This is a genomic window from Bradyrhizobium sp. CCBAU 51745 (assembly GCF_028128715.1).
Classification (GTDB): Bacteria; Pseudomonadota; Alphaproteobacteria; order Rhizobiales; family Xanthobacteraceae; genus Bradyrhizobium; species Bradyrhizobium manausense.
In genome coordinates, this window is record NZ_LBJP01000087.1 from 57,672 (window position 1) to 251,877 (window position 194,206).

At 64.6% G+C, this 194,206-nt stretch carries 194 protein-coding genes, 1 pseudogene and 1 riboswitch (1 of these 196 running past the window's edge); of the genes and pseudogenes, 98 read left to right on the plus strand and 97 right to left on the minus strand.

The window, feature by feature from the left end:
- The 3 genes from XH98_RS28110 to XH98_RS28120 form a co-directional block, all read right to left on the minus strand.
- Positions 1-1,389 carry the 5' portion of an elongation factor G gene (locus XH98_RS28110; RefSeq protein WP_271620563.1) on the minus strand. 660 nt of this gene lie to the left of the window's left edge, so the window shows 1,389 of its 2,049 coding nt (coding positions 1-1,389); its start codon is at positions 1,387-1,389; the stop codon falls past the left edge of the window.
- A gap of 191 nt (positions 1,390-1,580) precedes the next feature.
- The gene (locus XH98_RS28115; protein ID WP_271600624.1) at positions 1,581-2,063 is read right to left on the minus strand and encodes a DUF992 domain-containing protein; all 483 of its coding nucleotides are present in this window, start codon (positions 2,061-2,063) and stop codon (positions 1,581-1,583) included.
- Between the two features lie 169 nt (positions 2,064-2,232).
- Positions 2,233-3,435: a pyridoxal phosphate-dependent aminotransferase gene (locus XH98_RS28120; protein WP_057741950.1), complete on the minus strand. Its 1,203-nt coding sequence runs from the start codon at positions 3,433-3,435 to the stop codon at positions 2,233-2,235.
- A gap of 608 nt (positions 3,436-4,043) precedes the next feature.
- Between XH98_RS28120 and XH98_RS28125 the strand changes: the two genes are divergently transcribed.
- The 6 genes from XH98_RS28125 to XH98_RS28150 all read left to right on the plus strand — a co-directional run bounded on the left by XH98_RS28125 (position 4,044) and on the right by XH98_RS28150 (position 7,926).
- Positions 4,044-4,694, plus strand: a complete 651-nt coding sequence (locus XH98_RS28125; protein WP_271600625.1) for a glutathione S-transferase family protein — start codon at positions 4,044-4,046, stop codon at positions 4,692-4,694.
- Between the two features lie 155 nt (positions 4,695-4,849).
- The gene (locus tag XH98_RS28130) at positions 4,850-5,026 is read left to right on the plus strand and encodes a hypothetical protein (protein WP_254134336.1); all 177 of its coding nucleotides are present in this window, start codon (positions 4,850-4,852) and stop codon (positions 5,024-5,026) included.
- A gap of 84 nt (positions 5,027-5,110) precedes the next feature.
- A complete protein-coding gene (locus XH98_RS28135) occupies positions 5,111-5,254 on the plus strand; it encodes a hypothetical protein (protein ID WP_271620648.1) in 144 nt (47 codons plus the stop codon).
- A gap of 129 nt (positions 5,255-5,383) precedes the next feature.
- Positions 5,384-6,196: a PAS-domain containing protein gene (locus XH98_RS28140; RefSeq protein WP_271620564.1), complete on the plus strand. Its 813-nt coding sequence runs from the start codon at positions 5,384-5,386 to the stop codon at positions 6,194-6,196.
- A gap of 78 nt (positions 6,197-6,274) precedes the next feature.
- Positions 6,275-6,730: a GNAT family N-acetyltransferase gene (locus XH98_RS28145; protein WP_271620565.1), complete on the plus strand. Its 456-nt coding sequence runs from the start codon at positions 6,275-6,277 to the stop codon at positions 6,728-6,730.
- 254 nt (positions 6,731-6,984) lie between these two features.
- Entirely contained in the window at positions 6,985-7,926 is a 942-nt protein-coding gene (locus XH98_RS28150; RefSeq protein ID WP_271620566.1) for an aldo/keto reductase, read from the plus strand.
- Positions 7,927-7,961: 35 nt separating this feature from the next.
- Here XH98_RS28150 and XH98_RS28155 read toward each other — a convergent pair whose 3' ends face one another.
- The 3 genes from XH98_RS28155 to XH98_RS28165 all read right to left on the minus strand — a co-directional run bounded on the left by XH98_RS28155 (position 7,962) and on the right by XH98_RS28165 (position 11,190).
- The gene (locus tag XH98_RS28155; protein WP_057741548.1) at positions 7,962-8,285 is read right to left on the minus strand and encodes an antibiotic biosynthesis monooxygenase family protein; all 324 of its coding nucleotides are present in this window, start codon (positions 8,283-8,285) and stop codon (positions 7,962-7,964) included.
- Between the two features lie 137 nt (positions 8,286-8,422).
- Positions 8,423-9,640: a DUF1501 domain-containing protein gene (locus XH98_RS28160; protein WP_271600630.1), complete on the minus strand. Its 1,218-nt coding sequence runs from the start codon at positions 9,638-9,640 to the stop codon at positions 8,423-8,425.
- A gap of 2 nt (positions 9,641-9,642) precedes the next feature.
- Positions 9,643-11,190: a DUF1800 domain-containing protein gene (locus tag XH98_RS28165; RefSeq protein ID WP_271600631.1), complete on the minus strand. Its 1,548-nt coding sequence runs from the start codon at positions 11,188-11,190 to the stop codon at positions 9,643-9,645.
- A 114-nt stretch (positions 11,191-11,304) separates the two neighbouring features.
- Here XH98_RS28165 and XH98_RS28170 point away from each other — a divergent pair, with 114 nt between their 5' ends.
- Entirely contained in the window at positions 11,305-11,511 is a 207-nt protein-coding gene (locus XH98_RS28170; protein ID WP_271600632.1) for a cysteine-rich CWC family protein, read from the plus strand.
- Positions 11,512-11,589: 78 nt separating this feature from the next.
- Here XH98_RS28170 and XH98_RS28175 read toward each other — a convergent pair whose 3' ends face one another.
- The 3 genes from XH98_RS28175 to XH98_RS28185 form a co-directional block, all read right to left on the minus strand.
- Positions 11,590-12,288, minus strand: coding sequence for a glutathione S-transferase family protein (locus XH98_RS28175; protein ID WP_271620567.1), 699 nt, complete (start codon positions 12,286-12,288; stop codon positions 11,590-11,592).
- 133 nt (positions 12,289-12,421) lie between these two features.
- On the minus strand, positions 12,422-12,652 hold the full coding sequence (locus tag XH98_RS28180) for a hypothetical protein (RefSeq protein ID WP_057741557.1): 231 nt from the start codon (positions 12,650-12,652) through the stop codon (positions 12,422-12,424).
- Positions 12,649-13,428, minus strand: coding sequence for a sulfite exporter TauE/SafE family protein (locus tag XH98_RS28185; RefSeq protein WP_271620568.1), 780 nt, complete (start codon positions 13,426-13,428; stop codon positions 12,649-12,651). The genes XH98_RS28180 and XH98_RS28185 overlap by 4 nt, the downstream gene beginning before the upstream one ends.
- Before the next feature lie 171 nt (positions 13,429-13,599).
- Between XH98_RS28185 and XH98_RS28190 the strand changes: the two genes are divergently transcribed.
- The 4 genes from XH98_RS28190 to uvrB all read left to right on the plus strand — a co-directional run bounded on the left by XH98_RS28190 (position 13,600) and on the right by uvrB (position 18,128).
- Positions 13,600-14,511: a LysR substrate-binding domain-containing protein gene (locus XH98_RS28190; protein ID WP_271620569.1), complete on the plus strand. Its 912-nt coding sequence runs from the start codon at positions 13,600-13,602 to the stop codon at positions 14,509-14,511.
- Between the two features lie 107 nt (positions 14,512-14,618).
- A complete protein-coding gene (locus tag XH98_RS28195) occupies positions 14,619-14,843 on the plus strand; it encodes a hypothetical protein (RefSeq protein ID WP_220004565.1) in 225 nt (74 codons plus the stop codon).
- A gap of 59 nt (positions 14,844-14,902) precedes the next feature.
- Positions 14,903-15,133, plus strand: a complete 231-nt coding sequence (locus XH98_RS28200; RefSeq protein WP_271600636.1) for a hypothetical protein — start codon at positions 14,903-14,905, stop codon at positions 15,131-15,133.
- Positions 15,134-15,224: 91 nt separating this feature from the next.
- Positions 15,225-18,128 (plus strand): excinuclease ABC subunit UvrB, encoded by a 2,904-nt coding sequence (uvrB, locus tag XH98_RS28205; RefSeq protein ID WP_271600637.1) that lies wholly within the window; start codon positions 15,225-15,227, stop codon positions 18,126-18,128.
- Positions 18,129-18,157: 29 nt separating this feature from the next.
- On the opposite strand, the gene XH98_RS28210 is transcribed toward uvrB, so the two are convergent.
- Together XH98_RS28210 and XH98_RS28215 are read right to left on the minus strand one after the other, a co-directional pair.
- Positions 18,158-18,544, minus strand: coding sequence for a hypothetical protein (locus XH98_RS28210; protein ID WP_271620570.1), 387 nt, complete (start codon positions 18,542-18,544; stop codon positions 18,158-18,160).
- Between the two features lie 149 nt (positions 18,545-18,693).
- On the minus strand, positions 18,694-18,930 hold the full coding sequence (locus XH98_RS28215) for a hypothetical protein (protein WP_271600639.1): 237 nt from the start codon (positions 18,928-18,930) through the stop codon (positions 18,694-18,696).
- A gap of 415 nt (positions 18,931-19,345) precedes the next feature.
- Here XH98_RS28215 and XH98_RS28220 point away from each other — a divergent pair, with 415 nt between their 5' ends.
- The 4 genes from XH98_RS28220 (at position 19,346) to XH98_RS28235 (ending at position 21,970) form a co-directional block, all read left to right on the plus strand.
- A complete protein-coding gene (locus XH98_RS28220; RefSeq protein ID WP_271600640.1) occupies positions 19,346-19,786 on the plus strand; it encodes a nuclear transport factor 2 family protein in 441 nt (146 codons plus the stop codon).
- Positions 19,787-19,997: 211 nt separating this feature from the next.
- Complete coding sequence (locus XH98_RS28225; RefSeq protein ID WP_271620571.1) at positions 19,998-20,918, plus strand: hypothetical protein; 921 nt, start codon at positions 19,998-20,000, stop codon at positions 20,916-20,918.
- A gap of 172 nt (positions 20,919-21,090) precedes the next feature.
- Positions 21,091-21,516: a hypothetical protein gene (locus tag XH98_RS28230; RefSeq protein WP_271600642.1), complete on the plus strand. Its 426-nt coding sequence runs from the start codon at positions 21,091-21,093 to the stop codon at positions 21,514-21,516.
- A gap of 316 nt (positions 21,517-21,832) precedes the next feature.
- Entirely contained in the window at positions 21,833-21,970 is a 138-nt protein-coding gene (locus XH98_RS28235) for a hypothetical protein (protein WP_164933651.1), read from the plus strand.
- Between the two features lie 36 nt (positions 21,971-22,006).
- Here XH98_RS28235 and XH98_RS28240 read toward each other — a convergent pair whose 3' ends face one another.
- From XH98_RS28240 to XH98_RS28250, 3 genes are all read right to left on the minus strand, one after another.
- Complete coding sequence (locus tag XH98_RS28240; protein WP_164938884.1) at positions 22,007-22,153, minus strand: hypothetical protein; 147 nt, start codon at positions 22,151-22,153, stop codon at positions 22,007-22,009.
- Between the two features lie 201 nt (positions 22,154-22,354).
- The gene (locus XH98_RS28245; protein WP_271620572.1) at positions 22,355-22,834 is read right to left on the minus strand and encodes a MaoC family dehydratase; all 480 of its coding nucleotides are present in this window, start codon (positions 22,832-22,834) and stop codon (positions 22,355-22,357) included.
- Positions 22,834-23,286 (minus strand): MaoC family dehydratase, encoded by a 453-nt coding sequence (locus tag XH98_RS28250; RefSeq protein ID WP_271600643.1) that lies wholly within the window; start codon positions 23,284-23,286, stop codon positions 22,834-22,836. The genes XH98_RS28245 and XH98_RS28250 overlap by 1 nt, the downstream gene beginning before the upstream one ends.
- Positions 23,287-23,439: 153 nt before the next feature.
- Here XH98_RS28250 and XH98_RS28255 point away from each other — a divergent pair, with 153 nt between their 5' ends.
- Entirely contained in the window at positions 23,440-23,736 is a 297-nt protein-coding gene (locus tag XH98_RS28255) for a DUF4282 domain-containing protein (RefSeq protein ID WP_092230128.1), read from the plus strand.
- A 245-nt stretch (positions 23,737-23,981) separates the two neighbouring features.
- Entirely contained in the window at positions 23,982-24,542 is a 561-nt protein-coding gene (locus tag XH98_RS28260; protein ID WP_271600644.1) for an acyltransferase, read from the plus strand.
- Positions 24,543-24,728: 186 nt separating this feature from the next.
- On the opposite strand, the gene ychF is transcribed toward XH98_RS28260, so the two are convergent.
- From ychF to XH98_RS28280, 4 genes are all read right to left on the minus strand, one after another.
- A complete protein-coding gene (gene ychF / locus XH98_RS28265; RefSeq protein ID WP_057741581.1) occupies positions 24,729-25,826 on the minus strand; it encodes a redox-regulated ATPase YchF in 1,098 nt (365 codons plus the stop codon).
- Between the two features lie 119 nt (positions 25,827-25,945).
- Complete coding sequence (gene pth, locus XH98_RS28270; protein WP_271600645.1) at positions 25,946-26,551, minus strand: aminoacyl-tRNA hydrolase; 606 nt, start codon at positions 26,549-26,551, stop codon at positions 25,946-25,948.
- A 61-nt stretch (positions 26,552-26,612) separates the two neighbouring features.
- Positions 26,613-27,338 carry a 50S ribosomal protein L25/general stress protein Ctc gene (locus XH98_RS28275; RefSeq protein WP_271620573.1) on the minus strand — a complete coding sequence of 242 codons (726 nt, stop codon included), beginning with the start codon at positions 27,336-27,338 and terminating at the stop codon, positions 26,613-26,615.
- A gap of 261 nt (positions 27,339-27,599) precedes the next feature.
- Complete coding sequence (locus XH98_RS28280; RefSeq protein ID WP_057741966.1) at positions 27,600-27,851, minus strand: accessory factor UbiK family protein; 252 nt, start codon at positions 27,849-27,851, stop codon at positions 27,600-27,602.
- A 175-nt stretch (positions 27,852-28,026) separates the two neighbouring features.
- On the opposite strand from XH98_RS28280, the gene XH98_RS28285 reads away from it, so the two are divergent.
- From XH98_RS28285 to XH98_RS28320, 8 genes are all read left to right on the plus strand, one after another.
- Positions 28,027-28,758 (plus strand): dienelactone hydrolase family protein, encoded by a 732-nt coding sequence (locus XH98_RS28285; protein ID WP_271620574.1) that lies wholly within the window; start codon positions 28,027-28,029, stop codon positions 28,756-28,758.
- A gap of 14 nt (positions 28,759-28,772) precedes the next feature.
- Positions 28,773-29,618 carry a prolipoprotein diacylglyceryl transferase gene (lgt, locus tag XH98_RS28290; protein ID WP_271600647.1) on the plus strand — a complete coding sequence of 282 codons (846 nt, stop codon included), beginning with the start codon at positions 28,773-28,775 and terminating at the stop codon, positions 29,616-29,618.
- Positions 29,619-29,639: 21 nt separating this feature from the next.
- Positions 29,640-30,758 (plus strand): class I SAM-dependent methyltransferase, encoded by a 1,119-nt coding sequence (locus XH98_RS28295; RefSeq protein WP_271620575.1) that lies wholly within the window; start codon positions 29,640-29,642, stop codon positions 30,756-30,758.
- Positions 30,758-31,525: a peptidoglycan editing factor PgeF gene (gene pgeF, locus XH98_RS28300; protein ID WP_271620576.1), complete on the plus strand. Its 768-nt coding sequence runs from the start codon at positions 30,758-30,760 to the stop codon at positions 31,523-31,525. Before XH98_RS28295 ends, pgeF begins: the two co-directional genes overlap by 1 nt.
- Before the next feature lie 158 nt (positions 31,526-31,683).
- Positions 31,684-32,301, plus strand: a complete 618-nt coding sequence (locus XH98_RS28305; protein ID WP_271620577.1) for a hypothetical protein — start codon at positions 31,684-31,686, stop codon at positions 32,299-32,301.
- A 193-nt stretch (positions 32,302-32,494) separates the two neighbouring features.
- A complete protein-coding gene (locus XH98_RS28310) occupies positions 32,495-33,448 on the plus strand; it encodes a ribose-phosphate pyrophosphokinase (RefSeq protein WP_057741970.1) in 954 nt (317 codons plus the stop codon).
- Positions 33,449-33,688: 240 nt separating this feature from the next.
- Entirely contained in the window at positions 33,689-34,717 is a 1,029-nt protein-coding gene (locus XH98_RS28315) for a putative zinc-binding metallopeptidase (protein WP_057741601.1), read from the plus strand.
- Complete coding sequence (locus XH98_RS28320) at positions 34,714-35,748, plus strand: D-alanine--D-alanine ligase family protein (protein ID WP_271600651.1); 1,035 nt, start codon at positions 34,714-34,716, stop codon at positions 35,746-35,748. Before XH98_RS28315 ends, XH98_RS28320 begins: the two co-directional genes overlap by 4 nt.
- 262 nt (positions 35,749-36,010) lie before the next feature.
- On the opposite strand, the gene XH98_RS28325 is transcribed toward XH98_RS28320, so the two are convergent.
- A complete protein-coding gene (locus tag XH98_RS28325) occupies positions 36,011-36,556 on the minus strand; it encodes a 6,7-dimethyl-8-ribityllumazine synthase (RefSeq protein WP_271600652.1) in 546 nt (181 codons plus the stop codon).
- Between the two features lie 74 nt (positions 36,557-36,630).
- Positions 36,631-36,789: riboswitch (FMN riboswitch) on the minus strand.
- 410 nt (positions 36,790-37,199) lie between these two features.
- On the opposite strand from XH98_RS28325, the gene XH98_RS28330 reads away from it, so the two are divergent.
- Positions 37,200-37,700: a YbjN domain-containing protein gene (locus tag XH98_RS28330; protein ID WP_271620578.1), complete on the plus strand. Its 501-nt coding sequence runs from the start codon at positions 37,200-37,202 to the stop codon at positions 37,698-37,700.
- Positions 37,701-37,923: 223 nt separating this feature from the next.
- Positions 37,924-38,748 carry a pyrroline-5-carboxylate reductase gene (gene proC / locus XH98_RS28335; protein WP_271620579.1) on the plus strand — a complete coding sequence of 275 codons (825 nt, stop codon included), beginning with the start codon at positions 37,924-37,926 and terminating at the stop codon, positions 38,746-38,748.
- A gap of 144 nt (positions 38,749-38,892) precedes the next feature.
- Here the strand turns inward: proC and XH98_RS28340 are convergent, their stop codons facing one another.
- From XH98_RS28340 to XH98_RS28355, 4 genes are all read right to left on the minus strand, one after another.
- A complete protein-coding gene (locus tag XH98_RS28340) occupies positions 38,893-39,285 on the minus strand; it encodes a thioesterase family protein (protein ID WP_271600654.1) in 393 nt (130 codons plus the stop codon).
- Positions 39,286-39,397: 112 nt separating this feature from the next.
- Positions 39,398-39,640, minus strand: a complete 243-nt coding sequence (locus XH98_RS28345) for a tautomerase family protein (protein ID WP_083513895.1) — start codon at positions 39,638-39,640, stop codon at positions 39,398-39,400.
- Positions 39,641-39,720: 80 nt separating this feature from the next.
- The gene (gene hisS / locus XH98_RS28350) at positions 39,721-41,241 is read right to left on the minus strand and encodes a histidine--tRNA ligase (RefSeq protein ID WP_271620580.1); all 1,521 of its coding nucleotides are present in this window, start codon (positions 41,239-41,241) and stop codon (positions 39,721-39,723) included.
- A 183-nt stretch (positions 41,242-41,424) separates the two neighbouring features.
- Entirely contained in the window at positions 41,425-42,507 is a 1,083-nt protein-coding gene (locus tag XH98_RS28355) for a branched-chain amino acid aminotransferase (RefSeq protein ID WP_271620581.1), read from the minus strand.
- A 340-nt stretch (positions 42,508-42,847) separates the two neighbouring features.
- Between XH98_RS28355 and XH98_RS28360 the strand changes: the two genes are divergently transcribed.
- Genes XH98_RS28360 through XH98_RS28370 form a run of 3 tightly spaced genes read left to right on the plus strand, consistent with a single transcriptional unit; the run spans position 42,848 to position 45,522 of the window.
- Positions 42,848-43,387 (plus strand): MarR family winged helix-turn-helix transcriptional regulator, encoded by a 540-nt coding sequence (locus XH98_RS28360; RefSeq protein ID WP_057741615.1) that lies wholly within the window; start codon positions 42,848-42,850, stop codon positions 43,385-43,387.
- Positions 43,384-44,115 carry a response regulator gene (locus XH98_RS28365; protein ID WP_271600657.1) on the plus strand — a complete coding sequence of 244 codons (732 nt, stop codon included), beginning with the start codon at positions 43,384-43,386 and terminating at the stop codon, positions 44,113-44,115. Before XH98_RS28360 ends, XH98_RS28365 begins: the two co-directional genes overlap by 4 nt.
- Before the next feature lie 18 nt (positions 44,116-44,133).
- Positions 44,134-45,522, plus strand: a complete 1,389-nt coding sequence (locus XH98_RS28370; protein WP_271600658.1) for an ATP-binding protein — start codon at positions 44,134-44,136, stop codon at positions 45,520-45,522.
- Between the two features lie 97 nt (positions 45,523-45,619).
- Here the strand turns inward: XH98_RS28370 and XH98_RS28375 are convergent, their stop codons facing one another.
- Both XH98_RS28375 and XH98_RS28380 read right to left on the minus strand, forming a co-directional pair.
- Positions 45,620-46,150 (minus strand): DUF3617 domain-containing protein, encoded by a 531-nt coding sequence (locus XH98_RS28375; RefSeq protein WP_271600659.1) that lies wholly within the window; start codon positions 46,148-46,150, stop codon positions 45,620-45,622.
- A 176-nt stretch (positions 46,151-46,326) separates the two neighbouring features.
- Positions 46,327-46,632, minus strand: coding sequence for a hypothetical protein (locus tag XH98_RS28380; RefSeq protein ID WP_271600660.1), 306 nt, complete (start codon positions 46,630-46,632; stop codon positions 46,327-46,329).
- A 182-nt stretch (positions 46,633-46,814) separates the two neighbouring features.
- Here XH98_RS28380 and XH98_RS28385 point away from each other — a divergent pair, with 182 nt between their 5' ends.
- The 4 genes from XH98_RS28385 (at position 46,815) to XH98_RS28400 (ending at position 49,600) form a co-directional block, all read left to right on the plus strand.
- Positions 46,815-47,276 carry a hypothetical protein gene (locus XH98_RS28385; protein WP_271600661.1) on the plus strand — a complete coding sequence of 154 codons (462 nt, stop codon included), beginning with the start codon at positions 46,815-46,817 and terminating at the stop codon, positions 47,274-47,276.
- A 132-nt stretch (positions 47,277-47,408) separates the two neighbouring features.
- The gene (locus XH98_RS28390) at positions 47,409-48,110 is read left to right on the plus strand and encodes a ribonuclease T2 (protein ID WP_271620582.1); all 702 of its coding nucleotides are present in this window, start codon (positions 47,409-47,411) and stop codon (positions 48,108-48,110) included.
- Between the two features lie 160 nt (positions 48,111-48,270).
- Positions 48,271-49,131 (plus strand): 23S rRNA (adenine(2030)-N(6))-methyltransferase RlmJ, encoded by an 861-nt coding sequence (locus tag XH98_RS28395; protein ID WP_271600663.1) that lies wholly within the window; start codon positions 48,271-48,273, stop codon positions 49,129-49,131.
- 253 nt (positions 49,132-49,384) lie between these two features.
- The gene (locus tag XH98_RS28400; protein ID WP_027534220.1) at positions 49,385-49,600 is read left to right on the plus strand and encodes a cold-shock protein; all 216 of its coding nucleotides are present in this window, start codon (positions 49,385-49,387) and stop codon (positions 49,598-49,600) included.
- Positions 49,601-49,686: 86 nt separating this feature from the next.
- On the opposite strand, the gene XH98_RS28405 is transcribed toward XH98_RS28400, so the two are convergent.
- On the minus strand, positions 49,687-50,310 hold the full coding sequence (locus XH98_RS28405) for an outer membrane protein (RefSeq protein WP_271620583.1): 624 nt from the start codon (positions 50,308-50,310) through the stop codon (positions 49,687-49,689).
- A 244-nt stretch (positions 50,311-50,554) separates the two neighbouring features.
- On the opposite strand from XH98_RS28405, the gene uvrC reads away from it, so the two are divergent.
- The 9 genes from uvrC (at position 50,555) to XH98_RS28450 (ending at position 59,345) form a co-directional block, all read left to right on the plus strand.
- A complete protein-coding gene (gene uvrC / locus XH98_RS28410) occupies positions 50,555-52,627 on the plus strand; it encodes an excinuclease ABC subunit UvrC (protein ID WP_271620584.1) in 2,073 nt (690 codons plus the stop codon).
- Positions 52,628-52,720: 93 nt separating this feature from the next.
- Positions 52,721-53,338 (plus strand): CDP-diacylglycerol--glycerol-3-phosphate 3-phosphatidyltransferase, encoded by a 618-nt coding sequence (gene pgsA, locus XH98_RS28415; RefSeq protein WP_057741644.1) that lies wholly within the window; start codon positions 52,721-52,723, stop codon positions 53,336-53,338.
- Entirely contained in the window at positions 53,335-53,586 is a 252-nt protein-coding gene (gene moaD / locus XH98_RS28420; RefSeq protein WP_220006456.1) for a molybdopterin converting factor subunit 1, read from the plus strand. The genes pgsA and moaD overlap by 4 nt, the downstream gene beginning before the upstream one ends.
- A gap of 3 nt (positions 53,587-53,589) precedes the next feature.
- Positions 53,590-54,072, plus strand: coding sequence for a molybdenum cofactor biosynthesis protein MoaE (locus tag XH98_RS28425; RefSeq protein ID WP_271600666.1), 483 nt, complete (start codon positions 53,590-53,592; stop codon positions 54,070-54,072).
- Positions 54,072-55,031: a 50S ribosomal protein L3 N(5)-glutamine methyltransferase gene (gene prmB, locus XH98_RS28430; RefSeq protein ID WP_271600667.1), complete on the plus strand. Its 960-nt coding sequence runs from the start codon at positions 54,072-54,074 to the stop codon at positions 55,029-55,031. Before XH98_RS28425 ends, prmB begins: the two co-directional genes overlap by 1 nt.
- A 79-nt stretch (positions 55,032-55,110) precedes the next feature.
- Positions 55,111-55,698 (plus strand): phage holin family protein, encoded by a 588-nt coding sequence (locus tag XH98_RS28435; RefSeq protein WP_271620585.1) that lies wholly within the window; start codon positions 55,111-55,113, stop codon positions 55,696-55,698.
- Positions 55,698-56,828: a YihY/virulence factor BrkB family protein gene (locus XH98_RS28440; protein WP_271620586.1), complete on the plus strand. Its 1,131-nt coding sequence runs from the start codon at positions 55,698-55,700 to the stop codon at positions 56,826-56,828. Before XH98_RS28435 ends, XH98_RS28440 begins: the two co-directional genes overlap by 1 nt.
- Positions 56,829-56,981: 153 nt before the next feature.
- Positions 56,982-58,475, plus strand: coding sequence for an EAL domain-containing protein (locus tag XH98_RS28445; RefSeq protein ID WP_271620587.1), 1,494 nt, complete (start codon positions 56,982-56,984; stop codon positions 58,473-58,475).
- A gap of 15 nt (positions 58,476-58,490) precedes the next feature.
- On the plus strand, positions 58,491-59,345 hold the full coding sequence (locus tag XH98_RS28450) for a TIGR01459 family HAD-type hydrolase (protein WP_271600671.1): 855 nt from the start codon (positions 58,491-58,493) through the stop codon (positions 59,343-59,345).
- A gap of 73 nt (positions 59,346-59,418) precedes the next feature.
- On the opposite strand, the gene XH98_RS28455 is transcribed toward XH98_RS28450, so the two are convergent.
- A complete protein-coding gene (locus XH98_RS28455; protein ID WP_027551917.1) occupies positions 59,419-59,814 on the minus strand; it encodes a response regulator in 396 nt (131 codons plus the stop codon).
- Positions 59,815-60,043: 229 nt separating this feature from the next.
- Here XH98_RS28455 and XH98_RS28460 point away from each other — a divergent pair, with 229 nt between their 5' ends.
- From XH98_RS28460 to arfB, 7 genes are all read left to right on the plus strand, one after another.
- Positions 60,044-61,015, plus strand: coding sequence for a bifunctional riboflavin kinase/FAD synthetase (locus XH98_RS28460; protein WP_220006451.1), 972 nt, complete (start codon positions 60,044-60,046; stop codon positions 61,013-61,015).
- A gap of 219 nt (positions 61,016-61,234) precedes the next feature.
- Positions 61,235-64,243: an isoleucine--tRNA ligase gene (ileS, locus tag XH98_RS28465; protein ID WP_271620588.1), complete on the plus strand. Its 3,009-nt coding sequence runs from the start codon at positions 61,235-61,237 to the stop codon at positions 64,241-64,243.
- A gap of 8 nt (positions 64,244-64,251) precedes the next feature.
- Positions 64,252-64,746 carry a signal peptidase II gene (gene lspA, locus XH98_RS28470; RefSeq protein ID WP_271600673.1) on the plus strand — a complete coding sequence of 165 codons (495 nt, stop codon included), beginning with the start codon at positions 64,252-64,254 and terminating at the stop codon, positions 64,744-64,746.
- A gap of 110 nt (positions 64,747-64,856) precedes the next feature.
- Positions 64,857-65,585, plus strand: coding sequence for a hypothetical protein (locus XH98_RS28475; RefSeq protein ID WP_271600674.1), 729 nt, complete (start codon positions 64,857-64,859; stop codon positions 65,583-65,585).
- 193 nt (positions 65,586-65,778) lie between these two features.
- Positions 65,779-67,173: a M16 family metallopeptidase gene (locus XH98_RS28480; RefSeq protein WP_271620589.1), complete on the plus strand. Its 1,395-nt coding sequence runs from the start codon at positions 65,779-65,781 to the stop codon at positions 67,171-67,173.
- Positions 67,170-68,543, plus strand: coding sequence for a M16 family metallopeptidase (locus tag XH98_RS28485; protein WP_271620590.1), 1,374 nt, complete (start codon positions 67,170-67,172; stop codon positions 68,541-68,543). Before XH98_RS28480 ends, XH98_RS28485 begins: the two co-directional genes overlap by 4 nt.
- Positions 68,544-68,663: 120 nt before the next feature.
- Positions 68,664-69,080: an alternative ribosome rescue aminoacyl-tRNA hydrolase ArfB gene (arfB, locus tag XH98_RS28490; protein WP_220006445.1), complete on the plus strand. Its 417-nt coding sequence runs from the start codon at positions 68,664-68,666 to the stop codon at positions 69,078-69,080.
- 57 nt (positions 69,081-69,137) lie between these two features.
- Here arfB and XH98_RS28495 read toward each other — a convergent pair whose 3' ends face one another.
- A complete protein-coding gene (locus XH98_RS28495) occupies positions 69,138-69,446 on the minus strand; it encodes a hypothetical protein (RefSeq protein ID WP_271600677.1) in 309 nt (102 codons plus the stop codon).
- 292 nt (positions 69,447-69,738) lie between these two features.
- Between XH98_RS28495 and mutL the strand changes: the two genes are divergently transcribed.
- Positions 69,739-71,553, plus strand: coding sequence for a DNA mismatch repair endonuclease MutL (mutL, locus tag XH98_RS28500; protein WP_271600678.1), 1,815 nt, complete (start codon positions 69,739-69,741; stop codon positions 71,551-71,553).
- A gap of 112 nt (positions 71,554-71,665) precedes the next feature.
- Here mutL and rsmD read toward each other — a convergent pair whose 3' ends face one another.
- Both rsmD and XH98_RS28510 read right to left on the minus strand, forming a co-directional pair.
- The gene (gene rsmD / locus XH98_RS28505; RefSeq protein ID WP_271600679.1) at positions 71,666-72,220 is read right to left on the minus strand and encodes a 16S rRNA (guanine(966)-N(2))-methyltransferase RsmD; all 555 of its coding nucleotides are present in this window, start codon (positions 72,218-72,220) and stop codon (positions 71,666-71,668) included.
- A 1-nt stretch (position 72,221) separates the two neighbouring features.
- Entirely contained in the window at positions 72,222-74,141 is a 1,920-nt protein-coding gene (locus tag XH98_RS28510; RefSeq protein WP_271620591.1) for a pseudouridine synthase, read from the minus strand.
- Positions 74,142-74,262: 121 nt separating this feature from the next.
- Here XH98_RS28510 and XH98_RS28515 point away from each other — a divergent pair, with 121 nt between their 5' ends.
- On the plus strand, positions 74,263-74,721 hold the full coding sequence (locus XH98_RS28515; protein ID WP_092230031.1) for a nucleoside deaminase: 459 nt from the start codon (positions 74,263-74,265) through the stop codon (positions 74,719-74,721).
- A gap of 139 nt (positions 74,722-74,860) precedes the next feature.
- Here the strand turns inward: XH98_RS28515 and XH98_RS28520 are convergent, their stop codons facing one another.
- The 3 genes from XH98_RS28520 to XH98_RS28530 all read right to left on the minus strand — a co-directional run bounded on the left by XH98_RS28520 (position 74,861) and on the right by XH98_RS28530 (position 77,964).
- Positions 74,861-75,763 carry an alpha/beta fold hydrolase gene (locus XH98_RS28520; protein WP_271620592.1) on the minus strand — a complete coding sequence of 301 codons (903 nt, stop codon included), beginning with the start codon at positions 75,761-75,763 and terminating at the stop codon, positions 74,861-74,863.
- A gap of 200 nt (positions 75,764-75,963) precedes the next feature.
- Complete coding sequence (gene purD / locus XH98_RS28525; RefSeq protein WP_271620593.1) at positions 75,964-77,247, minus strand: phosphoribosylamine--glycine ligase; 1,284 nt, start codon at positions 77,245-77,247, stop codon at positions 75,964-75,966.
- A gap of 237 nt (positions 77,248-77,484) precedes the next feature.
- On the minus strand, positions 77,485-77,964 hold the full coding sequence (locus tag XH98_RS28530) for a hypothetical protein (protein WP_271620594.1): 480 nt from the start codon (positions 77,962-77,964) through the stop codon (positions 77,485-77,487).
- Between the two features lie 1,127 nt (positions 77,965-79,091).
- On the opposite strand from XH98_RS28530, the gene XH98_RS41255 reads away from it, so the two are divergent.
- A complete protein-coding gene (locus tag XH98_RS41255) occupies positions 79,092-79,697 on the plus strand; it encodes a DUF805 domain-containing protein (RefSeq protein ID WP_442868642.1) in 606 nt (201 codons plus the stop codon).
- Between the two features lie 486 nt (positions 79,698-80,183).
- On the opposite strand, the gene XH98_RS28535 is transcribed toward XH98_RS41255, so the two are convergent.
- From XH98_RS28535 to XH98_RS28555, 5 genes and pseudogenes are all read right to left on the minus strand, one after another.
- Positions 80,184-80,504 carry a hypothetical protein gene (locus XH98_RS28535; protein ID WP_271620595.1) on the minus strand — a complete coding sequence of 107 codons (321 nt, stop codon included), beginning with the start codon at positions 80,502-80,504 and terminating at the stop codon, positions 80,184-80,186.
- A 664-nt stretch (positions 80,505-81,168) separates the two neighbouring features.
- A complete protein-coding gene (locus XH98_RS28540) occupies positions 81,169-81,468 on the minus strand; it encodes a winged helix-turn-helix domain-containing protein (protein ID WP_271600691.1) in 300 nt (99 codons plus the stop codon).
- Positions 81,468-82,022, minus strand: a pseudogene (locus XH98_RS28545) (hypothetical protein). The gene XH98_RS28540 and the pseudogene XH98_RS28545 overlap by 1 nt, the downstream one beginning before the upstream one ends.
- A gap of 11 nt (positions 82,023-82,033) precedes the next feature.
- The gene (locus XH98_RS28550; RefSeq protein WP_271620596.1) at positions 82,034-82,624 is read right to left on the minus strand and encodes an inner membrane-spanning protein YciB; all 591 of its coding nucleotides are present in this window, start codon (positions 82,622-82,624) and stop codon (positions 82,034-82,036) included.
- A gap of 34 nt (positions 82,625-82,658) precedes the next feature.
- Entirely contained in the window at positions 82,659-83,669 is a 1,011-nt protein-coding gene (locus tag XH98_RS28555; RefSeq protein WP_271620597.1) for an alpha/beta hydrolase, read from the minus strand.
- A gap of 136 nt (positions 83,670-83,805) precedes the next feature.
- Here XH98_RS28555 and xseA point away from each other — a divergent pair, with 136 nt between their 5' ends.
- Positions 83,806-85,425 (plus strand): exodeoxyribonuclease VII large subunit, encoded by a 1,620-nt coding sequence (xseA, locus tag XH98_RS28560; RefSeq protein WP_271620598.1) that lies wholly within the window; start codon positions 83,806-83,808, stop codon positions 85,423-85,425.
- Positions 85,426-85,643: 218 nt separating this feature from the next.
- Here xseA and XH98_RS28565 read toward each other — a convergent pair whose 3' ends face one another.
- Positions 85,644-85,817: a hypothetical protein gene (locus XH98_RS28565; protein ID WP_271600696.1), complete on the minus strand. Its 174-nt coding sequence runs from the start codon at positions 85,815-85,817 to the stop codon at positions 85,644-85,646.
- 19 nt (positions 85,818-85,836) lie between these two features.
- Entirely contained in the window at positions 85,837-86,667 is an 831-nt protein-coding gene (locus tag XH98_RS28570; RefSeq protein WP_271620599.1) for a dienelactone hydrolase family protein, read from the minus strand.
- Between the two features lie 208 nt (positions 86,668-86,875).
- On the opposite strand from XH98_RS28570, the gene XH98_RS28575 reads away from it, so the two are divergent.
- Positions 86,876-87,103 carry a DUF2093 domain-containing protein gene (locus tag XH98_RS28575; protein ID WP_271600698.1) on the plus strand — a complete coding sequence of 76 codons (228 nt, stop codon included), beginning with the start codon at positions 86,876-86,878 and terminating at the stop codon, positions 87,101-87,103.
- A gap of 222 nt (positions 87,104-87,325) precedes the next feature.
- Here XH98_RS28575 and lpxK read toward each other — a convergent pair whose 3' ends face one another.
- The 6 genes from lpxK to XH98_RS28605 all read right to left on the minus strand — a co-directional run bounded on the left by lpxK (position 87,326) and on the right by XH98_RS28605 (position 92,873).
- On the minus strand, positions 87,326-88,342 hold the full coding sequence (gene lpxK, locus XH98_RS28580; RefSeq protein ID WP_271620600.1) for a tetraacyldisaccharide 4'-kinase: 1,017 nt from the start codon (positions 88,340-88,342) through the stop codon (positions 87,326-87,328).
- The gene (locus tag XH98_RS28585) at positions 88,335-89,693 is read right to left on the minus strand and encodes a 3-deoxy-D-manno-octulosonic acid transferase (protein ID WP_271620601.1); all 1,359 of its coding nucleotides are present in this window, start codon (positions 89,691-89,693) and stop codon (positions 88,335-88,337) included. The genes lpxK and XH98_RS28585 overlap by 8 nt, the downstream gene beginning before the upstream one ends.
- A complete protein-coding gene (locus XH98_RS28590) occupies positions 89,656-90,369 on the minus strand; it encodes a lysophospholipid acyltransferase family protein (RefSeq protein ID WP_271600701.1) in 714 nt (237 codons plus the stop codon). The genes XH98_RS28585 and XH98_RS28590 overlap by 38 nt, the downstream gene beginning before the upstream one ends.
- Complete coding sequence (locus tag XH98_RS28595) at positions 90,366-90,614, minus strand: DUF4170 domain-containing protein (protein WP_057741752.1); 249 nt, start codon at positions 90,612-90,614, stop codon at positions 90,366-90,368. Before XH98_RS28595 ends, XH98_RS28590 begins: the two co-directional genes overlap by 4 nt.
- 62 nt (positions 90,615-90,676) lie before the next feature.
- A complete protein-coding gene (locus XH98_RS28600; protein WP_271600702.1) occupies positions 90,677-91,489 on the minus strand; it encodes a 3'(2'),5'-bisphosphate nucleotidase CysQ in 813 nt (270 codons plus the stop codon).
- Positions 91,476-92,873, minus strand: coding sequence for a TldD/PmbA family protein (locus XH98_RS28605; protein ID WP_271600703.1), 1,398 nt, complete (start codon positions 92,871-92,873; stop codon positions 91,476-91,478). The genes XH98_RS28600 and XH98_RS28605 overlap by 14 nt, the downstream gene beginning before the upstream one ends.
- Positions 92,874-93,153: 280 nt before the next feature.
- Between XH98_RS28605 and XH98_RS28610 the strand changes: the two genes are divergently transcribed.
- Entirely contained in the window at positions 93,154-93,672 is a 519-nt protein-coding gene (locus XH98_RS28610; protein ID WP_220002473.1) for a DUF6101 family protein, read from the plus strand.
- A gap of 107 nt (positions 93,673-93,779) precedes the next feature.
- Here the strand turns inward: XH98_RS28610 and ubiA are convergent, their stop codons facing one another.
- Both ubiA and XH98_RS28620 read right to left on the minus strand, forming a co-directional pair.
- Positions 93,780-94,712 (minus strand): 4-hydroxybenzoate octaprenyltransferase, encoded by a 933-nt coding sequence (gene ubiA / locus XH98_RS28615; RefSeq protein ID WP_271620602.1) that lies wholly within the window; start codon positions 94,710-94,712, stop codon positions 93,780-93,782.
- Positions 94,709-95,368 (minus strand): hypothetical protein, encoded by a 660-nt coding sequence (locus XH98_RS28620; RefSeq protein ID WP_271600705.1) that lies wholly within the window; start codon positions 95,366-95,368, stop codon positions 94,709-94,711. The genes ubiA and XH98_RS28620 overlap by 4 nt, the downstream gene beginning before the upstream one ends.
- A 206-nt stretch (positions 95,369-95,574) precedes the next feature.
- Between XH98_RS28620 and XH98_RS28625 the strand changes: the two genes are divergently transcribed.
- Positions 95,575-96,330 carry a 16S rRNA (uracil(1498)-N(3))-methyltransferase gene (locus XH98_RS28625; RefSeq protein ID WP_057741769.1) on the plus strand — a complete coding sequence of 252 codons (756 nt, stop codon included), beginning with the start codon at positions 95,575-95,577 and terminating at the stop codon, positions 96,328-96,330.
- Positions 96,331-96,358: 28 nt separating this feature from the next.
- Here the strand turns inward: XH98_RS28625 and XH98_RS28630 are convergent, their stop codons facing one another.
- Both XH98_RS28630 and XH98_RS28635 read right to left on the minus strand, forming a co-directional pair.
- Positions 96,359-97,366, minus strand: coding sequence for a helix-turn-helix domain-containing protein (locus XH98_RS28630; protein WP_271600706.1), 1,008 nt, complete (start codon positions 97,364-97,366; stop codon positions 96,359-96,361).
- A gap of 10 nt (positions 97,367-97,376) precedes the next feature.
- Positions 97,377-97,883, minus strand: a complete 507-nt coding sequence (locus XH98_RS28635; RefSeq protein WP_057742001.1) for a hypothetical protein — start codon at positions 97,881-97,883, stop codon at positions 97,377-97,379.
- A 278-nt stretch (positions 97,884-98,161) separates the two neighbouring features.
- On the opposite strand from XH98_RS28635, the gene XH98_RS28640 reads away from it, so the two are divergent.
- From XH98_RS28640 to XH98_RS28665, 6 genes are all read left to right on the plus strand, one after another.
- Positions 98,162-98,353 (plus strand): hypothetical protein, encoded by a 192-nt coding sequence (locus XH98_RS28640; protein WP_271620603.1) that lies wholly within the window; start codon positions 98,162-98,164, stop codon positions 98,351-98,353.
- Between the two features lie 276 nt (positions 98,354-98,629).
- Positions 98,630-99,781 carry an ATP phosphoribosyltransferase regulatory subunit gene (locus tag XH98_RS28645; protein WP_271600709.1) on the plus strand — a complete coding sequence of 384 codons (1,152 nt, stop codon included), beginning with the start codon at positions 98,630-98,632 and terminating at the stop codon, positions 99,779-99,781.
- A 3-nt stretch (positions 99,782-99,784) separates the two neighbouring features.
- Positions 99,785-100,762, plus strand: coding sequence for an ATP phosphoribosyltransferase (gene hisG / locus XH98_RS28650; protein ID WP_271600710.1), 978 nt, complete (start codon positions 99,785-99,787; stop codon positions 100,760-100,762).
- 99 nt (positions 100,763-100,861) lie between these two features.
- Positions 100,862-101,953, plus strand: a complete 1,092-nt coding sequence (locus XH98_RS28655) for a glycosyltransferase family 2 protein (protein ID WP_271620604.1) — start codon at positions 100,862-100,864, stop codon at positions 101,951-101,953.
- Positions 101,950-102,795, plus strand: a complete 846-nt coding sequence (locus tag XH98_RS28660) for a ChbG/HpnK family deacetylase (RefSeq protein ID WP_271620605.1) — start codon at positions 101,950-101,952, stop codon at positions 102,793-102,795. The genes XH98_RS28655 and XH98_RS28660 overlap by 4 nt, the downstream gene beginning before the upstream one ends.
- Positions 102,796-102,920: 125 nt before the next feature.
- A complete protein-coding gene (locus XH98_RS28665) occupies positions 102,921-103,742 on the plus strand; it encodes a DUF2076 domain-containing protein (RefSeq protein WP_271620606.1) in 822 nt (273 codons plus the stop codon).
- 585 nt (positions 103,743-104,327) lie between these two features.
- Here XH98_RS28665 and XH98_RS28670 read toward each other — a convergent pair.
- On the minus strand, positions 104,328-105,158 hold the full coding sequence (locus XH98_RS28670) for a L,D-transpeptidase (protein ID WP_271600714.1): 831 nt from the start codon (positions 105,156-105,158) through the stop codon (positions 104,328-104,330).
- Positions 105,159-105,470: 312 nt separating this feature from the next.
- Between XH98_RS28670 and XH98_RS28675 the strand changes: the two genes are divergently transcribed.
- Positions 105,471-106,235: a protein phosphatase CheZ gene (locus XH98_RS28675; protein ID WP_057741789.1), complete on the plus strand. Its 765-nt coding sequence runs from the start codon at positions 105,471-105,473 to the stop codon at positions 106,233-106,235.
- Positions 106,236-106,419: 184 nt separating this feature from the next.
- On the opposite strand, the gene XH98_RS28680 is transcribed toward XH98_RS28675, so the two are convergent.
- A complete protein-coding gene (locus XH98_RS28680) occupies positions 106,420-106,938 on the minus strand; it encodes a hypothetical protein (RefSeq protein WP_271600715.1) in 519 nt (172 codons plus the stop codon).
- A gap of 318 nt (positions 106,939-107,256) precedes the next feature.
- Here XH98_RS28680 and XH98_RS28685 point away from each other — a divergent pair, with 318 nt between their 5' ends.
- The 3 genes from XH98_RS28685 to XH98_RS28695 all read left to right on the plus strand — a co-directional run bounded on the left by XH98_RS28685 (position 107,257) and on the right by XH98_RS28695 (position 110,753).
- The gene (locus XH98_RS28685) at positions 107,257-107,553 is read left to right on the plus strand and encodes a co-chaperone GroES (protein WP_014491914.1); all 297 of its coding nucleotides are present in this window, start codon (positions 107,257-107,259) and stop codon (positions 107,551-107,553) included.
- Positions 107,554-107,778: 225 nt separating this feature from the next.
- Complete coding sequence (gene groL / locus XH98_RS28690; protein WP_057741796.1) at positions 107,779-109,410, plus strand: chaperonin GroEL; 1,632 nt, start codon at positions 107,779-107,781, stop codon at positions 109,408-109,410.
- 137 nt (positions 109,411-109,547) lie between these two features.
- A complete protein-coding gene (locus tag XH98_RS28695; RefSeq protein WP_271600716.1) occupies positions 109,548-110,753 on the plus strand; it encodes a hypothetical protein in 1,206 nt (401 codons plus the stop codon).
- A 116-nt stretch (positions 110,754-110,869) separates the two neighbouring features.
- Here the strand turns inward: XH98_RS28695 and XH98_RS28700 are convergent, their stop codons facing one another.
- Both XH98_RS28700 and XH98_RS28705 read right to left on the minus strand, forming a co-directional pair.
- A complete protein-coding gene (locus XH98_RS28700) occupies positions 110,870-111,268 on the minus strand; it encodes an META domain-containing protein (protein ID WP_271600717.1) in 399 nt (132 codons plus the stop codon).
- A 135-nt stretch (positions 111,269-111,403) separates the two neighbouring features.
- Entirely contained in the window at positions 111,404-113,068 is a 1,665-nt protein-coding gene (locus tag XH98_RS28705; RefSeq protein WP_271600718.1) for an L-lactate permease, read from the minus strand.
- Positions 113,069-113,381: 313 nt separating this feature from the next.
- Here XH98_RS28705 and XH98_RS28710 point away from each other — a divergent pair, with 313 nt between their 5' ends.
- Positions 113,382-115,145: an ABC transporter ATP-binding protein/permease gene (locus XH98_RS28710; RefSeq protein WP_271600719.1), complete on the plus strand. Its 1,764-nt coding sequence runs from the start codon at positions 113,382-113,384 to the stop codon at positions 115,143-115,145.
- A 212-nt stretch (positions 115,146-115,357) separates the two neighbouring features.
- Here the strand turns inward: XH98_RS28710 and XH98_RS28715 are convergent, their stop codons facing one another.
- The 5 genes from XH98_RS28715 to XH98_RS28735 all read right to left on the minus strand — a co-directional run bounded on the left by XH98_RS28715 (position 115,358) and on the right by XH98_RS28735 (position 121,356).
- Positions 115,358-116,377, minus strand: coding sequence for a TorF family putative porin (locus tag XH98_RS28715; protein WP_271600720.1), 1,020 nt, complete (start codon positions 116,375-116,377; stop codon positions 115,358-115,360).
- 418 nt (positions 116,378-116,795) lie between these two features.
- Complete coding sequence (locus XH98_RS28720) at positions 116,796-117,173, minus strand: histone (RefSeq protein ID WP_271620607.1); 378 nt, start codon at positions 117,171-117,173, stop codon at positions 116,796-116,798.
- 69 nt (positions 117,174-117,242) lie between these two features.
- Entirely contained in the window at positions 117,243-118,565 is a 1,323-nt protein-coding gene (gene glcF, locus XH98_RS28725) for a glycolate oxidase subunit GlcF (RefSeq protein WP_271620608.1), read from the minus strand.
- Positions 118,562-119,797 (minus strand): FAD-binding protein, encoded by a 1,236-nt coding sequence (locus XH98_RS28730; protein ID WP_271620609.1) that lies wholly within the window; start codon positions 119,795-119,797, stop codon positions 118,562-118,564. The genes glcF and XH98_RS28730 overlap by 4 nt, the downstream gene beginning before the upstream one ends.
- A 65-nt stretch (positions 119,798-119,862) precedes the next feature.
- Positions 119,863-121,356, minus strand: a complete 1,494-nt coding sequence (locus XH98_RS28735; protein ID WP_271600724.1) for an FAD-linked oxidase C-terminal domain-containing protein — start codon at positions 121,354-121,356, stop codon at positions 119,863-119,865.
- Between the two features lie 227 nt (positions 121,357-121,583).
- Between XH98_RS28735 and cycA the strand changes: the two genes are divergently transcribed.
- Positions 121,584-121,979, plus strand: coding sequence for a cytochrome c-550 CycA (cycA, locus tag XH98_RS28740; protein WP_271620610.1), 396 nt, complete (start codon positions 121,584-121,586; stop codon positions 121,977-121,979).
- Between the two features lie 18 nt (positions 121,980-121,997).
- Here the strand turns inward: cycA and XH98_RS28745 are convergent, their stop codons facing one another.
- On the minus strand, positions 121,998-122,954 hold the full coding sequence (locus tag XH98_RS28745; protein WP_271600725.1) for an alpha/beta fold hydrolase: 957 nt from the start codon (positions 122,952-122,954) through the stop codon (positions 121,998-122,000).
- A gap of 329 nt (positions 122,955-123,283) precedes the next feature.
- Between XH98_RS28745 and XH98_RS28750 the strand changes: the two genes are divergently transcribed.
- Positions 123,284-123,466, plus strand: a complete 183-nt coding sequence (locus tag XH98_RS28750) for a hypothetical protein (RefSeq protein WP_057741840.1) — start codon at positions 123,284-123,286, stop codon at positions 123,464-123,466.
- A 6-nt stretch (positions 123,467-123,472) separates the two neighbouring features.
- Here the strand turns inward: XH98_RS28750 and XH98_RS28755 are convergent, their stop codons facing one another.
- The 3 genes from XH98_RS28755 to ykgO all read right to left on the minus strand — a co-directional run bounded on the left by XH98_RS28755 (position 123,473) and on the right by ykgO (position 124,741).
- Positions 123,473-123,733: a hypothetical protein gene (locus XH98_RS28755; protein WP_220002451.1), complete on the minus strand. Its 261-nt coding sequence runs from the start codon at positions 123,731-123,733 to the stop codon at positions 123,473-123,475.
- A 125-nt stretch (positions 123,734-123,858) separates the two neighbouring features.
- Positions 123,859-124,497: a tetratricopeptide repeat protein gene (locus XH98_RS28760; protein WP_271620611.1), complete on the minus strand. Its 639-nt coding sequence runs from the start codon at positions 124,495-124,497 to the stop codon at positions 123,859-123,861.
- A 118-nt stretch (positions 124,498-124,615) separates the two neighbouring features.
- Positions 124,616-124,741 carry a type B 50S ribosomal protein L36 gene (ykgO, locus tag XH98_RS28765; RefSeq protein WP_006611362.1) on the minus strand — a complete coding sequence of 42 codons (126 nt, stop codon included), beginning with the start codon at positions 124,739-124,741 and terminating at the stop codon, positions 124,616-124,618.
- A 341-nt stretch (positions 124,742-125,082) separates the two neighbouring features.
- On the opposite strand from ykgO, the gene XH98_RS28770 reads away from it, so the two are divergent.
- Entirely contained in the window at positions 125,083-125,967 is an 885-nt protein-coding gene (locus XH98_RS28770) for an amidohydrolase family protein (RefSeq protein ID WP_057741849.1), read from the plus strand.
- A 58-nt stretch (positions 125,968-126,025) separates the two neighbouring features.
- Here XH98_RS28770 and XH98_RS28775 read toward each other — a convergent pair whose 3' ends face one another.
- Complete coding sequence (locus XH98_RS28775; protein WP_271600727.1) at positions 126,026-126,373, minus strand: MerR family transcriptional regulator; 348 nt, start codon at positions 126,371-126,373, stop codon at positions 126,026-126,028.
- Positions 126,374-126,457: 84 nt separating this feature from the next.
- On the opposite strand from XH98_RS28775, the gene XH98_RS28780 reads away from it, so the two are divergent.
- Both XH98_RS28780 and XH98_RS28785 read left to right on the plus strand, forming a co-directional pair.
- Complete coding sequence (locus XH98_RS28780) at positions 126,458-127,468, plus strand: zinc-dependent alcohol dehydrogenase family protein (RefSeq protein ID WP_271600728.1); 1,011 nt, start codon at positions 126,458-126,460, stop codon at positions 127,466-127,468.
- A gap of 146 nt (positions 127,469-127,614) precedes the next feature.
- On the plus strand, positions 127,615-128,010 hold the full coding sequence (locus XH98_RS28785; RefSeq protein WP_271620612.1) for a GFA family protein: 396 nt from the start codon (positions 127,615-127,617) through the stop codon (positions 128,008-128,010).
- 111 nt (positions 128,011-128,121) lie between these two features.
- Here XH98_RS28785 and XH98_RS28790 read toward each other — a convergent pair whose 3' ends face one another.
- Positions 128,122-128,823: an alpha/beta fold hydrolase gene (locus XH98_RS28790; RefSeq protein ID WP_271600729.1), complete on the minus strand. Its 702-nt coding sequence runs from the start codon at positions 128,821-128,823 to the stop codon at positions 128,122-128,124.
- Positions 128,824-128,977: 154 nt separating this feature from the next.
- Positions 128,978-129,307: a hypothetical protein gene (locus XH98_RS28795; RefSeq protein ID WP_271600730.1), complete on the minus strand. Its 330-nt coding sequence runs from the start codon at positions 129,305-129,307 to the stop codon at positions 128,978-128,980.
- A 265-nt stretch (positions 129,308-129,572) separates the two neighbouring features.
- Between XH98_RS28795 and XH98_RS28800 the strand changes: the two genes are divergently transcribed.
- Positions 129,573-130,310: a haloacid dehalogenase type II gene (locus tag XH98_RS28800; RefSeq protein WP_271620613.1), complete on the plus strand. Its 738-nt coding sequence runs from the start codon at positions 129,573-129,575 to the stop codon at positions 130,308-130,310.
- A 46-nt stretch (positions 130,311-130,356) separates the two neighbouring features.
- Complete coding sequence (locus XH98_RS28805) at positions 130,357-130,824, plus strand: YbaK/EbsC family protein (protein WP_271600732.1); 468 nt, start codon at positions 130,357-130,359, stop codon at positions 130,822-130,824.
- 21 nt (positions 130,825-130,845) lie between these two features.
- Here the strand turns inward: XH98_RS28805 and XH98_RS28810 are convergent, their stop codons facing one another.
- Entirely contained in the window at positions 130,846-131,082 is a 237-nt protein-coding gene (locus XH98_RS28810; RefSeq protein WP_271620614.1) for a hypothetical protein, read from the minus strand.
- A gap of 195 nt (positions 131,083-131,277) precedes the next feature.
- On the opposite strand from XH98_RS28810, the gene XH98_RS28815 reads away from it, so the two are divergent.
- Entirely contained in the window at positions 131,278-132,102 is an 825-nt protein-coding gene (locus tag XH98_RS28815; RefSeq protein ID WP_271620615.1) for an adenylate/guanylate cyclase domain-containing protein, read from the plus strand.
- Positions 132,103-132,108: 6 nt separating this feature from the next.
- On the opposite strand, the gene XH98_RS28820 is transcribed toward XH98_RS28815, so the two are convergent.
- Complete coding sequence (locus tag XH98_RS28820; protein WP_271620616.1) at positions 132,109-132,453, minus strand: hypothetical protein; 345 nt, start codon at positions 132,451-132,453, stop codon at positions 132,109-132,111.
- Between the two features lie 97 nt (positions 132,454-132,550).
- A complete protein-coding gene (locus XH98_RS28825; protein ID WP_271600801.1) occupies positions 132,551-133,537 on the minus strand; it encodes a Bug family tripartite tricarboxylate transporter substrate binding protein in 987 nt (328 codons plus the stop codon).
- Positions 133,538-133,720: 183 nt separating this feature from the next.
- On the opposite strand from XH98_RS28825, the gene XH98_RS28830 reads away from it, so the two are divergent.
- On the plus strand, positions 133,721-133,978 hold the full coding sequence (locus XH98_RS28830; RefSeq protein ID WP_057741890.1) for a hypothetical protein: 258 nt from the start codon (positions 133,721-133,723) through the stop codon (positions 133,976-133,978).
- A gap of 239 nt (positions 133,979-134,217) precedes the next feature.
- Here the strand turns inward: XH98_RS28830 and XH98_RS28835 are convergent, their stop codons facing one another.
- Positions 134,218-134,739 carry an REP-associated tyrosine transposase gene (locus XH98_RS28835; protein ID WP_271620617.1) on the minus strand — a complete coding sequence of 174 codons (522 nt, stop codon included), beginning with the start codon at positions 134,737-134,739 and terminating at the stop codon, positions 134,218-134,220.
- Positions 134,740-135,455: 716 nt separating this feature from the next.
- Positions 135,456-136,391 (minus strand): LysR family transcriptional regulator, encoded by a 936-nt coding sequence (locus tag XH98_RS28840; protein WP_271600736.1) that lies wholly within the window; start codon positions 136,389-136,391, stop codon positions 135,456-135,458.
- 128 nt (positions 136,392-136,519) lie between these two features.
- On the opposite strand from XH98_RS28840, the gene XH98_RS28845 reads away from it, so the two are divergent.
- From XH98_RS28845 to XH98_RS28855, 3 genes are all read left to right on the plus strand, one after another.
- Positions 136,520-137,218 carry a pirin family protein gene (locus XH98_RS28845; protein ID WP_271600737.1) on the plus strand — a complete coding sequence of 233 codons (699 nt, stop codon included), beginning with the start codon at positions 136,520-136,522 and terminating at the stop codon, positions 137,216-137,218.
- Positions 137,219-137,357: 139 nt separating this feature from the next.
- Positions 137,358-137,957, plus strand: coding sequence for an NAD(P)H:quinone oxidoreductase (wrbA, locus tag XH98_RS28850; protein WP_271620618.1), 600 nt, complete (start codon positions 137,358-137,360; stop codon positions 137,955-137,957).
- A gap of 119 nt (positions 137,958-138,076) precedes the next feature.
- Entirely contained in the window at positions 138,077-138,211 is a 135-nt protein-coding gene (locus XH98_RS28855; protein WP_271600739.1) for a hypothetical protein, read from the plus strand.
- 4 nt (positions 138,212-138,215) lie between these two features.
- On the opposite strand, the gene XH98_RS28860 is transcribed toward XH98_RS28855, so the two are convergent.
- The 4 genes from XH98_RS28860 to XH98_RS28875 all read right to left on the minus strand — a co-directional run bounded on the left by XH98_RS28860 (position 138,216) and on the right by XH98_RS28875 (position 142,951).
- Entirely contained in the window at positions 138,216-139,100 is an 885-nt protein-coding gene (locus XH98_RS28860) for a protein-L-isoaspartate O-methyltransferase family protein (protein ID WP_271600740.1), read from the minus strand.
- 75 nt (positions 139,101-139,175) lie between these two features.
- On the minus strand, positions 139,176-140,318 hold the full coding sequence (locus XH98_RS28865) for a GNAT family N-acetyltransferase (RefSeq protein WP_271620619.1): 1,143 nt from the start codon (positions 140,316-140,318) through the stop codon (positions 139,176-139,178).
- 152 nt (positions 140,319-140,470) lie between these two features.
- Positions 140,471-141,823: an O-antigen ligase family protein gene (locus XH98_RS28870; protein ID WP_271620620.1), complete on the minus strand. Its 1,353-nt coding sequence runs from the start codon at positions 141,821-141,823 to the stop codon at positions 140,471-140,473.
- A 60-nt stretch (positions 141,824-141,883) separates the two neighbouring features.
- Positions 141,884-142,951 carry a glycosyltransferase gene (locus tag XH98_RS28875; RefSeq protein WP_271620621.1) on the minus strand — a complete coding sequence of 356 codons (1,068 nt, stop codon included), beginning with the start codon at positions 142,949-142,951 and terminating at the stop codon, positions 141,884-141,886.
- A gap of 250 nt (positions 142,952-143,201) precedes the next feature.
- On the opposite strand from XH98_RS28875, the gene XH98_RS28880 reads away from it, so the two are divergent.
- Positions 143,202-144,155 carry a glycosyltransferase gene (locus tag XH98_RS28880; protein WP_271620646.1) on the plus strand — a complete coding sequence of 318 codons (954 nt, stop codon included), beginning with the start codon at positions 143,202-143,204 and terminating at the stop codon, positions 144,153-144,155.
- An 18-nt stretch (positions 144,156-144,173) separates the two neighbouring features.
- Here the strand turns inward: XH98_RS28880 and XH98_RS28885 are convergent, their stop codons facing one another.
- Positions 144,174-145,202: a glycosyltransferase family 2 protein gene (locus XH98_RS28885; protein WP_271620622.1), complete on the minus strand. Its 1,029-nt coding sequence runs from the start codon at positions 145,200-145,202 to the stop codon at positions 144,174-144,176.
- 725 nt (positions 145,203-145,927) lie between these two features.
- Between XH98_RS28885 and XH98_RS28890 the strand changes: the two genes are divergently transcribed.
- Positions 145,928-148,219 (plus strand): exopolysaccharide transport family protein, encoded by a 2,292-nt coding sequence (locus tag XH98_RS28890; RefSeq protein WP_271620623.1) that lies wholly within the window; start codon positions 145,928-145,930, stop codon positions 148,217-148,219.
- A complete protein-coding gene (locus XH98_RS28895) occupies positions 148,212-149,018 on the plus strand; it encodes a WecB/TagA/CpsF family glycosyltransferase (RefSeq protein WP_271620624.1) in 807 nt (268 codons plus the stop codon). The genes XH98_RS28890 and XH98_RS28895 overlap by 8 nt, the downstream gene beginning before the upstream one ends.
- Positions 149,019-149,157: 139 nt before the next feature.
- On the opposite strand, the gene XH98_RS28900 is transcribed toward XH98_RS28895, so the two are convergent.
- Positions 149,158-152,721, minus strand: coding sequence for a bifunctional diguanylate cyclase/phosphodiesterase (locus tag XH98_RS28900; RefSeq protein ID WP_271620625.1), 3,564 nt, complete (start codon positions 152,719-152,721; stop codon positions 149,158-149,160).
- A 417-nt stretch (positions 152,722-153,138) separates the two neighbouring features.
- Between XH98_RS28900 and XH98_RS28905 the strand changes: the two genes are divergently transcribed.
- Both XH98_RS28905 and XH98_RS28910 read left to right on the plus strand, forming a co-directional pair.
- Positions 153,139-154,506 (plus strand): LLM class flavin-dependent oxidoreductase, encoded by a 1,368-nt coding sequence (locus XH98_RS28905; protein WP_271620626.1) that lies wholly within the window; start codon positions 153,139-153,141, stop codon positions 154,504-154,506.
- 15 nt (positions 154,507-154,521) lie between these two features.
- Positions 154,522-155,307: a fumarylacetoacetate hydrolase family protein gene (locus tag XH98_RS28910; protein WP_271620627.1), complete on the plus strand. Its 786-nt coding sequence runs from the start codon at positions 154,522-154,524 to the stop codon at positions 155,305-155,307.
- Between the two features lie 115 nt (positions 155,308-155,422).
- Here the strand turns inward: XH98_RS28910 and XH98_RS28915 are convergent, their stop codons facing one another.
- Complete coding sequence (locus XH98_RS28915) at positions 155,423-155,878, minus strand: Lrp/AsnC family transcriptional regulator (protein ID WP_220002423.1); 456 nt, start codon at positions 155,876-155,878, stop codon at positions 155,423-155,425.
- Positions 155,879-156,028: 150 nt separating this feature from the next.
- Here XH98_RS28915 and XH98_RS28920 point away from each other — a divergent pair, with 150 nt between their 5' ends.
- Positions 156,029-159,478 (plus strand): indolepyruvate ferredoxin oxidoreductase family protein, encoded by a 3,450-nt coding sequence (locus XH98_RS28920; protein ID WP_271620628.1) that lies wholly within the window; start codon positions 156,029-156,031, stop codon positions 159,476-159,478.
- A 248-nt stretch (positions 159,479-159,726) separates the two neighbouring features.
- On the opposite strand, the gene XH98_RS28925 is transcribed toward XH98_RS28920, so the two are convergent.
- On the minus strand, positions 159,727-160,638 hold the full coding sequence (locus tag XH98_RS28925) for a LysR family transcriptional regulator (protein WP_271600751.1): 912 nt from the start codon (positions 160,636-160,638) through the stop codon (positions 159,727-159,729).
- A 196-nt stretch (positions 160,639-160,834) separates the two neighbouring features.
- On the opposite strand from XH98_RS28925, the gene XH98_RS28930 reads away from it, so the two are divergent.
- The 3 genes from XH98_RS28930 (at position 160,835) to XH98_RS28940 (ending at position 164,240) form a co-directional block, all read left to right on the plus strand.
- Positions 160,835-162,016 (plus strand): HlyD family secretion protein, encoded by a 1,182-nt coding sequence (locus XH98_RS28930; RefSeq protein ID WP_271620629.1) that lies wholly within the window; start codon positions 160,835-160,837, stop codon positions 162,014-162,016.
- A gap of 119 nt (positions 162,017-162,135) precedes the next feature.
- Positions 162,136-163,755 (plus strand): MDR family MFS transporter, encoded by a 1,620-nt coding sequence (locus tag XH98_RS28935; RefSeq protein ID WP_271620630.1) that lies wholly within the window; start codon positions 162,136-162,138, stop codon positions 163,753-163,755.
- A gap of 23 nt (positions 163,756-163,778) precedes the next feature.
- Complete coding sequence (locus tag XH98_RS28940) at positions 163,779-164,240, plus strand: carboxymuconolactone decarboxylase family protein (protein WP_271600754.1); 462 nt, start codon at positions 163,779-163,781, stop codon at positions 164,238-164,240.
- 138 nt (positions 164,241-164,378) lie between these two features.
- Here the strand turns inward: XH98_RS28940 and XH98_RS28945 are convergent, their stop codons facing one another.
- From XH98_RS28945 to XH98_RS28970, 6 genes are all read right to left on the minus strand, one after another.
- On the minus strand, positions 164,379-165,239 hold the full coding sequence (locus tag XH98_RS28945; protein WP_271620631.1) for a D-amino-acid transaminase: 861 nt from the start codon (positions 165,237-165,239) through the stop codon (positions 164,379-164,381).
- A gap of 162 nt (positions 165,240-165,401) precedes the next feature.
- Complete coding sequence (locus XH98_RS28950) at positions 165,402-166,133, minus strand: amino acid ABC transporter ATP-binding protein (RefSeq protein WP_057752583.1); 732 nt, start codon at positions 166,131-166,133, stop codon at positions 165,402-165,404.
- Positions 166,134-166,146: 13 nt separating this feature from the next.
- Positions 166,147-166,839 (minus strand): amino acid ABC transporter permease, encoded by a 693-nt coding sequence (locus tag XH98_RS28955; RefSeq protein ID WP_220002415.1) that lies wholly within the window; start codon positions 166,837-166,839, stop codon positions 166,147-166,149.
- A 4-nt stretch (positions 166,840-166,843) separates the two neighbouring features.
- On the minus strand, positions 166,844-167,575 hold the full coding sequence (locus XH98_RS28960; RefSeq protein ID WP_271600757.1) for an amino acid ABC transporter permease: 732 nt from the start codon (positions 167,573-167,575) through the stop codon (positions 166,844-166,846).
- Positions 167,576-167,730: 155 nt separating this feature from the next.
- Entirely contained in the window at positions 167,731-168,684 is a 954-nt protein-coding gene (locus XH98_RS28965) for an amino acid ABC transporter substrate-binding protein (protein ID WP_228749366.1), read from the minus strand.
- Between the two features lie 41 nt (positions 168,685-168,725).
- Positions 168,726-170,111 (minus strand): M20 family metallopeptidase, encoded by a 1,386-nt coding sequence (locus XH98_RS28970; protein ID WP_271620632.1) that lies wholly within the window; start codon positions 170,109-170,111, stop codon positions 168,726-168,728.
- Positions 170,112-170,373: 262 nt separating this feature from the next.
- On the opposite strand from XH98_RS28970, the gene XH98_RS28975 reads away from it, so the two are divergent.
- A complete protein-coding gene (locus XH98_RS28975) occupies positions 170,374-171,753 on the plus strand; it encodes an LLM class flavin-dependent oxidoreductase (RefSeq protein ID WP_271620633.1) in 1,380 nt (459 codons plus the stop codon).
- Between the two features lie 114 nt (positions 171,754-171,867).
- Here the strand turns inward: XH98_RS28975 and XH98_RS28980 are convergent, their stop codons facing one another.
- The 4 genes from XH98_RS28980 to XH98_RS28995 all read right to left on the minus strand — a co-directional run bounded on the left by XH98_RS28980 (position 171,868) and on the right by XH98_RS28995 (position 177,202).
- Entirely contained in the window at positions 171,868-173,529 is a 1,662-nt protein-coding gene (locus tag XH98_RS28980; protein WP_271620634.1) for a thiamine pyrophosphate-binding protein, read from the minus strand.
- Between the two features lie 180 nt (positions 173,530-173,709).
- The gene (locus XH98_RS28985) at positions 173,710-174,213 is read right to left on the minus strand and encodes a GFA family protein (RefSeq protein ID WP_271600761.1); all 504 of its coding nucleotides are present in this window, start codon (positions 174,211-174,213) and stop codon (positions 173,710-173,712) included.
- A 247-nt stretch (positions 174,214-174,460) separates the two neighbouring features.
- Entirely contained in the window at positions 174,461-175,588 is a 1,128-nt protein-coding gene (locus XH98_RS28990) for an alkene reductase (protein ID WP_271620635.1), read from the minus strand.
- Positions 175,589-175,705: 117 nt separating this feature from the next.
- A complete protein-coding gene (locus XH98_RS28995; RefSeq protein ID WP_057752604.1) occupies positions 175,706-177,202 on the minus strand; it encodes an aldehyde dehydrogenase family protein in 1,497 nt (498 codons plus the stop codon).
- Positions 177,203-177,388: 186 nt separating this feature from the next.
- On the opposite strand from XH98_RS28995, the gene XH98_RS29000 reads away from it, so the two are divergent.
- Positions 177,389-178,234: an SDR family NAD(P)-dependent oxidoreductase gene (locus XH98_RS29000; RefSeq protein WP_271620636.1), complete on the plus strand. Its 846-nt coding sequence runs from the start codon at positions 177,389-177,391 to the stop codon at positions 178,232-178,234.
- 9 nt (positions 178,235-178,243) lie between these two features.
- On the opposite strand, the gene XH98_RS29005 is transcribed toward XH98_RS29000, so the two are convergent.
- The 6 genes from XH98_RS29005 to XH98_RS29030 all read right to left on the minus strand — a co-directional run bounded on the left by XH98_RS29005 (position 178,244) and on the right by XH98_RS29030 (position 182,475).
- The gene (locus XH98_RS29005; protein ID WP_027562959.1) at positions 178,244-178,450 is read right to left on the minus strand and encodes a hypothetical protein; all 207 of its coding nucleotides are present in this window, start codon (positions 178,448-178,450) and stop codon (positions 178,244-178,246) included.
- Positions 178,451-178,643: 193 nt separating this feature from the next.
- Entirely contained in the window at positions 178,644-179,057 is a 414-nt protein-coding gene (locus XH98_RS29010) for a Rieske (2Fe-2S) protein (protein ID WP_271620637.1), read from the minus strand.
- A 7-nt stretch (positions 179,058-179,064) separates the two neighbouring features.
- Positions 179,065-180,177: an amidohydrolase family protein gene (locus XH98_RS29015; RefSeq protein WP_271620638.1), complete on the minus strand. Its 1,113-nt coding sequence runs from the start codon at positions 180,175-180,177 to the stop codon at positions 179,065-179,067.
- 14 nt (positions 180,178-180,191) lie between these two features.
- Positions 180,192-181,256, minus strand: a complete 1,065-nt coding sequence (locus XH98_RS29020; protein WP_271620639.1) for an amidohydrolase family protein — start codon at positions 181,254-181,256, stop codon at positions 180,192-180,194.
- Positions 181,257-181,463: 207 nt separating this feature from the next.
- Positions 181,464-181,739 carry a YiaA/YiaB family inner membrane protein gene (locus tag XH98_RS29025; RefSeq protein ID WP_271600767.1) on the minus strand — a complete coding sequence of 92 codons (276 nt, stop codon included), beginning with the start codon at positions 181,737-181,739 and terminating at the stop codon, positions 181,464-181,466.
- Between the two features lie 40 nt (positions 181,740-181,779).
- Positions 181,780-182,475 (minus strand): PspA/IM30 family protein, encoded by a 696-nt coding sequence (locus XH98_RS29030; protein WP_271620640.1) that lies wholly within the window; start codon positions 182,473-182,475, stop codon positions 181,780-181,782.
- A gap of 100 nt (positions 182,476-182,575) precedes the next feature.
- On the opposite strand from XH98_RS29030, the gene XH98_RS29035 reads away from it, so the two are divergent.
- From XH98_RS29035 to XH98_RS29045, 3 genes are all read left to right on the plus strand, one after another.
- A complete protein-coding gene (locus tag XH98_RS29035) occupies positions 182,576-183,184 on the plus strand; it encodes a TetR/AcrR family transcriptional regulator (RefSeq protein WP_271600769.1) in 609 nt (202 codons plus the stop codon).
- A gap of 123 nt (positions 183,185-183,307) precedes the next feature.
- Positions 183,308-184,762, plus strand: a complete 1,455-nt coding sequence (hydA, locus tag XH98_RS29040) for a dihydropyrimidinase (protein WP_271620641.1) — start codon at positions 183,308-183,310, stop codon at positions 184,760-184,762.
- A gap of 93 nt (positions 184,763-184,855) precedes the next feature.
- Positions 184,856-186,475, plus strand: a complete 1,620-nt coding sequence (locus tag XH98_RS29045) for an ABC transporter substrate-binding protein (RefSeq protein ID WP_271600771.1) — start codon at positions 184,856-184,858, stop codon at positions 186,473-186,475.
- Here the strand turns inward: XH98_RS29045 and XH98_RS29050 are convergent.
- The gene (locus XH98_RS29050; protein ID WP_271620642.1) at positions 186,472-187,815 is read right to left on the minus strand and encodes a glycoside hydrolase family 3 N-terminal domain-containing protein; all 1,344 of its coding nucleotides are present in this window, start codon (positions 187,813-187,815) and stop codon (positions 186,472-186,474) included. The genes XH98_RS29045 and XH98_RS29050 overlap by 4 nt on opposite strands.
- 188 nt (positions 187,816-188,003) lie before the next feature.
- Here XH98_RS29050 and XH98_RS29055 point away from each other — a divergent pair, with 188 nt between their 5' ends.
- The 3 genes from XH98_RS29055 to XH98_RS29065 are packed head-to-tail and all read left to right on the plus strand — an operon-like array spanning position 188,004 to position 191,806.
- On the plus strand, positions 188,004-189,476 hold the full coding sequence (locus tag XH98_RS29055; protein WP_271620643.1) for a DUF4153 domain-containing protein: 1,473 nt from the start codon (positions 188,004-188,006) through the stop codon (positions 189,474-189,476).
- 42 nt (positions 189,477-189,518) lie between these two features.
- Positions 189,519-190,223 (plus strand): response regulator, encoded by a 705-nt coding sequence (locus tag XH98_RS29060; protein WP_271600774.1) that lies wholly within the window; start codon positions 189,519-189,521, stop codon positions 190,221-190,223.
- Entirely contained in the window at positions 190,220-191,806 is a 1,587-nt protein-coding gene (locus XH98_RS29065; protein ID WP_271620644.1) for an ATP-binding protein, read from the plus strand. The genes XH98_RS29060 and XH98_RS29065 overlap by 4 nt, the downstream gene beginning before the upstream one ends.
- Here XH98_RS29065 and XH98_RS29070 read toward each other — a convergent pair.
- Positions 191,803-191,943 (minus strand): hypothetical protein, encoded by a 141-nt coding sequence (locus tag XH98_RS29070; RefSeq protein ID WP_167353997.1) that lies wholly within the window; start codon positions 191,941-191,943, stop codon positions 191,803-191,805. The genes XH98_RS29065 and XH98_RS29070 overlap by 4 nt on opposite strands.
- A gap of 463 nt (positions 191,944-192,406) precedes the next feature.
- On the opposite strand from XH98_RS29070, the gene XH98_RS29075 reads away from it, so the two are divergent.
- Positions 192,407-194,056 carry a S53 family peptidase gene (locus tag XH98_RS29075; RefSeq protein WP_271620645.1) on the plus strand — a complete coding sequence of 550 codons (1,650 nt, stop codon included), beginning with the start codon at positions 192,407-192,409 and terminating at the stop codon, positions 194,054-194,056.
- Positions 194,057-194,206 lie beyond the last annotated feature (150 nt).

The following is a 194,206-nucleotide window of genomic DNA, read 5'->3' on the forward strand; positions in this document are numbered from 1 at the left end:
CGGATGCGAGGTGATCTTGACGCCGAAGCGGTCGCTGAGCCGCTCGCTGGCGACACGCAGGTGCATCTCGCCCTGCCCCCACAGCACGGTGTCGTGGGTCTGGGCATTCTGCACGATGACGAGGGACGGATCCTCCTCGTGCAGCCGCATCAAGGCCTGGCCGAGCTTGACGTCGTCCTTGCGGTCGGTGGCCGCAACCGACATGGCGAGCACCGGCGGCGTCGGCTCCGAGGCCTTGAGCGCAGCCGGCGCGGTCTTGCCGCTCGAGACGGTGTCGCCGGTCTTGACCGCATCGAGCTTGGCGAGCGCCACGGTGTCACCGGCTTCGGCCGAGGCACGCTTGCTGTCGTAAGCGCCGCTGACGGCGAGGATGCCGGAGACGCGGCTGGCACCACCGGAGGAGGATTGCAGCGTGGCGCCGTCGTCGAGATGGCCGGCGAGCAGCCGCGTCAGCGACAGCTTTCCACCGTGCTGCGAATGCAGCGTCTTGAAGACGAAACCGAGCGCATCCTTGCTTTCCGGCGCACCGAGACGTTTTGCGGTCTCGGCAATGCCCGGCGCCTCATGGCGCAACGCCTTCATCAGACGCAGCACGCCGTTTTCGCGGGCGGCCGCGCCAAGAAGAACCGGGCAGATCTGCCCTTCGCGTAACTCGCGGGCGAGGTCGTCGAACACGGCATCGCGCGGCGGCTGGATGTCCTCGAGCAATTGCTCCATCAGCGCGTCGTCGTGATCGGCGAGCTTTTCCAGCATCGAGAAGCGGGCCTCCTTCTCGCGATCGAGATTGCCGCCGTCGAGCGCAATCACTTCGGAGGCCTTGTGCTCGCGATAGATGAACGCACGTTCCAGCGCGAGATCGACAAAGCCCTCGATCAGCTCGCCCTTCCAGATCGGGATCTGGCGCAGCACCAGCGGCACGCGCGAGGCGGGCTGCAGCATCGCGAGCGTCTCGCGGATGCGCTTGTTGGCGCGGTCGATCTTGTTGAGGAACAGGAAACGCGGGATCTTCAGCTCCTCCAGCTCGCGCAGGATGATCTGAAGCTGCGGCAGCTTCTTCTCGTCGGCCTCGCACACCACGATGGCAGCGTCGACCGCGGGCAGCGCGGCGCGCATGTCGTGGGCGAACTCGACGGAACCGGGACAGTCCAGGAAGGTATAGCTGTCGCCCATGAAACTCGTGGTGGCAGCAGTGAGCCCGACGCTCATCTTGTGATGACGGGCCTCAGGCGTGGCGTCGCCGACCGACGTACCGGCGTCGACGCTGCCGGCGCGCGGGATTGCGCCCGTCCGCGCCAGGATCGCTTCAAGAAGTGTGGTTTTACCTGATTGGAAAGGGCCCACCAGCGCAATGCACCGTGGACCTCGGGGACTTCTGACGTCTTGTCCCATTTCGCCGCCTCCTTGGTGTGGAGCTCGGCCCTTGATTGGGTCGGCAAACGCAGATGCTCTGCCCGTCCCCGAGATTTGGCAAGCGTCAAACGTCGCTGCGGTGCGTCGTCAGTTCGTTGGTACCGCTGTCGCCTGATGTTCCACCTCTCCCGGCAGGGAGAGGCGAACGCGACATCGCCGTCGAGGCGGCGTTAGCGGCCCGGACGGAGTTCCAGGCTCTCGAGTCCGGCGGCGACGTTGAGGCCGACCTGGCCCTGCACGCTCAGCGGCTGCAGCGCGATCGAATTGTTGGAGCCGCCGACCAGCACGTTGCCGCCGAGGCCGACGCCGACCGAGGCGCTACCCTGCGCGCCGGCGTAATTGCCGGCGAGATCGCCAGGACCGAGCCGGTTCACCGGTGCGAACACGCCCCAGGCGAGCGCCGTCTCCTGGGTGATGCCGAGGTCGAGGCCGACTTTGCGGATCGTCGCGACGTAGCGGTCTTCGGGCAGGCCCTCCGCGCGCAGCACGCAGCCGAGATTGGTGACGGACCCCACCACAAAGCCGACGCTGGCGCCGCCGCGACATTCGAGCACGCCGACCTGCACCATCCTCTGCTGCTGAGCGTCGCTGCTTGTGACGGAGGCAACGAGGCTGGCGGCAGCGAGCCCGGCGAAGATGAACGAACGGCGCATGAAATATCTCCGGCTATGTGTGATGCGAGCAGAGAGAGCACCCCACCCGTGTTGCGCGATGGTCTATGCCACAACAGCCGCAATGGCGCCAGATCGCACACGATGATAGGCGTGCGAACAAAAAAGGCCCGCCAGAGGTGGGCCTTTCCTGAAGTCGGTCGCGACAGGCTCAGCGCAGGTTGCCGCAGAAGCGCTGGATGCGCTTGCAGGCGTCTTCGAGGTCCGAGGTCTTGGTCGCGTAGGAGATGCGGAACGCCGGGCCGAGGCCGAAGGCCGAACCCTGCACGACGGCAACGCCCTCGGTCTCCAGCAGCTCGGTGACGAACTGCTCGTCATTTCCGATCACATTGCCCGACGGCGCCTTCTTGCCGATCGTGCCGGCACAGGAGGGATAGACGTAGAACGCGCCTTCGGGACGTGGGCACTCGATGCCATTGGCCTGGTTCAGCATGGAGACGACGAGGTCGCGACGCTCCTTGAACACCTTGTTGTTGGCGGGGATGAAATCCTGCGGACCGTTCAGCGCTTCCACCGACGCCCATTGCGCGATCGAGCACGGGTTCGAGGTCGACTGCGACTGGATGGTCGACATCGCCTTGATGAGCTGGGCCGGGCCGCCGGCATAGCCGATGCGCCAGCCGGTCATGCAATAGGCTTTCGACACGCCGTTCACGGTGAGCGTGCGGTCGTAAAGGCTGGGCTCGACCTGCGCGACCGTGGTGAACTGGAAGTCGTCATAGACGAGGTGCTCGTACATGTCGTCGGTCATCACCCACACATGCGGATGCTTGACCAGCACGTCGGTGAGCGCCTTGAGCTCGGCGCGCGTATAGGCCGCGCCGGTCGGGTTCGACGGCGAGCACAGGATCACCCATTTGGTCTTCGGCGTGATCGCGCGCTCGAGCGCCTCGGCTCCGAGCTTGAAACCTGATGCCGCGGTGCAGACCACCGGCACCGGCTCACCGCCGGCGAGCGCCACCATTTCAGGATAGCTGACCCAATAGGGAGCCGGGATGATCACCTCGTCACCCGGATTGATGGTCGCCATCAGCGCGTTGTAGAGCACCTGCTTGCCGCCGGTGCCGACGATGATCTGGTTCGGCTTGTAGGCGACGCCGTTCTCGCGCTGAAACTTCGCGATGATCGCGTCCTTCAGCTCGGGGATGCCGTCGACCGCGGTGTACTTGGTCTTGCCGGCCTCGATGGCGCGGATCGCCGCGAGCTTGATGTTGGCGGGCGTGTCGAAGTCGGGCTCGCCGGCGCCAAGGCCGATGACGTTGCGGCCCGCCGCTTTCAGCGCGCGTGCTTTATCCGTGACCGCGATGGTCGCGGACGGCTTCACACGGTCGAGCGCAGCGGCAAGGAAGGACATCGTCATCTCCTGACAAGCGTCGTGAACCCATGGTCGCACGACTCTGATTGTGGGAATGGAGCCACCCTAAAACGTGTGCCGCTGCACCGCAAGAAACTTCGGCCCGATCTTCAGAAAGTTTACGGGTTTGGAGCGTTTCAAGCCCGGATTTCCCGCAATAATCGGCAACTTTGCTGTCGAAATCGCTCATATCCGGGAAGGCTTGTCCTCCGAGCAATTTTGCGTGTTGCGCGCAGATATAATCGGAACGTCGTCATGGCCGGGCTTGTCCCGGCTGCGCGGCCGAAGCCGCTTCGGCGAGGCGAAGGCCCGGCCAGCCACGCCTTGCCACTGGAGGAAGAACGTGGATGCCCGGGACAAGCGCGGGCATGACGATGACGCGCGTGGCACACGATTGCGCGACGCGATGAGTCTTGCATGTTGACGCAAGCGTGATCTGATTTGCAGCGCGGCGCGAACATGATCTTTCCTCGTGATGCAGTGCGGTAGGGATTTCGAGTTTTTCTATTGCCGAGCCCTTGCGGCGGATTCGCATCGGCATCATTGTTTAGCCGCGGTGCGGGGCAACGCGCGCCGCGCCTTCCATCCTTCGGAATCGAACTCCCAGAATGTACAAGCTCTATTCGATGCAACGCTCGGGCAACAGCTACAAGGTCCGCCTTGCGCTGGCGCTGCTGAACGTACCTTACGAAGCGATCGAGGTGGACATTCTGCGCGGCGAGAGCAAGACGCCGGACTTCCTGGCCAAGAACCCGTCGGGACAAGTGCCGCTGCTCGAGGTCGGCGACAACCGCTATCTCGCCGAGTCCAACGCCATCCTCTGGTATGTCGCCGTCGGCACGCCGCTGGCGCCGGAGAACCGGATCGATCGCGCCGAGGCGCTGCAATGGATGTTCTTCGAGCAGCACGCACTCGAGCCGAATATCGGCGCCGCCTATTTCTGGCTGTCGCTGGTCAAGGGCGGCCGCGACCTGCAGACCCACGCGCTGGAGGACTGGATGGAGCGCGGCTATGGTGCGCTCCAGGTGATGGAGAACCACCTCAGAACCTGCGACTACTTCGCTGCCCGCCAGCTCACGGTCGCCGACATTGCCCTGTACGGCTACACCCATCTCGCCGACCGCTGCGACTTCGACCTGCAGCCCTTCCCGGCGATCCGGGACTGGCTGAAGCGCGTCGAGGCCGCGCCCGGCTTCGTGGCCATGGATTGGCGCCCCGCCGACATCGACGACCCCGCCAGCATCGCCGCCGGAGCCTGAGACCAGGCGCGGCGTTAAGAAATAGCGGGCATGGCGTTAACCTTTGCCTAAATCCTGCCATATTTGGCGCGGTCGCCGCCCCAATATTGCCAGTTGAAATTGTGAGATTGTTCGGCGTTGCGGGTGATTCGCTCGCACGTTGAAGGATTTAGACCATGATGCGGGCGTCCGGCACGGTCGGCTTTCAGGGCCAAACCGATACCGTCTCGTCTTCCCGGCTGACCAACGCGGTCGCGGCCTCGCTCGCCGTCGCCGCGCTCTCGCTGTGCCTGATCGTCACCCTCACTGTGCTGTCGACCAAGGCGACCATGGCGATGGGTCTGCCGGTCTGATCCCCGTTTCATCGCGGAATGGCTTCAAGGTGCCGCGCGGCCCCGCGCCCGATGCATCGTGACGGGACAGTGATGAAATCGCCTGTGGTCATCGTTGCAATCACCCTGACGGCGGCCATCCTGGTCGCGGCGTCGCTGTTGATTTTCGTCGGCACGCGCAAGGGGCCGGGGTCGTCGACATGGAATGCTCCGGCCCTGCAGCGCATCGAGCACGCGCATTTGGCCTAAAATCATCCGAAAGCTTTGGCGGCGCGGGCAAGCCCTGATTCAGCGCGCCGCGCGAAATCGGATTGCGCTTGTGCAGCCATGGGACAGTCTGGTGGCCTTATCTCGTTCAGGGAGGAATGAGCAAGGCCCATGCGGTTCGGATGGCGCGCCATGTCCGGTCCCGTGCTGACGGCAGCGATCGCACTGCTGGCGATCCTGCTCGATCGCCATGCTCCCACTCTCTCGCTCGCGCCGCTGTTCGTCGGCATCGTGGCGCTGGCCGGGTCGCTTTCCGGCTTTGCATCCGCACTCGGCAGCGCCGTTATCGCCGTGATCGGCGCGGTGCTGCTCGCGTTCGGCCATCGCGCCGCGCCGGGCTTTGCCGCGAGCGAACTCGTGCAGCTTTCCCTGCTCGCGCTGACGACCACCGGCACCGCGGCCATCACCGGATTGGTGCGCGAGCGGCTGCTCGATGCCTTCGCTGCCGAGCGGCGCAACCACGCTACTGCCGCGCGGCTGTCGGCCGCGCTGGACCAAGTCGACATCGGCATCGTGCTGCTCGATGCGGAGACCCGCGCCGAATTCATCAACCGCGCATTTCGCAAATATTTTGCGTTGCCGGACGAGATGGCCGACGACAAGCCGCCCTTCATCGCACTGATGTATCACGGCCGCGACACCGGCGCGTTCGAATTGCCGCAGGACGAGCTCGGCGTCTTCATCGCGCAGCGCATGGAGATGGTGCGGACCGGCGATGCCACGCCGATCAATATCGCCTTTCGCAATGGCGAGGTGCTGCGCTTCGTCTGCACTGCGCTGCCCGACGGCGGCCGCATGCTGAGCTACACGCCGGTGACCGACCTCGTGCGCCACACCGACGCGCCCGAACGCGCCGACTATTATCGCTCGCTGCGCGATCCGACGGGGCAGAAACTGATCCGCCATTCGCGCGTCGCGGAGTGATGATGCGCCGCGGCGCGATTGATTCGCACCGCGATGATCCCGTATTAAGGATGCCTCATCGCCCCACGGATTTCCTAAATGTCGCTCACCGTTCGCTCCGTCGCCCGGCAGGACTACGACCAATGGCTGCCGCTGTGGGACGGCTACAACGCCTTCTACGGCCGCTCCGGTCCGACCGCGCTCGCGCCCGAGATCACTGAGATGACCTGGCAGCGCTTCTTCGATGCCTATGAGCCGGTGCATGGATTGGTCGCCGAGAGCGACGGCAAGCTGCTCGGGCTGACGCACTACCTGTTCCACCGCAGCACCACGGCGATCGAGCCCTCGTGCTATCTGCAGGACCTGTTCACGCTTCCAGCCGCGCGCGGCAAGGGCGCCGCCTCCGCGCTGATCTACGGCGTCTATGAGCGTGCAAAACTCGCGGGATCGCCGCGCGTCTACTGGCAGACGCACGAGACCAACACCACCGCACAGAGCCTGTACGACAAGGTCGCCGAACGCTCCGGCTTCATCGTCTACCGCAAGATATTCTGACTTTTGGGGCCTGTGGATAACTCCAGATGTCACCGGCGCGTAACACACCGGGACTATCCTGCAGTCGCGTCTGATCAGCCCCCCGTCACCGATCAAGCGCCCCAAGCGGCCCCCGTGAGTCGCCGCGTCTACGGGGGCCGCATTTTTTTGCCTGCCGCTTCTTGTCGGCATGGCTGCAACGCGAGGCCAGGCGCTTGCCGCTGCAGCGCACCGCGGTCACAATGGCCGCCGGCTCTCGTCTGACAGGATCTCCCATGGAAATTCGCAATCTCGGCGGCTCCGGCCTGCGCGTGTCCGCGGTCGGGCTCGGCTGCAACAATTTCGGCCAGCGCACCGATCTGGAAACCTCGCGCAAGGTGATCCACCGGGCGATCGACCTCGGCATCACGCTGTTCGACACCGCCGACATCTATGCCGGCATGGGCGGTTCGGAGACGGTGCTGGGTACGGTGCTCGGCGACCGCCGCAAGGACATCGTGCTCGCCACCAAATATTCCAAGCCGATGGCGACCGACGGCACCAAGCAGGGCGCCTCGCGCCGCTACATCATGAGCGCGGTCGAGGCCAGCCTGACGCGGCTCAAGACCGACTACATCGATCTCTACCAGCAGCATGATTACGATCCGCTGACGCCGCTGGAGGAGACGCTGCGCGCGCTCGACGATCTCGTCCGCCAGGGCAAGGTCCGCTATATCGGCCATTCCAACTTTCCGGCGTGGCGGATCGCGGAGGCCGAGTTCACCGCGCGCGCGATGAATGTGAGCCGCTTCGTCTCGGCCCAGGACGAGTACAGCCTCGTGGTCCGCGATATCGAGAAGGATCTGCTGCCCGCGGCAACGGAATACAGGCTCGGCCTGTTGCCGTTCTTCCCGCTGGCAAGCGGCCTGCTGACCGGCAAGTACCAGCGCGGCGCAACTGCCCCGGCCGACAGCCGCTTCGGCAAGGTGCCGGCGCTGCGCGAGCGCTATGTCACGCCGCGCAACGAGGACGTCGTCGAAAAGCTGCAGGCCTTTGCCAAGGCGCGCGGCCATTCCATGCTCGAGCTCGCCTTCTCCTGGCTGGCTGCACGCCCGCAAGTGTCGAGCGTGATCGCCGGCGCCACCCGCGTCGAGCAAGTCGAGCAGAACGTCAAGGCGATCGCCTGGCAGCTCACGGCCGAGGATCTCGCCGAGATCGACAGAATTACGAAGGGGTGATGCGGCGCGTTACTTGGCGCCGCTACTTGGCACCGCTACTTGGCGCCGCGTCCCACCGTCTGCATCACCTCAAAGCCCTCGAACTGGGGATGGCCGAGGTAAAGCGGCTTGTTGTCGCCGGCCCGGTGATGCGCGGCGCGAAACGCTTCCGACTTGGTCCAGGCGTCGAACGCGGCGTGATTGGCCCATACGGTGTGCGAGGCGTACAGCGTGTGATCCTCGAGCTCGGGGCCACGCAGCAGATGGAATTCGACGAAGCCGGGCACCTTGTCCAGATGCGTGTCGCGCGTGAGCCAGACCTGCTCGAAGGCGGCTTCGGAGCCCTTGGCGACGCGGAAGCGGTTCATGGCGATGTACATGGGCGATTCTCCTGATGGCAGAAGATAGTTCGTCATTCCGGGACGCGCCGCAAGGCGCGGGCCCGGAATCCATTTGGCGACAGAACCAGTGGATGAATGGATTCCAGGCTCGCGCTTCGCGCGCCCCGGAATGACAGTTAGGCAACCAGCCCCTTCATCGGCTTTGCGCCTGCACTGTCCGGGAACACGGTCTGGGCCAGCACCTGATCGGACAGGCCGAACTGGCCCTGCAGCACGCCTTTGATCACGGAGCGCAAATCGGTGGTGGGCTTGAGGTCGCGGCCCTCATAGAGGTTGGCTGGCTTGAGGCCGGGCCAGTCGGAGATGACGCGGCCGCCTTTCACGGCTCCGCCGGCGAGCAGCGCGATGGTGCCGGTGCCGTGGTCGGTGCCGTCGGTGCCGTTGATGCGCGCGGTGCGGCCGAACTCGGTGGCGACCACGACGACGGTGTCGCGCCAGCGATCGCCAAGGCCGCTTTCGAATTCGGCGAGCGCGCCGTCGAGACCGCCGAGCAGGAAGGCGAGGCGTCCGACCGGGCCGCCTTCGTTGGCGTGCGTATCCCAGCCGTCGAAGGCGAGCGCGGCGATGCGCGGGCCGTCGTCGGCGGCCATCAGCTTGGCCGCGCCGCGCGCGACCTGCCGCATCTGCGCGACCTGATTGCCCGGCTTCGGCTTCATGTCGTCGCCGCTCGCGGCCTTCTCCAGCTGGAGGCCCTGCGTCAGCGCCGAGGCGAGCGCGGGATCGCGATGACGGTAGAGATCGACGAGACGCATCGCGGTGTCGTCGTCGGCCTGCGGCAGCGCGACCGGCGCCCAGCCGACGGTCGGCGCATTGCCGCGCAGCACCAGCGGCGTGGTGGGACCGACCGCGAGCCCGCTCGACACGCGCTCGCCGCGCGGCAGCGCTTCGAGCGCGCGATTGAGCCAGCCGGACTGCACGCGGCCCGGCCCCGCATAGCCGCTCTCGAGCACGTCCTGGCCGTCGAAATGCGAGCGGTCGCGATAGGGCGTCGAGACGGCGTGGATTACCGCGGCATGCTGATCGCGGTACATGCGCGCAAATTCCGGCATCGCCGGATGCAGCGCGAAGAAGGAATCGAGCTTCGTCGCGGCATGCGCGCCGTCCGCCGTGAGCGCGATCGAACCGTGCAGGCCGGCATAGTCAGGGTCGCCGATCGGCGCGACGGTCGCGAGCCCGTCGAGCGCGCCGCGCAGGATCACCACGACCAGGCGTGGGTCGCGACCGTCAGCGGCGCGCGCGAATTTCGGCAAGTAGGCCCAGGCCGCGAAGGAGGCACCGCCGAGCAGAAGGCCGCGGCGCGAGGTGAGGAGCCGGTTTTCGACGCAGTCGATCATCTTCATCTCCTCTGCAGTTCCGGCGACATCAATAATAGCGCCAGCGCCTGCTGGCGCGATTCCGCGCGCTCGATCGTTTTGCGCGTTTCGACCGAAGCCGCATCGGCTGCGGCGAACTCCAGCAGGTCGAGCGGATCGATGTTGGGCCCGAGCCGCGCACCCATCTGCGAGGCGATGTCGAGCCGCAGCTTCATGCCCTCGGGCGCCGCCCAGGCCGCAGCCGTATCGGGGAAGCCATTGGGACCGGCCGGCGACCATAGCGGCTGGCCGAGCAAATTGAGGCTGTTGAGATACGGGCCGGGATCCTCCGGCACGCGCGCGAGCAGCCGGCCGCTCGCGACCAGGAAATCGTAAGGCGAGCGCATCTTGGTGAGCGGCGCCTTCCATGCCTCGTCGGAATCGACCAGCGCTGTCGCGACCGACTTGAGATCGCCGTCGGTCCTGACGAAGACGTCGCGCAAGCGCGCCACCAGCGCCGGCGGCGGATCGTCGGCGACGAAGTGGCGCACGAATTTTGTGGCGATGAAATTCGCGGTCGACGGATGGCGCGCAATGTCGGCGAGCGCGGCTTCGCCCTGCGCCAGACCGGTCGCCTCGTAGGTCTTGCCGAGCAGAACTTGCGGCCCGGGCTGATGCGCATTGGCGTTGAACACGAACGACCCGGGCGCCCCGAGCTGACCCTGCCGGCCGGCAAAGGTCCAGCCGGTGATGATGCGCGCGAGCGAGGTGACGTCCTCCTGCGTATAGCCGCCGCCGACGCCGAGCGTATGCAGTTCCATGATCTCGCGCGCGAGATTTTCGTTGAGCCCACGCTTGCGGTTCTGGCCTGCGCGCGAATCCGGCCCGAGCGATTGCTGATTGTCGAGGAAGAACAGCATCGCCGGATGCTGCTCCACCGCCTTCAGCATGTCGGCGAAGCGCCCGAGCACATGTGGGCGGATCGCCTCGCGCTCGAACGCGCCGGCCCACATCCGCGCCAGCTCGCCCTTGCTCGCGGAGATGCAGAAATGATTGGACCAGAACACGACGAGGCGCTCGGTGAAGCCGCAATCGACCATCATCGCGCGCTGCAACCGCGCCAGCGCCTCAGCGCGAAACGTCTTCTGGATCACGTTGAGGGGCTGCTGCGGCTGTTTTGCAGCAGCAGGTGCCGCAGCGTTGGGCTGCATGGCCTCGGGCTTCGCCTCCGCCATCTGCCGACCTGATATCTCGCTCGCCACCGTGTTGAGCGAGAGATTGCGGCGCAATTGGTTGTCGGGCTTCTGGTCCGCGGGCGGCGTCGGCGCCGGCGCTTCGGTCGGCGCCACGGCCTTCGCGGCCTCGCGCGCCTGCTTGACCTCGTCCTGATAGGCGAACACGGCCTGCCCGAGCTGCGGCGTCGATTGCAGGCCCGGCGCCTCCAGCAGCGCGCCAAGGGGGCGCGCCAGCTCCGCCTTCACGAAGCCGCGTGGATCGGAGGCCGCATTGATGAGATCGCCGGATGCGCCGCCGCGCGGCCCGAAGCCGAAGCGGTTCAGCGCAACGAGAGCGGCTTGGGAATCGCGGGCCATCGATTTGTCCTCCGCGCCTTGCCGACCACTTCCATGGCCTGCGCGCGGCGCCTAATATACCGCGGCGAGAGATGAACCCGACATGAAAATGACGGCAAAGCTTCGACGTAAATCATGACAAATCCGAAAGAAATCACGATTGCGCAACCGGATGTGCGCCGCCTTCTCTGTTCCCGCTGCGGCACCGAGTTCGGCTGCGATCTGTCGGGCCAGTGCTGGTGCGCGGAGGAGACGGCCAAGCTGCCGATGCCGGTGAAGGGCGAGGATTGCTTGTGCCGGGAGTGCTTGCGCAAGGCGGCCGCCGAGGCGGCAGTCTCGTAGGGTGGGCAAAGCGAAAGCGTGCCCACCATTTCCATCGCGTGGGCACGGCGCTTTGCGCCTTTGCCCACCCTACGAAGTTCAAACCGGATATCCCGGCGACGTCCGGGCCATTCCGTCGAACGCATCGAGCAGTTTTTCGCGCCAGGCATAAACGGGATCGTCGGCCTCGAGCAGCTTGAAGGGGCTCACCACGCGCGCCCATTGGAAACCGCCGAACACGATGTAGTCGGCGTAGTTCGGCGCGGCTCCGCCCAGATAGGGCTGAGACTTGAACGTCTGCCGCATGATCTCCAACGATTTGCGGAACGCGACGACGCCGCTGTCGCGGCTCGCCATGATCTCTTCCAGCGTCCTGCCGCCGAAGCGTGCTTCACGCGACCTTCGGAAATAGGCGGCATCGACCTCGGCCAGATTGTTCGGGATGTCGGCGATGATGAGCGGGAAGATGCCGCCGACAATGGCGATGTCGCCCCACGCATTGATCATGCGCGCCATGGCGCGGCCGCCCTCGCCGCCGAACAGCGAGGGACGATCGGGAAAATTGTCTTCGAGATATCCAGCGATCGCCCAGGAATCGACCACGGGCCTGTCGTGATGCAGCAGCACCGGAACCTTCTCCGAGCCGTGCGGCGCGATCGCGCTCTTCTCGGTGAAGCGCCAGGGCAGCGATTGCGCCGTCAGCCCCTTATGGGCCAGCGCCATCCGCGTGCGCCAGCAATACGGGCTGAAGGGACGCGAGGCATCGGTGCCGACGAGTTCGTAGAGCTTGAGCGACATGCAGGATCTCCACAGGCTCCGTCATTGCGAGGAGCTCTTGCGACGAAGCAATCCAGACTGCTTCCGCGGAGGCATTCTGGATTGCTTCGCTGACGCTCGCAATGACGATGTGCGGACAGAAGCGCTCTGCCAACTACCGCCCGTTGGCGCGCAAAAGCTTTTCCCCGTCTTCCGTCACGGCAATGACGAGCCCGAGGCCTGGCACTGTCTCGCGCGCGACGAAGCCGCGGTCGGCGGCGTCCTCCCAGATGGTGAGGCGCGGGCACGAGGTTTTCCAGGTCGAGATCACCTCGGCATAGGCGCGCGGCTCGCGGGCGATCCATTCGACGAAATCCAGCACCAGCGGGTCGGCCTCACAGCTCATTGCAAACCTCCCTTGTCGAAGGCGGCCAATACCGGCGTGCGAACCAAGAGCCAGCCGCCATAGGCGATGTAATAGCAGGCGATGGTGGTGATCAGCTTGTTCGACCAGGCGATGAATTGCTGGTCGGTCATGGCTTCGAGAATGCGCCGCGCCAGCGTGGTGCCGAGCATCGAGGCGAGGATTGCGACGCCGGCCAGAACCGGATCGAGCGAGGCGGCCTGGTCGATGATGCCGCCGAAATAGATCAGCTTGGTGAAATGGCTGACGAGCTGGCACATCGCCTTCGTCGCCACCTTCTCGCGCCGGCCGAAATTGCCGCCGAGGAAGAAGGTGTCGAGCAGCGGACCGGAGACCCCGGTCATCAGCATCAAGCCCATGCAGATCGAGCCATAGACCGTGCCCTGCCAGAGCTGATCCGGATCGGGCTTGATATTCGCAGGCAACAGCCGCGCCATGAACGGCGTGGCGCCGAGCAGCAAAAGCGCCGTCGGCTTGTCCGGCACGTAGCGCGCGAGCGACCATGCCCCGAGCGCGATGGCAGCGCCGACCATGTAGTTTGCAACCGGCCGCCAGCGGATATGCGCCCGCCACAGGAACGCGCGCCAGCCATTCGAGGCCATCTGCGTGATCGCATGCAGCACCATGGCGGTCGGCAGCGGCATCAGGGCCAGCAGCACGCCGATCAGGATCAGCCCGCCCGCCATGCCGAACAGCCCCGACAGGAACGCGGTGGCCACCATCAGCAATCCAAGGGCAGCGATCATGATGGGCGTCACGGGGGGATTCTCCTGTGATGGCTCGGCGAAAGCGAGGGACGCAAACTGCTCATTCCCCCTCGCCACGCTTCTCTCCCCGCACGCGGGGAGAGGCAAGGTGAAGGTGCCTCGCTTGCCCCGGCTGCGCAAACTGAGTTATCTTGGCCTGGCATCAGCTTTCCTGAGGGTCCCTTGCGGCGGCTGCTCTTTCTCAACGGCATCAAGGCATTCGAGGCGGCGGCACGGACCGGCAGCTTTGCCTCCGCCGGGATCGAGCTGAACGTGTCGGCGGCCGCCGTCAGCCGCATGGTGCATCTGCTGGAGGAGCGGCTCGGCGTCGCGCTGTTCGAACGCAAGGCCAACAGGCTGGTGCCGACGCAGGCGGGCCGCGCTTATCAGAGCGGGCTGACGCCGATCTTCGATGCGCTCGCCAGCCTCACCGCGCAGGTGACGGCGCCTGCAAGCGTGCGCGTGCTCACCATCGGTGTCGGCCACACCTTTGCGATGCGCTGGCTGATTCCGCGGCTGTCGGAGTTTCGCAGCGAAGAGCCCGACATCGAGGTGCGCTTCACCACCGGCGGCGCCGAGGTGCCGTTCGGCGAGGACTGGAGCTGCGGCATCAAGCTCGGCACCGGCGACTGGCCGGGCCTCGTCGCCGAGCCCCTGTTCGCGGGCGACCTCACGCCGGTCTGCGTGCCCCGCCTCGCCAGCGGCCTGAAGCGGCCGGCGGACCTCAAAGGGCCCGGCCTGATCCGCGTCACCCATTCGCCGGAGGACTGGCCGATCTGGCTGAAGGCGGCGAACCTCACCCGCATCAATGCGCGCGGGCCGGAGTTCCAGTTCTACGGCCAGGCGCTGCAGGCTGCTGTCGACGGCCTCGGCGTCGCCATGGGCATCCGGCCCTATATCGACGACGATCTCGCCGCCGGACGCCTGGTGGCGCCGTTCGACCTCTCGGTGCCCAAGGGCATGCGCTGGTACCTGATCTACCGCAGCTTCCAGACCGAGCAGCGCGATTTTACCGCGTTCCGCCGCTGGATCATGCGGGCGGCGGCGGAACCCGCGGCCCGGCCGCGGCGGTCGGGGCGCGCCGCGCGGAACTGACGACCAATCGTTCAGCTGAAAAAGCCGGCCTCTTGTGAACAGCTTCACATATCGAAATCCGCAAACGTGGTCCTCTAACCCTCCATCTGAGCATTTGGGGACTTCCAATGACGACCCTCTACGACGGCTTTGACATCGAATCCTTCGAAGCTGGCAAGGGACTGTGGCACGCCCGTATCCGGCGCGCCGATTTGAGCCCGCTTGCCATCGACGGCGTGCTGTTTCCGACCATGGAAGTCGGCTTCGCCTGGCCGGATCCCGACGCTGCGATCGCCGACGCCAAGCATCACATCGACCGCTTCCGCCGGCACGCCGGCGACAGCGATGAATAGGCCGGCGGCACGACAACAGGACTGAAGGACATCGCGGCAAAGCAGGGGAACACCTGACCATGTCAGTGATCGAAATCGACGACGGTGGGCGGCCGCGAATTTATTCGCGCCAGGTGCTGTCGATCTGCCCGGAATGCGACGGTGATCTCGCGGTGCTCCGCGTGATCGGCGGCCGCGCCGGCTGCGAGTACTGGACCATGCGCTGCACCGATTGCGGCGGGATCCATCTCGATATCCTCGAGCCGCGCCTGACGGTCGTGGACGGCGACGGGCCGCTGCCGGCGGCGTAATCCGGCGCTGCTGCCAACCTGCTGTCAGCAGCCTGCTCCGGGACGTAGCTTCGCCCTTTTCTGGAGGGCGGAGTCGTCCCATATTCGCCTCATGGCGAAGAAACCTGCTCCCCCGAAATCCCCTAAAACCAAGGCTCCGAATTCGAAGGCACATCGGCCTGATGTGCAGCCGATCGGGCCGGCGCTGGCCGAGTTGCTGAATCCTGCGATCAATCGCGGCGATGCGGGGCTTGGATCGGGCACCGGGCTGCAGCCGCCACCCGACAATTCGCGCGACCGCCGCGCCGGCGGCGAGGCTGCCGCGCATCGCGCGCGCGCCTCGACGCCGAAGGATTTTCCGGCCGACCGGCCGGCCGGACTGGAAGAAGCGCCGCAGGCCAATTACGGAACCGTGGCCACGATCCCGACGCTCGATCCGGAACTGGCGCGACAGCTCGGTCTTCCCACCGAGGAGGACGATGCCGAAGCGCTGGCGCGTCCGCCGCGCAGCAAGATGGAGGCGCTCGGCGTCAAGGCGACTGCCGACGCGCTGGAATCGCTGATCCGCGAGGGGCGGCCGGAGTTCCGCAAGGACGACGGCTCCATGAGGGTGTGGACGCCGCACCGGCCGCCGCGCCCGGAGAAGTCCGAAGGCGGCGTGCGTTTCGAGATCAAGTCGGAATACCAGCCGCGCGGCGACCAGCCGACCGCGATCAAGGAGCTGGTCGAGGGCATCGAGCGCAACGACCGTTCGCAGGTGCTGCTCGGCGTCACCGGCTCCGGCAAGACCTACACCATGGCCAAGGTGATCGAGGCGACGCAGCGCCCGGCGCTGATCCTGGCGCCGAACAAGACGCTGGCCGCCCAGCTCTACGGCGAGTTCAAGAACTTCTTCCCCGACAACGCGGTCGAGTACTTCGTCTCCTATTACGACTACTACCAGCCGGAAGCCTATGTCCCGCGCACGGACACCTACATAGAAAAGGACTCGTCGATCAACGAGCAGATCGACCGCATGCGCCACTCGGCGACGCGCGCCCTGCTCGAACGCGACGACGTCATCATCGTCGCCTCGGTGTCCTGCATCTACGGTATCGGCTCGGTCGAGACCTACACCGCGATGACGTTCGCGCTGAAGAAAGGCGAGCGCATCGACCAGCGCCAGCTGATCGCCGACCTCGTCGCGCTCCAGTACAAGCGCACCCAGGCCGATTTCACCCGCGGCACTTTCCGGGTGCGCGGCGACGTCATCGACATCTTCCCGGCGCACTATGAAGACCGCGCCTGGCGCGTGAATTTGTTCGGCGACACCATCGAGAGCATCGAGGAGTTCGATCCGCTCACCGGCCACAAGCAGGACGAGCTCGAATTCATCAAGATGTACGCCAATTCGCACTATGTGACGCCGCGTCCGACGCTGGTGCAAGCGATCAAGTCGATCAAGTCGGAACTGAAGCAGCGGCTCGACCAGCTCAACAATCAGGGCCGCCTCCTGGAAGCACAGCGGCTGGAGCAGCGCACCACCTTCGACCTCGAGATGATGGAAGCGACCGGAAGCTGCGCCGGCATCGAGAACTATTCGCGCTATCTCACCGGGCGCCGACCCGGCGAGCCGCCGCCGACCCTGTTCGAATACGTGCCCGACAACGCGCTGATCTTCGCCGACGAAAGCCATGTCACCATCCCGCAGATCGGCGCCATGTTTCGCGGCGACTTCCGCCGCAAGGCGACGCTGGCCGAATACGGTTTCCGTCTGCCCTCCTGCATGGACAACCGCCCCCTCCGCTTCGAGGAGTGGGACATGATGCGGCCGCAGACCATCGCGGTGTCGGCGACGCCGAGCAGCTGGGAGCTGAACGAAAGCGGTGGCGTGTTCGTCGAGCAGGTGATCAGGCCGACCGGCCTGATCGATCCGCCGGTCGATATCCGCCCGGCCCGCACCCAGGTCGACGATCTCGTCGGCGAGGTGCGCGCGACCGCGCAGGCCGGCTATCGCTCGCTGATCACGGTGCTGACGAAGCGCATGGCGGAGGACCTCACCGAATATCTGCATGAGCAGGGCATCCGCGTCCGCTACATGCACAGCGATATCGACACAATCGAGCGCATCGAGATCATCAGGGATCTGCGCTTGGGTGCGTTCGACGCGCTGGTCGGCATCAACCTGTTGCGCGAAGGCCTCGACATTCCCGAATGCGCGCTGGTCGCCATTCTCGATGCCGACAAGGAAGGCTTTCTGCGCAGTGAAACGTCCTTGATCCAGACCATCGGCCGCGCCGCGCGCAACGTCGACGGCAAGGTGATCCTCTATGCCGACCAGATGACCGGCTCGATGGAGCGCGCCATCGCCGAGACCAACCGGCGTCGCGAAAAACAGGTCGAGTACAACACCGCCAACGGCATCACGCCTGAGAGCGTGAAGAAGCACATCGGCGACATCCTCAACTCGGTCTACGAGCGCGACCACGTGCTGGTCGAAGTCGGCGGTCACGACATGACCGACGACGTCATCTCGATCGGCCACAATTTTGAAGCCGTGCTCGCCGACCTCGAGACGCGGATGCGCGAAGCCGCCGCCGATCTGAACTTCGAGGAAGCCGCGCGCCTGCGCGACGAGGTCAAGCGCCTGCGCGCCACCGAGCTCGCCGTGGTCGACGATCCCACCGCCAAGCAGCGCACCGTCGCGGGCAAGGCGGGCGCCTATGCCGGCACCAGGAAATACGGCGATGCCGCCAATTTGCCGGTCAGCGCGATGAAGAAAAAGACCGTGAGCTCCGCGCTGAAGGCAAGCGGCAGCGGCAGCGGCTCGAGGGTGCACAAGCCGCATCTCGACGAGATGCACGGCCCGGAATCGCTGCCCTACCGCGCCAGCCCAAGCCTGCCGGCAAAGCCGTTCGGCAGCACGAGCCGGATCATCCAGCCGACGGATTCAAGGCAATCAGGACCGGAGTTCGGGCCTGCGCCGAAATCGACGGGTGGAATGCCGGGACGACGGGGTGGGTGGAAGAAAAGGTAGGTTGTCGGATGTGAGGACGGTCAACGCCCTCACCCCATGCTCGCCGTCACCACGGCCATCACCGACAGCAGCAGCACGATTGCGACCAGTTGCAGCGAGGCGACCGGGTGGGTGCGCCATTCCGTGATCTTGTCGGAAAGCGACAGACTGCCATCGAAGAATGCCGGTTCGTAGAGCGTCTTGAACAGCGCCGGGACGCTCGGGCCGAGCGTCACGGCCAGCATCGCGTGAAGCAGCGAGGCGATTGCGACAAAGATGGCGACGCCGGGGTCGCCGACGAGGTCGTGGTTGCCGCACAGCTTGAGCAGCAGCGCGGCCGCCGCGAAGGTCGGAAAGCTCTGCAGCAGCGCGGTCAGCGCAAGGCCTTCGAGCGCGTTGCGCGGGCGGGACTTTCTCGCGGTGGCGATAGCGGCCATGGCACGTCTCCCTGATGACATGGGGATGACCTTAGCCACAGGGTGAGGGCCGGGATGTGAGGTGACTCACGCCCCATTCAACTATCGGAACTGCCGCATGATGGATTCCGGGCTCGCGGCTTCGCCGCGCCCCGGAATGACGAAGTAGACTACAGCTTGCCCTGCCCGTTCGCCTGGCTCTGTTGTTGCTGCTGCCTGTCCTGCTCGTTGGCGCGATGGCGGCCGTAGAGGCAGCCGGCGGCGGCGCCGAGCATGCCGTGATGGCCGGCATAATGGCCGGCAACGCCGCCGACGATGGCGCCCTTGATGCAGCCCTTGGCGTTGGCGGCGGAGATTGCGCCGAGCATGAGAAGCGCGACGGTGACGGTGAGAAGCGGGGATTTCATCGATGTCTCCTGCGGTGTCAGCGTCTCAACGACGGCGAGCCGGCCGGGTTCCCGTGCTCGCCACATGGTGAGAGACGTCGGGCCGTTGATCGTGGGGGCGGGAGTGGAGGCGGAGCAGGTGTCTCCCCGGGGTCCTCCTGGCGAAGGCCAGGACGACCCTGGTTGTGCCGCGCGGGCGCTCGCGCATCTCCAACGGCCCGTTGAACCTCCCCCCGCTTCCCGGACCCGGTAAGATTACGGGGTCCTGTTGTAAATCTCACACTTTGCGCTCACTTGTGCCTTGCAAAAACGTGATTTGAGTTTTTCCAGAAATCCCGTATTTGTTCGCATACAAATGAATTCAGCAGCCCCTCGGCACCTTACTGTGCATGGGGTTGTTTTCCGTTTTTGCGCTTCAATTTCAGGACGCCCCCAAATGACAGAGCACAGCCTCTGGCGTTTCTCGCGCGCGTTGCACCGTGCGATCAACGACCGGCATTTCGAGGATGTCGAGGCCCTGATCGACGACGACGTCGAATGGGCGATCTACGGCCCGATCGACATGTTTCCGTTCCTGGGCGCGCGCCAGGGCAAGGCGGCCGTGCTCCGGGTCATCCGCCAGCTCGCCGACAATTTCCGCGTCCGCCGCTTCGAGCGCGAGAGCATCATGCTGGGCATCGATTCCGCCTCCTCGATGCTGCGCTACTCGCTGACGGCGCTGGATTCCGACAAGCCGATCAGCCTGCGCGTGGCGCAGTTCGCGCAGTTCAGGGCCGATAGGCTGATCAGCCTGCGTGTGCTGGTCGACACTTTCGATCTGGTCGAACAGGCACTCGGCCGCTCCATTCATCTGCCAAAGATGACCAGCGTCGGCTGACGGGACACCAACGGGCTCCGAGAGTTCGGGACCGGTCGATTGATGCTCCCATGATTCGTCCTGGCCTCCAGCCCCGCCGGACGCCGTCATGGAGATGCTCGTCACCGGGCGCGCCATTTGCGCGCGGCCCGTTGGTTCGTCATTTTGGGCGCCACAATTTCGCAACGATAGTTCCGCATTTTCCGCGCGAACTGGGCTCGCGGGCAAGGCAATGGAATTCACGACAGGTTTCGGCTGGACCAGGCTGCCGCTGGCGGCCGCGTTCATTTTGGGTTCGGTGCTGACGGCTGCAGCGCAGATCATTCCGCCCTTCTCCCCGCCTCCCGCCGCGACCACGGCTGACGACGACGAGTCCGAGGTCGCCGAGGCCCCCAGCGTCAACGCCCCCGACGTGCTCAAAGGCATCGACGTCGACAAGCTCGACTGGAGCCAGCTCGCCATCGACGCGGGTACGCTCGACGACCTCGTCGCCGCCAAGAAGCGCGCGCAAGCCGCCGCCAAGGACGGGATGGACTGGTCGTCCAGCGCCAATGCCAACGGCTCCTCGGGCGTGAAGGTCAAGCAGTCGGTGTCCCCGTTCTGGGACACCCGCATCGGCGCCGACATGACGGTGACGAAAGAGCCGACCACGATGTCGGAGCTGCTGGCGCTGAAGGCCGAAAATGGCGGCAACCTGCCGCAATCCTCCGGCAGCGCCTGGGCCGCCGCGACCGCGCCGGGCGCAGGCGCGATCTGGGACAAGACTGCGGTCGAAGCCCGCGTCGATCCAGGCAGCGAACAGAGCAAGCTCGGGGCGTCGCTGACCAAATCAATGCCGCTGTCGGGCGACACCTCGCTGACGCTGCAGAACGGCTACAGCGTCAACCAGCAGGGCACCACGGCGCTGCCCGGCGTCGGCGGCCACGTCAGCCGCAATTACGAGACCGACCAGTCCGCCAAGGTCACGATCACCGACACCGGCACCAGCATCTCGGCGGGGCAGACCCTGTCGACCACCGACGACAAATGGCTGCGCAAGGTCGGCGCCGAGCAGAAGCTGTTCGACAACGTTACCGTCTCCGGCTCGGTCGGCGAAACCTCTCAAGGCGCGATCAACAAGAGCGTGACGGCCGGCTTCAAGAAGAGCTGGTGAGCCTTGTTCAGACTTCCCTAACCGTACGCCACGGCAAAGCCCCCGAATGGTCCGCCCTTGCCGCATCTCGGCCCTGTTGCGGTCAAAATCCGGCGCACAGATGCATCGGCCTGACACACATCGTCGTGCGGGGGACACTCGCGCTGCGCTTAACGCGAACAGGGGAATAACGATGAACGCCATGCGTCCGGAAAAGACCGAGACCACCGAGACCGAGACGGTCGACAGCGATCTCGCCGCCGTGACCGAAGTCGAGGCCGGTATCCGCGATTTCGTCCGCAACGACATCGCCTATCTGCGCCGGCCGGCCGCCGCCGCAACCACGGACTCGCCGCCGCTCGATCCGAGCGCGGAAGCCACCGTGACCAACGTCAACTCGCTGATCCAGCGCGTCGCCGGCACCTCGCTCGCCGAGATCGAGAATCTGATCTCCGAGCTCGAGAGCCTGCGCGACCTGCTTCATGCCGAAGGCCAGCGCGTCCAGCGCGAGATCTCGGGCTACGCCCAACTCAGCCAGGCCGCGATGAAGTCGACCCGCATGATCGCCGACAACGTCGCCCAGTGGAAGCGCGCCGCCGACGGCCTGCGCAATAGCTGATCGGACGGACGAAGCATCACCAGCCGCCGCGTTCCGAAAGGAACGCGGCGGTTTTGATTTTGGCACGTGAGGGGCTCACGCTGTCTCTCCAAGACAGGTGTCATCACCCGCGAAGGCGGGTGATCCAGTATTCCAGAGACGCTTTTGGTTGAGCCGAGGCGCCGCGGCGTACTGGATGCCCCGCATTCGCGGGGCATGACAGCGCTGGGTGTGGCCGCGAAGGCGGCGAATGCGCCGGTTTGAACCCACCGCCTACTCCCGGCGACCAATGCCAAGCACCCGTGCCGCTGACGGCCGGGCCTCGGGGACATCTCAGATGGAAAGCATTCGGCCCGATACCACGGACCCGATACCGCTGCGGCCCGCGCCGAGCCAGTTCGGGACCATCATGCTGCGCTTTGTCGGGCTACTGGCGGTTGCGATCGCAATTTTGGCGTTCGTCTATAGCCGCTGAGGCCGGAGGCCGCTTGCCCGGAACGTAAACAGTCTCTTAACGGCTTGCGTCGACCGTCGAGGCTTCCAGGGTGTAGGCGCCGTCGGCGTAGCCCTTCACCACCATGCCGGCCACCAGCATCACGGCCAGCGTCGCGGTAGCGAAGATAAATCCGACCAATTTCAGTGCGCCGCGGTCTGCCATCGTTCTCGTTCCCTGTCCTCTGCCCAGTTCGTTCAAATAGACAGCGACAGGTTCATAATTGGTTAGCAACTCGATGGTTCCGGTTGCTGCTTCGCAGGCTCCCGGGCCATCTCGGGAGGCTTATGGCAGTCACCCTGAAACGCGTCCATAGCGCGCGGGCAACACTCGCGCGCTGTTTTGGCTGTTCATCCTGGAACTGGTCTAAGCGCTTTTCCGCATCGGCACGAAGGCGCTGGCGGTGATGGAATAGACCTCCTCGCCGCGCTGGTTGGTGCCGGTGGTGCGGGCGGTCAGGATGCCCCAGCCGGGACGCGAGGCGGAGCTTCGCTTGTCGATGACGACGCTGGCGTAAGAGATGATATCGCCGGCGACCACCGGCCTGATCCAGCGCAGATCGCGAAAGCCCGGCGACGGCCCCCAGACGGCAACCTCCTCGCCGCGTGAAGCTGCCTCACGCGCCAGACGTTGGCCGTCGGCGACCACCAAGCTCATGCAGGCCGAGCCGACATGCCAGCCGGATGCAGCAAGCCCGCCGAACAGCGAATTCTTGCCTTCCTCCTCGTCGAGGTGAAAGCGCTGCGGATCGAACTTGGCGGCGAAAGCCTTGATGGATTCGGCGGTGAAGCTGTAGCTGCCGAGTTCGCGGCGCTGCCCGATCTCGATCTGTTCGAAGAACCGCATCAGGCCGCTGCCGCGCGTCGCTCGATCAGGATCGGCGAGGTCATCTCGCACAGCGCTTCGCCTTTGGCGTTACGCGCGGTGCATTTGAACTTGACGATGCCGAGGTTCGGCCGGCTCTTCGAGGTGCGCGCTTCAACGACATCGACGTCGAGCGTGAGATCGTCACCCGGCCTGAGCGGCGAGAGCCAACGCACCTCGTCGACCCCCGGAGACCCGAGCGAGGCGGCGCGGGTGATGAAACCGTCGGCCATCATCCGCATCATCAAGGAGCAGAGATGCCAGCCCGAGCCCGACAGGCCGCGCAGCATGCTTTTGCTGGCGGCCTCTTCATCCAGATGCATCGGCTGCGGATCGAACTCGGCGGCAAACGCCAAAATCTCGTCGCGGGTGACATGGCGCGGGCCGAACGTTCCATAGCGGCCTGGCGGAAAATCTTCGAAGGTCAGGGTCATCTTGGAAAAGCTTTGCGGGAAGGACAGATTGTGGCCGCACTTTGCGGCAATCTCAACCCGCCGGCCCGCATGGCTCGTGCTACATTCGGCGAGTCGGCTCGCCTCATTGTCCTGACGGCACGGCCGGGAGCGCGATTTGCCCGGGGGAGAGAGATGTTTTCATTCAGCGATCTGTTTCAGTGGGACCGCTTCATCACGCCGACGATCATCAAGACCTTCTACTGGCTGGTGATCGGCGTGATCTGCCTGTTCGGACTCTCCGGAATCTTCGCCGGTCTCACCGCGATGGCGATCAGCCCGTTCGCCGGTTTCCTGGTCGTGCTGGAATCGATCGCAGGCGTGGTCGTCGGCGTGGTGTTCTCGCGCATCGCCGCGGAACTGATCCTGATCGTGTTCCGCATCAACGAGCATCTCGGCGCCATCAGGGATCAGGGCGGCGGGATGCGATGAGGCGGGCGCAGCTGCCGTAGGGTGGGCAAAGGCGCAACGCGCCGTGCCCACCAGCATTCCGCGATTGAGAGAGGCGGTGGGCACGCTTCCGCCTTCGCCCTTCGAGCTACGGCGGACAAGTCGCTTTGCCCACCCTGCTGCACCGATGAGGCGGGACCTCGTTCTTCACCGCGTATTTACGCGCGGATGACAGGCTCGGCACCGCATGAAAGGCGCGGGACGCCACAAGGGTCAGGAGCGGATTGGTGGGCAAGATCGAGAACCCGGTGCTGCGGGCCGGTGCGCTCCTGTTCTTCGCCTGTCTGCGCGCCTGGCTGACGGTGCGGTACGGGCGCCGGCTCCAGCTCGGACCCGGGATCGTGTTCAAGGGGCGGCTGGTGCTCGGTCGGGGCGTCCGGGTGTCGATCGGTGCGAACTGCCGGATCGGCAAGCGCGTGCTCATCACCGGCCATGGCCAGGTGACGGTCGGCAAGGACACCTTGCTCAATGGCTGCTGGATCGGCTGCGCGCAGAAGGTCGATATCGGGTCGTCCTGCCTGATCAGCGACTGCGACATCGTCGACACGGACTTTCACAACCTTCCCCCGCGGCTTCGGCACGAGCCTGCGGTTGCTCGGGCCGTCGCGCCGGTGCACATCGGGGACAATGTCTGGGTGGGCGCGCGCTCGATCGTGCTCAAGGGAGTGACGATCGGCGACCACTCGGTCGTGGGCGCCGGAGCGGTGGTGCGCGAGGACGTCCCACCCCGCGTGGTCGTCGCCGGAAACCCCGCGGCGGTCGTCAGGCAGTTCCGCGACGACGAATAGGCACGGACGCGGGCTCTGCGCGTCATCAGCGCGGCGCGGTGCAGCGAGGTTCGTCATTCCGGGGCGCGCGTAGCGCGAACCCGGAATCCATCGAGCGTCAGAGTGGATCGTGAAATGGATTCTCAGGTGCGCAATTGCGCACCATAGCTCGCGCCAAGAGGCGCGCCCCGGAATGACAGCGAGCCCTTACGTATTAAACCTGAAATGCATCACGTCGCCGTCGGCGACGACGTATTCCTTGCCTTCGAGGCGAAGCTTGCCGGCATCGCGGGCGCCGGCTTCGCCGCCGAGCGCGACGTAGTCGTCATAGGCAATCGTCTCGGCGCGGATGAAGCCCTTTTCGAAATCGGTGTGGATCACGCCGGCCGCGCCCGGCGCCTTGGTGCCGCGATGGATGGTCCAGGCGCGTGCTTCCTTCGGGCCCACCGTGAAATAGGTGATGAGCTCGAGCAGCTTGTAGCCGGCGCGGATCAGACGATCCAGACCCGCTTCTTCGAGACCCAGCGTCTCCAGGAAGTCGGCACGCTCCTCGCGCGAGATCGTCGCGATCTCGGATTCGATCTTGGCGGAGATGACTACGGCAACCGCGCCCTCCTTGGCCGCCTGCTCCTCGACCGCCTTGGAGAAGGCGTTGCCGGTGGCCGCCGAGCCTTCCTCGACGTTGCAGACGTAGAGGACCGGCTTTGACGACAAGAGGCCGAGCATCGAGAACGCCCGCTCCTCTTCGGCCTTGCGCTCGACGAGGCGCGCGGGCTTGCCCTCGCGCAGCAGCACCAGCGTGCGGTTGACGAGGTCGAGCTGCTCCTTGGCGTCCTTGTCGTTGCCCTTGGCTTTCTTGGTCAGATTGTCGACGCGCTTCTCGAGGCTGTCGAGGTCGGCGAGCATCAGCTCGGTCTCGATGGTCTCGATATCGGCAAGCGGTGCGATCTTGCCCTCGACATGGGTGATGTCGGAATCCTCGAAGCAGCGCACGACATGCACGATGGCGTCGACCTCGCGGATATTGGCGAGGAACTGGTTGCCGAGGCCTTCACCCTTGGACGCGCCGCGCACGAGGCCCGCGATATCGACGAAGGTCAGCCGGGTCGGAATGATCTGGCCCGACTTGGCGATCGCCGCCAGCTTGTCGAGCCGCGGATCCGGCACGGCGACCTCGCCGACATTAGGCTCGATGGTGCAGAACGGATAGTTCGCAGCTTGCGCCGCGGCCGTCTCGGTCAGCGCGTTGAACAAGGTCGACTTGCCGACATTGGGCAATCCGACGATTCCGCATTTGAATCCCATAGCCGTCCTCTATCCGTATTCGTCATGGCCGGGCTTGACCCGGCCATCCACGACTTTGACTTGCTGCACCAAGAACGTGGATGCCCGGGACAAGCCCGGGGCATGACGGAGAAGGTGGTCTATTCCTTGCCGTTCTCGTCCTTGGTCAAAAATCCCTTCGCCTGCATCGCCAGATGCACCCGGTTGGCGAAGGTCGCGTCAGTGCCCTTGGCGATCAGTGCGGCGTGCTCGGCCACCGCCTCGCAGAGCGTCGTCACCCACTCATTGTCGGCCTTGGCGAAGTCCGACAGCACGTGGCCGTGCACCAGCTCCTTGACGCCGGGATGACCGATGCCGAGCCTGACACGGCGATACTCGTTGCCGATATGCGCCGAGATCGAGCGCAGGCCGTTGTGGCCGGCGATGCCGCCGCCGATCTTCACCCGCACCTTGCCCGGCGGCAGCTCGAGCTCGTCGTGAAACACCGTGGTATCAGCAGGCGCGATCTTGAAGAAGCTCGCCGCTTCCTGAACGCTGCGGCCGGACTCGTTCATGTAGGTCGTGGGCTTGAGCAGGATGACGCGCTCAGGTCCGAGGGTGCCTTCCGACGTCTCGCCCTGAAAACGACGGCGCCATGGTGAAAAACCATGACGCCGCGCAATCTCGTCGACGGCCATGAAGCCGATATTGTGCCGGTTACGTGCGAATTTCGCGCCGGGATTGCCGAGCCCAACAAAGAGTCGCATGACGCGGCGCGCCCCTCAGCCGGCACGCGATCGAAGACCGCGCACCAGCTCGTCTGAAGGATTACTTCTTCTTGTCGCCGCCGGCCGGAGCCTTGGCAGCAGCAGCCGGAGCAGCAGCACCCGCAGCCGGAGCCGCGCCAGCCGCCGGAGCAGCAGCGCTCGCAGCCGGAGCCGCGCCACCAGCAGCCGCCGCAGCCGCGGCCTTCTGCTCTTCGGCGTAGCCGGACGGCGGCACGATGGTGACGAGGGTCGCGTCCTCGCGGGTCAGCGCCTTCACGCCGGCCGGAAGCTTGATGTCCGACAAATGCAGCGAGTAACCGATTTCGAGCGCGCCGACGTCGGCCTCGAGGAACTGCGGGATGTTCTCGACCGAGCACTCGAGATCGATGGCGTGGGCGACAATGTTGACGGTGCCGCCGCGCTTCACGCCCGGGGAGGTTTCCGCCTTCACGATGTGCAGGGGCACGCTGATGCGGATGGTGGCGCCTTCGCCGAGCCGCATGAAGTCGACATGGATCGGGAAGTCCTTGACCGGATCGAGGTGGTAGTCGCGCGGAATCACGCGGTGCTTCTTGCCCTCGAGCTCGATGTCGACCAGCGTGGTCAGGAACCGGCCGGCGAGGATGCGCTGGCGCAGTTCACGATCTGCAATCGAGATCGTCAGCGGGGGCTGGTTGTTGCCATAGATCACTCCGGGCACGCGCCCGGCGCGACGCTCAGCCCGGGCGGCCCCCTTGCCGCTCTTCGGACGTGCGGTCGCCTTCAATTCCTTGACGGTCGTCGCCATAGTCTAAGTCCTTGTTTTTGCAAAAGTTAATGGGCCGCAGCGCGGCCCATGGCATGGTCCACAGCAAGCCTCCAGGGGTGCGGGGGCCGTGAACGTGGCGGGCTTTTACCCGGAAGATGCGGAAATGACAAGGAGAATGGGCGGGCGGGCTCACCCGAATCTGCCGTCATTCCGGGGCGGTCGCGGCAGCGACCGAACCCGGAATCTCGAGATTCCGGGTTCGATGCGACGCGCATCGCCCCGGAATGACGGCAAGCGGCGCTACCCGCCGAGCTTGGCCTCCAGCGCCGCGATGCGCGCCTTCAGGGCTTCGTTCTCCTCGCGGGCCAGGCGGGCCATGTCCTTGACCGCTTCGAACTCCTCGCGCTTGACCAGGTCCATGTCGCGCAGGAATTTTTCGGCCTGGTTGCGCATGACAGTGTCGAACTCGCGCTTGACGCCCTGGGCCGCACCGGCGGCATCGTTCATCATGCGGCCGATCTCGTCGAAAAACCGGTTGGTGGTCTGGGTCATGTCGGTCTCCTGATCGGTGGCGGCCCCGATAAACTTTGCGCGAACGCACCAAAAGACAATGGCAATCTGCGGTGACGGGTTCAAGGGCCGTGCCGCGGTATCCTTGTCATGCCCCGGTTTCCTTGCAATCGTATTCAACGTCCCTGCATGTCAGGGAATCACAAGGCGGAAAGACATGATCGAGCAGCAGATCGCTATTCCCACCAAGGACGGCCACACCGCGACCTTCATCGTCCATCCCGAGCGCGGTGGACCGTTCCCGGTCATCCTGTTCTACATGGACGCGCCGGCGATCCGCGAAGAACTGCGCGACATGGCGCGGCGCCTTGCGACCTCGGGCTATTACGTGATGCTGCCGAACCTCTATTACCGCTCCGGCGTGATGGAGCTCGGCGCGCTGCCGGCCGATCCGAACGCACCGGAGCGCAAGCGCATGTTTGCGCTGATGAGCTCGTTGACCATCCCCCTGATCATGGACGACACGCGTGCGCTGCTCACTTACGCCGAAGGCCAGACGGCCGCGAACACCAAAATCGTCGGCACCGTCGGCTACTGCATGAGCGGCCGCTACGCCGTGAACGCCGCCACGCATTTCCCTGAAAGCGTCAAGGCCGCCGCCTCGGTCTACGGCACGCAGCTTGCGACCGACCAGGCCGACAGCCCGCATCTGGCGGCCGGCAAGACCAAGGCCGAGCTCTATTTCGCCTGCGCCGAGACCGACATCTACGCGCCGACCGAGATCATCGAGCAGGTCAAGCAGGGCATGAAGGACGCGAAGGCCGAGGTCGAGATCTATCCCGGCACCCATCACGGCTTCGCCTTCCCCAAGCGTCCGGTCTATGACCGCGACGCTGCCGAGCGGCATTGGGAGCGGCTGCTGGCGCTCTATCGCCGTAATCTCGTTTAAATCTAGAAGGCCTGATGCTTTTCCTGCTGATCGACTTCCCCAAATTCAACCCGATCGCCCTCGAGATCGGGCCGTTCGCGATCCGCTGGTATGCGCTGGCCTATATCGGCGGCATCGTCATCGGCTGGCTCTATGCGCGCTCTCTGCTGAAGAACGAGCGGCTGTGGGGCGGCCCTGCGCCGATGTCGCTGCTGCAGATCGACGACTTCATCCTCTGGGTTACGCTCGGCATCATCCTGGGCGGCCGCACCGGCTACGTGCTGTTCTACAACCTGCCCTTCTTCATCGATCATCCTGCCGCGATCTTCCGGCTGTGGGAGGGCGGCATGTCGTTCCATGGCGGCTTCCTCGGCTGCGTCGTCGCGGTGATGTGGTTTGCCTATCGCAATGGCATCTCGATCCTCTCGCTTGGCGACATCACCACCGCGGTTGCCCCGATCGGGCTGCTGCTCGGCCGGATCGCCAATTTCATCAACGGCGAATTATGGGGGCGCGCCGCCGATGCGAACCTGCCCTGGGCGATGATCTTCCCCAACGATCCCTCGCACCTGCCACGCCATCCGAGCCAGCTCTACGAAGCCGGCATGGAGGGCATCCTGCTGTTCACCGTGCTCGCGATCATGATCCGCCTCGGTGCGCTGAAGCGCCCGGGCATGATCCTCGGCAGCTTCATCCTGATCTACGGCCTGACCCGGATCATCGGCGAGCATTTCCGCGAGCCGGACGTCCAGCTCGGATTCCTCTGGGGCGGGTTAACCATGGGCATGCTGTTGTCGATCCCGATGCTTATCGTCGGCAGCATACTTATTGTAATGGCTGTCCGGCGCGGTGCGCCCAAGCCCGCCACCTCCATTCGTTAATTCATTTCGAGACAACAGCTCGTGACCGAACAGGCACTGCTCAACGAGATCAAGGCACTGATCAAATCCTCAGGCCCCATGCCGGTCTGGCGATACATGGAGACGTGCCTGATGCATCCGCGCTACGGCTACTACATCTCGCGCGATCCGCTCGGGCGCGAGGGCGACTTCACCACCTCGCCCGAAGTCAGCCAGATGTTCGGCGAGCTCCTGGGGTTGTGGACCGCCTCGGTCTGGAAGCAGATGGGCTCGCCGCCATTCCTGCGGCTGATCGAACTCGGCCCCGGCCGCGGCACCATGATGGCGGACGCGCTGCGCGCGCTGCGCGTGCTGCCGCCGCTCTATCAGGGGCTCAGCATTCATCTGGTCGAGGTCAATCCGGTGCTGCGCGAGCGACAACAGGCGACGTTGTCGGGCGTGCGCAACAGCATCACCTGGCACGACAGCATCGACGACGTGCCTGATGGTCCCAGCGTCATCCTCGCCAACGAATATTTCGACGTGCTGCCGATCCACCAGATGATGAAGCGCGAGGACGGCTGGCATGAGCGCGTGATCGAGATCGACCCCAACGGCAAGCTCCAGTTCGGCGCGGCATCCGAGCCGACGCCCCGCTTCGACGTGCTGCTGCCGCCTTTGGTGCGGGCGGCGCCGGTCGGCGCGGTGTTCGAATGGCGGCCCGATACGGAGATCATGAAGCTTGCCTCTCGCGTGCGCGACCAGGACGGCGCCGCGCTGATCATCGATTACGGCCATTTGCGCAGCGATGCCGGCGACACCTTCCAGGCCATCGCCCGCCACACCTTCACCGATCCCTTGAAGGCGCCTGGCCAGGCCGACGTCACCGCCCATGTCGACTTCCAGGCGCTGGCGCGGGCAGCCGAGGACGTCGGCGCGCGCGTGCACGGGCCGGTGACGCAGAGCGACTTCCTCAAACGGGTCGGCATCGACACCCGCGCGGCCGCGCTGATGCAGAAGGCGACGCCTGAAGTTGCGACCGACATTTCCGTGGCGCTGAAGCGGCTGACCGATACCGGGCGCGGCGGCATGGGCTCGATGTTCAAGGTGCTCGGCATCTCCGAACCAAGATTGACGGGCCTTGCCGGCCTCAGCGATCTCGAACAGGCCGGAGGCAATTGATGACCCTGACTTCGTCACTGCTGTCGGCCGTGCCCGGCCTGCGCCATTCCTTCTTCACGCGCGAGGGCGGCGTCTCCAGCGGCATCTATTCCGCGCTCAATGGCGGGCTCGGCTCCAACGACGATCAGGCCCTTGTCGCCGAGAACCGCCGCCGCATGGCCGAGCATGTCGGCGTCGCGGCCGACCGCTTCATCAGCCTGCATCAGATCCATTCGCCCGACGTGCTCGTCGCCGACGCACCCTGGCCGAGCGGGCAGCGGCCGAAGGGCGATGCGCTGGTCACCAAAACCCCGGGCATCGCACTCGGCGTCTCCACCGCCGATTGCGGCCCGGTGCTGTTCGTCGATCCCAACGCGCGGGTCATCGGCGGCGCTCATGCCGGCTGGAAGGGTGCACTGACCGGCGTGCTGGAATCCACTGTTGCAGCGATGGAGAAGCTGGGTGCCACGCGCGGCGGCATCATCGCCGCGATCGGGCCCTTGATCCGACAGGAGAGCTACGAGGTCGGCAACGAGTTCGTCGCCCGCTTCATCGAGGCGGATGCGGAGAATGCGATGTTCTTTATTCCATCTGTACGCGAGGGCCATGCGATGTTCGATCTCGCCGGCTTCATCCGCAAGCGGCTCGAAGGTGCCGGCATCCTGATGATCGACGACCTGGGTCTCGACACCTACGCCGACGAACGCTTCTTCAGCTATCGCCGCTCGGTGCACCGCAAGGAGCCGGATTACGGCCGGCACATTCACGCGATCGCGCTGGAAGGGTGAACACAACAAAAACCCCGTGTCATTCCGGGGCGGCTCGAAGAGCCGAACCCGGAATCTCGAGATTCCGGGTTCGATGCTGCGCATCGCCCCGGAATGACAGTGGGATGTTTCGCGCCCGCCCTAGACCTTAATCGATTTTAACGATATCGCTGCCCTCAATGAGGGAAGCGTCATCCAACTTGCGCCGTGCCGGCTCGCGCGTGCTGGCGGCCATGCTGCTGGCAGCAGCGACCGCGCTGGCCGGCTGTGCCGGTGGCAACGCGCCCGCCAATTCCTATGCGATGGCAACACCGAGCGCCGGCTCCGGGGCGACGGTGGCCTTCGAATCCATCGACGGGCCGCCGCCGCAGGTGTTCGATCGCATGGTCGGCGTGCTCGACAGCGAATCGAAGCTGCGCAACCTGTCCGTTGTTTCCCGCGAAGGGACGGCTGCCTATCGCGTGCGCAGCTACCTCTCCGCCCAAATCGTGCGCGGCAAGACCGTGATCGCCTGGGTCTGGGACGTCTACGACGCCAACCAGCAGCGGGCGCTGCGTCTCTCCGGCGAGGAACCGACCGCGGCCAAGGGCGGCAAGGATCCCTGGACTGCCGCGGACGACCTCGTGCTGCGGAAGATCGCCCAGGCCGGATTCAGCGGACTTTCCAATATGATCAACGGGACGCCGGATGCCCCTGGCTCGGTTCCGGGCCTGCGCGGCCCCGCGATAGCAAGCGTGACGCCTGGGGCTCCGGCGCCGGACATGCCGGCCACGGCGCTCGGCTACGCCCAGCAATAACCACCGCGAAACCACAGGCCCAACTATTGGCCAAACCGTTGGCCCGACTCAGGATTTCGGAGGGAAAACGTAGCATCCCGGGTTGCCATTGCGGCCTCTCGCCTGATATTTCCTCGCCCGTCGTAACCGTGCTGCCAGTGGGTATTCTCTGATGTTGAACGTCGTATCCAGCAAAGCGCGGGAGGAAGCGTCCATGTCGGCCAAGAACGGCTCCATCAAGCTTGTCGCCGGCAACTCCAATCCGGCCCTCGCCCAAGCCATCGCGCAGGGCCTCGACGTGCCGCTGACCAAGGCGGTGGTCCGGCGCTTCGCCGACATGGAGATCTTCGTCGAGGTCCAGGAGAACATCCGCGGCTCGGATGCCTTCATCATCCAATCGACCTCGTTTCCGGCGAACGACAATCTGATGGAGCTCTTGATCATCACCGACGCGCTGCGCCGCTCCTCGGCGCGCCGCATCACCGCAGTGATCCCCTATTTCGGCTATGCCAGGCAGGATCGCCGCTCCGGCTCGCGCACGCCGATCTCGGCCAAGCTCGTCGCCAATCTGATCACCCATGCCGGCGTCGACCGCGTCATGACGCTCGACCTGCATGCCGGCCAGATCCAGGGCTTCTTCGATATCCCGACCGACAATTTGTTCGCCGCCCCCGTGATGGTGCGCGACATCCGCGAACGTTTCGACCTCGGCAAGGTGATGGTGGTCTCGCCTGATGTCGGCGGCGTGGCCCGCGCCCGCGGACTCGCCAAGCGCATCAACACCCCGCTCGCGATCGTCGACAAACGCCGTGAACGCCCGGGTGAGTCCGAAGTCATGAACGTGATCGGCGACGTCTCCGGCTACAGCTGCATCCTGGTCGACGACATCGTCGATTCCGGCGGCACGCTGGTGAACGCAGCCGATGCGCTGATCGCCAAGGGCGCCAAGGAGGTCTACGCCTACATCACCCACGGCGTGCTCTCCGGCGGCGCGGCCGCCCGCATCGCCGGCTCGAAGCTGAAAGAGCTCGTCATCACCGACTCGATCCTGGCGACGGAAGCGGTGACCAAGGCGCCGAACATCCGCACGCTGCCGATCGCCAGCCTGATCTCCGACGCGATCGCGCGCACCGCCGCGGAAGAGTCAGTGTCGAGCCTGTTCGACTGATTTTTCCCCGATCCGGAAGGTCTCGTAGGGTGGGCAAAGGCGCAAAGCGCCGTGCCCACCTTTTGTTTTTGGTGGGCACACTTCCACCTTCGCTCTTCGAGCTACGGCGGAAGCTTTGCCCACCCTACGATCTGGCGCTACGACCTCCGCGCCCTGGTCCGCATACCCCCGCGGGTTGTTGCCGGGCGCCGCCCATGACATCATCGTGACATCGAGTCATCTCTGCGCTCTGGATACAAGATGCCCCGCCGGAAATTCGCTTGGGAAAAACTGTCGGATGACGAGTTGCTCCAGCAGCGCCTCTCCAGCCTGAGGGTTACGGTCGAAGGCACCTGGCTCGAGGATTGTGTCGCCACACTGCACGAAGAGCTCGACGAGCGCGGCATCCGGCTGCGGCCGCACACATGGATCTCGAGCGAATGGTTCAGTCCGGGAGACGTGCCCGGCATCGCGATTCCTTTCTATCTCGCTCATCCGCGCCTGATGAAGCTCGAGAAGAAGATGATGTTCGACGTCGAGGGCGGCACCTGGCGCGAGTGCATGGCCATCCTCCGCCACGAGGCCGGCCATGCCATCCAGCACGGCTTCCAATTGCAGCGGCGCCGGCGCTGGCAGCAACTGTTCGGGCCGTCGTCGAAGCACTATCCGCGCTACTACCGGCCCAATCCGGCGAGCCGGCGCTACGTCCAGCATTTGCGGCTGTGGTACGCGCAGAGCCACCCGGACGAGGATTTCGCCGAGACATTTGCGGTGTGGCTGCGCCCGCGCTCGAACTGGCGGACGCGATATGAGGGCTGGCCGGCGCTGAAGAAGCTCGAATATGTCGACGAGCTGATGGGCGAGATCGCTGGAAAACGTCCGCTGATCACGACGCGCGAGCGCGTCGATCCCCTCAGCCAGCTCAGCCAGACGCTCGAGGAGCACTACAAGAAGAAGCAGGCGTTCTACGCTTTTACGCCGCCGAAGACCTACGACCGCGACCTCTCGCGGCTGTTTTCCACCGATCCACGGCATCATCGCTCGAAGCCTGCTTCGAGCCTGATCAGGCGGCACCGCGCCCAGATCAGACGGCTGGTCGCGCGATGGACCGGCGAGAACCAGCTCACGCTCGATGCCGTGCTCGACGACATGATCTCCCGCTGCCGCGAGCTGGACCTGCGCGCGGTGGGATCCGAACAGAAGCTCGTTCTCGATTTCACTGTCCTCGTGACCGCCAAGACGATGCACGCGCTGTTCGGCCCGTCTCGGCGCAAATGGATCGCGCTATGAGACGACTCCGTATTCTCGTGCTGATGCATCCGGATTTCATGCCGCCGGACTCCTCCGATGGATACACGCCGCAGGAAATCAACAACTGGAAAACGGAATACGACGTCGTCAGCACATTGCGCGCGGCCGGTCATGAGGTCCGTCCGCTTGGCGCGCAGGAGGAAATCAGGCCGGTCCGTGTAGCGATCGAGGAGTTCAAGCCGCACGTGGTCTTCACGCTGCTGGAGGAATTCCACTACAACGTCGCCTACGACCAGCACATCGCCAGCTACCTCGAACTGATGAAGGTGCCTTATACCGGCTGCAATCCGCGCGGCCTGATCCTGGCGCGCGGCAAGGACCTGTCCAAGACGCTGGTGCATCACCGCCGCATCGCCGCACCCGCCTTCGCCGTCTTCCCGATGCGCCGCAAGGTGAAACGCCCGAAACATCTTGCGCTGCCGCTGATCGTCAAGGCCCTCAACATGGACGGCTCTTTCGGCATCTCGCAGGCCTCGATCGTCGACACCGACGAGAAGCTCGCCGAACGCGTCGCCTTCATCCACGAGCGGGTCGAGACCGCCGCGATCGCCGAGCAATTCATCGAGGGGCGCGAGCTCTATGTCGGCGTGCTCGGCAACAATCGGCTACGCGTGTTGCCGGTGTGGGAATTGAAATTCGGCAGCATGGGCGGGCGCAGCTCACGCCACATCGCCACCGAAAAGGCCAAGCACGACACCGACTATCAGGAACGCCTCGGCATCGTCGACGGGCCGGCGAAAGACCTTGCGCCCGAAGTCACCGCGCGGATCCAGCGCGCCGCGAAACGCATCTACCGGGCGCTTGGTCTCGATGGCTATGCGCGCATCGATTTCCGTCTCGCCGCCGACGGCACGCCGTATTTCATCGAAGCCAATCCCAATCCCGAAATCGCCAAGAGCCAGGAATTCGCCACCGCGGCCCAGCACGACGGGCTGAAATACGGGGATCTGCTCCATCGCATCCTGGCGCTCGGGATCAGCCGGGCGAAAGCGGGCGTGTCTTTGGGTTGAGGGCTTAGCGCGGTTGCTCGCTCCTGCCGCCGCCGGCTTTGCGGACGGCGGCAGGATTGACAACCGGCTACGTGTGACGAGCTGTTTCATCCGTCATCCTGAGGGCGAGGGGCGCGATGCGGAGCATCGTGCCGGGAGCCTCGAAGGATGTACGGGCGAGATGCAGCGGGGCCGTCGCCCTTCGAGGCTCGCCGAAGAGGCGAGCACCTCAGGGTGACGGATTGCGCTCCTCGGGATGAGAAGCGCGACCCGTTGTGCCGCGTCACACAATCCCCGCCGCGACCTGGCCGCGCAGGCGCTCGAGGCCGAGCAACGTCTCGGCACAGGCGGCCGCGACCTCGACGCCCTTGATCGCAAAGTGCCTGCGGAAGAAATCGTAATGCACTTCGGTCTCGTGGAATTGCTGCGGCGTCAGCACGGCCGAGAACACCGGCACCTCGGTGCGGAGCTGCACGTCCATCAGCGCCTTGATCACGGTGTCGGCGACGAATTCGTGGCGATAGATGCCACCGTCAACGACGAGGCCAGCGGCGACGATCGCGGTGTAGCGCCGCGTCTTGGCAAGGACCTGGGCATGCAGCGGGATCTCGAACGAGCCCGGCACCTCGAACACGTCGACATGGGTGAGATGGCGCGCCTCCGCTTCCTTCATGAAGGCGATGCGGGCTTCCGCGACGACGTCGCGGTGCCAGCAGGCCTGCACGAAGGCCACGCGCTGCGGCTTGGCGAAGCGCGGGTGCTCGGTCACGGGAACCGGCGGCTGGGTCTGGGAAGTGTCTGTCTGGGGATCTTGCAGCATCTGATTCATGGCTTTCCTTCAAGGGACCAGAATCAGGGCACACGGAACGACAAACAGCCGCATCTTGCGATGCGTCTGCCACCGACCGTTCTCTTTCATCCGGACTTTAACCGTCGGCTTCGGAGTTGCACCGAATCTGCTGACCCTTCCCTTCAGCAAAAACCTTGGGGAAGGCGCTCGCGGGCTTAGGCCTTTCGGCCCTTACCGCCGGTGGGGACTTTCACCCCGCCCTGAGAACATCGGCCGCCCGGGATTGAGCGACCTGGGCGGAAATATGCCGCCGGTCCGGGGCCGCAGGCAAGCCTGTTCCCTAGCCAAAAACCGCATGGTCCCATGCCGCCAGGGCGGTGCCCCCTCGCCCCGTGGAATTAACGGCTGGCGGTTTTCGGGAATCCGATTCCGGTTTGTTCTCAAGCGTTAACAATTATGGCCGAGATGAGCTGTGGACGAACGAGTCATGGCTTGTGGACGGACTCGCGACCCAGTTGCGCAGATTCCGCAAATCACATCAGTTGATCCGCGACAAGCCCGCGCTGATCCCGGGATCTCAACAGTGGCTCCCAGGGATCGCCTTCAGCGAAATTGAGGGAGCGCGCGCCGGACCAACCGCGTGCGTATCAAAGACAACAAGAAGGCAAGAGGTCGAGACGGCATGTCCCTGCTCGAAGGTACCATCGATTCCCGAAATCACCCGCTTGCGGTGGTCGAGGATATCGCTGCCAGCAACAACTGGCCGTTCGAACGCTCCGGCGAGGACGAGCTGACCATTGTCTCGAAGGGACAATGGACCGACTACCAGATCTCCTTCACCTGGATGGGTGAGATCGAGGCGCTGCATCTGGCCTGCGCATTCGACATGAAGATTCCGCTCGCGCGGCGCGGCGAAGTGCAGAAGCTCGTTGCCGCCGTCAACGAGCAATTGTGGATCGGCCATTTCGACCTCTGGACCAACACCGGCATGATCATGCACCGCCAGGCCCTGGTGCTGCCGGGCGGCCTCACCGCCTCGACCGCGCAATGCGAAGCCATGCTCGCGGGCGCCATCCACGCCTGCGAGCGTTACTTCCCGGCGTTCCAGTTCGTGGTGTGGGCCGGCAAGACCACCGCCCAGGCCATGGACGCGGCGATGTTCGATACGGTCGGCGAGGCGTAGGGCCTCCAAGACGAGAGGGAGCCGCAGCTCCCTCTCCACGTCATCCCGGACAAGCGCGCCCAAAGCGCGCGCAGATCCGGGATCCATACCGCGTGATCTCGCTTGTGGCACGCGGCTTGTTGCTCGGCTCTCCATCCACTAGAACCAGTCGTGGTTATGGGTCCCGGCCCCCGTGCGCAATTGCGCACTAGGCCGGGACGACACCGAATTTGTGGTGACCACAATGGCAAACAGCACTCTCCAAAACATCACCGGCACCATCCTGCTTGCCGGCGCCGGCAAGATGGGCGGCGCAATGCTGACCGGATGGCTGGCCGGCGGGCTCGATCCGCGCCGCGTCGCCGTGATCGATCCGCATCTCTCGCCTGACATCACCGCGCTCGCCGCCCAGGGCGTTGCGCTCAATCCTGATGCGAAGGCGACGGGCTTTGTCGAGACGATGGTCGTCGCGGTGAAACCGCAGATGTTTCGCGAGGCCGGCGCCAAGCTGAAGGCGTTCGTCTCGGACAAGACGTCGGTGGTCTCGATCATGGCGGGAACCACGATTCTCTCGCTCGAGGAGGTCTGCGGCGGCGCTGTGGTGCGCGCGATGCCGAACACGCCGGCTGCGATCGGCCGCGGCATCACGGTCGCGGTTGCTGCGAAGAATGTCAGCGCGGGTCAGCGCGCCCTCGCCGATGCGCTGCTGCGTTCCACCGGCTCGGTCGAGTGGGTCGAGGATGAAGGCCTGATGGATGCGGTGACCGCCGTCTCAGGCTCAGGGCCCGCCTATGTGTTCCTGCTCGCTGAAGAGCTTGCGCGCGCCGGCGTCGAAGCGGGACTGCCGGAAGCCCTGGCCACCAAGCTCGCGCGCGAGACGGTCGCCGGCTCCGGCGAGCTGCTGCACCAGTCGGATCTTCCCTCCGCGACGCTGCGCCAGAACGTCACCTCGCCCGGCGGCACCACGGCCGCCGCCCTCGGCGTGCTGATGGGCGAGCCGGGCCTGCGCGAGCTGATGATCCGCGCCATCGCGGCGGCGACGAAGCGATCGAAGGAGCTCGCGAAGTAAACAGGTGCCGTGGCCGCGTAGGGTGGGTTAGGCGAAGCCGTAACCCACCTCTTCTGTTTCTGCGGCGACAGAAGTGGTGGGTTACGCTAGCGGACCGCGCTTCGCGACCGCGAGCTAACCCACCCTACGGCATCGCGCCCTTGGCTAGGCACCGAGGCGCTTGTTGAACAGCTCGACATTGATGAGCCCGCGCGCGTGGCGGCCTTCGCCGAGCTTGCGCGTCCCCTCGAATGCCTCGACCTCGAAGCGGATCACGCGGCGCTCCACGGCGATCACTTTCGCCGTGGTCCGCACCGTCGCGCCGACCAGCGCGGCGGCGAGATGGCGGATGTCGACCTCGGTGCCGACGGTGACCCAGCCCGGCTGGAGCGCCGAGCGAATCGCATCGCCCGAGGCCATCTCCATTTCCAGGATCATCATCGGGGTCGCGTAGACCATGGGCATGCCCGGCACGAAATGCCCGACTGTGCGCTCGGCCGGCACGACCAGCGTGCGCTCGGCGCTCATGCCGATCTTGATGAAATCGCGTGCGTCCATGGCGCCTGCTCGTCATTCCGGGGCGCGCGACGCGCGAACCCGGAATCCAGAGATTGTCGATCGAGATTCCGGGTTCAGCCCTGACGGGCTGCCCCGGAATGACGCTAACGCGTTACTTTTTCGCCGCCGCCGCGCGCTCCACGAACGTCTTGCCACCCTTCATCTTGTGGCGGAGCGGGGCTTCGTTGATCTGGATGACGACGGCCTCGGCATCGACGCCGAGATTCTTCACCAGCGCCTGGGTGATGTCGCGCATCATGCCGGCCTTCTGCTCGTCGGTGCGGCCTTCGGCCATGCTGACGGTGATCTCAGGCATTGTTGTCTCCCTGCTGCTTCGATATTGCCGTTTCGTCATTGCCGGGCTTGACCCGGCAATCCATCATTTTGAAGATGGATGCGCGGGTCAAGCCCGCGCATGACGAATAGGGCGAATGGCTAGCCCCAGCTCACGTCATGGCGCGCGAGGACCTCGCGCACTTTTGCAACGAGGTCGGCCTCGCTGCAGGAGAATTGCGCTGGCCGCGTCTCGCGCCATTCCTGGTTGGAGGCGATCGCGGCCGCGGCCTTGGCGCCTTCGATCAGATCCTTGATCTGGAGCTCACCGCGCGCCTTTTCATCCGAGCCCTGGATGATCACGCAAGGAGAATTGCGGCGGTCGGCATATTTGAGCTGGTTGCCCATGTTCTTGGGATTGCCGAGATAGAGCTCGGCGCGGATGCCGGCGCTTCGAAGGCTCGCCACCATCTTCTGGTAGTCGGCGACGCGGTCGCGGTCGAACACGGTGACGACGACGGGGCCGACTTCCGGCCGCGTGTCGAGCTTGCCGAGCAGCGTCAGCGCGGCCTGCAAACGCGAAACGCCGATCGAGAAACCAGTCGCCGGTACCGGCTCGCCGCGGAAGCGCGAGACCAGGCCGTCATAGCGACCGCCGCCGCCGACCGAGCCGAAGCGCACGGGGCGGCCCTTGTCGTCCTTGGTGTCGAGCAGCAGTTCGACCTCGTAGACGGGGCCGGTGTAATATTCGAGGCCGCGCACGACGGAGGGATCGATCTTGATGCGGTCGGCGCCGTAACCCGACGCCGTCACCAGTTTTGCAATTTCTTCCAGCTCGCTCACGCCGGCCTGACCGACCGGGCTCTTGGCGAGGTAGGTCTCCGCGGCGGCGATCGCCTCTTTCCAGTCCTCGCGCGGCCTGGTGATGGCGAGAACGACGTCGGCCTCGGCTGCATTCAAATTAGCGCCCTTCGTGAAGTCGCCCTTGCCTTCCTCACCGCCATCCCACCGGCCGGGACCGAGCAGCTTGCGGACTTCGTCAGCGGAAAACTTGTCGAGCTTGTCGATCGCGCGCAGCACGGTCAGGCGGCGCGCCGCATTCTCCTCACCCGCAAGCCCGATCGCCTCGAGAACGCCGTCGAGCACCTTGCGGTTGTTGACCTTCACCACGTACTGACCGCGCGCAACGCCGAGCGCTTCCATCGTGTCCGCCGCCATCATGCAGATCTCGGCATCCGCCGCCGGCGTTGCCGAACCGACCGTGTCGGCATCGAACTGCATGAACTGGCGGAAGCGGCCGGGGCCGGGCTTCTCGTTGCGGAAGACATAGCCGACGCGGTAGCTGCGATAGGGCAGGACCAGACCGTCGGTGCCGTAGCGCTCGCCGACATAGCGGGCCAGCGGCGCGGTCAGATCGTAGCGCAGGCTGATCCACTGCTCGTCGTCGTCCTGGAACGAGAATACGCCCTCGTTCGGACGGTCCTGGTCGGGCAGGAACTTGCCGAGCGCGTCGGTATATTCCATCGCCGGCGTCTCCACCGGCTCGAAGCCGTAGAGCTCGTAGACGGCGCGGATCTTCTCGACCATCTCGCGCGTCGCCCGGATCGCGGCGGGATCGCGATCCTCAAGCCCGCGCGGCAGCCGCGCCTTCAGTTTCTGGGGTTTTTTGGGTTTTTCGGCCATGCGGGCGTTTACCAGCCGACGCGCAATGCGGCAACAGTGGGCCTTTCCCTCTTTCTCGACTGGCGTTCCCCGGATGCTGCGCAACGCGCCGCCTCTTGGCGGGGTGGTGCGCTGCTGATCCGGGGCCCGGCAACTCGCATTCTGGGCCCCGGCTCGCGCTTTCCGCGTCCGGGACACGAGGTCTCAAAACACCTTACGGATCCAGTTGTGCGGATCGTTGGTGCGGCCGTACTGGATGTCGACGAGCTGCTTGCGCAGGCCCATGGCGACGGGACCTGCGGCGCCGCCCGAGATCTCGAAATCGCCGCTGACCGAGCGCACCTTGCCGATCGGCGAGATCACCGCCGCGGTGCCGCAGGCGAAGGCTTCCTTCAGCCGGCCTGAGGCCGCATCCTTGCGCCACTGATCCAGCGAGTACGGCTCCTCGCGCACGGTCTTTCCGGCATCGCGGGCGAGCGCGATGATGGAGTCGCGGGTGATGCCGGGCAGGATGGTGCCGAGCGGCGGCGTCGAGAGCGAGCCGTCGTCGAACACGAAGAACACGTTCATGCCGCCGAGTTCCTCGATATAGCGGCGCTCGACCGCATCGAGGAACACGACCTGATCGCAGCCGTGCTGGATCGCCTCGGCCTGCGCGCGCAGGCTCGCCGCATAGTTGCCGCCGCATTTGACCGCACCGGTGCCGCCGACCGCGGCGCGCGTGTAGTTCTCCGAAACCCAGATCGAAACAGGCGCGGGGCCGCCCTTGAAATAAGAGCCGACGGGCGAGGCGATCACCGCAAAGATATATTCGGACGACGGCTTGACGCCGAGGAAGGTCTCGCTCGCGATCATGAATGGCCGCAGATAAAGGCTGCCCTCGCCGCCCGGCATCCAGGCGCGATCGATGCGCACGACCTGCTCGACCGCCTCGATGAAGACGTCCTCCGGCAATTGCGCCATCGCCATGCGATCGGCGGAATCCTTGAAGCGGCGCGCATTGGCGTCAGGGCGGAACAGGTTCACGCCTCCGTCGTCGCGCTTATAGGCCTTGAGGCCTTCGAAAATTTCCTGGGCGTAGTGCAGCACCGCGCCGGCCGGATCGATCTGGAAATTGGCGCGCGCCTCGATCTTCGCCTCGTACCAGCCGCCCTTGGCCTGGTTGTAGCGGACCACGGCCATGTGGTCGGTGAAGACGCGTCCGAAGCCGGGATCCACCAGCTTGGCGACCCGGTCCTTCTCGGGCGTCGGATTGGATGCGGGCTGGATGTCGAATTTCATGCTCATGTCCTTGCCTCCCGCTGCCGGTGGCGGCGCTGTTCTGGCGCCGGCCGCCCCTGTTTGGGCCCGGCTGGCTTGATGTGGTTTCTGGCCGAACCACCGCCAGCCTTGTTACGGCCGGTTTCCGTGGCCAGCATGTCCTCGGCAGGACATGCTTTTGCGGAAGGCGGAAGTCCAGTATGTTTTGCCGAAATGCCGCTCGACAATCGCACGGTAGATCTGATCCGGCCGTCGCCACCTGTCCGGCTAACTCCGGCCACCTGTCAGGAATGCCGCCCGATGCGAAACGATCTAAAATTTCGTGCGGGCTGATCGTTTTGTAACATTGAACCCAAGATACGTCAATATGCCTGACATAAATTTCGCAACTCCCTCTCAAGACGCTGCCGCGCCACGGCCGGCAGCAGGCGATGGAGGCAATTTGCGCTGGGATATCATAGAGCTGCTGTTCTTCGCCTATCGCGACTTCGTCGGCGACCCCGACCAGGAGCTGGAGGCGTTCGGCTTCGGCCGGGCCCATCATCGGGTCATGCACTTCGTCTACCGCTACCCGGGCCTGAAGGTCGCCGACCTGCTCGACGTCCTGCGCATCACAAAACAATCGCTCGGCCGGGTGCTCAAGCAGCTGCTGGACGAGGGCTACATCGTGCAGAAGACCGGCGACAATGACCGCCGCCAGCGCCTGCTCTATGCGACGCCGAAGGGCGAGGCGCTGGTGCAGAAGCTCGCCGGCCTCCAGACCACGCGGATCACCAGGGCGCTCGCCGAGATGGCGCCTGCTGATGCCGAGACGGTCAAGCGCTTCCTGCGCGCGATGATCGACCGCGACGATCCGGACAAGGTGCTGGAGACCATCTTCGCCACCAATCAAGACTCAAAGGAGTGACCGTGCCGCTCGCTGCCACGCTCGTCCGCCCGCCGGCGCAACCGGCCGACGACGCCCCGCATCTGTTGCTGGTCGACGACGACCGCCGCATCCGCGATCTGCTCTCGCGCTTCCTCGCGGCCGAAGGTTATCGCGTCACCACCGCCGCCAGCGCGGGCGATGCCCGGGCGAAACTGCTCGGGCTGCATTTCGACCTGCTGATCCTCGACGTGATGATGCCTGGCGAGACCGGCTTCGATCTCGCCCGCTTCATCCGCACGTCGTCCTCGGTCCCGATCGTGATGCTGACCGCGCGGCATGAGGCCGAGGCCCGCATCGAGGGCCTGCAGATCGGCGCCGACGATTATGTCGCAAAGCCGTTCGAGCCGCGCGAGCTGGCGCTGCGCATCAACAACATCCTCAAGCGCGCCGCGCCGCCGGTCCAGGTCGCGGCGGTGGAGAAGATCGCCTTCGGCCCGTACGTCTATCACCTCGATCGCGGCGAGTTGCGCCAGGGCGAGGAGGTCATTCATCTCACCGACCGCGAGCGCGAGATGCTGCGCATTCTCTCGGAGACGCCCGGCGAGACCGTGCCGCGCAGCGCGCTCACCGGCAATGGCAGCGTCAACGAGCGCGCCGTCGACGTGCAGATCAACCGCCTCAGGCGCAAGATCGAGACCGATCCCGCCAATCCGTTGTTCCTGCAAGCGGTGCGCGGCATCGGCTACCGGCTGGTCGCCTCGCCATAGTCAAGTGAAGCGCGCCAGATGAGCACGATCGACACCGGCCTGACGCTGCTGAAAAGCGCCGCGGGGCGCGTCTCTGCCGCCAATGGCTGGATGGGCAATGCGTTCAAGGGCTGGATGCCGACCGGCCTCTATGCGCGCGCATTGCTGATCATGATCGTGCCCATGGTGATCCTGCAATCGGTCGTCGCCTTCGTGTTCATGGAGCGGCACTGGAACACGGTGACGCGCCGCCTCTCCGCAGCCGTGGTGCAGGACATCGCCACGCTGATCGACGTCTACAAGGGCTATCCGCAAGACAAGGATCGCGACCAGATCCGCCGCATCGCGCAGCAGCGTCTCGGCCTTGTGGTGGACTTCCTCCCCGCAGGCGACATGCCGCCGCCGGGACCAAAGCCGTTCTTCTCGCTGCTCGACCAGACGCTGTCGGTGCAGCTCGGCCGACAGATCGGACGCTCGTTCTGGATCGACACGGTCGGCCGTTCCAACCTCGTTGAGATCCGCATCCAGCTCGACGATGCCGTGATGCGCGTGTTCGCGCAGCGTAGCGCCGCGTACGCCTCGAACTCGGAGATCTTCCTGTTCTGGATGGTCGGCACGTCCTCCATCCTGCTGATCGTGTCGGTGCTGTTCCTGCGCAACCAGATCAAGCCGATCCTGCGGCTGGCGGACGCTGCGGAGAGCTTCGGCAAGGGCCGCGAGGCGCCGAACTTCAGGCCGCGCGGCGCGCGCGAGGTGCGGCGCGCGGCGGGCGCCTTCCTCGAGATGAAGTCGCGCATCGAACGCGCGATGGAGCAGCGCACCGCGATGCTTGCCGGCGTCAGCCACGACCTGCGCACCATCCTGACCCGCTTCAAGCTCGAGCTGGAGCTGATCGGCGACAGTCCGGAGCTCGAGGGCATGCGCAAGGACGTCGACGAAATGTCGATGATGCTGGAGGATTACCTCGCCTTCGCCCGCGGCGATTCCGGCGAGCAGTCGCAACCGACCGACATGGCTCAGGCGCTGGAAGAATTGCGCAGCGACGCCGAACGCCACGGTCACGCCGCGACCGTGACATTCACCGGGCTGCCCGTGGTGACGGTGAAGCCGGCCTCGTTCAAGCGCTGCCTCGCCAACCTGGTCACCAACGCCGCGCGCTACGGCAAGGCCATCGCCATCTCCGGCCAGCGCGACCACCGCTATCTGACCGTCACGGTCGACGACGACGGCCCAGGTATCCCCGCACATCTGCGCGAAGAAGTGTTCAAGCCGTTCCTGCGGCTCGACAACGCCCGCAACCAGGACGAAGGCGGCACCGGCCTTGGCCTTGCGATCGCCCGCGACATCGCCCGTTCGCATGGCGGCGACATCACGCTGGCCGACAGCCCGATGGGCGGGTTGAGGGCGAGCGTGAGGATACCCGTTTAGCTGCCGCGGCCCGGATGAAGCGAAGCGCAATCCGGGATTCTTCTTCGCGGCGCCCCGGATTTCGCTGTGCTCCATCCGGGCTAGGATCTCACCGCCTTCACTTCGGCAGCAGCGCTTTCAGCTTGTCGACGTCGCGTATGTTCATCTTGAAGCCGCCGGGCATCACGATGTCGCCGGGCTTCTGGTCCGGCTTGCAGGCGCCGAGCCATTTCGCTTCCAGCGTCATGGAGGTGTCGCGCCCCGCGGTGCCGGCGGCGCCGCCTTGCGCATGGGACGAAGTCTTCACGGTGTAGGCCGAGTTGAAATCACCTGATATCTCGGCATGCGAGGTCGTGTTGATGCCGGCGACGCTGCACTCGGAATCGCTGATATAGCCGGTCGCGGTTTTCTTGACGTCCTGCTTGGAGCAAATCTGCTTGGCCATCGGGGAAACGTTGTTGGCCATCTCCTTGTCGACGCTCTCGTCGGTGCAATGCTGCATGGTCATCTCCGGCATCGCCGAGCCTGACCTGGCCATCTTCATTTCCCAGAGGCCGGCCTTGCGCACCGGCAGATCGTCGGCCAAGGCGCTTCCTGCCGACACCAAAAAACAAGCGACTGATCCGAGCAAAGCAAGCTTGCGCGTCATAGGAGAGACTCCCGGCTGAGACGTCGTGGCTAAGGCGCGATGAGATTGGGTTGAATCGTCATCGCGCTTTAGCTGTTTGTTTGAGCATGATCTCCGCGCAAACGCGTTCCGCTGATGTCGCGAGGGAAAACCGCTTCACACCTTTCCGGATCATGCTTTAGCGTTTCGAACGCGCCTTAGTAGAGCGTGCGGATCGGCCGGTCGGCAGCGCCATAGGGCACCCAGCGGCAGGAAAACGAGATGTAGCCGCCCTCATAGGCCTGCACTGCGAGGAATTTCGCCACCTTGCCATAGCGCGCGCAGTGATCGACCGCGACCTGACGCGCATCGACCTGCGTCGCCATCGAATAGGCGATGATGCCGCCGGTGTCGTTGCCCTTGAACGGCGGCACCGGCAGGATATCGGCGCGCGCCGACTGGCTCGCCATCATCCCCGAGACAACCAGGCTGGCAAGAAGGCCCGCAGCCGCAATGATTCGCATTCCCGTCACTCCGATTGGTTGGCCCCAGCTTACGGTGCGGGCGCGGCGGTGAAAAGAACGGAAGGCCTGCCGGATGCGACGTTGTGATCAACTCCTGGCCGAGTGTTGCCGCGCTGCACTTGACCTCTCCCGGCCTTCGCGGCACCGTCCAGCCTCCGCAAGACCAGCTGTCCGGATTGCCCATGCGCGCCCCCTCCCCGAAATCGTTCCGCTTTGCCGCCGTCCTCGGCCTCATGTTCGGAGCGCTGTCGCTCGGTGAGGCCAAGGCGGCCAATCCGCTCGAGCTGAACTTCTGGCTGAGCGGACCGCGCTACGACGGCCGCGTTGCCGAATGCGACAAGGCGCTGCCGACGATCTCGACCCAGTTCTGGGAGAAGGAAAGCTCGTTCTGGAATTCGCCGCTGCAGATCACGGGATTTTCGAACGTTCACGAGACCGCCTTCCGCCCCTGGGCATCGGACAACATTCCGCGCCGCTACTGCACCGGCGAGGCCATGCTCACTGACGGCAAGATGCGCCGGGTGCACTTCTCGATCATCGAGGATGGCGGCTTTGCCGGTTACGGCCAGGGTGTCGAATGGTGCGTGGTCGGGCTCGACCGCAACTGGGCCTACAATCCCTCCTGCCGCGCCGCCAAGCCTTGAACTGAAGAGCCTTAAACCGAGGCGCCTGATTCGGCCCGATCAAGCGGCCTGCGCGGGTCGCTCGAAATTTGTTCTTGAAATGTTCTAGGCGGCTGCTAGGCTGATTGCACAGTCTAGTTGAGGGGCGTTGCCATGTTTTATTTTAGATTGCATTCGTTCTCCCGCCTCCTGATCTCGCTGACCCTTGCGGCGGCGCTGGTTTCGCTGGCGGGTGGCGCGAGAGCCCAGGACAAGCGGCAGAACGCGCCCGGCGAGTTCGACTTCTATGTGCTGTCACTGTCGTGGTCACCGTCCTTCTGCGAGGAAGCGGCAGAGCGCGGTCGCAGCGGCGGGCGTTCGAACATCCAGTGCGAGGGACGGCCCTATTCCTTTGTGGTGCACGGGCTGTGGCCGCAATACGAGAGCGGCTTTCCGGAATATTGCCAACGGCCGTCACCGCGGCTGAACCGCAACATCGTCTCCTCGATGCTCGATCTGATGCCCGCGCCAGGCCTGATCTTCAACGAGTGGGACAAGCACGGCACCTGCTCCGGGCTCGACGGCCGCAACTATTTCGAGACGATCCGCAAGGCGCGCGCCGCGATCAAGATTCCGCCCGAGTATCTTGACCTGTCGCAGGCCAAGACGGTGGCCCCCGGCGAGGTCGAAGAAGCCTTCATCAAGGCCAATCCGGGCCTGAGCAACGCAGCCGTCTCGGTCACCTGCAACCGGACCCGGCTCTCCGAGGTTCGCATCTGCCTCAGCAAGGACCTGCAATTCCGCGCCTGCGAGGAGCTCGAACGCCGCAGCTGCCGCCGCGACCAGGTGACAATGCCGCCGATCAGGGGTGGGTAGGATCGGTCTTCAGATCGTCATTCCGGGGCGCGCGAAGCGCGAGCCCGGAATCCATCTGGGCCGCATTGCCGGTGGCGAAATGGATTCCGGGTTCGGTGCTGTCGCACCGCCCCGGAATGACAACAGTTACTTTCATCGCGCGATGTCGTAACTCTCCCCCATGAACTACCGCCACGCCTTTCACGCCGGCAACTTCGCCGATGTCATCAAGCACATCGTGCTGGCGCGTATTCTCACCTATTTGCAGGACAAGCCGGCCGCCTTCCGGGTCATCGACACCCATGCGGGTGCTGGCCTCTATGATCTCGACAGCGACGAGGCGCGCCGCAGCGGCGAGTGGCTGACGGGAATCGCTCGGCTGATGCAGGCGCGCCTGTCGAACGAGACAGTGGCCCTGACCAAGCCCTACATGGACATCGTTCGCGCCTTCAATCCGAAGGGCGAGCTCAAGGCCTATCCGGGCTCGCCCCTGATCGCCCGCGGCCTGATGCGGCCGCAGGACCGCCTCGTGGCCTGCGAGCTCGAGCCGAGAGCCCGCAAGGCGCTGATCGACGTGCTGCGGCGCGACGAACAGGCGCGCGTGGTCGATCTCGACGGCTGGATGGCGCTGCCGGCTTTCGTGCCGCCGAAGGAGCGGCGCGGGCTGGTGCTGATCGACCCGCCCTTCGAGGCGAAAGACGAGTTCGAAAGGCTGAGTGAAGCCTTCTCCACGGCCTTCGCGAAATGGCCGACCGGTATCTATGTGATCTGGTATCCCGCCAAGTCCAGGCGCGCCACCGATACGCTGGCGCAAGACGTGGCGCGCACCGCAGCTGCAGCAAAGACGCCTGGAAAATGTCTCCGCCTCGAATTCAGCGTCGCGCCGCAACTTGATGGCGCGGCCCTCACCTCGACAGGACTTCTGATTGTCAATCCGCCCTACACGCTGCAAGGCGAGCTCAGGACGATCCTGCCCGAGCTGGAAATGCCACTCGGCCAGGGCGGGGCTGCCAGATACCGGTTGGAGGTGCCGAGGCCGTAACACCCCGGCATTCATGGGAAAAATATGCAGTAGCGGTAGTCAATCTGCAGAGAACCGTATTATGCTGTTTTCGTGACTGGCTTTACGTTCCGCTTCCGCGAATGGTTGCGGCGGAGTGAAGGCCCAAGAAAGATCCCGGTCGGACCGATGGGTCCGCCCGAGGATGGCCAGCTCTCCCGGGCTTCGTAAGGCCCGGTCATGTCGCGACGCGCGTCTGCGTTGCGACGGAGGAGCAATGAGGGGGAGTTTCCCGATGGCCAATACGGGAACGGTCAAGTTCTTCAACGGCGAACGCGGCTACGGCTTCATCAAGCCGGACGACGGCGGTCGCGATGTCTTCGTTCACATCACCGCCGTGGAGCGGGCGGGACTGAAGGACCTTGCCGAAGGACAGCGTATCACGTTCGAAGTCGAGCCGGACAAGAAGGGGAAGGGGCCGAAAGCGGTCAATCTCGTGATCCTTTCGTAGCGACCCCGACCTAAAAAACCTGACGCAAAAAAGTCCCGGCCGCGAGCGGCCGGGAGGCTGTGGTCCGGTATTTTCTTATTCCGCTGTCAGAAGTGATAGTTCACGCCTGCGCGCACGACGCTGGCGCTATAGCCGTTTGACACGCCTGTAATTGCGAACTGGCTCGACGACAGATCGATGTAGAGATATTCGAGCTTCGCGCTCCAGTTCGGCGCAAGGCCGACTTCCGCACCGACGCCGGCGGTCCAGCCGGCCGTCGTGTGCGATTCTGTCCAGCCGAAAGTCTGCGCGCGCAGCTCACCGAAGGCGAGGCCGGCGGTGCCGTAGACCAGAACGTTGCTGAAGGCGTAGCCGGCGCGGCCGCGCAGGGTGCCGAACCAGGGATTGGAGAACTTCCACGGCGCGAAGGTGTCATCGGCACCTGCGGCCTGGATGTCGCCCTCGACGCCGAACACCCATGGACCGTTCTGGAAATTGTAGCCGGCCTGCACACCGCCGACGAAGCCGGAGGGCTTTGCGGGATTGTTGCTTACCGAGCCCCATTCGTAACCGAGATTGGCGCCGAGATATGGGCCGGCCCAGCTATAGGCATTGAGCGGTTGATTGACCGTATAGGGCGCTCGCTGCCCGTAATTGAGATCGGCGGCCCCTGCCGAAGCCGTCCAGCCGGCCGCAACCAACGCAGCCGCGACCACAACGAGCCTCTTCATTCCACACTCCAACGCAAACGCCGTAACCGGACGCGATGCCCGCACCGCCGGGCCAGGCCAATGGTTACGGAACCACCACTATTTCGCGTAGGATTTATCGAGAGTTTTAAGTTAAAGGGCTGTTAAGACCCCTTACCGCGCTGTTAACAGACTTAAGGAAGCGTTACCGGGAACTGCGCGCCATCCTGTGCGCGCGGCATGGCCGGAACTTCAAATCGGCCCCCCCAGCGCCTAAATTCGCACAATGGTTCACGATTCCCCCGACAAGCCGGGCGAGGCACGCGCGCGCAAAACGCGGCAGGCCGCGTCAGACGCCCCACCCCAGGACACGGCGCAGGACACGGCGCCGCCGGACCTCGATCCCGCCACCAGCGGCGGCGATGACGAGGACGATGCGCGGCTGCCCGATATTCTGGAAGAGAGCGGCGCGATCGGCGACGAGCCGCTGGCCTCAGGTCACGAGGCGATCGAGCGCGCGGTCCGGCTCGCGCCCACCTCGCCCGGGGTCTATCGCATGCTCAGTGCGAACGCCGACGTGCTCTATGTCGGCAAGGCCAAGAACGTCAAAAAGCGCCTGTCGAGCTACGCGCGCCAGAGCGCACCGCTGCCGGCGCGCATCCTGCGCATGATCGCGGCCACGGTGACCGTGGAGATCGTCTCGACCACGACCGAGACCGAGGCGCTGCTGCTGGAAGCCAATTTGATCAAGCAGCTGCGGCCGCGCTTCAACGTGCAGCTGCGCGACGACAAGTCGTTTCCCTATATCCTGATCACCGGCGACCATTGGGCGCCGCAGATCCTCAAGCATCGCGGCGCGCAGACCCGGCCCGGGCGGTATTTCGGCCCGTTCGCCTCCGCCGGCGCGGTCAACCGGACCATCACGGCCTTGCAGCGCGCGTTCCTGATCCGCTCCTGCACGGACTCCTTCTTCGAGAGCCGCACCAGGCCCTGCCTGCTCTACCAGATCCGCCGCTGCGCCGGCCCCTGCACCCGCGAGATCGACTTTGGCGGTTATGCGACGCTGGTGCGCGAAGCCACCGACTTCCTCTCCGGCAAGAGCCATGCGGTGAAGCAGGAGCTTGCCGCCGAGATGGAGAAAGCCGCCGGTGAGCTCGAGTTCGAGAGCGCAGCGCTCTATCGCGACCGCCTCGCCGCGCTGTCGGCGATCCAGTCGCAGCAGGGCATCAATCCGCGCACGGTGGAAGAAGCCGACGTGTTCGCCATCCACCAGGAAGGCGGCTTCTCCTGCGTCGAAGTGTTCTTCTTCCGCACCGGCCAGAACTGGGGCAACCGCGCTTATTTTCCGCGTGCCGAGAAGAGCTATACGCCTGAGGAGGTGCTCGGCTCCTTCCTCGCCCAGTTCTACGACGACAAGCCGCCGCCGAAGACCATCCTGCTCTCGCACGAGATCGAGGAGATGGAGCTTCTCGCCAATGCGCTGTCGATCAAGGCCGGCCACAAGGTCGAGGTGACAGCGCCCAAGCGCGGCGAGAAGAAGGAGCTCGTCACCCACGCGTTGACCAATGCGCGCGAGGCGCTCGGCCGCAAGCTCGCCGATACGGCAACCCAGAGCCGCCTGCTCGACGCCATGGCCACGACGCTGAACCTGCCGCATGCGCCCAAGCGCATCGAGGTTTACGACAACAGCCATATCCAGGGCACCAATGCGGTCGGCGCCATGATCGTCGCGGGCCCCGATGGCTTCGTGAAGAACCAGTACCGCAAGTTCAACATCAAATCGGAAGGGATCACGCCGGGCGACGACTTCGCCATGATGCGCGAGGTACTGGAGCGCCGCTTCAAGCGCCTGATCAATCCGCCCGAGGAAAGCGCGGCCAAAGCCAGGAACGACGACTTCCCGCAATGGCCCGACCTCGTGATCATCGACGGCGGCCGCGGCCAGCTCAATGCTGTCAGGGAAATCTTTGCCAATCTCGGCCTGACCCAGGTCTCGCTGATGTCGGTCGCCAAAGGGCCGGACCGGGATGCCGGCCGCGAGACCCTGTTCATGCCGGAGCGCGAGGCGATCAAGCTGGAGCCGCGCGATCCCGTGCTCTATTTCATCCAGCGCCTGCGGGACGAGGCCCACCGCTTCGTCATCGGCTCGCACCGCAAGCTGCGCAAGAAGGACATTCGCGAGGCCGGTTTGCAGGAGATTCCGGGCATCGGCCCGTCACGCAAACGTGCCTTGCTGCATCATTTCGGAACCCTGAAGGAGATCGAACGGGCCTCGATCGCCGATCTCGGCAAGGTTCCTGGGGTGAGCGCCGAGAGCGCCCGCAGGATATTCGACTATTTCCATCCCCAGCCGGGGTGAACTAAAGGGGCGGTAGTCATATGGTCGTCGCATCCTGTACCCCATCTGGGACGGACGGTTGACCTTCAGGCTTGAGCGGTATTGGTAGGACGGATGAACATCGCCACGACACGAGGGACGACCAGCCGCGCGATGTCCCTCCCGAACATCCTGACCTATGGCCGGATCGCCGCGATCCCGGTCGTGGTCGGATGCATCTATGCGCAGTCGATCATGGACTATCCGTTGTGGCTGCGCTGGGTCGCGGTCGCGATCTTCATCGGCGCGGCGGTCACGGATTATCTCGACGGCTATTATGCCCGCATCTGGAATCAGCAATCGGCATTCGGCCGGATGCTCGACCCGATCGCCGACAAGCTGCTGGTCGCCTCGTGCCTCCTGATGCTGGCCGCCGACGGCATCATTCATGGCTGGTCGCTGTGGGCTGCCATCGTGATCCTGTGCCGCGAGATCCTGGTCTCGGGCTTGCGCGAGTATCTCGCGGCGCTGCGCGTCAGCGTGCCCGTGACCAAGCTCGCCAAGTGGAAGACGACTGTACAGCTCGTCGCCATCGGCTTCCTGCTCGCCGGTCCCGCCGGCGACGAGGTCGTCCCCGTGGTCTCGCTGATCGGCCTCGGCCTGCTGTGGGCCTCGGCAATCCTGACCATGTATACCGGCTACGATTATTTCCGCGCCGGCATCCACCACCTCATCAAGGAGGATGAGGGATGAAGGTGAAGTATTTCGCCTGGGTGCGCGAGCGTGTCGGCAAAGCCGAGGAGACGATCGACCCGCCCGCGACCGTACGCACCGTCGAGGAGCTGATCGCCTGGCTGTCCGCTCAAAGCGAAGCCTACGCCTATGCCTTCGAGAAGCCGAAGGTGATCCGCACCGCGATCGACCACGCCCATGTCAAGGCGGACGCCGCCATCGCCGGTGCCCGCGAGATCGCGTTCTTTCCGCCAATGACCGGCGGCTAGGCCATGAGCTCCGCTGCCACCACCTGCCCCGTCGCCATCCGCATCCAGCAGGACGATTTCGACATTGCGCGCGAGATCGCGGTCCTGACCAAGAGCCGCACCGACATCGGCGCGGTCGTCAGCTTCTCCGGCATCTGCCGCGCCGACGAGGACAGCTCCAAGATCGCGGCGCTGACGCTCGAACATTATCCCGGCATGGCGGAGGAAGAGATCAAGCGCCATGTCGACGAGGCCATCTCGCGCTGGCCGCTGAATGGCGTCACGGTCATTCATCGTGTCGGGCGGTTCGAGCCCGGCCAGAACATCGTGCTGGTGCTGACCGCCTCGCAACACCGAAGGGCGGCGTTCGAAGCCGCCGAGTTCCTGATGGACTATCTCAAGACCAGCGCCCCGTTCTGGAAGAAGGAAGAGAGCGCCACCGGCACCGGCTGGGTTGAGGCCCACTCCCGTGACGACGAGGCCGCTGCACGCTGGGCCAAATCCTGATGGCGAGAGTTGCGAAAAAGACCGCGCGCGGCCGCGCCGCGCCGAAACTTGCGAAAGTGGGGCCCGGCGAGCTTCTCACTCTGCTCGACTTCGTCCGCTATGCGGTGAGCCGCTTTGTCGAAGCCAAGCTCGCTTTTGCCCATGGCACGACCGATCCGGTCGCCGAGGCCGCCTTCCTGGTCTGCGAAGCCCTGCATCTGCATCCCGACCAGTTCGAGAGCTTTGCCCATGCGCGCGTCACCGCGGCGGAAGGCAAGACCCTGCTCGATCTCATCCATCGGCGCGTCACGACGCGCAAACCGGCCGCCTATCTCGTCAACAAGATCTACATGCGCGGCCTGCCCTTCTATGTCGACGAGCGCGTCATCGTTCCGCGCTCCTTCATCGGCGAGCTCTTGGATTCGCATTTCGGCGGCGACGGCGAGGGGGGCTCACTGATCGACGATCCCACCGCCGTCGAGCGCGTGCTCGATCTCTGCACCGGCTCGGGATGCCTTGCGATCCTCGCTGCCTATCATTTCCCTGATGCCACGGTCGACGCAGTCGACATCTCCAAGGCCGCGCTTGAAGTCGCCGCACGCAATGTCGGCGACCATGGCCTCGATGAGCGGATCACGCTCCACCGCGGCGATCTGTTCGCGCCGCTCGGGGATAACAAATACGACCTGATCATTACCAACCCGCCCTACGTCGATGCCGAAGGCATGGCGGCATTGCCGCCGGAATGCCGGGCCGAGCCGAAGCTCGCCTTCGACGGCGGCGCCGACGGTCTTGATGTGGTCCGCCGCATCCTGCGCGATGCGCCCGATCATTTGACGGGCGATGGCGGCTTGATCTGCGAGATCGGCCGCGGCCGCGAGCTGGTCGACGAGGCCTTTCCGGAACTGCCCCTGCTCTGGCTCGACACCGAGGATTCCGAGGGCGAGGTGTTCTGGATCGCGGCCGCCGATCTCGGCTGATCGAACGCGCGCAACGGAACAAGTCAAATTCCGCCACGTTCATTCCCCGACGAACTTCTCGCTCTCGGAGGGTGTCCGCATGCTCGCGCCATCGGGCGAATTGCTGCGCGCCGGCATGGCGCTGAAACTCAACCATCTCAAGCGCGCCGCGCGGTCCTACCTGCGTGATCGCGCCAGCCAGACCACCGGACGGGTGACGTCCTATGCGGTTGCGGCGGCATTGTTCGCGGTGGCCGGTCTATTCGTGATCGCGGCCTTCTTCGTCGGCCTGGTCGCGCTGTATCGCTGCGTCGCCATCAACTACGGGCAATTCTGGGGCTTTGGTGCCGTCGCAGCGGTGCTGCTGGTGCTGGCAGCAATCTGCGCCGGGGTGGCGATGGCGCAAATGAACCGCCGGACCAAGCCGATCGTGCCGCTCGCCAGCCGGATGCGCGTGGCGATTGCGACGCCACGGATCCCGCGCGGAACGGTCAAGCAGGCGGTGAAGGAAGTGGCGACGACGATTCCGCTGGCGCCGCTCGCGCCGGGCGAACGCGGCCATGAGAACAATGGTTCTTCGGCTCGCACCATCAGGCCCGTGCAGCTAGGCTTGATGCTGGCGGCTCTCACTTTGGTCGGCTTCACCGCGGCGCGCCGGCGGCGCCCCGCCCGCAGCCAGGACGCATGATGCCGGCGCGGCAGACCGAGCAGCTCGACAGCTGGCTGCTGGTGGCCGCCACAGCCGTGTTCGTGCTGACCGCAGAGCGCTATTTTCAGGAGTCCGGGTTCATCCGGCCGGGACCAGCCGAAGATCGTCGCAGCAACGAGGCGAATTCACCGGAAACGAACCCGGCAAGCGCCGCCATGCAGCCCGGCCATGGCCGCCGCTCGACCAGCCCGTTCAAAATCCCCTGGGCTGGCTGGAAGGATATTTTGTGGCGCACCTATCAGCGCATCGACGACGATCGTCTGCTGGCGACCGCCGGCGGCGTGGTGTTCTTCGGACTGCTCGCGATCTTTCCCGCGGTGACCGCGCTGGTCTCCTCCTACGGACTGTTCGCCGATCCCTCGACCATCAGCGGCAATCTCCAGACGCTGGCGACGATGCTGCCGGAGGGCTCGTTCCAGATCGTCGCGGACCAGGTCGCGCGCGTGGTCTCCAAGGGCAATACGGCGCTCGGCGCCACCTTCCTGTTCGGCCTCGTGCTGGCGATATGGAGCGCCAATGCCGGGGTCAAATCCATCTTCGACGCCCTCAATGTCGCCTATGAGGAACGCGAGAAGCGCAGCTTCATCAAACTTAATCTGGTGTCGCTGGCCTTCACGGTCGGCGGCATCGTGGCGCTCTTGCTGATGGTGGCCGCTGTCGTCGCCTTCCCGCTCGCGCTCGATCATCTCGGCCTTGCACCGGAGAGCAAGCTGATCGTGGCGCTGGCGCGATGGCCGCTGCTGTTTCTCATCCTGCTGGTGGCGCTCGCCATCCTCTACCGCTTCGCGCCAAGCCGCGACGCGCCGCGCTGGGAGTGGCTGAGCATCGGCGCGCTCACGGCCGCCCTGCTCTGGATCGCAGGCTCCGCGCTGCTGTCCTGGTATCTGTCGGCCTTCGCCAATTACAACGCGACATACGGTTCGCTTGGAGCTGCGATCGGCCTGATGATGTGGATGTGGATGTCGGCAATCGTCATCATGTTCGGTGCCGAGCTGAACTCGGAGATCGAACGACAAACCCTGCGGGATACGACGACCGGGCCGCCCAAGCCGCTCGGCAGCCGCGAGGCGGTCTCGGCCGACACAGTCGGCGCCGCCGCGCAGTCCTGACGAACACCCGCACGCCTGCGCAGTGCTATCCCCTCGAATCAACAATGATGTTAAGGTCATGCACGCCTGGGGGAGCATGAGGCGCGACGGGTGCGAATGGCAGCCCGTGTTTTCCCGGGTGAGGCAGTCAGCTCTTGAGGCGTAACGCGCGGCATGATTCGCATTTCGACGATCTTCATCGCCATCTGCATGGTCCTGGTCGCGGCATCGCTCGGACTCGTGCTCTACTCGGTCGCCGGCATCAACGGAACCGAATCCGCGATCGTGGCGCTGACCGCGCTGACCTTCCTGATCCTCTACAACGCGGTGTCGATGCGGCTGCGCGACCGCAGCGACGTCGGCGGCCAGATCGCCGACTTGTCGCGCGGCACCGCCGACCTCGCCCGCCAGGTGGCCGAGTTCGGGCGCCGGCTCGCCGCGATGGAGGGCCGCGTCGCCTCGTCCAACTCGACCAATTCCGATCGGGTCCAGTCGGTAGTCGGCGAGATCAACGAGCTCGGCGGGCTGGTCCGGCAGCTTGCTGCCACGGTGTCGACCCATGAGGACCTGCTGGCCGGTCATGCGCCGGCCCCTGCTCCGGTCGCAAGGCCGGCGGTGGAAGCACCGATCGACCTGATTGCGCCCTTTGATGAGCGGCCGGCCGCTCCTCCGCCGCTCCCTGCCGCACCGCCGCGGCCGACGCCGCCGGCGGTCCCGCCCCAGACCGCCAGCGCCGTTCATGCCGTCAACGGCCGCAACCAGACCCAGATGCTGGCGACGTTGCGCGGCGCCATCGACGAGAACCGCATCGACATCTTCCTGCAGCCGATGGTGACGCTGCCGCAGCGCAAGGTCCGGTTCTACGAGGCCGTGACCCGGCTGCGCGACGAGCGCGATCAGCTGATTGCCGCCGAGGAGTTCATCAGCCTCGCCGAGGCCTCCGGGTTGATCGGGCGGATCGACAACATGGTGTTGCTGCGCTGTGTCCAGGTGCTGCGCCGGCTGATGGTGCGCAGCAAGGATGTCGGCGTGTTCTGCAATGTCGCGGCTTCGACGCTCGGCAATTCCACCACCTTTGCGCAATGCCTGGATTTCCTCGAGGCCAATCGCGCGCTGGCGTCGTCGCTGGTGCTGGAGTTCAAGCAATCGACCTTCCGCGCGCTTGGTCCGGCCGAGACGGAGAATCTGGCGGCGCTGGCGCAGCGCGGCTTCCGCTTCTCGATCGACCATGTCACGGACCTCAGGATCGAGCCGCGCGAGCTTGCCGACCGCGGCGTCCGCTTCATCAAGGTTCCGGCGTCACTCCTGCTCGACCCGAAGCAGGCCTCGACTTCGGACATTCACCCCTCCGACCTGTCCGACCTGCTCGGCCGCTTCGGGATCGATTTGATCGCGGAGCGGATCGAGGGCGAGCGCGCAGTGGTCGACCTGCTCGACTATGACGTGCGGTTCGGCCAGGGCTTTTTGTTCGCGCCGCCCCGGCCATTGCGGCCTGAGGGGGCATCTGCTACCGGCGGGACCTCGCCGAACCAGGCGCAAGACATTCAGGGATCCAATGGCCCCGCTACCTCAAGCCCAGGCACGACGTCAGGCGCAGTATCAGCTGCGTCGCCTGCCGCCCCGTCGCAGCGGATCACCGGCAACGCGGCGCTCGCGCGCCGCATCTGATCGGCCGCGCGCGTCATGACCACGCTGCATTTTGCCCAAAGCCTGCGCGAGCTCGTAAGTGGAGTGGATGTCGTGCTCAGCGACATCTGGGGCGTGGTCCATAACGGCCTGGAGTCCTTTCCCGAGGCCTGCGAGGCGCTGCACACCTATCGCAGCCATGGCGGTACGGTGATCCTGATCACCAACGCACCGCGCCCGGCCGACTCCGTGCAGCGGCAATTGCGCAAGCTCGGCGTCGCCGACGAAACCTACGACGCCATCGTTTCCTCCGGCGATTTGACGCGGCTCTATGTCGCCGAGCATCCCGGCCGCAAGATGTTCTGGCTCGGCCCCGAGCGCGACAATTCGATCTATCGCGGCCTCGATGCGACGACTGCGCCGCTGGAAGAGGCCGACTACATCGTCTGCACCGGCCTCTACGACGACGAGACCGAGACCGCGGAAGATTATCGCGGCATGATGCTGAAAGCGCGCGAACGCAAGCTGACGCTGGTCTGCGCCAACCCCGATATCGTGGTCGAGCGTGGCGACCGGCTGATCTATTGCGCCGGCGCCATTGCCGAGCTGTACCGCGAGCTCGGCGGCGAAGTGATCTTCTACGGTAAGCCGCACCGGCCGATCTATGAGCGCGCGATGGCGCTGGCCGGCGAACGCCAGGGCCACCCGATCGACCGGAAAAAGGTGCTGGCGATCGGCGATTCCGTCCGGACTGACCTCACCGGCGCGCGCGAATTCGGTATCGATTGCCTGTTCGTCACCCGCGGCATCCATGCCGAGGAGTTCGAGGGCCTCGACCAGCTCGATCCGAAGTCGGTGCTGGAATTGTTCGGCCACCCGCCGAAGGCGCTGATGCGCGAATTGAAGTGGTGAGCTCCGAAATGCAGAAAGCCCGGGGACGATCGCCCGGGCTTTTCCAAATTCAGTTGATGGCTTTGACGCGCGCTTACGCGCTCGCCATGTCCGGGAAGACCGCTTCGATCTTGGTCTTCAGCGTCGCCGCGTTGAACGGCTTGACGATGTAGTTGTTCACGCCGGCCTTCTTGGCCGCGATCACGTTCTCGGTCTTCGATTCCGCCGTGATCATGATGAAGGGCGTGGTGGCGAGGTTGGGATCTGCGCGCACTTCGCGCAGCAGGTCGTAACCCGTCATGGGCTCCATGTTCCAATCGGAGATCACGAGCCCGTACTTCTTGCCGCGCATCTTGTTCAGCGCCGCCGAGCCGTCGCTGGCATCATCGATATTATCGAAGCCAAGCTGCTTCAGCAGATTCCGGATGATACGGATCATGGTGCTATAGTCATCCACCACCAGAACCGGCATCGACAAATCAACCGCCATCTCGACTCCCCCAACGCATACCTAGGAATATTCAAATTCGGACCTGACAGGCGGGGCCCCTCAGTTCCATCTCCCAAGCAGTAGCATCAAGGCGTTAAACAGCGCGTTAACTGCGGCGGCCCACGAGCGATCGAAATCGGGTTCCTTGCGGCAGCCGCGCCCCGCTTGACTTCATCGGCCGGGTCACGCCACGGTCGCGGCCGGTCCCGCCGGTTCGAGAATTCTCCTGATGGCCCCGCAATTTACCGTTATCCGCGATTCCACGCCGGATTCCGCCATCCTGAGGGGCGCGGTGGTCGCCATGGGCAATTTCGACGGGGTCCATCTCGGCCACCGGGCCGTCATTGCGGCGGCCCTGGAAATGGGCCGGGCGCATGGCCGCCCTGCCCTGGCGCTGACCTTCGAGCCGCATCCGCGCCGGTTTTTCAGCCCCAACACCCCGCAATTCCGCCTGACGGACGAGCGCGCCAAGCTGCGGTTGTTGGCCGGGACCGGGCTCGCCGGCGCCGTGGTCATGACCTTCGACAAGGCGAGAGCCGGGACCAGTGCGCAAGATTTCATTCACCATGAGCTGATCGGGCGCCTTGGCGTCAGCGGCATTGCGGTCGGTTACGACTTCCATTTCGGCAAGGGGCGGGTCGGCTCGCCGAGCCTTTTGGTCAACGAGGCACCCCGCCTCGGCATCGAGGTCGACGTGCAGCCGCATGTCGATATCGACGAGCGGCCGGTTTCCTCCAGCGCCATCCGGATCGCGCTCGCCGAGGGGCTGATCGACGAGGCCACCACCATGCTGGGCGCGCCCTGGTTCATCACCGGCGAGGTCATCCATGGCGAAAAGCGCGGCCGCGACCTCGGCTATCCCACCGCCAACATCCGGCTCGATGCCAATTGCGGCCTGAAGCACGGCATCTACGCCGTGCGGGTCGGCCGGGGATCCGAGCGGCTGGACGGGGTGGCGAGCTTCGGCCGCCGCCCGACCTTCGATAATGGCGCGCCGCTGCTGGAAATCTTCCTGTTCGACTTCAAGGGCGACCTTTACGGGCAGGCGCTGGACTGCGCCTTTGTCGGCTTCATCCGCGAGGAGCTGAAATTTGGCGATATCGACGCCCTGATCCGCCAGATGGACGAGGATTCCGCCCGGGCCCGCGCCATGCTGGCGGCCGCCCCGGACGCGTTTCCACGGCTCGGGACCGTCGATTGAGGGCCCAAAACCGGCCCGCCGTACCTTTGCGGTTCTACCTTTTGCGCTTCCCTTGGCCCCCTGCTATGGAGAGCCCATGCTTGCGCGGCGCATCATAGGGATTAGCAGCCCGGCTTCCGTCTGAGCCTCAAGGCTCGACGCAAGACCGGGATTTTGTCGTTTCACCCCGCGATTCCGCATCGCCATCCGTTCCCGCGCCATTCCGAGCCAGTCAGCCTCATGTCCGAAAAGCCGCAAAAGTCCGCAAAGTCCGAAGCCAAGGACTATTCGAAAACCCTGTTCCTGCCGCAGACCGAATTCCCGATGCGCGCCGGCCTGCCGCAGCGCGAGCCGGAGATCCTCAAGCGCTGGTACGAGATCGGCCTCTACGAGAAGCTGCGCGAGGCGGCGAAGGGCCGCGACAAGTTCGTGCTGCATGACGGCCCGCCCTATGCCAACGGCAACATCCACATCGGCACGGCGCTGAACAAGATCCTCAAGGATCTCGTCACCAAGAGCCAGCAGATGCTCGGCTTCGATTCCAACTACGTGCCCGGCTGGGACTGCCACGGCCTGCCGATCGAGTGGAAGGTCGAAGAGGAGAACTATCGCAAGAAGGGCAAGCAGAAGCCCGACTTCCGCGACAGTGCCGCGATGATCGATTTCCGGAAGGAGTGCCGCGCGTATGCAACGCACTGGCTCAACGTGCAGCGCGAGGAGTTCAAGCGTCTCGGCGTGATCGGCGACTGGGCCCATCCCTACGCCACCATGAACTATCCGGCCGAAGCCCAGATCGCGCGCGAGCTGATGAAGTTCGCCGCCAACGGCACGCTCTATCGCGGCTCCAAGCCGGTGATGTGGAGCGTGGTCGAGAAGACGGCGCTCGCCGAGGCCGAGGTCGAGTACGAGGACTACACGAGCGACATGGTCTGGGTGAAATTCCCGGTGACCTCGCCGGCCCATGGCGCCCTGGCATCGGCCAGTGTCGTGATCTGGACCACCACGCCCTGGACCTTGCCCGGCAACCGCGCCATCTCGTTCTCGCCGAAGATCGCCTATGGCCTCTACAAGGTGACGGATGCGCCTGCGGACAATTGGGCCAAGAGCGGCGATCACCTGATCCTGGCTGACGCCCTCGCCGCAGAAGTGTTCAAGCAGGCGCGCGTGACTGCTTTCGAGAAGGTCCGCGATATCCCCGGCGACACCATGGACGCGATCGAATGCGCCCATCCGCTCAAGGGGCTCGCCGGCGGCTATGAATTCACCGTGCCTCTGCTCGCCGGCGACCACGTCACCGACGACACCGGCACCGGCTTCGTGCACACCGCGCCGAGCCACGGCCGCGAGGACTTCGACGTCTGGATGGCGAATACCCGTGAGCTCGATGCCCGGGGCATCAACAGTGCGATCCCCTACACTGTCGACGAGAACGGCGCCTATACCGTTCAGGCGCCGGGCTTCACCGGCAAGCGGGTCATCAACGACAAGGGCGAGAAAGGCGACGCCAACGAGGCCGTGATCAAGGCGCTGATCGAGGGCGGCAAGCTGCTCGCGCGCGGCCGGCTCAAGCACCAATATCCGCATTCCTGGCGCTCGAAGAAGCCGGTGATCTTCCGCAACACGCCGCAATGGTTCATCGCGATGGACAAGGATATTGCGGCTGGCGGCAAGACCAAGCCCGGCGACACCCTGCGCGCCCGTGCGCTGCACGCGATCTCGGTGACGCAATGGGTGCCGCCATCCGGCGAGAACCGCATCACCGGCATGATCGAGGCCCGCCCCGACTGGGTAATCTCGCGCCAGCGCGCCTGGGGCGTGCCGATCGCCGTATTCGTCCGCGAGAAGGGCGACGGCTCCGCCGAGATCCTCCAGGACGAGGCCGTCAACACCCGCATTGGCGATGCCTTCGAACAGGAAGGCGCCGACGCCTGGTACGCGACGGGGGCGCGCGAGCGCTTCCTCGGACCGCGTGCCCATGAGGATTGGCAGAAGGTCGACGACATCCTCGACGTCTGGTTCGATTCCGGCTCGACCCACGCCTTCGTGCTGGAAGACCCGGTGCACTTCCCCGGGCTATCAGGCATCAAGCGCAAGGTCGACGGCGGCGCTGACACCGTGATGTATCTGGAAGGCTCGGACCAGCATCGCGGCTGGTTCCACTCCTCGCTGCTGGAGAGCTGCGGCACACGCGGCCGCGCGCCCTACGACATCGTGCTGACCCACGGCTTCACCCAGGCCGAGGACGGCCGCAAGATGTCGAAGTCGCTCGGCAACACTATCGAGCCGCAGGCCGTCATCAAGGAATCCGGCGCCGACATCCTGCGGCTCTGGGTCGCGTCCTGCGACTACACCGACGATCAGCGCATCGGGCCCGAGATCCTGAAGAACACGGTCGAGACCTACCGCAAGCTGCGCAACACCGTGCGCTGGATGCTCGGCACGCTGCATCACTACAAGCCCGCCGACGCCGTCGCGCCCGCCGAGATGCCGGAGCTCGAGCGGCTGATGCTGCACGAGCTCGCGCTCCGCGCTGAATTGGTCCGCAAGGCCTATGAGACGTTCGACTACAAGAGCGTGGTCGCGACCTTGTCCGCCTTCATGAACAGCGAGCTGTCGGCGTTCTATTTCGATATCCGCAAGGACACGCTGTATTGCGATCCGCCGTCCTCGCTGACGCGAAAGGCGGCACTGACCACGATCGACCTGCTGTGCAATTCGATCCTGAAATGGCTGGCGCCGATCCTGAGCTTCACCGCGGAAGAGGCTTGGCGCATGTACAGGCCGGATGCCGAACCGTCGGTGCATCTGACGCTGTTCCCGGAAGGCCTGGAAAAGCTGCGCGACGACAAGCTCGCCGCGAAGTGGGAGACGATCCGTGACATTCGCCGCGTCGTCACCGGCGCGCTCGAGCTCGAACGCGCCGCCAAGAACATCGGCTCCTCGCTGGAGGCCTCGCCGGTGATCTATGTCGCCGACCGCGACATGCTGGCGACATTGTTCGACACCGATCTCGCCGAGATCTGCATCACCTCGAATTACGAGGTGCGCGAGGGCGAGGCGCCGGCCAATGCGTTCCGTCTCGATGCGGTGCCCGGCGTCGCGGTCGTGGTCGAGAAGGCCGTCGGCACCAAATGCGCCCGCTCCTGGAAGATCTCGCCCACGGTCGGCGAGGACGCCGAATATCCCGACGTCACCCCGCGCGACGCCAAGGCGCTGCGCGAATGGAAGGCGTTGGGCGCGAGCTTTTGATCCGGTCGATGACCCCGCTCCGCGCCGGCATCATCGCGGCCGTGGTGACACTCGTGGCCGATCAGGCCTCGAAGCTCTGGCTGCTGAACGGGTTCGACCTCGCCCGCAAGGGCGTGGTGAAGGTGACGCCGTTCTTCGACCTGGTGCTGGCCTGGAACATCGGGATCAGCTTCGGCTGGCTGCAGAACGACAGCCAGTCGGCGCAGATCGCGCTGATGGCGGTGAAGGTCCTCGCGGTGATTGCGCTCGCGATCTGGATGGCGCGGTCGCAGACCCGGCTCGCCACCGTCGCGCTGGGACTGATCATCGGCGGCGCCATTGGCAATGGCATCGACCGTTTCGCCTATGGCGCAGTGGTCGATTTCGCCCTGTTCCACATCGAAATCGGCGGAAATACCTACAATTGGTACGTCTTCAACCTCGCGGACGTGGCCATCGTTGCTGGGGTGGCGGCCCTATTGTATGATTCCTTCCTTGGGGTACCCGCCGCAAAAGCGCCCTGATCCCGGCCGATACGGGCCGGAGGCGGAACCTTGCTTGGCGAGGCGTGGTCGCGCGAGACGCGGCAAGATTGCTACAATCAAGACTGCCACAATATGGAACAGGTACAGGTATGCGCAGCTTCGAGACCAGCGGATCGATGGGTCGAGACTCCCGACGGGGACTTTGGCTGGCGCTGAAATTGTCGGCTGTCGCATTCGGCATCGGTCTTGTCATGGCGGCGGGCCCGGTCCGCGCCGGCGACGACGATGATGACGACGACATGACCTTCGAAGAGAAGCTCATCGACAATCTGATGTCGGGCCTCGGCGCCAAGAGCATGGAGAAAAAGGGCATCGAGTACCGCGAGCGGTCGCCGCTGGTGGTTCCGCCCAAGCTCGACCTGCCGCCGCCCGCCGGCACGGAAGCCAAGAATGCGCCGAACTGGCCGAAGGATCCCGACGAGAAGCGTCGCCAGGAGGCCATCGCCCAGCGGAAGAAGGTGAGCGGCACCAAGGCAAACGAGTTCTGGAAAATTGGCCAGCCGCTGTCGCCCGCCGAGTTGAACGCCCACAAATCGGGCCCCCAGCAGGCCAACAATGAGCCGCCCCCGCCGGGCAGCAACCCCAACAGCCCGACCATGAGCCCGGCCGAGATGGGTTACACCGGCGGTCTGTGGAAATTGTTCAAGGGCAGCGGGCCTGAATCCAAGCAGTTTACGAGCGAGCCGCCGCGCCAATCCCTGGTGGAGCCGCCGCCCGGATATCAGACGCCCTCGCCGAGCTACGCCTATGGCTCCGGAGAGGATACGACGCGCAAGACCTATTTCGACGTCCGATCGGGTAAGGAGAAGGAGCAGTAAGCTCCTTGTCCGTCGCCCGCAGGCGCGCACATGCCGCAATCGTCCGGTGTAGGCCGGGTGCGGCAGATGACCTATTTTTAAGTACAGCTCGACCGCGTTCTCTGCTTCGTGACCCGAAGCCCAAAGCCGCGCGGTGTAGCATGCCGCGCTTTCACGCCCGGACATCATCGTCCGGGCTTTCACAAGGATCGTGATGTCCTCACACCGATCGATTGCCTGCCTCTTCGCCGCGCTGCTCTTGACATCTGCCCTCGACGTCGGCAGCGCATTCGCCCAGACGACGGTCACCTCGGCACCGCCCGCGAGCTTCACGCTTCCCAACGGCCTCCAGGTCGTGGTGATCCCGGATCACCGCACGCCCGTGGTCACCGAGATGATCTGGTACAAGGTCGGCTCGGCCGACGAGACGCCCGGCAAATCCGGTCTCGCCCACTTCCTCGAACATTTGATGTTCAAGGGCACGTCGAAGCATCCCGTCGGCGAGTTTTCCCAGACCGTGCTCCGCGTCGGCGGCAACGAGAACGCCTCGACCTCGGTCGACTACACCAACTACTACCAGCGCGTGCCGAAAGAGCAGCTCCCGACCATGATGGAGTTCGAGGCCGATCGCATGACCGGGCTGGTGCTCAAGGACGAGAACGTGCTGCCCGAGCGCGATGTCGTGCTCGAAGAGTACAACATGCGCGTTGCCAACAGCCCCGACGCGCGCCTCAATGAACAGATCATGGCGGCGCTCTATCTCAACCATCCCTACGGCCGTCCGGTGATCGGCTGGCACCAGGAGATCGAGAAGCTCAATCGCGAGGACGCGCTGGCCTTCTATCGCCGGTTCTACGCGCCGAACAATGCGATCCTGGTCATCGCCGGCGATGTCGAGGCCGCCGATGTGCGCCCGCTGGTCGAGCGCAATTTCGGTCCGATCCCGTCGCAACCGTCGATCCCTGCCCGTCGCATTCGTCCGCAGGAGCCGGAGCCCGCGGCGCCGCGCACCGTCACATTGTCCGACCCGCGCGTCGAGCAGCCGAGCCTGCGCCGCTATTATCTGGTGCCCTCGGCGACGACGGCCGCGGCTGGCGAAAGCGCTGCGCTCGACGTGCTCGCACAGTTGATGGGCGGCGGCAGCAACTCCTATCTCTACCGCGCGCTCGTCGTCGACAAGCCGCTCGCAGTCTCGGCCAGCGCCAGCTATTCCAGCATCTCGCTCGATCCGACCCAGTTCGCGATCTCGGCCTCGCCGAAATCAGGTGTCAGCTTTACCGAAGTCGAGCAGGCGATCGACCGCGTGATCGCCGATGTTGCGCAGAACCCGATCCGCGCCGAGGATCTCGAGCGGGTCAAGACCCAGCTCATTGCAGAAGCGATCTACGCCCAGGACAACCAGGCGGTGTTGGCGCGCTGGTATGGCGGCGCACTGACCACGGGCCTGTCGATCGAGGATATCCGAAGCTGGCCCGACCGCATCCGCGCCGTCACCGCCGAGCAGGTCCGTGAGGCCGCGCAAAAATGGATCGAGAAGAATCGCTCGGTGACCGGCTATCTGATCAAGGATACCAGCACCGCTGCCAAGCGCGAGGAGAAGCGTTCGTGACCTATCCTATCCTTCGCGCGCGCCAGGTCGCGCTTTCCGTCGTCACCGGCGCTGCCCTCGCGCTCGCCGCGGTCTCGCCGTCGCAGGCGGCAGCAAAGATCCAGCACCTGGTGTCGCCGGGCGGCATCGAAGCATGGTTCGTCCAGGACGCGACCGTGCCGCTGATTGCCATGGAATATTCCTTTGCCGGCGGCTCGGCGCAGGATCCCAAGGACAAGCCCGGCGTCGCCAATCTGGTCGGCGACCTGCTCGACGAAGGCTCGGGCGATCTCGATTCCAAGACCTTCCATGAGCGGCTCGACCGCCGCGCCATCGAACTCTCGTTCAGCGCCACCCGCGATACCTTCCGCGGCAGCCTGCGCATGCTGCGCGACAACAAGGACGAAGCCTTCGACCTGCTCCGGTCCGCGCTGACCTCGCCGCATTTCGATACGGCCGATGTCGAGCGCGTCCGCTCGCAGGTCGTCTCGGGCCTGCGCCGCGACACCACCAACCCGAGCTCGCTCGCGAGCCGCAAATTCCTGGAGATGACCTTCGGCGATCATCCCTATGGACGACAGACCAACGGCACGCTGGAGAGCGTGCCGACCATCACGGTCGCGGACATGAAGGATTATGTCGGCCGCATCCTCGCCCGAGACACGCTGAAGATCGCCGTGGTCGGCGACGTCGATCCGGCGACCTTAGGCAAACTGCTCGACCACACGTTTGGCAGCTTGCCTGCCAAAGCCACTCTGACGCCGGTTCCCGACGTCGGGGCTGCAAAGCCACCGCAGCGCGCCTTCGTGCCGCTGGACGTGCCGCAGACCGTGATCACCTTCGGCGGCCCCGGCGTGATGCGCAACGATCCGAATTTCATGGCGGCCTATGTCGTCAACCATATCCTCGGTGGCGGCGGCCTGTCCTCGCGGCTTTATCGCGAAGTCCGCGAGAAGCGCGGACTGGCCTATTCAGTGTTCGAATCGCTGCTGTGGATGGAACATTCGGGAATCTTCATCGGCAACACCGGCACCCGCGCCGACCGTGCCGGCGACACCATGGATGCCATCGAGAAAGAGGTCCGCCGTATCGCCGACGAGGGTCCGACCCAGAAGGAGCTTGACGAGGCCAAGTCCTACCTCAAGGGCTCGCAGATGCTGGTGCTCGACACCTCCTCAAAGCTCGCGCAGGCGCTGCTGCAATATCAGCAGGACAAGCTGCCGATCGATTATATCGAGAAGCGCAACGCCATCGTCGATGCCGTGACCCTGGACGATGCCAAGGCCGCAGCCAAGCGGCTGTGGAGCCAGGGGCTCCTGACGGTCATCGTCGGCCGCGCACCGCAGGCTGCTGCGCAGCCGGCGGCGGCACCGGCGACGAAGTCGAACTGACGTCCGCCGACATTTCCTGAAATGGCCGGGGCTCGCCCCGGCCATTTGCGTTTCCGCCGTCCCACCATTGCCGAACATGGACGTTCCGAGATATGTCGGGGCATCACGAATGGTGCCATCATGCTGCGGATATCCCGCGATCTCGTCATCGACGAGGACGACATCGAGATCGGCTTTGTCCGCGCCTCCGGCCCGGGCGGGCAGAACGTCAACAAGGTCTCGACCTCGGCGCAACTGCGCTTCGACACGCGCAAGCTGACGATCCCGGAGGATGCGATGATCCGGCTCGCCCGCATCGCCGGCCAGCGCATGACCAAGGACGGCGTGATCGTGATTCACGCCCAGCGCTTTCGCACCCAGGAGCGTAACCGACAGGACGCCATCGACCGGCTCGTCGAGATCCTCACCGAGGCCATGGTCCGGCCGACGCCGCGCCGCGCGACGCGACCGACCTTTGCTTCCAAGCAGCGCCGCCTCGACGGCAAGAAGCGCCGCAGCGACGTCAAGGCCGGCCGCGGCGGCCGCTTCGACGATTGATCGAAAAAACCTCCGGCCGACACGCGACCGGAGGTCCGTTCACTCAGATCTCGCGCGTCAGTAGCGCTTGCCGTTGGTGGTTGCCCCGCCCGCAGCCGAGCCGTCGGTTGCGCTCTTATGCGCGGCACTTCCTGTCGTCCCGACCGTGCCCTTGGTGCTCCTGGCCGGCTTCATGCCTGTTTGGCTCGCACCGCCCGGCTGTGCTTCCAGTTCCTCCTCGCTGTTGCCTGCGACGCCGCCCTGCGTCGTCTTGCCTTGCGCGCCGCCTCGCAACTTGCTGTCAGATGACATTCCTTGCGCCAGGACGGGGCCCGCAAGCAGAGCGGAAAGTGCGCAAGCGATCACTGAGGTCTTCACCAACTTCATCCATGTCTCCTGGATTTTATTCGCGATGAGCGGTTCGGCCGTTCCCCACGCCGTTCGTCTGGACCGGACCGCGCCATCGCGCAAAGAGCTGAACGGCGCGTTCGCGATGCAATCCCGACCGTGTGGTCATCGTTTAGGGATTTCGCGGCGCTTTCGCGGAATCGTGCTCCTCATATGCGGCGGCAAGGAACACGCGCGTGCGGAAAATCCAGATCTGATATGTGGGTAGCGGGACTTATCCCATGCATTTGCGTTCCGGCGGGGATAAACTGCGCCGTCATTGAGCGAATCCATGCCCGTCCGCCAGCTTCCAGAACAGGTCGTCAACCGCATCGCCGCCGGCGAGGTGGTCGAGCGCCCGGCGAGCGTGGTCAAGGAGCTCGTCGAGAACGCCATCGATGCCGGCGCGAGCCGGATCGACGTCTTCACCGATGGCGGCGGCCGACGGCGGATCGGCATTACCGACGACGGCAGCGGCATGACCGCGAAGGACCTCGCGCTCGCGGTCGAGCGCCACGCGACCTCCAAGCTCGACGACGAGGATCTGCTCCAGATCCGCACGCTCGGGTTCCGTGGCGAGGCACTGCCTTCGATCGGCTCGGTGGCGCGGCTCTCGATCACGACGCGGCATGCCAGCGAGCCGCATGCCTGGGCGCTCACTGTCGAGGGCGGCGAGAAGTCCGAGATCATGCCGGCCGCGCTCGCGCACGGCACCCGCGTCGAGGTCAACGACCTCTTCTACGCGACGCCGGCGCGGCTGAAATTCCTGAAGACCGATCGCACCGAAGCCGAAGCGATCCGCGAGGTGGTGCGACGCCTCGCGATGGCACGGCCTGACGTCGCCTTCACCCTCGCGGGCGAAGAGCGCGTGCCTGTCACCTGGGCCGCCGCGCTGCCCGGCGCGGCCGGACGGCTGACCCGGCTTGGCGACATCCTGGGCGCTGAGTTCCGCAGCCATGCCTTCGAGGTCCATGCCGAGCGCGACGGCGTCGTCGTCGCCGGCTATGCCGCGGCCCCCGCGCTGACCAAGGCCAATGCGCTCGGGCAATATCTGTTCGTCAACGGCCGGCCGGTGCGCGACAAGCTGATCCTGGGAGCGGTGCGCGGCGCCTATGCCGATTATCTGCCGCGCGACCGCCATCCGGTGCTGGCGCTGTTCGTGACGCTCGACCCGCGCGAGGTCGACGCCAATGTGCATCCGGCCAAGACAGAGGTACGCTTCCGCAATGCCGGCCTCGTGCGTGCGCTGATCGTGCACGGACTGAAGGAAGGTCTCGCGCGCGAAGGACGCCGCACCGCGGCCAATAGCGGCGAGAGCGCCTTGTCCTCGTTCCGTCCCGCCTTCACGCCGCCACGACCGGCAAGCTGGGACTGGCGAGCTTCGCCGTCTGCACCGGTTGCTTCGATGCCGACATTCGACGGCTCCGCCGCGCCCGCTTTCGCCGAGCGCGCGCAGGCTGCGTTCGATGTCGGTGCGCCGAGCGCTGATGTGCGGTTCGACGCGCAGCCTGTCGCCGATCTCGTCGACCGCCCGCTCGGCGCGGCGCGCACGCAGCTGCATGAGACATACATCGTGTCGCAGACCCGCGACGGTCTGATCATCGTGGACCAGCACGCCGCGCATGAGCGGATCGTCTATGAGCGCCTCAAGGCGTCACTCGCCGAGAACGGCGTGCAGAGGCAGATCCTGTTGATCCCCGAAATCGTCGAGATGGACGAAGCCACGGTCGAGCGGCTGCTCGAGCGCAGCGAGGAGCTTGCTTCCTTCGGTCTCGCGATCGAATCCTTCGGCCCCGGCGCGGTCGCGGTGCGCGAGACGCCCTCGCTGCTCGGCAAGACCAATGCGGGCGGCCTCTTGCGCGATCTCTCCGAGCACATGGCCGAGTGGGACGAGGCGCTGCCGCTCGAACGCCGCCTGATGCATGTCGCCGCCACCATGGCCTGCCACGGCTCGGTCCGCGCCGGCCGCCGCTTACGGCCCGAGGAGATGAACGCACTGCTCCGCGAGATGGAGGAGACGCCGAACTCCGGCCAGTGCAACCACGGCCGGCCGACTTACGTGGAGCTGAAGCTTGCAGATGTGGAGAAGCTGTTCGGGCGGCGATAGGCCGACGGTCTCGTAGGGTGGGCAAAGGCGCAACGCGCCGTGCCCACCATCTTTTCCGTGATCGAGATAGGTGGTGGGCACGCTTCGCTCTGCCCACCCTACAACAGCGAGGCTACGGTCTCTTCAAGAACACGAACTCCGTATCGTCATACGCCCGCCGCTCCAGCTCTTCAAAACCCTCCGGCGTCGTGAACTGCGCGGCCTTCGCCTCCTCCACCACCAGCAGCGCGCCGGGCGTCAGCCAACCGCCATCGCGCAAGCTCGCGAGTGCCTTCTCCGCAAAGCCCTTGCCGTAGGGCGGGTCGAGAAACACCAGCGAGAACGGCTCGACGGGATGCGCGGGGCCGAGGTCGGTCGCATCGCGGCGATAGACTTTGGTGACACCACCAAGGCCGAGCGACTCGACGTTGTTGCGCAGCAGCGCCCGCGCCTCCGCGCCGTTGTCCACGAACAGCGTGAACTTCGCACCGCGCGAGGACGCCTCGATGCCGAGCGCTCCGGTGCCGGCGAAGAGGTCAAGCACGCGCGCGTCGGGAATCGGGTCGTCATAGGCGTGCACGAGGATGTTGAACACGGATTCGCGCAGGCGATCCGCCGTGGGACGGATGTCGCGCGAAGACGGTGAAGCGAGATTGCGCCCCTTCAAGCGACCGCCGACGACACGCAAGCTAGTCCTCCCGCGGCGTCAGATCGCGCTTGCCGTGATAGCCCCGCTTGGGACGGCGCGGCGGGCCGTAGCCGCTCGCCTCTTCCTCGTTGCGCTCGCGCGCCTCCTCGCTCCCGGTGCGCTGCACCAGCACGCGGCGGCCCTTGCGGTCGGCGATCACGGCGCGCTTGGACGTCTTGGGGCCGGATGCATCACCCTCGGCAGGTTTCTTCGGTACGTCGAACTGCGCCCCCGACTTCTCGATCACCTTGTCGCCGAGCTGCTCGCGCAATACGCGCGCGCGGACTTCCTCGACCTGGCCCTCGGGCACTTCGCCGAGCTGGAACGGGCCGTAGGACACGCGGATCAGACGGTTCACCTCGAGCCCGAGATGGGCGCAGACATTGCGCACCTCGCGGTTCTTGCCTTCGCGGATCGCGAACACCAGCCAGACATTGGCGCCCTGGTCGCGCTCCAGCGTCGCCTCGATCGGACCGTATTTCACGCCGTCGACCTCGATGCCGTTCTTGAGCTGGTCGAGCTGCGCCTGGGTGATGTCGCCATGGGCGCGAACGCGATAGCGCCGCAGCCAGCCGGTGTCGGGCAGCTCGAGCGTGCGCGCGAGACCACCATCATTGGTGAGCAGCAGCAGGCCCTCGGTGTTGAAGTCGAGCCGGCCGACCGAGATCAGGCGCGGCAGGCCTTCGGGCAGATTGTCGAACACGGTCGGACGACCCTCGGGGTCGTCATGCGTCGTCATCAGCCCGCGCGGCTTGTGATAGAGGAACAGCCGCGTGCGTTCGCGCTCCGGCAACGGCTTGCCGTCGACCAGAACGACATCGTTCTTGGTGATGTCGAGCGCCGGCGAGTTGATGACGCGGCCGTTGACGGTGACGCGACCCTGCGTGACCATCTCCTCCGCATCGCGGCGCGAGGCGAGACCCGCGCGTGCCAGCGCCTTGGCGATGCGCTCGCCGGCCTTCTTGGGCTTCGGCGCCTCTTCGCGGCGCGGACGCCCCTCGAAATCACGCTCGCGCTCGCGATAGGCGCCGCGGCCGCCGAAGGCCGGACGCTTCTCGAAGATGCGGCCGTCGTCCTCGTTGTCGCGGCGCGGACGGTCGCGGAAGCGGCCTTCGCTGCGCGGATGCTCCTGCCAGTCCATGCGGCCTTCCGGCCGCTCGCGCGGACGATCGAATTTCGGACGCTCTCGGAACGGACGGTCGCCCGACCCACGATCGTCGCGCGAGCGCGAGAAGCGCGGACGGTCTTCGCCGCGGCCGCTGTCGCGACGATCATCGCGCTGACGCCAGGGTTTTTCCTCGCTGCGATCGCGGCCGCCGAAATCCCTATCGAAGGACTTGCGCGGACGGTCGCCATGTGGGCGATCGTCGCGCTTCTGCCACGGCTTTGAATCGCTGAGCTCGCCGCGGTCGCGCGAAAACTTCCGCTCGCCGTCGAACTTGCGTTCCGGACGGTCGCCGCGCGGGCGCTTGTCGCCGAACTTCTTGTCGCCGAAGCGACCTGCGGGACGCGCATCGTCACGATCACGGCTGCGCGGCGGACGGTCGTCGCGGCCATAGGACGGGCGCTCACCGCGTGGCTTGAAGGAGCGCTTCTCGCCATCGCGCGATCCACGATCGGAGAAGGGGCGGTCGCCGCGCGGCTTGAAGCTGCGCTCGCCGCGGCCCTCACTGCTGCGATCGTCGCGCTTGAAGCGGGGACGGTCGGAAAAATCGCGGCGCGGGGCGTCGCCCTCCTCGCGGCGGCGGAAGGGGCGGCTGTCGCGGTCGCCGCGGGGCGGGCGGCTGTCGCGATCGCCCTTGCCCTCAAAACCGCGCTTGGCGAATTTCTTCTCGGGGCCACGGGGCTTGCCGCTGCGGCCGCCTTTGGGCGGGCCTCGCCGGCCGCGGGAATCGTTGTCTTTGTCGCTGTCGCGAGGCATGAATAATCTCACTTACGGGGGTGGCCAGACGCATTGTGCGCGCTCGTTTCGAGCCGCATGCTCAGGCAAATCAGGGTAAAGCACTTCTGCTGAAGGCGCAGCTACTAGCAGGTTTCTTCGGATGATACGAGGCTTGAAAGCCCCCTCCTTCATGGATTTGGCGCTCAAAACGGCCGAAAATGCCGGAAAGGCGGGCGAAGTTCCGATCGGGTGCGTGGTGGTCCGAAATTACGAGGTCATCGCCACCGCCGCCAACCGGACGCTGACCGATTACGACCCCACGGGCCACGCCGAGATCATTGCGCTGCGCGAGGCGGCGAAGAAGATCGGCAGCGAGCGGCTGGTCGACTGCGACCTCTACGTGACGCTGGAGCCCTGCACCATGTGTGCGGGCGCGATCTCCTTTGCAAGGGTCCGCCGGCTCTATTACGGCGCGGCCGACCCCAAGGGCGGCGCGGTGGAGTCAGGCGTGCGGTTCTTTGCCTCCCCAACCTGCCACCACGCTCCGGACGTCTATTCCGGGGTCGGAGAGAGCGAGGCGGCGCGGCTGCTCAAGGAGTTCTTTCGCGAGCGGCGTTAGGGGATACGCACTCCACTGTCATGCCCCGGCTCGACCGGGGCATCCAGTACGCCGCGGCCTGTCGATCGATCACGGCCGTCACTGAGTACTGGATCGCCCGGTCGAGCCGGGCGATGACAGGTTGTGGCGGGCAGCGACGCTAAGCCAAGAAGAAGTCCTGCAGCGCCTTGGCGGTCACGTCGGGGTTCTCCTCGGTGAGGAAGTGGCCGGAGTCGACCGGCATGCCGTCGACGTTGGTGGCCCATTGCTTCCAGACATCGAGCGGGGTCGCGGCGGCCTGGGCGATGCCGGCGTTGCCCCACAGCGCCAGCATGGGCACGGTGATCTTCTTGCCCGCCTCGAAATCGGCCTTGTCGAGGTCGTAGTCGATATAGGCGCCGGCGCGGTAGTCCTCGCACATCGCGTGAATGCGGGCGGGATCGCGGAACGGGGCGATGTAGTGCGCAAGCGCGCGCGGATCGATCGCATCCAGATTCTTCGACTTGGTCTGGCTCGCCATCTTGAAGCGCAGGAAGAATTCACCCTGCCCCGCGATCAGCGTCTCCGGCAGCGGCGCGGGCTGGGCCAGGAAGGTCCAGTGGTAGATCTTCAGCGCGTAGGCGCGGTTCATCCGCTCCCAGTAATTATAGGTCGGCAGGATATCGAGCACGGCGAGCTTCGACAGCCGGCCGGGATGATCGAGCGCGAGCCGATATGACACGCGGCCGCCGCGGTCGTGGCCGGCCAGCGCGAAGTGGACGTGGCCGAGGCGCTCCATCATCTCGACCATCGCCTTCGCCATCGCGCGCTTGGAGTATGGCATGTGCAGCGCATCGCTCTCGGGCATGTCGGACCAGCCATAGCCGGGCAGGTCGGCGATGATCAGCGTGAACGCGTCGGCGAGCGCAGGCGCGACGCGGTGCCACATCACATGCGTCTCGGAGAAGCCGTGCAAGAGCAGCAGCGGCGGCCCCTTGCCACCGACGCGGGCGAAGATGCGGCCGAACGAGGTGTCGGTCCATTCGGAGGCGAAGCCGGGATAGAGGTCGGCGAGATCGGACATCTTCTGCATCCTTGTCTGGTCAGTCGCGGGGGCCCGACACACCAAAAGTCGAAAACAACCCCATGCACAGTAGCGGTATTATCAGCGGGGCGGCTAACCCCATCTGCTGATTGCGCATTTCTGCAATGTCGAGATGGGGCCCACAGCTCGAGATTCCGGATCGGCGCGCGTGGCGCGCGCCGATCCGGAATGACACAAGGCTAGCTGCGCGCCTTCTCGGCTTCCACAGCCTGCCAGCCGATGTCACGGCGGCAAAAGCCCTCCGGCCAGCGTATCAGGTCGACCGCCTGATAGGCGCGCGCCTGTGCCTCTGTCACGGTCGCGCCGAGCGCGCAGACATTGAGCACGCGGCCGCCATTGGCGAGGATGGCGCCGTCCTTCGCGACGGTGCCGGCGTGGAAGATCTCGACGGTGTCGACCTTGGCCGCGTCATCGAGCCCCTCGATCCGCGTGCCCTTCTGATAGTCGCCGGGATAGCCTTTGGCTGCCATCACCACCGTCAGTGCCGACTCCGGATACCAGCGCAGGTCAAAGTTCTTCAGCTGGCCGTCGCAGGCCGCAAGCAACGCCGGCACGATATCGCTCATCATGCGCAGCATCAGCACCTGGCATTCAGGATCGCCGAAGCGGACGTTGAACTCGAACAGCTTTGGGCCCTGCGTCGTCAGCATGATGCCGGCGTAAAGCACCCCGCGGAACGGCGTGCCGCGTTGCTTCATGCCTGCGACCGTCGGCAAAATGATTTTCGCCATGATCGCGTCGTGGACCTGAGGCGTCACCAGCGGCGTCGGCGAATAGGCGCCCATGCCGCCGGTGTTCGGGCCGACGTCGTGGTCGAACACGCGCTTGTGGTCCTGCGCCGAGGCGAGCGGGATGGCGGTCTCGCCGTCGCAGAGCGCGAAGAAGCTGATCTCGCGGCCCGCCAGAAATTCCTCGATCACGACCTCAGCGCCGGCCTCGCCAAACGCGCCCTCGAACATCATGGCGATGGCGTCCTCGGCCTCGCGCACGGTCTTGGCGACGACGACGCCCTTGCCGGCGGCAAGGCCGTCGGCCTTGACCACGATCGGCGCGCCCTGGCTCTGCACATAGGCGCGCGCGTCATCGGCGTTGGTGAAGCGCTTGTAGGCGCCGGTCGGAATGCCGAACTCGGTGCACAGCGCCTTGGTGAACCCCTTGGAGCTCTCGAGCTGGGCCGGGATCTTGTTCGGCCCGAACGCCTTGATGCCTGCGGCCGCGAGATCATCGACGATACCGGCCGCCAGCGGCGTCTCCGGGCCGACCACCACCAGCTCGACCGCGTTCTTTTTGCAGAAGTCGATCACGGCCGCATGGTCGGCGACATCGAGCGCCACGCATTCCGCCTCGCGCGCGATGCCGGCGTTGCCGGGCGCGCACCAGAGTTTGGTCACCAGGGGAGAGGCCGCGATCTTCCACGCCAGAGCATGTTCGCGGCCGCCGGAACCAAGCAGGAGAATGTGCATCGAAGGCTCGAAAATGAGGGGTTTGCTGGGGCCGGAGGTCGCACGAATCGGGGTGGGGCTCAAGGGGGGTGGGGGCGGACTCCCCCGGCATTCCCGGGGGCGTCTCTTGGGCCCGAGCGACTTGCGACATAACGCAACGAGCCGCAATCCTTATGGGTACCCAGAACGCTCGGTGCCCGGATCGAGACTGCCGCTTACGCTGTCCCGATCAGTGGGAATTCGGCGGTTGCGGGCCGCTCAACTGCGACGCGCATTGTTCGAAAGCCAAGTTGCTAGTGAAATGCATTCGTGATGGGGAATCAAAAAAGTCAGCCAGCCTTGGCCGGGATGGCGTAAGCGCAGCATCAGGCCGTCGAGACTAGGGTGAGGGGGAAAATTCGTTCGCCAAGCAGGATCTAAGACAACTAGCTCCCGCCCAAGTGGACTGCTGAAAGGCTCTGGGGGAACGGCTTCCTTCATGCTTGCGCGCGCAGCGCTTAGAACCGAGATCAACTCGTCTAAGTGTGATGCGCCGACGGAGATTTCCTTGCCCGCGTCGAGCGGCGCAGCAAATCGTAAAGTAGCTGAGCTTGCATCTTCGGCGACAACTACTTCGGCGATGGAGCTGGAGAGGTCAGTTTTCTCTGTCAAATCTATACTGGCCGTCTTTGTCCTAAAGTCAGCAGATATATCTATTGCCGTAAACTGCAACTCACGGCCGTATCGTGCGATTGCCATGGCTTGCTTCCCGTTCTCGTCACTGAGTATGTGGATGCTATCTGGCTGTCCGCGGGGGTCACGATCCCCGAACCAAATCTCGACCGGCCGCCCCAATCTAGCCTCCCCATTTCTTCGAAATTCCGATGGAGAGCCGTCAATCGCAATTGTTTCGAATCCGCTATTGGTACGCAAGTAGATGGTCCCGCCGGGCTTCTGAAGCCAATAAGCAATTATGCCGCGGTCTTTGTCGAACTCAGTCACCGAAAGGGCAAACCCTCCACCGGGAGACGTCCCGTGGGGAATTAAGTCGCCGTGTTGAAGATAAGGAGTGATCGGGTCGGATACCGAATAGCCGTACCCGCAAAGGTAGGCGCCGCTTGACCCAAGCAAGTACGGTATGGCTGCGCCCCCAACGTCTCGTTCAGTTCGTTCGGAAAACAAGCGCAGCATTGCCGCGGTGGCACGGTGTAGATTCACTGGGGGCCTGTCAGGCGACCTCGTTCCCATCATGAAGGTCGAAATGGACTGCGGTACCGGATCGATCTCAGTTCGGTTTCGAATCGATTGAAACTGTTCAAAGGCGCTGGCTGCACCCAGTTGTAACGCCCTAATCTCATCAGACACGCCTCTTTGGACCCGGATCAGGTGAGGCCCCGTGTCGTCCACGTATCCGTAGGCGAAATCGACCGGATAAGTTTGGGAGATATGAACCAAGCGGCCTAGGGCCGCATGGCCCGACGGCAGGCTTCGGGCATGCTCGATTGCCTCAGTTCCGCGAAGTTGCTCGCCAGCGAATCCAATCAGGGCCTTCCCGTCCGCCGACGGTACGACTTTGATCTGATGCTCATCAAAGTGCCTACCCCGAGGCCCTGTGATAAGAGTGTCTGCGACCATCCAAATTGTCTGATCAGAAACGCCGGCTACAATAAGTGTCATAGACTACCTCAACGTAAGTAGCGTCCCTTGCTATGCTCGCCGCTTGGGCCCTCGTCTCTTGAGCGCCCCGCAGACCCTATCGTGACCGCAAATCAGTGCTTGAATTACGGTCAGTCACCGTTTTCCTGATCTGTATAAGAAGTCGTCGATGAAGATGCCCGAATCCGAATTCAAAAGCCGTATTGTGAAAGGGATCGAGGGCAAGCCAGATGCAAGGGGCATGGTACTACGCCGAGAACGGAGAAGCGAAGGGGCCGTTGCCGTTCGAGCTATTAGGGCAGCACCTGTTGTCCGTCCGCGATGCTGATAGGCTCCTCGTGTGGAGGCACGGTCTTGACGCATGGACGGTAGCGCGTGAGCTCCCTGAGCTTGCGGTCTTCGTCTCTCGCCCCCCGCCCGTACCCGCGGCGCCCAAGCAGGAAACGAGCGCTCTTCAGCAGGATCGCCCGGTGGACTCTGCCACATCACTTCGGACAGCCTTTTTCAGCTTCAAGGGCCGGATGGGGCGTACCGAATACGTCGGCGTTCTAGTTGCCTCTATCGTGGCATTCGCTGTCGTTGTTGCCGCAGTTAAGGGCATCCCCGATGCTAAAGACAATCTCTTAGTAGACGCAGGTCTTATCGGAGCGGCTGCCCTCTTCATCTGGGTGAGGCTTGCGTCCAGCTCTAAGCGTCTGCACGACTATAGCCGATCAGCATGGGGCTGCCTCTGGTTGATCGTGCCAATCGTAAACGTGCTTCTGTTTCTGGAATTGATTTTTAGGCGAGGTGACTCGGACAAAAATCAGTACGGGCCTCCACAAACCCACTTTTGATCTTTTTTGCAGATATAAAGCTCGTAGGTAGGTTGAGCACTTGCGAAACCCACCACGCTTGTTTCCACGAAGTGTCCGTCGAGCTTATTGACCCCGTTGCATCTGCGGCGTCGGCGTTGGTGGCGAAATGGATTCCGGGTTCGTCGCTTCGCGACGCCCCGGAATGACGGTCGAGAGAGGGGCGCCGCGCGACGAAGCTGCTCTTCCCTTCGCCCCTTGCGCGAGAAGATGGCATAGGCGGCATGCGGCCGCCGTTCTTAAGAACGCCGAAGCGAAGCTTCGGCTGCGCCGGATGGGGAGTCTCTATCCACGGAGAGACTCTTGATGAGGAGCGAACCCCTCACCCCAGTGAGTCTGTATCTACGGTCCTGGCGGCCCTCTCCCGCAAGGGGAGAGGGCGCAATCGTCGGCATCGCAGAGCTACATCTGCGTCGCGTGTCGATGACGAGCCGCTACGTTCGACGACGTTCCGGCGCTGGAATGCTCTCAGAACGGCTCCGGCACGACGTCGACCTCGTAAACGATCCGGCCCGTGTACCATCCGTTGGTGTGCGGATTGAGCCAGCGTCGTTCGACGGTGAAGCGGTCATGGCCGACTTTGTTGCCGCGATAGGAAATCCGGTAGTCATTGGCGCTGACCTGCCCGAGCTTCGGGCTCTCGACAATCCTGTTCGAGTAATGGCCGCCCAGGCTATGACGATTTTCGATGCACCAGGGACGTTGATCCGGCTTTCCGGCGATGTGCGCCCGACCCACCGACGCGACGACAATCTTGAGCGTTTCGGTGACGGTCTGACCGTCGTTCAACCTCGATCCTGAAAACCAGCAATAGGCCGCTTGCACGGGTGAACAAAAGAACGGAAGCAGAGATAGCGCGAACAAAACCTTGACCAACAGAGTCCCCCATCCACGAAAATGTTCAGTCATCTTCCATCTGCAGGATAAAGGTGATTTTTGTCCAGCTCAACCTAAGAGGGTTTCTTCGAGTTTGGGATTGTGGTGACGATGCACAAGATTTCAAAACCAGTGCATCAATTGACTCCGTTTCGTGCGCTGTCATAGCGGCGGGCCTCAAGGGGTGAAGGCCCTGAACTCCCCGTCATTCCGGGGCGCGCGTAGCGCGAGCTATGGTGCGCAATTGCGCACCTGAGAATCCATCGGGCCCCGGCGTCGGTGGATGAATGGATTCCGGGTTCGTCGCTTCGCGACGCCCCGGAATGACGGAGGAGGGTGGGTAGAGCCTGCTTGAGCGCAAGTCTGAAATTGCTTCGGCGCGCCGGGTGTTCAACTCATCTCGCCCGCGACGATCTCTGACCGTCACCCTGAGGTGGCCGCTTCTTCAGCGGCCCTCGAAGGGCGACGCCCCTGCTGCATCCGGGCCGTTCATCCTTCGAGGCTCCCGGCACGATGCTGTTGCATCGCGCCGTTCGCAGCTCAGGATGACGGAAGAGTCTGTCGATGCTTCGCACCGCTACCCCTGCTTCCCCGCAATGATCTCCTGCAGCGTCGCCACGTGCCGCGCGAAGGCGCCGCGGCCCGCCGCGGTGGCGGTCACCGTCGTCTGCGGCTTCTTGCCGACGAAGGCTTTCTCCACCGAGACGTAGCCGGCCTTGGCGAGGGTCTCGATATGGGCGCCGAGATTGCCGTCGGTGGCGCCGGTGAGTTTTTTCAGGCGGGCGAATTCCAGGCCTGCGGCGACCGGCAATGCGTTCAGGGCCGCCATGATCTTCAGCCGCAACGGCTGATGGATGATGTCGTCGAGCTCGGCCATCAGATCCGCCGCATCCAGAGGCCGCCGAGGATCAGTCCGCCGCCGTTGACGAAGGCCATCCAGAGCGGGAATGCCGCGCCGATATAGAAGAAGCCGATCAATGTCAGCGCGGTGATGACAAGGCCGATCGCGACGAAGGCGGTGCCGAACCAGAGGCCCGCCAGCATGTAGAACAGCATGAAGTAGAGCGGCCAGAACGTGCCCTGCTGGCGCGGGCCGAAATGGCCGATCACGCTGGTGCAGAGCTAACCGAAGGCGAAGAACAGCACGAAGACCAGCAGCAGCCTGATATCGAAGGCGGGGCCATAGGCGTGATGCGGCGGATTGAAGACGCGAAGCGCTACGAGACCCGCGACGCCCACGACATCCACCGCAATCCAGGCGTAGCCCGCATAGAGCGGCCACGCCCAAGTTACCAGGTTGCCGGCGAAGACCAGAACGCCCCACCAGATCGCCGCGACGCTCGCCAGTTCGTAGAGCCGCGATTGCCGCACGCGCTGGACGATGTCATCGATCTCGGCCAGCGCTTCGGAGGCCTCTTTGCTGTCGATCATGGCTGTCACCATCAACCCGGTATCACCGCAACATCGTCGGCGCGAGCGGCGGCACGCCGGCGGCGCGCAACGGCGATGGTGCGCATAGCTGCGTAGCTGATCAGGAACATCACGGCCTTGCTGACGATGCCATAGATCGACATGGCCGCCGACCAGGTCGCGACGTCGAAATTGAGGGCCACGATCACGTTGAGCGCGGCAGAGAAGAACATCAGGCCCGCCCAGGCGTAGCCGACGATGATGGCGATGTCAGGCACCAGCTCGATCGCCACGGGCGGCAGATAGCGGTTCATCCAGCCGCGCTTCAGCATCACGATTCCGACGATGACGTAGATGACGCTCGGCTTGATCATGACGAAACGCGGATCGTTGGTGATGAGCGTGACGGTGCCGGCGCCGAGCACCAGAAACAGGCTCATCCATTGCATGATGTCGATCGGCTTTCTGCGCGCGAACTGCCAGCCGATCTGGGCGAGGCCCAGCGCCATGCCGAGCACGACCGACAGGGTTACATTGTGGGTCAGCAGATAGAGCACGAGAAAGAACAGCGTCGCCGCCATGTCGAGCAGCAGCAATTTTCCGGCCTCAAACAGGTTCTTCATGGCTGGCTCCGCGGGCCGCCGAAACTGGATCGCATCATGACTGCCCCGCCCCTCTGGTCGCCACGTCCTCGGCGATCGCATTGACGGCCTTCGGATTGGTGACCATGCCCATATGGTTGACGCCGTCGATGATCTTGACGTCGATGGAGGGTTTGATGGCCTGCACGACTTCCGCATATTTGGCCGAGATCATCATCTCGTCGTCGCCGCCGCCGAAGATCGTCATCGGATGCGTCACATTGGGCAGATCGAGGCGATAGCCGTGCGTGGCGAAATTGCGCATCAGGCGGTCGGAATAAGTCGCCGTCAAAATCCGCTCCGAATTCGGCGGCACCGCGAAGGCGAGCACCGGCAGCTGCGCGCAGCAATCGATGCCGAGCTTGCGCAGCGCGGTGAGGCCGAGGAAGCGCGGGATATCGGCATTGGCCCAGCCGCCGGAATGCTCGACATTGGTCGGCGCGTCATAGCCGAGATAGGGCGCGACCAGCACGGTGCGGACGAACAGGTCCTGGATGATCGGCGTCGCGGCAATGCGCAGCGAGAAGCCGGCGCCGGCGGAATGGCCGATCAGCGTGAGCGGCAGATCCGGGGCACTTTTGCGGACATGGGCGACGAAATCGACGAGGTCGTCCTCGAGCTGGCCGACATAGCCGATATCGCCGCGCGTGCCCGAGGCGCCATGGCCGCGGGTGTCCAGCGCCCAGGTCTCGACGCCGTGCGCGGCGAGCGCCGCGGTCAGCGCGTGGTTGACCGTGCCGGAGGAGCCGGACGAGCCGTGGATGAAGATCGCGCCGCGACCGGTGTCCGCACCCTTCGGCTGATAGTGGCGGAAGCCGAGCCAGGTGCCGTCGCGGGCTTGGAAGCGCTCCAGCGGCGGCAAAGTGGACCAGTCGATGCCTTTGACTGACTCCGAGACCGAGCGCAGCTCGCGAGGCCGCTGCAGCGGCGTCGCGATCAGGGCGGTGAAGACCAGGGCGACGGCGCCGACCGCGCACAGGCCCCATTTGAGCAAGCCCAGCACCCCTCGCAGCAGCCGCATCGCCATGATCGAACTCCCTCATTGGAACATCAATAGAGAACTCTATATTACAGAGTACTCTTGCGATCAAGAGCCGGATTCGCGCTGGCTGGCGAAAATCCTTAACGTCCTGATGACCCCAACATGCCGAATCGTTTGCCAGATGCCGCCTGCGGAACAACTTCACAACGCGCCTGAATTCACCGTTTCCGAGCTGTCCCAGTCGCTGAAGCGGACGGTGGAGGACACCTATGGCCATGTCCGGGTCCGCGGCGAGATCTCCGGGTTCCGCGGCGCCCATTCCTCCGGCCATTGCTATTTCGCGCTCAAGGATGAGAGCGCCAAGATCGAGGCGGTGATCTGGAAGGGCGTGCACGGCCGCATGCGCTTCAAGCCCCAGGAGGGGCTCGAGGTGATCGCGACCGGCAAGCTCACCACCTATCCGGGTTCGTCGAAGTACCAGATCGTGATCGAGGCGCTGGAGCCGGCCGGCATCGGCGCGCTGATGGCGCTGATGGAGGAGCGCAAGAAGAAGCTCGCCGCCGAAGGCCTGTTCGACGAAGCGCGCAAGCAGCTGCTGCCCTGGCTACCCGAGGTGATCGGCGTCGTCACCTCGCCGACCGGCGCGGTGATCCGCGACATCCTGCACCGGCTCGAGGACCGCTTCCCTCGCCGCGTGCTGGTGTGGCCGGTGAAGGTGCAGGGCGAGGGCTCGGCCGAGCAGGTCGCAGCCGCGATCCGCGGCTTCAACGCGCTGCCTGAAGGCGGCAGGATTCCGCGGCCCGACGTGCTGATCGTCGCGCGCGGCGGCGGCTCGCTGGAGGATCTCTGGTCGTTCAACGAGGAGATCGTGGTGCGGGCCGCGGCCGAGAGCATGATCCCGCTGATCTCCGCCGTGGGCCACGAGACCGACATCACGCTGATCGATTTCGTCGCCGACAAGCGCGCGCCGACGCCGACGGCGGCCGCGGAGATGGCGGTGCCGGTGCGGAGCGAATTGTTCGTCGAGGTCGCTGATCTGGCGCGGCGCACGCGCGCCTATTGGCAACGTGCGCATGAAAGCCGGCGCAGCGAGTTGCGCGCGGCTGCGCGCGCGTTGCCGGCGGCCGGCGATCTGCTGGCGATCCCGCGGCAGCGGCTGGATTCGGCGGGCGCGTCGCTGCCCCGCTGCCTCAGGGCGAATACGCATGCGCATTTCCGCAGGTTCACGGCGGCGGGTTCAAAACTGACATTGCGGGTGCTGCATGGCCAGATCGCGCAGGCCGGGCACCGGCTCACCGTCTGCGGTGAGCGGCTCGGCCTGTCGGCGCGCTCGCTGTTGCGGCGGCGGCGCGACCGCTTCGCCGGGCTTGAAGTGCGGCTGCGGGCCTCGAAGCTCTCCAACGCGCAGGCCCAGCGCAATGCGATTGCCCGCCAGCGCGAGCGTACGCAGCGGCTCTCCGAACGTGCGGGCCGCGCGCTGGTGACGTTGCTGCAGCGGCTCGACGCCCGCGTCGAGAACAGCGGCAAGCTGCTCTCCGCGCTGTCCTATCGCGGCGTGCTCGCCCGCGGCTTTGCCTTGGTGCGCGATGATTCAGGGCATCCGCTGCATTCGGCCGACGCGATCGGGCCCGGTGCACGCGTCGAGATCGAGTTCGCGGATGGCCGCGTCGGTGCGACCGCGGATGCCGATCGGCCGGCGGTGGCGAGGCGTGCGCCGGTGCAGCCGAAGGCTGCGGCGCAGGAGACAAAGCCGGCACAGAGGCGCGTGGCGAAGCCGGTGGATCAGGGCAGTTTGTTCTGAGAGCTGCTCGCGAGCTCTCTCATCCTCGTCATTGCGAGCGCAGCTCATTCAGACCCGTCATCCTGAGGTGCGAGCTGCGGGATGCGCAGCATCGCGCGGGGAGCCTCGAAGGATGAACGGCCGCGATGCAGCCGGGCCGTCGCCCTTCGAGGCTCGCTGCGCGGCGCGATGCGCCGCACGGCGCGCACCTCAGGGTGACGGTGATGGATTAGCCCGCTTCAGCGGCAGGACAGTCCCGCGTCCATCGTGGTCCAGAAGCCGCAATGTTCCGGGGCGAGCTGGGGCGAGCCGGCGTGGGCTTCGAACAGGAAGATCGCGACGGTGAAGACGGCGAGGGCCGATGAGAAGATGACGATGCGATTGCGCATGGTGATGCGTTTAGCTGACATCATGGTCGAACTATGGCACCGATCACCGCGCCAGCCACTCCGCGACTTCCTTCTGCGACTCCGCGCGCGCCACCGAATCGGTTCCGAGATGACCGTGCTCGGGAACGGCGGCATCAGGGCTGGCGCTAGCTGCGTGCAGCGGCGTGTTGGCGCGGTCGAAATCGTGATAGGCGCCGGGATAGACCACGATGCGCGCGAGCGCGCTGCGGCCATGGGCGCCGTCCACCATCTGGCGGCAGGCCGGGGGCGAGGAGACGTCGTCATTGGCGCCGATCAGCAGCAGCGTCGGCACCCGCGTGCTCCAGCCGAGACCGGCCGAGATCCGGCAATCCGGATAGAACGCGATCGCGGCGCGGAAGTCCGGGCCCGCATCGCGCGCGGCGGCTTGCGGCCGCACCGCCCAGAGCAGCGCACTGGCGCCATTGGCCCAGCCGATCAGGCTGACACGGTCGCGGGCCACCCAGGTCTGCTTCATCAGCCAGGCGCGTGACGCCGCGATGTCGGTGACACGCTCGCGCCGCGCCTTGACGTGGATGTCCTTGACGCGGCATTGCGGCCCGAGCTCGCGCGAGCCATAGCTGTCCGGAAGCAGCACTGCATTGCCCGCCTTGAGCAGGCGCTCGGCCCAATCGCGATAGCGCGGCTGGACGGAATCGGAATGACTGCCGAGGCCGCCGCAGCCGTGCAGCGCGATCACGGTCGGAAACGGCCCCTCGCCCTCGGGCTTGAACAGCTGCGCATGCAGGACGCCGGACGACAGCGGAATCTCGACCGCTTGCGGCGCAGGCGCCGGCGCGGCCGGCGCGGCCGACATCAGCAGTGCCAGGAACAGGGCGGAAGTTAAGGCGCGCATCGGACTCTGTCGCAGGAGGTGCCGCACGGCCTCCAGAATTATCATGCGGTAACGGCGGCAAAACATCACAAACCGGTGGGTTTAACGGGCGGACAAGCCGTCCTATCTATGCTAGGTCAGGTCCAACACATCGTGCCCTCCAAGGTTCACCATCAGGGGTTGCCCTAAAGGTATTCCTGGAAGCGGCCTCCCACGGAGACTTTCGACCGTGCTGAACAAGTTCGGCCCCTCGGGCCATGGCGAAGCCCAGGTGCAATATCTCGACGGCGATTTCCGCGTGATCTCGCCCGGGACTTTCGTACGTTGCGCTGTGACCGACACGCGGATTCCGCTCGACGAATTGAAGTACTGGAGCGTGGACCTGCAAGAGGCCTACGCCACGCCCGCCGCCGTGCTGCAGCGGCATTTTCCCGGCGCGCCGAAGCCGCAGACGTAAGGCGCCGTTGTTTCATCGACGTCTCCTGGATCGTGTCGGATCGATAGGAGTTTCCCGATGAATGTTGCCTGAATGGCAGGTCGGGTAGTCGGCTGAATAGCGAGGTGCCGTAGGGTGGGCAAAGCGTAAGCGTGCCCACCAGCTGTCTCCGAACGCAACAGATCGTGGGCACGGCGCAAGAGCGCCTTTGCCCACCCTACGAGATCAGTGCCGGCGGCAAGATCATCGCGTGCTGAAGCGACGCTCGCGGGCCTTGTAGAGATGATCGCTGATCAGCTGCATGAGCCTGGCCGGATCGTCGAATTCGAGCGCTACCTTGAACGGCGCGATGCCGTCGGGCACGCCATCAATGGCGCGCAGGCGCGCGAGATCTTTTTCCGTCGTGACCAGGGTGAGCTGCCCGGCTTTCGCGTCGGCCGCGAGCGCGGCGAGCTCGTCGCGCGAGAACATGTGGTGATCGGCGAAGGGACGCGTGCGCGCGACCTCGATGCCGCCAGTGCGAAGGGTGCGGAAGAAACGCTCGGGATCGCCGATGCCCGCGAAAGCGAACACCGGCTTGCCCTGCAGTCTTGCGACCGAGCCCGCATCGGGCTTCAGCCGCGCGCGCAGCACCGGCTTGCCACGTTTGGCAAGCTCAGACGCGACATCGTCCGCGGCATGGCCGTCGCCGATCAGCACCAGCGCGTCGGTGCGCGAAAGCTGTGGCTTGAGCGGCGCGCGCAGAGGCCCTGCCGGAAACACGCGGCCGTTGCCGAGGCCGCGCTCGCTGTCGATCACGATCAGCGAGGCATCCTTCAAGAGGTTTGGATTCTGGAAGCCGTCGTCCATCAGGATCACGGTGGCGCCTTGCGACTTCGCCAGCGCGACACCGTCGAGGCGGTCGCGCGCGACAGCGACCGGCACGTCGCGCACCATCATCAAGGGCTCGTCGCCGACCTCAGTGGCGGTGTGACGCATCCGATCGACCATGACCGGGCCGCGCAAGCGCCCGCCGTAACCGCGGCTGAGCACGACCGGGCTCTCGCCAAGCTCGCGCAGCAGCTTGGTCAGGGCCAGCACGGTCGGCGTCTTGCCGGCGCCGCCGACATGGTAATTGCCGACGCAGAGCACGGGGATGCCGGCGTCAAATCCACTGCGCGCCATGCGGCGCGCGGTGAGGGCGCCATAGAGTGCGCCGAGCGGGCTGAGCAGATGCGACTTCGGGGAGCGCGGCCGGTACCAGAAGGCCGGCTCACGCATTGGCGGCTCCCATCTCGATCCGCAACTGCATCAGATACGGCTCGAGCGCCGCCATGGTGCGATCGAGCGCGCCGCCGAGCTGCTCGACCACGCCGCTTCCCGCGCGCTGCATCTTGTCGCGCACGCTTGGCTCGGCCAGCAACAGGCCGAGCTGCTTCGTCAGCGCCTCCTGCGTGTCGACCTGGCGCGCACCGCCGCTCTGGTCGAGGGCCGCATAGAGTTCGCTGAAATTGGCAACGTTCGGGCCGTGGACGATGGCAGCGCCAAGCTTGATCGCCTCGATCGGGTTCTGGCCGCCCTCTCCCACCAGCGATTTGCCCATGAACACGATCGGCGAGAGGCGATAGAACAGGCCGAGCTCGCCCATGGTGTCGGCGACATAGACATCGGTCGTCGCCGCCAGCTGCTCGTCGCGCGAGCGCAGCGCCGGCTTCAGGCCCGATGCCGCGATCATGCCAGCGATCGATGAGCCGCGATCCGGGTGCCGCGGCACGATCACGGTCAAGAGCTGCGGGAAGATGCCGACGAGGCTGCGATGGGCCGCGACGAGCATCTCGTCCTCGCCCGGATGGGTCGAGGCCGCGACGATGATCGGCCGGCCGCGCGTCATCGTCATCAGCCGTTCGAGCTTGGCGGGATCTGCCGGCGGCGCCGGCACGTCGAGCTTGAGATTGCCCGTGGTGACGACGTCACGGCCGCCGAGCGCGGCGAAGCGTTCGGCATCGGTCTTCGACTGCGCGAGGCAGATATCAAAGCGCGACAGCAGCGCCGAGATGGTGCCGTGCATCCGCCGCCAGCGCGGGAAGGAGCGCGGCGACATCCGCCCGTTGATCAGCACCATCGGCACGCGGCGCGCCGCGCCGGCCAGGATCAGGTTCGGCCACAGGTCGGATTCGATGAACAGCGCCAGCGACGGCTTCCAATGGTCGAGGAAGCGCGCGACATAGCGCGGGGAATCATACGGCACGTATTGATGGATGACGTCGGGCGGAAAGCGTTTTGCCACCACGGCCGCCGAGGTGACCGTGCCCGACGTGAGCAGGATGCGCAGGTTGAGATCGCGCAGGCGCTCGATCAGCGCCGCCGCGGCCAGCACCTCGCCGACGCTGGCGCCGTGGATCCAGACCAGCGGGCCGTGCGGCCGCACGTCCCTGCTGAGCCCCCGCCGCTCGCCGACGCGCGCGGGGTCTTCCTTGCCTTGCCGCAGCCGCCGCTTGATCAGCGCAGGCGCGAGCGGCACGAGGCTCGTCGTCAGGCGCCGATACATCCGCAGCGTCATTGGCAGCGACTTGGGAAGCGCGTGGGGCAACGAGCTAGCCATCTGCAGGCCCCTTGCGGCCGAGCTGCGCATAGGCGCGGCTGGTGGCTTCGTTCAGCGTGTCTTCCAGTTCCTGCCGCAGCTCTTCCATCTTCGCGGCATCAGCGTCTGCGGGAACGCGGATTTCCTTGATGCCGACCAGGACGCCCCGGCCGAACGGCAGGTTGATGGTGGTGCGGTCCCAGTTCCTGAGCCGGATGAAGCGGCTGGTCGCCATCGCAAAAGGCATGATCGGCCGCCCCGATTCCCGTGCCAGCATGATGATGCCGAGGCCGGCCACGCGCGAACGCTTGGGGACATCGGCGGTCAACGCGACATTACAACCGTCTTGCAGCGTGTACACCATTTCCCTGAAGGCGCCGACACCACCCTTGCGGTGGAACGCGCCGCCGTGATCCCCGGACCCCCTGATGGTGCCGATGCCGAGCCGCTCGGCGGCAACCGCGTTGAACTCGCCGTCGCGGTGGCGGGAGATCAGCACCTTGGCGCGGTACCAGTCCTTGTTCTTGATGAACGGGGTGAGGAAATGCTGGCCGTGCCAGAACGCGAAGATCGCCGGCATCTGCGGCTCGACCAGCTGATAGACGTCAGGCGGATCGAACGTGAACCTGTTGGTCCGCCACACCAGACGCAGATATTCGGCCGCCAGGACCCCGACGGCACGCTGAAACCAGCTGCTTCGCAGCGTATTGCGAAGCAGTTTTTTCAACGCGCCGGCTTCGTTTCTTGATTCGGGTCGAGCAGCCGGTGCAGGTGGACGATGAAATAGCGCATCTGCGCGTTGTCGACCGTGCTCTGCGCCTTGGCGCGCCAGGCGACGTGGGCGGACGCATAGTTCGGGTAGAGGCCGACGATCTCGACCTCGTCGAGATTCTTGAAGGTGTTGTGCTCGAGGTCAAGCAGCTCACCGCCGATGACGAGGTGAAGCAGTTGTTGCGGGGCACTATCTGACATGAGTTCGGTTCCTAACAGGCTGCCCGGCAAAGCAGTGGTCGACAAGCACGCCGACGGGCGCTTCAGGGCAAGGGACGATTGCGAAAATGCGCGACAATGCTCGCATGACGATCGCGTCCCGCTGCCACCAGCACCCCGTGCGTCACTTCCCGGCGATTATAAAGGATGGGACCTCCAGAGAGGTCGCTCATCCTACCATCCGCTTCCTGCACGATCAAATCGGCCGCCGCAAGATCCCAATCATGGCTATTGCCGCCCGCAAAAGCCGCATCCAGGGCGCCATTGGCGACCCGGCACAGCCGTAGCGCGAGCGAACCGATTCGCGGATGCAGCTTGACGTCGCCGACCTTTGCATTGAGTCGCTCGACCATCGGCTTGGGGCCGGCCATGCGGGCGAAGTCGAGCACGGACCCGGGCGTCGCCCGGACCTGATTGCCATTCAGCGTGGTGCCTTGGCCGCGGGCGGCGAAAAAGAACTCGTTCGTCACAGGCGCGTAGACCGCGGCCAGCACCGGCGCTGAAACCTCGACCAGCGCGACGCTGACGCACCATTCGTCATGGCCATTGAGGTAGTTGCGGGTGCCGTCGATGGGATCGACCACCCAGGTCAGCCGCCGCGACAGCCGCGCCTGATCATCGGCGCTCTCCTCCGACAGCCAGCCATAGTCGGGCGTGGCACCGCGCAGGCGCGCTTCGAGCAGATCGTTGACGGCGATGTCGGCTTCCGAGACCGGCGAGGACGCGCCCTTGATCCACTTCTTCAGCGTGGTGCGGAACATCGACTGCGCCAGGCTTCCCGCCTCCCGCACCGTCTCCTGCAGCAGCGCTGCGTCACGCGTCAGTGTCGTCGTGTCGGAAAAGTCAGCGTCCGCCAAGCGTCAGTCCCTCGATGCGCACCGTCGGCGCATTGATGCCGTAGCGGAACTCGAGATTGTTGGCCGGCTGCATCGACTTGAAGATCTCGAACAGATGGCCGGCGATCGTCACCTCGCTGACGGGATAGGTGAGCTCGCCGTTCTCGATCCAGAAGCCGGAGGCGCCGCGGCTGTAATCGCCGGTGACGCCGTTGACGCCGGAACCGATCAGATCGGTGACATAGAAACCTTGGCCGATGTCGGCGATCAGTTCGGCCGGGCTCAGTGTGCCGGCTTCGAGATGCAGATTATACGGCCCTGGCGAGGGCGAGGACGAGACGCCGCGATGGGCGTGGCCTGTCGTGGTGAGACCGAGCTCGCGCGCGGTGGCGCAGTCGAGCAGCCAGGTCGTCAGCACGCCGTCGTCGACCAGCGCGGTCCGCTTCACCGCGACGCCTTCGGCATCGAAGGTCTGCGAGCGCAGGCCGCGCTTGCGCAAGGGATCGTCGATGATGCGGATGTTTTTCGAAAACAGCTGCTGGCCGAGCCTGTCCTTCAGGAAGCTGGTCTTGCGCGCGATCGAGGCGCCGTTGATGGCGCCGACGAGATGGCCGACCAGCGAGCCGGCGACGCGAGGATCGAACACCACGGGCACCTTGCAGGTCTCGACCTTGCGCGGATTGTAGCGCGCCACGGTGCGCTCGCCGGCGGAGCGGCCGACGGCTTCCGGCGACAACAGATCGGCAGCGTGCGGCGCCGAGGTGAAGTCGTAGTCGCGCTCCATGCCGGTGCCTTCGCCGACGATGGCGGTCGCCGAGATGCCCTGGCTGGAACGCAGGTAAGAGCCGTGGAAACCGGTCGAGGTGACGAGCACCATGCCGCCCATGCCCGCGGAGGCGGACGCGCCGCCGGATTTCGACACGCCCTTCACGGCAAGCGCGGCAGCCTCCGCTTCGAGCGCGCGGCGCTCCAGCTCTGATGTTGCGGGCACGTTGGGATCGAGCAGATCGAGATCGGGGAAGTCACGCGCCAGCAGCGCGGGATCGGCGAGGCCGACATATTTGTCATCAGGCGCGACACGCGCCATCGCCACCGCACGTTCCGCGAGCTTGGTGACGGCATCGCCGCTCGCGTCATTGGTCGAGACCACCGCCTGGCGCTGGCCGACCAGCACGCGCAGGCCGACATCGTCGCCCTCGGACCGCTCGGATTCCTCGACGCGGCCGTCGCGCACCTCGACGCCCTGCGAGACGCCGCGCACCGCGACTGCATCGGCCGCATCTGCGCCGGCGCGCTTGGCCGCCTCGACCAGGCGTTGCGCCAGATCCGACAGCGCGGATTGGTCAAACAGGGCGCTGGTGGCTTTGGACTGAAGCGTCGAGCTTGCGGATGGTGAAGAGTTCACAAACGAAATCCTGTTGGGGCGCGCGGGAGGTTTCGGGGCGATCTTAGGCCCTGAACACCAGATGTGCCCAAATGGTGCGGACTTCAAGCATTTTAGTCCGCAGAAGGCTCAGATTCGCTGCTTTCGCGCAACGTCTCGTCAATCATGCGCGCCAAGGTCTTGTCAATCATGGCGTGCGGTGAGGTTGGATTAACCAGCCTTTTTAAGCGGTTTCGGAAGCCGCCGCGCTAAGCTCCTCACATCGACCGGGAACATAATCCTGGCGGGGAGAACGAAGGCCGTGAGGCGTCAAACAGCAATATGCGGGGTCAACCCCGCCGGGTCGAGCCGCTCTCTGCGGCTCGACCCTCTTTCCCTTCCGGTCCGCTTCGATGCGCATGATCCGCGCGCCGACGGCTACACCAGGCAGATCGAGCTTCATCGCGAGCGTGTCGTGCTGCGCCGTGCCGTCCGCGGCATGCAGATGGCAATCAACGTCCGCGTCAGCGACTTCACCGGGCTCGCGCTGCGCGGCAATGACGAGGCGCAGACCCTCGTCCTCGTGCACCGCGATCCCTCGCTCTCCGTTCCGCTGCTGGTCAGCGCCGATGGCGACGAACTCAACGAGGCCTGGGCGATCTGGAGCGAGATCCTTGCGCTGCCGCAGCTCGACGAAGGCGCCCGCAAGCCGGCGCCGCGCCGCCGCCGCGCCAACGCGATCCGCGCGCGCCGTCCGAAATTCCTGATGCGCCGCCGCAGCGCCATGGCGCGCGAGCTGCCGGTTCATCGCGAGGAACGCGAGATCATCGCGCGCAATTGAGGTGCCGTAGGGTGGGCAAAGCGAAGCGTGCCCACCACCTCTATCGAATTGAGAAAGATCGTGGCACGGCGCAAGAGCGCCTTTGCCCACCCTGCGAGAGCGGCGAATTACGCCGCCCGCATCACCGCATCCGCCAGCAATCCCGCGAACAGCAACAGGCCCGCGTCGCGGTTCGACTTGAACAGACGCAGGCAGAGCGCGGGATCGTCGATCCGAAGTCGTTGGATCTGCCAGGCCAGATGCACGGCGAAGGCCGCAAGTCCAAGCCAAGCCGGCCAGCGCACATCGCCCGACGCCAGCGCAACGCCGATCAGCATCACCGCAAGTCCATAGAACAGGATCAACGCCTGGTGCGTATGCGCGCCGAACAGGCGCGCGGTGGATTTGACGCCGATCAGCGCATCGTCCTCGGAGTCCTGATGCGCATAGATGGTGTCATAGCCGATCACCCAGGCGATCGACCCCGCATAGAGCACCAACGCGGTGATATCCATGCGTCCGAAGGTGACGGCGAATCCCATCAACGCGCCCCACGAGAAGGCAAGACCGAGGAAGACCTGCGGCCACCAGGTGACGCGCTTCATGAAAGGATAGATGGCGACGATCACGAGCGAGGCGATGCCGGTCGCCACCGCAAAGCGGTTGAACTGGAGCAGCACTGCAAGGCCGATCAGCGCTTGCGCGATCATGAAGGCCAGCGCCTGCTTTACGGTGATCTGCCCGGCAGGCAGCGGCCGTGAGCGGGTGCGCTCGACCTTGGCATCCAGGTCGCGGTCGGTGATGTCGTTCCAGGTGCAGCCCGCCCCGCGCATCACGAAGGCTCCGACGAGGAACAGGACGATGGTGAGCGGCAGGGAACGGATATCGTGCGCCATTGCGCCGGCGAGCGCCGCCGACCACCAGCACGGCATCAACAGCAGCCAGGAGCCGATCGGGCGATCGAAGCGGGACACCCGCAAGTAAGGCCGTGCCCATTGCGGCGCGAGCGTATCGACCCAGTTGCCGGTGGAATCGGCAACGCGGGCGGATGTGTCGCTCATCGCGTGAGGACGTTGCCGTTGAGCGTGTCGAAGGTGCTGCCGCCCTTCTTGCTGGCATTGGCCTCCGGCGCCGCGCCCGAACCCACCACCTCGCTCAGCGACGGACCGGCCGGACCGCGCTGCCCGTTCGCCATCTGCTGCGCGACGTTGCAGACCTTGGTCTGCATCGACTCGGTGTTCTTGTGACCTTCCTTCATCTGCGCGGCGACGGTCGGCGGGATTCCGCATTTTGCGGCATGGGCCTCGACATACTTGATCATCTTGAGCTCGGCCTGGCCGAAGCCCCTGATCAATTTGCAGGCCTCGTCAGGCGGGGCGTGGCGATCGCTCGCGGCCTTGATCATCTTGCCGCGCTTTTCGGCGTCCTCGCGCAGCGGGATGAACGCCTTCATGCAATCCTCGCCGGGACCGGCCTGGGTCGGCGGAGCCGCGCTGAAGGCGCCCGCGCCACCGATCGGAGCTACACCATTGACCGGGAAAGAGGCCTGCGGCGGGGCGCCGACGGAGGCGACCGGCGCCTGGCCGTTCACGGGCGGAAATGCGGAACTGGTTGCGGCCTGGTTCGGCAGCGGCGCCGGGAACCCCTGGGCGTAAGCGCCCGCGGCGCCCATGACGACCATGGCGGCAGTGATCGGAACCATCAAACGACGGATCATCAAAAGTGTCTCTCCGGCAGGAGCTACGGGTTCAGGCGTCTTCCAATTGAAGCGCGACCAGCGTGCAGGCGTTTTTACGATTCCCGCCGGCACTTAACAACCCGTCGAATAGGGCAAGAGCGCGGCGTGCCGACACACCAATCCGGCGATATTTACCCCCAAACTACCGCTTTCGGTTAAGAACGGCGACAAATCGGACCTGAAAGATGCCCTCCCACGATTTTCGCGCCCCCCGCCTGTTCGTTGACGCCCCCCTGGCCCAGGATGCCAGGATTCCGCTCGACCGCGACCAGAGCAATTATCTCGGCAATGTGCTGCGGCTTGCCGCTGGAGCCGAGGTTTTGGCCTTCAACGGCCGCGATGGCGAATGGCAGGCCGCGATCGAGGGCCGCAAGCGGCCCGAGAGCCTTGTGATCCTCCAGCAGGTCCGTCCCCAGGACCGGCTGCCCGACCTCGCCTATGTGTTCGCCCCGCTCAAGCACGCCCGGCTCGACTACATGGTCCAGAAGGCCATCGAAATGGGCGCTGCCAGGCTGCAGCCGGTCCTGACCCGGTTCACCCAGGCCTCCCGGGTCAACACCGAGCGGATGCGCGCCAACGTCGTCGAGGCCGCGGAACAATGCGGCATATTGAGCATCGCCGCGGTTGCCGAACCGGTGCCGCTGGAGCGGTATCTCAGTCAGCGCCCTGTGGGCCGTCTGCTCATCTTCTGCGACGAGGCGGCGGAGGTCCAAAGCCCCATCCAGAGCCTGCAAGGCGCAAGCGTGGCGGGCCAAGGTATCGACGTGCTGATCGGCCCCGAGGGCGGGTTTGCCGAGGAAGAGCGCACCCTGCTGCTGCGGCAGCCGAACATCCTGCGGCTGGCCCTGGGCCCGCGGATCATGCGGGCCGACACCGCCGCCGTGGCGGCGCTGGCCCTGGTCCAGGCCGTGCTGGGCGATTGGGGTGGCGGAAGCGGTTAGCTCGTCGCCTGGCGAACGGTCATCGCATCTAGCTGCGCTCGCGCAGCGATCGATGCAGGGTCTCGGACGGCAACTCTCCGAACGCCGCCCGATAGCTCGCCGCGAACTCGCTCAAATGCCAGAAGCCGTGCGCGATGGCGCAGGCCTTGACGCTGCGCCGTGCCGGGCCGGTGCGCAGCTGCCGGCGCACCGACCAGAGGCGCAAGACCCTGGAATAGCGATGCGGGCTCATGCCGCAGATGGCCTGGGTCGCACTCTGAAGAGTCCGGACCGACACGCCCACACGCTCCGCCATTTCGGTGGTCTTGTGCCAGATCGTCAGATCGTGCCGGATCAAGCTTTCCATCTCGGCGACGATCCGCAGATAAGTCGAGGTCGTCGCGTGTGTAGAACGGCTGTCCATGCTCGTTGCGATCGTGGCGTCCATCACGCTGAGCAGCGATCGTTCGACAGCCGCTCGCGACGCCGGCTCGTTCAGGACGTCCGGATCGTTGGCTGCAGTTTCAAGCGTTGTGGAAATCCGGCCGCGCAGGGCAGCAAGCATGTCCGTTGCCGGGCTCAGCAAATGATAGCCATCCAGGCGAGACCATGGCTCGCATGCGGGCGGCGTGAAGTAGATGACACCGATCAGACGGCCGACCGGTTCATGGACAAGGCAGTCGGAGGCACCCTTCAGAACGACGATGGAGCTGCCGATTGACTGCCCATTGATGCGCGTCGAGGTCACATGATCCATCGGCACCACCACGGCCGCGGCATGTGCCAGATCGTACCCTCTGACAATCCGCGGGAAGGTCTTCACCAGCGACAGGCTCAGATTCGGCAGGCTCAGCCGTGCGCGCATGATCGCGGTCGTGCCTGAGGACAACGGCATGCTCGATGCACCGGCATATTTCTCGCTGTCGCCGAAATGATCGATGTCGTAGGTTTGCAGCTCGAGCGCCGAGGACGGCTTGAGATCCTGGAACGACAACAGGCGTTCCGCCGCACTCTTGTTCGCTCCATCGCGGGCGATGTCGAGAAGGCTTTGATCCATATCCCGTCGCTTACTTCGCTTCCTTTGCCGCGACCGCGAATTTGGCGGCGCTCAGATCATCCGGTCCGCTGATGCCGGCGCGCTTGAGATCGCGAAGCAATTTCGTCAGCAGCAGCATGTTGGTCTTCTGCAGTTCGTGATTGTTGCCGAACCTGAATGCGTTCTGCTCGGTCACGATCAGTCCGGCCTTGGTCTCGGCGAGAATCTTCCGCCGCTTCAGTCCCGCCACGCGACGGCGAACCGTCTCCAGCGGCAGGCTGAGGAAACGAGAGAGCGCCGCGCGCGACACGCCCTGCTTGATCGCGTCAGGCTCGACGGTGTGAATGCTCGAAAACTTCTCGTCCAGCGCAGGATCGTTCATCACATTGATGACGTTGGCATTGAGAATCGCATGAACGATCAGAAGGTCCATCGGATCGAATTCTTCGTAGTTCCGGAACATCTCGCTGATCGAAAACAGCATGTAGGCCAGCGTGTGCCGCGAGACCGTCCGGATGACATCAGAAGCATTGCGCATGAATCGGCAACCAGCATTGATCTTGTAGACGAAGGCAGCAGCGAACGTACCATTGGGCATACCCAAATTGAGTATGTGACAACTTGCCAAGCAGTCTCAATCTTTCATTGTGACTCACTGTGACGTTGCGGAGGGACGCGCGGGTCGGACGATGTCCCGATCGACATCGCGGCTGCGAAACGATCGTCGGGTCGGCGGCTGCCGTGAGTTCGATGCACGACAGCATCCAACTCTTTCGATGCTGCCTGCTCCGTTCAGCCGACCGTCTGACGGGATGAATGGCGATGCACGATGATGTTTGCGAGCGCCAGGCACTAGGCCTGATCAAAGCTTTTCGCGGCATCGCGGACCCCCGCAAGCGGCAGAGAATTCTCGATCTCGCCGAGCAACTCGCCAATGACCCGGGGTCGGACACCGCAAAACCTGGCGTGCACGAAGCATCGACGGCGAAAGACGGTGGAGTTGAGTGAAGCAAGGCAGCTCCGGCCGGTTTGAGGACGCCGCGGAAGCCTGTATATAGGTATAATGATACTCTTATCGCGAGCCTCTTCCGGTTTTGGAGAGCTCGTGCAGGGGATCCGGGCGAGACCGGCTGCGCGGCTCCAAAGTCGTTAAGCGATTGATCCTTTGGAGGTCGAAACCGCTTTCCGGCCATGCTAAGGGCTGCGCCAATACCGGTGCCTGCCTTTGGCGCCTCCCCTTGCCTCCCTTGCCTGCCCGGTTCTCCCGGGACGATGGACCCCGAGATGACCGCGACTGCCACCTCAAATGCTGCCGGCTCCGCCGCCTGGGCGGACACGCTGCTGTTGTCGTTCGCGCAGGCCGGCTATGTCAGGGCCGAGCCCGCCATTCTGCAGCCGGCCGAACCGTTCCTGGACCTGTCGGGCGAGGACATCCGCAAAAGCCTCTATCTGACGACGGACCTGTCGGGCGAAGAGCTTTGCCTGCGTCCCGACCTGACGATCCCCGTGGCGCGCGATTACCTCGTATCCAGCCGCGCCGGCCAGCCGGCCGGGTTCAGCTATCTGGGTCCCGTGTTCCGCTATCGCAGCGGACAGGCCAGTGAATTCCTTCAGGCCGGAATCGAGTCGTTCGGCCGCCAGGACCGCGCTGCCGCCGATGCCGAGACGCTGGCGCTGGCGCTGGAGGCGACCGCCGCTTTCGGCGTGCGCGACATCGAGGTCCGTACCGGCGACGTCGCGCTGTTCAATGCGCTGCTCGACGCGCTCAATCTCTATCCGGTCTGGCGCCGCCGCCTGGTCAAGGACTTCAACCGCAAGATCAGCCTCGAGCAGGATCTGGAGCGGCTGGCGGCCGAGACCACCGCCACCCGCAGCGAATATGAGGGCGTGCTGGCGGCACTGGCCGGCTCCGACCGCAAGGCCGCGCTGGCCTTCGTCACCGACCTGATGTCGATTGCCGGCACTACCAATGTCGGCGGCCGCACCACGGCCGAGATCGCCGACCGCTTCCTCGAGCAATCGACGTTGAAGAGCGGCAAGCTGCCGCGCGAGGCGATCACTGTCCTGAAGCGCTTTCTGTCGATCTCGGGCAACCCGGACGAGGCGGTCGCCGCGCTGCGCGCGCTCACCGCCGAGGCAAGGCTCGACCTGAATGGCGCGATCGACCAGCTCGAGAGCCGGGTCGGCTTCATGGCCGCGCGGGGTATCGACGTGAAGAGCACGCGCTTCTCGACCGCGTTCGGGCGCGGCCTCGACTACTATACCGGGTTTGAATTCGAGCTGCATCACAGGGGTAACGGCGCCGGGCCGCTGGTTGCCGGTGGTCGCTATGATGGACTGATGACCCAGCTCGGAGCCGCCGCTCCGATACCGGCGGTCGGCTTCTCGGTCTGGGTGGATGCACTGACCAGCATCGGCCGCAAGGTGGGAGCTTAAGCCATGAGCGCGCCGTTCGTCCTGGCCGTTCCCTCCAAGGGCCGCCTTCAGGAAAATGCCGAAGCCTTCTTCGCCCGCGCCGGGCTCAAGCTGTCCAAGGCCGGCGGCGCCCGCGACTATCGTGGCACCATCGCGGGCCTCGACAATGTCGAGGTCGCCTATCTCTCGGCGAGCGAGATCGCCGCGCAATTGTCGCGCGGCTACGCGCATTTCGGCGTCACCGGCGAAGACCTGGTGCGCGACAACATCGCGGATGCGGAGAAGCGGGTGTTGCTGATCGACGGGCTGGGCTTCGGCCATGCCGACGTCGTCGTCGCGGTGCCGCAGGCCTGGATCGACGTCCGCACCATGGCCGATCTCGACGACGTCGCCACCGGCTTTCGCGAGCAGCATCACATGCGGATGCGGGTCGCGACCAAGTTCATCAATCTCACCCGCGCGTTCTTCTCGCAGCGCGGCATCAGCGACTACCGCATCGTCGAAAGCGCGGGCGCGACCGAGGGCGCGCCGGCGGCCGGCAGCGCCGAGCTGATCGTCGACATCACCACGACGGGCGCGACGCTCGCCGCCAACGGCCTGCGGGTGCTCGACGACGGTGTGATCCTGCGCAGCCAGGCCAATCTGGTCGCCTCGAAAGATGCCGACTGGTCGCCGCAAGCCCGCGAGACCGCACGCATCATCCTCGACCACATCGCGGCCCGAGCCCGCGCCAACAAATACCGCGAGGTCCGGACCCGCTTCCGGCAATGCGACGCCGCCCTGCTCGGCGAAGCCCACAGCCGCTTCGGCGTCGAGGCTCCGTTCGGCGGGCCGACCTCGTCGGGCATGCTCACGCTGCACTGCCCACCCGGGCAGCTCTATGCGCTGGCGAGCTTCCTGCGCGAACATGGGGCCGAGACCGTCTCGGTGGTCTCGCTCGACTACGTGTTCGATCGGGAGAACCCGCTGTTCGCCAAGCTCGAAGCGTTCTTGCGGCAGTGAGCCCAAAGTCTATTGAGCAGCTCCGTTCAGCGTAGCGACAGCAAGCTGCAGCTACCATATGCTGCCCCGATGACCTTGAACGCTCTGGAACCTTGATCGATGACGCTGGGCTCTGACGTTTCCGCCCTGACGACCACCGCAGTGAATGCCGCCGCGAAGGGGCTGTCGATTGTCGTCCCCGTCTATAACGAGGCGGCGGGCCTTGCCGCCCTGCACCAGCGCATCTGCGATCTCGCCAAGACCTTGCGGCAACGCTACCGCCTGTCCTGCGAGGTCGTCTATGTCGACGACGGCAGCAAGGACAGCACGCTGTCGATCGCACGCTCGCTGCCGGCCGACGCGATCGACGTCCAGGTGGTGTCGCTGTCGCGCAATTTCGGCAAGGAGGCGGCGCTGATGGCCGGCCTCGACCATGCCCGGCTCGGCGCCGTCATGTTCATGGACGGCGACGGACAGCATCCGCCTGATCTGATCGAGCAATTGGTGCAGCACTGGATCGATGACGGCTATGACGTCGTCTATACCGCCAAGGCGCATCGCGACAACGAGCCGTTCCTGCGCCGCCTCGCCGTGCACGGCTTCTACGCGCTGATCAATTGGGGCGCGCGCCAGAAGATACCGGAGGACGCCGGCGACTTCCGCCTGCTGTCGCCACGCGCGGTCACCGCGCTTCGGCAACTGCCGGAGCGCAACCGCTTCTTCAAGGGGCTGGCCAGCTGGATCGGCTTCCGCCAGATTCGCGTCGATTACGAGCCTGCGGCGCGCGCCCATGGCGTCACCACCTTCAACGCTGCCCGCCTGCTCGGCCTGTCGATCGAGGGCCTGACCTCGTTCTCGGTGGCGCCGTTGCGCTTTGCCAGCCTGCTCGGCGTCGCGCTTGCCGGCGTCGCCTTCCTGTTCGGCCTCTCGATCCTCTGGGAGGTGTTCACGACGGGCAAGCAGGTGCCGGGCTATCCCTCGCTCGTGGTCGGCCTGATGACGATCGGCGGCGTGCAGCTGATCATGATCGGCATCGTCGGTGAATATATCGGCAAGATCCTCTCCGAGCTGAAGGCGCGTCCGATCTACTTCGTCGCCGAGCACAGCGAGAGGCATTTCGAGGCCGGCAAGGCCCAGGGCACTTCAGGTCAGGGCACTTCAGGTCAGGACACTTCAAGTCAGGCCGCATCCGACAGGACCGCGGCCGAATGAGCACGGCCGCGCGCCTGCGGCATGTCTGGCTCTGCGCCGACGATTACGGCATCAGCCCCGGCGTCAACCGTGCCATTCGCGACCTGATCGAGCGCGGCCGCCTCAACGCCACCTCGGTGATGATGGTGGGCCCCGCCATCGATCAGAGCGAGGTTGCGGCGCTTTCTGCCGCCGCGAAAGCAAGCCCGCGCTGCGCGATCGGACTGCACGTGACGCTCTCGGCGCCGTTCCGGCCGCTCACCATGCATTTCCGCCCGCTCGACGGCGACATGTTCATGGCTTTTCCAAAGCTGCTGCGCGCCGGACTGATGCGCCGGCTCGACAGCGAGTTCTTCCGCAACGAAGTGAGAGCGCAGCTTCTGGCGTTCGCGGAAGCCTTTGGCCGCCCGCCCGACTTCGTCGACGGGCATCAGCACGTGCAGCTGTTTCCGCAGGTGCGCGACGGCTTTGTCGAGGCAGTCAGCGAAATCGCGCCAAAGGCATGGGTGCGCCAGGGCGGGCGCGATTTGCCGCTGGCGCAGCGGCTGGCCTCTCCGAAAGCCCTGGTGCTCGATCTGCTCAGTGCACAATTCCGCCGCCGTGCGGGCCGCGCCGGCCTTGCATTCAATCCCGCCTTTGCCGGCGCCTATGATTTCACCCGCGCGGCCGATTTCGGCGAGCTGATGCGGCAATTCCTGCAGGGCCTGCCCGAGGGCGGGCTCGTGATGTGCCATCCCGGCTTTGTCGACGAGGTTCTCACCGGCCTCGATCCGATGACTGACGTCAGGGAGCGCGAGCATGGCTATCTCGCCAGCGACGCCTTCGCGCAGCTGCTCGCAACCAGCAACGTGACATTGGGATGAAACCGGCAGAGACAAGCCGGGAGGCAGTCTGTCGCATACCGAAATTTAATCCGGCCGGCACTGTTGAGGCCACATTGGAACCCTACATCCCGCTTGCGCTTGGTTTTGCGCGAAGGAGACAGATCATGACGCCGCAGGAACGCCAGCTCGTCGACGACCTTTTCGACCGGCTTTCAAAGCTGGAAAATGCACCGCGCGATCCCGACGCGGTCGCCGCGATCTCCGACGGCCTGCGCAAGGCGCCCGGCGCCGTCTATGCGCTGGTGCAGACCACGCTGTTGCAGGACGAAGCGCTCAAGCGCGCCCATCATCGCATCCAGGAGCTGGAAGCGGCCCAAGCGCCCGCGCAGCCGCAGTCCGGCGGTTTTCTCGACACCATGCGCGACACGTTGTTTGGCACGAGCCAATCGCGCGGCTCGGTTCCGAACGTGCCGCCGCGTGACTCCCGGCCGGTCTGGAACAGCGGTCAGGCGATGCAGCAGGGCCAGCCCGGCTATGGCCAGCCGCCTTATGGTCAGGCCTATGGACAAGGCCAGGGATATGGACAGAGCTACGGCGCGCCGCCGATCGGCGGCGGCGGCTCGTTCCTGGGCACGGCGGCGGCAGCCGCGGCCGGCGTGGTCGGCGGCTCGCTGCTGCTCTCCAGCATTCGCGGCATGATGGGCGGCGGATCGCATCAGGCCTTTGGTGACACCACCATGATCGAGGAGCGTGGCGGCAGCCCATGGGCCGGCAGCGGCGACCAGTCCGGCGGCTCGCTCGCGCGCGATGCCGGCCTTGATGACATCGGATCGAACCGGGATTCGCGGCAAGGCTTCTTCGACCAGGCCTCGAACGATCGGGATAACGACGATCCGGGCTATGACAACAACGACAACGACAATGTGGACACGGCCGACGACAGCGACTTCGGCGGCGGCGACGACGGCGGCAGCGATTACGCGTAGGCCATTCGGCAAACGGATGTGGAACGGCCGCCTCCGGGCGGCCGATTTCTTTTCAAGAACAGCTCGACGCGCGCTGCTCTGCACCACACGCCAAAAGGCCGTTCGATATAATATGACTAGTGCTGCAGAGCGAAAACCTCCTCCGACACACGCTGCCGTAGACTCCCGGATTTCCAAATTTGGACATGGGTGTTCAACTGGAAGAACACGTTGCTTATGCCACACGCCGTGGCTGCCTCTCTTGGCACAGTCGGGGGTTTTAAGAATGAGTCCACTTCAGCAGCGCATTGCGACCCTGAGCGACGTCGCAACCCATCTCATCACCGAATTGTACGAGTTGGAGGGACTGCACGAGCGCCTCAGGAAGGCAGAGCTTTCGCTGCGGCGGCGGCTGAACCGCTCGGCTCGCGCACCGCATTCGGCTTCATCGACTCCTCGTCGCCGGTCCGCTGCCCCTCGTCTCGTGTCGAGGCACCGGATATAGACCATTCAGGCAGGCGTCCGGCGGCGGCAGCGTCCCCTTCGCTGCCGCATTTCGCGCCGACGCGGCACGCGGATTGATCGCCCCATCGAGCGCATGACGCTTCACATCACCACGACCTTGGTGCCGACATTGACGCGGCCATAGAGGTCGATGACGTCCTCGTTGCGCATGCGGATGCAGCCGGAGGAGACGTTGGTGCCGATGGTCCAGGGCTCGTTGGAGCCGTGGATGCGATAGAGCGTGGAGCCGAGATACATCGCGCGGGCACCGAGCGGATTTTCCGGGCCGCCTTCCATGTGCCTGGGCAGATCGGGACGGCGGGCGAGCATTTCCGCCGGCGGCGTCCAGTCCGGCCATTCGCGCTTGGCGGTGATCGATTTCACGCCGGTCCAGGTGAAGCCCTCGCGTCCGACGCCGATGCCGTAGCGCAGCGCCCGGCCGTTGCCCTCGACGAGGTAAAGGAACTTGTTGTTGGAATCGACCACGATGGTGCCGGCGCTTTCCTTGCCGCTATAGTCGACCAGCTGTTTCTCGAATTTCGGATCGAACGGACGCTGCCGCGGATCGATCGCTTCCTGCTGGTAGCTTGCGCCTTGCTGATAACCGCCTTGTTGATATCCGCCTTGCATCTGCGGCTCGCCGACCGGCGGCAGGCGACGCGGATCGTTGTAGGCGGGCTGCTGCTGATAGATCGGCTGCTCCGGCGCGTAGGCCGGGCCGCGACCGGGCCCGTCGCCGAACAGGAACTCGATGAAGCCGCCGCCCATATTGGCGTTGGAGGCGACGCGCACCGGCGCCGGGGCGACACGCGGCCGGTAGAGCACCGCGGGCGGATCGTTCGGCGCGCTATTGTCGAAGGCGCTGGCGCCGGTAGCGCCGACAATGAAGGCGCATGCGCTGCCGAGCAGCGCGACAGACGTTTTCTTGAACATCGACGTACTCTGTACTGTTTCGTCTAGTTGCATTCGCCGCCGAACGCGCTGGCTGATCGCGTCCTCGACGTGGTCAATAAAGAGCAAACTCCGTTTCGTTTGGTAAACAGAACAGGCGTTTCGATTCACCACGTCGCGAGCAACGCTGCAATTTCCCGATCAGCGTTTATTTTCGATGAAAGGCAAAGCCTCATGGTTAATCGTGCGTTTGCGTGCCGTCGCGCGCGGCTGCACGACAGTTCCGGACGTGAACCTCGTGTTAAATCGCTTCTGTCTACAAAGACGCGTGAGTGAGGTGGGGGGAGTATCCTGATGGCTGTTCACCGCAAGCGTTTTCGTGTCGAGGATATCGCCGGTGGCGAGATGCCGATTCTGGACATGACTGAAGAGGCAGGCCCGATGCATAGCGAAATCATGGCGGAGTTGCGCGCGATCCGCGCCCAGATGGCGCGAGGCGGCCACGCCGCGCAGCCGCAGAGCGACACCGTCGTGGCGCACGAAGTTGCCGAAACGCGCGCGCTGCTGGAGACCTATCGCGCCCAGATCGAGCAGTGCGAGAAGCTGAAAGTCGAGCTCGACCTCATCCACGATGCCATCGACCGTACCAAGCGCGAGATCGCGACCTTGCACGGCAAGAGCTTCGACGGCGGCGAGATGGCCAAGGTCAACGGCGAGCTCGGCGCGGTGGTCGGCGGCACCGAACAGGCGACCCAGCAGATCCTCGAAGCCGCGGAGTCGATCGACCAGGCGGCGAGCGCGATGTCCAAGGTGGACTCGATCGATCAGCAGAAGCGGCTCGCCGACGACATCCAGGAACGCGTCATCTCGATCTTCGAGGCCTGCAACTTCCAGGATCTGACCGGCCAGCGCATCAGCAAGGTCATGAGCACGATGAAGTTCATCGAGCAGCACATCAACGCGATGATGGAGATCTGGGGTGGCGTCGACGCCATCAAGTCCCACGTGCCGGTCCATGTCGACAACCGCAGCGAAGACGAAAAGCTGCTCAACGGCCCGAAACTCGCCGGCGACGTCGGCCACGCCTCGCAGGACGACATCGACGCGCTGTTCGACTAAGCGCGACGCGACAGAGAGAAAACAAATCGCCGGCCCGAGGGCCGGCGTTTTTTGTTGCCTTCATTTCTCTCGAACTGTCATTCCGGGGCACGCGAAGCGTGAACTATGGTGCGCATTTGCGCACCTGAGAATCTCGTCATTCCGGGTTCGGTCCTGCGGACCGCCCCGGAATGACGGAGAGGAATCACGCCCGCGGCGCGCAGCGGACGTAGACCATGTTGCCGTAGCGGGTGGCGGCGTCCTTGTCGACGAAGCGGGTGATCATGACGCGGCCGTCGAAGGAGACGATCTCGCGGTCCTGCTCGCCCGGCGTCGGGCCGGATGGGCCGATATAGTTCTTGCCGCTCGGCGAGCCCTTCAGCCGCAGTTCCTGCGGCGTGGCCTGGTCGGCCAGATGCATGATCACCCCGCCGGAGGAGCCGGCGCCGATGACGTAGGGGTTCTTGCACTGGGCCCGCGCGGCCGCCTCGGTACGGGCGCGGTCGGCCGGGTTCTGGAACGAGGCGAGGCCCCAGCGGCCGACGATCTCGTCGGCGCGGATCGAGGCCGGCATTTCCGGCGCGACGCCGGGCTCGGCCTCGGGCGCCGGCTGGGACGAGAAGGACGGCAGGCTCATGCCGCCGCCGCAGGCCCCCAGCAGCAGCGCCAGGCAAGAGGCCGCCGCCAGGTTGGTAAGCGTGCGCGCGTGAGCTGAACTGATCATGGCATTCCCCCGAACAAGACCATGGCCGCATCCCTCCCGCAGCCAAGCGCAAAACCGCAGCCAGGGCAATGACGTCCTAAGATACGCCTCTCCCCCGAACGAGCTTCCAGTGCCACCATCCTATATCCGCCTCACCAATCGCTTAACCACCTTTGCTTGACAGGATCACAGCCAAGCCATATCCCCTGCGCCCTATTAGCACTCGGAAAGACCGATTGCTAAGCGCGCCGCTCGCCCCTCGGCAAGAGGGAGAACGGCAGCGCCGCCCCCACTCACTTCCGCTGCTTATCGAAAAGCGAGCCTCCAAAGGGAAACGTCATGGCTAAGTCCAAATTTCGTCCGCTGCATGACCGTGTCGTGGTCAAACGTATCGACGCCGAGGAAAAGACCAAGGGCGGCATCATCATCCCCGACACCGCCAAGGAAAAGCCGTCCCAGGGCGAAGTCGTCGCCGTCGGCCCCGGCGGCCGTGACGAGGCGGGCAAGCTGATCCCGATCGACCTCAAGGTCGGCGACCGCGTGCTGTTCGGCAAGTGGTCGGGCACCGAGGTCAAGATCGACAACGAAGAGCTCCTGATCATGAAGGAGTCGGACATCATGGGCGTGATGGCCTAGAGCCATCCGTCTGAACGGCCGCTGAATATCTCATCGTCATGCCCGGGCAGAAGCGCGAAGCGCGTCTTCGCACTAGATGACCCGGGCAACCATCATTCTTCGCAGTGAGATGGATTGCCGGGCCTACGCCACGCCGAAGCGGCTTCGGCCGCGCAGGCGGGTCAAGCCCGGCAATGACGAACGGAGTGCGACAGACACATCACGGATTAAGAAGGATTGCAGACAATGGCTGCCAAGGACGTCAAGTTTTCCGGAGACGCGCGCGATCGCATGCTGCGCGGCGTCGACATTCTCGCCAACGCCGTCAAGGTGACGCTCGGCCCCAAGGGCCGCAACGTCGTCATCGAGAAGAGCTTCGGTGCGCCCCGCATCACCAAGGACGGCGTCACCGTCGCCAAGGAGATCGAGCTCGAGGACAAGTTCGAGAACATGGGCGCCCAGATGGTGCGAGAGGTTGCCTCCAAGACCAACGACCTCGCCGGCGACGGCACCACCACCGCGACCGTGCTGGCCCAGGCCATCGTGCGCGAAGGCGCCAAGGCGGTTGCCGCCGGCATGAATCCGATGGACCTCAAGCGCGGCATCGACACCGCGGTCCATGCCGTCGTCAAGGACATCGAGAAGCGCGCCAAGCCCGTCGCCGCCTCCTCCGAGGTCGCCCAGGTCGGCACCATCTCGGCCAACGGCGATTCGGCCATCGGCAAGATGATCGCGCAGGCGATGCAGAAGGTCGGCAACGAGGGCGTCATCACCGTCGAGGAAAACAAGTCGCTCGACACCGAAGTCGACATCGTCGAGGGCATGAAGTTCGATCGCGGCTATCTCAGCCCGTACTTCGTCACCAACCCCGAGAAGATGACCGCCGAGCTCGAGGACGCCTACATCCTCCTGCACGAGAAGAAGCTCTCCGGCCTGCAGGCCATGCTGCCGGTGCTCGAAGCCGTGGTGCAGTCGGGCAAGCCGCTCGTCATCATCGCCGAGGACGTCGAGGGCGAGGCGCTGGCGACCCTGGTCGTCAACCGCCTGCGTGGCGGCCTCAAGGTCGCCGCCGTCAAGGCGCCCGGCTTCGGTGACCGCCGCAAGGCCATGCTGGAAGACCTCGCCATCCTCACCGGCGGCCAGCTGATCTCCGAGGACCTCGGCATGAAGCTCGAGAACGTCACGGTGAAGATGCTCGGCCGCGCCGGCAAGGTCGTGATCGACAAGGAGAACACCACGATCGTCAAGGGCGCCGGCAAGAAGCCGGACATCGAGGCCCGCGTCGGCCAGATCAAGGCCCAGATCGAGGAGACCACCTCGGACTACGACCGTGAGAAGCTGCAGGAGCGCCTGGCCAAGCTCGCCGGCGGCGTCGCGGTGATCCGCGTCGGCGGCGCCACCGAGATCGAGGTCAAGGAGAAGAAGGACCGCGTCGAGGACGCGCTCAACGCCACCCGTGCCGCGGTCCAGGAAGGCATCGTCCCCGGCGGCGGCGTGACCTTGCTGCGCGCCAAGAAGGCGGTCGGCCGTCTCACCAACGCCAATGCCGACGTGCAGGCCGGCATCAATATCGTGCTGAAGGCGCTGGAAGCTCCGATCCGCCAGATCTCGGAGAATGCCGGCGTCGAGGGCTCGATCGTGGTCGGCAAGATCCTGGAGAACAAGTCCGAGACCTTCGGCTTCGACGCCCAGACCGAGGACTATGTCGACATGATCGAGAAAGGCATCATCGATCCCGCCAAGGTGGTGCGCACCGCGCTGCAGGACGCCTCCTCCGTGGCCGGCCTGCTGGTGACCACCGAAGCCATGGTCGCCGAGACGCCGAAGAAGGAAGCCGCGCCCGCCATGCCGGCCGGCGGCGGCATGGGCGGTTTCTAAAGCCTATCCTTCCCGCTGAAACTATTGCGAAGGCCGCCTCCGGGCGGCCTTCTTTTTTGCCCACAATGGCCTGCGCTTCAACCGGCGGACAAAACCCACTACGGTGGCGCGCCGATTCTGATTTGAGGATTTCGTCAATGCGCGCGCTTTTTCCGACGGCTCTCTTGGCGAGCCTGCTCGTCATGTCTCCGGGACTCGTATCAGCCCAGATGAAGCTGTCGCCGAAGGCCGCGGCGCCCGGCGGCACCGAGACGCGCTATTTCACCTCGATCGACGGGCTGATGGACGGCAACGCCGACGTCATCCTGAAGGAGACGCGGCAGGGCAAGACGGTCACCGCGGCCGTGCTCGACGTTTGCTATCCCGTGGCGAAAAATTCCGATCGCAAGGACCGCTTCGTCGTCAATCTCCAGGTCTCCGGCCAGACCTTGACCGGCACGACCACGAGCCTCGGCGCCAAGGCGCCCGTCACGGTCAAGCTCACGCGCAAGCCCACCGGCGACACCTTTGAGTTCCGCGGCCAGATCGGCGTCGGCCAGGCCGTGACCGAAGTGACCTCGCCGGACAATTCCGATCTCAGCGAGAAGGAGTTTCTGGACAACCAGACCACCGACGACGGCATTACGCCCCAACCGAAGGACTTTACCGAAGTCTCGCCGGAGGCAATCGCGGTCAAGGTCAAGCTCGATGCCGCGACCGACTTCCTGAAGAGCCTCAAGGGCCAGGACGTCGAGGTGACGCTGGCAAGCCTGACGGTCGGCTGCGACGCGCTGCGCGCCGGCGAGCAGACCATCAACATGTCGGTCGATCCGGAGCGTGCGGCCGCGCTGCTGGCAAAATTCAAGACGATGCCGGGCGTCACCGCCGCCGGCTGGACCGCGGGACTGGTGGAAATGGATCGCACCATCCGCATTGGCGCCGCCGACTGGCGCGACGGCGACAAGATCAACCGCGACAAGCTCGCAGGCGCAATCGCCGGCGTGCTGAGCAAGACGCTTGCGGCCAAGCCGGTCTCGCAGAGCTTCAACGCCGCCACCGGCAAGCTCAAGCTGGTGTTCAAGCGGCCGAATCAGGACTTCCCGGCGCTTGAGCTCACCGACACGATCGAGGTCTCAACCCTTGTCTCCGCCGACAAGCCGGGGACATCGGACAAGCTGATCGTCTGGATCGGCAGCCCCTCGACCACGACATCAGACGAAAGCAGCGGCGCCAAGCTCAACCTCTCGGATGAAGCGACGGCCGATGAGGAAGGCGACCAGCCCGACGACAACGGCTCGATCGAAGCGCTCGCCAAGGAGCTGAAAGGCCAGCGCTGGGACGCAGACAAGTCGGTGTGGAAGTGACGAAGTCATTCCGGGGCGACGCGCTAGCGTCGAACCCGGAATCCATCACGCCATCTGTTCCGTTGATCAATGGATTCCGGGGGTCGCGCTTCGCGCGCCCCGGAATGACGTAACGGTCAATTCCCGTTCTCGCGAAACCGCAGCGTCTTCGGGCCGATCAGCGTGAGCATGTCGCCCTGGCGTTTCCAGGTTTCGACCGCGGCGAGCGCGGCGATGAGTTCGTCATCGGCCTGAGCTTTGGCCGGTGGACAGGAACGATCCTGGATCTGGCCGGGGACGAAGATCACGGTGTTGCCGGCCACCGAGAACTGACCCTTGCCGCCCTTGCACCAGAGCTCGAGCACGACCTCGCCATTGTCGCCGATCTCGATATTCGGAATCCGCTTCGAGCCGGGCTGCGGCACGGCCTCCAGCGTCATCTCGGCGCCGAAGGGAAAGCCCTCTTCCGAATGTGCGCCGACGGACATCACAAGCAACGCAGCCGCACCACACATTATCCGCTTCAACAACACCATAAGACCTCTCGACCACGCCGATTTGCCGGTCTTCTATAAGACGGCAAAGCCCTTGAGAAGGTTCGTCGGCGCTCGACGCAAAAATCCCCGCGGGACGATCCCGCGGGGATTTTGCCTCGAAGCGGGGCCTCGCTGCTACTTCAGGACGAGCTCCGTGAACGGATAGACATAGGCTTGCAGGGTCACGAACACGCCGACGAGGCAGGCCAGCACGATCGAGTGCCAGAACACGAAGCGCAGGATGGTGCCTTCGTGGCCGTACCAGTTGGTTGCGGTGGAGGCGACGACGATCGATTGCGCGTCGATCATCTTGCCCATCACGCCGCCGGACGAGTTCGCCGCCGCCATCAGGATCGGCGAGAGGCCGAGCTGCTGCGAGGTGATCTTCTGGAGGTTGCCGAACAGGATGTTCGACGACGTATCCGATCCCGTCAGCGCCACGCCCAACCAACCGAGCAGCGTGCCGAAGAAGGGGTAGAGCACGCCGGTCGCGGCAAAGGCGAGACCCAGCGTCGCGTCGACGCCGGAGAGCCGCGTCAAGGTGCCGATCGCGAGCATCGCCGAGATCGTGATCAACGAGATCGCGCACAGCCTGATGGTGCGTCCGTATTCGACCAGCAGCCTGACAGGACCGACACCCATCAGGATGCCGGAGATGATCGCCGCGATCAACATGCCGGTGCCGGTGAAGGACAGGTAGGTGAAGCCGAACACCGCCGCTTCCTTGGTCGGCGCAGGCGCGACCGGCGGCATCTTGTTGATCATCTGGTGCAGCTCGGGAACCGGATAATTCCAGACGAAGATCCCGTTCGCCCAGGTCTTGAAGGCTCCGTTGCCCCAGATCAGCATCACGACGCAGACGATGATCCACGGCAGCAGTGCGCTGAACAGCTCGCTCTCGGTGAGCGGCGTCTTGTCGAGCGGCTTGGCCGTCGCCATCGTCGCGGCCGATTCATCATGTCCGCGCAGTGCCGGCGACAGCCAGAGCTGCTTCGGTCGCCAGACCCTCAGGAACAGGATCAGCGCGCCCATCGAGATCAGCGAGGCGCCGATGTCGACGATCCAGGGATTGACGAAGTTCGAGATCACGAATTGCGGGACCGCGAACGACACGCCGGTGACGAGGATCGCCGGCCAGACGTCCTTCATGCCTCTCCAGCCCGCGAACGCCCACACCACCCAGAACGGCACGATCAGCGAGAACAGCGGCAATTGCCGTCCGACCATCGCGCCGAGGATGTAGGGGTCAAGCCCGGTGACCGAGGCGAGGCCCTGGATCGGCGTGCCCAGCGCGCCGAAGGCGACTGGCGCGGTGTTGGCGATCAGCGAGAGGCCGGAGGCCGCAAGTGGCGAGAAGCCGAGGCCGATCAGCACGGCACCGGTGATTGCCACCGGCGTACCGAAGCCCGAGGCGCCCTCGAAGAACGCGCCGAACGAAAATGCGATCAGCAGCAATTGCAGCCGCCGATCCTCGGTGACGCCGCCGACCGCGCGCTTGAGCAGCTCGAAGCGACCGGTGGTCACCGTCACCTGGTAGAGGAAGATGACGTTGAGAACGATCCAGCCGATCGGGAAGAAGCCGGTCACGATGCCGAGGATCGAGGCGCGGATCGACATGTTCGCCGGCATGGTGAACACGAAGATCGTGATCAGGTTGGTCACGATCACGGCGATGATGGCCGCGATGTGAGCCTGAACGCGCCCGCTCGCGATCAGCACCAGCAGCGTGACGACGGGTACCGCCGCCGCGATCGTCGACAGCACGGGACTGTGCAACGGATCATAGATTTGATTCCACATGATCTTCCTCCCCCACGCATGTGTACGGCAGGTGACCCGCGTGGGCGGCCGGACCTGCTTGACGCTGGAAGCGATAACCCCCGAGTTGGACGCGAATTCCTCGGATAAGCAGCGGTTCCCGCCTGCTCACAAGGTCGCGAAAATCTGGAGGCCCCCACCCCACGCCGTTATGCCCATGCTAGGGTTGCAAGCTGCGGCTCGCCAACGCAAATTGCAGACCTTGCGACTTTAGTCTAAGTGCGCCGCTTTTCCGCTACGGCCGAGCCGCTTGGCTTCGGGGCCGCTGTGAATATCCCTCAGGAGATCTCGCTCTGTGAACAACATCCGCGCCACGCTCGCGATCGTCTGGCGAATCGCCATCCCCTATTTCCGATCGGAGGACAAATGGGCCGGTCGCGGCCTGCTTGCGGCAGTCGTCACCATGGAGCTGGCACTCGTCGCCATCGACGTGCTGGTGAACCAGTGGCAGAACCGGTTCTACAGTGCGCTCCAGGCCAGCGACTGGGATGCCTTCATCACGCAGATCTGGATCTTCGTCGGCCTCGCCTCGGTCTATATCGCGCTCGCCGTCTACAAGCTCTATCTGAACCAATGGCTCCAGATCCGCTGGCGGCAATGGCTGACCCGGCATTATCTCGGCGAATGGCTGAGCGGCGCCACGCACTATCGCATGCAGCTCAAGGGCGATGCCGCCGACAACCCCGACCAGCGCATCACCGAAGACGTCAAGAACTTCGTCGAGCAAACCCTGACCATCGGCCTCGGCCTGCTCTCATCGATCGTGACGCTGTTCTCCTTCGTCATCATCCTCTGGGGTCTCTCCAACGCCGCGCCGCTGCATTTGTTCGGCAGCGACTACATGATCCCGGGCTATCTGTGCTGGGGTGCCTTGATCTACGCGATCTTCGGCACCGCCCTGACGCACTGGATCGGCGCACCGCTGGTCAACCTCAATTTCGAGCAGCAGCGCTTCGAGGCTGACTTTCGCTTCAATCTCGTTCGCGTCCGCGAAAACTCCGAGCAGATCGCACTGCTGAAGGGCGAAGGCGCCGAGCGCGGTCGCCTGCTGGACCGCTTCGGCTTCGTGATCGGCAATTGGTACGCGATCATGAGCCGGACCAAGCGCCTCACGATGTTCACGGCGAGCTATCAACAGGCCGCCGTGATCTTTCCCTACGTGCTGGTCGCACCGGCCTTCTTTGCCAAGAAGATCCAGCTCGGCGACATGATGCAGACGGCATCGGCGTTTTCGAGCGTGCAAGGTGCCCTGTCGTTCTTCGTCACGGCCTATCGGTCGCTGGCGGAATGGCGCTCGATCGTCGCCCGTCTCGACGGCTTCGAGATGTCGGTCAATTCGGCGACGAACCTGCCGGCGCACGAGGCCACGATCGAACTCAGGGCGGCCGGCGGCGGCCGCAATATCGGGCTTGAGAAGCTTTGCGTGTATCTTCCCAACGGCACGCCACTGGTCGCAGCCGACGGCTTCGCCATCCAGACGCCGGAGCGCGTGCTTGTGACCGGGCCGTCGGGCGCCGGCAAGTCGACACTGTTCCGGGCGATTGCCGGCATCTGGCCGTTCGGCACCGGCAGCATCGTCATCCCCGCCAAGGCGAAGCTGATGATGCTGCCGCAACGCCCCTATTTCCCGGTCGGCGCGCTCGGCGATGCCGTGATCTATCCGGCAGCGCCCGGCGCGTTCCAGGCAGCCCAGATCCGCGATGCGGTGGTATCGGTCGGCCTGCCGGACCTCGCCGATCGGCTCGGCGAAGACGGGCACTGGAACCGGATGCTGTCGCTCGGGGAGCAGCAGCGCCTCGGGCTCGCCCGCGCGCTGCTGCATGCGCCGGACTATCTGTTCCTGGACGAGGCCACCGCCTCGCTCGACGAACCGTCGGAGGCCCGCCTCTACCGGCTGCTGGCGGAGAAGCTGCCGCAGGCCACCATCGTCTCGATCGGCCATCGCTCGACGCTCGATGCCTTCCACACCCGCAAGGTGGCGATGGTGAAGGACGGCCCGATCCACGTGCTGGGCAAGGACGGTGCCCCCGCCGAACCGGAGCCGAGCACGGCGCGTTGAGGGCGAGGGGGTGCCCGGATGAGGCCAACGGGTCGGCGCGAAGCACCGCCCGATGACAGGCTCCGCGCAATCCGGGATATCTCGCCGCGCCGATAGACCCCGGATTTCGCTGCGCTCCATCCAGGCTACGCGCTCTCCCCAAAACAAAGCCCCCAAAGCAAAAGGGCGGCAGATCGCTCTGCCGCCCTTGTTAGTCAGTCTCGGAATAAAGCTTACTTCAGGTTGGTCATCGCCGTCAGGTCGAAGGACAGCTTGGCGATACCGGCCGCGCCGCACCAGTTGGAGCCGACGCCGGTCGGGTTGATCGCGGTGATATTGTTGCTGCCTGAACCATTGAAGGCGCTGGTGAAGGCGTTGCAATTGCCCTTGTTCAGATCGGTGTCGGAGTAACGCAGATCCAGCGTGAACACCTTGTAGGTGAAGCCGATGCCGATATTCCAGGTGTTGTAGTCGGCGTATTTGATGCCGTTCGGGAACGGGCCAGCGAAGCCGGGATTGGTGAAGGTGGTACCGTAGAACGAATCGCTGGTACCGAGGAACTGGCGACCGAACTCACCCGACACGTACATGCCGACGCCACTCGAACCGAAGATGGTGCTGGGCGCAGTGTACTTGGCGGTGATCGAGGCGTAGTCGCCCCAAGCACCCGAATTCAGGAAGTTCGGCGAGTAGTACTCGTTCACACCGACCGACCAATTGTCGTTGATGGTGTAAGTCATCTTGCCGTAGACTTCGAAGAAGCTGACATCCTTCTTCATGACGTTGCCATCGGCGAGGAAGATCGTGTTGCTGCTGACGGGGCAGACGCCGCCACCGGGAACACCACCGGTCAGCACGCTGTCGGCGCAGTTCCCACCGGGATACAGGTAGCCCCAAACACCGATATCGAAGGCGAAAGCACCAAAGGTCGGGCGGATACCGCCGTAGACGTCGATCTCGGCTGCGGCGCGGTTGGCGAACGAGATGCTCTCGCCGGACACGCCGACATAGAGCTGCAGGTCCTTGGTGACGTTGTAGCGCGGCTCGAAATAGGCGGCGACCGAGGGCTTATGGTTCGACTGGGTCACGCCGCGGAAGATGTAGTCGTTCATGAGGGCGCCGCCGAAGGCGATATCCCAGGGATCGAACGCAGGCGGCGGAGGAGCCTTCAGGGCCTTCACAGGCATGTCCGCCGCGAAAGCCGACCCGGTCACCATTGCCAGCGCCGTTGCCAACAAAGTCACTTTTTTCATTTCGATCCCCATCACCAAGTTCTAAACCCCGGTCGAGCTCCGGAAGCCCCCCGGGGCACCCGACCTGATTGCAAATTTCATAACTGAGGCAATCTGGATGGTGGAACGCAAAGCGAGAAGCAAAAAACACAAGCATCTGCCGACTTTTTAGGCGTTCTGGCGATTCCACGAAAGGTTGTCGGTGGGTGTTGCTTCTCGATCACATTATTTTCACGGCAAAGTGCGCTGAGATGCCCGGGATACTACGGAGATCCCCGCTCCCCGGCACGCACGCTACGAATCAGGTGACTCAAAAACGGGCAGCCTCCGGCAGCCTCTGACGGAGGTGGCAAAAAGGCCGCAGCGTCGCCGCTGCGGCCTTCCTGCTGTCGACCGGTCGCCCGGGGGGAAGCCTGGTCCGGTGGACCTGGCCTTCGACCTAACCCTGCCCTTCGGCCGGCGTTGATTCCGCAGAAGACGAAGGCATCGCCCAGCTTGTCTCAGCGGCCGGCTCGGGGGCCGGCGCGGCTACCGGGGCCGCCGGCTTCGGCGCGGGAGCTGCCTTCGCCTTCTTCGGTGCCGCTTTCGTTGCGGTCGTCTTGGCGGCCTTCTTCGGCGCCGCCTTCTTGGCAGCGGCTTTCTTCGCTGTCTTCTTCGGTGCTGCCTTCTTGGCCGATTTCTTCGCGGCCTTCTTGGCGGACTTCTTGGCAGACTTCTTGGCCGCCTTCTTCTTCGTCGCCTTCTTCGTCGCTACAACCTTCTTGGCCTTTTTGGCTTTTTTGGCCTTCTTGCTTTTCTTCTTGCTCGCTTTCGCCATCGTGGTCCTCCTGTTGCCGCCGAACTATGGTGGATCGGGCGCCTTCAGCCGTCACCTCGGGACGAAGGTTCAGCTCGACGCCTTCAATGCCGGCCGCGACCCGCCCGTAGCCCAATCGAGAAGCTCAATCGTGTGTACGACCGGAACTGACGTGCCACCGGCAATCTGCACCATGCAGCCGATATTGCCTGCGGCAATCATGTCCGGCTTCACGCTTGCGATGTTGGCGACCTTGCGATCGCGCAACCTCCCCGCAAGCTCGGGCTGGAGAATGTTGTAAGTCCCCGCCGAACCGCAACACAAATGGCTCTCCGGCACATCTTTCACCACGAATCCATTCTTGGAAAGCAATTCTTTCGGAAGGCCCGTGATTTTCTGCCCGTGCTGCAACGAACATGCGGAGTGATAGGCGACGACGATGTTGTCCTGTTGCGTGCTCGGCGCAAGGCTGAGATCAGCGACATATTCGGTGATGTCTTTCGCAAGCGCGGACACCTTTGCCGCATCGGCTGCGAACACGGCGTCCTCGCGCAGCAGATAGCCGTAATCCTTGATGACGGTGCCGCAGCCGGACGTCGTCACCAGGATGGCATCGAGCCCCTCGCCCGCGGCCTCCCTGTGCCACGCCGCGACATTGGCGCGGGCGCGCGCCAGCGCATCCTCGTCGTCTCCGAGGTGATGGGTGAGCGCGCCGCAGCATTGCTCGTCCTTGACCAGGACGACCTCGATGCCGTGGCGGGTGAGAAGGCTGATGGCAGCCTGGTTGATGCGCGGCGCCAGCACCTGCTGGGCACAGCCCTGGAGCAGCGCGACCCGGCCCCGCTTCTTGCCGAGCGCCGCGAACACGCTGCCAGGAGGAGCACCCGGCGCCGGCAGCCGGCCGGGAGCCAACGCCAGCATCGCCTTGAGACGCTGAACCAGGCCTGGCGTGGCCGAGGGCCGCGGGGTCGGCAGGAAGACGGCAAGGGGCCGGGCCAGCTGTGCCAGCCGCATGCTGATGCGAAACCATCGCGGGTCCGGCAGGACGAAGGCCAGCAGGCGGCGCAACAGCCGCTCGGCGAGCGGGCGCTGATAGCGCTGCTCGATCCGGACCCGGGCCTGGTCGACGAGATGCATGTAGTTCACCCCGGACGGGCAGGTCGTCATACAAGCCAGGCACGACAGACAGCGATCGACATGCTTGACCACCTCTGGCGTCGGCGCCTGGTCCTGCTCCAGCATCTGCTTGATCAGATAGATGCGGCCGCGCGGGCTATCGAGTTCGTCGCCGAGCAGGACGTAGGTCGGACAGGTCGCGGTGCAGAAGCCGCAATGGACGCAGGCGCGCAGGATCTTGTCGGCTTCCGCGATGTCGGGGTCAGCAAGCTGGACGAGTGAGAATTCGGTCTTCATGCCGTAGCCCGCCTTAGGCGTCCCCGGTTCAGAATCGACTTCGGATCGAAGCTGGCGCGGACCCGTTCGCTCAACGCGGCGACGCCGGGCGCCTGCGGATGGAACACGTCGACGCTGCGCCTGACGTCCTCAACCGCCCGGATCAGCGTGGCATGCCCGCCGACTGCATCAACACGCTGGCGCACGGAGGGGGCATGCGCGTCGGCCTTCGGCGGCAGTGCCGCCCAGATCAGCCCGCCGCCCCAGTCATAGATCACATCGCCTCCGGTCTCGCGCGCCAATTGCGTGCCGAGCAGCGCCCCCGAGGCTGGCGGGCAGACGATCCGCCACACCGGCCAAGCGCCGAGCGCGCCGCTGGCAGCAAACGGCAGCACATCGCGGATGGCGGCCCATAGCACCGACGAGGCGGCATCCTCGATCAGGGTCGCCGCGCCGAACGGCGCCAGCAACTCGCGCAACGATCCGGCCCGGTGAGTGGCGGAGGCCGTGATGCCCTCGAGCCGCAGCGCGGTCACCGCCTCGCCCTGGCCGGCGATATCGCCGAGCTCGTCAGTCCTGGTCCGCAGCGCCGATTTCGGCAGATGCGCGGCGCCGGAGACGTCGTAGGGGGAGCCGAGGGCCACGGTCATCGCCTTGTTCGCGTCAGCATCGTCGAGGCCGCGGAGCAGCAGCGTCCGCTCCGCTTCCGGCTTCGGCATCACCTTCAGCGTCACTTCGGTCATGACGGACAGCGTGCCCCAGGATCCCGCGAGGAGCTTGCAGAGGTCATAGCCGGTGACGTTTTTCACCACCCTGCCGCCGGTTTTAAAACTGTCGCCGAAGCCGGAGACGGCATGCGCCCCGAGGAGATGATCGCGCGCCCCGCCCGCCTTGATCCGGCGTGGGCCTGCAAGCCCTGCCGCGATCATGCCGCCGATGGTTCCTGAGACGGGCGTGCCGAGCAGCGGCGCGGTGTTAACAGGCTCAAAAGCGAATTGCTGGTTCTTGGCGTCGATCAGCGACAGCACGTCCGCCAGCGGCGCACCGGCCTGGAGCGTGACGATCAATTCGTTCGGCTCGTAGGATGTGACCGCATTCAGCGCGGAGACGTCGAGCACGGCATTGGTCGCCATCGTGTGCCCGATGCTGCGCTTACCGCCATGGCCGACAATCTCGAGCGGCTGCTCGTTGGCAATTGCCGCGCGCACCACCTCTTCGACGTCTTTGGCGTCTCTGACCTTGAGCGTATCCACGGGAGAAGGCGGTATCCAAGTTTAGAGCGGAAAGCAAATCTGGCGCATTGCAGCGACGATGAGCGCTAGAACCGCGGAATGTCCGGAAACGCCAGCTTGCCCGCGTGCACATGCATGCGGCCGAGTTCCGCGCAGCGGTGCAGGGTCGGAAACACTTTTCCGGGATTGAGCAGGCCTTGCGCGTCGAAGGCGCATTTCAACCGTTGCTGCTGGTTGAGGTCGATCTCGGTGAACATGTCGCCCATGAGATCGCGCTTCTCGATGCCGACGCCGTGCTCGCCGGTGAGCACGCCGCCGAACTCGACGCAGGCGCGCAGGATGTCGGCGCCGAAGGCTTCGGCGCGCTCGATCTCACCGGGCTTGTTGGCATCGTAGAGGATCAGCGGATGCAGATTGCCGTCGCCGGCGTGGAACACGTTGGCGCAGCCGAGCTGGTATTTTTCGCCGAGCTCGCGGATGCGCGCCAGCGCCTTCGGCAGCGCGCCGCGCGGAATGGTACCGTCCATGCAGAGATAATCGGGCGAGATGCGGCCGACTGCGGGGAACGCGGCCTTGCGGCCGGCCCAGAACAGGTTGCGCTCGGCCTCCGAGGTCGAGATCTGGCAGGTGGTCGAGCCACAGGCATTTGCGATGGTCTCGACGCGCGTGATCAACTCGTCGACCTCGATCTTGGGACCGTCGAGCTCGATGATCAGCAGCGCCTCCACATCCAGCGGATAGCCGGCATGGACGAAGGCCTCCGCGGCGTGGATCGCCGGCTTGTCCATCATCTCCATGCCACCGGGAATGATGCCGGCCCCGATGATGCGCGCCACGCATTCGCCGGCCGCCTCGACCTCGGCGAAGCCGACCATCAGCGCGCGCGCCGTCTCCGGCTTCTGCAGGATGCGCACGGTGATCTCGGTGATGACGCCGAGCAGGCCTTCCGAGCCGGTGATGACGCCCATCAGATCATAGCCGGAATTCTCGCACCCCTTGCCGCCGATGCGCAGGATCTCGCCGCTCATCAGGACAATCTCGCAACCGAGCACGTTGTTGGTGGTCATGCCGTATTTCAGGCAATGCACGCCGCCGGAATTTTCCGCGACATTGCCACCGATCGAGCAGGCGATCTGCGAGGACGGATCTGGCGCATAGTAGAAGCCGGCATGCGCGACGGCCTGGCTGATGGCGAGATTGGTGACGCCTGGCTCGGTGACGACGACACGGTTGTCGAAATCGATCTCGCGGATGCGCTTGAACTTGCCGAGGCCGAGCAGCACGCCGTCCTCGAGCGGCAGCGCGCCGCCCGATAGCGACGTGCCCGAGCCGCGCGGCACCACCTTGATGCCATGGGCGGCACAATATTTCAGAACGAGCGAGACCTGCTCGGTCGTATCGGGCAGCACCACGACCATCGGCGGCTGCCGGTAGGCGGTCAGCCCGTCGGATTCATAGGCCCGCATCTCGGCAGGCGTATCGATCACGCCCTCGCCGGGCACGATTGCGCGCAAGGCGGCGACGATCTCCCTGCGGCGCGCCAGCACCGCCTGATCGCTCGCGGGCATCATGATGGCCATGTTGCAAACCTTCTTCGGGCATTGGAATTTGTTCCGGCAAATCAATCATGTCTGCCCACGTTTGGGTAGGGTCCTCCGAAGGTCGCATTGCTTTGTCGCAACGCAAGTTCTCTCTGAGGCAAGTCTGCTATCAGGAAACCTGTCAGGGTTTGGCGGCTTGTCCACGTGCATCGGACCTGCCAAAAACCACGATCCCCCCCTCTGACCCCGGGAAGAGACGAAGAGCTATGAAAAAATTGACTTTCGGCGCGTTGGTTGCCCTTGCCATGACTGCCTTAGCCTCCACCGCGATGGCGCAGGATGTCGCGGCCGGCAAATCGTCGTTCAACAAGTGTCTGGCCTGCCACGCCATCGGCGAAGGCGCCAAGAACAAGGTCGGCCCCGAGCTCAACGGCCTCGACGGCCGCAAGTCCGGCACCGCGCCCGACTACAATTATTCCGATGCGAACAAGAATTCCGGCATCACCTGGAACGAGGCGCAGTTCAAGGAATACATCAAGGATCCGAAGGCCAAGATCCCCGGCACCAAGATGGCGTTCGCCGGCATCAAGAACGAAACCGAGATCAACAATCTCTGGTCCTTCATCTCCCAGTTCGACAAGGACGGAAAGGTCAAGCAGTAGGCGGACATACGGCGGCCGCTAATCGGCGGCCGCCTGCGCCGGGGCAATGCGACCGATCATCGTCTCGATCTCGGTCTTCACCAGATCCGGCACGGCATTCTGCACCATGTGGCCGAGATCTGGCAGCACGATCAGCTTTGCATTTGCGACCGTCGCGGCGAAAGGGCGCGCGTGGACGTCGGTCCTCACCGTCTTGTCGGGCGCGCCTGCGATGATCGTGACCGGCACTCTGATCTCGCCGTAGCGCGGAGCCTGCGCGGCCACCGATTCCTTGAGCGTCACCAGATCATAGGCATTGGCGATGAATTCGCGCGGCCGCAGCAATAGCGGCGTCGCGGACTCCTTCACGAATCCATCAGGCATCGTCTGCGGCAAGAAGACGTTGCGTGCGCCCGATTCGGTGACGAACAAGCCCAGCGGCAGCGTGATGGTGGAGGCGAGCAGCGGGCCGATGACAGGTGTTGCGATGATCTCGTTGTAGCGGCCGACGCCGCCGCGCCAGGGATGGGTCACCGGTGCCAGCATGACGAGACCGGCGACGCGGCTTGCATGATCGAGCGCCAGCCGCGCGCCCAGCGCACCGCTCCAGGAATGCACGACGAAAACGGCGCGATCGATTCCGAGCTTGCCAAGCGCCTCGTCGATCATCCGCGCCTGAATCTGAGGCGTCGAATCCTGCCGTCGCGCACGCGTGCTCCAGCCGTGCCCGGGCCGGTCGATCAGGATGACGCGATGATCCCTGGCGAGCATGTCGCCGAGCGGTCGCCGCATCACTTCGAGATTGGAGCTTGCTCCGTGCAGCATGACGATCGGCAATCCCGCATCGCGCGGGCCGATGTCGACGACGTGCAGCGTTGCACCCTCGACCTCGATCATCCGGCCCTGCGGCGGAAAGGAGCGTTGCACCAGGACGATTCCGGCCTGCGTGACCAGCGCGAGCAGGGCCAGCGCCGTCACGGCTGATAAAACGATCATGAGGACAGTCCGGACGATCCTGGGCACATGGCAGTTACGAATGACGCAGACGGCAGTTTCGCGCGGGGAGGCTCAGGGCTTCCACCGGAAATGCTGCCCTGTGGATATGTGCATAATTGCCGGACTAAAAAATACAATAAAATCAATGCTGCAGCTGAATGACACACAAGCCTCCGACCAGCTTCATGCCGTCGTCATCGCGCCGTCCTTACAATCGCCACGGTCGGTTCCGCCATCTAGACGCGGATGGGCGCCGATCCCTCCTCGCATCCTCAGGGGATGCAGGAAAGACCGGCAAGATTGTCCTGGTTTGAACCGGAGGATTTTCGATGAGCTTCAGATCGAATGACACCGCAATCGACGAGATCGTCGCAAGCTGCAACGGCGATCTGCGCGGTGCGGTGCGGGCGCTGCTGCTTATCAACGAGCATCTCGAGACCGAACTCGCCAAGGCCTACGCTGCGGCGGCCGATCGCGGTTTCGCCGAGCGCGGCACCAACGTCCTGCACTAGCCCAGGCTAGCCGGCGCCGTCCTCGGCCTTTTGCTCGTCTGGCGTGAGCACGGGACAGGCGCGGATGGTCGAGCGCGCGAGCTTGGCGTCGTCCTTGGATTTGTAGGGACCGTCGCCGAACCAGATGTCGCCGTAGATGACCGGATTGCTGGTCACGATGTTGCATTTGCCGGTGGCGCGATTGCCGACCACCCAGAACAGCCCGTTGGCGAGGCTGATCGTTCCCGACGCCAACAGCAAGCTACAAGCAAAGATCAAGCGCTTCATGGCTGTGCTCCCTGCCATGCAGGTAAACCTGCGGCACCGCCGGCAATAGTCCTTGCGACACTGCGCTTGCGATCGTGGTTAATCTCCACGCGCCGCAACCGCTCGAAAGATGATCGAAATATCGGCTAGATGTCGCGGCCTTCGACCTTCTCGGTCAAGGCCTTTACCTGTTCAGGGATCTTCTCCAGGTGCGGATTGACGGCGAGCGCCTTGCGATAGGCCTCGAGCGCGCGTTTCTCGTCACCGACGTCCTGCATGATCATGCCGAGGCCTGCGAGCGCACCGAAATGGCGGGGCTCGCGGGTCAGCACCTCGCGGATGTCGGCGAGCGAGCGAGCATAGTCGTTCTGCATGTAATAGAGCGTGGCGCGACGATTCCAGGCTTCGATGTAGTCGGGCCGGAGCTTGACGACGGAATCGAGCAGCTTGATCGCGACGTCGATCTTCTGCGCATCGACCGCCGCCTTGGCCCGCGTCATCAAGAGCGCGGCGGTGTCGCTGGGGGTCTGCAGCCAGATCGCCCAGATCCGCGCCTCGACATGCTTGGCGCTGACCTCATCAGGCGCAGCCTTGAGCGCGCCGAACAGGAAATCGAGATTCTTGGTGCGGTCGGCCTTGGGCAGCTTGGCCGGCGCCTCGGGCAGCTTCTTCTGCTGCTTCGCCGGCGGGGCCGCATCATTCTGCGCCAGCGCCGGCGCGAGGCCGGCAGTGCCGAGAACCAGGGCCAGCCACAGCGTGCGCGCGAAAGGGAATCTCACGGTCATGGTGAAAGTGTAAACGCGCACAGCCGCCCTTGCAAAGCAAAGGCGGCGTCAAACTCGCGTGAGACCGTGGTCTTGCGGGGGCGCGCGGGGCGACCGCCGGGCAATCAGCCTTTGCTGATCAGCCTTGGCGAGCCTTGAAGCGGCGCTGCACCTTGTTGATCACATAGACCCGGCCCTTGCGGCGGACCAGGCGGTTGGCGCGATGGCGACCGCGCAGCGACTTCAGCGAGTTACGGACCTTCATGGCAGAATCCTGGACGTTCGAAAGGCCGTGTTCGGCACTACCGTTTCGGCACGCGCGAATGTGGCAAAATGAGATCTTTCCCGCTGGCGGACCGGCCGCCCGGGACGGGGCGGTTCTTAAGGCATGGCGGGAGGTCATGTCAATGTTAACTGGCCGGTTCCCAACGACCAAATCGCGAAAACAACCCCATGCACAGTAGAAGCGGCCGGATCGGCCCGATTCTATCCAGCCGCGGCGAGACCCTGCAAAGATCTTCGCGGGCCGGCGATTTCCCGCCGGCGACGCCTTGCCAAATTCGTTATATTCTATAATCAATTTGGCAACCCGTCGGGAGGACACAAATGCCCAAGCTGAAGCTGCCTGATATCGACAAGGTCGTCGCCATCGACATCCACACCCATGCCGAGGAGCCCTGCGGCACCCATCCCGACGACGGCTATGACGATTTCCAGGCGCAGATGGCGGAGTATTTTAAGTCGCCGCACAAGCATCCGCCGACCGTGCCGGAGACCGCGGCCTATTACCGCTCCAAGAACATCGCCGCGGTGATCTTCCCCGTCGATGCCGAGCGCGAGACCGGCTTCCGCCGCTACAAGAATGAGGAGATGCTGGAGATCGCCTCCGACCATCTCGACGTCCTCATCCCCTTCGTCTCGATCGACCCGCACAAGGGCAAGTTAGGGGTGCGTGAGGCGCGCAAGCTGATCGAGGAATACGGCGTGCGCGGCTTCAAATTCCATCCGACCATGCAGGGCTTCTACGCCAACGACCGCATGGCCTATCCGCTCTATGAAGAGATCAACAATGGCGGCGCGATCGCGCTGTTTCACACCGGCCAGACCGGCGTCGGCTCGGGCATGCCGGGCGGCATGGGCATGCGGCTGAAATATTCCAACCCGATGTACATGGACGACGTCGCGGCTGATTTCCCCGACCTCAAGATCATCCTCGCCCACCCCTCCTTCCCCTGGCAGGAAGAGGCGCTCTCGGTCGCGACCCACAAGCCGAACGTCTATATCGACCTCTCCGGCTGGTCGCCAAAGTATTTCCCGCCGATCCTGGTGCGCTACATCAACTCGATCCTGCAGGACAAGATGCTGTTCGGCTCGGACTGGCCTGTGATCACGCCGGACCGCTGGCTGTCCGACTTCGCCAAGATCGACATCCGCGACGACATCAGGCCGAAGGTGCTGAAGGCCAACGCGCGCAAGATTTTGGGGATCTAGGCGCGACCTCACGACGTCCGCCCATTGCCCGAGAGCGGACGTCGGCGTGTCAGCGCGATCAGTTCACGCTCGCCAGATAGCCGGCCAGAATTGTCCGGCTTTGGCTGAGCGTCTCGATTCGTTCGTCAATCAGGCCGACCTGCTGAGCGAGTATTCTTCGCAGCTCGTTGCACGGTGTGAAGGCCGGGTCGTTGTTGCGCACACATGGAAGCAGCTGCTGGATCGTCTCAAGCGTCATCCCGGCTGCGCCAAGCATCTTGATCCGCCGCACCGTCTCCTCTTCCGCCGGACCATAATCGCGATAACCGGAGCCGGTCCGCTGCGGCGCTAGCAGCCCTTCGGCCTCGTAATATCGCAACATCCGCACACTGACCCCAGTCCGCCGTGAGAGTTCGCCAATTTTCATTTGAAAACCTCTTGACCCTGACAGTGCTGTCAGACCCTACAGACTGTGCCCATCCAAGTCATGCCACTTGTGAAGGGTGCAACGATGAAAGCCTACCATTTGAATGGCCATGCAGGTGCTGGCCGCCTCGTACGCGTCGATCTCGGCAAACCTGAACCCGCCGACGGAGAGGTTCGCATCCGCGTCGAAGCGGCCAGTCTCAACTACCGAGACCTGATCACCCTCGACCGTGCAGGACAAACCGGGCTCAACGGCCGCGTGCCGCTCTCCGACGGTGCGGGCATCGTTGACGCAATTGGTTCTAACGTCGTGCAATGGCAGGTCGGCGATCGCGTTGCTGCGTCATTCTTTCGCGATTGGGTCTCGGGGCCATTCAAGTCCAGCTACGTTTCGTCGTCCCTCGGTGGCACCTCGACGGACGGAATGCTCGCAGAATATGTCGTGCTGCCTGCGACCGCGCTCGTCGCCGTGCCGCCGCATCTGTCCTCGGTCGAGGCGGCGACATTGCCCTGTGCCGGCGTTACGGTCTGGCACGGCCTGATCACACGCGGCGGGATGCGCAAAGGCGACACGCTGCTTGTCCAGGGAACTGGTGGGGTTGCACTGTTCGGCCTTCAATTCGCGACGGCGCTCGGCGCACGCGCAATCGTGATCTCGTCCTCGGACGAGAAACTCGCCCGCGCCAGGATGCTGGGCGGCTCGATCCTCATCAACTACCGCGACACGCCCGACTGGGACGCCGCTGTGATGAAAGCCACTGATGGCGAAGGTGCTAGTCACATTCTCGAACTTGGCGGCCCCGGTACCTATGACCGGTCGCTTCGCTCCGTCGCGTCGGGCGGCAAGATCATCCAGATTGGCGTCTTGACCGGGTTCGGCCCGAAACCAGACCTCGCCCGCCTGCAATGGGAGAACGCCGACATCATTGGTGTCACCGTTGGATCGGCCGAACATTTGGTGGCGATGAACAGCTTCCTGACCGGCCATGCGATCCACCCGATCGTGGATCGCGTCTTTGGTTTCGCGGAAGTCCCAGAAGCCTATGCTCGCCTGCGGAGCGGCTCGCATTTCGGCAAGGTCGTCGTAGAGTTCTAGAGGCCAAGGCGGCCTTGCTCCACCTTTTCCGCTTGCCTGCGCTCGCTCGTTCAGCATCGAGGCCGATCGCCGATTGAACGCCGCCGGCAACAAAATGGGCCGCGGCACGTTAGCTCCGTAGCACGGTTTGCCCGAGCGGAGTGTTCATGGCTACCGAGATCATCAGGGCAGGCGGATGCCTGTGCGGAGACGTCCGCTATTCCGTGAGAGGCGATCCCTTCAAGAGCGGGCTCTGTCATTGCGCCGATTGCCGCAAGGTGACGGGCTCGGCTTTTCTTGCCTACGCCGATTGGCGACCGGCGCAATTTGAATATAGCGGCAAGGTACAGACGTATCGGGGACGAAGCTTTTGTCCGAATTGCGGATCTCGCCTGTTCAGCCGGAACGAACGGCAAGTCGAGATATACATCGGCACCCTGGACAGCGTCCCCAGCGGCATTGCTCCGATCGACGAAGGTTGGATCATCCGGCGCGAGCCATGGCAGCCTCCGATCGAAGCAGCGTCACAACATGAGAAGGACGTGCCTCCTCACTCTGAATAGGTCCAACAACTGCTGGAGGCTCCGTTCGTCAGGCGATGGGTTTCGCAAGGGCTCAACCCATCCTACGGACTCGCCCATGCCAAGGACGCTCGGCAAGTACACGCGCTTCGATCAGCCTTCTTGAACGGCAGCTGCCGCCTTGCGGATGACGTCGATCACGACGTCGGGCTGGGAGAGCATCGGCACGTGGCTGCTTGCCACCTCGGTGACCGTCGCGCCCATGCGCTTGGAGACCCAGCGTTGCAGGTCGGGATGCACGGTGTGGTCCTGCGTCGCGAGGATGTACCAGCTTGGCTTTGACCTCCACGCGACCTTCTCTGCGCTCAGCTTCTGCTGCTGGAACAGATCGGCGACGGGCGCATAATGCGTGGCCCATACCAGCTTCTGCTCGGCCTCGGAAAGGTCTCCGGCAAAGAACTCGGTGCCGTTCGGCAGCATCCAGGCACGTCCGTCCGCGACCTCGACGCGCGAGAAGATGTCCGACGGATATTTGTTGAGCTGGTCTTGCACGGTTTCGCCCGCATCGGGGGCCACCGCTGCGATATAGACGAGGCCAACCACGCGGGGATCAGTGCCGGCGCCGGTGATAGTGGCTCCGCCATAGGAATGACCGACGAGCAGGACCGGGCTGCCGACGCGGTTGAGCGTGCGCTTCACCGTCGCAAGGTCTTCTTCATAGGAGTCCAGACCATATTGGACGGCGATGACCTCGTGGCCATCGGCCTGCAACGCAGGAATGACCTTGCTGAAGCACGAGCCGTCAGCCCAGATACCGTGACAAAAGACGATTGTCGGCTTCGATGTGACGGACATGGGCACCCCCTGGGGAGTCGCGATTGCAGCCCAATTCTGTCGAAGTGACGCAGCTGCGTCTTTCGAAATCACCCGAATCGACAGAAAGGAGACGCCTCAAACCGCGTCTCCTTTAGCGAGCGAAACGTCACGGCGTGCGACGCCATCGGTGCCGCTAAGGTCGCGGCGTTGGCTGCGGCGAGGGTGTCGCGGCAGGCTGCTGCGACGCCGGAGCAGAAGGTTGCTGTTGCGGTGCTGCTGTGACCGGCAACGAATCGCCGCCGCCGTGCGGGACGCACGTCCCTACATTGCTGAGCAGCCGTTTGGCCTCGATATCGCGGGCTTTCTTGTAGTCGCTGCGGCGGTCGATCCTTGCCGCAGCCGTGCGATCCCAGGCATCGAACGCGTCAGCATAGTGCTGCCGCATCTGCTCCTCAGCGGAAAGGCAATCACTGAACTTGTCGAACACCAGATCGGTGTTGACGGGTGAGATGCCGCCGACCAAGACGACCAACATCCATTTCATCGCGCCAGCCTACGTTCGTGCCCGCTAACGGGAACGAAGAGGCACCGGCAAAGTTCCGAAGGGAGCCCAGGTGCTGACGATATGCGCGCGGGCCTATTCATCTTCTAGTGCGTACGAATCTCATGGGATGGTTGGATCGCAATCCCCTTGCAGTGGCCAAGCTCCGCTGTCCTTTGGTAAGCTGACGATACACGCACTCTCCCAAGCGGGATTGTTGTGACCACACCGCCCGAAAGGACAGCCCATGAGCATCAAAGCCGTCGTGTTCGACGCCTACGGGACGCTCTACGACATCCAGTCGGTCGCTGACATCACCGAAGAGGCCTTTCCCGGCTATGGCGAGATCATCACGCAGGTCTGGCGGATCAAGCAGCTCGAATACACCTGGCTGCGCTCACTGATGCGGCGCTATCGGGATTTTGCCGCCGTGACACGCGACTCGCTGGCTTATACGCTCCGCATGCTTGGGCTCGCTTATGACAACGAGGCCTTTGAGCGCGTCATCGAGAAATATCTGCATCTCGATCTCTATCCGGACGCGACCACCGCGCTCACCGCCTTGAAGCCGCGAAAGCTTGCCATCCTCTCCAACGGCAGCCCGGACATGCTGAACGCCCTGGTGCGCAATTCCGGGCTCGACCGCCTGCTCGATGCCACCATCAGTGTCGACGCGAGGAAGATCTTCAAGCCGAGCCCGGAGGCCTATGAGTTGATCGGCGAGGTGCTCGGCACCGGGCCTGAGGAGGTGCTGTTCGTCTCCTCCAATCCCTGGGACGTCGCCGGCGCCAAGTCATTCGGGCTGAACGTCGCCTGGATCGAGCTGATAACGCCGGAGGCCATGGCACTGGCTTGCGTCGAGACCGAACTCGTGGCACCGCTGACAATGTTCAAGGCGATCCGCACCCAGATGGACGAGCTCGGCTTTGCGCCTGACTATCTGATGCGTTCGCTGTCGGACCTGCCCGGGATCATCAAGGGATGACCCGGACATTGCCGCCCGCCCGTAAGTCCTCGATGAGCCCATTGGAATGAGCCTTCAATCCGTTCGCGCCTTCTTCGCCGAGAAAGCCCCCGATATCTCTGTCATGGAATCCCCGATCAGCTCGGCGACGGTGGCGCTGGCCGCCGAAGCCTATGGCGTCGAGCCCGGCATGATCGCCAAGACGCTGTCCTTGCGCATCGGCGAGCGTGTGATCCTGATCGTCGCCGCCGGCACCTCGCGCATGGACAACAGGAAGGTGAAGGCGCAGTTCGGCGGCAAGCCGAAGATGCTGGGGCTGGAAGAGGTCGCCGACATCACCGGCCACGAGGTCGGCGGCGTCTGCCCGTTCGGGCTGAAATCACCGCTGCCGGTCTATTGTGACATCTCGTTGAAGGCATACGAATTGGTGGTGCCGGCCGCGGGCTCGACCCACAGCGCCGTCCGCATCACGCCGGAACGGATGGCCGAGCTGACCGCCGCTGAATGGGTCGATGTCTGCGAGGTCAGGCCGTAACGCGCCGCGCGGATCTCACATCTAGCCACCCCAGCCGCAATAGGGCCGGCAGCGATAGCCTGCACGATGCCAATGGCCCCAGTGCCAGCCGAAACGCGCCTGCACCAGGTCGCTCTCCTGCACCATCGGCCTGGCGGCTCCGGACAAAGGCGTGACTGGAGCTGCCATTGCAGGTGCGCCGAGCAACAGCGCGCCAATCACGAAAGATGCAGCAGGAATTCCGGTCTTGAATTTGGTCTTGAATTTGGTCTCGGACATGACATTCCTCCGATCCACAGCCTGCGACCGCAATCAACCTGGCAGAGGGCAATTCGTTGCACTGACATGACGGTTTCGGGACGGGACGGCCGGTCTGTGAACCGTGATGGCGCAAGATGCAATGCCTGATGCATTTGCCGGTCAGCTCGGAAAACCGCTGCACGGTTTTCCGGATCATGCTCTAATGTGGGGACCATGCCCGACGACAAGGTGAAACGACGACTGACCACCGTGCTGTGCGCTGACGTGTACGGCTATTCCCGACTCATGGAAGCGGACGAGGCCGGAACGCTGGAGGCGCTGCGCCGCTCCCGCTCGGCCATCGCCCGACTGGTCGAGCGCCATGACGGCCGCATCGTGAATACCTGGGGCGATGCCGTGATCGCCGAGTTCGCCAGCGTGGTCGAGGCCGTGCAAAGCGCGATCGAGATTCAGCAGGAAATATCCGATCAGGAATCGGTCGCGCCGCAAGCGAGCGCGATGCGGTTTCGCATCGGCATCAATCTCGGCGACGTGATGGTGGATGGCACCAACATCTATGGTGACGGGGTCAATATCGCATCGCGGCTGCAGGAGCTCGCCGACCCCGGCGGGGTCGTGATCTCGAGCTCCGTCTACGACCAGGTGCACAACAAATTATCCGTTGGTTTCGACTGTCTAGGCCAGCGCCCGATGAAGAACATCGCGCCCCTGACCAGCTATCGGCTGACCCTGGGCGGCCAGGCCGCCGGGCAAGCCGGCCTCCCCTTGCAGGAAAACCGGACTCCATCACAGAGCGCGCGCGCTCCGGGGATCGACGACAGGCGCGAGCCATCATCGTCCACGAATGCCGTTTCGGATTGGCTGGGAAGGCTGCCGCGGCCGGTCGCCGTGGCGCTAACCGTCTCGGCCTTCCTGATCACGATCAATCTGTTCACCGGCGCGCATAAGATCTGGTTCCATTGGCCAGTCGCGATCATCCTGCTCGGCGCCGCCTTGCGGACGGTGCTCGGACGTCGACCGGAACGGGACAGAAGCTAGGCAGCGCTAATCATTGTCATAGGGCCGTGGCTGCACCTGCTGAGGGGGCGGCGCATTGTCATAGCGCGGCGGCGGCGCTGCCCGATTGCGCGGGACTTGCTGTTGCGGCGGCATCTGATTGTTGGACTGGAACACAGCGCGGCAGCCGCTGGAAAGTTGCGGCGTGTTCTGTCGCAGGCAAGCGGTGATGCGGCTCACATCCGGAATCTGGTCGCTGCACAGCCGCCAGACGTCGGGCGTGCAGGCCATCTGCTGCTCCAGGGTTCCACGATATTCTTCAGCGGAGGCTACGCCCTGTGCGACGATGCCAATCGCTAGCGCCACACCCAGCGCAATCCGCTCTTCTCGCATGGTTCCAATCCCTTCCAAACTCGCTCGATTTGTTTTCAATCAATGAGGCGCGGACAGGTTCTGGACCAACAACAAAATGTGAGGAAGGGGCTGGAACCTATTCCACCCTGCCAATCTTCTTCACCGCCGCGATCAGCCGTGCGCTGTCGGTTGCGACGAACTTGGCGAACTCGGGCGCATCCTGATACGCGACGAGGCTGCCCGAGGCGTCGAACGTTTTGAGCACGTCCGGGCTCGTCATCACCTGCGCCATCGCTTCGCGCAAGCGGCTCGCGACCGGTGCGGGGAGCGCGCTCTGTGCGAACAGCCCGGCCCAGATGTACATCTCGACATCCTTGTAACCCAACTCCTGAAAGGTCGGCACGTCGGGGAAGCTCGCGATGCGATGCGCACCGCAATTGCCGAGCACGCGCAGCTTGCCGTCGTCGACCTGCGGCTTCAGCGTGCCCGGCGCCGCCGCGATCGCCTGCACGGTACCACTGAGCAGCGCAGTCAGCGCCGGCCCTGCGCCGCGGAACGGCACATGCAGCAATTTGATGTCGGCGCTGTTTGCGAACATCTCCATCGCCACATGCAGCGTGCCATAGGGACCGGACGAACCATAAGTGATCTGGCCGGGGCGTTTCTTCGCGTCCGCGACGAATTCCTGCGCCGTCTTCCATGGCGCCGAAGTCGGCACCGCAAGCAGCGTCGGATCGGCCAGCACGCGCGCGATCGGCATGAACTGCGACATTTCGTAGGCAACGGGGCGGTCGAACAGCCGGTCGGCCTCGGGCAACACCGCGAGCGAGGACAATGTCATCAGCAGGGTGTAGCCATCGGGCTCGGCGCGCGCGGCCGCGGCATTGCCGACCGATCCGCCGGCGCCGCCGGCACGGTTGTCGACGATGACGGACTTGCCGAGGATCCGCTCCAGCGCCTGCGCGACGGGGCGCGCGGCGAGATCGGCCTGGCCGCCGGCGGGGAATGGCACGATCATGGTGATGTTGCGAACGGGGTAGGTTTGCGCGAAGGCCGGCGCCGGTAACGCGGCCCGCAACATTGGCAATGCGGCAACGGCGCGCAAGACGTCACGTCGATCCATGCGTCGATTCATGCGTCGATTCATGGCAGCCCCCTCCCGTTGTTTTCTTGTTTCGCTCCCAGCCTAGCGTCACAGGCCGCAAGAACAAGTCGTTTACGAAGTGTTAGCCATGTTCGGCCTCGTCCGGAACGCATCCCTCCCCCCTCCGTTGCCCCAGCAGGGAGTGTGAGGAGGGAACGTGCCGTGGGAAAACTTGCGACCATTGACCTCGCCCTGGACGAGATGCTGGTGAACCTGGCGGCGATCGTCCTGCGGCTTTCAAAGCCCGAGATAACGCGAACGCCGGAAGCCCGCCGCGCCCTGACGCAATCGGTGCACCAATACGCGGTATGCGCCGCGCGCTCGACCGACCCGCGCGTGCATGAATTGAAGACGCAGTTGGAGAACACGATCAAGCCGAGCCTGCGCATCGTCGCGATCGATGGCGTGAAGGTGTCGTAGCGAGATCTCGTAGGGTGGGCAAAGGCGCGCTCTTGGCGCGCCGTGCCCACGCTCACTCGCCGAATTGCACATGTCCCTGCGAACAGAGGGAAGAACATCCGCCCTGTGCGCGCTGATATCGAGACACCTGCAATCCCCTCGGGCAAAGACGTGGGCACGCTTCGCTTTGCCCACCCTACGATAGTAACGAGATGCCGTAGGGTGGGCAAAGTCGCGCTCTTGGCGCGCCGTGCCCACGCTCACTCGCCGAATTGCCCGGAAATATCACGCATGTCCCCGCCCCAATCCACGGGAAGCGTGCCCTGCTCCACGTAGCGATGGAAGCTGCTGAGAGACCAATCGCGCACCCGGGTGACGAGGCCGTGCTTCACGGGATTGAAGTGAATGTAATCGACGTGTCTCTCCAAATCCTCTTCATCACGGATCGCGTGCTCCCAATAGCGGCGCTGCCAGATGCCCTTCTCGCGTTTTTTCAATTTGCTCATTGAAGGCGAGCCGGCCTCCATACCTCGCGAAAAGCCGCCTTTGATCAGATTCCAACGCGATGAAAAGTCGACGTCATGGTCCGGAAGCGACCAAATGGCATGGAGATGATCGGGAAGGACACAAATAGCGACCGTCTCGAACGGGCGGCGCTGCTGGACAGTCTGATAAATTCGTCTCAGGCGATCAACATCGTCCACGAGGAGAGTAGTTGAGCGATCAGCGAGCACGACGGTGAAGAAGAACGTGCTGCCCTGTGCGCGCCGATATCGAGACACTGGCGATCCCCCGCGGCAAAGACGTGGGCACGCTGCGCTTTGCCCACCCTACGATAGTTTGCTCGAGGGATAGACTAGCGAGATCTCGTAGGGTGGGCAAAGGCGCGCTCTTCGCGCGCCGTGCCCACGCTCACTCGCCGAATTGCCCGACTGTCGGGCATAGCCCTGCAAGCACGGCGGTCCCTTGTGGGCGCCGATGGCGAGACGCTTGCGACCCCGAGGCAAAGACGTGGGCACGCTTCGCTTTGCCCACCCTACGATAGTTTGCTCGAGGGATGGACTAGCGAGATCTCGTAGGGTGGGCAAAGGCGCGCTCTTGGCGCGCCGTGCCCACGGTCACTCGCCGAATTGCCCGACTGTCGGGCATAGCCCTGCAAGCACGGCGGTCCCTTGTGGGCGCCGATGGCGAGACGCTTGCGATCACCCCGGGGCAAAGACGTGGGCACGCTTCGCTTTGCCCACCCTACGATAGTTTGCTCGAGGGATGGACTAGCGAGATCTCGTAGGGTGGGCAAAGGCGCGCTCTTGGCGCGCCGTGCCCACGGTCACTCGCCGAATTGCCCGACTGTCGGGCATAGCCCTGCAAGCACGGCGGTCCCTTGTGGGCGCCGATGGCGAGACGCTTGCGATTACCCCGGGGCAAAGACGTGGGCACGCTGCGCTTTGCCCGCCCTACGATAGCTGTTTGCAGGATAGACTAACGCCCTCCATAGTGGCTATCCCGCCTTCGCACGCTTCTGCGGCTTCCGCTTGCAGGTGCCGGGCAGCTTCGCCGCCAGGAAATCAGCGAGCGCTTCGACCCGCGCGGGGCGCGGGCCGCCGGGCGGAGTGACGAGGTGCACGGCGCCTTCGGCCTGCTTCCAGTCTTTCAGGATGACCTCGACGGCGCCGGACGAAATGGCGTCGCCGACGATGAACTCGGGCAGCTCGGCGATGCCGAGGCCGGCGATGAGCGAGGGCATCACGGCTTCACCGTTGTTGACGCGAAGCTGGCCGCCGGGACGGACGCTGGCCTGCTCGCCGGCGGCGTTGGTGTAGTGCCAGAGGTTCGGTGTCGAGAGATAGGCGTAAGCGAAGCATTTGTGCTCGGCGAGATGCATCGGATGCGTGGGACGACCGTGCTTCCTGAGATAGGACGGCGCGGCCACGGTGAAGCGCGGCATGGTGAACAGCCGGCGCGCGATCAGCGAGGAATCCGGCAGGCGCGCGATCCGCACCGCGATGTCGAAACCTTCGCCGATCAGATCGACGGTCGCATCGCTCAAGTGAAGATCGACCGAGACCTCCGGATAGGTCTCGAAGAACTCCGGCAAGAGCGGCGCCACCGCCTTGATGCCGAACGTCATGGGCACCGCCAACCGCACCAGCCCGCGCGGCGCCACCGATTGCGCCAAGGCCTCGTTCTCGGCTGCCTCGCCGTCGGCAAGCAGCCGCGTGGCGCGGTCGGCGAGCTTATGGCCGGCATCGGTCAGCGCGAGACGCCGCGATGTGCGGTTGAACAAGCGGGCCCCTAACCGCTCCTCCAGGCGGGTGACAGCCTTGGACACTGTCGCCTTGGACATTGTGAGCTCGCTGGCGGCCCCCGCAAACGACCGTAGCTCCACGACTTTTGCAAAAATCGCGAGCGCCTCGAAATCGGGGAGTTTTGCCATGGCTGGGTCCGTCAGGGTTATCCTGGGAAACAATGTGTTTCGACAGTTTCTATTTCTATACCACAGGCGACGGCTTATCCAAGGTCCATCAGGAATTGAGGACTGCTCCAACCCAGGGGATGACGCAAATGATCGAACTCAGACCTTTCGATAAGCTCGGCGGCGCCGATCACGGCTGGCTGAAAGCCAAGCATCATTTCTCCTTCGCCAGTCACTACGATCCGAACAACATGGGTCATGGCGCGTTGCGGGTGTGGAACGATGACGAGATCGCGCCGAACACCGGCTTTCCCGCCCATCCCCACGCCAACATGGAGATCATCACCTATGTGCGCGAAGGCGCGATCACCCATCAGGACAGCCTCGGCAACGAGGGCCGCACGGAAGCGGGCGACGTGCAGGTGATGAGTGCCGGCAGCGGCATCCGCCATTCCGAGTACAATCTCGAGCCGACCAGGACCCGGATCTTCCAGATCTGGATCGAGCCTGTGGCGCGCGGCGGTCAGCCGACCTGGGGCTCAAAACCGTTTCCGAAGGCGGATCGCTCCGGCAGGCTTGTCACCATCGCGAGCGGCCTTGACGGTGACACCGACGCGCTGCCGATCCGCGCCGATGCGCGGGTGCTCGCCACCACGCTGAAGGCCGGCGAGAGCGCGGAGTACGAGCCCCACAAGGCGCGCCACCTGTATCTGGTGCCCGCGGCCGGCGCGATCGAGGTCAACGGCGTGCGCGTCAATGCGCGCGACGGGGCCGCGATCCGCGACGAGAGCAAGCTGACCATCACGGCGCTCGAAGATTCCGAGCTCGTGCTCGTCGACGCGGCGTAAACCGCTCTCTCCGTCATGGCCGGGCTTGTCCCGGCCATCCACGCGCATCAGCGAGTCACCAAGAACGTGGATGCCCGGGACAAGCCCGGGCATGACGACCTCAACAACCAATCAAACTCGTCACCCAACGGAGACCACCATGACCAAAGTTCTCGTCCTCTATTATTCCGCCTATGGCCATATCGAAGCGATGGCGAATGCCGTCGCGGAAGGCGCGCGCGAAGCCGGCGCCACCGTCGACATCAAGCGCGTGCCTGAGCTGGTGCCGGCCGAAGTCGCGAAAGCCTCGTATTACAAGGTCGATCAGGCCGCCCCCATCGCCAAGATCGAAGACCTCGCCAATTACGATGCGATCATCGTCGGCACCGGCACCCGCTTCGGCCGCATCGCCTCGCAGATGGCGAACTTCCTCGACCAGGCCGGCGGGCTCTGGGCCAAGGGCGCGCTGCACGGCAAGGTCGGTGGCGCCTTCACCGCAAGCGCGACCCAGCATGGCGGCCAGGAGACGACGCTGTTCTCGATCATCACCAACCTCCTGCATTTCGGCATGGTGATCGTCGGCATGAACTACGGCTTTGCCGGCCAGATGAAGCTCGACGAGGTCACCGGCGGCGCGCCCTATGGCGCCACCACGATCACCGGCGGCGACGGCAGCCGCCAGCCCAGCGCCAACGAGCTCGCCGGCGCGCGCTATCAGGGCCGCCAGATCGCGGAGACCGCGAAGAAGCTGCACGGTTAGGCCAGGGCTTCAATCTGCTGCATGGCAGATGCGACGCGGGCGGCATTCTCTCACGGGAATGCCGCCCCTTCTCTATGAGCGACAACGAGACGACTTCCGGACAGGACTTTGCGATAGCGATGGCTTTCGAACTTCTCTTGATTGCACAGATGATCCGCAGGCCGGCCCAGGCGCTGGCGCGCCGCTGGTATTGCCGCAGCCTGTTTCGCGCCTCGCGCGGCCGGTTTCACTGCGCCGAGTGCACCGGCTCGTAATCCGTCACGCCCGCGTGATGTCCGCGTGCGGCGGGATGCTGACATCAGGCGCAGATGCGGATGCCGTCGAAAGCCACCAGCCGTCGCCGGCGAACCAGCAGGTCTCGTCGGGCGCCTCGCCTCGCCGCAGCGACTGCACCCCCTCCCAGCCTTTTGCGAACGCTTCGGCCAGTCGCCGGCCCGCCTCCGCATCCTGAAGCCCGGCGCAGCCGATGAACTGGGCGCGGCTCAGGAATTTCGCGGGCCAGGCCGTGCCCTGCTGCGGGCGAGTGATCATCAACATGCCGCCGAGCACGCCCGCGGGCGCCAGCGGAAACACCAGCCGGCCGCCGGGCCGCAGCGCCCCCAGCCATTCCGGCGCCGGCTGCGCCGCGCCCGCACAGACGTAGATCACGTCGACATCGGGCAGATCGGAGGCAACGCCCGAGCGCGCGCGCAGCTCGACATTGGCGATGTCCTTCAGGTTCTCGCGCGCAAGCGCTGCGAGCCGTTCGTCGACCTCATAGGCGTAGACGCAACCGCCAGGCCCGGCGAGCTCGGCGAGGATCGCGGTGTAATAGCCCGTGCCCGCGCCGATCTGCAGCACCGTCTCTCCTTCCTTGACACCGCAGCCGCTGAGCCAATGCGCGTGCGCGCCGGGCATGCCGATGTTGATGCCCCGCGCCGGATCCAGCGCCAGCAGCGTGTTCTGATAGAGGAAGGCGGGATCGTCGTCGGGCGTCACGACATAGGGATGGCCGCCCAGTGTGATCGACCACGGCCCGGGCCCGGCGAAGGGTTCGCGCCTCACCTTGCGAAAGGCCTGCTCGAGGCGAGGGTCCGTGGCCCTGGCCGCGGCGCAGATCAATTGCGCAAAGAACGCGCGATATTTGTCCGAACGATCGTGCATGTCGCCTCCTGAATGAGGCGGTCACGATAGCACAATTCATGCGATATTCGAGCGACCGCTGCAACCGGCGACGGTTCAGCGCGCCTTGCCCATGGCCCGCGCGGCCAAGGCCGCAAGCCTTGGATGACGGCGCAGTCCCTGCGCGGCATGGTCGCGCAGAACAAAAGGCAGCCCGCGCCAGGACAGCGCGACGGTGACATCGGTCAATGGCAACGGCTCGGCGCCGAAGCGGCGCTTGTAGTCGTGATTGCCGATGCTGAGATCGAAGCGCCGCACGCCCTGCGCATGCAGGGCCGCCATGGTGCGCTCGGTCACGAGCAGCCCCGGCGAGCAATTCGCCCATCGCTTGCCGGCATTGCCGATTCGCAGCAAATAGAAGGTCGCGCCGTATCTGACGCCGAACGCGGTCGCGACGATGCCCTCGTCGCAGACGAGCGCCGAAATGACCGCATAGCCTTCCGCAACGCCCCGACGGGCGACATCGCGGTAGAAGCGGGAATGGGCCGCGTCGTTGAGGACGAACCGCAAGCCGATCTGCTGCATGCGCTCCTGCTGCTGGATGTCGATCACGTCCAGAAGCTGCTGCGCGCGTACGACGTCGGTCGCGATCTCGAAGCGGGCGCCGGCATGGCGGTTGAACACGCGCCAGCAGCGCGGCATCTGCATGCGCTTGATCGAGGCCTGATAGTCCGCATAGTCATCGCCGGTCAGCACGAGATTGGCGTTCAGCGAGCAGGAGCCGGAGCGGCCGAGCGACACCAGCGGGTTCGGCTTGGCACCGACATAGGACGGCATCTTCTTGAAGCGAAGCAGGTCGAAACGATCAGGCAAGGCGCGCAAGCCATCGACCAGCGCCGCACTGATCGCCTCGGCGCCGGCCGCATCGAAATTCGCATCCCCCGCAACGATCGGAGCGTTATTGTCGGAGACGCCGAGATCGGCAAACTCGACGATACGGATGCCGCGCCTAAAGTGGCTGAACATCGGCACGACAGCGATGTCCTTGGCCGTCGCCGCGTCGGTGATGACAGCGATCAGCGGCGCGACGCCTTCAAACGCCTCGTACCAGGCACCCAGCCAGTAACCATGTTGAAACGCGGTGCGATGCCCACCGTTCAGGCGCAATGCCGCCTGTTGCCAGTCGCGCAGGAACTCGACCGAGATTCCCGACGCGCTTGAGGCCCGACCGTCTAGCTGCTCGACGCTGAGAAACGCCATTTGCGGGGCATACAGTTAATGAACACGTCCAGATAGATGATGTTTTGCCGCTGACTACAAGTTACGTTGCTGCTTATCGTTAAGCGGTTACCGTCAGCCCGCGCGCATGTTTTCAGCCGCGCCGATATCCGACGCACGGCTGCGACAGATTGTCAGCGATCGGGTTCACCTTGAGCGACGCATTGGAACCTGGCCAGAAAGTGCAGCCCTGCGACCGCAAGCGCGAACATGAACCAGACCGGATTCTGCCGCTCGACCAGGAAGGTCTCGGTCGTTCCGAAGTAGAGGCCGAACAGCCAGATGGTCAGGAACAGCCTGCCCAGCGCATGGCTGCGATTGTGGGCCTGGACCTCCTGGAAATTGCGCAGCGGCGCGAGCACGAAGATGAGGATGACGAGCAAGAGGCCCGGCAGGCCGATGGTGACGGCAAGGTCGAGATAGCTGTTGTGGCTGTGCGCCGCGGTCACCGCCCATTCCGAGCCCTGGATGGTCTTCCCTTCCGCCGCGCCGTCCCAGAACGCCGCATAGCCATGACCGGTGATCGGCTTTTCCGCAACGGCTCCGAGCGCAAACTCCCAGATCTCGGAACGGCCGGTGAAGGTGGGGTCGATCGGAAGCGCCCGCGTGATGCCGCCGAGCACCGGGCTCATGACGCTGCCGACCGTCAGCAGGTTCATCACGATCAGCGGCGCGAAGCAGATGATCCGCTTCAGCCACAGGCTTCTGATGGCATAGACCACCGATGCCAGCGCATAGACCGCAAGACACAGCACCGAGGACGTCTTGCCGCCGGTGAAGATCAGAAAGATGCCGGAAAGCAGCGCGATCGCCGGCCCCATCACGAAGGAGCCCACGGCCGTCAGGTAAATGCCTGTATAGACCAGGATCGACATCACCGGCGAGGCGATGTTCTTGTGGCCGAAGCTGCCGCGCCAGTCGCCGGCAAGCTGCGGCTCGGTGATGTCGAGCGCGGTGTGGATCGAATATTGCGGGGCAAGGATGATGCCGAGATAGCATATCACCAGCAGCACCAGCGCGGCGCCGCCGAGGCACAGATCGAAGCTTCGCTGCGTCGGCGGCAGCAGCGGCAGCAGGATAGCCAGCGTGGTTGCGCTGGCCGCGAGCACGAAGCGCTGGATCGAGATCTCGCGGCTCTCGGAGAATGCGAGATTGATCATCATCCAGCCGATCAGGCAGAGATGCAGCGGCGTGACCAGGCTTCTGAGCGAGGGCGCGTCGGTCGTGAAGGTGAGCAGCACCGCGATCGCGGCCAGCAATCCGAACGAGACGTAGGTCGTCGCCAATCGTCCGCTGACGATGGCGGCGACGTCGGGGTTGCGCAGATCGGCAAACGGATCGAGCGTGATCAGGACCAGCAGCAGGCTTGCAACGGCAACAAGACAACGCGCCGTGCTCGCGACGTCGAACTTCGCCAGCGCATTGCGCAGCGCCTCGCCCAGCGAGCGGGCCTCGACGTCGGTCATGTCTGCGGCGCTGCGATTCATGCCTCAAGGCCTGCCGGGACGATGGGGGACTCCAAGGGTCTACACCGGGCTACACCGGGTCTAGCCCATCCCCGTTAACCATCCGTCAACCAGCCCGCCCGAGGCGGCAGGGACCAGGCTCTGCCGCGCGACGCTGCGCGCGATTTCGTAATATTGCAGCGCGCGCTGCTCCAGCGTCAGATTGTCCACGATGTAGCCGCGCGGATCGAATTTTCCCGCGGTGCAGCCCGCCCAGAAATCGGTCCAGCGCTCCTCGAAGCCGGCGTGGTCGGTGAACTTGAGCCCGCAGCGATCATCCCAATAGGGCACCGACGAGACGGGCGCGAACTGGACGCGGTGCGGGTAATAGTCGGGATCCCGCCACGGACCGCCGGGATCCCAGGCAAACACCGGCACGCCGCAGGACAGCGCCTGCTGATAGGCAATGCCCTGGCTCTCGTTCTGGCACAGGAAGATCATCGCGCGCGAGCGTGCCAGCGCGGACCGGTAGTCCTCCTCCTTGTAGCTGCCGTAACGCAGCTCGGTGAAGGAGCGGCCTTCCCTCGTCAGCCTTGCGCGAACCGGCTCGAGCAGCTCCGGCACGTGCCGCTCGCGATCCAGGCTGAGCTTGTCGTAGATCAGGACGTCGACGGTCTTGTCGCGCGGGCGCGACGGCGCCCAGTGATCCGTGTCGATGCCGACGGGCCAGGCTTCCGTCTCAGGCCAATGCGGCCGGTACATCTCGGCATACCACGGACCGGGCACCAGGAATTTCCTGACTGGAAGCCGCCTGAACAGGTCAGGATCGTCGAACGGATGGTTATAGGCACAAACGCCAAGCAGGATCGGGTTCTTCCACGCAAACTTGTCGAGCAGGAAGGCGCGACCGATGATGCAGGCGACTTCTTCCTGATGTTGCGCGATGTAGCCGTAGTCGTTGACGCGATAGCGGATGCCGAGCCGGTCGAGCCCGGCGCAGAGATTGAGGAACACGCGCAGCTGCCCGCTCATGCGCGGCTCACCAAACAGCATCTTGCGCGCCATGCGACGCAGATGGCGGTCGCCGGGAAACCAGCGATCGTCCTTGTCCTCGTAGAACAGGTTGAGGATCATGTCGTCAGGATCGTAGTCGAACGTCTTTGCGGGCACTTTCATCCATCCGCGGCATCAAGGGCTGTAGTGTCGCACGAGACCGGCTGTCGCACCTGTCGAAATCAGCGACAGACTTAACGCCCTGGGTTTAACGCTAATCTACGAAACCGGTGATTTGGGCCGCGTCCGCAACACCGATTTGGTTCTTATCCGGGTATCATCTGCGCACGCCAGGACCGCGGCTGCAGGCCGCCTGGTTAACAGATCCTTAAACACGACGAGCCCCCGCTTGCCTCTCGCCGATGCCATGCTCGATGCAGCGACCACAGCCTCGGTGGCGGCGGACGCGCGCGCGACGTCGCCTGCCGTGTCGGTTGTCATCCCGGCGAAGAATGCCGCAGCCTATATCGGCGAAGCCATCGAGAGCGCGCTCATGCAGGGCGGCGTCGGCGAGATCATCGTCGTCGACGACGGCTCCACCGACGGCACCGACGCAATCGTCCGCGCCATCCGCGAGCCGCGGCTGCGCCTGATGCGGAACGACGCCAGCGGCGTGTCGGCCGCACGCAACCTCGGTGCCCGCAACGCGCGCGGGGACTGGCTGCTCTTCCTCGATGCGGATGATCGCCTGCGGCCCGACGCGGTCAAGACATTGCTGGCGACGGCCAGGACCGCGCCGCAGGCGGTTCTGGTCTATGGCGACTACAACACCATCGACAGCGCCGGGCGAACGATCGGCCGCCGCGATCTCTTGAAGGGACGGCTCAAGCCCTCGGGCAATGTGCTGGAACGGCTCGCCGGCGGCAATTTCATCGTCAACGGCGGCATCATGCTGATTCGCGCAGATGCCTTCCGCACCAGCGGCGGCTTCGACGTTTCACTGCGCTATTGCGAGGACTGGCACTGCTGGTGCCGGCTCGCCGCAACGGGCGAATTCGCCTATGTGCCCAAGCTTCTGCTCGATTATCGGCTGCACACGGCCAATACGATGCATGCGGCAGCGCGGACGCCGCAGGATTTCTTCCCGGCGGTGGCGCGCGTGTTCGGTGACGAGCTCATCCTGGGCAAGCTGCCATCGGGCGCGGCTGCGCGGCTGCGGCAGGCGGCCGAGATCCATCTCGTCACCTATGCCGCGACGCAGGCGGTCCGCTTCGGGCGATATCGCGAGGCGCTTGCCTATCTCGGCATGGTCGGGCAGCGATCGCTCAAGGCGATGCCGCGGTCCGCGATCAAGATCGCGCTTTCCTGGCTTGGGATCTAGCGTCTCTGCGCCAACCCGTCAGGAGACGGTGTTCGAGGCCTGATAGGGCTTCGGATCGTAACCGAAAGCCGCGAGCGTGGACCCGACGGCCACCATCATGGGGTGCATCGCGACGACCGCTTTCGATGACGTCAGCAAGCGGAGCGAGCGGACCAGAGACAGCGGCAGCCGTCCGAGCGTCTGCGCAAACAGGCGCGCCCGTGCCGACGCACCGTGCGCGGCCTTGGATCGCACACGATAGTTGATGACCCCGATGCGCAGGCCTCGCCTGGCGATCCAGCCGAAGTCAGTGCGGCTTTGCGGCACGGTCTCGGTGATGACGGCTTCCGCGGTCCAGTGGAAGATCATGCCGGCATTGCGGCCGCGATAGAAGAAGTCGCAATCGCCGCCGCCGAGAAAATTGAACTGCAGATCGAAGGCGGGGCTGCCGAGCCGGTCGAACGCAGCGCGCGTGATCAGGCAATTGCCGCAGCCATAGATCATCGGCACAGCACCGGTGTAATCGTAGGCAGGGCAGAACGCGGGATGACGCGCGAGCCAGGGCTGGCTGTCATCGTCAAACGCGGGCAGCACCGGTCCGCCGACAATGTCGGCACCGGTCGCCTCCGCCGTGCGAACCATCAGCTCGAGCCAATCGGGCGAAGCGATCTCGTCGTCGTCGATCATCAGGAAGCGGGTCGCGGCGGGAAACACCGCCTGCGCCGTCTCGAACGCGGCGTTGATCGCCCGGCAATTGCCCTGCCGCTTCTCGACCAGACAGATGCCCTGGAGTTTGCCTGACACGAGGTATTCCGCAGCCACCGGCGCGCTCGCGCGTGCTGCCGCATCGTTCTCAACCATGACCACCGCGAATGAGCGCGGGGTGCGCTGGTTGACCAGCGAATCCAGCGTCAGCCGCAGATGTTCAGGTCGGCGGAAACAGGGAATGCAGACGACGATGCCGACCGAGAGGTCGATAACGCGCGAACTCGTCGCGATCTCCCTGAAGGGATCGCGCACCGCGTCTGAGATCCGGCTGGCGGACAAATCTGTCGGGATCAGCGTCATTGCGTTCTCAATGCCTGAGATATGTTGAGAAAGCCCTGCCTCCACTGTCCCGCGACGGCACGGCCGCACGGGACAGATGCGTCCCAATATGAGCGGCCTGCCCGCGTGATCAAATTGCACCGCGACGGCGATGTCGCGTCAGTGAGGCGTCCTGTCATGCGCTTGACCGCTTCGCGTGCTTTTTCCTGCAAATTCCGTCGCGCCTCACACTGCAATTCGCGGTCCATCACGCGCCAGCGGCGCAGGCATGAACGATGCCGTAGTTAACGCGGGGTCTGATTAACCCAGCTGTAAGCACCGCGATCGGTGATGCCCCGCGGCACCGGATTTGCTCTTCGAGGTCGCGAGATTTTTCCTGTAAATTTAAGTCGAACAAGCGCGGTTGGAAACAATGGGCAGGTCAGCAACGATCGATCTCGCGACGGCGACGCTGCCGAAGCTCGAAGCCTTCGACGGCGCCGCCGTGCTGCCGATGTGCGCGCCGCCGGGCACGCATGGTAACGAACCGTTAATCACTGGAGGGCTGGCGGCACCGAGGCGGCCCAACGACGCGGCAAGAGGCGGCGTGCCCTTAAACGCTTTGTTTGCCATTTCGGTGAATAGTCCCTCAATGAGTATGGTTAATTTTCCCTGTTGCGTTGATTGGGCACCTATATCCCCGGTGCGAGGCGTAAAGCGAAGAGTAACCCCTCAGCCCGCGACCGTTGCAATGAAAGCTGGGGACTATGCTTGACTACAACCAGCCGATCGATCGGGCCAAAAATCCGACCGCGTCGGAAGCCTCGCGGCGGAGATCCGGGTCCAGCTTCAACGTGCTGGAGCTCGCCAGCCTGCTGTGGCGGCGCAGGATCGCGATTGCCTCCGCGGCACTGATCGGCGCGTGCCTCGCCGTCGTCGTCGGCAAGAGCTTGGCACCCCGCTACACCGCGACCGCGCAGCTCTATGTCGATCCCCGCGAGCTTCAACTGGTCGATCGCGAGCTGACGCCGCGCGCGCAGGACGTCTCCGGCATGTCCATGCTGGTGGAGAGCCAGGCGCGCCTCATCACCTCCAACAGCGTTCTGCTGCAGGTGATCCAGCAGGCAGGTCTCGACAAGGATCCGGAATTCGGCGGCAGCGACGGCAAGACCCTGGCTGCCTCCTTGCTCGGCCTGGTCGGCCTCCAGCCCCGCACGCCTTCCGCTGCGGAAGCCAAGGAGGTGCAGCTCGCCGCGCTCGACGCGCTGAACAAGCACATCACGATCCGCAAGACCGAAAAGAGCTTTATCGTCGACATCGAGGTCTGGTCGACCGATCCGGCGAAGGCGGCGATGCTGGCCAACACCCTGACCAGCACCTACCTCACGGAATCCCGCAACTCCCAGGCCCTGGCGGCGCGGCGCGCCACCAGCGAATTGTCGGGCCGGCTGAAGGAGCTGCGCGAGCGGCTGCGCAATGCCGAGACCGCGCTTGCCAACTACAAGGCCCAGAACAATTTCGTCGGCACCCAGGATTCGCTGATCTCCGATCAGCAACTCTCCTCCAGCAACCAGCGCCTGTCCGCGGCCCGCGCAGCGACGATGGACGCCCAAGCGCGGTTGGACCAGATCGAGGCCAACAAGCGGACCGCCGCGGATGCGGGCGCAATCCCCGAAGCGCTGCAATCGCCGACCATCGCCAATTTGCGCGCGCAATATGCCGACGCCCGCAAGAAATATGCGGAGCAGACCGCCGAACTCGGCCCGCGCCACCCGGCGCTGCGGCAGACCGAGAAGCAGGTCGAGGATCTCAAGCGCACCATCAACGAAGAGATCGATCGCTTCGCACTGTCCGCCAAGAACGACCTGACCCGCGCCCGCGATTACGAAGCCTCGCTCAACCGTGCGCTGGAGGTGCAGAAGCGACAGAGCGTGCAGCTGAGCCAGGCGGCGGTGCGCCTGCGCGAGCTCGAGCGCGAAGCCGACGCCAGCCGCGATGTCTACCAGTCATTTCTCAAGCGCTCGCGCGAGACCGAGGAACAGGAAACCCTGAACACCTCGGCGGCGCGCGTCATCGGCGAAGCCACGATACCGCAACGCCGCTCGTTCCCGCCGGGCATGACCCTGTTCGCAATGATCGGCTTCGGCTTCGGCGCGCTCGCCGCCATCTTCTGGTTCGTCGCGGCCGAGCATCTGTTCAATGGCACGACCGCCCCCGAACCGAGCCGCCGCGAACGCAAGCCTGCGCCCGAAATCGCGATGCCTGAGGCCGAAGCCACCGCGCCTCTGCCTGCGCTCGCGCTGGTCGAGAAGCCGCTGATTGCCCGGCTCCAGGAGGCAGACGTGATCCGCACGCTCGGCGCCATTCTCGCAACCGGCAGCGGCGTCGACCTGACCCGAATCGGCTGGCCGACACTCCGGCCCGGATTTCCGTTGACGACGCTGCTCAACGCGCTGCGCGACATGCGTGCGGCGATGGCGCGCCGCGCCGGCAGCAAGACGATGCCCGTGATTGCGCTGGTCGGGGCCGGCCAGACCCCGGAGCGCAGCGTGACCACGTTGAACTTCGCGCTCGCGGCCGCGCGCGACGGCAGCCGCGTGCTGATGATCGATGCCGACCATCAATCACACGCGCTCTCGAACAGGATCAAACGCCCAGGCAAGACCGAAACCGGCAAGGTGGGCTGGTTCTCGATCGGCAGCAAGGCCGCGCGCGAGATCAAGACCGTGAACGGCATCTCGGTGCTGCCGGCGACCGAGACCGATGCCGGCAAGGCCACTGAGTCGATCCGCAAGGCAATCGCGCAGGCGCGCGCGGCCGGCGGTTATGACCTCGTCATTCTCGACGGCCCCGCGATGCCGCTCTCGGCCGCCGGCCGCAAGCTGCTCGATGGCGCTGACGCGCTGGTGGCGGTGCTGCCGACCAGCCACGACATCAACGACAGCATGGAAGAGATCCTGACCGCGCTCGGCGCCGCCCAGCGCAAGCTTGTCGGCGTCGTGCTCGACGAGCTCACCCCGGCAACCCAAACGCTCCAGCGAGGCAAACAATATGCTTGAGCGCCGCGTCAATCTCGAAGGTCGGGCCGCAACCGCCGACGTGCCCCGGATCACTGTCGGTGGCCTGCGCATGGCTGCGCTCGACCTGGAAGCCACCGCCGACTTCATGATCGCTGCGACCGATCAACGTCACCGCATCAACCGGCCGCTGTACCTGACCTCCGCCAATGGCGAGGTGCTGGCGCGCTGCTCGACGGAGCCGCAGATCGAACGTCTGTTCCGCGCCGCCGATCTGATCAATGCCGACGGCCAGCCGCTGGTGGCGGCCTCGAAGCTGCAGTCCTGGTTTCCATTGCCGGAGCGCGTTGCCACGACCGACCTGTTCCATGTCGTCGCGCGCAAGGCGGAGGTGACCGGTCGCACCTTCTACATGTTCGGCGCCAGCGAGGAGGAGAACGCCGCGGCCGTCAGGCGCGTCCAGAACATGTATTCGAGGCTCGAAATCGTCGGATACAGCCATGGCTATCTCCATGGCGAGGCGCTGCGGGCCAAGGTCGACGAGATCAACGCGCTGGCGCCCGACTTCCTGTGGGTGGCGCTCGGCGTCCCCAACGAGCAGGCTTTTGTCGAGGAATACACGCCGCGGCTGACCAATGTCGGCGTCATCAAGACGTCAGGCGGCCTCTTCAACTTCCTGTCGGGCAGCCGCTCCCGCGCGCCGCGATGGATGCAGAGGGTCGGGCTTGAATGGGCCTGGCGCACCTGGCTCGAGCCGCGCCGTCTGTTCTGGCGCTATCTGACCACCAATCCCCGCGCGATCTATCTTCTCTTCAGCCGCAACCGGCCGATCAATCGCTGAGACCTAAAGCGCGATGTGATCAGGATGAATCACAATCGCGCTTTTAGGTTATTGTTTGAGCATGATCTTTTCGAAAAACCGCTGCACGCTTTTCCGGATCATGTTGTAGCGCATCCGCCTCGATTGCGTTGCGCAGCCGTCAGACGATTGCGCGTTTCAACACCGGTCCAGCCTCGTCCACGGCCAAGTCCGTCTCCGGCTGGAGCGGCGGCGCGATCGGCAGCTCGATCGGCCGCAGCAGCTCGGCCACCTGCTTCGCCGGCAACGGCCTGGAGATCAGGAAGCCCTGCATCTCGTCGCAGCCATGGGTGCGCAGGAACGCCTCCTGCTCGGCATTCTCGACGCCCTCGGCGACCACCGTCATGCCGAGCGCCTTGCCCATGCTGATGATGGCCTGCGCGATCGCCTGGTCCTCCGAATCCTGCGGCAGGTCGCGCACGAAGGAACGGTCGATCTTGATCGTGTCGATCGGGAAATGCTTCATCAGCGACATCGACGAATAGCCGGTGCCGAAATCGTCGATTGCCAAGCGGATGCCGCGGCTCTGGATCGCATCGAGCACCTTCAGCGCACGCCCGACATTGCGCATCATCATGCTCTCGGTGACCTCGAGCTGGAGCAGCACCGGCGACATGCCGGAGGCCGCCAGCGCCTCGTCGACGTCCTGCAACAGATGCTCGTCGGCGAACTGCCGCGGCGACAGGTTCACCGCCATCGACAACGGCAGCAGGCCGCGGCGCTGCCAGGCCATCGCCTGCGCGCAGGCTTCGTTCAGCACCCAGCGGCCGATCGGCACGATCAGGCCGGTTTCTTCCGCGAGCGGGATGAACTGCGCCGGCGAGACGTTGCCGAGATCGGGGTGGTTCCAGCGGAGCAGCGCTTCCACGCCGGTGATCTGCCCCGTCTCCATGTCGACCTTGGGCTGGTAGTTCAGCGAGAACTGCTCCCGTTCGAGCGCCCGGCGCAACGCGCTTTCGAGCGACAAACGTTCGATCGACTGCGTCTTTACTTCCTTGGAGAAGAGGCGATAGCCGTTCTTGCCGTCTTCCTTGGCGAGGTACATCGCCATGTCGGCGTTCTTGGTCAACGTCTGTGCATCGGCGCCGTTGGCCGGATACATCGCGATGCCGATCGACGCCGTGGTGTGGCATTCGTGACCGGCGAGCTCCATCGGCTCGGCGAGTGCGGCGAGCAGCCCGGCGGCGATGCGTTGGACATCGTCGATCTCGCCGCACTGATCGAGGATCACCACGAACTCGTCACCGCCGAGGCGCGCCACAACGTCGCTGGCCCGTAGCGCGCCGCGCAAGCGATTTGCCACCTCGAGCAGGAGCAAATCGCCGGCCTCGTGCCCGAGCGAGTCGTTGATGACCTTGAAGCGATCGAGATCGATAAACAGCACTGCGAAGCGGTGATCATGGCGCTGCGCGTTGTCGATTGCTTCGCGCAGCAGCCCGTTGAAGGTCTCGCGGTTCGGCAGATCGGTCAGGCTGTCATGCGAGGCGAGGTATTCGATCCGCTCGTCGGCTTTGTTCTTCTCGTCGGCGCGATCGAAATTCTCCATCGCGAAAGAGACGTTGTCGGCGAGACGCTGCAGCAACTCGACGAACTCGGATGTGAAGGTGTCCTGTTCCGTCGACATGTAGATCATGACGCCAACGGCCTTGTCGTGCGTGATCAGCGGAAATGCCGCGCCGGAGCGCGCGCCGTCGATCCGGACGACAGCATGGAAGGCGCTGACGCGGCTGTCGTTGACGTAGTCGTTAACGATGCAAGGCTGGCGGGTGCGGAACGCCGTTCCGCTCATGCCACGGCCTTCGGGCCGGTCGGCGTCGACGGAGAGACGGACGTTGCGGGTGGTCTCGGCGGAAGGTCCCGCGCTTGCGACGATCGCGAGCTGATCGCTGTCGGCACTGGCGACCGCAATGGTCGTCGAGGTAAACTTGCCGCCGGTGGACGCGGCCCGGCAGACGAGCTCGAACAGCTCAGTACGAGACTTGGCGCGCACAATCGCTTCATTGGTGGCGCTGAGCGCCGCGAACATGCGCGTCAGGCGCTCCTTCTGCGCTTCGGCCCGCGCACGTTCGTCGGCCCGATCGAAATTGTCGAGCGCAAAGGCGACATTGGCCTGCAGCCGCTGCAGCAGTTCGACAAATTCCGGCGTGAAGGTGCCGCGCTCCGGCGAGTTGAACACGAATACGCCCTCGATACGGTCGCCGTTGAACAGCGGCAACGCCGCGGCTGATCCGATGCCGTGGCGGCGGGCATTGTCCGCCCAGGGCTTGATCCGGTCGTCGGACAGCACGTCGTTGCTGATGCAGGGCTGACGGGTACGGAAAGCCGTTCCAGTCAACCCGCGGCCTTCGGGCACCTGATCCGAGGTCGAAAATCTGAAGTTGCGAACCGCATCTGCGTTCGGACCGTAACAGGCGGCGACGCGGAGCAGCTCGGCCTGGTGATCGACCAGCGCGATGGCGGCCGAGGTGAATTTGGCGCCTTTGGCAGTTGCTTCACAAACGAGATCGAACAGCTCGGCACGCGAATGGGCGCGCAGGATCGCCTCGTTGGTCGCGCTCAGCGCCGCATACATGCGCGCCAGGCGTTCCTCCTCCTCGGCGATCCGGGCCTTCTCGGCCTCGCGGTCGAAATTGTCGATCGCAAAGCAGACATTCTCGGCGATGCGCAGCATCAGCCCGACGACTTCGCCGTCGGCGGCCCAGGACTGGCTGAGGAAGGCCAGGATGACGCCGATGCTTTGGCCGCGCTTGACCAGCGGCGCCGCGACAAGCGCGGCGACGCCGGTGTTGACGTTGGGCTGATCCCACGGCGTTCCCTTGGTGCGACGCGCGAGATCGCGCTCGACAATGGGCTTCTGTGTTCGAAACACTTCGCCGGAAATGCCGCGGCCGTAGGGATTGTCGGGATCGGTAGAGTAAAGTGTCTGCGCCGCGATCTCCAGATTCTCGCCGGTGCCGGCGACGGGCTTCAACCAGTGCGAATCCGGTTCCTTCAACAGAACGAACGTCGCCAGTGACTTGCCGCCGTGCACGGAGGCGTCGCAGACGAGCTGATACAGCTCCTGCTCGTTCTTTGCACGAAGGATGGCTTCATTGGTCGCGCTGAGTGCGCCGAACATGCGGTTGAGCCGCCGCGTCGTCCGCTCGCTGGCCTGCCGCGCGGCCTCGCGCGCAAAATTCTCCAGCGCGTAGGAAATGTTGGTCGACATGCGCTCGAACAGCGACACCATCTGCTCGTTCAGCGAGTTGGCCTCGCTGCGGGTCACGTACAGCACACCAACGCTGCTGCCGTTACACAGAAGCGGTAGCGCCGCCGCGGCGCCGATATTCGCTTTGGTCGCGCCTTCACGCCATGCCAGCGAGCGCGGATCGTTCAGATAGTCGTTGCTGATGCAGAGCTTCTGGGTGCGAAACGCCTCGCCGCCGACACCCAAGCCCTCGGGCGCGCCGGCTTCGGTGGTGATCTTGAGCGCGCGCAGGCGAGCCACGTCGTCGCCACGCCCGGCAGCGAAACGCAGGTGCTGGCCCTCCGGCTCCACCAGGAACACCGCGACGGCCATGAAGTCTCCGCTGGAAAACCCGGCGTCGCAGACCCTCTGGTACAGCTCCTCCGGCGATTTCGCGTAGAGGATCGCTTCGTTAATGGCGCTCAGCGCCGCAAAGGTGCGCGCGAGTGACGTCGACACGATCTCAACTCCCGGGCATTTCTGCCGATTTTTCCCGGGTACCTTATGAATAGGGATCGCCTAAGTGGTCGTTATTGCGGCAGGGAAACCGCCAATCAGGGTGAACGAGCAGCGAATGATAGCTGAAAAATGTCCGGGAATACCGCCGCGCGGCAGGAGCCTTCGACCAAAGGCGCGCTCTGTCTACGAATTTGCAGCCCTGTATTGGTTTACGGGAGATTGATATCGCAGCTCCGCTTTGAGACGATGGCACCCAACAACAGGTCCGTTAAGGGCACGAAAGCCGAGGGAACGCCATGCCGATCGTCAAGGCCGACCGCCTCACGCGCGTCAGCGCGGCGCTGCTCCGAGCGGCCGGCGCCTCCGAGGACTTCCTTATCGCCCTCGATCTGTCCTGACACATCCGGAGACAGCAGCATGGACAGGCAGATGGTGCTGGTTGGCTTCCTTCAGGCGCAGAACTGCACGAACTTGCCGAGTTCGTGGCGGCATCCGGACTCGCGCAGCGACTTCATGTCGGCGGACTATTACCAGGAGATCGCGAAAATTCTCGAAGCCGGCAAATTCCACATGGCCTTCTTCGACGATCGTCTCGCCATGCCGGACCGCTACGGCAACGACCACGCCCATACCGTCGAATACGGCATCCGCTGCGTGAAGATGGATCCGATTGTCGTGCTGACCACGATGGGCATGGTGACCGACAAGCTCGGCCTAGGGGCGACCTGCTCGACCACCTATTACGAGCCGTTCGACGTCGCGCGCCGCTTTGCCACGCTCGATCTGATGTCGGGCGGGCGCGCGGGCTGGAACGTCGTGACCTCGCTCAACGACGGCGAGGCGCTCAATATGGGACGGGACTCCCATCCGGAACATGATTCCCGCTACGACAAGGCCGACGAATTCATGGAGGTCGTGCTCGGCCATTGGGACACATGGGAGGACGGCGCGCTCATCATGGACAAAAAGACCGGCCGCTTTGCCGATCCGACCAAGGTGAAGCGGCTCGATCACAAGGGCGCGGCCTTCAAGTCCCGCGGGCCGTTCACCGTGCCGCGCTCACAGCAGGGCCATCCTGTCATCATCCAGGCCGGCGCATCCGGCCGCGGCCAGCGCTTTGCCGGACGCTGGGGCGAGGTCATCTTCACCGCCGCGCGCAATCTCCAGGGCGCCAAGGACGGTTACGCCGCCGTGCGCAACGAGGCCGCCAAGGCCGGCCGCGATCCTGATCAGATGTTCCTCTGCAATCTGACCACCCCGGTCTGCGCTGCGACCAAGGCGGAGGCCGAAGACAAGATGGCGCTGATCAACAAGCTGCCGCTCGAGATCGACGCGCTGTCGCTGCTATCCGAAGCGCTCAATTACGATTTTGCTTCCAAGCATCTCGACGAACCGCTGACGACGGACGACCTCAGGAGCATGCAGGGCATTCTGGGCATCCGCGACGGCGTGCTGAAGGCTTCGGGCAAGAGCAATCCGAGCGCGCGCGACTTTGTCACCTTCTCCGGCCGCGGCCACGTGCATGACGCCATGGTCGGCGGCCCCAAGGAGATCGCGGACAGACTGGAAGAAATGTTCGTCGAGCGCGGCTGCGACGGCTTTGTCATCGCGGCCACTTATGTGCCCGGCTCCTATGCCGATTTCGTGCAGCATGTCGTACCGGAGCTGCAGCGGCGCGGCCTGTTCCAGAAGGACTATCGCGGCAAGACGCTGCGGGAGAATCTCGGCTTGGCGCGCCCGGCCGCCGGTGCCTGGAAAGTGCAGCCGCACGATGCCGCGGAATAACAACAAGGACAGAACATGCGCTGGCTGAAATTCACCGCCTCCGGCAAGACCTCCTGGGGCGTGGTCGAAGGCGATCAAGTGATCGCGGTCGACGGCGATCCCCTCAGTGAATGGCAGCGCACGTCGCGCACGCATCCGCTGTCGCAGGTGAAGATCGAGCTGCCGCTGATCCCCCGCACCTTCTACTGCGTCGGGCTGAATTATCTGAAGCACCTCAAGGAAGCCGCCGACAAGGCCGGTACGGTGCCGGCCGTGCCTGATCGCCCCGAGATCGGCTACCGCGCCCAGAATGCGCTGATCGCGCATGACGAGGATGTCGTGATCCCGTCGCTTGCGACGGAGAAGATCCATTACGAGGGCGAGCTCGTGGTCGTCATCGGCAAGAAGGTGAAGCACCTCACCGAAGCGAACGCGATGGAGTGCGTGTTCGGCTACACCATCGGCAACGACGTCAGCGAACGTTCATGGCAGAAGGCCGATCGCAGCCTGTGGCGCTCGAAGAATGCCGACACGTTCAAGCCGATGGGTCCCTGGATCGAGACCGAGGCTGACCTTGCCAAGATGGAGACGATCGTGCGCGTCAATGGCAAGGAGACCAACCGCTTCGCGACGAACGACATGATCTTTGGCGTGGTGCCGTTCCTGGTCGAGCTGACGAAGTATTTCACCCTGTGGCCGGGTGATGTGATCTGGATGGGCACCGATGGCGCGTCACCTGACATCAAGCACGGCGATGTCGTGGAGATCGACATCACCGGTGTCGGGACGTTGCGGAACAGGTTTGTGCGGGAAGGAAAGTAAACGACACTGCCGTAGGGTGGGCAAAGGCGCTCTTGCGCCGTGCCCACCATCTTTCTCCACCATGAAATAACGTGGGCACGCTTCGCTTTGCCCACCCTACGGCGCCTCCCGTGTCTCAAAACGGCAGCGCGACGCTGGTCTTGATCTCCTTCAGCACCACATTGCTGCGGACGTAGCGGATGCCGGGGATGCGGAACATGAACTCGTCGAGAAAACGATTGTAGGCCGCCATGTCCTGCACGACGACGCGCAGGTGATAATCGGCATCACCGGTGGTCGCAAAACACTCCAGCACCTCGCGGCGCGTGGTGACGCGCGAGACGAACTCGTCGACGAATTTGGCGTCGTGCCGCTCCAGCGAAACATGGAGGATGGCCGACATCGCAAAGCCCGCCTGCTCGCGCGCGATGAGAGCGGCATAACCGCGGATGACGCCGCTGTCCTCGAGCGCGCGCACCCGGCGCCAGCAGGCCGAGGTCGACATGCCGACCTCGTCGGCGAGCTGCTGGTTGGTGGCGCGACCGTCCTTCTGGAGGTGAGCGAGAATCCTGATGTCCTGGTCTTCGATCATTGATGGCCTCAAATTGATAAAATATACCACATTTTTGCGGAATTAGCAAAAATCTACCGATATAGTAGCTTAACTGGGAAAAATAGGTAAGACCTACCAGTCCCCCGGGCCTAACCTTCGCTATCGGCAGGATGCCGCGCGAGGTCCACCATGGACGCCATTCCGTCACTTGATGCCTACGAGCTCTCCGACCGCTACGATCGCGAGGAGGGCCGGGTCTTCCTCACGGGCACGCAGGCCATTGTCCGCATCGCGCTCGATCAGGTGCGACGCGACCGGGCGGCGGGGCTCAACACCGCCGGCTTCATCTCCGGCTATCGCGGCTCGCCGCTCGGCGGCATCGATCTCGAACTCTGGCGCATCCAGCAGCGGCTTGAGAAAGACCGCATCGAATTCCTCCCCGCGGTGAACGAGGACCTCGCGGCGACCGCGGTGCTCGGCTCGCAACAGGTGGAGACGCAAGGAGAGCGCGAGGTCGATGGCGTATTCGGGCTGTGGTACGGCAAGGGCCCCGGCGTCGACCGCTCTGGTGACGCGCTCAAGCACGGCAACGCCTACGGCTCCTCGCCGCATGGCGGCGTGCTGGTCGTCGCCGGCGACGATCATGGCTGCGTATCGTCCTCGATGCCGCACCAGTCCGACGTCGCCTTCATGAGCTGGTTCATGCCGACGCTGCACCCCGCAAGCGTCGACGAATATCTTGAATTCGGCGAATATGGCTATGCGCTGAGCCGCTTCTCCGGCATGTGGGTCGGCTTCAAGGCGATCTCGGAGATCGTGGAGTCAGGCGCCTCCGTCGCGCTGCGCCCGCCGCGGCTTTTTCGCACACCCGACTTCATGCCGCCGCCTGATGGACTGCACTATCGCTGGCCCGATCTGCCGGGCCCGCAAATCGAGGAGCGGCTGGAGGCGAAGAAACACGCGGTGTACGCCTTCGCAAAAGCCAATCCGATCGATCGCCACATCTACGACATTCCAAACGCCACCTACGGCATCGTCACCACAGGCAAGGCGCATCTCGACCTGATGGAGGCGCTGCGGCTGATGGGCCTCGACGAGGCGGCCTGCCGCAGCATCGGCATCGACATCTACAAGGTCGGCATGGTCTGGCCGCTGGCGCTGCACGACGCCATGGATTTCGTGAAGGGCAAGCGCGAGATCCTCGTGGTCGAGGAGAAGCGCGGCATCATCGAGAGCCAGTTCAAGGAATATTTTTACGACTATCCCGGCGCCAAGCCCGAGCGCATGGTCGGCAAGCATGACGAAAACGGCGCACGACTGATCTCCTGGATCGGCGAGCTGTCACCACGCGCACTGGCTGGCGTGCTCGCCCGCCGGCTCGATCCGATGTTTCCAGGGCTCAATCTTGCCGCGCGTGCGGCCGCCCTGATGCCGGAAGCTGCGCGCACGATCAACGTCTTGGGCGCAACACGTACGCCGTATTTCTGCTCGGGATGCCCGCACAACACCTCGACAAAAGTGCCCGAGGGCTCAAAGGCGCTGGCCGGCATCGGCTGCCATTTCATGGCGAGCTGGATGGACCGCGAGACCTCGTCGCTGATCCAGATGGGCGGCGAGGGCGTGAACTGGGCGGCGTCGTCGCGATTTACCGGCCACAAGCACGTGTTCCAGAATCTCGGCGAGGGCACCTATTACCACTCCGGCTCGATGGCGATCCGTCAGGCGATCGCTGCGAAAGCCAACATCACCTACAAGATCCTGTTCAACGACGCCGTCGCCATGACCGGCGGCCAGCCGGTCGACGGCCCCGTCAGCGTCCAGGCGATCGCGCATAGCGTCCGCGCCGAGGGTGTGACGCGCATCGCGCTGGTGTCGGACGATCCCGCGCAGTTCTCGCCGGCCAACCTACCTGATGGCGCCACCATCCATCCGCGCGAGGAGATGGACGCGGTGCAGCGCGAGCTGCGCGAGGTCTCCGGCGTCTCGGTGCTGATCTACCAGCAGACCTGCGCCACCGAGAAACGGCGGCGGCGCAAGCGCGGGCAGATGGCCGATCCCAAGCGCTTCGCCTATATCAACGATCTCGTCTGCGAGGGCTGCGGCGACTGCTCGGTCGAGTCCAACTGCCTCAGCGTCGAGCCGAGAGAGACCCCGTTCGGCCGCAAGCGACAGATCAACCTGTCCGCCTGCAACAAGGACTTTTCCTGCCTCAACGGCTTCTGCCCGAGTTTTGTCACGGTCGAAGGCGCGACGCGGCGGAAGAAGAGCGCCAGCCAGATCGACGCGATCGGCCGCGCCGCCATGCTTCCCGTCCCCTCTTCCACGACACTAGACCGGCCTTACGACCTGCTCGTGACCGGTGTCGGCGGCACCGGCGTGATCACGGTCGGCGCGCTGATCGGCATGGCCGCTCATCTCGAGCGTCGCGGCGTCTCGGTGCTGGACTTCACCGGCTTTGCCCAGAAATTCGGTCCCGTGCTGAGCTACATCCGCCTGGCCGCAAGCCCTGAGGCGCTGCATCAGGTCCGTATCGACCAGGGTGCAGCCGACGCGCTGATCGGCTGCGACCTTGTGGTCAGCTCTTCGCCAAAGGCCTCCGGCACCTATCGCCGCGGCACGCGCGCGGCGATCAACACTGCAGAGATGCCGACAGGCGACGTCGTCCGCTTCCGCGACGCCGATCTCGCCTCGCCTGCGCGCCTGCGCGCAATCCGGCAGGTCATCGGCAACGACAATGTCGACAGCATCGATGCCAATGCGCTCGCCGAGCGCCTGCTCGGCGATGCCGTTTACGCCAATATCATCATGCTGGGCTTTGCCTGGCAGCGCGGACTGGTGCCGGTCTCGCTATCGGCGCTGCTGCGGGCGATCGAACTCAATGGTGTCGCGATCGAGCGCAACAAGCAGGCCTTTGCGTGGGGCAGGATCGCTGCCGCCGATCCGGGCTTCCTGCCGCAGACGAACGAAGCACCGAAGGCCGAGACGCTCGACCAGATCATCCGCAGACGCTCCGATTTCCTCACGGCCTACCAGGATGACGCCTACGCGGCGCACTACCGGGCGCTGGTCGGAAAAGTCCGCGAGGCCGAAGCCGGGCTCAACAGCGAGGCGCTGACCGAAGCCGTCGCGCGCGCCCTGTTCAAGCTCATGGCCTACAAGGACGAATATGAGGTCGCGCGTCTGCACATGCAAAGCGGCTTCCTCGATGAGCTGAAGCGCGAATTCGAAGACGGCTTCAGCGTGCAGTATCACCTCGCGCCGCCATTTCTGCCGTCCGGTCACGACGCGCGCGGCCGCCCGCGCAAGCGCGCTTTCGGCCAGTGGATCCAGCTGCCGCTCGCGGTCTTGGCGCGGCTCAAGGCGCTGCGCGGAACGCCGTTCGATCCGTTCGGCTATGCGGCCGAGCGGCGAACCGAGCGCGAGCTGATTGCCTGGTACGAGAGCATCATCGCGCAAATGCTCGGCAAGCTCGACGCAGCGCATCTGCCCGATCTCATCGCCATTGCCAAAGCGCCGATGGAGATCCGCGGTTATGGGCCGGTGAAAGACATCGCCATCGCGAAAGTGAAGCCCGAGGTCGAGCAGCTGCTTGCGCGTTTGGCCACATCTTCGCCGCCGAAGATCCGCGCCACCGGCTGACGCTCTTGTAGGGTGGGCAAAGCGCAAGCGTGCCCACCATTTCCATCAATCGGAAAAGATCGTAGGCGCGGCGCAAGGGCGCCTTTGCCCGCCCTACGGCACTTCTCCGGCAAAGATCCGCGCCGCCGGTTGACGCTCTTGTAGGGTGGGCAAAGCGCAAGCGTGCCCACCACCTCCATCTGTCGGAAGAGATCGTGGGCACGGCGCAAGGGCGCCTTTGCCCACCCTACGGCACTGATGTCTGCGTCTTACGAATACGGATTGATCAGCTTCTGCTGCTCGGCGCTGTGATGCACCAGCATGTCGATGAAGGTCCTGACCTTCGCCGACAGATGATGGCGATGCGGATAGACCGCGTTCATCGACAGCTCGACGGTCCGGTATTCCGGCAACAGGCGCACGAGGCGGCCTGCTTCAAGGTCGTCCTGAATGAGAAAACCGGCCATCAGGCAGACGGCGGCACCTCCCAGTGCGACCTTCCGCAGCGCTTCTCCGCTGTTGGTGACGAAGCTGCCTGAAATGCGCACCGACGCCGGTGCACCCTTGCGATCGAGGAAGCGCCACTCGTCGCCAAACGGATAGTTCAGGTGACGACCGCAATTATGCGCGGTGAGCTCGTCGAGCTTCCTCACCCGGCCGTGCTTCTCAATGTAATCGTGGGAACAGCACAGCACGTGACGCCAGGTGGCGAGGCTCCGCACGATCAGGCTCGAATCCGGCGGCGGGATCATGCGCAGCGCGACGTCGTAGCCTTCCTCGATGAGATCGACGTCGGCTTCGCCCATGCGTAGATCGACCTTGAGCTCCGGATAGGCCGACAGCAGCTTCGCCACCACCGGCGCCACGAATGGCACCATATGGGTGGCGACGTGGATGCGCAGCGTGCCGCGCGGCACCGACTGCAATTCGCCGGCGATGTCGTCGGCCTGTTCGATATCGGCGAGGATCTGGACGCAGCGGTCGTAATAGGCCTTGCCGATTTCGGTCAGGTTGACCTTGCGCGTGGTGCGGTGAAGCAGCCTCACCCCGAGCCGCTCCTCCAGCGCCTGGACGTGATTGCTCACCATGGTGGTCGACATGTTGAGCTTGCGGGCTGCTGCGGAGAAACCGCCGGTCTCTGCCACCCGGCTGAACACTTCAATGCTGGTCAATCGGTCCATGGCACCACCTCGGCAGCAATCGCGCGACAGGAACGGCAATCGCTCTGGGGCAGTCGCGAGCCTCACCCGATAGAGATCAGGCACCAAGCCGGCGGCCCCGATTATCCACCCTGAATGGATAATCCTTCCAGAATTTTGCCAATTATCACTTGCCCCGGCAAGACCGATAGTCTCAGCGAGCCGACCGGAGAGCGCCATGTCTGAAATGCCCCGCACCGAGACCTTCCAGCAAGCTACTGAAATTACGCGTGATTACGCCAAGGCGCCGGCAACAATCGCGGCCCGCAAGATGGTTCGACGCGCGGCCCTGATGCTCGCGCTCCTCGCCGGCGCTGCAACCACGGCCTATTACGGGCACGACTACTGGACCACCGGCCGCTACCTTGAAACGACCGATGACGCCTATGTGAAGGCGGATTCCACCATCATCGCCCCGAAGGTCTCCGGCTATATCGCGAAGGTGCTGGTCGGCGACAACGAGAAGGTCAGGGCCGGCCAGGTGCTGGCCCGGATCGACGACCGCGACTTCAAGGCAGCGCTCGGCCAGGCCCGCGCCGACGTTGCGGCAGCCGAAGCCTCCGTGCGCAACCTCGACGCCCAGCTCGAGCTGCAACAGCCTGTGATCGCGCAGAGCACCGCCGACGTCACGGCTGCCGATGCCAATCTGAAGTTTGCGCAGGAAGAGCGGGCCCGCTACGACGAGCTCATGAAGTCTGGCTCCGGCACGATCCAGCGCGCGCAGCAGACCGATGCGGCGCTCCGCGCCAGCAACGCGCAATTGCAGCACGCCCAGTCGGGCCTCGTTGCCGCACAACGCAAGGTCGACGTGCTGACCACCCAACGTGCGCAGGCCATTGCGCAGCTCGACCACGCTCGCGCGGTGGCCGATCAGGCCGAGCTGAACCTGTCCTACACCGAGATCACCGCGCCTGTTGACGGCACCGTCGGCGCCCGCAGCCTGCGGGTCGGCCAGTACGTGCAGGCCGGCACGCAGCTGATGGCGGTGGTTCCGCTCGATGCGGTCTACGTCGTCGCGAATTTCAAGGAGACCCAGCTCACGCATGTTCGCGCGGGCCAGCCGGTCGAGCTGCACGTCGACAGTTTTCGCAATCGCACGCTGCATGGCCATGTCGACAGCCTTTCGCCGGCCAGCGGGCTTGAATTCGCTCTGCTGCCTCCCGACAATGCGACTGGCAATTTCACCAAGATCGTGCAGCGCGTGCCGGTGAAGATTGTGCTCGACGATCACAGCCTCACGGGCCTGCTGCGCCCCGGCATGTCGGCGGTGCCGACGGTCGATACCAAAGCAACGGTAGTGGCCGAGCGCGAGACGGCCAAGCGCATCGCCGACACCGCGCCGCGGCCAAACGGAGGCTGATGTCGCCGAGGATCGCGGCAGGATTGTCAAGTCCTGCCTGATGATCCTTCCCAGACTTCCCTTGTTATCGAAACGTCCCGACCAACGCATCCTGTCTCCGTATCAGAGACGAGCCTTCCATGAGCACGCTTCAACCGACACTCGATGCCGCATCGGCTGCCAACCTCCCGGCCCCGCAAGCGGCCCCCGCAACGCCTGTCGTCTCCGCGAAAACCTGGATCGCCGTGGTCGGCGCCACGCTCGGCGCCTTCATGGCGGTGCTGAACATCCAGATCGTCAACGCTTCGCTCGCCGACATCCAGGGCGCGATCGGCGCCGGCATCGACGACGGCGGCTGGATCTCGACGTCCTACCTGATCGCCGAGATCGTGGTGATCCCGCTGTCCGGCTGGCTCGCGCAAGTGTTCTCGATCCGCATCTATCTGCTGACCAACGCGATCCTGTTCTTGGGCCTGTCGGCAGCCTGCGCGCTGGCGCAGGACCTGCCACAGATGATCGTGCTGCGCGCCGTGCAAGGGTTTAGCGGCGGCGTGCTGATCCCGATGGCCTTCACGCTGATCATCACACTCTTGCCGCGCGCCAAGCAGCCGGTGGGGCTTGCACTGTTCGCGCTGTCGGCGACGTTCGCGCCGGCGATCGGCCCGACGATCGGCGGCTATCTCACCGAGAACTTTGGCTGGCAGTACATCTTCTACGTCAACCTCGTGCCCGGCGCGATCATGGTCGGCATGCTCTGGTATGCGCTCGAGCCCAAGTCGATGAAGCTGTCACTGCTGCGCGACGGCGACTGGGCCGGCATCATCACCATGGCGATCGGCCTCTCCGCCCTCCAGACCGTGCTGGAAGAAGGCAACAAGGACGATTGGTTCGGCTCACCCTTCATCGTCAAGCTCAGCGTGATCGCAGCCGTGGCGCTGACCGTGTTCCTGATCATCGAGCTGACCGTGAAGAAGCCGCTGTTGAACCTGCGCCTGCTGGCCCGCCGCAATTTCGGCTTCGGCATGCTCGCCAATTTCCTGCTCGGCGTCGCGTTGTACGGCTCGGTTTTCATCCTGCCGCAATATCTGGCGCGCATCCAGGGCTACAATGCCGAGCAGATCGGCACGGTGCTGGCCTGGACCGGATTGCCGCAGCTGGTGCTGATCCCGCTGGTGCCGCGCCTGATGCAGAAGTTCGACGCGCGGATCATCATCGCCATCGGCTTCGTGCTGTTCGCCGGCTCGAACTTCATGAACATCTTCATGACCAACGACTACGCCGCCGATCAGCTACTCTGGCCCAACGTCGTCCGCGCCATCGGCCAGGCACTGGTCATGGCGCCGCTCTCGGCGGTCGCAACATCAGGCATCGAAGCTGAGAACGCGGGATCGGCGTCCGGCTTGTTCAATATGATGCGCAACCTCGGCGGTGCCGTCGGCATTGCGCTCCTGCAGACCGTACTGACCAAGCGGGAGCAATATCATTCCAACGTGCTGATGCAGTCTGTCTCGGTGTTCGAGCAGGCCACCCGCACGCGGCTGGAACAGCTCACGCAGTATTTCATCAATCACGGCGTGCTCGACCGTGCGGATGCGTCGCATCGCGCCTATGTCGCGATCGGCCATATCGTACAGAAGCAGGCTTACATCCTCGCCTTCAGCGACACGTTCTATCTGCTCGGCATGGCGCTGATCGTGGCCCTGATCGCGGTTCTCTTCCTGAAGAAGCCCGGCCATGTCTCGGCCGGGGAAGCCCACTGACCCCAAGCCAAAGGAGAACGACCATGAAGCCCCGCATGAATTTCTACCAGGCCGCCCCCGATACGATGAAGGCGCTGATGGCGCTGGAAGAGCAGATCCAGTCGACCGGACTCGAGAAGTCGCTGATCGAACTGGTCAAGATTCGCGCTTCGCAGATCAACGGCTGTGCCTTCTGCATCAACATGCACACCGAGGACGCCCGTAAGCGGGGCGAGACCGAGCAACGCATCTATCTGCTCAACGCCTGGCGCGAGTCTCCGCTCTATACCGACCGCGAGCGCGCCGCGCTGGCCTGGACCGAGTCGGTGACGCTGATCTCCGAGACGCATGCGCCCGACGATGTCTATGAGCAGGTCCGTGCGCATTTCTCCGATGCGGAGACGGTGAACCTGACGGCGCTGATCGGCGCCATCAACGCCTGGAACAGGCTGGCGATCGCGTTCCGCGCGGTACATCCGGTGAAGGTGAAGGCGTCAGTGGCGTAAGCTCACCACAACGACGGTCTCGTAGGGTGGGCAAAGGCGCACTTGCGCCGTGCCCACCATCTCTCCATGCATTCAAGAAGACGTGGGCACGCTTCGCTTTGCCCACCCTACGATAGCTACGGCAGCGGAGCGTACCGCCTAAACCGCGGTCGCCTTGGCGAACTCCACATAGATCTCGCGCAGGCGCGTCGCCATCGGGCCGGGCTTGCCGTCGCCGATCGTCTTGCCGTCGACGGCGATCACCGGCTGCACGAATGCCGAGGCTGAGGTGATGAACGCCTCCTTGGCGGCGAGCGCCTCGGCCACCGTGAAGGAACGCTCTTCGACGCGAAGCTGACGCTCCTGCGCAAGCGCGATCACCGCCTTGCGGGTGCAACCCGGCAGGATCGCGTTCGAATTCTGTCGGGTGACGATGACGTCGTCCCTGGTCAGGATGAACGCCGTGGACGATCCACCTTCGGTGACGTAACCGTCTTGCAGCATCCAGGCTTCACCGGCGCCGGCTTCGGCTGCGGCCTGCTTCGCCAGCACCTGCGCCAGCAGCGCCACGCTCTTGATGTCGCGGCGCTCCCAGCGGATGTCGGGGACCGTGATGACGTTGATGCCGGCCTTGGCCGAGGCGGCGTTGATAATGTCCTTCTCCGAGGTGAACATCACCAGGCTCGACTTGACGTCGGCCTTGGGGAACGGGAAGTCGCGACTCTTGTCGGCGCCGCGGGTGACCTGGAGATAGACGAGGCCGCTTTCGAGCTTGTTGCGGGCGATCAGCTCTTTCTGGATCTCGGTGATGCGATCGAGCGTCTCCGGCAGCCTGAGCTTGATCTCGCCGACCGACCGCTGCAGCCGCGACAAATGCGAGGCGTTGTCGACCAGCTTGCCGTCCAGCACGGCCGAGACCTCGTAGATGCCGTCGGCGAACAGGAAGCCGCGATCGAGCACCGAGATTTTCGCGTCTGCGAGCGGGACGAATGAGCCGTTGACGTAGGCGATCGGGTCCAAGGCGGGTCTCCTGGCGGGAAGGGGGATTTGGGGCGCTTATACGCGAAACGGGGGCACCAAGCACCCTCGTTTCGTCATTCCGGGGCGGCGCGTAGCGACGAGCCCGGAATCCATCTCACGCCATGGACCGCCGCCCGATGGATCCCCCGGGATGACGACCGCTTAATGCGACAGAATCTTCGACAAGAACTTCTGTGCGCGGTCGCTTCTCGGCTTGCCGAAGAAATCGTCCTTCGGGGCGTCCTCGACGATCTCGCCGCGGTCCATGAAGATGACGCGGTTGGCGACCTTGCGCGCAAAGCCCATTTCGTGGGTCACGACCATCATGGTCATGCCTTCGCGGGCGAGATCGACCATGACGTCGAGCACCTCGCTGACCATTTCCGGATCGAGCGCCGAGGTCGGCTCGTCGAACAGCATCACGATCGGATCCATCGCGAGCGCGCGCGCAATGGCAACGCGCTGCTGCTGGCCGCCGGAGAGCTGTGCCGGAAATTTCTGCGCCTGCTCCTTCAGGCCAACGCGCTCCAGGAGCTGCATGCCCTTGGTGACCGAATTGTCGTGGGCCCGGCCCAGCACCTTCTCCTGCGCCAGGCAGAGATTGTCGATGATCTTCAGATGCGGGAACAGCTCGAAATGCTGAAACACCATGCCGACGCGCGAACGCAGCTTCGGCAGATTGGTCTTGGGATCGTTGACCTTGGTGCCATCGACACTGATGTCGCCGCTCTGGAACGGCTCCAGCGCGTTGACGCATTTGATCAGGGTCGACTTGCCCGAGCCCGAGGGACCGCAGACCACCACGACCTCACCCTTGGTGACGCTGGTGGTGCAGTCGGTCAGCACCTGGAAGGTCGGGCTGTACCATTTGTTGACGTGGCTGATTTCGATCATGACCGGCTTTACTCTAGCGGATGATGGCGATGCGCGCCTGGAGGCGGCGGACGCCGAAGGACGCGATACAGGAAATGGTGAAATAGACGATTGCGGCAAACAGATACATCTCGACCAGACGGCCGTCGCGCTGCGCGACCTTGCTGGCGGCGCCGAGGAAGTCGGTGATCGACAGTACGTAGACCAGCGAGGTGTCCTGGAACAGCACGATGGTCTGCGTGATCAGCACCGGCAGCATGTTGCGGAACGCCTGCGGCAGCACGACGTAGCGCATGGTCTGCGCGTAGGTCAGGCCGAGCGCGCTGGCCGCGGCCGGCTGCCCGCGCGAGATCGACTGGATGCCGGCGCGCATGATCTCGGAGAAATAGGCCGCCTCGAACATGATGAAGGTGATCAGCGAGGAGGCGAACGCGCCGACGCTGATGGGGCGCGACGCTCCGGTCAGCCACTGGCCGATATAGGGCACCAGAAAATAGAACCAGAAGATCACCAGCACCAGCGGCAGCGAGCGCATGAAGTCGACATAGACGCCGGCGATGCGGCCGAGCACCTTGTAGCCGGACAGCCGCATCAAGGCGATCGCCGTGCCGAAGACGAGGCCGCCGAGTGCTGCGAGGCCGGTCAGCATCAGCGTGAACGTCATGCCCTCGTAGAACAGGTAGGGCAACGCGCGGATGATGACGCCGAAATCGAAATTGCTGAACATGGCGCTATTTCCCCGTGATGTAGCCGGGGATCGCGACCCAGCGCTCGAGGAAGCGCATCGCGGTCACGACGACGGCGTTGACGAGGAGATAGAGGATGGTCGCGGCCGTGAAGGCCTCGAACACCTGGAACGAGAATTCCTGCATCGAGCGCGCCTGCCCGGTCAGCTCGATCAGGCCGATGGTGATGGCAACCGCGGTGTTCTTGATGGTGTTGAGAAACTCGGACGTCAGCGGCGGCAGGATGATCCGGAACGCCATCGGCATCAGGATGTAGCGATAGCCCTGCATGGTGGTCAGCCCGAGCGCGGTGGCGGCCATCTTCTGCCCGCGCGGCAGCGAGGAGATGCCGGCCTGCAATTGGATCGCGACACGAGCCGACATGAAGAAGCCGATACCGATCGCCGCCGTCCAGAACGGGGCGTTCGGCAATTGCTTCAGCCACAGGCCGGCGGGCTTCGGCAACAGCTCCGGCAGCACGAAGAACCACAGGAACAGCTGCACCAGGAGCGGCATGTTGCGGAAGAACTCGACCCAGCAGAAGCCGAACCAAGACGCCGCCTTGGACGGCAGCGTTCGCATCACGCCGACGATCGAGCCGAAGATCAGCGCGATGATCCAGGCGAGCACCGCCGTCTTCAGGGTCAACACCAGGCCCGACAGCAGCATGTCGAGATAGGTGCCGGTCCCCATCGGATTCGGCTCGAAGAAAATTCCCCAGTTCCAATGGTAGTTCACGTGTCCCCCGCGCGAACGCGCCCGTCAGAGGTGTCCCGGGCGCTTATGCAAATGTCCGGCCACTCCCTCCAGAATGGCCGGAATTTTTTACCTCTCCCCGCATCCGGCTGCGCCAAGGTTTCGGCGGACAAGAGCAGGGAGAGGCGAACGGCATCTTACTTGTAGTCGTCCGGATTCGGCGAGTCCGTCGGCTTGGCGAACTCGTTCTTCAGCTCGGGCGAGATCGGCGTGTTCAGGTTCAGGCCCTTTGGCGGGATCTTCTGGGTGAACCATTTGTCGTAGATCTTTTCGCCTTCGCCAGAGGTGTAGAGCGCAGCCGTTGCCGCATCGACCACCTTCTTGAAGGGCGCGTCGTCCTTGCGCAGCATGATGCCATAGGGCTCGGGCTTGGAGAACGCATCCTTGGAGATGGCGTAGTCATCGGGCGACTTCGAGCCGGCGACGAGGCTGGCGAGCAGGATGTCGTCCATCACGAAGGCGACCGCGCGATCGGTCTCGACCATCAGGAAGGCTTCGGCGTGATCCTTGGCCGGGATGATGTTGGCGCCGAGGCCCTTTGAGACATTGGCTTCGGTGAGCTGCTTGATGTTGGTGGTGCCGGCGGTGGACACCACCGTCTTGCCCTTGAGGTCGTCGATCGACTTGATGCCGCTCGACTTCTTGAAGACGTAGCGGCTGGCGGTCAGGAAGTGGGTATTGGTGAAGGCAACCTGCTTCTGGCGCTCGGCATTGTTGGTGGTCGAGCCGCATTCAAGGTCGATGGTGCCGTTCGCCATCAGCGGGATGCGCGTGGCCGAGGTCACCGGGTTGAGCTTGACCTCGAGCTTGTCGAGCTTGAGCTCCTTCTTCACGGCGTCGACGATCTTGTAGCAGATGTCCATCGCGAACCCGACGGGCTTCTGGTTGTCGTCGAGATAGGAGAACGGGATCGAGGAGTCGCGGAAGCCGAGCGTGATGGCGCCGGTGTCCTTGATGTTCTTCAGCGTGCCGGTGAGCTCCTCGGCCCCAGCCTGGCTCACAGCAAAGGTGGCGACCAGCGCGAGGCCGATGTGACGGAAATGTTTCACTTTTTCTCCCCTTTCGGATGATGCGGCCGGATGCAAGCACATCTCGGGCCGGATTAGAATGTGACTTTTGGCTGGATGCCAGCTCAGGTTAACGGCCGCGGTAATTCGCCGAGATCCCAGAACAAGCCGGCCATGACCGTCAAGGCCTCTTCTGTCAACGGCAGCAGAATGTGCTCATTGGGCGCATGCTGGGAGCAGCCGGGATAGGAGTGCGGGACCCAGATCGTCGGCAGGCCCAGAATTTCCGAAAACACGTCGTTCGGCAACGAGCCGCCGAAATTCGGCAGCACCGCCGGCGCCTTGCCGGTGGTGTTGTGGACCGAGTCAGCCGCCCATTTGATCCAGGGGCTGTCAAAATCGGTGCGCGAGGCGGCAAAGCTCTGGCCCGCCCGCACCTCGACCATTGGAAAGCCCTTTGCGACGAGGTGCGCCCTGATAGCATCGATCAGCCCATCGACCTTGGTGCCGACCACGAAACGCAGTTGCAGCACGGCGTTGGCGTGGCCGGGAATGGCATTGGCCGGCTTCTCGATATTGCCCGACGACATCGCCAGCACTTCCAGCGTGTTCCAGGCATAGAGCCGCTCGGCCGCGGACAGCCCCTCCTCGCCCCAGTTCTCGGCAAGCTGCGGCTCGTCCGCGGTCGGCACCACCTGTACATCCGCAAGATAGCTGCGGATCTGGTTGGTCAGCCGCGGCGGCTTCAAGGCCTCGAACTGGAGACGGCCATGGCCGTCGACCAGCGTCGAAATCGCATTGACCAGGATGGTCGCGGGGTTGGCGAGCACGCCGCCCCAATTGCCGGAATGGTTGCCGCCGTCGCGCAAATTCACATCCAGATGAATGCGGATGCCGCCGCGGCAGCCCAGAAAAAGAGTCGGTCGATCCGCCGATAGCCGCGGCCCGTCCGAGGCCATGAACAGATCGGCCTTGAGCGCATCGCGATTGAGATCGCAGACCTTGCCGAGATCGGGCGAGCCGATCTCCTCGCCCATCTCGACGATGAACTTGGCATTGAAGCCGAGCTTGCCGCCGCGGGCCTCGCGCACCGCGCGGAGCGCCGCCATGTTGATGCTGTGCTGGCCCTTGTTGTCGGCCGTGCCGCGGCCGTAGAGGCGAATGCCCGCCTTCGTCGTGCGCCAGGGATCGCGGCCCTCGCGCCATTCGCCTTCCATGCCGTCGACGACGTCACCATGGCCGTAGACCAGCACGGTCGGCGCGGACGCGCTCTCATGATGCTCGGCAAACAGGAACGGCGACTTGCCGCTCGGGGATTCGACGATGCGGCTCTCGAAACCGAGCGCGGCAAAGGCCGGTACCATCTCCTGTTCCAGATAGGCGCGCAGCTCGGGGCCGCGCGAGGCGTTCTGGCTCTCGGTCTTGTAGGCGACGCGGCGGTCGAGTTCGGAGAGGAACGCACCGGATTGGAAGTCGTCCCGGGCGCGGGCGATGGCGTCGGCTCTGGTCATCAGTATCGTCTTCAACGTCCTGGAACGAGGCAGCGTAGCGGACTACGCGGACGCTCGAAAGTGGCGGGGCTTGCGATTTCGTTCTTGCTCTCTCGAGCCTGACTTGCCAAGGGCGGGTGTGCCGCCGATTTTGGCCTTGCCAAGCTCAAGCCTTTCTATTCTTGGCCCTTGCCAAGGGCCAATTATATGCAAGAACTTCGCCAAGTTGGGGCGCACGTCTATCATTCAAAGAGCGCTCAGTACAGGGCGCTGAGGGACCAGCATGGCCAAGCAAATCAGGCTCAACGCATTTGCGATGAATTGCGTCGCGCATCAATCGCCCGGGCTGTGGACCCATCCGCGCGACCGCACCGCCGAATATAACCGCCTGCCCTACTGGATCGATCTCGCCAAGACGCTGGAACGCGGCCGTTTCGACGGCCTGTTCCTGGCCGACGTGCTCGGCGTCTATGACGTCTATGGCAACAGCCCTGACGCAGCCTTACGCAATGCAGCACAAACGCCGTCGAACGAGCCGCTGCTGCTGCTCTCGGCGATGGCGGCGGTAACGAAAAATCTCGGCTTCGGCGTCACCAGCAATCTCTCCTTCGAGCCGCCCTACCCGTTCGCGCGACGGATGTCGACGCTCGACCATCTCACCGAGGGACGGATCGGCTGGAACGTCGTCACCGGCTATCTCGACAGCGCCGCGCGCGGCGCCGGCAAGGACAAGCAGACCGGACATGACGACCGCTACGACATCGCCGACGAATATATGGAGGTGGTCTACAAGCTCTGGGAGGGAAGCTGGGAGGACGATGCCGTGTTGCGCGATCGCAAACGCGGCATCTTCACCGATCCCTCAAAGGTTCATCGCATCAATCATGAGAGCGCGAACTACCGCGTCAACAACACCATTCATCTGAGCGAGCCGTCGCCGCAACGCACGCCCGTGCTTTATCAAGCAGGCACCTCGCCGCGCGGCCGGCAATTCGCGGCAAAACACGCCGAATGCGTATTCATGTCGGGACCGTCAGCCAAGATCATCGCGCCGCGCGTCGCCGCGATCCGCGAGGAAGCCGCCAAGCTCGGCCGCAACCCGGCCGAGATCCTGATGTTCAGCATGATGACCATCATCCTCGGCAACACCGAAGCTGAAGCCGCGGCGAAATATGCCGACTACCGCTCGCATATCAATCCGGAAGGCGCGCTCGCCCTGATGTCGGGCTGGACCGGCATCGACTTCTCCGGCTACGAGCTCGACCAACAGGTCCGTCACGTCCAGAACGATGCCGGCCGCAGCGCGCTCGACAACGTCACCCGCGGCGACCCCGACCGCGTCTGGACCGTGCGCGATGTCATCGAGCACGTCGGCATCGGCGGTGCCGGCCCGGTCGTGGTCGGCACGCCCGAGAGCGTCGCCGACAAGATCGAGGACTGGTTCGAGAAGACCGACGTCGACGGTCTCAACGTTGCGTTTGCAATCTCGCCCGGCGATTTCGAGGATATCAGCGATATGCTGGTGCCGGAGCTGACCAGGCGCGGGCGGTACAAGAAGGACTACGCCAGGGGGACGCTGCGGGAAAAGCTGTTCGGCGACGGCCGGGCGCGGTTAGACGCGCCGCATCCGGCGGCGGGGTATGGGGTGGGGAGGAAGGGGTAGTTGCGCCCTCCTCGTCATTGCGAGCGAAGCGAAGCAATCCAGTGTATCCGCAAAAGCAGTCTGGATTGCTTCGTCGCAAGGGCTCCTCGCAATGACGGGTGGAGGGAGCCCATCCTACACCTTCCCGTCCACCATCACCTCGATCAGCTTCGTCCCCGGCCGGCTAAACGCCGAAGTGAGCCTCCCCTTCAGCTCGCGCGGATCGCTGACCCTGATCGCCTCGCAGCCGAGCGCCTTCGCGACGCCCGCAAAATCAACCGGCGGATCGACGAAATCCATGCCGACATAATTGTCGTCGCCATGAAAAGCTAGCAGGCGCTGCTTGATGATGCGGTAGCCGCCATTGTTGGCGATGACGACGTTGAGCGGCAGCTTGTGATGCGCGGCGGTCCACAGCGCCTGGATCGAATACATCGCGCTGCCGTCGCCGGAGAAGCACACCACCGGGCGATCCGGATTGGCGATGCTGGCGCCGACCGAGGCCGGCAGGCCCCAGCCGATGCCGCCGGAGGCAAGGCCATGATAGCCATAGCGATCGCGGTGTGGACGCAAGTTGGTGATCTGGCGGCTCGAGGTGAGGCCTTCGTCGACGAGGATGGCATTCTCAGGCATCGCCTCGACCATCTGCAGTACGAGATAGTCAGGATCGATGGGGTTGCGGCCCGCGCTCTTGCCGATCTGCTCGACCAGTGCGGCACGCCGCGCTGTCCTGTTCTTCGGCGCAAGCTCGGCCAGGCGCTGTTTCCCGCGGCTCTCCAGCGACGCTCCGCCCATCTCCTTCAGCACCGGGATCAGAGCGCGCAGCGTTTCCTTCACATCCGCCTTCAGCGCGATCTCGGCGCCGTAGTTCTTGGCGATCTCCCAGTCGACGAGACCGATCTGCACGATGCCGAGGCCATCAGGCAGCGCGTCGACTTCGCTATAGACCGACATGCGCAGGGGATCGCCGCCGAGCGCGATCAAGAGATCATAAGGCGCGAGCGTATCGCGCGCGACCTTCTGCACGCGGGCCAGCGTGCCGACGAAACCGGGACTCTCCGAGAGGAAGTGCGCGCCATAGGGCGTCGAGGATTGATAGGCGGCGGCGCCGAGCAACTCGGCGAGTTCGGCGGCTTCCTTCAGCGCATCGCTCTTCACCACCTCGTCCATGGTGACGATGACAGGGCGCTCGGCCTTCAGCAGCCGTGCGGCAAATGCTCTGAGCGCGTCATCCGACGGCTTCACCCGCGTGTCGATGCGGGTGGAGCGGCCGAGATCGATGCCGGCTTCGCTGTTGAGGATGTCACCGGGCAGCGAAATGAACACCGGCCCGGTCGGCGGCGTCATCGCGACCTTGGCGGCGCGGCGCACGATGCGCGGCAGGTCCTCCAGCCGCGTCACCTCCACCGCCCATTTCACCAGCGGCTCGGCCATGCGCACCAGCGGCCCGTAAAGCACCGGCTCCATCAGGCCATGGCCCTGCTCCTGCTGGCCCGCGGTCAAGATCATCGGCGTGCCCGTGAACCGGGCGTTGTAGAGCGAGCCCATGGCGTTGCCGAGGCCCGGTGCGACATGGACGTTGCAGGCGACGAGCCTGCCGGAGGCGCGGCTGTAGCCGTCGGCGATCGCCACCACCAGGCTCTCCTGCATCGCCATCACATAGGTCAGGTCGGGATGGTCCTTGAGCGCATGCATGATCGGCAGCTCGGTGGTACCAGGGTTGCCGAACAGATGCGTGATGCCCTCGTCCTTGAGCAGCGCGAGAAAGGCGGAACGGCCGGTGATCTTGTTCTTCATGTTTCCTCCAGGAGCGGACGTTGCCGCAAGGACGGAAGACATGATGGCCGAACTTTCGGGGCGCGCGCAAGGAAGCGCGGTCATGGCTGCGTTGCGCGTGAGCAGCGAACTGCGCTCTAGTGTCCCGGACGCAATGCGGCACTTCGCGCCGCACTGCGTCCGGGGCACGAGAGCGGGGCGTTACATCTCCTCGCGCCCGAGTTCGAATGGATCCTCGCCGCTAGCGCGCTTCTTCTTTTTCGAGCGCTGCCAGACCACGCCCGGAAAGCCCTTCAGCGGCACCAGCGGCTCGCCGGTATAGGCCCATTCCTGCAGCTCCTCGATCGCGATGTGATAGAGCGGCTGGCGCCCGGTGCGCTCTTTGAAGAGGGCGCGGGGAATGTTGACCATGTGCGGGCCGCGCGGGCGCTCATAAGTGATCGGCGTACCGCAATGCGAGCAGAAGCTGCGCGCGGTCTTGGTCGCCTTGTCCTCGTAGCGGGTCAGCGTGGTCTCGCCCGATGTGATGCGAAAACGCTTCTTCCAGCTGCCGACATAGGTCGCGTAAGCAGCGCCATGGGCGCGACGGCTGGCGGCGGAATGATCGTGCCAGGCCCAGCGCGCGGGGACGTCGATCTCGAAGGTGACCTTGCCGCAGAGGCATTGGCCCGTGGCGGTTCCTGCGGCGGCTGCGGCTTTGGCCATGGTAGGTCTCTCCGTCGTCATTGCGAGCGCAGCGAAGCAATCCAGAATCTTTCCGCGGAGGCAGTCTGGATTGCTTCGCTGCGCTCGCAATGACGGAATTTGTGGGTGCGGTCGCGCAACAAATCAAGTCTGTCATTCCGGGGCGATGCGAAGCATCGAGCCCGGAATCCATTCCACCTCAAGGTATGCGGCCTGATGGATTCCGGGCTCGCGACTTCGTCGCGCCCCGGAATGACGAGGAGAGTGTCTACGCCGGCGTCAGCTCGTCGTAAGCAGGGTAGTCCGTATATCCCTTCTCCTCGCCGCCATAGAAGGTCGCGCGGTTGTACGGCGTGATCGGGTAGTCGTGCTCGAGACGCCGCGGCAGATCCGGGTTGGAGATGAAGATGCGGCCGAAGGCGATGATGTCGGCGTGGCCTTCGGCGATTGCGGCATTTGCCGTCTCGCCGGTGAAGCCGCCGGCGGTCATCAGCACGCCGCTGTAGTGCGGGCGGAACAGCACCATGGCGGAGGGCACGTTCTCCCAATGAACGTCGGCGCGGCCGGCGCCGCTGGAGCGCGGTTCGATCAGATGCAGATAGGCGAGGCCGAGCTTGTCGAGCGCCTGCACCACATGGGTGTAGAGCGGCATCGGATCCGGCTCGGCGGAATCATTGGCGATGCCATGCGGCGACAGCCGCACGCCGACGCGGCTCGCGCCCCAGACGTCGATCGCGGCCTCGGCGACCTCGAGCAGCAGGCGCGTTCGGTTTTCGACCGACCCGCCATATTGGTCGGTACGCTGATTGCTGCGTGACTGCAGGAACTGCTCGAGCAGATAGCCATTGGCGCCGTGGATCTCGACACCATCGAAGCCGGCAGCGAGCGCGTTCTTCGCGGCCTGCCTGAAGGCCTCGACGATGCCTTTGACCTCGTCTGTTTCCAGCGCGCGCGGCGTCTCGTAATCGGCGATCTTGCCGTCGGCCGTCATCGCCCTCATGCCCTCGGCCCTGATCGGGATCGCCGAGGCCGAGACCGGAAGCTCACCGCCGTGAAAGGAAGAATGCGAGACGCGGCCGACATGCCAGAGCTGGAGGAAAATGATGCCGCCCTTGGCGTGCACGGCATCGACCACTTTGCGCCAGCCGGCTACTTGCGCCTCCGTATAGATGCCCGGCGTTGCCGGATTGCCGCGGCCCTGCGAGAGCACCGGCGAGGCTTCGGCGATGATCAGTCCGCCCTTCGTCGCGCGCTGGCCGTAATATTCGGCATTGAGCGGCCGCGGGACGAAACCGTCGCGCTCGGCACGCATGCGCGTCAGCGGCGCCATCGCGACGCGATGCGCAAGCTTGTACGGACCGACCTGCAACGGCCTAAACAACGCCGGAAACTTCATGGGGACCCCGAATAGCTATGGAAGGATGCAGATCATATAGCGAGGGCCGGCCACCGGAGAAGGCGCCGCCCCTCATAAAAGCAGACATTCCCTCGCGCGGAACGTGAGAGAACACGCTTACGCCGTCTTGATCCAGACGGCCTTCACGTTGAGATATTCCTCGACGTGCTGCTTGCCGGATTCGCGGCCGTAGCCGCTCATCTTGTAGCCGCCGAACGGCACGGCCGGATCCATCGCCTGGTAGCAATTCACCCACACCGAGCCGGCCCGCAGGCGCTTGGCGACCGCATGCGCCTTGGTGACGTCACGCGTCCACAGGCCGGAGCCGAGACCAAAGGTGGTGTTGTTGGCACGCTTGACCAGCTCGTCCATGTCCTTGAATGCGATCGCGGAGATGACCGGGCCAAAAATCTCCTCCTGTGCGATGCGCATGTTGTCCTGGACGCCCGCGAACACCGTCGGCGAAACGAAGAAGCCTTTTGACAACGCGCCTTCGGTGACGCGGCCACCGCCGGCGAGCGCTCGCGCGCCTTCCTTCTGGCCGATGTCGAGATAACCGGTGACGCGCTCGAGCTGCTGCTCGGAGACCAGCGGGCCGATCTGCACGTTGGGATCGAGGCCGTTGCCGACTTGCAGCCTCTTGCCGAACTCGGCGACGCGGCCGACGAACTCTTCGTAGATCGCCTGCTCGACGAACAGACGGGTGCCGGCGCTGCAGATCTGGCCGGAATTGGCGAACACCGCCATTGCCGCTCCCGGTACGGCGGCATCGAGATCGGCATCGGCGAACACGATATCGGGCGACTTGCCGCCGAGCTCGAGCGAGACGCGCTTGAGGTTGCCGGCCGACGCACGAATGATCGACTGTCCCGTGATATGCGAGCCGGTGAAGGCGACCTTGTCGACGTCATGGTGCGAGGCCAGCGCGGCGCCTGCGGTCTCGCCATAGCCGGGCACGACATTGACGACGCCGGGCGGAATGCCGGCTTCCATCGCGAGCTCGGCGATGCGCAGCGAGGTCAGCGGCGCTTCTTCCGCCGGCTTCAGCACCACGGTGCAGCCGGTCGCGATCGCCGGGCCGATCTTCCAGATCGTCGCAGTGAGCGGACCGTTCCAGGGAATGATGGCGCCGACGACGCCGACAGGCTCCTTCAGCGTGTAGGAGAAGATCTCGCCGGGCAGCGAGTTCTCGATGGTCTCGCCGTGAATCGCCGTGGTCTGGCCGGCGTAATAGCGCAGCATGCCGACGGCGCGCAGGCGATAGGCGCGGGTGCGGCTGAGCGGTGCGCCCATGTCAAGTGTATCGAGCTGCGACAATTCGTCGAAATTCTTCTCGACGAGGTCGGCGAGCTTCAAGAGCAGGTTCTGGCGTTCGAATGGCTTGACCTTGCTCCAGGGGCCCTCGAAGGCGCGGCGGGCGGCCGCGACCGCACGGTCGATGTCTTCCTTGTCGCCTTCGGCAACGGTTGCGAGCAGTTCGCCGGTGGCAGGGTTATGGGTCTCGAAGCGCTTGCCGGACGCCGCATCCACCCACTTCCCGTCGATCAGCATTTGCTTGTAGGACCCGTTGGCGAACGGATGGCGCGTGATCGGAATAGCCTGCGACACAGCCATGTCTGCACTCCCTGGGTTTATGATTTTGATGGGCTCGATCTGGCCGAGATCGTTAGGTCAGGCAGAATACAGCGAGGCCTGAAAGGCGTAAAGTCGGCGGGGAACGAAGCCCTGCCATGCCGACTTGTGCAGGGTCGCGCGATGCCATGTTATAGCTCGATCAAGCGCAGATCCCGGAGAACAGCCATGCCGCATCCTGTCATTGCCAAGGGCAATATCGCCGTGATCACCGGCGGCGCGTCAGGCATCGGTCTCGCCGCAGCTACGGCGTTCGCACGCGCCGGGATGAAGGTGTGCATCGCCGATGTCGATGAGGCGAGGCTGGCGGAAGCCGCAACAAGACTGTCATCGATCGCAGGTGCGGCGAACGTGATGACATCAGTGACCGACGTCAGCCGGACCGAGAGCGTGACGGAACTGGAACGCGCCGTGGGCGCGCATTTTGGCGGCACGGACCTCTTGATGAACAATGCCGGCATCCAGCCGGGCAGCACAATGTTCGGCGAGCCGGACCATTGGCAGCACATCATCGGCGTCAACATGTGGGGCATCATCAACGGCGCGCGCATCTTCGCGCCGAACATGATCGCGCGCGGCAAGGCAGGCCTGATCATCAACACCGGCTCCAAGCAGGGCATCACAACCCCGCCCGGCGATCCCGCCTACAACGTCTCCAAGGCCGGCGTGAAGGCGTTTACCGAGGCGCTCCAGCACGAGCTGCGCAACACCAGGGATTGCCACATCACCGCGCATCTCTTGATCCCCGGCTTTGTGTTCACCGCCCTTACCGCCAAGGGCCGTACCGAAAAGCCTGATAGCGCCTGGACGCCGGAGCAGACGGTGGATTTCATGCTGGCACGGCTTGAGGCCGGCGATTTCTACATCCTCTGCCCTGACAACGACGTGCCGCGCGCGCTCGACGAGAAGCGCATGCTGTGGGCCGCCGGCGACATCGTCGAGAACCGCCCGCCGCTGTCGCGCTGGCATCCGGACTACGCCGATGCGTTCGCAAGGTTCGTGAAGGGGGAGTAGGCGAGAAACCTACAGCGTCTCTTGCTTGTGCCCGCAATTCTTGCAGGCGAACTTGACGCGGCTCTGGCCTTTTTCCGCCTGGACCCGGTTTGGCGCGCCGCATTTGCCGCAGACCGCCTCGATGCGGGTGGTGCCCTGCTTCACGACGATGGTCTTCTTTTCCATCGATTCGCGGATCAGGCGCTCGGCCTCTTCACGCAGGGATTGTTTCGACAAAGCTGGTCTCCGCCTCTGGAAGCGCGAGAGCCATATCGTAATTGCGTTGGAATCACAATCGGCAAGCTGAAACATTGCGACCGACGAAGTCATTCCGGGGCGATGCACGGCTAGGGTTCGTAACTGCGCACACGAGAATCTCGAGATTCCGGGTTCATTCGCTTCGCGAAAGCCCCGGAATGACGATGGGATCTCAGACCTCGACAATCACATAGCTATCTTCGACGTGGACCGGAAATGTCTCGGCGACATACGGCCCCTTCTGCAATTCCTCGCCGCGTTCCACCGCGACCGGATAGGACCGGATCCTGAAACGCTTCGGGTCGAACCAGGACTGGCCGTTGCGCATGTCGAACTCCCAGCCGTGCCAGGGACAGCGCAGCATCTCGCCAACGCGCGAGCGCTCATAGACGCCGGGCTCGGGCGAGGTCAGCCGCGCCACACAGGCCGCTTTCTCCAGCGGCGCGCCTTCGTGCGGGCAGCGGTTGAGCAGCGCGAAGAACTCCCCGTTGACATGGAACACGACGATATCGCGGCCGGCGACGTCGACGACCTTGTTGCCGCCGGGCGGGATCTCTGAAGTCGACGCGACGATGTGACGGGCCATACCAATCTCAGAACTTGTAGACCGCACGTGCATTGGTGCCGAAGATCTTCTTCCGTTCGGCCTCGGTCAGCGGCGTCTTGAAGGCGAAGCGCGGATCATCGAAGTCCCAGTGCGGATAGTCCGACGAGAACAGCAGCCGGTCGATGCCGACCCATTCGATCAGCGCGCGCAGATGCCGCGCCTCGTCGGGCTCGTCGATCGGCTGGGTCGTGAACCAGAAGTTTTCACGCACATATTCCGACGGCTTGCGCTTGAGATGCGGCACCTCGCTGCGGAACCGCTCGAAATGCTGGTCCATCCGCCAGACCGCCGACGGAATCCAGCCGAAACCGCCCTCGATGAACACGATCTTCAGTTTCGGGAAGCGCTCCGGCACGCCTTCGATGACGAGGCTGGCCAGCTGCGCCGCGATGGTGTGCGCGTTGGACTGGTGTTCCTCGACATAATAAGATGGCCAACCACCGCCGGTCGGCGCGTGGCCGCCATAGCCGCCGACATGGATGCCGAGCGGCAGGTCGAGCGCCTGGGCGCGCTCGTAGATCGGCCAGTAGCGGCGGCGCCCAAGCGGTTCGTTGGCGCGCGGCGAGACGTTGATCTGGATGTATTCGCCCGTTTTGGCGCAGCGCTCGATCTCGGCGATCGCCAGATCCACCCCGTCCTGCCCGACCAGGATCGAGGCCTTCAGGCGCGGATCGCGATGCGACCAGAACGCCAGTTGCCAATCATTGATGGCGCGCTGAATTGCGGCGCCGAATTCGAGATTCTGCTGCGAGAAGATGAAGAGATCGAGCACCTGCAGGATGCCGAACTCGACATCGAGCGGATCGAGATGCTGCTTCTGCATGAAGGCGAGATCGGAGCCGGGCGGCCCGCCGGTCGGCGGCCAGGCATCACGCCGCGCGATCAACGGCGAGGAGCGCGGATAGGGCGTGGTGAAGAGATAGGGCGTGCGCAGATGGCTGCCATATTCCTTCAGATGCTGCTGCCAGCGCTTTGGCAGGAACTCGTTGAGATCATCGTGCGAATGCAGGCTCGGATGCACGTCGCAATCGACGATGCGCAGCTTCGAAACAGCGGGCTTCTCGTCGTCGCGCAGCGGGCGGTCGATGACTTCACTCATGCGAACCTCCTGAACTAGTTAACCAGCGACAGCCGCGGAAACGTCTCCAGCGGATTGTCGACGCACATTTTCGCAATGATGCTCTTTGGCAGATGCGGCGGGATCGGATCGTCGCCGTCGAACTGCCAATGCGGATAATCGGACGCGAACAGGAACATTTTTTCCGAGCCGATCTGGTCGATGATCGCCTCGACGCTTCTGGCATCACCCGGTGCATCGAACGGCTGCATGGTGACGCGGAAATTGTCGCGGATGATCGCGGCCGGCTCGCGCTCGACCCAGGGCACCTCGACGCGCACGCCGCGCCAGGTCTTGTTGGCGCGCCACATGAAGGCCGGCAACCAGCTCACGCCTGATTCCATCAGCACGACCTTGAGACCTGGGTATTTGCCGAACACGCCCTCATAGATCAGGCTCAAGATTTGCGCCTGAAACGCCTGCGCCTCGACGAAGTAATATTCGTAGCGGTGCGAGGGCCAGCCGGCCGAGCTCGGTGCCTGGCGATATTGCGTGCCGGCGTGAATCGCGAGCGGCAACTTGTACTTCTCGGCGAGCTGGTAGACCGGCCAGAAATGCCGCCGGCCCAGCAAAGTCTCGCCCTGCGCCAGCACCAGGATGGACACGAACCTGTTGTCGCCGGCGCGGCGTTCTATTTCCTCGATCGCGAGATCCGGCGCCTGCATCGGCACCACAATCGACGCGCGCAGGCGCGGGTCGCGCGACAGCCATTCGGCGGCGATCCAGTCGTTGATGGCCTTGCAGAAGTCGGCCGCCATATAGGCATCGAACACGGCCTGGGCGCCGTAGAGCACGTTGAGGATGGCGTGGCTGGCGCCGAGCTGGTCGAAGGCGCCCTTCTGCACCATGGCGAGGTCGGAACCCGGCCTCTTGCCATTGGCCGGCCGCCAGTCGGCACGGCCCGACAGCGGCATGCTGGGCGGATAAGAAGTCAGATCGAGGCCGTCGATGGCGCGGCTCACCACCTGCTCTTTCCAGTGATCGCTGAGATAGGGCAGCAGCGTCGTGCGCGTGCCACCAACCGCCGGATGGATGTCGCAGTCGATCCGCGTCACCGCCATGGATGCTTCCTCGGGCCTTCTTTGTTGGCGGCGTTCTCTGCACCGCCAGCGCAGAGTGCTCCGGCCGATGCCACGGCGCAAGGCCGCAGACCTGTGCGATCCGTCATGGCTCGGTTGCATTTCGCAGGCGCGATATGCGGATCAAACGCGCGGTGGATGCGCCGGCACCCACCGCGTCAGATTGCAAGCCGCTTCCAGGCGTTCGGCTCACGCGGCTTTGGAGACCTCCATCAGCAGCCGCTCGGCCTTGGCGTCCTCGATGCGGTTCACGAGGCGGCTGCTCTCGTGGTTGTCACGCACGGTCTTGGTCAAGGTGACGCAGGTCTGGATCAGCATCACGACGCCCATGGAGAGATAGCCCTTCATCCAGAGATCGATCGGCAGGAAGAAGACGCCGAGGGCGACGAGGAAGGCGGAGGCTGCGAAGGACACGTAAGTGAAGGTCACCCAGGCACCACTGTGGGGTTGGCCGTTCTGGTTCATGGTCGTCTCCTGTTGGTTCTGATGATGAGTGGGCTCGAGATCAGGCAGTCGGTGTGCGCTTGGACTTCAACCGCGCCAGCACGTCGTCCGCAGTTGTCTTGAGCCGGGGGCCAAAGCCCTGCTCGGCGAGTCTCTCGGCGGTGGCGAGCGGGCCGCTGGCCGCATCGAGCTCGACCAGCGCATCGTCGGCGGCCTGAGCCTCGATCTGCCGCTCGCGCAGACGCCGCAAGGTGCCCTCGGCCTCGGGCAGCGTAGACTCGTAAGGGCGCGCTGCCTCGATGCCGCTGCGACGGAGCGAGCGCACCGCCTCCGATGCGCGGGCGACACGGCGGCCGCGCTCGAGCTCGGTGATGCGGGCCTGCGCGCTCGCGACATGGCGCTTCAACCGGGCAATCTCGGTTGCGAACAGCGCCCTCGCCGTCAGCGCCGCGTCACGGTCAGCCTCGAGGCCCGCGATGGCTTCGGCAGCTTCCTTGGCCAGATCCTCGCGGCCACCATCGAGCGCCGCCACAGCGCGGGCCTCGAGGTCGGCGATTCGGGCGACAGTGGCTTCGAGCTTGCGGCCTTCCTGCTGATCCTGTGCGATCGCCAGCGCCAGCGTCCGCTTGCTGCGCTCGACGGCCGCAGCCGCATCGCGCATCTGCTGGTCCAGGATCAGCAGGGCCGTGCGGTCCTCCAGCTCCTCGCCGGCGGCGGCCACGCTGCCGCGGAAAAGTGTGACGACGGTCTTGAACATTGCTTGCTCCCTGTTATGAGCATTGCTCATAGCAGCCTTGTAGCACATCTTGAGCGTCGCTCAAGATAAATTTGAGCGGCGCTCACGGAATTAATGGCGAATGACTAAAGCCTTGGAGCGACGAGAGAAACTTCGAGCCGACCTGATCCTGGCGGCGGAGCGGATGATCGCGACCCGCGGATTGGCGGGCCTCAAAACCCGCGATCTTGCCAGCGAGATCGGCTGCGCCAACGGGGCGGTCTACAATCTCGTCGCCGACGTGGACGAGCTGATCCTGCGGGTCGGCTCGCGCACACTGCATCGACTGGACGACGCGCTCAGCGCTGCGGAAGGTGCCGGCGAGCCCGCGCCGCAGGAGAGGCTGGTCCGCATCGCGATTGCCTATTGCGATTTCGCTGCGGAAAATCTCCAGCTCTGGCGCGCGCTGTTCGAGCATCGCATGGCGGCCGACAAGATCGTCCCGGACTGGTCCGTTGACGACCAGATGCGGCTGTTCAGGCATATCTATGTGCCGCTCGCCGCGCTGTTTCCCCGTCGCAGCCCGGAGGAGCTCGGCATCACCGCGCGCAGCCTGTTCTCGGCGGTCCACGGCATGGTGGCGCTCGGACTGGAGCAGAAGCTGGTCGCCGTGCCGCTACCGGCGCTGCGCAAGGAAATCGACGGCCTCGTGCGCGCGATGATTGACGGATTGATCGCGCGGGCAGCGTAGCGATAGCGAGGCCAAGGGCAGAAATCCAAGGACGGCGGTTGACTAAAATTTCGCCTGTCACATCATGCCCGCTGTGCTTAGTTTTGCCGCGTTTCGTCCTCCCCTCTCCTTTCGGAGTTTCCCATGTCCCTCCTCATCCGCGGCGGCACCGTCGTCAATCATGATCATTCGCGCCGTGCGGACGTGCTGATCGAGGGCGAGAGCATCGTCGCGATCGGCGCATCGATCGCAGCGCCCACGGGCGCGGAGATCCTCGACGCCAGCGGCGCCTATATCATTCCGGGCGGCATCGATCCGCACACCCATTTGGAAATGCCGTTCATGGGCACCGTCACCGCCGACGATTTCGAATCCGGCACGAAAGCGGCGCTGACCGGCGGCACCACCATGGTGGTGGATTTCTGCCTGCCTGATCCCGGCCAGTCGATGCTCGCCGCCTATCAGGAATGGCGTCACAAATCCGAGAAGGCGGCGAGCGATTACGGCTTCCACATGGCGGTGACGTCGTGGTCGAAACAGATCTATGACGAGATGGAAACCGTGGTCAAAACCTACGGCATCAACACTTTCAAGCATTTCATGGCCTACAAAGGCGCGCTGATGGTGAACGACGACGAGCTCTACAACTCGTTCGCGCGCTGCGCCCATCTCGGCGCCATGCCGGTCGTGCACGCCGAAAACGGCGATGTGGTCGCGCTGATGCAGGAAGCCTTGATCGCGCGCGGCGTCACGGGTCCGGAAGGGCACGCCTACTCACGGCCGCCGGAGGTCGAGGGCGAAGCCACCAACCGCGCCATCATGATCGCCGACATGACGGGCACGCCGGTCTATATCGTGCACACCAGCTGTCGCGAGGCCCATGAGGCGATCGCCCGCGCGCGGGCTGCCGGCAAGCGCGTCTATGGCGAGCCGCTGATCCAGCATCTCTTGCTCGATGAGCGTGAATATCAGAACAAAAATTGGGATCATTCCGCGCAGCGCGTGATGTCGCCGCCGTTCCGCGACAAGTCGCACCAGGACAGTCTGTGGGCGGGCTTGCAGTCCGGCTCGCTGCAAGTGGTCGCGACCGACCATTGCGCCTTCACGACGGAGCAGAAGCGGTTCGGCCTCGGTGACTTCAGAAAGATCCCGAACGGCACCGGCGGCCTCGAAGATCGCCTGGCGCTGCTCTGGACCGCCGGCGTGGCCACGGGCCGTCTGACCAAGGAAGAGTTCGTCGCGGTCACCTCGGCGAACATCGCCCGCATCCTCAACATCTATCCGCGCAAGGGCGCGGTCGCCGTCGGCTCGGATGCGGACATCGTGGTGTGGGATCCGAAGGCGACGAAAACCATCAGCGCGAAGCGGCAGATGAGCCGGATCGACTACAACGTGTTCGAAGGCTTTGCCTGCACCGGCGGTGCGGCCGCGACACTTTCGCGCGGTCGCATCGTTTGGAAGGATGGCGATCTGCGTGCCGAGGCCGGCGATGGCCATTATGTCGAACGGCCGGCGTTCTCGCCGGTGCACGTCGCGAACTCGACCTGGAAGGAGCTGACCGCCCCGCGCGGCGTCGAGCGCGGAGCAGTCACGCCGTAGCAGCACCGCTCGCGCAACATGCGACGTCACGAAGCGCATCCGGTGGCATGCGCCTTGCCTCTTTGACGAGCAATCGCTCTGAAGGAGGCATCAATGAGCCCATCGTCTTTCGATCTGACTCGCCGCAACGTCGTGCTTGGTGGCCTCGGCCTCGCTGGACTGACGATCGCCCCGTCGCTCGTCTGGGCGCAGGGGCGCAGCGAGACGCTGCTGGTGGTGCAGGAGCTTGGGCCGAACTCGCTGGACATGCAGGGCGTCGGCTCGAACCAGACGGTGAACGGCCTGTCCTGGAATTGCTATGACCGCCTGCTGACCTATGCGTCGAAGATGCTGCCCGACGGCACATTATCTTACGACCGCGAAAAGCTCGCGCCGGAGCTCGCCGAGAGCTGGGAGGTTGCCGCCGACGGCATGTCCTGCACTTTCAAGCTGCGCAAGGACGCCAAATTCCACGACGGCACGCCGGTCACGGCCAAAGACGTCAAATGGTCATTCGACCGTGCGGTGAAGGTCGGCGGTTTCCCGACCTTCCAGATGTCGGCGGGCTCGCTCGAAAAGCCGGAGCAGTTCGTGGTGGTCGACGATCACACCTTCCGCATCGACTATGTCCGCAAGGACAAGATGCTGCTGTTCAACGTCGCCGTCGTCGTGCCTTTCATCATCAATTCCGAGCTGGCGAAGAAGAACGCGACGGCGGAAGACCCGTGGGCGCTGGCGTGGCTGAAGAACAACGAGGCCGGCGGCGGGGCCTACAAGATCGAGAGCTGGAAGCCGGGCAGCGAGACCGTGCTGGCGCGCTTCGACGACTGGAAGAGCGGGCCGCTGCCGAAGGTCAAGCGCGTCATCGCGCGCGACGTCCCCTCTGCCGGGACCCGCCGCGCCATGCTGGAACGGGGCGATGCCGATATTTCGAGCGGCTTTGCGCCGCGCGATTTCGAGCAGATCATCAGGGAGGGCAAGGTCAAGGTTTCGGGCGTGCCGATCCCGAACGCACTCTGGTACGTCGCACTGAATACGGCCAAGCCGCCGTTCGACAATGCCAAGCTGCGTCAGGCCATCGCTTGGGCGATGCCTTATGAGCAGATCCAGAGCAGTGCCTTCTTCGGCCGCGCCGTTCCCATGTATGGCGGCGCGGCAGACGTCTCAAAGCCGGTCTGGCCTCAACCGTCGCCCTACGTTACCGATCTCGACAAGGCCAAGGCGCTCATGAAGGAGGCCGGTTTCGAGTCCGGCCTGGAGACGTCGCTGTCGTTGGACACGGGCACGGCCACCGTCGGCGAGCCGACCGCGATCCTGATCCAGGAGAGCCTCGCCAAGATCGGCATCAAGACCTCAATCGAAAAGATCCCCGGCGCGAACTGGCGCACGACGCTGAACAAGAAAGAACTGCCGCTCGCGCTCAACCGCTTCAGCGGCTGGCTCGACTATCCCGAATATTACTTCTACTGGAATTTTCACGGCAACAATTCGATCTTCAACATCTCCTCCTACCAGAACAAGGAGATGGACGCGCTGATCGACAAGGCGCGCTTCACCACTGACGCCGCTGAGTACGACAGGTGCGTGAGGGATTTCATAGCGCTCTGCATGCGCGACGTTCCCGTCATTCCGCTTAACCAGCCGATCCACGACGTCGCCATGCAGAAAAACGTCAGCGGCTACGAATTCTGGTTTCACCGCGAGCCGGACTATCGTCAGTTCGCAAAGGGTTAGTTCTTTTCGACAACGCGGACGGCGCCTGAAGACGCCCGCGCCTGCGCGATCGGAAGCCCCCGTTCCAGCCGCGCCGCGCTTGCGCGCAGCATGGCCGCATCGAGCTTGCCCTGCCGCGATCCGTCGAGCGCACAGCCGAAGATCCGGTAGAATTGCGCGCCGTCATAGGCGACCAGCAGCAGGTCGACGCCGGCGTTGATGGCCTCGACCACGGCTTTGCAGACGTCGTGCTGATAGATCGCACCCATCACGAGGTCATCGGTCATGACCAGGCCCTGGTATTTCCAAGTGCTGCGGATAATGCCGTCGACGACGCGTTTCGAATGCGAGGCGGGGCGATCAGGATCGACAGCAGTCAGTGTGATATGGCCGACCATCAGCGCACTGTGCGACTGCGACAGCACTTCGCGGAACGGCAGCCAGTCGGTCGCTTCCAGCTCCCTGACCGGCGTATCGAGCTTGGCGTTGAAATGGTGTGTGTCGGTGCGCACACGGCCGATGCCGGGGAAATGTTTGAGCGTGGCGCCCACGCCGGACTCTTCGAGCCCGCGAACGTAGGCAGTAGCGATCGTGCTGACGACGGCGGGATCTGTAGCAATCGCCCGCTGGCCAATCAGCGTATGAAAGTCGAGGCGGTTGCGCCGCTGCGGCGGCTTCAGATCCAGTACGGGCGCGAGGTTGAGATTGACGCCAAGGCTGACGAGTTCGCGGCCATGGATGCGGCCGAACTCTTCCGCCCTGGCCTGCTGGTCTTCTGGAGCAAGCCCGGAGAGCGTCGCCAGGGCCGGCACTTTGGTCAGCGGCGGCGCGAGATGGCCGACGATGCCGCCCTCCTGGTCCGTGGCGACGATCAGGGGCGACAGGCCGGCAGCACGCCTGACATCCTGGAGCGCCGCGATCTCGGCACGCAACGCATCGACCGATTGGCCACGGATGTTGTGCCGGGTGACGTAGACGCCGCCGATCAAGCCCTGTTCGGCAAGGCGCAAGACCTCTGGAAAAGAGGAATAGCCGACCATGAAGTGCGGCCCGAGCTGACGTGCCTCGGCCACGTCAGCGCTGAGCACGTCGTGCTTGCGCAGCTCGAAGCTGAAATGCGCCGCCGCCATCAGCATCGGCGGCAGGCACCAGAGCATGACGAGCAACCTGCCGGAGAGGCTGTGCCAGCGCCCGCGGCGAAGGAGCAGGACGGCGATCGCGATACTCGCGATGATGAGCGCGATGTTCCCACCACCACGCAGCGGGATCAGATAGGGATCGTTCTTGTTCGCGGCCGCGACCGCGACGACAGGCGCGGCACACCATAGCAAGATCAGGCCGGTACGACGGAGGAACTGCATGATGCGTTACGTCCGAGGAATGGCGGATGATCCGCACCTATCAAAGCGATTTGCGCTGCGCGAGAGGCAAAAGCGCGCCTGCACGAAATCTGCAAAAGACTCCTGAAACGGTGCAGACGTTGATCCCGCCTTCTGCACATCTGCCGTGCAGATTCGTGATGCCACCCATCACGAAAGGTGTTCTGGACATGACGAGCCTGGCTTCGACGATCGCGGCGGACATCCAGCCGATCAGGCAATCCGCAATTCCAGCCAAGCTTGGCTGCGCGCTGGCGCTGGCTGCGCTCGCCGACTGGCTGTTCTATGGCCATCGGATCGGGCTGTCGCTGACGCTGTTTGCGGTCGCGACGGTCTGCATGTCGATGCTGTTCAATTATGCCACGCTTGATCGGCGTCGCGCCATGGTCGGGGCCGTCATTCTCGTTGCGGGCCTGATACCGGCGATCGAGGAGCTCAACGCGCTGTCCTTCCTGATTCTCGTGGCGGCGCTCGCCATTGCCCTGCTGTTTGCGACCAGCCCGGAAACGAGCGGGCTCGCCGATCGTGCGCGTGCACTGCGCAACTTCTTTCTGTTCGGCCCCTTCAGGGTCTTCCTCGAAGCACTTCAGGTCTTCAACATGTCCGCATTCACCCGTGGCATCGCACTCTGGCTGCTGCCGGCGGGGCTCGGCACCGTCTTTGTCGCCCTGTTCGCGGCGGCCAATCCGGTGATCGAGCAATGGCTGTCCCTGCTCAATCCAAATGTCATTTTCGAATATGTCAGCATCTCGCGCGTGCTGTTCTGGACCACGATGCTGGCGCTGGTCTGGCCGTTCATCCATGTGCGCTGGCGGCGCAGGAAGGTTGTCGTCACAGACGTCGCCGAGGCTCCCGTGCCACCGCCACTGCCGCCCGTCGTCTCGATCGAATTCCTCGGCCCCTCCACCATCCTGCGCTCGCTGATCCTGTTCAATCTGCTGTTCGCGGCGCAGTCCGTTCTCGATGGCCTCTATCTCTGGGGGCATGTGGCGTTGCCCGCCAACATGACTTATGCGGCCTACGCCCATCGCGGCGCCTATCCGCTGATCGCAACCGCGCTGCTCGCCGCCGCCTTCGTGCTGGTCGCAATGCGTCCGGGCGGGCCGGCAGAGAAATCCACCGTGATCCGCCCGCTGGTCTATCTCTGGGTGGCGCAGAACGTGCTGCTGGTCGCCTCGTCCATCCTCCGCCTCGATCTCTACGTGGACATCTACATGCTGACCTATTGGCGCATCGCGGCCTTCATCTGGATGGGACTGGTGGCGCTGGGGCTCATCCTGATCGTCGCACGCATCGCGCTCGACAGGTCGAACCGCTGGCTTGTTGGCGCCAACCTGATCGCGTTAACGATGGTGCTGTATAGTGCTTCTCTGGTGAACTTCGATGCATTCATTGCCGACTACAATCTGAAACACAGCAGTGAAATGGGAGGGAACGGCGTGAAGATCGATGCCAACTACCTCCTCACATTGGGCCCGCAGGCGCTGCCTGCAATCGACAAGGTCATCGCGCTGCGCGGCGGCGATTACTGTCTTGCGGGACGTCGGAATCGACTTGTAGAAGGTCAACGGCAGGACCTGACCTGGCGGGCCTGGGGCTTTCGGAGCTGGCGGCTGCAACGCCGGCTCGACGCGCAAGCCTAGAGGCCGCCGAGCAATCAGCCGGCAGGGTGAGCGGAGAGAGACTTGGCGCATCGCATTCTCATCGTCGACGACGAGGGCCACATCCGCGAGGTCATCCGCGTTGCGCTGAAGAAAGCCGGCATGGACGTGGTCGAGGCCCGCGACGGCAAGGAGGCGCTTCTCCGCTATGCCGCCGACAAGCCCGATCTGATCGTGCTCGACATCGGCATGCCCGAGTTCGACGGGCTCGACGTCTGCCGCGAGATCCGCAAAGTCTCCGACGTGCCCATCCTGTTCCTGTCGGCGCGCGACGAGGAGATCGACCGCATCCTCGGCCTCGAGATCGGCGGCGACGACTACGTCACAAAGCCCTTCAGCCCGCGCGAGCTGGTAGCGCGGGTCAATGTCATCCTGCGCCGGCTCGGCCCGCGCAATGGCGAGCCCAAGGCTGGTCCCGCCGCGCTGTCGCAAGGCGGCTTGCTGATCGATCCCGAGCAGCATGTGGCGACCTTCGCTGGTACGCCGCTGAAGCTGACTGCAATCGAGTTCGGCATCTTGCGAGCATTCCTGACCCGGCCGACGTCGGTGTTCAACCGCGAGCAGCTGATGCGGGCGGCCTACCAGCTCAACATCCAGGTCTCCGACCGCACCATCGACAGTCACATCCGCAACATCCGCGCCAAACTCGCGGCGCTGGCTTGCGACAACGTGATCGAGACCATTCACGGCGTCGGCTTCAAGCTCGGCCGCTGCGAGAAAGAGGCATGAGCGCTCCGCCTGACAAATGGCGGCCATCGCTCGGACTCGTGATCTTCGCGGTGCTCGCGACCGTCGCCGTGCTGCCGCTGGTCGGCCTGTTCTTCTTCCGCCTCTACGACAACCAGCTGATCCGCCAGACCCAGGCCGAGCTGATCGCGCAGAGCCGCGTGCTGGCGACGATCTATGCGCAGGAGGTCACGGCACGGCTCGACAGCGGCTTGATGCTCGGCGCCGAGGTGGCGCCGAACGTGTTGCCAGATCCCGGCGATCAGTTCACGCCGATCCGGCCCGCGCTCGATCTCACCGCCAATGATCTGTTGCGACGGCGGCCGGACGCGATGCCCGCATCCCGGCCGGCGCAGCAGGCTTACGTCGAGATCGGCGCCAAGCTGACGCCGATCATCCGCGAGACCCAGAAGGTGACGCTGGCGGGGTTTCGCATCCTGGATCCGCAAGGCGTGGTGGTCGCGGGGCGGCAGGAGGTCGGACAGTCGCTTGCGCATATCGAGGAGGTCGCGGACGCGCTGCACGGGCAGTACCGCGCGACGTTGCGCAACCGCGTGCCCGACAAGCCGCCGCCACCGATCTATTCCTTCAGCCGCGGGCTTGGCGTGCACGTATTCTCGGCCATGCCCGTGATCGTCAACAACCGCGTGGCCGGGGTGATCTACACCACGCGGACGCCGAGCAATATCTTCGACCATCTCTACCAGGAGCGCGCAAAGTTCGTGCTGGCGGGGCTGGCCGTGATCCTCGGCACGATCGCGATCGGCCTGGTATTCTCGCGCACCATCACGCTGCCGATGCGCGAGTTGATCGACCGCGCCGCCAGAATCGGCCGCGGCGACCGCGAGGCGTTCCAGCCGCTCCGGCACTACGGCACGCGCGAGTTCGCGCAGCTCTCGCACAGCTTTCTCGGCATGGCCGAGCAGCTCGCAAGGCGCTCCGACTATATCGCGACATTCTCGGCCCATCTCACCCATGAGCTGAAATCGCCGCTGACCTCGATCAAGGGCGCGGCCGAGCTGTTGCAGGATTCGTTTCAGGGCAAGCCCGATAGCCTGACGCCGTTAGAGCAGCGGACCTTCGTCGCCAACATCCTCTCCGACACAAAGCGGCTGGAGGCGATGGCGCAGCGGCTACGGGAGCTGGCGCGTGCCGAGAGCCTGCCGCAGAACGAGCGCACCGAGCTTGCGCCCGTCATCGCCGACCTCAGGAGCCGGTTTCCGGAAAGCGTCATCAAGGCCAGCGGCAGCCTCGACCGGGCGATCGGCATGTCCGGCGAGAAGGCGCTGATCGTGCTGTCGCACCTCGCCGACAACGCGGTGCGGCACAAGGCAGGGACGATCAGGCTGGAGGCTGTGGACGAGCGGACGACGCTCAAGCTGACAGTCAGCAATGACGGTGAGCCGATCTCGGCGCCAAACCGCGACAGGATCTTTGACGCGTTCTTCACGACCCGCCGCGATCAGGGCGGGACCGGCATGGGCCTTGCGATTGCGCGCGCGGTGATGGCGAGCCATGGCGGCTCGATCAGGCTCAAGCCCGCCGACGACGGCGTCGCCTTCGAGCTTCAATTCCCTGCTGCCTAGATCGCAAACACCCAGGCGGCGACGATGGTGCCGATGGTGACGAGACCTGCGATGGTCCAGCCAGCGGCGTATTCCAGCTCAGGATGACCAGTCGCCCGCATGATCTCTGCCGGATCGGCGGTATGCTTATCTGCCATGACTGCCTCGCACGTGTTTTCCCGTGTCATGGATAAGTCGCACCAGCCGCGATTAGGTTCCATCACGGACGCGCGAATGGCAAAAAAGTCGAAAACAACCCCATGCACAGTAGAACGAACTCGCGCGCTCCATCCGCCGGCGTGCATCCCGCGCCCGCGCACGCGCGACGATTGCGATGAGCAACTACGTCAGATCGATTGGCTCATTGCCGAGGCGTGCCTTCCGACAGGCTGACGCGATTGTGAGACGCGCACGGCACGATCGGCTTTGCCGCATCAGCATCCCGCTGCTAGGATGCAATGCGTCGTTTTACTATTTTAGGTTTGATCCGTTTCCGTGCCGGCTTTTCCGGCCTGATCACCGCGATCCATTTTCGAACACCTGAACACTTTCGAACCGACAGGACCCGCGTCCGCAATCCCAGTTTTCCAGCGCGCCACCCCCGTACAAGGAGGAAATACTATGTCCCCTAGTGCAACAGCCCACATGGTCCAGCTTCCCAATTCCGTCCATCAACTGCCGACGGGCTCGAAAGCGATGCGCCGAACCAACGGCCAGCGCTGGATCGAGCTGACGGTCGGCGTCAAGCGATCCGTCGATCTGCCTGATCTGTCCGATCTCGACAAGAAGCTCCCCAAGGATCGCAAGTACATGACGCGCGACCAGCTTGCGAGCAGTTACGGCTCCGATCCCAAGGCCATCAAGACGATCGAGGATTTCGCCAGGGCGCACAAGCTGGTCGTCACCCGCAACGAACCCGCCGCCGCGCGGCTCGGCATCGCCGGGACGGTCGACGACGTCAGCAGCGCCTTCGGCGTCACGCTGTTCGACTATTCCCATCCGCATCTCGGCGACTTCCACGCCCGCACCGGTCCGGTGCACGTCCCGGCCGAGGTCGGCGATGCCATCACCGGCGTGTTCGGCCTGAACAACCACCGTGTGCTCCGCCGTTCGCGCCATTCGGCGACCAGCGCCAGGCCGGATTTCGCAAGCTCGGTGCGGCACTGGTTCATTCCGACCGAGCTCGCGGGCATCTACAATTTCCCCAACATCGATGCGAGCAGGCAATGCATCGGCCTGCTCGAGTTCGGCGGCGGCGTGGAGACGCCTGACGTCGCGGCTTATTTCAGCAAGATCGGCGTTCCCGCGCCGGAGGTTGCCGTCATCGCGGTCGACGGCGTCTCGACCGATCCTTCCGGCGATCCGGACTCGACCGGTGAGGTGATGCTGGACGTCGACGTCGCCGGCGCGCTCGGCGGCGGCGCCAAGATCGCCACCTATTTCTCGACTTTCGACGAGAAGGGACTGGTCGATTGTCTCGCCAAGGTCGTCAGCGATTCCGACAACGATCCTTCAGTCGTCTCGATCAGCTGGGGCTGGGACGAGAACCAGGCCTTCAACAATGCCGGCGTGATCTGGTCACCGGCTGCGATCGACCATTGCAACCACAGCTTCCTCGCCGCGGCCCATCTCGGCATCACGTTCTGCGTCTCCACCGGCGACGACGGCTCGGAAGCGCAGATGCAGGACGGCCGGGCCCATGTGAACTTCCCCGCGAGCAGTCCTTATGTGCTGGCCGTGGGCGGCACGACCTTGCACGCGCGCAAGAACGCGAAGAAGCAGGTGCAGGTCGCCGAGACCGTCTGGAACGACGGCCCCCGCAGCGGCACCGGCGGCGGTGTCAGCGACATCACGCCGGTTCCGAGCTGGCAGCAGGGCATCGTGCCGAAGTCGATCAATCCCGGGCACTTTGCCGGACGCGCGATTCCCGATGTCGCGGCCAATGCCGATCCGGCCACCGGTTATCTGACGATGTCGGGCGGCAAGCTCGGCGTTGTCGGCGGCACCAGTGCCTCCGCGCCGCTCTGGGCCGGCCTGATCGCCCGGATCAACGCCGCGCTCGGCGCGCGGTCCGGCAATTTCAATGCCCTGCTCTATTCCAAGTTCGGCCCCGCTGGCGTGCTGCGCGACATCACCGTCGGCAACAACGACACCGACGGCCTGCTCGGCGGCCAATATCAGGCGGGCCCGGGATGGGACGCCTGCACCGGCTGGGGCGTGCCCGATGGCAACAAGCTGCTCAATGCCCTGCAGGGCGGCCCGAGCAGCTAGACGAGCGGAATCTGGCGCAGGCGGGCGAGCTGCCTGCCTGCGCGAGAAACATGGCCGCGTCCGCCCGGCGCGGCCGGTTTCGTGTGTCGTGTCCGCTTGCCCCCTGAACAGCGGCACAACAGCCGACACGCGGGGAAGTCCGTTGCGGGC

Excerpts from the sequence above, each read along its gene's own strand:
- XH98_RS28720 (WP_271620607.1), bottom strand. The coding sequence starts at position 117,173 with ATGGCGAAAGCGAGCAAGAAGAAAAGCAAGAAGGCCAAAAAAGCCAAA.
- XH98_RS28375 (WP_271600659.1), bottom strand. The coding sequence starts at position 46,150 with ATGACGCGCAAGCTTGCTTTGCTCGGATCAGTCGCTTGTTTTTTGGTG.
- XH98_RS28790 (WP_271600729.1), bottom strand. The coding sequence starts at position 128,823 with ATGTCCGTCACATCGAAGCCGACAATCGTCTTTTGTCACGGTATCTGG.
- uvrC (WP_271620584.1), top strand. The coding sequence starts at position 50,555 with ATGGTTCACGATTCCCCCGACAAGCCGGGCGAGGCACGCGCGCGCAAA.
- XH98_RS28395 (WP_271600663.1), top strand. The coding sequence starts at position 48,271 with ATGAACTACCGCCACGCCTTTCACGCCGGCAACTTCGCCGATGTCATC.
- lgt (WP_271600647.1), top strand. The coding sequence starts at position 28,773 with ATGCTTTTCCTGCTGATCGACTTCCCCAAATTCAACCCGATCGCCCTC.
- XH98_RS28400 (WP_027534220.1), top strand. The coding sequence starts at position 49,385 with ATGGCCAATACGGGAACGGTCAAGTTCTTCAACGGCGAACGCGGCTAC.
- XH98_RS29055 (WP_271620643.1), top strand. The coding sequence starts at position 188,004 with ATGACGAGCCTGGCTTCGACGATCGCGGCGGACATCCAGCCGATCAGG.
- XH98_RS28585 (WP_271620601.1), bottom strand. The coding sequence starts at position 89,693 with ATGCGCAGCTCGGCCGCAAGGGGCCTGCAGATGGCTAGCTCGTTGCCC.
- moaD (WP_220006456.1), top strand. The coding sequence starts at position 53,335 with ATGAAGGTGAAGTATTTCGCCTGGGTGCGCGAGCGTGTCGGCAAAGCC.
- XH98_RS28885 (WP_271620622.1), bottom strand. The coding sequence starts at position 145,202 with ATGACGCTGATCCCGACAGATTTGTCCGCCAGCCGGATCTCAGACGCG.
- XH98_RS28165 (WP_271600631.1), bottom strand. The coding sequence starts at position 11,190 with ATGGCCCGCGATTCCCAAGCCGCTCTCGTTGCGCTGAACCGCTTCGGC.
- prmB (WP_271600667.1), top strand. The coding sequence starts at position 54,072 with ATGGCGAGAGTTGCGAAAAAGACCGCGCGCGGCCGCGCCGCGCCGAAA.
- XH98_RS28360 (WP_057741615.1), top strand. The coding sequence starts at position 42,848 with ATGCCTGACATAAATTTCGCAACTCCCTCTCAAGACGCTGCCGCGCCA.
- XH98_RS28855 (WP_271600739.1), top strand. The coding sequence starts at position 138,077 with ATGGCTTTCGAACTTCTCTTGATTGCACAGATGATCCGCAGGCCGGCC.
- XH98_RS28220 (WP_271600640.1), top strand. The coding sequence starts at position 19,346 with ATGACAGAGCACAGCCTCTGGCGTTTCTCGCGCGCGTTGCACCGTGCG.
- XH98_RS28845 (WP_271600737.1), top strand. The coding sequence starts at position 136,520 with ATGATCGAACTCAGACCTTTCGATAAGCTCGGCGGCGCCGATCACGGC.
- XH98_RS28680 (WP_271600715.1), bottom strand. The coding sequence starts at position 106,938 with ATGATCAGTTCAGCTCACGCGCGCACGCTTACCAACCTGGCGGCGGCC.
- XH98_RS28685 (WP_014491914.1), top strand. The coding sequence starts at position 107,257 with ATGGCTAAGTCCAAATTTCGTCCGCTGCATGACCGTGTCGTGGTCAAA.
- XH98_RS28970 (WP_271620632.1), bottom strand. The coding sequence starts at position 170,111 with ATGACCAGAGCCGACGCCATCGCCCGCGCCCGGGACGACTTCCAATCC.
- XH98_RS28130 (WP_254134336.1), top strand. The coding sequence starts at position 4,850 with ATGATGCGGGCGTCCGGCACGGTCGGCTTTCAGGGCCAAACCGATACC.
- XH98_RS29070 (WP_167353997.1), bottom strand. The coding sequence starts at position 191,943 with ATGGCAGATAAGCATACCGCCGATCCGGCAGAGATCATGCGGGCGACT.
- XH98_RS28515 (WP_092230031.1), top strand. The coding sequence starts at position 74,263 with ATGATACGAGGCTTGAAAGCCCCCTCCTTCATGGATTTGGCGCTCAAA.
- XH98_RS28820 (WP_271620616.1), bottom strand. The coding sequence starts at position 132,453 with ATGCGAGAAGAGCGGATTGCGCTGGGTGTGGCGCTAGCGATTGGCATC.
- XH98_RS28895 (WP_271620624.1), top strand. The coding sequence starts at position 148,212 with ATGCTTGAGCGCCGCGTCAATCTCGAAGGTCGGGCCGCAACCGCCGAC.
- XH98_RS28805 (WP_271600732.1), top strand. The coding sequence starts at position 130,357 with ATGAGCCTTCAATCCGTTCGCGCCTTCTTCGCCGAGAAAGCCCCCGAT.
- XH98_RS29045 (WP_271600771.1), top strand. The coding sequence starts at position 184,856 with ATGAGCCCATCGTCTTTCGATCTGACTCGCCGCAACGTCGTGCTTGGT.
- XH98_RS28715 (WP_271600720.1), bottom strand. The coding sequence starts at position 116,377 with ATGAAAAAAGTGACTTTGTTGGCAACGGCGCTGGCAATGGTGACCGGG.
- XH98_RS29010 (WP_271620637.1), bottom strand. The coding sequence starts at position 179,057 with ATGGCCCGTCACATCGTCGCGTCGACTTCAGAGATCCCGCCCGGCGGC.
- XH98_RS28140 (WP_271620564.1), top strand. The coding sequence starts at position 5,384 with ATGCGGTTCGGATGGCGCGCCATGTCCGGTCCCGTGCTGACGGCAGCG.
- XH98_RS29030 (WP_271620640.1), bottom strand. The coding sequence starts at position 182,475 with ATGTTCAAGACCGTCGTCACACTTTTCCGCGGCAGCGTGGCCGCCGCC.
- xseA (WP_271620598.1), top strand. The coding sequence starts at position 83,806 with ATGCCGCCTGCGGAACAACTTCACAACGCGCCTGAATTCACCGTTTCC.
- XH98_RS28445 (WP_271620587.1), top strand. The coding sequence starts at position 56,982 with ATGATTCGCATTTCGACGATCTTCATCGCCATCTGCATGGTCCTGGTC.
- groL (WP_057741796.1), top strand. The coding sequence starts at position 107,779 with ATGGCTGCCAAGGACGTCAAGTTTTCCGGAGACGCGCGCGATCGCATG.
- cycA (WP_271620610.1), top strand. The coding sequence starts at position 121,584 with ATGAAAAAATTGACTTTCGGCGCGTTGGTTGCCCTTGCCATGACTGCC.
- XH98_RS29020 (WP_271620639.1), bottom strand. The coding sequence starts at position 181,256 with ATGGCGGTGACGCGGATCGACTGCGACATCCATCCGGCGGTTGGTGGC.
- XH98_RS29000 (WP_271620636.1), top strand. The coding sequence starts at position 177,389 with ATGCCGCATCCTGTCATTGCCAAGGGCAATATCGCCGTGATCACCGGC.
- XH98_RS28215 (WP_271600639.1), bottom strand. The coding sequence starts at position 18,930 with ATGAAATCCCCGCTTCTCACCGTCACCGTCGCGCTTCTCATGCTCGGC.
- XH98_RS28635 (WP_057742001.1), bottom strand. The coding sequence starts at position 97,883 with ATGCGCAATGCTTCTGATGTCATCCGGACGGTCTCGCGGCACACGCTG.
- ykgO (WP_006611362.1), bottom strand. The coding sequence starts at position 124,741 with ATGAAGGTCCGTAACTCGCTGAAGTCGCTGCGCGGTCGCCATCGCGCC.
- hisG (WP_271600710.1), top strand. The coding sequence starts at position 99,785 with ATGAGCGCGCCGTTCGTCCTGGCCGTTCCCTCCAAGGGCCGCCTTCAG.
- XH98_RS28175 (WP_271620567.1), bottom strand. The coding sequence starts at position 12,288 with ATGTCGCTCAAGCTCTACGAACTCGTCGGCACCGATGCCTCGCGTCCC.
- XH98_RS28770 (WP_057741849.1), top strand. The coding sequence starts at position 125,083 with ATGCCCAAGCTGAAGCTGCCTGATATCGACAAGGTCGTCGCCATCGAC.
- XH98_RS28460 (WP_220006451.1), top strand. The coding sequence starts at position 60,044 with ATGGCCCCGCAATTTACCGTTATCCGCGATTCCACGCCGGATTCCGCC.
- XH98_RS28225 (WP_271620571.1), top strand. The coding sequence starts at position 19,998 with ATGGAATTCACGACAGGTTTCGGCTGGACCAGGCTGCCGCTGGCGGCC.
- XH98_RS28155 (WP_057741548.1), bottom strand. The coding sequence starts at position 8,285 with ATGTACATCGCCATGAACCGCTTCCGCGTCGCCAAGGGCTCCGAAGCC.
- pgsA (WP_057741644.1), top strand. The coding sequence starts at position 52,721 with ATGAACATCGCCACGACACGAGGGACGACCAGCCGCGCGATGTCCCTC.
- XH98_RS28340 (WP_271600654.1), bottom strand. The coding sequence starts at position 39,285 with ATGGACGCACGCGATTTCATCAAGATCGGCATGAGCGCCGAGCGCACG.
- XH98_RS28170 (WP_271600632.1), top strand. The coding sequence starts at position 11,305 with ATGACAAATCCGAAAGAAATCACGATTGCGCAACCGGATGTGCGCCGC.
- XH98_RS28670 (WP_271600714.1), bottom strand. The coding sequence starts at position 105,158 with ATGTTCAAGAAAACGTCTGTCGCGCTGCTCGGCAGCGCATGCGCCTTC.
- XH98_RS28950 (WP_057752583.1), bottom strand. The coding sequence starts at position 166,133 with ATGATCGAAATCAGCCACGTCAACAAATGGTACAGCCCGACCTTCCAG.
- XH98_RS28115 (WP_271600624.1), bottom strand. The coding sequence starts at position 2,063 with ATGCGCCGTTCGTTCATCTTCGCCGGGCTCGCTGCCGCCAGCCTCGTT.
- XH98_RS28315 (WP_057741601.1), top strand. The coding sequence starts at position 33,689 with ATGCCCCGCCGGAAATTCGCTTGGGAAAAACTGTCGGATGACGAGTTG.
- XH98_RS28990 (WP_271620635.1), bottom strand. The coding sequence starts at position 175,588 with ATGAAGTTTCCGGCGTTGTTTAGGCCGTTGCAGGTCGGTCCGTACAAG.
- XH98_RS28675 (WP_057741789.1), top strand. The coding sequence starts at position 105,471 with ATGGCTGTTCACCGCAAGCGTTTTCGTGTCGAGGATATCGCCGGTGGC.
- XH98_RS28840 (WP_271600736.1), bottom strand. The coding sequence starts at position 136,391 with ATGGCAAAACTCCCCGATTTCGAGGCGCTCGCGATTTTTGCAAAAGTC.
- hisS (WP_271620580.1), bottom strand. The coding sequence starts at position 41,241 with ATGGCCGAAAAACCCAAAAAACCCCAGAAACTGAAGGCGCGGCTGCCG.
- XH98_RS28305 (WP_271620577.1), top strand. The coding sequence starts at position 31,684 with ATGAGGGAAGCGTCATCCAACTTGCGCCGTGCCGGCTCGCGCGTGCTG.
- XH98_RS28695 (WP_271600716.1), top strand. The coding sequence starts at position 109,548 with ATGCGCGCGCTTTTTCCGACGGCTCTCTTGGCGAGCCTGCTCGTCATG.
- XH98_RS28555 (WP_271620597.1), bottom strand. The coding sequence starts at position 83,669 with ATGGCGATGCGGCTGCTGCGAGGGGTGCTGGGCTTGCTCAAATGGGGC.
- XH98_RS28860 (WP_271600740.1), bottom strand. The coding sequence starts at position 139,100 with ATGCACGATCGTTCGGACAAATATCGCGCGTTCTTTGCGCAATTGATC.
- XH98_RS28825 (WP_271600801.1), bottom strand. The coding sequence starts at position 133,537 with ATGGATCGACGTGACGTCTTGCGCGCCGTTGCCGCATTGCCAATGTTG.
- XH98_RS28440 (WP_271620586.1), top strand. The coding sequence starts at position 55,698 with ATGCCGGCGCGGCAGACCGAGCAGCTCGACAGCTGGCTGCTGGTGGCC.
- arfB (WP_220006445.1), top strand. The coding sequence starts at position 68,664 with ATGCTGCGGATATCCCGCGATCTCGTCATCGACGAGGACGACATCGAG.
- XH98_RS28455 (WP_027551917.1), bottom strand. The coding sequence starts at position 59,814 with ATGGCGGTTGATTTGTCGATGCCGGTTCTGGTGGTGGATGACTATAGC.
- XH98_RS28330 (WP_271620578.1), top strand. The coding sequence starts at position 37,200 with ATGTCCCTGCTCGAAGGTACCATCGATTCCCGAAATCACCCGCTTGCG.
- XH98_RS28425 (WP_271600666.1), top strand. The coding sequence starts at position 53,590 with ATGAGCTCCGCTGCCACCACCTGCCCCGTCGCCATCCGCATCCAGCAG.
- purD (WP_271620593.1), bottom strand. The coding sequence starts at position 77,247 with ATGCACATTCTCCTGCTTGGTTCCGGCGGCCGCGAACATGCTCTGGCG.
- XH98_RS28665 (WP_271620606.1), top strand. The coding sequence starts at position 102,921 with ATGACGCCGCAGGAACGCCAGCTCGTCGACGACCTTTTCGACCGGCTT.
- XH98_RS28955 (WP_220002415.1), bottom strand. The coding sequence starts at position 166,839 with ATGTTCAGCAATTTCGATTTCGGCGTCATCATCCGCGCGTTGCCCTAC.
- XH98_RS29075 (WP_271620645.1), top strand. The coding sequence starts at position 192,407 with ATGTCCCCTAGTGCAACAGCCCACATGGTCCAGCTTCCCAATTCCGTC.
- XH98_RS28355 (WP_271620581.1), bottom strand. The coding sequence starts at position 42,507 with ATGAGCATGAAATTCGACATCCAGCCCGCATCCAATCCGACGCCCGAG.
- proC (WP_271620579.1), top strand. The coding sequence starts at position 37,924 with ATGGCAAACAGCACTCTCCAAAACATCACCGGCACCATCCTGCTTGCC.
- XH98_RS28450 (WP_271600671.1), top strand. The coding sequence starts at position 58,491 with ATGACCACGCTGCATTTTGCCCAAAGCCTGCGCGAGCTCGTAAGTGGA.
- XH98_RS28800 (WP_271620613.1), top strand. The coding sequence starts at position 129,573 with ATGAGCATCAAAGCCGTCGTGTTCGACGCCTACGGGACGCTCTACGAC.
- XH98_RS28145 (WP_271620565.1), top strand. The coding sequence starts at position 6,275 with ATGTCGCTCACCGTTCGCTCCGTCGCCCGGCAGGACTACGACCAATGG.
- XH98_RS28245 (WP_271620572.1), bottom strand. The coding sequence starts at position 22,834 with ATGCGGTTCTTCGAACAGATCGAGATCGGGCAGCGCCGCGAACTCGGC.
- XH98_RS28530 (WP_271620594.1), bottom strand. The coding sequence starts at position 77,964 with ATGGCAATCGCACGATACGGCCGTGAGTTGCAGTTTACGGCAATAGAT.
- XH98_RS41255 (WP_442868642.1), top strand. The coding sequence starts at position 79,092 with ATGCAAGGGGCATGGTACTACGCCGAGAACGGAGAAGCGAAGGGGCCG.
- lspA (WP_271600673.1), top strand. The coding sequence starts at position 64,252 with ATGACCCCGCTCCGCGCCGGCATCATCGCGGCCGTGGTGACACTCGTG.
- XH98_RS28925 (WP_271600751.1), bottom strand. The coding sequence starts at position 160,638 with ATGGACCGATTGACCAGCATTGAAGTGTTCAGCCGGGTGGCAGAGACC.
- XH98_RS28160 (WP_271600630.1), bottom strand. The coding sequence starts at position 9,640 with ATGATCGACTGCGTCGAAAACCGGCTCCTCACCTCGCGCCGCGGCCTT.
- XH98_RS28910 (WP_271620627.1), top strand. The coding sequence starts at position 154,522 with ATGCGCTGGCTGAAATTCACCGCCTCCGGCAAGACCTCCTGGGGCGTG.
- XH98_RS28280 (WP_057741966.1), bottom strand. The coding sequence starts at position 27,851 with ATGACCCAGACCACCAACCGGTTTTTCGACGAGATCGGCCGCATGATG.
- XH98_RS29050 (WP_271620642.1), bottom strand. The coding sequence starts at position 187,815 with ATGCAGTTCCTCCGTCGTACCGGCCTGATCTTGCTATGGTGTGCCGCG.
- XH98_RS28370 (WP_271600658.1), top strand. The coding sequence starts at position 44,134 with ATGAGCACGATCGACACCGGCCTGACGCTGCTGAAAAGCGCCGCGGGG.
- XH98_RS28980 (WP_271620634.1), bottom strand. The coding sequence starts at position 173,529 with ATGAAGAACAAGATCACCGGCCGTTCCGCCTTTCTCGCGCTGCTCAAG.
- XH98_RS28645 (WP_271600709.1), top strand. The coding sequence starts at position 98,630 with ATGACCGCGACTGCCACCTCAAATGCTGCCGGCTCCGCCGCCTGGGCG.
- XH98_RS28520 (WP_271620592.1), bottom strand. The coding sequence starts at position 75,763 with ATGTCCGATCTCGCCGACCTCTATCCCGGCTTCGCCTCCGAATGGACC.
- XH98_RS28760 (WP_271620611.1), bottom strand. The coding sequence starts at position 124,497 with ATGACCGTGAGATTCCCTTTCGCGCGCACGCTGTGGCTGGCCCTGGTT.
- XH98_RS28230 (WP_271600642.1), top strand. The coding sequence starts at position 21,091 with ATGAACGCCATGCGTCCGGAAAAGACCGAGACCACCGAGACCGAGACG.
- XH98_RS28930 (WP_271620629.1), top strand. The coding sequence starts at position 160,835 with ATGTCTGAAATGCCCCGCACCGAGACCTTCCAGCAAGCTACTGAAATT.
- XH98_RS28745 (WP_271600725.1), bottom strand. The coding sequence starts at position 122,954 with ATGATCGTTTTATCAGCCGTGACGGCGCTGGCCCTGCTCGCGCTGGTC.
- XH98_RS28870 (WP_271620620.1), bottom strand. The coding sequence starts at position 141,823 with ATGAATCGCAGCGCCGCAGACATGACCGACGTCGAGGCCCGCTCGCTG.
- XH98_RS28405 (WP_271620583.1), bottom strand. The coding sequence starts at position 50,310 with ATGAAGAGGCTCGTTGTGGTCGCGGCTGCGTTGGTTGCGGCCGGCTGG.
- uvrB (WP_271600637.1), top strand. The coding sequence starts at position 15,225 with ATGGCGAAGAAACCTGCTCCCCCGAAATCCCCTAAAACCAAGGCTCCG.
- ychF (WP_057741581.1), bottom strand. The coding sequence starts at position 25,826 with ATGGGATTCAAATGCGGAATCGTCGGATTGCCCAATGTCGGCAAGTCG.
- XH98_RS28625 (WP_057741769.1), top strand. The coding sequence starts at position 95,575 with ATGCCCTCCCACGATTTTCGCGCCCCCCGCCTGTTCGTTGACGCCCCC.
- XH98_RS28385 (WP_271600661.1), top strand. The coding sequence starts at position 46,815 with ATGCGCGCCCCCTCCCCGAAATCGTTCCGCTTTGCCGCCGTCCTCGGC.
- XH98_RS28630 (WP_271600706.1), bottom strand. The coding sequence starts at position 97,366 with ATGGATCAAAGCCTTCTCGACATCGCCCGCGATGGAGCGAACAAGAGT.
- XH98_RS28255 (WP_092230128.1), top strand. The coding sequence starts at position 23,440 with ATGTTTTCATTCAGCGATCTGTTTCAGTGGGACCGCTTCATCACGCCG.
- XH98_RS28640 (WP_271620603.1), top strand. The coding sequence starts at position 98,162 with ATGGCGATGCACGATGATGTTTGCGAGCGCCAGGCACTAGGCCTGATC.
- XH98_RS28975 (WP_271620633.1), top strand. The coding sequence starts at position 170,374 with ATGGCCAAGCAAATCAGGCTCAACGCATTTGCGATGAATTGCGTCGCG.
- XH98_RS28435 (WP_271620585.1), top strand. The coding sequence starts at position 55,111 with ATGCTCGCGCCATCGGGCGAATTGCTGCGCGCCGGCATGGCGCTGAAA.
- XH98_RS28380 (WP_271600660.1), bottom strand. The coding sequence starts at position 46,632 with ATGCGAATCATTGCGGCTGCGGGCCTTCTTGCCAGCCTGGTTGTCTCG.
- XH98_RS28915 (WP_220002423.1), bottom strand. The coding sequence starts at position 155,878 with ATGATCGAAGACCAGGACATCAGGATTCTCGCTCACCTCCAGAAGGAC.
- XH98_RS28570 (WP_271620599.1), bottom strand. The coding sequence starts at position 86,667 with ATGCGCGCCTTAACTTCCGCCCTGTTCCTGGCACTGCTGATGTCGGCC.
- XH98_RS28985 (WP_271600761.1), bottom strand. The coding sequence starts at position 174,213 with ATGGCCAAAGCCGCAGCCGCCGCAGGAACCGCCACGGGCCAATGCCTC.
- XH98_RS28250 (WP_271600643.1), bottom strand. The coding sequence starts at position 23,286 with ATGACCCTGACCTTCGAAGATTTTCCGCCAGGCCGCTATGGAACGTTC.
- XH98_RS28540 (WP_271600691.1), bottom strand. The coding sequence starts at position 81,468 with ATGGCCGAGCTCGACGACATCATCCATCAGCCGTTGCGGCTGAAGATC.
- XH98_RS28905 (WP_271620626.1), top strand. The coding sequence starts at position 153,139 with ATGGACAGGCAGATGGTGCTGGTTGGCTTCCTTCAGGCGCAGAACTGC.
- pgeF (WP_271620576.1), top strand. The coding sequence starts at position 30,758 with ATGACCCTGACTTCGTCACTGCTGTCGGCCGTGCCCGGCCTGCGCCAT.
- XH98_RS28480 (WP_271620589.1), top strand. The coding sequence starts at position 65,779 with ATGTCCTCACACCGATCGATTGCCTGCCTCTTCGCCGCGCTGCTCTTG.
- XH98_RS28940 (WP_271600754.1), top strand. The coding sequence starts at position 163,779 with ATGAAGCCCCGCATGAATTTCTACCAGGCCGCCCCCGATACGATGAAG.
- XH98_RS28735 (WP_271600724.1), bottom strand. The coding sequence starts at position 121,356 with ATGGCCATCATGATGCCCGCGAGCGATCAGGCGGTGCTGGCGCGCCGC.
- mutL (WP_271600678.1), top strand. The coding sequence starts at position 69,739 with ATGCCCGTCCGCCAGCTTCCAGAACAGGTCGTCAACCGCATCGCCGCC.
- XH98_RS28195 (WP_220004565.1), top strand. The coding sequence starts at position 14,619 with ATGACGACCCTCTACGACGGCTTTGACATCGAATCCTTCGAAGCTGGC.
- glcF (WP_271620608.1), bottom strand. The coding sequence starts at position 118,565 with ATGAAGACCGAATTCTCACTCGTCCAGCTTGCTGACCCCGACATCGCG.
- XH98_RS28475 (WP_271600674.1), top strand. The coding sequence starts at position 64,857 with ATGCGCAGCTTCGAGACCAGCGGATCGATGGGTCGAGACTCCCGACGG.
- XH98_RS29025 (WP_271600767.1), bottom strand. The coding sequence starts at position 181,739 with ATGAACCAGAACGGCCAACCCCACAGTGGTGCCTGGGTGACCTTCACT.
- XH98_RS29035 (WP_271600769.1), top strand. The coding sequence starts at position 182,576 with ATGACTAAAGCCTTGGAGCGACGAGAGAAACTTCGAGCCGACCTGATC.
- XH98_RS28275 (WP_271620573.1), bottom strand. The coding sequence starts at position 27,338 with ATGGCGACGACCGTCAAGGAATTGAAGGCGACCGCACGTCCGAAGAGC.
- XH98_RS28775 (WP_271600727.1), bottom strand. The coding sequence starts at position 126,373 with ATGAAAATTGGCGAACTCTCACGGCGGACTGGGGTCAGTGTGCGGATG.
- XH98_RS28810 (WP_271620614.1), bottom strand. The coding sequence starts at position 131,082 with ATGTCCGAGACCAAATTCAAGACCAAATTCAAGACCGGAATTCCTGCT.
- XH98_RS28325 (WP_271600652.1), bottom strand. The coding sequence starts at position 36,556 with ATGAATCAGATGCTGCAAGATCCCCAGACAGACACTTCCCAGACCCAG.
- XH98_RS28200 (WP_271600636.1), top strand. The coding sequence starts at position 14,903 with ATGTCAGTGATCGAAATCGACGACGGTGGGCGGCCGCGAATTTATTCG.
- XH98_RS28920 (WP_271620628.1), top strand. The coding sequence starts at position 156,029 with ATGGACGCCATTCCGTCACTTGATGCCTACGAGCTCTCCGACCGCTAC.
- XH98_RS28750 (WP_057741840.1), top strand. The coding sequence starts at position 123,284 with ATGAGCTTCAGATCGAATGACACCGCAATCGACGAGATCGTCGCAAGC.
- ubiA (WP_271620602.1), bottom strand. The coding sequence starts at position 94,712 with ATGAGCGACACATCCGCCCGCGTTGCCGATTCCACCGGCAACTGGGTC.
- XH98_RS28120 (WP_057741950.1), bottom strand. The coding sequence starts at position 3,435 with ATGTCCTTCCTTGCCGCTGCGCTCGACCGTGTGAAGCCGTCCGCGACC.
- XH98_RS28320 (WP_271600651.1), top strand. The coding sequence starts at position 34,714 with ATGAGACGACTCCGTATTCTCGTGCTGATGCATCCGGATTTCATGCCG.
- XH98_RS28935 (WP_271620630.1), top strand. The coding sequence starts at position 162,136 with ATGAGCACGCTTCAACCGACACTCGATGCCGCATCGGCTGCCAACCTC.
- XH98_RS28390 (WP_271620582.1), top strand. The coding sequence starts at position 47,409 with ATGTTTTATTTTAGATTGCATTCGTTCTCCCGCCTCCTGATCTCGCTG.
- XH98_RS28310 (WP_057741970.1), top strand. The coding sequence starts at position 32,495 with ATGTCGGCCAAGAACGGCTCCATCAAGCTTGTCGCCGGCAACTCCAAT.
- XH98_RS28865 (WP_271620619.1), bottom strand. The coding sequence starts at position 140,318 with ATGGCGTTTCTCAGCGTCGAGCAGCTAGACGGTCGGGCCTCAAGCGCG.
- XH98_RS28705 (WP_271600718.1), bottom strand. The coding sequence starts at position 113,068 with ATGTGGAATCAAATCTATGATCCGTTGCACAGTCCCGTGCTGTCGACG.
- XH98_RS28880 (WP_271620646.1), top strand. The coding sequence starts at position 143,202 with ATGCTCGATGCAGCGACCACAGCCTCGGTGGCGGCGGACGCGCGCGCG.
- XH98_RS29065 (WP_271620644.1), top strand. The coding sequence starts at position 190,220 with ATGAGCGCTCCGCCTGACAAATGGCGGCCATCGCTCGGACTCGTGATC.
- XH98_RS28285 (WP_271620574.1), top strand. The coding sequence starts at position 28,027 with ATGATCGAGCAGCAGATCGCTATTCCCACCAAGGACGGCCACACCGCG.
- XH98_RS28995 (WP_057752604.1), bottom strand. The coding sequence starts at position 177,202 with ATGGCTGTGTCGCAGGCTATTCCGATCACGCGCCATCCGTTCGCCAAC.
- XH98_RS28150 (WP_271620566.1), top strand. The coding sequence starts at position 6,985 with ATGGAAATTCGCAATCTCGGCGGCTCCGGCCTGCGCGTGTCCGCGGTC.
- XH98_RS28180 (WP_057741557.1), bottom strand. The coding sequence starts at position 12,652 with ATGAGCTGTGAGGCCGACCCGCTGGTGCTGGATTTCGTCGAATGGATC.
- XH98_RS28660 (WP_271620605.1), top strand. The coding sequence starts at position 101,950 with ATGAGCACGGCCGCGCGCCTGCGGCATGTCTGGCTCTGCGCCGACGAT.
- XH98_RS28495 (WP_271600677.1), bottom strand. The coding sequence starts at position 69,446 with ATGAAGTTGGTGAAGACCTCAGTGATCGCTTGCGCACTTTCCGCTCTG.
- XH98_RS28815 (WP_271620615.1), top strand. The coding sequence starts at position 131,278 with ATGCCCGACGACAAGGTGAAACGACGACTGACCACCGTGCTGTGCGCT.
- pth (WP_271600645.1), bottom strand. The coding sequence starts at position 26,551 with ATGCGACTCTTTGTTGGGCTCGGCAATCCCGGCGCGAAATTCGCACGT.
- XH98_RS28345 (WP_083513895.1), bottom strand. The coding sequence starts at position 39,640 with ATGACGAAACGGCAATATCGAAGCAGCAGGGAGACAACAATGCCTGAG.
- XH98_RS28755 (WP_220002451.1), bottom strand. The coding sequence starts at position 123,733 with ATGAAGCGCTTGATCTTTGCTTGTAGCTTGCTGTTGGCGTCGGGAACG.
- XH98_RS28965 (WP_228749366.1), bottom strand. The coding sequence starts at position 168,684 with ATGTGCTTGCATCCGGCCGCATCATCCGAAAGGGGAGAAAAAGTGAAA.
- XH98_RS28595 (WP_057741752.1), bottom strand. The coding sequence starts at position 90,614 with ATGTCAGATAGTGCCCCGCAACAACTGCTTCACCTCGTCATCGGCGGT.
- ileS (WP_271620588.1), top strand. The coding sequence starts at position 61,235 with ATGTCCGAAAAGCCGCAAAAGTCCGCAAAGTCCGAAGCCAAGGACTAT.
- XH98_RS29015 (WP_271620638.1), bottom strand. The coding sequence starts at position 180,177 with ATGAGTGAAGTCATCGACCGCCCGCTGCGCGACGACGAGAAGCCCGCT.
- XH98_RS28780 (WP_271600728.1), top strand. The coding sequence starts at position 126,458 with ATGAAAGCCTACCATTTGAATGGCCATGCAGGTGCTGGCCGCCTCGTA.
- XH98_RS28785 (WP_271620612.1), top strand. The coding sequence starts at position 127,615 with ATGGCTACCGAGATCATCAGGGCAGGCGGATGCCTGTGCGGAGACGTC.
- lpxK (WP_271620600.1), bottom strand. The coding sequence starts at position 88,342 with ATGCGTGAGCCGGCCTTCTGGTACCGGCCGCGCTCCCCGAAGTCGCAT.
- XH98_RS28890 (WP_271620623.1), top strand. The coding sequence starts at position 145,928 with ATGCTTGACTACAACCAGCCGATCGATCGGGCCAAAAATCCGACCGCG.
- XH98_RS28210 (WP_271620570.1), bottom strand. The coding sequence starts at position 18,544 with ATGGCCGCTATCGCCACCGCGAGAAAGTCCCGCCCGCGCAACGCGCTC.
- XH98_RS28550 (WP_271620596.1), bottom strand. The coding sequence starts at position 82,624 with ATGAAGAACCTGTTTGAGGCCGGAAAATTGCTGCTGCTCGACATGGCG.
- XH98_RS28565 (WP_271600696.1), bottom strand. The coding sequence starts at position 85,817 with ATGATGTCAGCTAAACGCATCACCATGCGCAATCGCATCGTCATCTTC.
- XH98_RS28235 (WP_164933651.1), top strand. The coding sequence starts at position 21,833 with ATGGAAAGCATTCGGCCCGATACCACGGACCCGATACCGCTGCGGCCC.
- XH98_RS28240 (WP_164938884.1), bottom strand. The coding sequence starts at position 22,153 with ATGGCAGACCGCGGCGCACTGAAATTGGTCGGATTTATCTTCGCTACC.
- XH98_RS28125 (WP_271600625.1), top strand. The coding sequence starts at position 4,044 with ATGTACAAGCTCTATTCGATGCAACGCTCGGGCAACAGCTACAAGGTC.
- XH98_RS28510 (WP_271620591.1), bottom strand. The coding sequence starts at position 74,141 with ATGCCTCGCGACAGCGACAAAGACAACGATTCCCGCGGCCGGCGAGGC.
- XH98_RS28655 (WP_271620604.1), top strand. The coding sequence starts at position 100,862 with ATGACGCTGGGCTCTGACGTTTCCGCCCTGACGACCACCGCAGTGAAT.
- hydA (WP_271620641.1), top strand. The coding sequence starts at position 183,308 with ATGTCCCTCCTCATCCGCGGCGGCACCGTCGTCAATCATGATCATTCG.
- wrbA (WP_271620618.1), top strand. The coding sequence starts at position 137,358 with ATGACCAAAGTTCTCGTCCTCTATTATTCCGCCTATGGCCATATCGAA.
- XH98_RS28620 (WP_271600705.1), bottom strand. The coding sequence starts at position 95,368 with ATGATCCGTCGTTTGATGGTTCCGATCACTGCCGCCATGGTCGTCATG.
- XH98_RS28700 (WP_271600717.1), bottom strand. The coding sequence starts at position 111,268 with ATGGTGTTGTTGAAGCGGATAATGTGTGGTGCGGCTGCGTTGCTTGTG.